The 230,686-nt window shown below is 68.7% G+C and carries 154 protein-coding genes, 1 tRNA gene, 2 pseudogenes and 1 riboswitch (2 of these 158 cut by a window edge); of the genes and pseudogenes, 63 read left to right on the top strand and 94 right to left on the bottom strand.

Annotation, left to right across the window (positions count from 1 at the left end; all coding sequences use genetic code 11):
- The 15 genes and pseudogenes from QGN30_RS13370 to QGN30_RS13300 form a co-directional block, all read right to left on the bottom strand.
- On the bottom strand, positions 1 to 2,297 hold the beginning of the coding sequence (locus QGN30_RS13370) for a type I polyketide synthase (protein ID WP_248923685.1). It extends 4,099 nt beyond the left edge of the window; the window shows 2,297 of its 6,396 coding nt (coding positions 1-2,297); the start codon lies at positions 2,295 to 2,297; its stop codon lies off the left edge, out of view.
- Positions 2,278 to 8,667, bottom strand: a complete 6,390-nt coding sequence (locus tag QGN30_RS13365) for a type I polyketide synthase (protein ID WP_248923122.1) — start codon at positions 8,665 to 8,667, stop codon at positions 2,278 to 2,280. Before QGN30_RS13365 ends, QGN30_RS13370 begins: the two co-directional genes overlap by 20 nt.
- 129 nt (positions 8,668 to 8,796) lie before the next feature.
- Positions 8,797 to 9,858, bottom strand: a complete 1,062-nt coding sequence (locus QGN30_RS13360) for a type III polyketide synthase (protein ID WP_036459114.1) — start codon at positions 9,856 to 9,858, stop codon at positions 8,797 to 8,799.
- A gap of 111 nt (positions 9,859 to 9,969) precedes the next feature.
- Positions 9,970 to 11,400 (bottom strand): argininosuccinate lyase, encoded by a 1,431-nt coding sequence (gene argH, locus QGN30_RS13355; protein ID WP_014385092.1) that lies wholly within the window; start codon positions 11,398 to 11,400, stop codon positions 9,970 to 9,972.
- Positions 11,397 to 12,614 (bottom strand): argininosuccinate synthase, encoded by a 1,218-nt coding sequence (locus tag QGN30_RS13350; RefSeq protein ID WP_008257621.1) that lies wholly within the window; start codon positions 12,612 to 12,614, stop codon positions 11,397 to 11,399. Before QGN30_RS13350 ends, argH begins: the two co-directional genes overlap by 4 nt.
- Before the next feature lie 27 nt (positions 12,615 to 12,641).
- A complete protein-coding gene (locus QGN30_RS13345) occupies positions 12,642 to 13,136 on the bottom strand; it encodes an arginine repressor (protein ID WP_008257622.1) in 495 nt (164 codons plus the stop codon).
- Positions 13,133 to 14,059 carry an ornithine carbamoyltransferase gene (gene argF / locus QGN30_RS13340; protein WP_014382748.1) on the bottom strand — a complete coding sequence of 309 codons (927 nt, stop codon included), beginning with the start codon at positions 14,057 to 14,059 and terminating at the stop codon, positions 13,133 to 13,135. Before argF ends, QGN30_RS13345 begins: the two co-directional genes overlap by 4 nt.
- On the bottom strand, positions 14,052 to 15,254 hold the full coding sequence (locus QGN30_RS13335; RefSeq protein ID WP_136245053.1) for an acetylornithine transaminase: 1,203 nt from the start codon (positions 15,252 to 15,254) through the stop codon (positions 14,052 to 14,054). The genes argF and QGN30_RS13335 overlap by 8 nt, the downstream gene beginning before the upstream one ends.
- Positions 15,242 to 16,177, bottom strand: a complete 936-nt coding sequence (argB, locus tag QGN30_RS13330; RefSeq protein ID WP_038536554.1) for an acetylglutamate kinase — start codon at positions 16,175 to 16,177, stop codon at positions 15,242 to 15,244. The genes QGN30_RS13335 and argB overlap by 13 nt, the downstream gene beginning before the upstream one ends.
- Positions 16,174 to 17,385 (bottom strand): bifunctional glutamate N-acetyltransferase/amino-acid acetyltransferase ArgJ, encoded by a 1,212-nt coding sequence (argJ, locus tag QGN30_RS13325; protein ID WP_014382751.1) that lies wholly within the window; start codon positions 17,383 to 17,385, stop codon positions 16,174 to 16,176. Before argJ ends, argB begins: the two co-directional genes overlap by 4 nt.
- Positions 17,382 to 18,441: pseudogene (gene argC / locus QGN30_RS13320) on the bottom strand (N-acetyl-gamma-glutamyl-phosphate reductase). The gene argJ and the pseudogene argC overlap by 4 nt, the downstream one beginning before the upstream one ends.
- 30 nt (positions 18,442 to 18,471) lie before the next feature.
- Positions 18,472 to 20,958, bottom strand: coding sequence for a phenylalanine--tRNA ligase subunit beta (gene pheT / locus QGN30_RS13315; RefSeq protein WP_248923123.1), 2,487 nt, complete (start codon positions 20,956 to 20,958; stop codon positions 18,472 to 18,474).
- Complete coding sequence (gene pheS, locus QGN30_RS13310) at positions 20,958 to 22,001, bottom strand: phenylalanine--tRNA ligase subunit alpha (protein WP_225341870.1); 1,044 nt, start codon at positions 21,999 to 22,001, stop codon at positions 20,958 to 20,960. The genes pheT and pheS overlap by 1 nt, the downstream gene beginning before the upstream one ends.
- A 139-nt stretch (positions 22,002 to 22,140) precedes the next feature.
- A complete protein-coding gene (locus tag QGN30_RS13305; RefSeq protein WP_020188598.1) occupies positions 22,141 to 22,959 on the bottom strand; it encodes a rhomboid-like protein in 819 nt (272 codons plus the stop codon).
- A gap of 9 nt (positions 22,960 to 22,968) precedes the next feature.
- Positions 22,969 to 23,889 (bottom strand): adenylate/guanylate cyclase domain-containing protein, encoded by a 921-nt coding sequence (locus QGN30_RS13300; protein ID WP_009955220.1) that lies wholly within the window; start codon positions 23,887 to 23,889, stop codon positions 22,969 to 22,971.
- Positions 23,890 to 24,090: 201 nt separating this feature from the next.
- Here QGN30_RS13300 and QGN30_RS13295 point away from each other — a divergent pair, with 201 nt between their 5' ends.
- Complete coding sequence (locus tag QGN30_RS13295) at positions 24,091 to 25,158, top strand: oxygenase MpaB family protein (RefSeq protein ID WP_008257632.1); 1,068 nt, start codon at positions 24,091 to 24,093, stop codon at positions 25,156 to 25,158.
- Here QGN30_RS13295 and QGN30_RS13290 read toward each other — a convergent pair.
- The 4 genes from QGN30_RS13290 to infC all read right to left on the bottom strand — a co-directional run bounded on the left by QGN30_RS13290 (position 25,145) and on the right by infC (position 27,301).
- Positions 25,145 to 25,936 (bottom strand): TrmH family RNA methyltransferase, encoded by a 792-nt coding sequence (locus QGN30_RS13290; protein WP_248923686.1) that lies wholly within the window; start codon positions 25,934 to 25,936, stop codon positions 25,145 to 25,147. The two genes, QGN30_RS13295 and QGN30_RS13290, sit on opposite strands and share 14 nt — an antisense overlap.
- A gap of 30 nt (positions 25,937 to 25,966) precedes the next feature.
- Positions 25,967 to 26,362, bottom strand: coding sequence for a 50S ribosomal protein L20 (gene rplT, locus QGN30_RS13285; RefSeq protein WP_008257634.1), 396 nt, complete (start codon positions 26,360 to 26,362; stop codon positions 25,967 to 25,969).
- Between the two features lie 88 nt (positions 26,363 to 26,450).
- A complete protein-coding gene (gene rpmI / locus QGN30_RS13280; RefSeq protein ID WP_008257635.1) occupies positions 26,451 to 26,645 on the bottom strand; it encodes a 50S ribosomal protein L35 in 195 nt (64 codons plus the stop codon).
- A gap of 50 nt (positions 26,646 to 26,695) precedes the next feature.
- Complete coding sequence (gene infC, locus QGN30_RS13275) at positions 26,696 to 27,301, bottom strand: translation initiation factor IF-3 (RefSeq protein ID WP_026071357.1); 606 nt, start codon at positions 27,299 to 27,301, stop codon at positions 26,696 to 26,698.
- A gap of 460 nt (positions 27,302 to 27,761) precedes the next feature.
- Here infC and lysX point away from each other — a divergent pair, with 460 nt between their 5' ends.
- The 5 genes from lysX (at position 27,762) to QGN30_RS13250 (ending at position 36,089) form a co-directional block, all read left to right on the top strand.
- Positions 27,762 to 31,115 carry a bifunctional lysylphosphatidylglycerol synthetase/lysine--tRNA ligase LysX gene (lysX, locus tag QGN30_RS13270; RefSeq protein WP_416366855.1) on the top strand — a complete coding sequence of 1,118 codons (3,354 nt, stop codon included), beginning with the start codon at positions 27,762 to 27,764 and terminating at the stop codon, positions 31,113 to 31,115.
- A gap of 77 nt (positions 31,116 to 31,192) precedes the next feature.
- Positions 31,193 to 32,671, top strand: a complete 1,479-nt coding sequence (locus QGN30_RS13265) for an alpha/beta hydrolase (RefSeq protein WP_026071356.1) — start codon at positions 31,193 to 31,195, stop codon at positions 32,669 to 32,671.
- Positions 32,672 to 32,675: 4 nt separating this feature from the next.
- The gene (locus QGN30_RS13260; protein WP_026071355.1) at positions 32,676 to 33,095 is read left to right on the top strand and encodes a DUF6653 family protein; all 420 of its coding nucleotides are present in this window, start codon (positions 32,676 to 32,678) and stop codon (positions 33,093 to 33,095) included.
- Between the two features lie 135 nt (positions 33,096 to 33,230).
- Entirely contained in the window at positions 33,231 to 33,896 is a 666-nt protein-coding gene (locus tag QGN30_RS13255) for a TetR/AcrR family transcriptional regulator (RefSeq protein WP_014380336.1), read from the top strand.
- A 60-nt stretch (positions 33,897 to 33,956) separates the two neighbouring features.
- Entirely contained in the window at positions 33,957 to 36,089 is a 2,133-nt protein-coding gene (locus QGN30_RS13250; protein WP_014380337.1) for an Rv1355c family protein, read from the top strand.
- 40 nt (positions 36,090 to 36,129) lie between these two features.
- Here the strand turns inward: QGN30_RS13250 and QGN30_RS13245 are convergent, their stop codons facing one another.
- Positions 36,130 to 36,972, bottom strand: a complete 843-nt coding sequence (locus tag QGN30_RS13245) for a class I SAM-dependent methyltransferase (protein ID WP_225324252.1) — start codon at positions 36,970 to 36,972, stop codon at positions 36,130 to 36,132.
- Positions 36,973 to 37,245: 273 nt separating this feature from the next.
- Between QGN30_RS13245 and QGN30_RS13240 the strand changes: the two genes are divergently transcribed.
- Complete coding sequence (locus QGN30_RS13240; protein ID WP_009954195.1) at positions 37,246 to 38,616, top strand: cytochrome P450; 1,371 nt, start codon at positions 37,246 to 37,248, stop codon at positions 38,614 to 38,616.
- Positions 38,617 to 38,755: 139 nt separating this feature from the next.
- Positions 38,756 to 40,621: a putative bifunctional diguanylate cyclase/phosphodiesterase gene (locus QGN30_RS13235; protein ID WP_009954196.1), complete on the top strand. Its 1,866-nt coding sequence runs from the start codon at positions 38,756 to 38,758 to the stop codon at positions 40,619 to 40,621.
- A gap of 37 nt (positions 40,622 to 40,658) precedes the next feature.
- Here QGN30_RS13235 and QGN30_RS13230 read toward each other — a convergent pair whose 3' ends face one another.
- Positions 40,659 to 41,261, bottom strand: coding sequence for a class I SAM-dependent methyltransferase (locus tag QGN30_RS13230; protein WP_248923687.1), 603 nt, complete (start codon positions 41,259 to 41,261; stop codon positions 40,659 to 40,661).
- Between the two features lie 83 nt (positions 41,262 to 41,344).
- A complete protein-coding gene (locus QGN30_RS13225) occupies positions 41,345 to 42,079 on the bottom strand; it encodes a hypothetical protein (RefSeq protein ID WP_014382758.1) in 735 nt (244 codons plus the stop codon).
- 337 nt (positions 42,080 to 42,416) lie between these two features.
- Here QGN30_RS13225 and QGN30_RS13220 point away from each other — a divergent pair, with 337 nt between their 5' ends.
- Entirely contained in the window at positions 42,417 to 42,662 is a 246-nt protein-coding gene (locus tag QGN30_RS13220; protein ID WP_009954202.1) for a hypothetical protein, read from the top strand.
- Positions 42,663 to 42,744: 82 nt separating this feature from the next.
- On the opposite strand, the gene uvrA is transcribed toward QGN30_RS13220, so the two are convergent.
- A complete protein-coding gene (gene uvrA, locus QGN30_RS13215) occupies positions 42,745 to 45,663 on the bottom strand; it encodes an excinuclease ABC subunit UvrA (RefSeq protein ID WP_014382759.1) in 2,919 nt (972 codons plus the stop codon).
- Between the two features lie 133 nt (positions 45,664 to 45,796).
- Between uvrA and QGN30_RS13210 the strand changes: the two genes are divergently transcribed.
- Positions 45,797 to 46,495, top strand: a complete 699-nt coding sequence (locus QGN30_RS13210; RefSeq protein WP_020188595.1) for an MBL fold metallo-hydrolase — start codon at positions 45,797 to 45,799, stop codon at positions 46,493 to 46,495.
- 22 nt (positions 46,496 to 46,517) lie between these two features.
- Here the strand turns inward: QGN30_RS13210 and QGN30_RS13205 are convergent, their stop codons facing one another.
- Positions 46,518 to 46,961: a universal stress protein gene (locus tag QGN30_RS13205; protein WP_008257654.1), complete on the bottom strand. Its 444-nt coding sequence runs from the start codon at positions 46,959 to 46,961 to the stop codon at positions 46,518 to 46,520.
- Between the two features lie 284 nt (positions 46,962 to 47,245).
- On the opposite strand from QGN30_RS13205, the gene QGN30_RS13200 reads away from it, so the two are divergent.
- Positions 47,246 to 48,829, top strand: a complete 1,584-nt coding sequence (locus QGN30_RS13200) for a glycosyltransferase family 39 protein (RefSeq protein WP_014380345.1) — start codon at positions 47,246 to 47,248, stop codon at positions 48,827 to 48,829.
- A 10-nt stretch (positions 48,830 to 48,839) separates the two neighbouring features.
- Here the strand turns inward: QGN30_RS13200 and QGN30_RS13195 are convergent, their stop codons facing one another.
- From QGN30_RS13195 to QGN30_RS13185, 3 genes are all read right to left on the bottom strand, one after another.
- Positions 48,840 to 50,258 carry an MFS transporter gene (locus QGN30_RS13195; RefSeq protein ID WP_009954230.1) on the bottom strand — a complete coding sequence of 473 codons (1,419 nt, stop codon included), beginning with the start codon at positions 50,256 to 50,258 and terminating at the stop codon, positions 48,840 to 48,842.
- A gap of 57 nt (positions 50,259 to 50,315) precedes the next feature.
- A complete protein-coding gene (uvrB, locus tag QGN30_RS13190; protein WP_009954231.1) occupies positions 50,316 to 52,493 on the bottom strand; it encodes an excinuclease ABC subunit UvrB in 2,178 nt (725 codons plus the stop codon).
- A 343-nt stretch (positions 52,494 to 52,836) separates the two neighbouring features.
- Positions 52,837 to 54,876: a serine/threonine-protein kinase gene (locus QGN30_RS13185; protein WP_014380346.1), complete on the bottom strand. Its 2,040-nt coding sequence runs from the start codon at positions 54,874 to 54,876 to the stop codon at positions 52,837 to 52,839.
- Between the two features lie 157 nt (positions 54,877 to 55,033).
- Here QGN30_RS13185 and QGN30_RS13180 point away from each other — a divergent pair, with 157 nt between their 5' ends.
- The 7 genes from QGN30_RS13180 (at position 55,034) to QGN30_RS13150 (ending at position 62,216) form a co-directional block, all read left to right on the top strand.
- Positions 55,034 to 57,628, top strand: coding sequence for an FHA domain-containing protein (locus QGN30_RS13180; RefSeq protein ID WP_225346160.1), 2,595 nt, complete (start codon positions 55,034 to 55,036; stop codon positions 57,626 to 57,628).
- 94 nt (positions 57,629 to 57,722) lie between these two features.
- Positions 57,723 to 58,163 (top strand): DUF402 domain-containing protein, encoded by a 441-nt coding sequence (locus tag QGN30_RS13175; RefSeq protein WP_014711906.1) that lies wholly within the window; start codon positions 57,723 to 57,725, stop codon positions 58,161 to 58,163.
- A gap of 278 nt (positions 58,164 to 58,441) precedes the next feature.
- On the top strand, positions 58,442 to 59,083 hold the full coding sequence (locus QGN30_RS13170; RefSeq protein ID WP_008257666.1) for a chemotaxis protein CheB: 642 nt from the start codon (positions 58,442 to 58,444) through the stop codon (positions 59,081 to 59,083).
- A gap of 5 nt (positions 59,084 to 59,088) precedes the next feature.
- Complete coding sequence (gene ligD, locus QGN30_RS13165) at positions 59,089 to 60,087, top strand: non-homologous end-joining DNA ligase (RefSeq protein ID WP_008257667.1); 999 nt, start codon at positions 59,089 to 59,091, stop codon at positions 60,085 to 60,087.
- Positions 60,087 to 60,977, top strand: a complete 891-nt coding sequence (ligD, locus tag QGN30_RS13160) for a non-homologous end-joining DNA ligase (protein WP_014382763.1) — start codon at positions 60,087 to 60,089, stop codon at positions 60,975 to 60,977. Before ligD (QGN30_RS13165) ends, ligD (QGN30_RS13160) begins: the two co-directional genes overlap by 1 nt.
- Positions 60,970 to 61,755 carry an Fpg/Nei family DNA glycosylase gene (locus QGN30_RS13155; protein ID WP_014380349.1) on the top strand — a complete coding sequence of 262 codons (786 nt, stop codon included), beginning with the start codon at positions 60,970 to 60,972 and terminating at the stop codon, positions 61,753 to 61,755. Before ligD (QGN30_RS13160) ends, QGN30_RS13155 begins: the two co-directional genes overlap by 8 nt.
- Before the next feature lie 47 nt (positions 61,756 to 61,802).
- Positions 61,803 to 62,216, top strand: coding sequence for a hypothetical protein (locus QGN30_RS13150; protein WP_008257671.1), 414 nt, complete (start codon positions 61,803 to 61,805; stop codon positions 62,214 to 62,216).
- A 12-nt stretch (positions 62,217 to 62,228) separates the two neighbouring features.
- Here the strand turns inward: QGN30_RS13150 and coaE are convergent, their stop codons facing one another.
- The 5 genes from coaE to polA form a co-directional block, all read right to left on the bottom strand.
- Positions 62,229 to 63,443, bottom strand: a complete 1,215-nt coding sequence (gene coaE, locus QGN30_RS13145; protein ID WP_008257672.1) for a dephospho-CoA kinase — start codon at positions 63,441 to 63,443, stop codon at positions 62,229 to 62,231.
- Positions 63,444 to 63,461: 18 nt separating this feature from the next.
- Positions 63,462 to 64,904: a 30S ribosomal protein S1 gene (gene rpsA / locus QGN30_RS13140; protein WP_008257673.1), complete on the bottom strand. Its 1,443-nt coding sequence runs from the start codon at positions 64,902 to 64,904 to the stop codon at positions 63,462 to 63,464.
- Positions 64,905 to 65,007: 103 nt separating this feature from the next.
- The gene (locus QGN30_RS13135; protein ID WP_014382765.1) at positions 65,008 to 66,543 is read right to left on the bottom strand and encodes a carotenoid oxygenase family protein; all 1,536 of its coding nucleotides are present in this window, start codon (positions 66,541 to 66,543) and stop codon (positions 65,008 to 65,010) included.
- A 17-nt stretch (positions 66,544 to 66,560) separates the two neighbouring features.
- Entirely contained in the window at positions 66,561 to 67,190 is a 630-nt protein-coding gene (locus QGN30_RS13130; RefSeq protein WP_029384787.1) for a TetR family transcriptional regulator, read from the bottom strand.
- A 13-nt stretch (positions 67,191 to 67,203) separates the two neighbouring features.
- Positions 67,204 to 69,864 (bottom strand): DNA polymerase I, encoded by a 2,661-nt coding sequence (polA, locus tag QGN30_RS13125; protein ID WP_248923688.1) that lies wholly within the window; start codon positions 69,862 to 69,864, stop codon positions 67,204 to 67,206.
- A gap of 164 nt (positions 69,865 to 70,028) precedes the next feature.
- Here polA and QGN30_RS13120 point away from each other — a divergent pair, with 164 nt between their 5' ends.
- Complete coding sequence (locus tag QGN30_RS13120; RefSeq protein ID WP_009954952.1) at positions 70,029 to 70,511, top strand: Zn-ribbon domain-containing OB-fold protein; 483 nt, start codon at positions 70,029 to 70,031, stop codon at positions 70,509 to 70,511.
- 5 nt (positions 70,512 to 70,516) lie between these two features.
- Positions 70,517 to 71,719 carry a lipid-transfer protein gene (locus QGN30_RS13115; RefSeq protein WP_008257683.1) on the top strand — a complete coding sequence of 401 codons (1,203 nt, stop codon included), beginning with the start codon at positions 70,517 to 70,519 and terminating at the stop codon, positions 71,717 to 71,719.
- A 171-nt stretch (positions 71,720 to 71,890) separates the two neighbouring features.
- Here QGN30_RS13115 and QGN30_RS13110 read toward each other — a convergent pair whose 3' ends face one another.
- The gene (locus tag QGN30_RS13110; protein ID WP_008257686.1) at positions 71,891 to 72,505 is read right to left on the bottom strand and encodes an ANTAR domain-containing response regulator; all 615 of its coding nucleotides are present in this window, start codon (positions 72,503 to 72,505) and stop codon (positions 71,891 to 71,893) included.
- A 113-nt stretch (positions 72,506 to 72,618) separates the two neighbouring features.
- Here QGN30_RS13110 and QGN30_RS13105 point away from each other — a divergent pair.
- Positions 72,619 to 72,695: transfer RNA gene (locus QGN30_RS13105), tRNA-Leu, on the top strand.
- A 341-nt stretch (positions 72,696 to 73,036) separates the two neighbouring features.
- Here QGN30_RS13105 and QGN30_RS13100 read toward each other — a convergent pair.
- A complete protein-coding gene (locus tag QGN30_RS13100) occupies positions 73,037 to 73,231 on the bottom strand; it encodes a hypothetical protein (protein WP_131810781.1) in 195 nt (64 codons plus the stop codon).
- Between the two features lie 197 nt (positions 73,232 to 73,428).
- Between QGN30_RS13100 and QGN30_RS13095 the strand changes: the two genes are divergently transcribed.
- The 6 genes from QGN30_RS13095 (at position 73,429) to cydC (ending at position 81,382) form a co-directional block, all read left to right on the top strand.
- Complete coding sequence (locus QGN30_RS13095; RefSeq protein ID WP_008257712.1) at positions 73,429 to 74,760, top strand: adenylate/guanylate cyclase domain-containing protein; 1,332 nt, start codon at positions 73,429 to 73,431, stop codon at positions 74,758 to 74,760.
- Positions 74,761 to 74,798: 38 nt separating this feature from the next.
- Complete coding sequence (locus QGN30_RS13090) at positions 74,799 to 75,404, top strand: HdeD family acid-resistance protein (RefSeq protein ID WP_026071350.1); 606 nt, start codon at positions 74,799 to 74,801, stop codon at positions 75,402 to 75,404.
- A gap of 86 nt (positions 75,405 to 75,490) precedes the next feature.
- Entirely contained in the window at positions 75,491 to 76,963 is a 1,473-nt protein-coding gene (locus tag QGN30_RS13085) for a cytochrome ubiquinol oxidase subunit I (protein ID WP_014382770.1), read from the top strand.
- A 78-nt stretch (positions 76,964 to 77,041) separates the two neighbouring features.
- Complete coding sequence (cydB, locus tag QGN30_RS13080; protein WP_407665065.1) at positions 77,042 to 78,046, top strand: cytochrome d ubiquinol oxidase subunit II; 1,005 nt, start codon at positions 77,042 to 77,044, stop codon at positions 78,044 to 78,046.
- An 86-nt stretch (positions 78,047 to 78,132) separates the two neighbouring features.
- Positions 78,133 to 79,722: a thiol reductant ABC exporter subunit CydD gene (gene cydD, locus QGN30_RS13075; RefSeq protein ID WP_014382771.1), complete on the top strand. Its 1,590-nt coding sequence runs from the start codon at positions 78,133 to 78,135 to the stop codon at positions 79,720 to 79,722.
- Positions 79,709 to 81,382 (top strand): thiol reductant ABC exporter subunit CydC, encoded by a 1,674-nt coding sequence (cydC, locus tag QGN30_RS13070; protein WP_248923125.1) that lies wholly within the window; start codon positions 79,709 to 79,711, stop codon positions 81,380 to 81,382. Before cydD ends, cydC begins: the two co-directional genes overlap by 14 nt.
- Before the next feature lie 23 nt (positions 81,383 to 81,405).
- Here cydC and usfY read toward each other — a convergent pair whose 3' ends face one another.
- From usfY to QGN30_RS13015, 11 genes are all read right to left on the bottom strand, one after another.
- Positions 81,406 to 81,717, bottom strand: a complete 312-nt coding sequence (gene usfY / locus QGN30_RS13065) for a protein UsfY (RefSeq protein ID WP_014385114.1) — start codon at positions 81,715 to 81,717, stop codon at positions 81,406 to 81,408.
- A gap of 143 nt (positions 81,718 to 81,860) precedes the next feature.
- A complete protein-coding gene (locus QGN30_RS13060; protein ID WP_036390205.1) occupies positions 81,861 to 83,258 on the bottom strand; it encodes a bifunctional lysylphosphatidylglycerol flippase/synthetase MprF in 1,398 nt (465 codons plus the stop codon).
- 143 nt (positions 83,259 to 83,401) lie between these two features.
- Positions 83,402 to 84,277: an acyl-CoA thioesterase II gene (locus QGN30_RS13055; protein WP_026071347.1), complete on the bottom strand. Its 876-nt coding sequence runs from the start codon at positions 84,275 to 84,277 to the stop codon at positions 83,402 to 83,404.
- 26 nt (positions 84,278 to 84,303) lie between these two features.
- Positions 84,304 to 85,722 carry a pyruvate kinase gene (gene pyk / locus QGN30_RS13050; protein WP_008257742.1) on the bottom strand — a complete coding sequence of 473 codons (1,419 nt, stop codon included), beginning with the start codon at positions 85,720 to 85,722 and terminating at the stop codon, positions 84,304 to 84,306.
- A gap of 66 nt (positions 85,723 to 85,788) precedes the next feature.
- Positions 85,789 to 86,232 (bottom strand): DUF2752 domain-containing protein, encoded by a 444-nt coding sequence (locus QGN30_RS13045; protein ID WP_009954940.1) that lies wholly within the window; start codon positions 86,230 to 86,232, stop codon positions 85,789 to 85,791.
- A 51-nt stretch (positions 86,233 to 86,283) separates the two neighbouring features.
- On the bottom strand, positions 86,284 to 87,924 hold the full coding sequence (locus QGN30_RS13040; protein WP_248923126.1) for a prolipoprotein diacylglyceryl transferase: 1,641 nt from the start codon (positions 87,922 to 87,924) through the stop codon (positions 86,284 to 86,286).
- The gene (gene trpA / locus QGN30_RS13035) at positions 87,921 to 88,736 is read right to left on the bottom strand and encodes a tryptophan synthase subunit alpha (RefSeq protein WP_008257755.1); all 816 of its coding nucleotides are present in this window, start codon (positions 88,734 to 88,736) and stop codon (positions 87,921 to 87,923) included. Before trpA ends, QGN30_RS13040 begins: the two co-directional genes overlap by 4 nt.
- Positions 88,733 to 89,995, bottom strand: a complete 1,263-nt coding sequence (gene trpB, locus QGN30_RS13030) for a tryptophan synthase subunit beta (protein ID WP_014380359.1) — start codon at positions 89,993 to 89,995, stop codon at positions 88,733 to 88,735. Before trpB ends, trpA begins: the two co-directional genes overlap by 4 nt.
- A gap of 70 nt (positions 89,996 to 90,065) precedes the next feature.
- The gene (trpC, locus tag QGN30_RS13025; RefSeq protein WP_008257758.1) at positions 90,066 to 90,884 is read right to left on the bottom strand and encodes an indole-3-glycerol phosphate synthase TrpC; all 819 of its coding nucleotides are present in this window, start codon (positions 90,882 to 90,884) and stop codon (positions 90,066 to 90,068) included.
- A gap of 113 nt (positions 90,885 to 90,997) precedes the next feature.
- Positions 90,998 to 91,678 (bottom strand): TIGR02234 family membrane protein, encoded by a 681-nt coding sequence (locus QGN30_RS13020; RefSeq protein WP_248923127.1) that lies wholly within the window; start codon positions 91,676 to 91,678, stop codon positions 90,998 to 91,000.
- Entirely contained in the window at positions 91,671 to 93,209 is a 1,539-nt protein-coding gene (locus QGN30_RS13015) for an anthranilate synthase component I (protein ID WP_008257760.1), read from the bottom strand. The genes QGN30_RS13020 and QGN30_RS13015 overlap by 8 nt, the downstream gene beginning before the upstream one ends.
- Before the next feature lie 53 nt (positions 93,210 to 93,262).
- On the opposite strand from QGN30_RS13015, the gene QGN30_RS13010 reads away from it, so the two are divergent.
- A complete protein-coding gene (locus QGN30_RS13010) occupies positions 93,263 to 93,721 on the top strand; it encodes a peroxiredoxin (protein WP_008257761.1) in 459 nt (152 codons plus the stop codon).
- Positions 93,722 to 93,730: 9 nt separating this feature from the next.
- Here QGN30_RS13010 and QGN30_RS13005 read toward each other — a convergent pair whose 3' ends face one another.
- The 9 genes from QGN30_RS13005 to hisD form a co-directional block, all read right to left on the bottom strand.
- Complete coding sequence (locus tag QGN30_RS13005) at positions 93,731 to 94,837, bottom strand: calcium:proton antiporter (RefSeq protein WP_014385122.1); 1,107 nt, start codon at positions 94,835 to 94,837, stop codon at positions 93,731 to 93,733.
- A 61-nt stretch (positions 94,838 to 94,898) separates the two neighbouring features.
- A complete protein-coding gene (gene hisI, locus QGN30_RS13000) occupies positions 94,899 to 95,246 on the bottom strand; it encodes a phosphoribosyl-AMP cyclohydrolase (RefSeq protein ID WP_008257763.1) in 348 nt (115 codons plus the stop codon).
- Positions 95,243 to 96,031: an imidazole glycerol phosphate synthase subunit HisF gene (gene hisF, locus QGN30_RS12995; RefSeq protein ID WP_008257764.1), complete on the bottom strand. Its 789-nt coding sequence runs from the start codon at positions 96,029 to 96,031 to the stop codon at positions 95,243 to 95,245. The genes hisI and hisF overlap by 4 nt, the downstream gene beginning before the upstream one ends.
- A 1-nt stretch (position 96,032) precedes the next feature.
- Positions 96,033 to 96,833: an inositol monophosphatase family protein gene (locus QGN30_RS12990; RefSeq protein WP_008257765.1), complete on the bottom strand. Its 801-nt coding sequence runs from the start codon at positions 96,831 to 96,833 to the stop codon at positions 96,033 to 96,035.
- Positions 96,834 to 96,840: 7 nt separating this feature from the next.
- Positions 96,841 to 97,584, bottom strand: coding sequence for a bifunctional 1-(5-phosphoribosyl)-5-((5-phosphoribosylamino)methylideneamino)imidazole-4-carboxamide isomerase/phosphoribosylanthranilate isomerase PriA (gene priA / locus QGN30_RS12985; protein ID WP_248923128.1), 744 nt, complete (start codon positions 97,582 to 97,584; stop codon positions 96,841 to 96,843).
- Positions 97,585 to 97,666: 82 nt separating this feature from the next.
- Positions 97,667 to 98,287 (bottom strand): imidazole glycerol phosphate synthase subunit HisH, encoded by a 621-nt coding sequence (hisH, locus tag QGN30_RS12980; protein WP_008257767.1) that lies wholly within the window; start codon positions 98,285 to 98,287, stop codon positions 97,667 to 97,669.
- Entirely contained in the window at positions 98,284 to 98,916 is a 633-nt protein-coding gene (gene hisB / locus QGN30_RS12975; RefSeq protein WP_009954934.1) for an imidazoleglycerol-phosphate dehydratase HisB, read from the bottom strand. The genes hisH and hisB overlap by 4 nt, the downstream gene beginning before the upstream one ends.
- Positions 98,913 to 100,046, bottom strand: a complete 1,134-nt coding sequence (locus tag QGN30_RS12970; protein WP_008257769.1) for a histidinol-phosphate transaminase — start codon at positions 100,044 to 100,046, stop codon at positions 98,913 to 98,915. The genes hisB and QGN30_RS12970 overlap by 4 nt, the downstream gene beginning before the upstream one ends.
- Complete coding sequence (hisD, locus tag QGN30_RS12965) at positions 100,043 to 101,446, bottom strand: histidinol dehydrogenase (protein WP_009954932.1); 1,404 nt, start codon at positions 101,444 to 101,446, stop codon at positions 100,043 to 100,045. Before hisD ends, QGN30_RS12970 begins: the two co-directional genes overlap by 4 nt.
- A 108-nt stretch (positions 101,447 to 101,554) precedes the next feature.
- On the opposite strand from hisD, the gene QGN30_RS12960 reads away from it, so the two are divergent.
- Entirely contained in the window at positions 101,555 to 101,968 is a 414-nt protein-coding gene (locus QGN30_RS12960) for a nitroreductase family deazaflavin-dependent oxidoreductase (protein WP_009954931.1), read from the top strand.
- A gap of 126 nt (positions 101,969 to 102,094) precedes the next feature.
- Here the strand turns inward: QGN30_RS12960 and nadC are convergent, their stop codons facing one another.
- From nadC to nadA, 3 genes are read right to left on the bottom strand one after another with little or no spacing between them, the layout of a single operon-like run.
- Positions 102,095 to 102,955: a carboxylating nicotinate-nucleotide diphosphorylase gene (gene nadC, locus QGN30_RS12955; RefSeq protein WP_009954930.1), complete on the bottom strand. Its 861-nt coding sequence runs from the start codon at positions 102,953 to 102,955 to the stop codon at positions 102,095 to 102,097.
- A complete protein-coding gene (locus QGN30_RS12950; RefSeq protein WP_038536583.1) occupies positions 102,952 to 104,532 on the bottom strand; it encodes an L-aspartate oxidase in 1,581 nt (526 codons plus the stop codon). Before QGN30_RS12950 ends, nadC begins: the two co-directional genes overlap by 4 nt.
- A complete protein-coding gene (nadA, locus tag QGN30_RS12945; protein WP_008257783.1) occupies positions 104,529 to 105,578 on the bottom strand; it encodes a quinolinate synthase NadA in 1,050 nt (349 codons plus the stop codon). Before nadA ends, QGN30_RS12950 begins: the two co-directional genes overlap by 4 nt.
- A 45-nt stretch (positions 105,579 to 105,623) precedes the next feature.
- Between nadA and QGN30_RS12940 the strand changes: the two genes are divergently transcribed.
- Positions 105,624 to 106,349, top strand: coding sequence for an NUDIX hydrolase (locus QGN30_RS12940; RefSeq protein WP_009954673.1), 726 nt, complete (start codon positions 105,624 to 105,626; stop codon positions 106,347 to 106,349).
- A 163-nt stretch (positions 106,350 to 106,512) separates the two neighbouring features.
- Complete coding sequence (locus QGN30_RS12935) at positions 106,513 to 107,853, top strand: lipase family protein (RefSeq protein ID WP_009954672.1); 1,341 nt, start codon at positions 106,513 to 106,515, stop codon at positions 107,851 to 107,853.
- Here the strand turns inward: QGN30_RS12935 and QGN30_RS12930 are convergent.
- From QGN30_RS12930 to bioB, 3 genes are read right to left on the bottom strand one after another with little or no spacing between them, the layout of a single operon-like run.
- On the bottom strand, positions 107,848 to 108,513 hold the full coding sequence (locus QGN30_RS12930; protein WP_009954671.1) for a DUF2567 domain-containing protein: 666 nt from the start codon (positions 108,511 to 108,513) through the stop codon (positions 107,848 to 107,850). The two genes, QGN30_RS12935 and QGN30_RS12930, sit on opposite strands and share 6 nt — an antisense overlap.
- Entirely contained in the window at positions 108,510 to 108,737 is a 228-nt protein-coding gene (gene bsaP / locus QGN30_RS12925; protein ID WP_008257787.1) for a biotin synthase auxiliary protein BsaP, read from the bottom strand. Before bsaP ends, QGN30_RS12930 begins: the two co-directional genes overlap by 4 nt.
- A 30-nt stretch (positions 108,738 to 108,767) precedes the next feature.
- Positions 108,768 to 109,805, bottom strand: coding sequence for a biotin synthase BioB (gene bioB, locus QGN30_RS12920; RefSeq protein ID WP_009954669.1), 1,038 nt, complete (start codon positions 109,803 to 109,805; stop codon positions 108,768 to 108,770).
- A 134-nt stretch (positions 109,806 to 109,939) separates the two neighbouring features.
- Between bioB and QGN30_RS12915 the strand changes: the two genes are divergently transcribed.
- The 6 genes from QGN30_RS12915 to QGN30_RS12890 all read left to right on the top strand — a co-directional run bounded on the left by QGN30_RS12915 (position 109,940) and on the right by QGN30_RS12890 (position 117,476).
- The gene (locus QGN30_RS12915) at positions 109,940 to 110,140 is read left to right on the top strand and encodes a hypothetical protein (protein ID WP_009954668.1); all 201 of its coding nucleotides are present in this window, start codon (positions 109,940 to 109,942) and stop codon (positions 110,138 to 110,140) included.
- Between the two features lie 113 nt (positions 110,141 to 110,253).
- On the top strand, positions 110,254 to 112,086 hold the full coding sequence (locus QGN30_RS12910; protein ID WP_326567205.1) for a hypothetical protein: 1,833 nt from the start codon (positions 110,254 to 110,256) through the stop codon (positions 112,084 to 112,086).
- Positions 112,087 to 112,090: 4 nt separating this feature from the next.
- A complete protein-coding gene (locus QGN30_RS12905) occupies positions 112,091 to 112,453 on the top strand; it encodes a hypothetical protein (RefSeq protein ID WP_009954667.1) in 363 nt (120 codons plus the stop codon).
- Complete coding sequence (locus QGN30_RS12900) at positions 112,450 to 113,814, top strand: hypothetical protein (RefSeq protein WP_248923129.1); 1,365 nt, start codon at positions 112,450 to 112,452, stop codon at positions 113,812 to 113,814. Before QGN30_RS12905 ends, QGN30_RS12900 begins: the two co-directional genes overlap by 4 nt.
- 51 nt (positions 113,815 to 113,865) lie before the next feature.
- Positions 113,866 to 116,049, top strand: coding sequence for an adenylate/guanylate cyclase domain-containing protein (locus QGN30_RS12895; protein WP_014385131.1), 2,184 nt, complete (start codon positions 113,866 to 113,868; stop codon positions 116,047 to 116,049).
- An 11-nt stretch (positions 116,050 to 116,060) separates the two neighbouring features.
- Positions 116,061 to 117,476: a mechanosensitive ion channel domain-containing protein gene (locus QGN30_RS12890; protein ID WP_038536589.1), complete on the top strand. Its 1,416-nt coding sequence runs from the start codon at positions 116,061 to 116,063 to the stop codon at positions 117,474 to 117,476.
- Positions 117,477 to 117,542: 66 nt separating this feature from the next.
- Here the strand turns inward: QGN30_RS12890 and QGN30_RS12885 are convergent, their stop codons facing one another.
- The 5 genes from QGN30_RS12885 to QGN30_RS12865 form a co-directional block, all read right to left on the bottom strand.
- Positions 117,543 to 118,052, bottom strand: coding sequence for a methyltransferase family protein (locus QGN30_RS12885; RefSeq protein ID WP_009954662.1), 510 nt, complete (start codon positions 118,050 to 118,052; stop codon positions 117,543 to 117,545).
- A 271-nt stretch (positions 118,053 to 118,323) separates the two neighbouring features.
- Positions 118,324 to 118,833 (bottom strand): 2'-5' RNA ligase family protein, encoded by a 510-nt coding sequence (locus tag QGN30_RS12880; RefSeq protein WP_009954660.1) that lies wholly within the window; start codon positions 118,831 to 118,833, stop codon positions 118,324 to 118,326.
- On the bottom strand, positions 118,833 to 119,513 hold the full coding sequence (gene bioD / locus QGN30_RS12875) for a dethiobiotin synthase (protein WP_014385133.1): 681 nt from the start codon (positions 119,511 to 119,513) through the stop codon (positions 118,833 to 118,835). Before bioD ends, QGN30_RS12880 begins: the two co-directional genes overlap by 1 nt.
- A 9-nt stretch (positions 119,514 to 119,522) precedes the next feature.
- Positions 119,523 to 120,680, bottom strand: coding sequence for an 8-amino-7-oxononanoate synthase (locus QGN30_RS12870; protein WP_014385134.1), 1,158 nt, complete (start codon positions 120,678 to 120,680; stop codon positions 119,523 to 119,525).
- 144 nt (positions 120,681 to 120,824) lie between these two features.
- Positions 120,825 to 122,129: an adenosylmethionine--8-amino-7-oxononanoate transaminase gene (locus tag QGN30_RS12865; RefSeq protein WP_038536591.1), complete on the bottom strand. Its 1,305-nt coding sequence runs from the start codon at positions 122,127 to 122,129 to the stop codon at positions 120,825 to 120,827.
- Positions 122,130 to 122,191: 62 nt separating this feature from the next.
- Here QGN30_RS12865 and QGN30_RS12860 point away from each other — a divergent pair, with 62 nt between their 5' ends.
- The 7 genes and pseudogenes from QGN30_RS12860 (at position 122,192) to QGN30_RS12830 (ending at position 132,621) form a co-directional block, all read left to right on the top strand.
- Complete coding sequence (locus QGN30_RS12860) at positions 122,192 to 122,629, top strand: hypothetical protein (RefSeq protein WP_008257820.1); 438 nt, start codon at positions 122,192 to 122,194, stop codon at positions 122,627 to 122,629.
- A gap of 332 nt (positions 122,630 to 122,961) precedes the next feature.
- Positions 122,962 to 123,615 (top strand): annotated as a pseudogene (ripD, locus tag QGN30_RS12855) (NlpC/P60 family peptidoglycan-binding protein RipD); the annotation flags it as partial.
- A 299-nt stretch (positions 123,616 to 123,914) separates the two neighbouring features.
- Positions 123,915 to 126,101, top strand: a complete 2,187-nt coding sequence (locus QGN30_RS12850; protein ID WP_009954061.1) for an acyltransferase family protein — start codon at positions 123,915 to 123,917, stop codon at positions 126,099 to 126,101.
- A 59-nt stretch (positions 126,102 to 126,160) separates the two neighbouring features.
- Positions 126,161 to 128,371, top strand: a complete 2,211-nt coding sequence (glgX, locus tag QGN30_RS12845) for a glycogen debranching protein GlgX (protein WP_014380376.1) — start codon at positions 126,161 to 126,163, stop codon at positions 128,369 to 128,371.
- A gap of 3 nt (positions 128,372 to 128,374) precedes the next feature.
- Positions 128,375 to 130,684, top strand: a complete 2,310-nt coding sequence (treY, locus tag QGN30_RS12840; protein ID WP_014380377.1) for a malto-oligosyltrehalose synthase — start codon at positions 128,375 to 128,377, stop codon at positions 130,682 to 130,684.
- A complete protein-coding gene (treZ, locus tag QGN30_RS12835; RefSeq protein WP_009954058.1) occupies positions 130,677 to 132,419 on the top strand; it encodes a malto-oligosyltrehalose trehalohydrolase in 1,743 nt (580 codons plus the stop codon). The genes treY and treZ overlap by 8 nt, the downstream gene beginning before the upstream one ends.
- 37 nt (positions 132,420 to 132,456) lie before the next feature.
- Positions 132,457 to 132,621, top strand: a complete 165-nt coding sequence (locus tag QGN30_RS12830; RefSeq protein ID WP_009954057.1) for a hypothetical protein — start codon at positions 132,457 to 132,459, stop codon at positions 132,619 to 132,621.
- Between the two features lie 7 nt (positions 132,622 to 132,628).
- Here the strand turns inward: QGN30_RS12830 and QGN30_RS12825 are convergent, their stop codons facing one another.
- The gene (locus tag QGN30_RS12825; protein ID WP_248923130.1) at positions 132,629 to 133,957 is read right to left on the bottom strand and encodes an aminotransferase class I/II-fold pyridoxal phosphate-dependent enzyme; all 1,329 of its coding nucleotides are present in this window, start codon (positions 133,955 to 133,957) and stop codon (positions 132,629 to 132,631) included.
- A 28-nt stretch (positions 133,958 to 133,985) separates the two neighbouring features.
- Here QGN30_RS12825 and QGN30_RS12820 point away from each other — a divergent pair, with 28 nt between their 5' ends.
- The gene (locus QGN30_RS12820) at positions 133,986 to 134,669 is read left to right on the top strand and encodes a pyridoxamine 5'-phosphate oxidase family protein (protein WP_095580225.1); all 684 of its coding nucleotides are present in this window, start codon (positions 133,986 to 133,988) and stop codon (positions 134,667 to 134,669) included.
- A 2-nt stretch (positions 134,670 to 134,671) separates the two neighbouring features.
- Here QGN30_RS12820 and QGN30_RS12815 read toward each other — a convergent pair whose 3' ends face one another.
- From QGN30_RS12815 to fadD11, 6 genes are all read right to left on the bottom strand, one after another.
- Positions 134,672 to 135,577 (bottom strand): phosphatase PAP2 family protein, encoded by a 906-nt coding sequence (locus QGN30_RS12815; protein WP_043955017.1) that lies wholly within the window; start codon positions 135,575 to 135,577, stop codon positions 134,672 to 134,674.
- A 17-nt stretch (positions 135,578 to 135,594) separates the two neighbouring features.
- On the bottom strand, positions 135,595 to 136,878 hold the full coding sequence (ilvA, locus tag QGN30_RS12810) for a threonine ammonia-lyase (protein ID WP_008257839.1): 1,284 nt from the start codon (positions 136,876 to 136,878) through the stop codon (positions 135,595 to 135,597).
- Positions 136,879 to 136,916: 38 nt separating this feature from the next.
- A complete protein-coding gene (locus QGN30_RS12805) occupies positions 136,917 to 137,354 on the bottom strand; it encodes a nitroreductase family deazaflavin-dependent oxidoreductase (RefSeq protein ID WP_009955520.1) in 438 nt (145 codons plus the stop codon).
- Positions 137,355 to 137,968: 614 nt separating this feature from the next.
- Positions 137,969 to 138,754 (bottom strand): DUF6065 family protein, encoded by a 786-nt coding sequence (locus tag QGN30_RS12800; RefSeq protein WP_008257843.1) that lies wholly within the window; start codon positions 138,752 to 138,754, stop codon positions 137,969 to 137,971.
- Positions 138,755 to 138,841: 87 nt separating this feature from the next.
- Positions 138,842 to 140,746, bottom strand: coding sequence for a lysophospholipid acyltransferase (locus tag QGN30_RS12795; RefSeq protein ID WP_326567195.1), 1,905 nt, complete (start codon positions 140,744 to 140,746; stop codon positions 138,842 to 138,844).
- Positions 140,743 to 142,569, bottom strand: a complete 1,827-nt coding sequence (gene fadD11, locus QGN30_RS12790; RefSeq protein WP_038536597.1) for a fatty acid--CoA ligase FadD11 — start codon at positions 142,567 to 142,569, stop codon at positions 140,743 to 140,745. The genes QGN30_RS12795 and fadD11 overlap by 4 nt, the downstream gene beginning before the upstream one ends.
- Positions 142,570 to 142,669: 100 nt before the next feature.
- Here fadD11 and QGN30_RS12785 point away from each other — a divergent pair, with 100 nt between their 5' ends.
- Entirely contained in the window at positions 142,670 to 143,542 is an 873-nt protein-coding gene (locus tag QGN30_RS12785; protein ID WP_038536599.1) for a class I SAM-dependent methyltransferase, read from the top strand.
- On the opposite strand, the gene QGN30_RS12780 is transcribed toward QGN30_RS12785, so the two are convergent.
- Positions 143,521 to 143,910, bottom strand: coding sequence for a helix-turn-helix domain-containing protein (locus QGN30_RS12780; RefSeq protein WP_038536601.1), 390 nt, complete (start codon positions 143,908 to 143,910; stop codon positions 143,521 to 143,523). The two genes, QGN30_RS12785 and QGN30_RS12780, sit on opposite strands and share 22 nt — an antisense overlap.
- 61 nt (positions 143,911 to 143,971) lie before the next feature.
- Here QGN30_RS12780 and QGN30_RS12775 point away from each other — a divergent pair, with 61 nt between their 5' ends.
- A complete protein-coding gene (locus tag QGN30_RS12775; RefSeq protein ID WP_038538672.1) occupies positions 143,972 to 144,433 on the top strand; it encodes a PPOX class F420-dependent oxidoreductase in 462 nt (153 codons plus the stop codon).
- 69 nt (positions 144,434 to 144,502) lie between these two features.
- On the opposite strand, the gene dnaE is transcribed toward QGN30_RS12775, so the two are convergent.
- The 4 genes from dnaE to QGN30_RS12755 all read right to left on the bottom strand — a co-directional run bounded on the left by dnaE (position 144,503) and on the right by QGN30_RS12755 (position 150,773).
- A complete protein-coding gene (dnaE, locus tag QGN30_RS12770) occupies positions 144,503 to 148,036 on the bottom strand; it encodes a DNA polymerase III subunit alpha (protein ID WP_008257857.1) in 3,534 nt (1,177 codons plus the stop codon).
- Positions 148,037 to 148,157: 121 nt separating this feature from the next.
- On the bottom strand, positions 148,158 to 148,589 hold the full coding sequence (locus tag QGN30_RS12765; protein WP_038536603.1) for a type II toxin-antitoxin system Rv0910 family toxin: 432 nt from the start codon (positions 148,587 to 148,589) through the stop codon (positions 148,158 to 148,160).
- A 336-nt stretch (positions 148,590 to 148,925) separates the two neighbouring features.
- Positions 148,926 to 149,729 (bottom strand): SDR family NAD(P)-dependent oxidoreductase, encoded by an 804-nt coding sequence (locus QGN30_RS12760; RefSeq protein WP_008257860.1) that lies wholly within the window; start codon positions 149,727 to 149,729, stop codon positions 148,926 to 148,928.
- A 3-nt stretch (positions 149,730 to 149,732) separates the two neighbouring features.
- Complete coding sequence (locus tag QGN30_RS12755; protein ID WP_008257863.1) at positions 149,733 to 150,773, bottom strand: SDR family NAD(P)-dependent oxidoreductase; 1,041 nt, start codon at positions 150,771 to 150,773, stop codon at positions 149,733 to 149,735.
- A 221-nt stretch (positions 150,774 to 150,994) separates the two neighbouring features.
- Between QGN30_RS12755 and QGN30_RS12750 the strand changes: the two genes are divergently transcribed.
- Positions 150,995 to 151,402, top strand: coding sequence for a group I truncated hemoglobin (locus tag QGN30_RS12750; protein WP_009955507.1), 408 nt, complete (start codon positions 150,995 to 150,997; stop codon positions 151,400 to 151,402).
- A 42-nt stretch (positions 151,403 to 151,444) separates the two neighbouring features.
- Positions 151,445 to 152,203, top strand: coding sequence for a class I SAM-dependent methyltransferase (locus QGN30_RS12745; protein WP_038536605.1), 759 nt, complete (start codon positions 151,445 to 151,447; stop codon positions 152,201 to 152,203).
- Between the two features lie 44 nt (positions 152,204 to 152,247).
- Here the strand turns inward: QGN30_RS12745 and QGN30_RS12740 are convergent, their stop codons facing one another.
- On the bottom strand, positions 152,248 to 153,174 hold the full coding sequence (locus QGN30_RS12740; protein WP_008257866.1) for an RluA family pseudouridine synthase: 927 nt from the start codon (positions 153,172 to 153,174) through the stop codon (positions 152,248 to 152,250).
- The gene (lspA, locus tag QGN30_RS12735) at positions 153,167 to 153,769 is read right to left on the bottom strand and encodes a signal peptidase II (protein ID WP_080749728.1); all 603 of its coding nucleotides are present in this window, start codon (positions 153,767 to 153,769) and stop codon (positions 153,167 to 153,169) included. Before lspA ends, QGN30_RS12740 begins: the two co-directional genes overlap by 8 nt.
- A 70-nt stretch (positions 153,770 to 153,839) precedes the next feature.
- Between lspA and QGN30_RS12730 the strand changes: the two genes are divergently transcribed.
- Positions 153,840 to 154,766 carry an asparaginase gene (locus tag QGN30_RS12730; RefSeq protein WP_038538675.1) on the top strand — a complete coding sequence of 309 codons (927 nt, stop codon included), beginning with the start codon at positions 153,840 to 153,842 and terminating at the stop codon, positions 154,764 to 154,766.
- On the opposite strand, the gene QGN30_RS12725 is transcribed toward QGN30_RS12730, so the two are convergent.
- From QGN30_RS12725 to QGN30_RS12685, 9 genes are all read right to left on the bottom strand, one after another.
- Positions 154,731 to 156,131 (bottom strand): DNA polymerase IV, encoded by a 1,401-nt coding sequence (locus QGN30_RS12725; RefSeq protein ID WP_038536610.1) that lies wholly within the window; start codon positions 156,129 to 156,131, stop codon positions 154,731 to 154,733. The two genes, QGN30_RS12730 and QGN30_RS12725, sit on opposite strands and share 36 nt — an antisense overlap.
- 193 nt (positions 156,132 to 156,324) lie before the next feature.
- Entirely contained in the window at positions 156,325 to 159,438 is a 3,114-nt protein-coding gene (gene ileS / locus QGN30_RS12720; RefSeq protein WP_038536613.1) for an isoleucine--tRNA ligase, read from the bottom strand.
- Positions 159,439 to 159,644: 206 nt separating this feature from the next.
- The gene (locus QGN30_RS12715; protein ID WP_008257871.1) at positions 159,645 to 159,890 is read right to left on the bottom strand and encodes an Rv1535 family protein; all 246 of its coding nucleotides are present in this window, start codon (positions 159,888 to 159,890) and stop codon (positions 159,645 to 159,647) included.
- Positions 159,891 to 160,176: 286 nt separating this feature from the next.
- A riboswitch (M-box (ykoK) riboswitch) is annotated at positions 160,177 to 160,360 on the bottom strand.
- 82 nt (positions 160,361 to 160,442) lie between these two features.
- Positions 160,443 to 161,567, bottom strand: a complete 1,125-nt coding sequence (locus QGN30_RS12710; RefSeq protein ID WP_008257872.1) for an NAD(P)H-dependent flavin oxidoreductase — start codon at positions 161,565 to 161,567, stop codon at positions 160,443 to 160,445.
- Positions 161,568 to 161,636: 69 nt separating this feature from the next.
- Positions 161,637 to 162,212 (bottom strand): carboxymuconolactone decarboxylase family protein, encoded by a 576-nt coding sequence (locus QGN30_RS12705; RefSeq protein ID WP_009957085.1) that lies wholly within the window; start codon positions 162,210 to 162,212, stop codon positions 161,637 to 161,639.
- A 120-nt stretch (positions 162,213 to 162,332) separates the two neighbouring features.
- Positions 162,333 to 187,106 carry a non-ribosomal peptide synthetase gene (locus QGN30_RS12700; RefSeq protein WP_095562786.1) on the bottom strand — a complete coding sequence of 8,258 codons (24,774 nt, stop codon included), beginning with the start codon at positions 187,104 to 187,106 and terminating at the stop codon, positions 162,333 to 162,335.
- 529 nt (positions 187,107 to 187,635) lie between these two features.
- The gene (locus tag QGN30_RS12695) at positions 187,636 to 195,267 is read right to left on the bottom strand and encodes an amino acid adenylation domain-containing protein (RefSeq protein ID WP_442791868.1); all 7,632 of its coding nucleotides are present in this window, start codon (positions 195,265 to 195,267) and stop codon (positions 187,636 to 187,638) included.
- A 23-nt stretch (positions 195,268 to 195,290) separates the two neighbouring features.
- A complete protein-coding gene (locus tag QGN30_RS12690; RefSeq protein WP_095563044.1) occupies positions 195,291 to 205,562 on the bottom strand; it encodes a non-ribosomal peptide synthetase in 10,272 nt (3,423 codons plus the stop codon).
- Between the two features lie 44 nt (positions 205,563 to 205,606).
- Positions 205,607 to 205,837, bottom strand: coding sequence for an MbtH family protein (locus QGN30_RS12685; RefSeq protein ID WP_003877688.1), 231 nt, complete (start codon positions 205,835 to 205,837; stop codon positions 205,607 to 205,609).
- Between the two features lie 867 nt (positions 205,838 to 206,704).
- Between QGN30_RS12685 and QGN30_RS12680 the strand changes: the two genes are divergently transcribed.
- The 6 genes from QGN30_RS12680 (at position 206,705) to QGN30_RS12655 (ending at position 215,712) form a co-directional block, all read left to right on the top strand.
- A complete protein-coding gene (locus tag QGN30_RS12680; RefSeq protein WP_038538681.1) occupies positions 206,705 to 207,124 on the top strand; it encodes an MmpS family protein in 420 nt (139 codons plus the stop codon).
- The gene (locus QGN30_RS12675) at positions 207,121 to 210,012 is read left to right on the top strand and encodes an MMPL/RND family transporter (RefSeq protein ID WP_038536618.1); all 2,892 of its coding nucleotides are present in this window, start codon (positions 207,121 to 207,123) and stop codon (positions 210,010 to 210,012) included. Before QGN30_RS12680 ends, QGN30_RS12675 begins: the two co-directional genes overlap by 4 nt.
- 86 nt (positions 210,013 to 210,098) lie before the next feature.
- The gene (locus tag QGN30_RS12670) at positions 210,099 to 213,014 is read left to right on the top strand and encodes an MMPL/RND family transporter (protein WP_038536621.1); all 2,916 of its coding nucleotides are present in this window, start codon (positions 210,099 to 210,101) and stop codon (positions 213,012 to 213,014) included.
- A gap of 222 nt (positions 213,015 to 213,236) precedes the next feature.
- Positions 213,237 to 214,184 (top strand): daunorubicin resistance protein DrrA family ABC transporter ATP-binding protein, encoded by a 948-nt coding sequence (locus QGN30_RS12665; RefSeq protein ID WP_042792053.1) that lies wholly within the window; start codon positions 213,237 to 213,239, stop codon positions 214,182 to 214,184.
- A complete protein-coding gene (locus QGN30_RS12660) occupies positions 214,181 to 214,921 on the top strand; it encodes an ABC transporter permease (RefSeq protein ID WP_038536623.1) in 741 nt (246 codons plus the stop codon). The genes QGN30_RS12665 and QGN30_RS12660 overlap by 4 nt, the downstream gene beginning before the upstream one ends.
- Positions 214,921 to 215,712 carry an ABC transporter permease gene (locus QGN30_RS12655; RefSeq protein ID WP_080749730.1) on the top strand — a complete coding sequence of 264 codons (792 nt, stop codon included), beginning with the start codon at positions 214,921 to 214,923 and terminating at the stop codon, positions 215,710 to 215,712. The genes QGN30_RS12660 and QGN30_RS12655 overlap by 1 nt, the downstream gene beginning before the upstream one ends.
- Positions 215,713 to 215,771: 59 nt before the next feature.
- Here the strand turns inward: QGN30_RS12655 and QGN30_RS12650 are convergent, their stop codons facing one another.
- The 4 genes from QGN30_RS12650 to gmd form a co-directional block, all read right to left on the bottom strand.
- Positions 215,772 to 216,569 carry a glycosyltransferase family 2 protein gene (locus QGN30_RS12650; RefSeq protein ID WP_038536627.1) on the bottom strand — a complete coding sequence of 266 codons (798 nt, stop codon included), beginning with the start codon at positions 216,567 to 216,569 and terminating at the stop codon, positions 215,772 to 215,774.
- A 95-nt stretch (positions 216,570 to 216,664) separates the two neighbouring features.
- A complete protein-coding gene (locus QGN30_RS12645; protein ID WP_038538687.1) occupies positions 216,665 to 217,396 on the bottom strand; it encodes an FkbM family methyltransferase in 732 nt (243 codons plus the stop codon).
- 87 nt (positions 217,397 to 217,483) lie between these two features.
- Positions 217,484 to 218,500 carry a GDP-L-fucose synthase family protein gene (locus QGN30_RS12640; protein WP_376713502.1) on the bottom strand — a complete coding sequence of 339 codons (1,017 nt, stop codon included), beginning with the start codon at positions 218,498 to 218,500 and terminating at the stop codon, positions 217,484 to 217,486.
- On the bottom strand, positions 218,454 to 219,476 hold the full coding sequence (gene gmd / locus QGN30_RS12635) for a GDP-mannose 4,6-dehydratase (RefSeq protein ID WP_038536629.1): 1,023 nt from the start codon (positions 219,474 to 219,476) through the stop codon (positions 218,454 to 218,456). Before gmd ends, QGN30_RS12640 begins: the two co-directional genes overlap by 47 nt.
- Before the next feature lie 354 nt (positions 219,477 to 219,830).
- Between gmd and QGN30_RS12630 the strand changes: the two genes are divergently transcribed.
- Positions 219,831 to 221,309 (top strand): glycosyltransferase family 87 protein, encoded by a 1,479-nt coding sequence (locus QGN30_RS12630; RefSeq protein WP_248923131.1) that lies wholly within the window; start codon positions 219,831 to 219,833, stop codon positions 221,307 to 221,309.
- Between the two features lie 319 nt (positions 221,310 to 221,628).
- On the opposite strand, the gene QGN30_RS12625 is transcribed toward QGN30_RS12630, so the two are convergent.
- Positions 221,629 to 222,387: a GNAT family N-acetyltransferase gene (locus QGN30_RS12625; protein WP_165576421.1), complete on the bottom strand. Its 759-nt coding sequence runs from the start codon at positions 222,385 to 222,387 to the stop codon at positions 221,629 to 221,631.
- 246 nt (positions 222,388 to 222,633) lie between these two features.
- Between QGN30_RS12625 and QGN30_RS12620 the strand changes: the two genes are divergently transcribed.
- The 6 genes from QGN30_RS12620 (at position 222,634) to QGN30_RS12595 (ending at position 230,003) form a co-directional block, all read left to right on the top strand.
- Positions 222,634 to 223,578 (top strand): glycosyltransferase family 2 protein, encoded by a 945-nt coding sequence (locus QGN30_RS12620; RefSeq protein ID WP_042909749.1) that lies wholly within the window; start codon positions 222,634 to 222,636, stop codon positions 223,576 to 223,578.
- Positions 223,579 to 223,617: 39 nt separating this feature from the next.
- Complete coding sequence (gene rffA / locus QGN30_RS12615; protein ID WP_248923132.1) at positions 223,618 to 224,784, top strand: dTDP-4-amino-4,6-dideoxygalactose transaminase; 1,167 nt, start codon at positions 223,618 to 223,620, stop codon at positions 224,782 to 224,784.
- Positions 224,785 to 225,199: 415 nt separating this feature from the next.
- A complete protein-coding gene (locus QGN30_RS12610) occupies positions 225,200 to 225,763 on the top strand; it encodes a class I SAM-dependent methyltransferase (RefSeq protein WP_134770495.1) in 564 nt (187 codons plus the stop codon).
- Positions 225,764 to 225,907: 144 nt separating this feature from the next.
- Positions 225,908 to 227,302 carry a UDP-glucose dehydrogenase family protein gene (locus QGN30_RS12605; RefSeq protein ID WP_236591260.1) on the top strand — a complete coding sequence of 465 codons (1,395 nt, stop codon included), beginning with the start codon at positions 225,908 to 225,910 and terminating at the stop codon, positions 227,300 to 227,302.
- Positions 227,303 to 227,604: 302 nt separating this feature from the next.
- Entirely contained in the window at positions 227,605 to 228,633 is a 1,029-nt protein-coding gene (locus tag QGN30_RS12600; RefSeq protein WP_248923133.1) for a methyltransferase type 11, read from the top strand.
- 113 nt (positions 228,634 to 228,746) lie between these two features.
- A complete protein-coding gene (locus QGN30_RS12595; RefSeq protein WP_038536631.1) occupies positions 228,747 to 230,003 on the top strand; it encodes a glycosyltransferase in 1,257 nt (418 codons plus the stop codon).
- A gap of 7 nt (positions 230,004 to 230,010) precedes the next feature.
- Here the strand turns inward: QGN30_RS12595 and QGN30_RS12590 are convergent, their stop codons facing one another.
- Positions 230,011 to 230,686 carry the 3' portion of an SDR family NAD(P)-dependent oxidoreductase gene (locus tag QGN30_RS12590; protein ID WP_038536633.1) on the bottom strand. Its footprint extends 104 nt past the window's final position, so 676 of the gene's 780 nt are visible here — the last part of the coding sequence; its start codon lies off the right edge, out of view — the gene reads right to left on this strand; its stop codon occupies positions 230,011 to 230,013.

Raw genomic sequence — 230,686 nt, 5'->3', positions numbered from 1 at the left:
GAGTGGAACGCGTGCGAGACCGCCAGCTGCCGCACCCGGGCGTCCCCGGCCGCCAGCCGGTCCGCGACCACCTTCACCGCCGACTCCGAGCCCGAAAGCACCAGCGATTGCGGGCCGTTGACCGCCGCGATGCCGACGTCGCCGTTCAGCAGCGGCGCCACGTCGGCCTCGGTCGCGGTCACGGCCATCATCACCCCACCGCGCGGCAACTGCGCCATCAACCGGCCCCGGGCCGCGACCAATCGCGCCGCGTCGGACAGCGAGAGCGCGCCCGCGACGCAGGCCGCGGCGATCTCCCCCACCGAGTGGCCGATCACCACATCCGGTGTGACGCCCAGGGATTCCCACAGCGCGGCCATCGCGATCTCCAGCGCGAACAGCGCCGGCTGGGCGAATTCGGTGCTCTGCAACAACTCCGCGTCGGAGCCCCACATCACCTCGCGCAACGGCAGCCGGCAGCGGGCGTCCACCGCGGTCACCGTCTCGTCAAAAGCCTGGGCGAACGCGGGAAAGCGTTCGTACAAGGCCGCGCCCATGCCCAGCCACTGCGAACCCTGACCGGGAAACACGAACACGCGCTTGCCCGCCGCGCGGGTGCGCCCGGTGATCGCGCCCGGGACCGGCGCCCCCGCGGCCAACCCCGCCAGGCCGGCTGACAGGCCCGCACGGTCGGCGCCGATCAGCACCGCGCGGTGCTCGAACGCCGCCCGGGTGGTCGCCAACGACCAGCCCACGTCCACCGCGGGCACATCCGGTGTGGCGCCCAGGTGGTCCAGCAGGCGTTGGGCCTGACCGGCCAGCGCGTCGGTCGAGCGTGCCGAAACCACCCACGGGACAACGGGATTCGAGCCGTCGCGCGCCGCGGGCACGTCGTTGGGTTCGGCGGGTGCCTGCTCGACGATCACGTGGGCGTTGGTGCCGCTGATCCCGAAGGAGGAGACGCCCGCCCGCCGCGGCCCGCCGTGATCCGGCCAGGGCCGCGGGTCGGTCAGCAGCGACACCGCCCCGGCCGACCAATCCACATGGGGCGACGGGACATCCACGTGCAGCGTCCTGGGCAACACCCCGTGCCGCATCGCCTGCACCATCTTGATCACCCCGGCCACGCCCGCCGCGGCCGAGGTGTGGCCGATGTTGGATTTGATCGATCCCAGCCACAGCGGGCGGTCCGCCGGGCGGTCCTGCCCGTACGTCGCGAGCAGCGCCTGCGCCTCGATGGGGTCCCCGAGCACGGTCCCGGTCCCGTGGCCCTCCACGGCATCCACGTCCGCCGCCGTCAATCCGGCGTTGGCCAACGCGGCCCGGATGACCCGCTGCTGCGACGGGCCGTTGGGTGCGGTCAAGCCGTTGGACGCGCCGTCCTGGTTCACCGCGGTGCCCCGCAGCAGCGCCAGGACCGGGTGTCCCAGGCGCCGCGCGTCGGCCAGCCGCTCCAGCACCAGCACACCGGCGCCCTCCGACCACGAAGTCCCGTCCGCCGCACCGGCGTACACCTTGCAGCGACCGTCGGGCGCCAGCGCCCGCTGCCGGCTGAATTCGACGAACGCCGCCGGGGTGGCCATGACGGTCACTCCCCCGGCCAGCGCCAGGTCGCATTCCCCGGACCGCAACGACTGCGCGGCCAGGTGCATGGAGACCAACGAGGACGAGCACGCGGTGTCCACCGAGACCGCCGGGCCTTCCAGCCCCAACACGTACGACACCCGGCCCGAGGTGACGCTCAGGGTCGAGCCCGTGAGCCCGTAGCCCTCCAGCTCGCCTTTCACCTCGCCGCCATACCCGGCGTGAATGACCCCCGCGAAGACTCCGGTCGCCGTGCCGCGCAGCGCGAAGGGGTCAATTCCCGCGCGCTCCAACGCCTCCCAGCAGATCTCTAGCATCATCCGCTGTTGGGGGTCCATGGCCAGCGCCTCGCTGGGCCCGATGCCGAAGAACCCGGCGTCGAAGTCCCCCGCGTGCTGCAGGAAGCTGCCGTGGCGGGTGTACATCTTGCCTTTCGCGTCCGGGTCCGGGTCGTAGAGGCCCTCGACGTCCCAGCCGCGATCGAGCGGGAAGTCCGACACCGTGTCCCGCCCCTCGGCGACCAGCTCCCAGAGGGCTTCCGGGGTGTCCACGCCGCCGGCGTAGCGGCAGGCCATGCCCACCACCGCGACCGGTTCGGACAGTTGGCCTTCCAGCTCGGCGACGCGCCGCCGGGTCCGCCTGAGATCCGCCGTGAGGCGCTTCAGGTAGTCGACGTGCTGCGCGGTGCCGGGCGTCGCCGCTCCTGGCGGGGTGTCAGCGGCCGAGTTCTTCATCGAGGATCGCAAAGAGTTGGCTTTCGGTGGCGGCATCGAGGTCATCGTCGAGGTGTTCGGAGTCGGCCGGATCGGCGGGCGCAATGGCGCCGAGCAGGGTGTGGATGCGCGCCCGCAGCACCGAGCGGTCGTCGGCATTCCAGTCGGGCGCGCCCAGCAGCGCCTGCAGTTCGCGGGTGATGTCGTTGACCCGGGCCATCAGGTTCGGCTGCACGTCGGTGCCGGCCCCCGCCAGTTGTGTGTCCAGGTGCCCGGCCAGCACGGTCGGCGTGGGGTAGTCGAAGATGAGTGTTGGCGAAAGGGTAAGGCCCGTCGCGTTTTTGAGCCGGTTACGCAGCTCGACCGCGGTGAGCGAGTCGAAGCCGAGCTCCTGGAACGCGCGGCCGACGTTGATGTCCGCCGGGTTCGGCACGCCCAGCACCATCGCGGCGTTGCCGCGAACCAGGTCGATCAATTCGCGCTGCCGGGCCTCGGGGCTCAGGCCGTTCAGGCGTGCGCTCAGACCCGTGCTGGACGCGGCGGCGCCGGTGTCGTCGACCACGCGCCGGGCCGGGCCGGCGGCGAGTTCGCGCAGCAGCGGCGGCAGCGCGGCGACGTTGTCCGACAGGGCGGCCCGGTCCACGGCGGCGGCCACCAGCACCGGACGGTCGACCAGCATGGCGGCGTCGAAGGCCGCCAAGGCCTGCCCGGTGGGCAGCGGCGCCAGGCCGATCCTGCTCATCCGGGCCTTGTCCCGGTCTCCGAGGTGCGCCGTCATCGCCGAGGCCTGTTCCCACAGGCCCCAGGCCAGCGACAGGCCCGCGAGGCCGTGGGCGCGCCGGTAGGCGGCCAGTCCGTCGAGGAAGCTGTTGGCCGCCGCGTAGTTGGCCTGTCCCGGGGTCCCCACGATCCCGGCCATCGACGAAAACACCACGAACGCCGACAAATCCAGATCGCGGGTGAGCTGGTGCAGGTTCCAGGCACCGTCGACCTTGGCCCGCAGCACCGCGTCCACCCGGTCCGGGGTCAGCGACGAGATCAACCCGTCGTCGAGGATCCCGGCGGCGTGAACGACGCCGCGCAGCGGATAGTGCGCCGGTATCCGGGAAAGCATCGCCCCCACCGCGTCGGGATCGGCGACGTCGCAGGCCTCCACCGACACGTCGGCGCCGGCCCGCTTCAGCCCGTCCACCAGTTCCGCGACACCGGGGGCCTCCGCGCCGGCCCGGCTGACCAGCACCACGTGGGCCACCCCGTAGCGGTCGACGAGGTGGCGGGCCAGCGCCGAACCGGCCATCCCAGTGCCGCCGGTGATCACCACACTGCCCCCGGCCAGCCCGCCGCCGCAGCCGCTGAGCACCTCGCCGGGCCCCGACGGCACGGTGAGCGCGACCTTGCCGACGTGGCGGGCCTGGCTGACGTACCGGTAGGCCGCCGCGGCGCAGCGGACGTCGAATGTCTTCTGCGGCAACGGTGTCAAGACCCCGCGGGTCAACAATCCGACGATCTCGGCCAGCATGGCCGCCGTCCGGTCCGGGCCGGCCTCCAACAGGTCGAAGGCCCGGTACTGGGCGCCCCCATATTGTTCGGCGACGACGCGCGGGTCGCGGACGTCGGTCTTGCCCATCTCGATGAATCGCCCACCGGGCGCCAACAGCCGCAGCGAGGCGTCGGTGAAATCGCCGGCCAGGGAATTGAGCACGACATCGAAGCCGCGGTCACCCGCCACCGCGCGGAACTTCTCCTCGAACTCGAGCGTGCGGGAATCCCCGATGTGGTCGTCGTCGAATCCCATCGCGCGCAAGGTATCCCACTTGCCGCGGCTTGCGGTGACGAACACCTCCGCACCCCAGTGCCGCGCCAGTTGCACCGCGGCCATGCCCACTCCCCCGGTGGCGGTGTGCACCAACACGCGCTCCCCGCAGCGCAGCCCCGCCAGCACCGACAACCCGTACAGCGCGGTGAGGAATACCACCGGCACGCCGGCGGCCGCGACCAGCGACAGCCCGTCGGGCACCGGTGTCACCAATCGCTGGTCGACCACCGCCTCGGAGCCGACGACCCCCAACAACCCCATGACCGGATCACCGACGGCCAACCCGGTCACGTCGGGGGCGACCTCGACGACCACACCGGCGCCCTCGGCCCCCAGCTGTCCGCCGCCGGGATACATCCCCAGCGCCACCAGCACATCGCGGAAGTTGACCCCGACCGCGGCCACCGCCACCCGCACCTGCCCCGCGGTCAATTCGGTTCGCGGGCAAGGGCTTACGACGAGGTCCTCCAGGGTGCCCTCGCCGCCGGCGTCCAACCGCCAGCCACCGGCCGGCAGGCCGATCGCGGAGTCCGCCCGCACCGGCCGCAGCCGGGCCGCATAGGCGACGCCCCGGCGGACCACCACTTGCGGCTCACCGCAACCGATTACCGCGTGGGCATCCAGCGACCCGTCGGAGTCGATCAGCACCATGCGGCCGGGGTGCTCGGCCTGCGCCGAGCGCACCAGGCCCCACACCGCGGCGCCGGAAAGGTCCGAAACGTCTTCGCCGGCAAGCGCGACCGCGCCGCGGGTCCGCACGGCCAGCACCCCGTCGCCGTCGGCGCGCAACCACGATTGCAGCACCTCCAAGGCCTCGGCGGCCGCCGCGTGCACCGACTTCACCACGTCGCCGCCGTGATCGGCCAACTCCCACACCGTGGCGTTTGCGCCGTCGTCCTCGCCGCCCAGCGTGATCGGTGACCAGGTCACGTCGAGCACTCCCTGGGCGAGCGGGCGCCGCGCGGGAACCGCCGCGGTGGCCAATTGCTCGGCGGAGACCGGGCGCATGGCCAACGCGCCCACCGACAGCACCGGCAGCCCCGCTCCGTCCGCCAATTCCACCGAGACCGCCCCGGCGCCGGCGGGCGCGATCCGTACCCGCGCCCGCGCCGCGCCCGACGCGTGCAACGACACGCCCTGCCAGGAGAACGGCAACACGGTCATGTCCTGCTCGCCGGCGGCCCCGATCGCGTGCAGCGCGGCGTCCAACAGCACGGGATGGATTCCGAAGCCGCCGTCGGCCGCGGCGGCGTCGGGCACGGCGACCTCGGCGAAGAGCTCGTCCCCGCGCCGCCACATCGCCCGCAATCCCTGGAATGCGCGGCCGTATTCGTAGCCGCGCCGGGCGAGCGCGGCGTAGGCGCCCGAGACCTCGACCGCGGTCGCCCCGATGGGCGGCCACACCGAGAGGTCCGCGGCCGGCGTCACCGCCCCCGGCCGCAACAGTCCCTCGGCGTGCAACACCCACTCCGAACCCGGCTGCGCGGCATCCGAATACACCGACAGCCGACGCCGACCCGACTCGTCGGCCGCCCCGACCACGAGTTGCACCTGCACTCCGTCGCCGGCGGGCAGCACCAAGGGCGCCGACAGCGTCAGCTCGTCGAGCACGCCGCAGCCGACCTCGTCACCCGCGCGGATGGCCAGCTCGACGAATCCCGCGCCGGGGAACAAGACGGTCTGGCCCACCGCGTGATCGGCCAACCAGGGGTGGGCGGCCGTCGACACCCGGCCCGTGAGCGCCACACCGCCGGAGTCGGGCCGGGGCACCACCGCGCCGAGCAGCCCGTGCTCGGCACCGCTAACCCCCAGGGTGGCGGCGTCAGACGAGCCCGTCGATCCGCCCGGAAGCCAAAAGTGTTGCCGCACAAACCCGTACGTGGGCAGGTCGACACGCCGGCCGCCCAGGCCGTCGAACGCGGCGCGCCAGTCCACACCCACGCCCGCTACGAACGCCTGCCCGGCCGAGAGCCAGAAGCGGTCCGGGCCGCCGTCGTCACGGCCCAACGACGGGATGACGCAGCCCTGTTCGTCGTCGGGCATGGTCTCTTCGATGGCGGCCATCAGCACGGGGTGCGGGCTGGATTCGATGAACGCCCGATAGCCCGCGTCGCAGGCGCCGCGGACCGCCCGCTCGAACTGCACCGTCTGCCGGATGCTGCGGAACCAGTAGTCGGCGTCCAGTCCCGCGGTGTCCATGAGCTCACCGGTCACGGTGGAGAAGAACGCGACCGAGGACGACCGCGGTGCAATGCCGTCCAGCGCCGCGGCGAGGGGCTCGCGGATCGCGTCCACCGCGGCGGAATGCGAGGCGTAGTCGACATCGATGCGGCGGGCGCGGATGTTGTCGGCTTCGCACCGCCGCATCAATTCGGTCAGCGCGTCCACCTCGCCGGAGACCACCACCGCCGAAACACCGTTGACCGTGGCGATATTCAATCGCTCACCCCACGGCGGGATGAGCTGCTCGGCGCGCGGCAGGGCGCAGGCCAGCGAGACCATGCCGCCCCGGCCCGACAGCCCCACCAGCAGCCTGCTGCGCAGCGCCACCACCCGGGCGGCGTCTTCCAGCGACAGCGCCCCCGCCACGCAGGCCGCAGCGATTTCGCCCTGGGAATGACCGATCACCGCATCGGGCACCACGCCCACCGAACGCCACAACTCCGCGAGCGACACCATGACCGCCCACAGCGCCGGCTGCACCACGTCCACCCGGTCCAGTCCGGGCGCGCCCGGCGCGCCGCGGATGACGTCGATCAGCGACCAGTCGACGTGATCGGCGAGCGCCCCCGCGCACCGGTGCAGCTGCTCGGCGAACACCGTTGAGCCGTCCAGCAATTGGGCGCCCATGCCGGCCCATTGCGAGCCCTGGCCGGGGAACACGAACACCGTCTTGCCGGGCGACTGCGCCCGGCCCACCGCGACGCCTGCCCCCTGCTCGCCGGCCGCCAACTCGGCCAGCCCCCGCAGCAGCTGCGCGCCGGTGGCGCCCACGACCACCGCGCGGTGCTCGAAGCGCGACCGCGTCGCGACCAGGGACCAGCCCACGTCGACCACCCGCAGCGCGGGGTGGGCCTTCACGTGCGCCAGCAGCCGCGCCGCCTGGTTCGCAAGCGCCTCGGCCGACCGGGCCGAGAGGACCCACGGCACCACCACGTCATCGCCTGGGGGCGAGTCGCTTTCGGGCTCCGGCGCATACTGCTCGACGATGACGTGCGCGTTGGTGCCGCTGATGCCGAACGACGAGACGCCCGCGCGGCGCGGCCGGTCGGGCGTGGACCAGGGGCGCGATTCGGTCAGCAGCGACACCGCGCCGGCCGACCAATCCACGTGCGGCGTCGGCTCATCCACGTGCAGCGTCTTGGGCATCACGCCGTGGCGGATCGCCTGCACCATCTTGATCACTCCGCCGGCGCCGGCCGCGGCCGACGTGTGACCCATGTTGGATTTGATCGACCCCAGCCACAGCGGCCGGTCCGCGGGCCGGTCCTGCCCGTAGGTGGCCAGAAGCGCTTGCGCCTCAATCGGATCCCCGAGCGTGGTGCCGGTCCCATGGCCCTCCACCAGGTCCACATCCGCGGTGCCCAGCCGCGCGTTGGCCAGCGCCGCCCGGATCACCCGTTGCTGCGAGGGCCCGTTGGGCGTCGCCAGCCCGTTGGACGCGCCGTCCTGGTTCACCGCGGACCCGCGTATCACGGCCAGCACCGGATGCCCGAGCCGGCGCGCGTCGGCCAGCCGCTCCAGCACGAGCACGCCGACGCCCTCGGAAAACCCGGTGCCGTCGGCCGCGCCCGCGTAGGCCTTGCAGCGGCCGTCGGCGGCCAGCGCCCGCTGGCGACTGAATTCGATGAACATCGCCGGCGTGGCCATCACCGTCACGCCGCCGGCCAGCGCCAGATCGCATTCACCGGAACGCAACGACTGCGCCGCCAAATGGAGGGCCACCAGCGACGACGAACACGCCGTGTCGACGGAGACCGCCGGGCCCTCGAGCCCCAACGAGTACGCCACCCGCCCCGATGCCACACTCAGCGTCGAGCCGCGCAGGCCGTATCGCTCCAAGTGTCCCGGCACCCGGCCCTGTCCCCCGTAGGAGCCGTGAAAGATCCCGGCGAACACGCCGGTCGACGAACCGCGCAGGGTGACGGGATCGATTCCGGCCCGCTCCAACGCCTCCCACGACACCTCGAGCAACAGGCGTTGCTGCGGGTCCATCGCCAGCGCCTCGCTCGGCGCGATCCCGAAGAAGGCGGCGTCGAAATCCCCGACGTCCGAGAGGAACCCGCCGCAGCGCGCGTAGGACTTTCCGACCGCGTCCGGATCCGCATCGAAGAGCCCGGCCAGGCTCCAGCCGCGGTCCGACGGGAACTCCGAGACGACGTCGCGGCCCTCAACCACCATCTCCCACAACGCCTCGGGCGAGTCCACCCCACCGGGATAGCGGCATCCCATGCCCACCACCGCCACCGGTTCGGTGGTGGCGGCGAGGTATTGGCGGTTCTCGCGCTTGAGCCGCTCGTTTTCCTTCAGCGATTGGCGAAGGGCCCGGACGAGCTCTTCGGTGTTGCCGTTCATCGAACGCGGCCTTTCGTGTCACTCACAGCGCCGGCTCCTCCAAAGGGCCGTCGGTCGACCCACCGTCACAACCTCCCCGCCGCCCCAAGAGGGCGCCTCAGGGCAGGAACGGAGGTACACGAGCGACCATCAGTGCCAACGCAACAACACCAATTCGGAACAGAATCCCGGCCCCATCGCGAGCATCAGGCCGGGACTTCCGCTCGGCGGCGGCTTGGCGAGGGTGTCGCGCAGCACGTGCAACACCGACGCCGACGAAAGATTGCCGATCTCGCCGAGCGAACGCCAGGTGAGTTCGAGGGCCTCCGGCGGCAGGCTGAGCGCCGCGTTGATCGCCTCGATGACCTTGGGTCCGCCGGGGTGGCTGACGAACGCGCCGATGTCGGTCGGCGTCAGGCCATGGGCGCCGAGAAACTGGGTGACGTCGTCCTCGATGTATTGCTCCACGACCGCCGCGACGTCCTTCGACAGCACGAGCTCGAATCCGCCCGAACGCACGTCGAAGCCCATGGTGCGCAGCGAATCGGGATACAAGTGGCTGCGCGAATCCAGCACGCTGGGCCCGGCGGCAGCGAGCTGTTCGGCGCGCCGGTCGCCCACGGCCACCACCGCCGCGGCGCCGTCGGCGAACAGGGCGCTGCCGACCATCCCCGCCAGCGACGGCTTGTATCCGGGGTAGGTCAGCGAGCACAGCTCGACCGAGACCAGGGCGGCGACGGCGTCGGGCGCACCACGCAGGTAGTCGTTCGCTCGGGCGACACCGGCCGCGCCGGCCACGCAGCCGAGGCCGAACAGCGGCACGCGGCGCACGTCGTCGCGCAGGCCGAGCCGCGCGGCGATCCGGGCGTCCACCGACGGCACCGTCAGGCCGGTGACGGTCGTCGTGATCAGCACGTCGACGTCCTGCGCCCGCAGTCCCGCCTCGTCGAGCGCGCCGGACAGCGCCTCGCAGCCGAGGTTCACGGCGTGCTCGGTGAAGATCCGGTTGGCCATGCCGAAGTCGGTCAGCGTGGGGTATTGCTCGAGCGGCAGCACCAGGTGGCGGCTGTCGACTTTGGCGCTGGCGTGCAGCTGCCGGACGATGTCTTCGTAGTCCGCGAACTCGGGGATGCTGACGAAGAAGTCGGTGAGGTCGCGCTGCGAATAACGGTGCGGCGGTAGCGCACCGAAGACGCCGGCAACGACGCTCATTGGTTTCCCACCCCTTGGTCACGGGGATCCGGCCCGAAACGTTCATCCGGATCGCTTTGAGCCCGCAGTCTAGTCGGCGCGACAGCGCGGGGCACGGAAACCGACGTCATCTCAACGGCTCCCGCGCGCCCGGTCCTCGAGCCGCTCTTTGAGCGTTCCGGCGCTGGCCAGGACGTTTTCGATCTGCTCGGCGACCCGGACCGGCGCGGTGCCGCCCCACGCGTCGCGCGACGCCACCGAGCCCTCGATCGTCAAGACCTCGCGAACCTGCGGTGTCAGGTCGCCGCTGATGGCGGCCAGCTCGTCGTCGGTCAGCTCGTCGAGCCCGACGCCGCGCTGCTCGGCGGCGCGCACGGCCGCGCCGGCGGCCTCGTGCGCGGAGCGGAACGGCACCCCCTGGCGCACCAGCCATTCGGCGATGTCGGTCGCCAGCGTGTAGCCGGCCGGCGCGAGGGCGGCCATCCGGTCGACGTCGAACGTCAGGCTTCCCACCAGCCCCGCCATCGCGGGCAGCACCAGCTCCAGCTGGGCCACCGAATCGAACACCGGTTCCTTGTCTTCCTGCAGGTCACGGTTGTAGGCGAGCGGCTGGGCCTTCAGCGTGGCCAGCAGGCCGGCCAGGTTTCCGATCAGCCGACCCGACTTGCCGCGGGCCAGCTCGGCGATGTCCGGGTTCTTCTTCTGCGGCATGATCGAGCTGCCGGTGGACCACGAGTCGTGCAGGGTGACGTAGCCGAATTCGGTCGAGCTCCACAGGATGACGTCCTCGGCCAGCCGGGACAGGTCGACGCCGATCATGGCGAGAACGAACGCCGCCTCCGCGGCGAAATCTCGGGACGCGGTGGCGTCGATGGAGTTGTCGGCGGGGGCCGCGAAGCCGAGCTCAGCGGCGATCGCGCCGGGGTCCAGGCCCAGCGACGACCCGGCCAGCGCCCCGGAGCCGTACGGGGAGATCGCGGCCCGCTTGTCGAAGTCGACGAGGCGGTCGACGTCGCGCAGCAGCGGGTGGGCGTGCGCGAGCAGGTGGTGGGCCAGCAGCACCGGCTGGGCGGACTGCAGGTGGGTTTTGCCGGGCATGATGGCGTCGGGGTGCGCGGCGGCCTGGGCGGCCAGCGCGCCGACGACGTCCAGCGCCCCGGCGGCGACCCGGCGCACCGCGTCGCGCAGCCACATCCGGAACAGGGTGGCCACCTGGTCGTTGCGCGACCGGCCGGCCCGCAGCCGCCCGCCCAGCTCGGGCCCGACGCGGTCGATCAGCCCGCGTTCCAGCGCCGCGTGCACGTCCTCGTCGGTGACCAGCGGCGAAAAGCTGCCGTCGGCGACGTCGGAGGCGAGCTGGTCCAGGCCGGCCAGCAGCCCGTCGCGCTGCTCTTCGGTCAGCAGCCCGGCCCGGAACAGGATCACGGCGTGGGCCCGCGAGGCGACGATGTCGTAAGGGGCCAGCACCCAGTCGAAATGGGTGGACTTGCTCAGCGCGGCCAGCGCGTCCGACGGGCCGTCGGCGAACCGCCCGCCCCACAGCGATCCCTCGCGCGTGCTCACGCTTCGGCCGGGCCCGTCACCGTCTGGTCCCGGCGGGACGCGATCTTCGACGACAGGCCGTGCACGTAGACGAAACCCTTTGCGGCCGACTGGTCGAAGCTGTCGCCCTCGTCGTAGGTGGCCAGGTTGAAGTCGTACAGCGATTCGGCGCTGCGCCGCCCGTTGACCGCGATGTGGCCGCCGTGCAACACCATTCGCACCTCGCCCGTCACGTGCTCCTGGGTCTTGGCGACGAAGCTCTCCAGTGCCTCCTTGAGCGGGGAGTACCACAGCCCGTCGTACACCAGCTCGGCCCAACGCTGATCGGTGTGCCGCTTGAACCGGCCCAGCTCGCGCTCGAGCGTGACGTGTTCGAGTTCGGTGTGCGCGGTGATGAGCACCATGGCGCCGGGCGCCTCGTAGATCTCGCGGCTCTTGATGCCCACCAGCCGGTCCTCGACGACGTCGAGGCGGCCGACGCCCTGCGCGCCGGCGCGGGTGTTGAGCTCCTCGATGGCGCCCAGCACCGACACCCGCTTGCCGTCGATCGTCACCGGCACGCCGCGCTCGAACCCGACGATCACCTCGTCTGGGGTGCTCCAGTTCAGCGTGGGGTCTTCGGTGTAGGCGTAGACGTCCTTGGTGGGCGCGTTCCAAAGGTGTTCCAGGAAGCCGGTTTCCACCGCGCGGCCCCACACGTTCTGGTCGATCGAGAACGGCGAGCGCTTGGTGACGTTGATCGGGATGGCGTTCTCCTCGGCGAACGCGATCGCCTTCTCGCGCGTCCAGGCGTAGTCGCGGACCGGCGCCAGCACCTCGAGATCGGGTGCCAGCGAACCGAATCCGACCTCGAACCGGACCTGGTCGTTGCCCTTGCCGGTGCAGCCGTGCGCGACGATGCTGCCGCCGTGCTCGCGGGCCGCCGCCACCAGGTGCTTGACGATCAACGGCCGGCTGATCGCCGACACCAGCGGGTAGCGATCCATATAGAGGGCGTTGGACAGGATGGTGGGAAGGCAGTAACCCTCGGCGAATTCGTCGCGGGCGTCGACGACGACGGCCTCCACCGCCCCGCAGTCCAGGGCCCGCTGGCGGATGACCTCCATGTCTTCGCCGCCCTGGCCGAGGTCGATCGCCACCGCTACGACCTCACGGCCGGTCTCCTTGCCGATCCAGCTGATGGCCACCGAGGTGTCCAGACCGCCGGAATACGCCAGGATGACGCGTTCTGACATGAACCAATCTCCTTAGGTTGAAATCGCTTACGTGAGTTTTTCCAATGTGGTGGCCAGTTCGGCGCCGGTCATCGGCTCTCGGGCGGCCACGAAGACGGTGTCATCGCCGGCGATGGTGCCGACGACGTACGGTAGCGCCGCGCGATCGATCGCGCTGGCCAAATAGTTGGCACCGCCGGGCGGGGTGCGCAGCACCGCGAGGTTCGCGCTGGAGTCGGCCGACACCAACAGCTCGCCGAGCAACCGGGACAGCCGGGCGGTGCCGCCCGACACGCCGCGCACCGGGCTGCCGTCCTCGGGAACGATGTAGACGCCGACCCCGCCGTCGGCGCCGCGCAGCTTCACCGCGCCCAGCTCCTCCAGGTCGCGCGACAGGGTGGCCTGGGTGACCTCGATGCCCTCGCCGGCCAGCCGGGCCGCCAGTTCGCTTTGGCTGCTGATCGACGCCGACGACAGGATCGCCACGATCCGGTCCTGGCGCCCGGCCCGGGTAGTTTCGGGCGTGGCTTTCGAGCGGGTCATGACCGCCGCTCCAAAAGCCATGTCAGCAGCGCCTTTTGGGCATGCAACCGGTTCTCGGCCTCGTCGAAGACCACGCTGGCCGGGCCGTCCATCACCTCGTCGGTGATCTCGTCGCCGCGATGAGCCGGAAGGCAGTGCAGCACAATGGCTTCCGGGTCGGCCAGCGACAGCAGATCGGCGTTGATCTGATACGGCCGGAACGGTTTGACCCGGTCCAGGCCGTCGCCCTCCTGTCCCATCGACGTCCACGTGTCGGTGACCAGGACGTCGGCGCCGCGCGCGGCCGCCCCGGCGTCGGCGGTGACGGTGACCGAGGCGCCGGTGTCCTCGGCGCGCCGGCGGGCCGCGGCCACGAACGCCGGATCGGGGGCGAAGCCGTCCGGGGCGGCGATCGTGACGTGGATGCCGGCGGTGACCCCGCCGAGCATCAACGAGTGCGCCATGTTGTTGGCGCCGTCGCCGAAGTAGGTCATCCGCAGGCCACGCAGCGCTCCCTTGCGTTCGGCGATGGTCTGCAGGTCGGCGAGCACCTGGCAGGGGTGGAACTCGTCGGACAGCGCGTTGACCACCGGCACCGTCGCGGCCCCGGCCATCGCCTCGAGTCGCTCGTGGGCGAACGTGCGCCAGACGATGGCCTCGACGTAGCGGGACAGCACCCGCGCGGTGTCCTCCAGGGTCTCGTCGCGGCCCAGCTGGGTGCTGCGGGCGTCGACGACGACGGCGTGCCCGCCGAGCTGGGCGATGCCCACCTCGAACGAGAACCGGGTGCGGGTGGAGTTCTTGTCGAACAGGACCGCGACCCCGCGCGGCCCCTCCAGCGGGCGGGCGCTGAACGGGTCCTTCTTCAGCTCGGCGGCCAGCTGCAGCACTTCGGACTGCTCGGCGGGCGACAGGTCGTCGTCGCGCAGGAAATGCCTAACCACGTGCGGCCCCCTCGAGAATGCCCGGCAGCGCGGAAATGAACCCGTCGAGCTGGTCTTCGGTGATGATCAGCGGCGGCGCCAGCCGGATGACGTCGGGCGCGGCGGCGTTCACCAGGAACCCGGCCTCGCGCGCGGCCGCCTCGGCGTCCTTGGCCCGCGCCGCGGTGAGCACCACCCCGCACAGCAGTCCGCGCCCGCGCACGTGGTCGACGAGCGGGTGGCCGAGCCCCTCGATGCCGTGCCGCAACGACTTGCCCAGCACCTCGGCGTGGCGGACCAGGTTGTCGGACGCCAGCACCCGCAGCACCGCCAGCGCCGCCGCGGTGCAGACCGGATTGCCGCCGAAGGTGCTGCCGTGCAGGCCAGGTGTCATCAGCTCGGCGGAGCGCCCGACGGCCAGGCACGCCCCGATGGGCAGGCCGCCGCCGAGCCCCTTGGCCAGCGTGACCACGTCGGGGGTGATGCCGTCATGCTGGTGGGCGAAAAACGTTCCGGTGCGGCCCATCCCGGTCTGCACCTCGTCGAGCACCAGCAGGGCGCCGTGCCGCGCGGTGACATCGCGTGCGGCGGCCAGGTATCCCTCGGGCGGGACGACGACGCCGCTCTCCCCCATGATCGGCTCCAGAAACACCGCCGCGGTGTCGTCGTCGACCGCCGCGGCCAGCGCCGCGGCGTCGCCGTACGGCACGTAGGTGACGTCGCCGGGCAACGGGGCGAACGGCGCCCGCTTGCTCGGCTGGCCGGTCAGCGCCAGCGATCCCATCGTCCGGCCGTGGAAAGCCTCGTGCGCGGCAACCAGTTTCGTGCGGCCCGTGAGCCGGGACATTTTGAACGCGACCTCGTTGGCCTCGGTGCCGGAGTTGCAGAAGAACACCCGCGCCGGCGTTTCCTCGGGCACGCCCAGCAGGGCCACCAGTTCCTCGGCCAGCGCGATGCCGGGTTCGGTGGCGTACAGGTTGGACGTGTGGCCCAGCGTCGCCATCTGCCGGGTGACGGCCTCGATGATCGCGGGGTGGCGGTGGCCCAGGATGTTGACCGCGATGCCGCCCAGCAGGTCGAGGTAGCTCTTGCCGTCGACGTCGGTGACCACGGCCCCGTCGCCACTGGCCAGGGCCATCGCGGGGGTGCCGTAGTTGTTCATCATCACGGCTTCCCAGCGCCGCTTCAGGGCGTCGGTATTACTCATGCCTTCCACCTGCGCCGCTCCTCCTCATCGCTGCGCTCTGCATCGTCGCCGGCGGATACCACCTTGGTGCCCGTGCCCGCGTCGGTGAAAAGCTCCACCAGCACACAATGTTCGACCCGGCCGTCGATGACGTGCGCACTCGGCACGCCCGCGGTCACGGCCCGCAGACACGCCTCGACCTTGGGAATCATGCCCGCCTCCAGCGTGGGTAGCAGTTGCGACAGTGTGGCCGTGTCGATTTCGCTGACCAGCGAATCGCGGTCGGGCCAACTCGTGTACAGGCCTTCGACGTCGGTGAGCATCAACAGCTTCTCGGCGTGCAGCGCGTCGGCCAGCGCCGCCGCGGCGGTGTCGGCGTTGATGTTGTGCACCACACCTTCGGCGTCCGGCGCCAGCGTCGACACCACCGGAATGCGCCGTGCGGCAATAAGATCCAGCACCGCGGCGGTATTGACCCGCTCGACGTCTCCCACCAGGCCGATGTCGGTGGCCACGCCGTCGACGGTGACGCTGCGCCGCACGGCGGTGAACAGCTGGGCGTCCTCGCCGGTGATGCCGACCGCGTACGGTCCGTGCGCGTTGATCAAGTTGACCAGCTCGCGGCCGACCTGGCCGAACAACACCATCCGCGCCACGTCGAGCACTTCCGGTGTGGTGACCCGGAATCCGCCCTTGAAGTCACCCTGGATGCCGAGCCGGCGCAGCATCGCGCTGATCTGCGGGCCGCCGCCGTGCACGACGACGGGGTGCACGCCGCAGTTGCGCAGGAACGCCATGTCGGCGGCGAACGCGTGCCGCAGCGTGTCGTCGGTCATGGCGTTGCCGCCGTACTTGATGACGACGACCTTGCCGTGCAACTGCTTGAGCCAGGGCAGCGCCTCGGCGAGCACCTGCGCCTTGACCGCGGTGGATAAGTCGCTGGCGCGGGTCATGAGCTGTAGGCCGAATTCTCTTCGACGTAACCGTGGGACAGGTCGGTGGTCCGGATGGTGGCCCGTCCGTCGCCGAGCCGCAGATCGACGGCGATGTCGATGTCGGCTTCCGAGAGATCCACCTCGCGCGCCCCCGGCGCCCCCACCCCGTCGGCGAAGACCGTGGAGCCGTTGAACGACACCGTGATCCGATCGGGATCCAGGGCGATGGGCGCGATGCCGACGGCGGCGAGCACCCGTCCCCAGTTGGGGTCCGAACCGAACACCGCCGTCTTGACCAGGCTGTCGCGGGCGATGGTCCGCGCGGCGACCAGGGCGTCGTCCTCCGAGGCGGCGCCGGTGACGGTGACGTTGACGCGCTTGGTGACGCCCTCGGCGTCGGCCTGCAGCTGCGCGCACAGGTCGTCGCAGACACGCAGCACGGCGTCGTCCAGATCGCGCTGGTCCGGCGCGATCCCGCTGGCCCCGGAGGCCAGCAGCAGCACCGTGTCGTTGGTCGAGCACGCGCCGTCGATGTCGAGCCGGTCGAAGGTGCGCGCGGTGGCGTGGCGCAGCGCGGAGTCCAGCGCCGCGGCGTCGACGGCCGCGTCGGTGGTCAGCACGCAGAGCATGGTCGCCAGCGACGGCGCGAGCATGCCCGCGCCCTTGGCCATCCCGCCGATCGTCCAGCTGTCCGGGTGGTGCAGCGCAACCTGTTTGGGCACGGTGTCGGTGGTCATGATGGCCTGGGCCGCATCGTCGCCTCCGGACAGGCCGCCGGCCATGTCCTGCACGATCGCGCGCACGCCGGACAGCACCTTGTCCATCGGCAGCCGGTCGCCGATCAGCCCGGTGGAGCACACCGCGACCTCGATGGCCCCGGTCTCGGTGCCCCAGTCCGACAGCGCGGCCGCGACCGCCTCGGCCGTGGCGTGGGTGTCCTGGAACCCGCCCGGCCCGGTGCAGGCGTTGGCGCCGCCGGAGTTGAGGATCACCGCGCGCAGCGCGCCCGTGCTCAGCACCTGCTGGCTCCACAGCACCGGCGCGGCCTTGACCCTGTTGCGGGTGAACACCCCGGCGGCCGCGTAATCGGGGCCCTCGTTGAAGACCAGGGCCAGGTCGCGCTTGCCCGAGACCTTGATGCCGGCGGCGATGCCCGCCGCCCGGAATCCGGCCGGCGCGGTGACGCCCTGCTCGCGCAGCAACCGCGGCGTCTCGGTGCGCGTCACGGCGCCACCCCGATCACCGAAAGGCCTTCCGCCTCCGGCCAACCCAGCGCCAGGTTCATCGACTGCACGGCGGCCCCGGCCGTGCCCTTGACCAGGTTGTCGATCGCGGCGATCGCCACGAATGTCTGGGCCGCCTCGTCCACCGCGACGGCGATGTGCGCCGCGTTGCTGCCGATCACCGCACCCGTGCGGGGCAGCTGACCGTCGGGCATCAGGTAGATGAAAGGCTCTGCGTCGTAAGCCTTTTCGTAGGCCTCCCGCAGCTGCGGCAACGACGCACGGGTGCGGGCGGTGCACGTGGCCAGGATCCCGCGCGACGTCGGGATCAGCACCGGGGTGAATGACACCGTCACGTCGCGGCCGGTGACGGCCCCCAGCCCCTGGGCGATCTCCGGGGTGTGCCGGTGCGCCCCGGCGATGTTGTAGGCGCGCGCCGACCCGATGACCTCGGCGCCCAGCAGGTCGGTCTTGGCCGCCCGCCCGGCCCCGGAGGTGCCGCTGACGGCGACGACCGTGACGGCGGGCTCGACGAGGTCCTCGGCCAGCGCGGGCAGCAACGCCAGCAGCGCCGCGGTCGGGTAGCAGCCGGGAACCGCGATGCGGCGCGCGCCGCGCAGCCGCTCGCGCGCGCCCGGGAGCTCCGGCAGCCCGTAGGGCCAGCTGCCGGCGTGCGGGGTGCCGTAGAACCGCTCCCACGCGGCGGCGTCGGTGAGCCGGAAGTCCGCGCCGCAGTCGATGATCACGGTGTCGGGGCCGAGCTGAGAGGCCAGCGCGGCCGAATGGCCGTGCGGCAAGCCCAGGAACACCACGTCGTGGCCCGCGAGCACGGCGGGCTCGGTCGGCTCGACGACGCGCTGGGCCAGCGGCGTCAGGTGCGGATGGTGCTCGGCGAGCGTGCTGCCGGCGCTGGCAGCGGCGGTCAGCGCGCCGATCGACAGGCGCCCCTGGGCGTAGGCCGGGTGCCCGAGCAGCAGGCGGAGGATTTCACCGCCCGCATAGCCGCTGGCACCGGCAACTGCCACCTTGATCACGTCGGCCATTTCGACGATTTTGCATGGTTATGCAGTAGTTTGCAAATCCATTCCATCAGGCGCGGAGCTCGGCGCCGACCGACTCGGCGGCCCGGCGCACGGCGGCCTCGCGGGCCGCGGTGGCGTCGTCCTCGGTCAGCGTGCGGTCCGGCGCCCGGAACCGCAGCGCGAAGGTCAGCGACTTGCGGTCCTCCCCGATCTGCGGGCCGGTGAAAACGTCGAACAGCTGCAGGTCTTCCAGCAGCTCGCCCGCGCCTTCGCGCACGGCGTCGGCCACCGCCTGAGCCGGTACGTCCGCCGGCACCACCAGGCTGACGTCCTGGAAGACGGCCGGGAACGGAGACACCCGGGGCGCGGGCAGCGCCGCGACGAGGGGCACGGCGTCGAGATCGAGTTCGAGGGCGCAGGTGCCCTTGGGCAGCCCGGAGCGCTCGGTCACGGCCGGGTGCAGCTGGCCCGCGTACCCGACCGTCGTGTCGCCCACGAGCACCTCGGCGCAGCGGCCCGGGTGCCACGGCAGCTGCTGCGCCGCCCGCAACCGCACGTCGATGCCGGCGGCGCGGGCGATGATGCGCACCGCCTCGAACGCGTCGGCGGCCTCGGCGCGCCGGCCCGGCCCCCAGGGGCCGCGCGCTTCCCGCAGGCCGGTCAGCACCGCGGCGACGTGCTGGGGTTGGCGCGGCAACGACGCGTCGAGCGCGGCGATCTCGGCGTCGGTGGGCCGGCGGTCGACGGGGATCGGCGTCACGCCGCGGGTCTCTGCTGTCGGCTGCACCACCTGCGCAAGGGCATAGAGCGAAACGTCGACCAGACCGCGGCATACGTTGCGCACCAAGGCTTCCAGCAGCGCCGGTAGCAGGGTGGTGGCCAGGTGCGGGCGGTCGGCCTCCAGCGGGTTGAGCACGTCGGTCGTGACGCGCCGCGGGTCGTCGGGCGGCAGCCCCCACAGGTCGAACACCCCGGCGGGCAGAAAAGGCGTCGGCAGGATCTCGACGTACCCGGACTGGGCCAGCGACCTGCCGATGGCGCGGCGGCGCTGTTGCACGGCGGACAGCCCGCGGCCGGCCGGCGCGGACGGCAGCACCGACGGGATGACCTCCAGGCCCTCGAGCCGCAGCACCTCCTCGACGAGGTCGGCGGGCTGCAGCAGGTCGGGTCGCCAGCTGGGTGGGGTGACGGTCAGTGTGTCGCCGCGTTCGGCGACGGCGGCACCGATTTGGGACAGCCGCTTGGCGGCCGTGCCCGGGGCGTAGGCCACGCCGGCGATGCGGCCGGGCAGGTCGGCGGCGATGTCGATCGGCGACCCGGCCCACTCGTCGCGGGGCGGGTTACCCCGCCAATCGGTCAGCGTGTCGGACACCGCGCCGCCGGCGATCTCGGCGAGCAGCGTGGCGCAGCGGTCCAGCGCGGCAACGGAAATGGCCGGATCCACGCCCCGCTCGTAGCGGCGGGCGGCCTCACTGGGCAGGTGCAATCTGCGCTGGGTGCGCGACACCGCGGCGGGATCCCAGACCGCGGCCTCGAGCAGCACGTCGGTGGAATCGGCGCGCACCTCGGTGCTCTCCGCGCCCATCACGCCGCCGATCGCCGTGGTCGCCGTGTCGTCGACGATCAGGACGTCGGCCGGTTCCAGTTTGCGTTCGATGTCGTCGAGGGTGACGACGGTCTCGCCGGGACGGGCGAAGCGCACGCCGAAGCCGCCGGTGATGCGGTTACGGTCGTGGGCGTGCAGGGGGTGGCCCAGCTCGAGCATCACGTAGTTCGTGACGTCGACGGCCGGCGAGGTGGGGCGGATGCCCGAGAGCAGCAGGCGGCGCTGCAGCCACCACGGTGACACGGCCGCCGGCTCGATGCCGGTGACCGGGCGCAGCGCGAACCGCCGCACGCCGGTGTCGGGCTGCACCGTCAGCGGCCAGGCCTCCCCGTTGGCCGGCAACGGCTTGACGTCCGCGGGGTCGACGAAGTCCAGGTCGTAGGCGCAGGCGATCTCGCGCGCCAGGCCCCGCAGCGACATGCCGTAACCGCGGTCGGGGGTGATGGCCAGGTGGAAGATCACGTCGTCGAGGCCCAGCACGGCGTGGCCGTCGGCGCCGGGTTCGGCGGTGCCCGGCGGCAGCACCAGAATCCCGGAATGGTCGGCGCCCAAACCGAGTTCGGCCGCCGAGCAGATCATTCCCTCCGAGGTGCGGCCGTAGGTCTTACGCGCGGCGATGGCGAATCCGCCGGGCAGCGTGGTGCCCGGCAGCGCCGCCACCACGAGGTCACCGGCCACGAAGTTGGTTGCGCCGCAGACGATCTCGCGGTCTTTATCCTCGCCGACGTCGACGTGGCAGAACCGGATCGGCTTCTTGAAACCGGTGAGTTCCTCAATGTCGGTGACGCGGCCCACCGTCAGCGGGCCCTCGACCGGGCCGAGGGTGAGAACCTCTTCGACCTCGTGGCCGATGTCCACCAGCGCCTGCTCCAGCTCGGCGGGGGCCACGTCCCAGTCCGGCGCGCCGGCGTTCACGACCTCGCGCAGCCAGCTGTACGGAACGCGCATCAGGCACCCACCCCGAACGGCAGCGAGAACCGGACGTCGCCCTCGACCATGTCGCGCATGTCCGGAATCCCGTTGCGGAACTGCAGCGTTCGTTCCAGGCCCATGCCGAACGCGAAGCCGGAGTATTCCTCGGGGTCGATTCCGGCCGCCCGCAACACGTTTGGATGCACCATCCCGCAGCCGCCCCACTCCACCCAGCCCGGGCCGCCCTTCTTGCCGACGAACCACACGTCGACCTCGGCGGAGGGCTCGGTGAACGGAAAGAAGTGCGGGCGGATGCGGGTCCGCGCCTCGGGGCCGAACTCGGCGCGCGCGAACGCGTCGAGCGTGCCCCGCAGGTGCGCCATGGACAGGCCGCGATCCACCGCCAGGCCCTCGACCTGGTGGAAGACCGGGGTGTGGGTGGCGTCGAGCTCGTCGGTGCGGAACGTGCGGCCGATCGAGACGATGTAGACGGGCAACTCGCGGGCCAGCAGCGTGCGCACCTGCACCGGCGAGGTGTGGGTGCGCAGCAGCTGCCGAGAATCCTCGGGCGCGATGTAGAAGGTGTCCTGCTCGCTGCGCGCGGGGTGGTCGGCGGGAAAGTTGAGCGCGTCGAAGTTGAACTGTTCGCTTTCGACCTCGGGGCCGTCGGCCACTTCCCAACCCATGGCGATGAAGGTGTCGGCGACGTGTTCGGCGAGGATCGTGATCGGGTGCCGCGCCCCGGTCGGCTGCCGCGTCGAAGGCAACGTGACGTCGATGCGCTCGGCGACGAGCACGGCGGCGTCGCGTTCGGCGCGCAGGGCCGCGAGGCGTTCGTCGTACCCCTGCTGGGCCTCGCCCCGCGCGGCGTTGACCCGCTTACCGGCATCGGCGCGTTGGTCTTTGGCAACGCCCCCCAGCGCCTGGCGCGCGAGCGCCAGCGGTGAGCGGTCGCCGAGGTGCTCGGTCTTGGCGCGCGCCAGCGCGTCGAGGTCGTCGGCCCGGGTGAAGGCCTGCCGCGCGGCGTTGACCGCCGCGGTCAACGCTTCGGGCGACAGGTCGACGGGTTGCTCACCCACGCGGCGACACTCTCCTTGCTGACGAGGCTGTTAGGGCTGCCCGCATCGATGGTGCATTCCGCGCGGCACGGGACGACTGCTGATCATAGTGATCGGATCCGCGGCGCCCGGCGGGCGCTGGGCAACTGCGCGGCGGGACTCAGCCGGCGACGGCCGGCGCCGGACCGGGCAGCGTGTCGTCGCCGTCCAGCGGCGCGACCGGCAGGCCCCGGCCGGTGACGTACTTCGCCCCCGCGTAGGCGACCACGGCGCCGAGGAGACCGAACACCGGGGTCGCCGCCATGGTCCCCCAGTGGTGGGCCAGCATCAGGAAACCGAAGCCCGAGGAAGCCGCCAGCATCAGGTACCGCGCCGGTGTCCAGTGGATCGGCTGCCGGAACCGCGCCGACACGAGCACGCCCAGGATCACCGCGACGGTGTGACCGGCGTCGGTGAAGTCGCCGCCGACGATCGCCGAAGCGATGCCCGCCGCCACCCACCAGCCGACCCAGGCGGCCCGCCAGCGCGACGGGATCACCGCCGTCATCGCGCCGAGCACCGCCAGCGCGCCGTAGCTCATCCCGACGTCGCTCGCCCGGGTGATCGACACGGGCAGCCAGCCGAATTCGACCGCCCCGGCCAGGGCGGCGGCCACCAGCAGCGTCGCGCCGATGTGGCCGACGAGAAACGCCACCACCAGCCGGATGGTGCGCAAATGCAGCTCCGCCAGCGCCAGCAGGCAGGTCAGGAAGGGCAGCCAGAAGTAGAGCGGCCCGGCGTCGACGACCAGCGCGCTGCCCAGCAGCGTGCCGAGGTGCCCGTGGGCCAGGTTGTGCAGGTTGGTGCTGGCGCGGGCGACGATGACGTCATGTGCGTCCGGGCCGAGCACCAGGATGGCGCAGCTGATGGCAAGCAGCAGCGCCGCATACCCCACGGTGAATTGGACCCGGGCGAGCCGGGACACGATGCCCCCTAGCATTGGCACCCATTATGGCTGCGGTTTTGTTTCGGCTGTGTCATCAGAGCCTGACAACTCCCTAAAAGTCTTGAGGCGATATATCGCCAAATCGGCGGGCATGCCGGCGGGCTTCGGCCCGAAAACCGGTTTGCGGGTCCGCTTGGCCTCGACGCCCAACGCGTCCAACTCGCTTTGCGGTATGAGATCCAACGTTGAACTCGACACCATGATTCCACCTTTGGTGGCCCGTTCCATAACTCGTGCGGCGATATTCACATCCACGCCGAGCCAATCCGAGGCCAGCCGCTGCGGTCGTCCGGTGTGGATCCCCACGCGCATCCGCGGTGTGTAGCCCTCCACCTCGACCGATCCGACCGCCTCCTTGGCGGCCAACACGGCCCGCACGGCGACCGTCGGATCGCCGAACACGGCCATGAGTCCGTCACCCATGCGTTTGACGATGTGCCCGCCGGCGTCGAGCAGCGGCGGCTCGAGGGCCCGCGCCACCTGACGCAACAGCGCCAGCGCCGCGTCGTCGCCGGCCCGCAGGGACCACGTCGAAAACCCGACCAGGTCGGTGAAGACCAACGTCACCTCCGGATTGGCCGGCCGGCGGGAAACGCCTTCGGTCAGCGCCTGCCACACCTGCAGCACCCCGAGGCTGACCTCACGCGACACCGCGTCGCGGTCCCCCAGCAGCCGGTCGGCCGCGCGCGCCGCGGCGCGCGGACCGCCGTCGCCGGCCGTGGACAACGGATCGCCGAACTCGGGGTCCCCCGGCAACAGCCGGCGGGCCCGCCGGACCAGGGCGACCGCCCCGGGGCTGTGATTGCGGCCGTGCAGCCATTGGGTCGCGTTGTGCACCGACAGCGGCGTGCGCCGCGAAGCGGAGTGCGCCGCGCGGGATTCGTCGGGCTCGCCCGGCTTCAGATCGCGACGCGCGAGTTCCACCTGGCCAGGTTATTTGGTTTCGTCAGAGGCAGGCAACGACGGCCCCGGCGGGTGTGTCACAAGTCGCACCTCACCGCCTGATCACGGTGGCGGCACACCGGTGTGGAACCTCGATAACAGCTGCGGGGACACATCACCGAAATCGTAGACAACACTCGTTGTCAAAAGTTATCGTGAGGCCAATCGGTGCAGGAGGCCGCGATGACTGCCAGATCGACTACCCCCGCTGATCCGCTCGGACCAGATTCTTTGACCTGGAAGTATTTTGGCGATCTGCGCACCGGAATGATGGGCGTGTGGATCGGTGCGATCCAGAACATGTACCCCGAACTGGGCGCCGCCGTCGAGGAGCATTCGATCCTGCTGCGCGAGCCGCTGCAGCGGGTGGCCCGGTCGGTCTACCCGATCATGGGCGTGGTGTACGACGGCGACCGCGCGGCCCAGACCGGGCAGCAGATCAAGGGCTACCACCGCACGATCAAGGGCGTCGACGCCGAGGGCCGCCGCTATCACGCGCTCGACCCCGACACCTTCTACTGGGCGCACGCCACGTTCTTCATGCTGATCGTCAAGGTGGCCGAGTACTTCTGCGGCGGCCTGACCGAGGCCGAGAAGCGGCAGCTGTTCGACGAGCACGTGCAGTGGTACCGGATGTACGGGATGAGCATGCGGCCGGTGCCCGGGTCGTGGGACGAATTCCAGGAGTACTGGGAGCGGGTCGGTCGCGAGGAGCTGGAGATCAACCAGGCGGTCCTCGACATCTTCGACATCCGCATTCCCAAACCCAGGTTCGTGCTGATGCCGACACCGATCTGGGACCAGATCTTCAAACCGCTGGTGGCCGGGCAGCGCTGGATCGCGGCCGGGCTGTTCGAGCCCGCGGTCCGCGAAAAAGCCGGTATGCGTTGGACTCCGGGTGACGAGGTGTTGCTGCGATTGTTCGGCAAGATCGTCGAACTCGCGTTCCTGGCGGTGCCCGACGAGATCCGGCTGCACCCGCGCGCGCTGGCCGCCTACCGCCGCGCCGAGGGACGGCTGCCCAGCGACGCGCCGCTGGTCGAGGCCCCGCCGTTCATGGCGCCGCCGCGCGACCGCCGCGGGCTGCCGATGCACTACTTCCCGCCGCCGCCCAAGTTGCCGTTCGACCCCGCCCTGCAACCCGCCCGGGCGCTGCTGGAGCGGGCCGGATCGCTGGTGCACACGACGTTGTCGCTGGCCGGCCTGCGCGCCGGGCGGGGCCGCCCGAAGCGCGCGGTCAAGGCCGCGTAGGCAGCTTCAGGGCCCGCGCGCTCTGGTACAGACAGATGGCCGCGGCCGACGCCACATTCAGGCTCTCGGCGCCGCCGGACATCGGGATGCGCAGCCGGTGGTCGGCCGCCGACGCGATTTCGCTTGGCAGGCCGTGGGATTCGGGCCCGAACAGCCACGCCGTCGGCCTGCCCAGCAGTTCGCCGGCCTCGTCCAGCCGTCGCTCACCGTCCACGGTGGTGGCGAGCGCCTGCAGACCCGCGGCGCGCACCGCGTCCACGGCGGCGAGGGCGTCCGGCGCGACGACGACAGGGACGCAGAAGATGCTGCCGGCCGAGGCGCGCAGGCACTTGCCGTTGTACGGATCGACGCTGCGGCCGCCGAGGATCACGCCCGCCGCGCCCATCGCGTCCGCGAGGCGGATCAGGGTGCCGGCATTGCCGGGCTCGCCGATCTCGACGGCCACCGCGACCAGCTGCGGCGCGCCCGCCAGCACGTCATCGAGGCGGGTCGCCGGCATGTCGCACACCGCGACCAGCCCCGCCGGGGTGACCGTGTCGGAGAGCGCCTTCGCGGCGCGCTCGGTGACCGGGTGGACCGGGCAGTCCAGGCCCGCCAGCAACGCCGCATGGCGCTGCTCGGCGACCTCGGTGACAAAGACGTCGCGGACCAGGCCGCGACGCGAGGCCGCCTCGACCAGGTTCGGGCCTTCGGCGAGGAAACGCCCCGCCCGACGGCGCCCGACGTGGCGATGCAGTTTGACCGCCGCGGCGACCCTGGCCGAACGTTCGGTCAGCACCTGCCGGTCGGGCATCTTCGGTCGGGCCGGTTAGGCGGCTTCTCCCGAATCCGAGGGGGCGTTGACGTCCTCGGGCAGCGCCGCGCGGGCGATGTCGACCAGCGCGGTGAAGGCGGCCGGGTCCGCGACCGCGATGTCGGCCAGGTTCTTGCGGTCCACCTCCACGCCGGCGGCCTTGAGGCCCTGGATCAGCCGGTTGTAGGTGATGTCGTTGGCGCGAGCCGCCGCGTTGATCCGCGAGATCCACAGCTTGCGGAACTCGCCCTTGCGCGCGCGGCGGTCGCGATAGGCGTACTGCAGCGAATGCAGCTGCTGCTCTTTGGCTTTGCGGTAGAGCCGGGATCGCTGGCCGCGATAGCCCTTCGAGGCCTTGAGAATGCTGCGCCTCTTCTTGTGGGCGTTGACCGCCCGCTTCACGCGTGCCATTGGATGTTCCTACTCTCGTTCATGCGTAGTGGGTCGATAAATGGGTTCGCCGTGCCAGCTCGCGATGCGGGTCTGGCCGGCGCGGTGATCAGCCGTTCAGCAGCCGATTGATCCGCTGGGCGTCGTTGGCGGCCACCACGGTGCGGCCGTCGAGCCGCCGGGTCCGTTTCGTCGGCTTGTGCTCGAGCAGGTGCCGGCGGTTGGCCTTCTGCCGGACGATCTTGCCGGTTCCGGTGCGCCGGAAGCGCTTTGACGCCCCGCTATGGGTCTTGGCTTTGGGCATGTTTCCTCTGGTTCTCGCTCGGTTCTCGTTATTAGGTCAGTTCGACTAGGTCAGTTCGACGACGGTTCGGCGTCGGCGGCGTCGGAATCCGGTGCCGCTGCGCCCCCCACCTCTTCGGGGTGCCGCGCCCTGGCGCGGGTCTTCGCGCCGCGGTGCGGCGCCAGCACCATCGTCATGTTGCGGCCGTCCTGCTTGGCCGACGTCTCCACGAAACCGTATTCGGCGACGTCCGCGCCCAGGCGCTGCAGCAACCGATAGCCCAGCTCGGGCCGCGACTGCTCACGTCCGCGGAACATGATCGTGACCTTCACCTTCGATCCCGCCTCCAGGAAGCGGATGACGTGGCCCTTTTTGGTCTCGTAGTCGTGATCGTCGATCTTGGGTCGCAGCTTTTGTTCCTTGACGACGGTCTGCTGCTGGTTGCGGCGGGATTCGCGCGCCTTTTGCGCCGCTTCGTATTTGAACTTGCCGTAGTCCATGATCTTGCAGACCGGCGGCCTGGCGTTCGGGGCAACTTCGACAAGGTCCAGATCGGCGTCCGCAGCGACGCGCAGTGCGTCTTCGATGCGCACTATGCCTACCTGCTCTCCCCCTGGGCCAATCAATCGGACTTCAGGTACGCGGATGCGCTCGTTGACGCGGGTCTCAGTGCTGATGGGGCCTCCCTTGTTGGGCTTCTCTATGTCCTGCGGTGACGACCGTTGCCTGGGTTCGTCGGGAAGCAGCGGCGGAAACACCACACCACGAGCAAAAAAGCCCTGCACAAGCAGGGCCCAATGCCGACCGATCGCGGCCGAGGGCTACTCGGGCCGCCCGCGCTGGACGCGGAACAGGCATACGCGCTGCCTGTGACCGGACCGTCGAACCTTCCGCAGATCCGCACAGGGATCTCGTCGGTTCGCGGTGGGAGTGGGACTCCACTTAACTGTTCCTGGCGTTCGCCGGGATGGTCGCAGGCGTCAGTTTAGCAGCCTTGAGGTGCCTTTTAGCACTTCGGCCGGTCGGCGGCGCCGCGCCGGCCACCGACCGGCCCCGAAAAACGCGTGCAAACTCGCGCCCGCCACTCTTAGCGCTTCGGCAAGCTTTTCACGGATTGAGGGCATATCCTCGCGGTCTGTGACACTCGCTTCTCCTCGTTCAGGCCCCCGTTCGGGGCCGCACTTGGGGCCCCGTAGCCGATCGAACTCGCGGTATCGCTGGGTGCCCGCGGCGGCCGGATGGACCGTGGGTGTCATCGCCACCGTGTCGCTGCTGGGCAGTGTGTCCCCCCTGATCCGTTACCTGATCAAGGTTCCGCGCGAGTTCATCAACGACTATCTGTTCAACTTCCCCGACACCAGCATCGCGTGGTCGTTCGTGTTGGCCTTGTTGGCCGCGGCCCTGACCGCGCGCAAGCGGATCGCCTGGCTGCTGTTGCTGGGCAACATGATTCTCGCCGCCGGCCTGAACGCCGCCGATATCGCCGCCGGGGACAACACCGCCGCCGAGATCTTGGGCGAGAATCTCGGGTTCGCCCTGCACATCGTCGCGATCGTCCTGCTGGTGTTGGCCTATCGGGAGTTCTGGGCCAAGGTCCGCCGGGGCGCGCTGGTCAAGGCGGCCGGCGTGCTGGTGGCCGGCGATGTGGTGGGGATCTTGGTGTCCTGGGGCCTGGTCGAGTTGTTCCCCGGAACGCTGGCCCGCCCGGATCGCCTGCCCTACGTGGCCAACCGGGTGGTCGGATTCGCGCTCGCCGATCCGGACCTGTTCACCGGCCGGCCGCACGTGTTCCTCAACGCGATCTTCGGTCTGTTCGGCGCGCTCGCGCTGATCATGGCGACGATCGTGCTCTTTCAATCTCAGCGCGCGGAGAACGCGCTCACCGGCGAGGACGAATCGGCCATCCGCGGGCTGCTCGAGCTGTACGGCAAGAACGACTCCCTGGGCTACTTCGCCACCCGCCGCGACAAGTCGGTGGTTTTCGCCCAGAGCGGGCGCGCCGCCATCACCTACCGGGTCGAGGTCGGCGTCTGCCTGGCCAGCGGCGACCCGATCGGCGATCCCCGGGCGTGGTCCCAGGCCGCCGACGCCTGGCTGGGTCTGTGCCAAACCTACGGCTGGGCGCCCGGCGTCATGGGCGCCAGCACCCAGGGGGCGCGGACATATCGCGAAGCCGGCCTGAACGCGCTGGAGCTCGGCGACGAGGCCATCCTGCGGACCGCCGACTTCAAGCTGTCCGGCCCCGACATGCGCGGAGTCCGACAGGCCGTGACCCGCGCCCGCCGGGCCGGCCTGACCGTGCGGATCCGGCGGCACCGCGACATCGGCGCCGACGAGATGGCCGACACCATCACCCGCGCCGACGCCTGGCGCGACACCCAAACCGAGCGCGGGTTTTCCATGGCGCTGGGCCGCCTCGGCGACCCCGCCGACGGGGACTGCCTGCTGGTCGAGGCCCTGGACCGGGACGGCGCCGTCGTCGCGATGCTGTCGCTGGTCCCGTGGGGAACCACCGGCGTCTCCCTGGACCTGATGCGCCGATCGCCCCAGTCCCCCAACGGCACCATCGAGCTGATGGTCAGCGACCTCGCACTCAACGCGGAAAACCTTGGCATCACCCGCATTTCACTGAACTTCGCGATGTTCCGCTCGGCTTTCGAACAGGGTGCCCAACTGGGCGCCGGCCCCGTCGCGCGGCTGTGGCGCGGGTTTTTGCTGTTCTTCTCGCGGTGGTGGCAGCTGGAGACGCTGTATCGCTCCAACATGAAGTACCAGCCCGAATGGGTGCCGCGGTATGCCTGCTACGAGGACGCCCGCCTGATCCCGCGGGTCGGGGTCGCCTCGGCGCTGGCCGAGGGCTTCCTCGTCCTGCCGTTCGGCCGGCGCAAGCCGCACACGGGTCACCACCCGGCCGTCCCCGCCCGGCTGGCCGCGTCCGGGCTGCTGCACCACGACGGGAGCGCGCCGGACGTCAGCGGGCTGCAGAGGCGCCAGGAGTCGGCCGACGAGGAAGAGGCGAGATCCCGGCTGCCCGAGCAGGTTCGGGTGCGCCTGGCCAAGTTGAAGGTGTTGCGGCGCAAGGGCATCGACGCGTATCCGGTGGGCCATCCGCCCAGTCACACCGTCGCCGCGGCGCTCGACACGGACGACCGGGAGACGATCACCGTCTCCGGCCGGATACTGCGAATACGCGACTACGGCGGGGTGCTGTTCGCCCACCTGCGTGACTGGTCGGGGGAAATGCAAGTGCTGCTGGACAATTCGCAGTTGCAGCGCGGGCGAACGGCCGACTTCACGGCGGCCATCGATCTCGGCGACTTGGTCGAGGTCTCCGGCCACATGGGCTTTTCCAAGAAGGGAACCCGCTCGCTGATCGTCGGCGACTGGCGGATGATCGGTAAGTGCTTGCGGCCGTTGCCCAACAAGTGGAAGGGGCTGACCGATCCGGAGGCCCGGGTGCGGACCCGCTACGTCGACCTGGCGGTCAATCCCGAGTCTCGCGAACTGATCACGGCACGCAGCGAGGTGTTGCGCTCGGTCCGGCAGACGCTTTTCGACAACGGGTTCATCGAAGTCGAGACCCCGATCCTGCAGCAGATCCACGGCGGAGCCACCGCCCGGCCGTTCGTCACGCACATCAACACCTACGACATGGACCTGTTCCTGCGGATCGCGCCGGAGCTCTACCTCAAGCGGTTATGCGTCGGCGGCGTCGAGCGGGTCTTCGAGCTGGGCCGGGCCTTCCGCAACGAGGGCGTGGACTTCAGCCACAACCCGGAGTTCACCCTGCTGGAGGCGTATCAGGCGCACGCCGACTACAAGGTCTGGATCGACGGGTGCCGCGAGCTGATCCAGAACGCCGCCGAGGCCGCCCACGGCGAGCAGGCCGTCATGCGCCCCCGCGGCCAAGGCACCGGTGGCGGCCTCGAGCCGGTCGACATCTCCGGCGTGTGGGCGGTCAAGACCGTGTACGACGCCGTCTCCGAAGCGCTCGGCGAGCACATCGACCCCGCCACGCCGCTGCCCGCGCTGCGCAAGCTGTCGGATGCCGCGCACATTCCGTATCGGGCGCACTGGGACGCCGGGGCGGTGGTGCTGGAGCTGTACGAGCATCTGGTCGAGGACCGGACCGAGGAGCCGACTTTCTATATCGACTTCCCGACGTCGGTGTCGCCACTGACCCGGCCGCATCGCAGCGAGCCCGGCGTCGCCGAGCGGTGGGACCTGGTGGCGTGGGGTGTCGAGCTGGCCACCGCCTACAGCGAGCTCACCGATCCGGTGGAACAGCGTCGCCGCCTGCAGGAGCAGTCGCTGTTGGCCGCGGGTGGGGATCCCGAGGCGATGGAGCTCGACGAAGACTTCCTGCAGGCGATGGAATACGCGATGCCGCCCACCGGCGGACTCGGGATGGGCGTCGATCGCCTCGTCATGCTCATAACGGGCCGCAGCATCCGGGAGACGCTGCCGTTCCCGCTGGCCAAACCCCATTGATCGAGGTCAGCAACACTGCGTTCGTAGTGGGCGAACATTAGGCAAACAGGTTCCAGGCCGGTAAACAATAGATCACAATGACTCACGTGACAGCCTCGACGAACGGTGCGCCCGCGCAGTTCCTGGCTCTTAGTCACACCTCGCTGATGCATGGCTGGGTGCCGACGACGATCCAGGTGCTGGCCGCCGTCGTGCTGACGTTGGCGGTCGGGTGGCGGTCGCGTCGCTGGCGCGCGGTGCGGATGCCGGTGGCGGCGCTGAGCGGCGGCGCCGCCGCCTACCTGACCCACTGGTACGTCGTCGACCATGGACTCTCCGAGGAGCCGGCGCCGACGGCGCTGTGGGTGTGGATCGCGCTGACGGGCGTGGCGGCGGCGGTGCTGGTGCTGGGCTGGGGCAGCGCGCGCCGCTGGCGGCGCGGCGCGGGGATGCTGGCCGTGCCGTTGTGCTTGCTGAGCGCGGCGCTGGTGCTCAACCTGTGGGTGGGCTACTTCCCCACCGTCCAGTCCGCGTGGAGCCAGCTGACGTCGGGCCCGCTGCCCGATCAGACCGACCAGGCGACCGTTACCGCCATGGCCGCCAAGGGAACCCGGCCACCGCACGGCACCGTGGTGCCCGTCGCGATCCCCTCGGACGGGTCGCACTTCAAACACCGTGGCGAGCTCGTGTACCTGCCGCCCGAATGGTTCGCCACGTCCCCGCCGCCGCCGTTGCCGACCGTGATGATGATCGGCGGGCAGTTCAACACGCCGGCGGACTGGACCCGTGCGGGCAACGCGGTCAAGACGATCGATGACTTCGCGGCCGCGCACGACGGCAAGGCGCCGGTGTTCGTGTTCGTGGACTCCGGCGGCGCCTTCAACAACGACACCGAATGCGTCAACGGGGTTCGGGGCAACGCCGCCGACCACCTCACCAAAGACGTCGTGCCCTATATGGTTTCGGCGTTCGGTGTCAGCCCGCTGCGGTCCAACTGGGGTGTGGCGGGCTGGTCCATGGGCGGGACCTGCGCCGTGGACTTGACCGTCATGCATCCCGATATGTTCAGCGCGTTCGTCGACGTCGCCGGCGACTTCTTCCCCAATGCCGGCAACAAGGCCCAGACCATCACCCGGCTGTTCGGCGGAAACGCCGATGCCTGGGCGGCTTTCGATCCGTCCACGGTGATCACCCGGCATGGGCCGTACCGCGACGTCGCCGGCTGGTTCGCGATTTCGTCGGACGGTCCGCCGACGGCGCGCCGGGACATCACATTGACCGACAGCGGCGCCATCCGTCTGGCCGGACGCGAGGCGGCCGCCAACCCCGCCAATCAGACCGCGGCCGCCTATTCGCTGTGCGCGCTCGGCCGCGCCAACGGAATCGACTGCGCCGTCGTTCCGCAGCCCGGCCGGCACGATTGGCCGTTCGCGGACCGCGTGTTCGCCGCCGCGCTGCCCTGGCTGGCCGGAGCGCTGGGCACCCCGGGCATTTCGCGGACGCCGTTGCCCTCCGCCCCGGCCGCCGGCGCCCCGGTCGTCGTTCCGGCCGAACGTTCCAAGACCGCGATGCGGTAGCTCGGTGGTATCCGTTGCGCGCGTTCGGCGTGCGGTCTTCGCGCGGCACTGCCATCCGTGGAGCGCGTGGAGCCGGTGGGCGAGCACGCCGTTGATCCTGGTGCCGCCGTGGACGCGGCGGTGGAGCCACGCGGCGTGGATCGCGCTGTGGCTGGCCGCGAACCCGTTCGTTTTCGGCAAGCCCGCCCATCACCGCGCATGGTCGACGCGGGCGATGCTGGGCGAGGAGCTGTGGATCAGTCGTCGCCCCCGCGATGCGGCGGCGTTGGTCAGCGCGGCGACGTCGGCCGCCGCGTTGGGCGCGGTGCTCGCCGCCCGCCGCCACCGGCTGCGGCCGGCGCTGATCGCGGTCGCCGTGCAGATGGCGCTGACCCTGGTGTACTGGCAGCAGATGGTCCGGTATCTCGAGCGGCGGGCGCGGTAGCCTCACGGGACCTTGTGGGCGAGAACACCGTTCGTCGCCGAGGACGGCAGCCGCCACGTAAGCGCGGTGACGATACGCAGGTATGGTTATCCGATACCTCCGTATCGTGAGGCGATGCGGGTGTATTGTCCGGCCGTGGGACCCACCCGGCTGTTTCCGTACGACCCGCCCCCTCCAGCAGACCCTTCGCCCAAGGAGCGGATTCGCGACGCCGCGCTGAGCTGCTTTGCCGTTCGCGGCATCGCCGCCACGACGTTGCGCGCGGTCGCCGAGACCGCGGACGTTTCGATTGGGCTGGTACAGCACCACTTTCGCACCAAGGCCGCGCTGAGCGCCGCCGTCGATCAATACGTCCTGCAAACGGTGAGTGAGGCATTGGAACCCGCTACGCTGCCCGAACCGCCGTCCGACAATCTCAACGAGGCAGGGCGGCGGCTGACCGCGCTGATGGTCGAACGTCCCGATGTGATGTCCTACCTCGGGCGTGCGCTCGCCGAGGGTGGCGCATTGGGTTCGGTCATCTTCACCGGTCTGGTGGGTATCAGCGCGGGGCAGGGTGATCAGTTCGGGCAACAGGGCAAGCTTCGGCCCGACCTCGATCCCGATTGGGGGGTGCTCAACCCGCTCATCCTGCGCATTGGCGCCATCATTCTGCATCCCTACATCGAGCTTTACCTGGGTGAGTCGTTCTTCAGCGCGCCACAGCTGCGACGGTGGGACGCCGCGGTCACGAGCCTGATACGGCGCGGGCAATTCGCCGAGGAAACCGAGCTGCAGGACAAGGACGTCATCGCCCGGTGAGCGGCCAAACGCAGCGTTAAGACGGCCGGCACGCCGGTCAGGTGCTATACACGAAACACCATGGACGAGCGCACGGTAACCGCGCATAGCGCACAAATTCTCGACCCCGAAGAGCCCGGCGATCGTCTGGTACTGGACCGACTTCGAACCGATCCCACCGTCGAGGTCGTCGACCGGCTCGACGCGCAGCTGGCCAATCTGCGCGGCCTCCACCCGCCACCGGATTCGACCCTCCTCGGCGAGGGAACCCGGTGGGCGTACTACCCGTGGCGGCGCGCCGTCGTTGCGGTGTTGGGGCCGCGGGGGTTTCGGGCGTTACGACTTGATCGCAACAGGAACAACATCACCATTGCGGAACAGGCCAGGCTCAGCTCGCTGACCATTGGCGTCGCCGGCCTGAGCGTCGGGCATGTCATCGCGCACACCCTGGCGGTCCAGGGATTGTGTGGCCGGCTTCGCCTGGCGGATTTCGATCATTTGGAACTATCGAATCTGAATCGGGTGCCGGCCACTGTGTTCGACCTCGGGTTGAACAAAGCTCAGGTGGCGGCGCGCAGGATCGCCGAGCTCGATCCCTACCTGGCGGTGGATGTGCTCGACACCGGAATCACCGCAGACACCATCGATGCGTTCTTGGATGGACTGGACATCGCCGTCGAAGAATGCGATTCGCTCGACATGAAGGTCGCCTTGCGGCTGGCGGCCCGTGACAGGCGTATCCCCGTGTTGATGGCGACCAGCGACCGGGGGCGGGTCGATGTTGAACGCTTCGATCAACATCCCGAACGCCCGATCATGCACGGATTGCTGGACGGGCTCGACGTCGAGCTGGTGGCAGGCATGAGTACCCGGGACAAGCTCCCTCACATGCTGCGTTACGACGAAGCCGAGCACATCTCGCCGCGCACCGCCGCATCGCTCATCGAGATCGACCGGTCGCTGTCGACGTGGCCGCAGCTGGCATCCGATGTCATTGTGGGCGCCTCGGCCCTGGCCGAGGCCGTCCGCAGAATCGGACTGGGCGAACAGCTTCGATCCGGCCGGTGCCGCATCGACACAGGCTGGGCGCTCGACCAGCTGCGCGAGGTCGACGCGGCCCAGCATCGCCCTGCGCGTGACAACGACCAGGGAGACGACCCGGCGGCCCCCGCGGTCGACGACACGATTGTCGCCGCCGCCATGCGCGCCCCCTCGGGCGGAAACAGTCAGCCGTGGCGCATCGACGCGCAACCGACCGAGCTCACCATAAGCATTGCCACAGAACATACTTCGACGATGGACGTGGGCTTCCGCGGCAGCGCCGTCGCGGTGGGCGCGGCGCTGTACAACGTCAGAATCGCCGCCGCCGCCCGCGGGGTGCTCGGCCCGGTGACCGTATCCGAAGACGGCGCCGGGTCTCCGCTGCGGGCCACCATGCACTTTGGAACCGGCAGCGACCCGGCCCTGGCCGATCTCTATGAACCGATGATCGTGCGGGAGACCAACCGGCATCGCGGCACACCTCAACCGCTCGACGATCAGACGACCAAGTTACTCACCGTCACGGCCGAGCGGGAGGGCGCACGCCTGCACCTGCTCACCGGGCGAGACGAGCTTTCGCGGGCCGCAACGATTTTCGGCGCGGCCGACCGCATCCGGTACTTGACGCCGCATCTGCACGCGGAGATGGTCTCGGAACTGCGCTGGCCCGGAGACCCCGACCCCGACACCGGTATCGACGTGCGCTCGCTCGAACTCGACGCCAGCGACTTGGCGCTGATGGATATCGTGCGCCGGGCCGACGTCATGGCTTATCTTGCGGAATGGGACGCCGGCAGCGCGCTGGGCGACGGGATGCGCGACGAAGTCCTCGCCGGCTCCGCCCTGGCCGTGCTCACCGTGACCGGGGGGCGCCTCCGTGACTACGCCCGCGGCGGGTCGGCGGTCGAGGCGGTATGGATCGTTGCCCAGCGCGAAGGCCTCGCCGTCAGGCCGCTGTCGCCGGTCTTTCTGCATGCGCGGAATGCTGCTGATCTCAATGAGTTATCGGCCGCTTTCGGCGACGAATTAGCCCGATTACAAGACGGATTTGCGCGCCTGATCGCGACCGATCCCGAGGAATCGATCGTGCTGGTCTTGCGCTTGGCCTCCGCGCCGCCACCGTCGGTGTCCAGTCGCCGCAGCCCGAGCCGGGTCCGTTCGGGGCGCCCGTGATGCGCCCGTCGTGCGACGAGCGCGCCGGGGCCATCGGACCTCAGAACGGTTTCGCCGTGAATCCCCATCGCAACAAAGCCGACTCGCGGCGGGCTTGACGACTCAGCCGAGGGTCCCGCGCGCCGGTCAGCGCGCTCGGTCCGCCGCGCGCCCCGTACATCCAGTACGCCTGCAGGTAGGGCACCGGTGTCGAATGACCGCGGTGCATTGCTTGCAGACCCGCTGCGGCAAGCTCATTCGACAGTTCCGCGATGGTGAACGCCGCCGCCTCGCTCGCAATGGCGTCTTGGCGCAGGACGGCCGGCGAGTCGGGGTCGGCGATCGCCAGCATGCTGGGGGCGGCCGCCGGGTCCCGGAGTCGCTGAAAATCGGAAATCCACACTGCGGCCCCACTGCGGCGTTGGATCGCTTCGATCTGTCGAAGGGCGCCGCGCAAGGTGTCGAAATCGGGTAGCTGATGCAAGGTCCACATGCACGAGACGGCGTCCCACGGGGCCGTTGAAACCCGCTCCGGCAACGCGGTGATGTCCTCCCGACGCAGTTCGACACGTTCTCCGATCCCTTCGGCGTCGAACAGCGCCCGCGCCGTGGACAGCATGTTGGGGGCGAGATCGACGGCTGTGGCCCGAACGTCGGGTCGTCGGCGCAGGACGGCGCTCAACGCACGACCGGAGCCAACGCCGAGATCCAGCAGGCGGCCGCCTGGAGGCAGCAGCGCATCAAGCGCGCGAGCGCACAAGTCGTACACCGCGCACATGCCGGGGTTGGATGCGCCACCGGTGTGGAACTGTGCGACGGACTCCGGATCGTCCACCACCATCGGCTCAGGAATGCGCTCCCGCCCCGGCGGATGCGACCGCTCACGCAAAACGATCCCAGGCATTCGCCACAGCGGCCGAATTCTCTTCACCCTCAACCTTTCATGGGGTCCGCATGATCGATTTCTCGTCAGGCTCTGGCGGCAGTCAGCTACCCGGCCGAAGTGTCGCAAATGATTATTAACCTGTCCGCGCAGTCTGCACCGGCGTCCCGTTGAATTTCGCTGCGTCGAAACGGACGTCCTGGAATACTTGTCCGGTCAGCGGGGGCCGGCAAGCTTTCGGCCTGCGCGGTCGTTCGACCGGCGTAGGCAACAGCATTTCCGCAGGAGGTAGGCGTGGTTCAGGCCCTTGCAAGTGACGGCATCGAATGCCTGCCCCTGCCGCCGGTGAATCCGATGCCTTACCGTCAGCGCCTCGCGGCGGTACGGGAATTCAGCACGGGAACCGAACGGCTGCGTGACGCCGGCGGGCGGGTGACGTCGTTCAAGTTAGGGCCGCGATGGCTGATGCCCCCGATGGTGTTGGCGACGTCTCCGGAGGCCATCCGCGACATCCTCAGCACCAAAGACGATTCCGTGGACAAGACCACCCCGGTCTTCGACCAAGTGCGCCGCGTCATCGGCGCCAGCCTCACCGATCTTCCCTTCGAGCAATGGAAGCCACGCCGGCGCACCCTACAGCCGGTGTTCACCAAGCAGCGGGTGAGCGAGTTCGGCGGCCACATGGAGCAGGCGGCGCAATCGGTGAGCGAAAGCTGGCACGAGGACGCCCTGATCGATTTGGACGCCGAATGCCGCACGATCACCTTGCGCGCGCTGGGCCGATCGGTGCTCGGGCTCGACCTGGAACAACGGGCCGACGAGGTCGTCGAGCCACTGCGAATCGCGTTGGCCTACGCGGTCAGGCGCGCGACGCGCCCACTCCGTGCGCCGCGCTGGTTGCCCACACCCGCGCGTCATCGCGCGCGAGCGGCGAGCGCCAAACTTCACGCGCTGACACGGGAGATCCTGCGGGACTGTCGCGCCGATCCGACACGAGTCGCGCCCCTGGTCCATGCCCTGCTCGCCGCCGAGGATCCAGAAACCGGAAAACGGTTGTCCGATGACGAGATTTGCGACGAGCTCGTCATGTTCCTCTTCGCCGGCCACGACACCACGACGACCGCGTTGACGTATGCGCTGTGGTCTCTGGGACACCACACCGATTGCCAGAACCGCGTGGCCGCGGAAGTCGCGGCCCTGCCGGATCGGCCGCTGACGTCCGACGACATTCCACAGCTCGGCTACACGGTGCAGGTCATACGGGAATCGTTGCGCCTGTGCCCCCCGGCGCCTACGGGGACACGCATGGCATCCCGCGACGTCCAAGTCGGCGGCTACCGGGTGCCCAAGGGCACGATGCTCATCGTGGGGCGAATGGCCGTACAACGCGACCCGCAGCTTTGGGACGACCCGCTTCGATTCGACCCGGAACGATTCAGCCCGGAGAACTTCAAGGCTCTCGATCGGTGGCAATACGTGCCCTTCGGCGGCGGCCCCCGCTCGTGCATCGGCGACCATTTCGCCATGCTCGAAGTCACACTCGCCTTGGCGACACTCATCCGGGGAGTCGAAATTCGCTCACTCGACGACGAATTTCCGCTCGCGTTGCACTTCACCATGATCGCCGGCGGTCCGATCCGCGCGCGCGTCCGACCGCGCCGCTAACCCAGCCCGCCGCGCCTTCCCCGTCGCTACCGAGTCCACGCGACCCCGATCACACTCGGGCGTCAACGTGAGCGAATCATTGCTAGACGCACTAGGCAATGCCAAACGCGGCGCACCGGTTACCGCTACCGTTAGGGCAATGTCGGGCACACTGGACCACCTGGTCACCGCTGCCGCCGCCGAGTTGATGGCGGCCACCGCGGCGGACTCCGCCTCAATCAGCGAACGCGTGCTCGGCAACCTGGTTCGCGACCTGGGGGTGGACTTCAGCTTCCTGCGCCACAACGATCACACCATCCGCGCGACCATCCTCATCGCCGAATTCCCGCCGCGTAACGCCGACCCCGACCCGATCGGGTTGGTGTATTTCGCCGACGCCGACTCCATCTTCGCGCGCACCGAACACCTCAAGGTGCCCGAGGTGGTCCGCCCCGAGCCGGAGAACGCCGACTATCAGAACCGCATCGAAGCGGGCACCGGAGTTCCCGCCGTCTCGCTGGCCGCCGTTCCGCTGCTGTCCGGCGACGTCACCACCGGCACACTCGCCTTCGGCAAACTCGGAGACCGCGAATGGCTACCCGAAGAACTCAATGCGCTACAGGCGATCGCCGCGCTTTTTGCGCAGCTGCAAGCCCGCGTCGTCGCCGAACAGCAAATTCACTACCTCGCCGAGCACGATGAACTCACCGGGCTGCTGAACCGAAGGGCGCTCATCGCACACCTCGACGACCGGCTGGCGAAGGGACAGCCCGGCCCGGTGTCGGTCGTGTTCCTCGCCATCGACCGCTTCAAGGTCATCAACAGTCGCCTCGGCCAAGACGCCGGCGACCGATTCATCGAGTCCTTCGCCGCGCTACTACGTGAGGCCACCCGCGTTCCCTCCGTCATCGCCCGCTTCGGCGGCGACGAGTTCGGCGTCGTGCCGTCCGCGGCCATGGACGTCGAGGCCGCCGAAGCGTTCGCACACTCATTGCACGGTCGGGTTCACCAACAGATCCCCATCGACGGCGAAATGCTCAGTCGCACCGTAAGTATCGGCGTCGCGGCAGGCCTACCCGGGGACGAGACCACGTCAGACCTGCTACGGCGGGTCGACCAGGCCACCCGGTCGGCCAAGGCCTCCGGCGGCAACAACGTCGCAACCTTCCGCCCGGAGATGTCTACAACGGACATGATCCGCAACGACATCGAGCTGCATCTGGAAGGGATGATCGAGGGCGGTGGCGGTGCGCTGGTCCTCCACTACCTTCCGGAATTCGACATGCGTACCGGCGAGATTCTCGGCACCGAGGCGCTAATCCGTTGGCAACACCCAACTCTGGGCCTGTTGATGCCTGATTCGTTCATCCAGGTCGTGGAATCGATCAACCTCGGCGCCAAGCTCGGCCGCCTCGTCATGCGCTCCGCGTGTGCGCAATTCGGACTATGGCGCTCGCACGGTGTCGGCAAGGGCACGGTGCTGCGAATCAACGTATCTCCCGTGCAGCTCGTCACGGCCGGTATCGTTGACACGGTCGCCGCCACCCTCGACGAGTTCGGTCTTGATCCCAGCACCGTATGTCTGGAGATCACCGAAAGCGTTGTGGTCCAAGACATCGACGCGACACGTCAGACGTTGTTCGGGTTGAAGGATGTTGGCGTACAGATCGCGATCGATGACTTCGGCACCGGCTACAGCGTGTTGACATATCTGAAATCTCTTCCCGTCGATTCACTCAAGATCGACAAGGGTTTCGTCCAGAATCTCGACACCAACGCCGGAGATCTGGCGATCGTGCGCTCGACGATGGCCCTGGCCGACGCCTTCGGGCTCGATGTCGTGGCCGAAGGGGTGGAAACCGTGGCCGCGGCCGAAAGGCTGCTCAGCCTGGGCTGCCATCGCGCGCAAGGCTTTTTGCTGTCCCGCCCCATCGACAGCGCGGCGATGGAATCACTCCTGGCCAAACGCGTCATCCCGATGAACTTCTCCAGCACGCGGTTTCCTGGAACGGGAAACGCGGTTTAGATCCGCCAGAAAGTGCACACGGGAGACGGTCGGGCACTCAGGCGCGACGTTGGAACAGGTAGTAATACGCCGGGGTCTTCCTGTCGTCGAGTTCCTGCTCGTCGCCGCTGAATAACAGCGTCCAGCCGGGAGTGAAACGTCGTTCGATCTCGGGGTGATCGATCCCCGGCACGCCGAACCGGCCGCCGGGAGGGAACGCGGCGATGAACAGCCGCGCGTCGGGCGCCGCCACGGCGCTGACTTCCCGGACGTACGCCTCACGGTCGCCGCCACTCATGTTGTGGATGCAACCGTTGTCGACGATCAACTGGAAGCCAGTCCCGATCCCGGACTGACTCAGCTGCGTCACATCGGCACGAACAAAATTGACGGAGACATCGGCTTTGCCCGCTTTCGCCCGCGCCTTTTCAAGCGGTTTCGCGACGTAATCGACCCCGGTGACCTGCCAGCCCTGCTGGGCGAGATAGATGGCGCAGTCCCCGGTGCCGCATCCCACGTCGAGAGCCCGCCCCTTGGGCAGCGCCGGCGTGTCACCAGTTCCCTCGACCAGATCCCGCAGCCCCTGCCCGATCGGGTGTCCTTCCCACGGCGTGAAGCCGACGCGGTAGAAGAACCGAAATCGCGTGTGTCGAGATGCCATAGCCGCAATGATGGCATCCGCGGCAACCGGCCCGACACCACCTTCCCGGTTTACCACTTTCGCGGCCAACCGGGACCGTGCCATCAACACGTGATTTCTTCCAATGCCGAAAAGCGGCTGAGGATTTCGGCGTTCTCGGCGCACATCAGCTTGAATTGCGCCGGCTCGGCATGAGCGGAAAGGGTGCGACGGTCCCACCACATCACTTTGGTTCGATAGTTTTCATTCGGATAGGCGGCCGCCGGAACGCGTGCGGCCACGACGCCCCCGGAGGATTGCCACTGCTCCAGCACATGGGCCGCCGCGGTAGCCATCACAAATTGAGCACCCAGCAACGTCATCGTCGGCAGGGCCGTGCGGGCCAATACTCGGGAAAGCGACTGATTGCCATATTCGCGGGAATTGGCCCAGGCGCTTTTCACCTCCACGACGCCGAACGGCAGCCGGTTGGCGATCATATGACGCAGCAGGGAAAGGCCGGGATTGCCTTTCCACTCCACCAGAGCGTGGGAGTCCTCGGGCGAGCGCAACGGCCCCACGACGCGCGTGCCCCCGACCACGCGCCCCTCCGGGTCAAGGGCCGCGAAGAACAGCGCCGTGTCCGCGCCGTCCGAAATCGCGTCCACGTCGAGCACCCAATCCAAGCCGTGCCTGCGATAGCTGTGCGCTGCGCCTTCCAGGTATTGATTCCACAGATCGGGCTCCCCCCTCGGCGTGGACGCGACGACCCAGCATCCCGTCGCGTGATCGCGCCAGCCGGACCGAACGTCCGGCCGCGGGGCATCAAACACTCTTGCTTCGAGCTGAGCCGCTTCCATGGGTTTGCCTCCACCTATTAACCGTGCGAACCGAACTATTTCGTGAACGCGTCTTGAATCGTTTCTCAATTCGACTCGCGACAAATAACCAAGGAGATTGTGACATAACAAGCTAATGGCGGCTGTGCAGCGCGGGCGGAAAATATCAACGCGGGCTTGTTAGGCGCCGCACGGGATTTGGCGAAAACGTCAGCTACTGTTCAGTAACACGCGACCGCGGCCGAATTATGGTTAACGCCGGTCGGGGCTAGAGCACGGGAAATGCGAACCGCAGCGACTCCAAGAACTGACAACGGATGTTGCCGATTTCGACCGCGGCGCGCAGTACCGTGGCGGCATGCCCGACGAATCCAGCACTGAAGGTGCCGCCGACGCCGGATACGACGACGCCGGTACGCCGACGTTCGAGTCCGTGCGCGACAAGATCGAGGCCCGGTACGCGACGGCACAGGGCTCGGCCGAACTCGACGCGGAGTCACCCGAGGGACGATCGGTCGAGGCCGAGTACGACGAGCGCCGTCGCGCGGCGGCCGAGCGGCTGGCCCAGATCCGCGAGTCGATGCGGCGCGACGACCAGCCGTGAGCGACGCCGGGCGTGTGTCCCCTCAGTGCTCGCCAGATGCCTTGCCCGACAACGTCATTCGGGCCTTGTCGCGAAAGCGGGCTCAGGCGGTGGCTTTACGGCGGCGGGCCGGCCGGCGCGTCGGAGCGCTGGCCGGCGGCGCGCTGCGCCCGATGACCTCGGCGAGGAACTTCCCGGTGTAACTCTCCGGCACCGCCGCGACGTCCTCCGGAGTGCCTTCCGCGACAACGGTTCCGCCCTCAGCGCCGCCTTCCGGCCCCATGTCGACGATCCAGTCCGAGGTCTTGATGACGTCCAGGTTGTGTTCGATGACGATGACCGTATTGCCTTTGTCGACAAGGCCGTTGATGACCTTGAGCAACTTGCGGATGTCGTCGAAATGCAGACCCGTGGTCGGCTCGTCGAGGATGTACACGGTGCGCCCGGTGGATCGCTTTTGCAGTTCGGCGGCCAGTTTCACGCGCTGCGCCTCGCCGCCGGACAGCGTCGGCGCCGGCTGGCCGAGCCGCACATAACCGAGACCGACGTCGACCAGGGTGCGCAGATAGCGGTGGATGCCGGTGATCGGCTCGAAGAACTCCGCCGCCTCCTCGATGGACATGTCCAGCACCTCGGAGATGGTCTTGCCCTTGTAGTGCACCTCGAGGGTTTCCCGGTTGTAGCGGGCCCCCTGACACACCTCGCACGGCACATACACGTCGGGCAGGAAGTTCATCTCGATCTTGATGGTGCCGTCACCGGTGCACGCTTCGCAGCGGCCGCCCTTGACGTTGAACGAGAACCGGCCCGGTTGGTAGCCACGGACTTTGGCCTCGGTGGTGGCCGCGAACAGGGTGCGGATCTTGTCGAACACGCCGGTGTAGGTGGCCGGGTTCGACCGCGGCGTGCGGCCGATCGGCGACTGATCCACCCGCACCAGCTTGTCCAGGTGGTCCAGCCCGGTGACCCGAGTGTGGCGGCCGGGGACCAGCCTTGCGCCGTTGAGCCGGTTGGCCAGCACCGCCGCGAGGATGTCGTTGACCAGAGTCGACTTGCCGGAACCGGACACGCCGGTCACCGACGTGAGCACGCCGAGCGGGAACGAGACGTCGATGCCGCGCAGGTTGTGCTCGCGGGCGCCGACGACGGTGAGCTGACGGCGCCGGTCGACGGGACGCCGGATCGCCGGCATCTCGATGCTTTCCTTGCCCGACAGGTAGGCGCCCGTGATCGACTCCTTGTTGGCCAGCAGCTCGCTGTAGGTGCCGCTGTGCACGATCTGGCCGCCGTGCTCACCGGCCCGCGGGCCGATGTCGACGATCCAGTCGGCGTGCGCGATGGTGTCCTCGTCATGCTCGACGACGATCAGCGTGTTGCCCAAACCCCTTAGCCGAGTGAGGGTTTCGATGAGGCGACGGTTGTCGCGCTGATGCAGCCCGATGGACGGCTCGTCGAGCACGTACAGCACGCCCACCAGCCCGGACCCGATCTGGGTGGCCAGCCGAATGCGTTGCGCCTCACCACCGGACAGCGTGGCGGCCGCGCGGGACAGCGACAGGTATTCGAGACCGACGTCGAGCAAAAATCCCAGCCGCGACTGGATTTCCTTGAGCACCTGCCCGGCGATCGCCTGCTCGCGCGGCCCCAGGGTGAGGGTGTTGAGGAAGTCGGCGCAATCGGAGATCGACAGCTCGCAGACCTCGGCGATGGACTTCTTGCCGCGATTGCCCGCGCTCAGCGACACCGCCAGGATCTCCGGCTTGAGCCGGGTCCCCTCGCAGACCGGGCAGGGCACGTCACGCATGAAGCCCTCGTAGCGCTCCTTCATCTGCTCGGATTCGGTCTGCGCCATCTTGCGCTGCAAAAACGCCAGCACGCCCTCGAAATCGGCGTAATAGGAGCGGGTCCGGCCGTACCGGTTGCGGTAGCGCACGTGCACCTGGTGGTCGGAGCCCTCGAGGATCGCCTTGCGGGCCTTGGCGGGCAGTTTGCGCCACGGGGTGTCGACGTCGAAGCCCAGCTCGTCCCCCAGCCCGGCCATCATCCGGGTGAAGTACTCCGCGGTGTGGCCCGTCGACCACGGCGCCACCGCACCCTCGGCCAGGGTGCGCTCGGGGTCGGGCACCACCAGGTCGGGGTCGACCTCCTTGCGGATGCCCAGGCCGCTGCATTCCGGGCAGGCGCCGTACGGCGAGTTGAACGAAAACGACCGCGGCTCCAGGTCGTCGACGGCCAGCGCGTGCCCGTTCGGGCAGGCCAGCTTCTCGGAGAACCGCTGCTCGCGGTTGTGGGCGTCGTGCTCGTGATCGACGAACTCCAGCACCACGATGCCGTCGGCCAGGTTCAGCGCGGTCTCCACCGAGTCGGTGAGCCGCTGCTTGGCGCTGGCCTTCACGGTGAGCCGGTCCACCACGACCTCGATGTCGTGCTTCTCCTGCTTCTTCAGCTTCGGCGGATCGGTCAGCGGATGCACGACGCCGTCGACCCGGACCCGGCTGTAGCCCTGGGCGTTGAGCTTTTCGAAGAGGTCGGCGAACTCGCCCTTCCGGGTGCGCACCACCGGCGCGAGCACCTGAAACCGGGTGCCCTCCGGCATCGCCAGCACCTGGTCGACGATTTGCTGGGGCGTCTGGCGGGCGATGCGCTCGCCACACACCGGGCAGTGCGGGGTGCCGGCGCGGGCGTACAGCAGCCGCAGGTAGTCGTAGACCTCGGTGATGGTGCCGACCGTCGATCGCGGGTTGCGGTTGGTGGACTTCTGGTCGATCGACACCGCAGGCGATAGGCCCTCGATGAAGTCGACGTCCGGCTTGTCCATCTGCCCGAGGAACTGGCGGGCGTAGGCCGACAGCGACTCCACGTAACGCCGCTGCCCCTCGGCGAAGATCGTGTCGAAGGCCAGCGACGATTTGCCCGAACCCGACAGCCCGGTGAAGACGATCAGCGCGTCGCGGGGCAGGTCGAGGTCGACGCCGCGCAGGTTGTGCTCGCGGGCGCCCTTGATGATCAGACGGTCAGCCAACGCCGCCCCTCTCAGGAACTATCTGCTACTTTTCCGCAGCCACAATGCCGATCCCGGATCGGAGTTGCGCACGGCGCATTCCATGCTATGTGCCCATACCGACAAGCAGTCTGTGACCAGTAACGTGGCCGCTATGACTGCCCAGGACGGCCCCACTGACAAGCTTGTCGACACCTACACGGGACACGTCGACCCTGGTACCGCGGCCCGCCGGACCCTACCCGGCGCCACGATCATAAAGGCGTCGGTGGGCCCCATGGACAACAACGCGTATCTGGTGACGTGTTCCGCCACGGGCGAAACCCTGCTCATCGACGCCGCCAACGACGCCGACGACCTGATCGGCCTGATCCGGCAGCACGCACCGAAGGTGTCGCTGATCGTGACCAGCCATCAGCACTTCGATCACTGGCAGGCGCTCGACGCCGTGGCGAAGGCGACCGGCGCGCCGACCGCCGCCAACGAGATCGACGCCGAGGCGCTGCCGGTCAAACCGGACCGTTTGCTGGCGGGCGGCGACACCGTGCAGATCGGCGAGCTGAACTTCGACGTCATCCACCTGCGGGGGCACACCCCCGGATCGATCGCGCTGGCCCTGGACGGACCCGCGACCGGCGGGGTCACGCAGCTGTTCACCGGCGACTGCCTGTTCCCGGGCGGCGTCGGCAAGACGTGGCAGCCCGGCGATTTCGACCAGCTGCTCGACGACGTCACCACCCGGGTGTTCGACGTGTATGACGACGCGACGGTCATCTACCCCGGCCACGGCGACGACACGGTGTTGGGCGCCGAACGCCCCCATCTGAGCGAATGGCGCGCGCGGGGCTGGTAGCGCCGGGCCCGGCGGGCGGCGGTTACGTCGTGGTGTGCACGATCAGGACGTCGGTCTTGGCCCGCCGCGAGACGTTGGCCGGCACCGATCCCAGCAGCCGGCCGGCGATGGTGCTCAGACCGACGTTGCCGACCACGAGCAGGTCCGCCTGCTCTTCCTCGGCGAGGTGCACCAGCGCATCGACCGGCGCCCCCACGATCGGGCGCTCGTCGATGTTCTGCGCGCCCGCCGCGTGCGCGCGGTCCTTGGCGTCGCGCAGAATCGCGTAAATCGGCGCGGTGCCCGAAACCTTGTAGCTTTCGTCCCGGAGGGCGTCGGCGGCCCGGGCGTCCTCATGTTGGGGCAAGTACGCCGAGGCGACGATCAGCTTGGCGTCCGGCCCGGCGATCTGCGCCGCCTTCTCCACCGCACGCATCGACGAGTCCGAGCCATCGGTTCCTACCACCACAGTCCGATAGGCGCCCATTTACCCTCCCAGTTTCGGTTGGTCAGCCAACCCAAGACAGTATCGCGTTTGCTCGATGCAGAGGAGATAGATGAACGACACGGTGTGGCGTGGCACACCCGTGATTTGCGGCGCCTGGCTGGGCCAACGGACAATATCGGAAATGGCAAAACAATCGAATGCGCGATTCGGCGACGGAAAGCATTGCATGACGCCGCTTTTCGTGAATACGGGCGCGAACTGCAAATGCGGCGGGTGCTGTTGGTGACCGGTTCGACCGACCGCGCCCTACAGTAACAAGCATCATGTCCATGCCCACCCTCGAGCCGATTTTCGAGCCGCGCGCCGGGGATGTTGTCGATAAAACCGTCGCAGCGGGCCCCCGCGGCAGGTTGCTCGATCCGTGGGCGATCGCCCTGTTCGCCACGGCCGTCAGCGCCGCCTGGGCCTGCCGGCCTTCGCTGTGGTTCGACGAGGGGGCCACGATTTCGGCCGCGGCGAGCCGGACGCTGCCCGAGCTGTGGCGGCTGCTGGGCCACATCGACGCCGTCCACGGTGCGTACTACCTGGTGATGCACGGTTGGTTCGCCCTGTTTCCGCCCACCGAGTTCTTCTCGCGCCTGCCCAGCGCCCTTGCCGTGGGCGCCGCGGCCGCAGGGGTCACGGTGTTCACCAAGAAGTTTGCGACGCGCCCGACGGCGGTGTGCGCGGGCGTCGTCTTCGCCATCCTGCCCCGCACGACGTGGGCCGGCATGGAGGCGCGTTCCTATGGCTTCGTCGCGGCCGCGTCCGTATGGCTGACGGTGTTGTTCGTGGCCGCCGTCCGGCGCAATCGGCCCCGCTGGTGGATTTGCTACGCGCTGGCATTGGCGCTGTCGATCCTGCTCAACGTCAACCTGGTGCTGCTGGTGCCGGTGTACGGCGCGATCCTGCCGCTGTTGCTTCCCGGAGGGTCCCGCAGGTCCCCGGTCGTGTGGTGGGTCGCCAGCTCCGCCGCCGCGGTCGGGGCGATGATCCCGTTCGCGCTGTTCGCCCATGGCCAGGTGTGGCAGGTCGGCTGGATCTACCCGGTGAGCTGGCATTACGCGTTCGACATCATCCTGCGGCAGTATTTCGACCACAGCGTCGCCTTCGCGGTGCTGAGCGCGGTCGTGATCGTCGCGGCGGCGCTGGCCCGGTTGGCCGGCGCGCCGGCCCCGGCCGGTGACCTGCGCCGGTTGTTGACCTTCTGTGTGGTGTGGATGGTCATTCCGACCGCGCTGGTCGTCATCTATTCCGCCGTCAGCGAGCCGATCTACTACCCGCGCTACCTGATCTTCACCGCGCCCGCGATGGCCATCGTCCTGGCCGTCTGCATCGTCACGCTGGCCCGCCGGCCCTGGCCGATGGTCGGCGCGGTGCTGCTGTTCGTCATCGCCGCGGTGCCCAATTACCTGTTCGTCCAGCGTTGGCCGTACGCCAAGGAGGGCTGGGACTACAGCCAGGTCGCCGACCTGATCGCCGCACACGCCGCCCCCGGCGACTGCCTGATGGTGGACAACACCGTGCCGTGGCGGCCCGGCCCGATCCGGGCGCTGCTGGCCACCCGGCCGGCGGCCTTCCGGTCGCTGATCGACGTCGAGCGCGGCGTGTACGGCCCGAAGGTCGGCTCGCTGTGGGACGGCCATGTGGCCGTCTGGCTGACCACGGCCAAAATCGACAAATGCCCCACCATCTGGACCATTACCAATAAAGACGCCTCGCTGCCGGATCACCAAGCGGGACAATCGCTCCCGCCCGGAAGCGCATTCGGGCGCGCCCCGGCATACCGATTCCCGGGCTACCTGGGCTTCCACATCGTCGAGCGTTGGCAATTCCATTACTCGCAGGTGGTGAAATCCACCCGGTAATCCCGACGGGTCAGCCCACGCTGGCGACCGGCCGCGCCTGGCGCGTGGCCCGGGTCGCGGCGTACGACACCGCCACACCCGCGGCGCTCACCGCGGTGAAGACCGTGAACAACAAATGGGCCGCGACCGCCTCGCCACCGGTGGCGGTGTTGACGACCACTCCGGCCAGTCCGGCGCCGATCGCCGCGGAGGTCAGCTGGACGGTGTTGATCGCCGCGGAGGCGGCGCCGCCCTCGGCCGGATCGTTGACGCAGGCCATCGCGCGGGCCGAGAGGTGCGGCCAGGCCATCCCGATGCCGATGCCGGCGACCAGCAGGGCCACCGCCCACAGGGCGGCGGTCCAGTTTGACCCGTCGCCGTGCCGGGCGACCGCGCCCAGCGCCAGGCCGGACGCGGCCACCAGCGGCGCCACCATGACCACCCGCCCGATCGTGCGCGGATTTTCCAGCGAGGCGCTGACGATTTCGCTGACGGTCCAGCCGAGGGCGAGGGCCGCGCCCAGGAAGCCGGCCGCGATCGGCGTGAGGTGGGCCAACCGCTGCCCGAACAGCGGCACATAGGTGTTCACCATCGCCGCGCCCATCAGGACACCCATGGTGAGGTAGATCCACTTCAACGGGCCGGGAGAGAACACGCTGGGCGGCAGGATGGCCGCGTGCATGCGCCAGTCGACGATCACGAACAGGCCGACCAGCATGATGCCGGCCGCAAGCAGGCCGTAGGTCGCGACGGTGTTGCGGGGAATCTGCGCGCCGCTCACGGCCAGCGCGGCCACACCGATGATCAGCAGCGACCACACCGGCACCTTCATCCGCGGGATGCCGTTCGTCGGGTCGACGCTGGCCAGCGCGACCGGCACCAGCAGGGCCATCAAGACGGTGAGGACGGCCATCGTGACGAACGCCCACCGCCAGATCCCGAGCTGCGCGAACAGGCCGCCCGTCGTGGGCCCGACCACCGTCGCGACGCCCCACATCGCTGACACCAGCGCCGAGCCCCGCGTCCACAGCCAGCGGGGCAGCGCGGAGTTGATCACCGCGTAGCCCAGGCCGGCCAGCAAGCCCCCGGCCACCCCCTGCATCGCGCGGCCAGCAATCAGAACATGCATGGTCGGCGCGGCCGCGCAAACCATGCTGGCGATGCCGAACACGGCGAGTCCGAACAGATACGACGACCGCGCCCCGACGCGCAGCAGCATCGGATTGACCATCGTCGCCGCGACCACCGACCCGACCAGGTACAGCGTCGTCACCCACGCGTAGAGCCGGCTTCCGCCGATCTCGGCGATCGTGTTGGGCAACAAGCTGGTGGTCAGGAACTCGTTGGTGGCGTACAGCGCTACCCCACCGGCTAGCAGGATTGACGTCCTCAGATACCGGGCGCCCAGCAGCTCTCGCCAGCCGCCGGTGATAGTCGCCGCGTCGGTCACCCCTCTACCGTATGGGGTGCCGCGGGGTTACCCGGCGCAGATCGGTTGCCAGCAAACTCATTTCAGGCCGGCGGCGTCCATCCCGCGCAGTTCCTTCTTCAGGTCGGCGATCTCGTCCCGGAACCGCGCGGCCAGCTCGAATTGCAAGTCCCGGGCGGCGGCCATCATCTGCGCGGTCAGGTCCTTGATCAGGTCGGCCAGTTCGGCGCGGGGCATGCTGGTCGTGTCGCGGCCCTCGAACACCCCGGCGCTGACCGCGCGGCCCGGCTCGCCCTGTGCGCGCCGACCGCGGGACGCATTGCGCCCTGACCCGCCGATCTCCACCACGCTGGCTTCTGTATCAGACGCCTCGCGATAGACCTGGTCGAGGATGTCGGCGATCTTCTTGCGCAGCGGTTGCGGGTCGATCCCGTTGGCCTCGTTGTAGGCGATCTGCTTCGCCCGGCGCCGTTCGGTCTCGTCGATGGCTTCCTTCATCGAGTCGGTGATCGTGTCGGCGTACATGTGCACTTCGCCGGAGACGTTGCGGGCGGCGCGGCCGATGGTTTGGATCAGGCTGCGCGATGACCGCAGGAAGCCCTCTTTGTCGGCATCCAGGATGGCGACGAGCGACACCTCCGGCAGGTCCAGGCCCTCGCGCAGCAGGTTGATGCCGACCAGCACGTCGTACTCGCCGAGCCGCAGCTGGCGCAGCAATTCCACCCGGCGCAGCGTGTCGACCTCCGAGTGCAGATAGCGCACCCGGATGCCCATCTCGAGCAGGTAGTCGGTGAGGTCCTCGGCCATCTTCTTGGTGAGCGTGGTGACCAGCACCCGCTGGTCGGCGTCGGTGCGCTTGCGGATCTCGCCGATCAGGTCGTCGATCTGCCCCTTGGTCGGTTTGACCACCACCTTCGGGTCCACCAGGCCGGTGGGCCGGATGACCTGCTCGACGAACTCGCCGCCGGACTGACTGAGCTCATAGGGGCCCGGGGTGGCCGACAGATACACCGTCTGCCCGACCCGGTCGGCGAACTCCTCCCACGTCAGCGGGCGGTTATCGCACGCCGACGGCAACCGGAACCCGTATTCGACCAGGTTGCGCTTGCGCGACATGTCGCCCTCGTACATGCCGCCGATCTGCGGCACGGTGACGTGCGACTCGTCGATGACCATCAAAAAGTCTTCCGGAAAGTAGTCGAGCAGGGTCGCCGGCGGCGAGCCCGGCCCCCGGGCGTCGATGTGGCGGGAGTAGTTCTCGATGCCCGAACAGAATCCGACCTGGCGCATCATCTCGATGTCGTAGTTGGTGCGCATCCTCAGGCGCTGCGCCTCGAGCAGCTTGCCCTGGCCCTCGAGTTCGGCCAGCCGGGCGGCCAGTTCCTCTTCGATCGTCGAGATGGCGTGGGCCATCCGCTCGGGGCCGGCCACGTAGTGGGTGGCCGGGAAGATGCGCAGCGAGTCGACCTGGCGGATCACGTCGCCCGTCAGCGGGTGCAGGTAATACAGCGCCTCGATCTCGTCGCCGAAGAACTCGATGCGCACCGCCAGTTCTTCGTAGGACGGGATGATCTCCACGGTGTCGCCGCGCACCCGGAACGAGCCGCGGGTGAAGGACAGGTCGTTGCGGGTGTACTGGACGTCGACCAGTAGCCGCAGCAACCCGTCCCGGGGCACCTCGTTGCCGACCCGCAGTTCCACCGAGCGATCCAGGTACGACTGCGGGGTGCCCAGGCCGTAGATGCACGACACCGACGCCACCACGACCACATCGCGCCGCGACAGCAGCGACGACGTCGCGGAGTGCCGCAAGCGCTCGACGTCGTCGTTGATCGAGCTGTCCTTTTCGATGTAGGTGTCGGTCTGCGCGATGTAGGCCTCGGGCTGGTAGTAGTCGTAGTACGACACGAAGTACTCAACGGCGTTGTGCGGCAACATCTCCCGCAGCTCGTTGGCCAGCTGGGCGGCCAGCGTCTTGTTGGGTGCCATCACCAGGGTGGGCCGCTGCAGGCGCTCGATGAGCCAAGCGGTGGTGGCCGACTTCCCGGTGCCGGTGGCGCCGAGCAGCACCACATCGCGCTCCCCCGCCCTGATCCTGCGCTCCAGCTCGTCGATGGCCGCCGGCTGGTCCCCGGCGGGGTCGTGCGGGCTGACGACCTCGAAGCGGCCGCCGGCGCGCACCAGCCCCGCCACGGCCTCTTCGGCCGGGCGATATTCCGAATGAGCGACTACCGGATGTTCCGTGGCGAATGCCATGCCACCAGGGTAGAGGCGATCACCGACAAGTGCCTTGGAGCTGGTCTTTGCAGGTCGTCGTCCTGACGGTTGAGGGATTCGCTCATGGAGGATCTTGGTAAAGACGAGGCTGCGTCTTTGGTCGAGCTTGGTTTTGGCTGGCGCTAGACGGGGGCGCTCCGGTCGACGGCGTATACCGATACGCCTCAGAGATGCTCGACGTCCGGTCAGGGAGGTTCTCGCGCGGATAGCCGAACCACCAAATAGTGTCTGGCTCTCCCGGTTGGCGGGAGGACGAGGACGGCTGGTTTTCCTCGAAGTCGACCAGAAAGTAGTACAGGACGGCCCCCGCGGCCGTCCTCGGCTAACCCGCGGGACGCGTCCACGTCCGGGTGACCGGGTCGCATTGCAGCAGGTAGCCGTCGCTGGAGGTGCTCATGGCGAACACCGAGGTGCCCGGCCGGTCGCACGAGCTACCGGCCGCGTGCACGCCCATCGTGATCGGGGCCTTGGCCCAGCTGCTGCCCTCGCACACGATCTGCTCGTTGTTGGTCGGGTCGTAGGCGACCTTGCCGACATCGGCGCACAACCCGCCCAGCACGGGCGGCGCCGGGGCGGACGCGGTGGTCGAGGCGTTGATGACCTGGGTGGGGTCGCCCAACGCCACGCCGGCCGGCGCGGCGCCGGCCCGGGTGGCCACCACGGGCACCCGGACCACCGCCCCCTGAGCGCCGCACTCGTTGCTGAGCACGGTCTCGGTCTGCGTGCCCCGCAGCGTGCCGTCGGCCTGCGGCGCCAGCGACCACGCGACGGTTTCCTGCTGGGTGGCAGGCGCGTGTCCGTTCGGCTGGGCGCAGCCCACTCGCAGCTGCTCGGGCGCGCCTTGCCAGTAGCCACCCACGTAGCGCAACGTGTCGGCCTGGCCGCCGCCGGTGGTGCTGGCCAGTTGGTGGGTGGCATCGTCCAGCTGGGTCCCGGTGGCCGCGCATCCGTTGGTCGTGCAGGCCGACCGGAACGCCCACCAGTCGGTGGTGGCTCCGCCGTGCCGGATGCCGATGCCGTTGGTGGTCCGCTTGGTCTGGTCATAGTCCAGCCGATAGGTCCCATTCAGCGCCGGTCCCCCGGCGGCGGGTGCGGCGCTGGGAGCGGGCAGGGACGGTTTGGAGGCGAGCGCGGGGCTGGGCGGCGGCGTGGTGGGCTCAAACGAGTACAGGATCGACCAGGTCGCCGCGACGGCGACGAGCACCGCGCACACCAGCGCCGCGGCCCACCGGGTTTTCGACGAGAACCGGTGGTTCAAGGCGGCGAGCCCGCGCCGGCGGTGCGGCGCCAACGGGGCGGTGCGCGGCGGCGGGCGGCGGGCTTCGGAAACCCGCGCGCTGACGGCGGTGGCGAACTCCCGGCACCGCGCGAACCTGTCCTCGGGCCGTTTGGCGAGCGCCGTCGAGAACACGTCGTCGAGCTCCGCCAGCTCCGGCCGAAAGTCGCTGAGGCGGGGAGGCGTCTCGTGCAGGTGCCGGCTGATCACCGCGATCGGGTTGGAATGCTGAAACGGTGGCGCACCGGTCAGCAGATGGAAAGCCGTTGCGGCCAACGCGTATTGGTCGGCCCTCCCGTCGATCGGAGCGCCGGCAAGCTGCTCGGGCGCGGCGTAGGCCACGGTTCCCACCGCGACGTTGGTTTCGGTGATCCCGCTCACGTCGCCCAGGTGGCGCGCGACACCGAAGTCCGCCAACAGGATTCGGCGTTCCCCGTCTTCCGGGTGGGTGAGCAGGATGTTGGCGGGCTTGACGTCGCGGTGCAGCAGGCCACGGTCGTGCGCGTAGTCCAGCGCACCCGCGACCGCTTGCACGATGGCACACACCTCGTGGATCGGCATGCCCTCGGGGTGGCTCTGCTTGACCAACCGCGACGCATCGGTGCCCTCGACATAGTCCATCGAGATCCACAGATGCCCGTTGAAAGCGCCGCGGTCGTGGACGCCGACGATGTGGGGATGCCACAGCGTCGCCGCGAGATCGGCCTCCCGATTGAACCTTTCGCGAAACTCGGGATCGGCCGTCACCGCCTCGGCGAGGACTTTGATCACGTCGCGGCGCGGCAGCCGGGGATGCAATGCCAGGTAGACCTCGGCCATGCCACCGGCGCCCAGTTGCCGCAAGATCGTGTAGCCGGCAAACGACGCACCATTCCCCACCGCACCGGAATCGCTGTGTGGTTGCGCCGCTTGGGGTTCCGCGTTCGGCAGGGAACTCACCGGTGGTATCCGGCGAAACAGCTGCCCGATCGGCATCGCGGGTAACGAGTGAAAACCCGCGCGCAGGGCGTCGCGGGCCTGGCGCGGGTTGGTCAGCAGTCGTCGCCCGGTGCCGATGCGCCGGGTCGTTCGCTTGTGCTCATCCATCAATGCGTTGGTCCCCCTCCGATCGAATAATGCCGCACGGCCGTAGGCGATTCGACTCCGCCGACTATGAAACAGCTATGAATAGCCGTGCCGAAACAAAGGGAAGTCACAGCCGGATCCCATAGAAGCACGGCCGGCGCGACCCGATACTTGAGTGGTGACTCGACCCGCCCCGCCTCTGCTGACCATTCGGCACGACGGGTCCCAACGATCCTTCGCGGCCGGACACGAAGTGGTCGTCGGACGCGACGCGCAGGCCGACGTGCAGATCGCCGATCCGCGCATCTCGCGCGCGCATCTGATCCTGCGTTTCGATCAAGGCCGCTGGCTGGCAATCGATAACGGTTCGCTGAACGGGACCTATCTCAACGGTTACCGGATGCCGGTCATCGATATCCACGACGGCCAGAGCATTCACGTCGGAAACCCGCGCGGCCCGCACCTGACCTTCGCGATCGGGCCCCGGCAGGGCCAGGCGACCCGCCCGGCCCGCACCCGGCCCAGCCACGATTCCGGGCCACCGACCCTGACGTGGTCCGCGGTTGGCGAGCAAACGAATCCGACGCATCATCGGCCCCCGCCGCGCCGCGGCGTTCCCCGAGGTCCGCTGCCTCGCCCCGCGCCCCCGCTGCCGCTCGCGGCGCCTTCGCCAGTGCGCGGCGCACCACCGGAGGAGCTGACCGTCATCGATCCCGGCTCGCCCGCCAGGTTGCGGGCCGCGCCGGCAACGGAATTCACGGTGATCGACGCAAAGACGGCCGACGTGTCGAACCTGGCGACGCGCTTTGTGAGATTGCTCTCGCCGCGCGCGTCGTCCGCCGCGGGCACGACCGGCGCCCTGACCATCGGGCGCGCCCCCGAAAACGACATCGTCGTCCCCGACGTATTGGCGTCGCGCCGGCACGCGACCTTGGTGCCCACACCGCTGGGCACCGAGATCCGGGACAACAGCGTCAACGGCACGTTCGTCAACGGCACCCGGGTCGGGTCGGCGATCCTGTCCGAGGACGACGTCGTCACCATCGGCAACGTCGACCTGGTGTTCCGTGGCGGCACGCTCACCAAGCGCAGCGAAGCCGCGTCGCGCAGCGGCGGGCTCGAGGTGCGCAACGTCAAGTACGTCGTCGACAACGGCAAACAACTGCTCGACGACATCTCGCTGGTCGCACGTCCCGGAACGCTCACCGCGGTGATCGGCGGGTCGGGCGCCGGAAAGAGCACCCTGGCCAGGCTCATCGCCGGCTACACCACACCCAGCTCGGGCTCAGTTACGTTCGAGGGACACAACATTCACGCCGAGTACGCCTCCCTGCGCAGCAGGATCGGCATGGTCCCCCAAGACGACGTCGTGCATCGCCAGCTGACCGTCAACCAGGCGCTGGGCTACGCCGCCGAGCTGCGGCTGCCGCCCGACACCGGAAAGGCCGACCGCGCCGGGGTCGTCGCCCAGGTGCTCGAGGAGCTCGACCTGACCAAACACGCCGACACCCGCGTCGACAAGCTGTCCGGCGGGCAGCGCAAACGCGCGTCGGTGGCGCTGGAACTGCTGACCGGCCCGTCATTGCTGATCCTCGACGAGCCCACGTCCGGCCTGGACCCCGCGCTCGACCTGCAGGTCATGACGATGCTGCGCCAGTTGGCCGACGCCGGTCGTGTGGTGCTGGTGGTGACGCACTCGCTGTCCTACCTGGACGTCTGCGACCAGGTGTTGCTGATGGCCCCCGGCGGCAAGACGGCCTACCGCGGCTCGCCCGAGCAGATCGGCGACGCGATGGGCACCACCAACTGGGCCAAGATCTTCACCCAGGTCGGCGCCGACCCGGACGAAGCCAATCGCCGCTTCGTGGAACGCAGCGAGGCCCAAAAGCGCATGCCGGACAAGGCCGATGAGCCGAGCGGCCTGGGTGAGCCGGTGCACACCAGCGTGCGACGCCAGATCTCGACCATCGCCCGGCGGCAGTTCCGCCTCGTCGTCGCCGACCGCGCCTACTTCGTCTTCCTGGCGCTACTGCCCTTCGTATTGGGTTCGCTGTCCCTGACCGTCCCGGGCAGCAACGGATTTCATGCGCCGGGGCCCAATGCGGGAACGCCCGACGAGGCCGCACAGATACTGGCCCTGCTGATGCCGGCCGCGGCATTCATGGGCACCGCCTTGACAATTCGCGATCTGGTCGGCGAACGGGCCATCTTCCAGCGGGAGCAGGCGGTCGGCCTGTCGACCACCGCATACCTGCTCGCCAAGTCCGCGGTGTTCTGCGCGTTCGCCATTTTGCAGTCGGCGATCGTCACGGCGATCGTGGTGGCCGGCAAGGGCGCACCGACGCGCGGCGCAAATCTGTTCGGCCACTCCACGATTGGGGCCACGGTCGAGCTGTTCGCGACGGTGGCCGCGACGTGCGTCGCCTCGGCCATCCTGGGCCTGGCCATCTCGTCGCTGGTGCGCTCGAGCGAGCAAATCATGCCGCTGTTCGTGGTGACGGTGATGGCGCAGCTGGTGCTGTGCGGCGGCATGGTGCCCGTGACCGGCCGGCTCGGCCTGAACCAGTTGTCGTGGGCGATGCCGGCGCGCTGGGGCTACGCCGCCGCCTCGTCGACGGTGGACCTGCGGCACCTGGTGCCCGATTCGCTGCTGTCCCAGGACCGGTTCTGGCAGCACGCGCCGAAGACCTGGCTGCTGGACATGGCCATGCTGGCCGCGCTGTCACTGTTGTATGGCGGGTTTGTGCGGTGGAAGATCCGGTTGCGCCGGTAGGGTGTGATCATTCAGGAGGAACAGCGAGATTCACCCACCGAAACACGAGACGTTCGACTTAGTGGGCCGCACCAACACCGATCCCAAGGGAATCGTGCGGGCCGTGGACGAGTATGCGGTGCACCCGTGGGGTCTCTACGTCGCCCGCCCCACCCCCGGCCGCGCCCAGTTTCACTACCTCGAATCGTGGCTGCTGCCGTCGTTGGGCCTGCGCGCCACGGTCTTTCACTTCAACCCCGGCCACGAACGCGACCACGACTACTACCTGGATGTGGGCGAATACACGCCTGGGCCCGAGGTGTGGCGCGCCGAGGATCATTACCTCGACATCGAGGTCCGCAGCGGCGCCCGCGCGGAACTGTGCGATATCGACGAGTTGCTCGATGCGGTCCGCCACGGCCTGCTGACCCCCGAGGTCGCGGAGCTGGCGGTGCGACGCGCCGTGGCCGCCGTGGATGGGTTGGCCCGCAACGGCTATGACCTGTCGCGGTGGCTGGCCGCCGGCGGCATGGAGCTCACCTGGCGCGGCCGCTGAGCGCGACCGCACTACCCTGGCCGGTGGTTGGTGATGCTGTCGAACTCGTCTTTGACGATGCGGTAGCAGCCGCAGGCTAGTCGTTCCAGCCCCTGACGGTCGGTGATGGTCACGACGGTCGGTGATGGTCACGATGCCGCGGCTGTAGCGGGTCAGGTGCTGGGCCTGGATGCGTTGTGCCGTCTCGGACACGGTGGCTCGGGATGCGGCACGTTCGACGGCGACCCACGGTTCCAGGAACTATGTCGGCGCCCCGACACAAGGATTACCCTGGCGCTATGTCCGCGACCCAACACAAGCCCGTCCAGGCGGCGTTTGGGCGAGTGGTGCTGGTGGCGTCGCTGGGCGGCATGAAAGCCCTGGGCACCGTGCTCGCGGGTCTGCCGGGTGATTTTGCGGTACCCGTCGTCGTCGCCCAGCATCGCCGCCCCACGCTCAGCGGCGACGATCCGCTGGCCCAGATTTTGTCCCGCGCGAGCTCTCTGCCGATTCGAGTCGCCGAGCCGGGGGCGCCGGCGGACAAACCGGGCATCACCATCGTGCCCGCCGGAAAGACGGCAACCATCGATGCGGACGGCGCCTGGATGCTCGCCGAGGAAGCGGCCAAGGCCAGCGTCGGGGACGCCGTCCTGACCAGCTCCGCCGCGCTGGTGCCGACGGTCGCCGTGATCCTGACCGGGCGGCTGGCCGACGGCGCCAACGGATGTCGCGCGGTCAAGCGCAACGGCGGGCGCGTGCTCGTCCAAGACCCGGCGACCGCCGAGGCGTCGAGCATGCCGGCGCACGCGATCGCCACCGGCTGCGTGGATTTCGTGCTGCCGCCCGATCGCCTCGCGGCGGCGGTGCTCGCCCTGACCACCGCACCCGGGGGCGCCGAACTGCTGACGGTTCCCGTGCCGCCGTGGGCATGTCTTAACTAGTCGGCATGACGGACTTCGCGAGCCTGCCCGGTGCGGTGCGCGAAGCGCTGTACGACGAACCCGTGCCCGACTGGCGCTCGCCCACCCTGGCAACCCTCACCGACGACCGGTTCTCCGATCCGGGCTGGATCTTCGAGCGCAAGTTCGACGGCATGCGCTGCCTGGCGTTCCGCGACGGCGATCGGGTCCGGCTGTTGTCGCGTAATCGTCAGCCGCTCAATGGAACCTATCCCGAATTGGTGGATGCGCTTGCCGCGCAACCGGTCACGCGGTTCGTCGTGGACGGAGAGGTGGTGGCCTTCGACGGCCGGCGGACCAGCTTCGCCCGGCTGCAGGGTCGGCTGGGCCTCACCGACCCCGACGTGGCCCGGGCGTCGCCGGTGCGTGTCTTCTACTACGTATTCGATCTGCTGCATCTCGACGGCATGTCCACCGTCGAGGTGCCGCTCCTCTGGCGAAAGAGGTTGCTGCGCAAAGCGATCGACTTTGCCGACCCGCTGCGCTGTGCACCGCACCGCGTCGGGGACGGGATCGCCGCCTACCGGCGCGCATGTGAGCGCGGGGACGAGGGAGTGATCGCCAAGCGGGCCGACTCCACCTACCAGGGCGGTCGCTCGAAAAACTGGCTGAAGTTCAAATGCGTGCGCGATCAGGAGTTCGTGGTGGGGGGCTACACCAGTCCCAAGGGCAGTCGAGTCGAGTTGGGCGCCCTGATGCTCGGCTACTACGACGGCGGGGACCTGGTCTACGCGGGCAAGGTCGGCACCGGTTTCGACGACGCCACGCTGCGCCGGCTGCACGCGCGCCTGTCGCCGATCACCCGGGACAGGCCGCCGTTCGCCCGCGGTTTGGTGCGCGAGGCCGGCGCGAACTGGGTATCCCCCGAGATGGTGGTTCAGATCGGATTCAGCGAGTGGACGCGTGATGGCAAGTTGCGCCATCCGCGCTACCTCGGCATGCGCACCGACAAGGAGCCCGGCGAAGTGGTGCGGGAGACGCACTGATGGCCCGCGTCGACGTCGAGATCACCCACCCGGACCGCGTCCTGTTTCCCGCCGACGGGATCACCAAACGCGATCTCGCCGCCTACTACGACCAGGTGGCCGACACCATGCTGGCGCACCTGCGGGGCCGGGCCCTCAACGTGCAGCGCTATCCCCGAGGCATCGCCGAAACAGGGTTCATCCAGCAGGATTTCGCCGATTCGCTACCAGACTGGATGAGCAGTGTCCGGGTGCCCAAGGAGGGCGGCACCGTAGAGCATCCGGTCGTCGAACGGCCGGAGGCGCTGCGCTGGCTGGCCAATCAAAGCTGCATCACCCTGCACATGTGGCAGTCGCGCCGGGCCCGGCTGGACCACCCGGACCGGCTCGTCTTCGATCTCGACCCGGCCGACGGCGACTTCGCCGTGGTGCGAGCGACCGCACGCGCCACCGCCGGGGTGCTCGGGGACCTGGGCTTGGCGTGCTACGTCCAGACCACCGGCTCGCGCGGGCTGCACGTCGTGACTCCCTTGCGCGCCGACGCCGATTTCGACACCGCCCGGCAGTTCGCCCGCGACGTCAGCGAAGTGGTCGCCGCGGACGATCCCGCGCATCGCACCGTCGAGGCTCGCAAGGACAAGCGCGACGGGCGGGTATACCTCGACATCATGCGAAACGCCTACGCGCAGACGGCGGTTGCGCCGTATTCGGTTCGGGCCCGCAACGGCGCACCGGTAGCCACACCACTGGAATGGGACGAGCTGGACGCCGGGCGGTTGCGGGCCGATCGGTTCACCATCCGAGACGTGCCCAAACGGCTTGCCGGACAACCGGATCCGTGGGCGCACATGTCGCGGCACGCCCGCTCGCTGGCCGGCCCGCTGCGGCGATTGGCGAGGCTACGTGCCTGAGCTGCCCGACGTGGAAGGGTTTCGGCGGCAACTGGCCGCGACCCTGCCGCGGCGGCGAATCCGGCACGTGCAGGTGCACGATCCCGGGATCCTGCGCAACACCACCGGACAAGCGCTGGCGCGCCGGTTGACCGGTCACCGCTTCGCCGGCCCACGCCGGCACGGCAAGTGGTTGGTGCTCCCCACCGACGGCCCGGCGCTGCTGATCCACAGCGGCATGACCGGCCGGCCCTACTATGCCCCCGACGGGGCCGCCCACGACCCCTACGAGCGGCTGGTGGTGTCGCTGGACGGGGGCGAGCTGCGCTACGCCGACCTCCGCAAATTGCGCGGGGTGTGGCTGGCCGACGATGCCGACGACATCGGGCACATCACCGGCCCGCAGGGACCCGACGCGCTGGGTCTCGGCCTGCGCGAGTTCCGCGCGGTGCTGGCCTCGCGGTCGGCCCGCTCGCGGCAGCTCAAACCCACGCTGATGGACCAGTCGGTGCTCGCCGGCCTCGGCAACCTGCTGGTCGACGAGATCTGTTGGCGGGCCAAAACCCGACCGACCGTGGCGGTCGCGGACTTGGGCGACGACGACGTAAAGGCCTTGCACGCCGCGATGACCCGGGTGCTGCGCACCGCGGTGCGCCACGGCCGGGTGCCCGGCCTGCCGCGCTGGCTCACCAGGGTGCGTGACGAGCCCGACCCGCGCTGCCCCCGCTGTGGGACGCGGCTCGAGCGCGCCCGGGTGGGCGGAAGGGCGACGCTGTGGTGTCCGCGCTGCCAGCCGTAGCCAAACGATCTGGCTCGGAAATCACGCGGGTTGTAATGTCACCGGCTATGAGCTGCAAAGGCCACAGGTTCCTGCCGGTCGCCGCGGTGACGGTGATCGCCGCCGGGGCCCAGTTGTATCCGGCGACGGCGAGCGCGGACCTGCACAACATCACCTATCGGGCCAGGATCGACGGCGTCACGACCGGCAGTCAGGCCACGTTCGTCATCAACGGCGGCCAGACGAACACGGCCGGGCTGAGCTCGATGCCCGGCAACGCATTCGAGGCCGACACCGTATTGTCCGATCCGCAGCAGGCCGGCATGCGCATCGTGCTGCACTTCCCGTACTCGGCGAACGTGCACTGCGAGATCGACGTGGACGACAACGTTTTCGTCCAGGCCGACCAAATGGTCCGGCCGGTGGCGGGGAACGCCGATCCCAACAACGGCGCGCTGCAGTGCGGGGCGCCCCTGCCGTGAGTGGCGTAGTGGCTAGGGACGCCAGCCCGTCGCGTCGGCCCACTCCCAGGCCCGCCGGTAGGCGTCGAGAAACCACGGCTCCTTGACGGCAACATAGGCCGCAATGTCTCCCCCGCCGTCGGTTTCGGCGGTGCGCTTGACGCTCAGGTACTCCGCCCGCGCATCGGGATCGGCGGTCAGCCAGTCGGGGAACAGCAGGGCGAACTGCTGATTGGGCCACCCCTCCACCCGGATGTGCACATTGGTGGGCCGGCCGGGATCCGCCGAGGCGTGAATCCGCTTGGACCACAACGCCGGATCGTCATCGCGGTCGTAGCGGCCGACGGTGCTGCGCGCGTCGCTCTTGGCGACATCGCCGACGATGCGCTCGATGCGCGGGTACCCGGCGGACAACAAGGGTTCGGCGAGTTCGTCGGCGACGGCCAGGGATTCGACGGTGATCTGGATGTCGATGAGGTCCTTGGCGGGGAAATCCGGCACGGCCGTCGACCCGATGTGGTCGACGCGCAACGCCCGCTGCCCGCAGGTCGTCCTCAGGCGGTTGAGGATTCGCTGCGCCTGGTCCGGCCAGGTCGGGTCGGGCGGCGCCAATTGGACCGGCGCCGGGGCGATCTGACGCGTGCTCAGGTTGTGAGCAAACGGCACGATGCGGTTGTCCCACACCTGTTGGGCGCGTTGCACCAGGTCTTCCGGGCTGCCCGAGTTGTCCACCCAGATGTCGGCGACCGCGCGGCGCTGCTCGTCGCTGGCCTGCGCGGCGATCCTGGCGCGGGCGTCGTCTTCGGCCATGCCGCGCTGGTCGACCAGTCGCCGCAGCCGCACCTCGACGTCGGCGTACACGATGACCACGAGCGGGAACAGCGGCGCCATCCCGGACTCCACCAGCAGCGGAATGTCCTCGACCACAACCGAATCCTCGGGCACCGAGGCGATGATCTCCGCGCGGCGCCGGCCCACCAGCGGGTGGACGATTCCGTTCAGCGTCTGGCGGGCCTGGTCGTCGCGAAAGGCCTTGGCGGCCAACGCCGGTCGATCCAGCGATCCATCCGGCAGCAGGATGTCGGCACCGAACGCCTCGACCAGCGCCGCCAGCCCTTCGGTGCCCGGCTGGACCACCTCACGCGCGATGACGTCCCCGTCGACGATGACGGCGCCGCATCGCTCGAACGTGGACGACAGCGCCGACTTGCCGGCGCCGATGCCACCGGTCAACCCGATACGCAGCATGGCGTCCTCAGGTCAGGATCACGCGTTGCCGGCGAGTTTCTCCCGCAGCGCGGCCAATTGGGCATCGCTGGCCAGCGATCCGCCCGCCTTCTCGGCGGGCGCACCGTTGCCCGGCGACTGCTCGCCGGCCGTGTGGCCGGCCGCCTCGGCCGCCGCGAACTTCTCCATCTGCGCGGTGTGCATCTTGTGCCGGCGCTCGGCCTCGGCGTAGCGGGCCTCCCACTCGGTGCGCTGCTTGTCGAATCCCTCGAGCCATTCGTTGGTCTCGGAGTCGAAGCCCTCGGGGAAGATGTAGTTGCCCTGCTCGTCGTAGCTGTCAGCCATGCCGTACTTCGCCGGGTCGAACTCGTCGGTGTAGTCCTCGTTGGCCTGCTTGAGCGACAACGAGATCCGGCGGCGCTCCAGGTCGATGTCGATGACCTTGACCATCGCGTCGTCGCCGACGGCAACCACCTGGTCGGGGACCTCGACGTGGCGCTCGGCCAGCTCCGAAATGTGCACCAGGCCCTCGATGCCCTCCTCGACGCGGACGAACGCGCCGAACGGAACCAGCTTGGTGACCTTGCCGGGCACGATCTGGCCGATGGCGTGGGTGCGGGCGAAGTGGCGCCACGGGTCTTCCTGAGTCGCCTTGAGCGACAACGAAACCCGCTCGCGGTCCATGTCGACATCGAGCACCTCGACGGTGACCTCGTCGCCGACCTGGACCACCTCGGACGGGTGGTCGATGTGCTTCCAGCTCAGCTCGGAGACGTGCACCAGACCGTCGACGCCGCCGAGGTCGACGAACGCACCGAAGTTGACGATGGAGGAGACGACACCCTTGCGGATGGCGCCCTTCTGCAGCTGGTTGAGGAACTCGCTGCGCACCTCGGACTGCGTCTGCTCCAGCCACGCCCGGCGCGAGAGCACCACGTTGTTGCGGTTCTTGTCCAGCTCGATGATCTTGGCCTCGATCTCCTTGCCGATGTACGGCTGCAGATCGCGCACCCGGCGCATCTCGACCAGCGAGGCGGGCAGGAAGCCGCGCAACCCGATGTCGAGGATCAGGCCACCCTTGACCACCTCGATGACGGTGCCCTTGACGGCCTCGTCCTTCTCCTTGAGCGCCTCGATGGTGCCCCAGGCGCGCTCGTACTGCGCGCGCTTCTTGGACAGGATCAGGCGGCCCTCTTTGTCCTCCTTGGTGAGAACCAGGGCCTCGACCTCGTCGCCCACGGAAACGACCTCGTTGGGGTCGACGTCGTGCTTGATCGAGAGCTCGCGGGCGGGGATGACCCCCTCGGTCTTGTAGCCGATGTCGAGGAGCACCTCGTCCCGGTCCACTTTGACGATCGTGCCCTCGACGATGTCGCCATCGTTGAAGTACTTGATCGTTTTGTCTATTGCGGCGAGAAAGTCCTCGCTGGAGCCAATGTCGTTGACGGCTACTTGGGGCGAGGTGACGGCGGGACTCGGCATATTGTTGGGGTGCTCCGGACAGGTTTGGTCGTAGGGACAATTGGGATTTACCCATCGAGGCTACTCGACTGTGCACACGCTGGCCAAACCCAGTCCCGGCGGCTCACCCGGTTCGATGGGCCACCCGGTTGGTGAAGGCGCCGTGGTAGCTCATCGGCACGTGGAACGGCAGCCACGCCTCGGCGATCGGGCCGTCGGCCACGTGGGCCGCGTCGACCACCATTAACCTGCTGCGATGCTGCGATTCGTGGTATCCGACGGTGAGTAGCCAGCCGTCGTCCTCGGCCGTTCCGCCGGGTCGCGGCACAAACGTCGGCTCCACCAGCACGTCCCCGGGCGGACAATAGGTCTGGACCGCGCCGGTGCTGTGATCGATGCGGGCGATTCCCTGGCCTGCAAACCTGGCCGGGTCCTGGACGGTCACGTAGGAGACGTCGTGCCGGGTCGCGGAACGCCGCTGGTCGATCTGGGGGAACTCGCACCCGAAATCGGCCAACGGCTCGCGGGACACGCGCCCCGACGGGGCGATCCGGAACCGCGTCAGCACCACGGCGTCGTCGATGGCCCCGTAGTCGTCGAGCTGGGCGATGTCGGAGCGGATGTGGGCGGTGTATTTCTTCATGCCCGCGTAGGTCTGCGGCACGAACCGTGGCAGCTCGACGACGACATCGTCGCCGTCGTCATATGCGTTGGTGAAATGCCAGTGATAGAACGGATCGGTCTCGGCCACCCGCACCCGGCCCCCGTCGCGCGGCGCGAGAACGAAGTACGACGGCGCATCCCGCTTGAAAAATATGGAGTCCCAATAGGATTGGTGGCCGACGAGCGCCCACGGGTTGATCCGCAGCGGCGACACCACGAAGATCGCGTAGCGCCGGGTCAACGCCATGTCGTGCACCACGCCCATCCCCGGCAGCGGCACCGCCCGCAGGTAGCGGGTCACACCGTTGGCGCCGGTCTCGTAGAGCCGCAGGCGCATCCGCGGCACCGCCTCGCCCGCCAGCTCCCGCAGCCGGCGCCACCGCTCGCGACCGCGGGCCCCGCGCAGCGCGTGGCGCAGGTCGATCCGCGGGAAGTACGGGTCGAACCCGAAGTTGATTTTGGTGTTGGTGGCCGGGTCGTAGGTGTAGTGCGCCGAATAGGCCCGGACCGCACCCTTGAGCGCCCCGCCGAGGTTTGACGGCCCGATGGTGTCCAGGGTGTCGAGATCGAGTTCGTGCGGCGGTCCGCCCTCCCAGAGCGCCAGCAGCTGGTTGCGGTTGACCATGACGCTGGTGTTGGCGGTGTTGGCCGGAAGCCGCAGCGCGTTCGCCAACGTGCCGCCGTCGCGCTGGTAGGCGAAGCCGCGGTCCACCAGCTGTCCGGCCGCCGTCGACTTCAGGTAGTGCTTGGTGCGGACGAAGCGGTTGCGGAAACGCACCCCCGACCCGTCGAGCACGAACGCGCTGACCATCCCGTCGGCATCAAAAATGCTCTCGACCTGCGTCGATCCGAGCGTCCAGCGGCCCGACCCGTTCCGGTACAGGGTGCCGAGGAGCCCGTCGGGGATCGTTCCGGTGATTTCGGTGACGTCGACGTCGGTTTCGCCGACGATGTTTTCCCAGTAGCGCGACGGAGCTTGAACGTCTGCCAGAACCATAAAAGACAGTGTGTCTATTATCGCTGGGCGTTGTCAATGGTCTTGATGTCGTCGGCGTTGAACGGCAGGGCCGCCCCGCCGTCCCAGCACAGCGCGGTGAGGTGTTCGACGAGCGCCTCCCGCGGCATGGTTCCCGTCCGGCACCACCACTCCGCGGCCGCCACCGCCGACCCGACGATGGCCCGCGACCAGGGCGCCGCCGCCATGCGCGCGGCCTCGGAGCCCGACGACGACGCCAGCATCCATTCGACCGCGCCGGCCAGCTGCTCGAAGACACTGGTCGACGGGTCACCGGTGAGGGCCCGGTAGAGATTCGGCTCGGCTTCCATCCACGCGCTGATCACGTCGAAGAACAACGCCATCCGCTCCCTGAGGTCGGTGGAACCGGCTGCCCGAGTGGTGATTTCGGCGAGCAGCCGCTGCGAGGTGCGTTTGCTCAGCTCGGCCAGCAGCGCGTCACGGCCGGGGTACATGGCATAGACCGCCGAGCGGACGAAGCCGGCCTCGCCCGCGATGTCGACCAGTCCGGCGGACGGCCCCTTGGCGCGGATCACCCGCTCGGCGGCGTCGAGAAGCTCCGAGCGCCGCGCGCCGGGATCCACCCGCGAGCCCGCCGGGCGACCACGACTGCGCTTTGCCGGGGGCATCGACGGTGGCCTGTCAGTGCGCCGCAGCGTCCCAGCTGCGGCCGTAGCCCACCGAAACCTCGAGCGGGACGTCCAACGGGTAGGCGCCGCCCATCTTGTCGCGGGCCAACGCTTCGAGCTGCTCGCGCTCCCCCGCCGCGACCTCGAACAGCAGCTCGTCGTGCACCTGCAGCAGGATCCGGGAGGACAGCCCGGCGTCCTTGATCGCCTTGTCGGTTTCGATCATCGCCACCTTGATGATGTCGGCGGCGCTGCCCTGAATGGGCGCGTTGAGCGCCGCCCGCTCGGCGGCCTCGCGCACCTGGCGGTTACTGCTGTCGAGTTCGGGCAGATAGCGGCGGCGGCCGAACACCGTCGACGTGTAGCCGTCCTTGCGGGCCTGTTCCACCACGGCCATCAGGTAGTCGCGGACTCCGCCGAACCGGGCGAAGTACTGCTCCATCTGGTCTTTGGCCTCTTCGGTGGAGATCTTGAGCTGGGCGGACAGCCCGTAGGCGCTCAATCCATAGGCCAGCCCGTAGGACATGGCCTTGACCCGGCGGCGCAGTTCGGCGGTGACCTCCTCGATCGGCACGCCGAAGGCGCGGGAGGCGACGAACGAGTGCAGGTCCTCCCCGGTGTTGAACGCCTCGATGAGTCCCTCGTCCTTGGACAGGTGGGCCATGATCCGCATCTCGATCTGGCTGTAGTCGGCGGTCATCAGCTCGCTGTAGCCGTCGCCGACCACGAACGCGTCGCGGATCCGCCGGCCGGCCTCGGTGCGGATCGGAATGTTCTGCAGGTTCGGCTCGGTCGAGGACAACCTGCCGGTGGCCGCGATGGTCTGGTTGAACGTGGTGTGGATGCGCCCGTCGGAGGCCACCGAATTCAGCAGCCCGTCGACGGTGACCTTGAGCCTGGTGGCGTCGCGGTGGGCCAGCAGATGTTGCAGGAACGGGTGACCGGTCTTGTCGAACAGCGACTGCAGCGCGTCCGCGTCGGTGGTGTATCCGGTCTTGGTGCGCTTGGTCTTCGGCATCTCCAGCTCGTCGAAGAGCACCGCCTGCAACTGTTTCGGCGAGCCCAGGTTGATCTGCTTGCCGATCACCGCGTACGCCGCTTCGGCCGCGTCGCGGATCAGGTGGGCGAAGTCGCTCTGCAGTTCGGTCAGCAACTCCAAATCGACGGCGATGCCGGCGTTTTCCATCCCCGCCAGCACCCGCTGCACCGGCAGCTCCATGCCGCTGAGCAACGAGGTGGAGTTGATGCGGGCCAGCTCCTCGTCGAGCGCGTCGGCCAGATCCAGCACCGCCACGGCACGCAAAAGCAGCGTCTGCACCGCCTGGTCGTCGGTGCCGTCGGTGTCGTCGAGCAGCGAAAGCTGTTGCTGCTCAGGGTTTTCGGCCCGCAACTCGCGACGCAGGTAGCGCAGCGACAGGTCGTCGAGGGAGAAGCTGCGCTGCCCGGGGCGCACCAGGTAGGCCGCCAGCGCGGTGTCGGAGGTGACGCCGGCCAGCGTCCAGCCCCGCCCGGCCAGGTCGTGCATGGCCAGCTTGGCTTCGTGCAGCGCCTTGGGCGGCCCGGGGTCGGCCAGCCAGGACGCCAGCGCCGCCTCGTCTTCGGGATCCAGCGTCGCGGTGTCGATGTAGCGGCCCTCGCCGTCGGCGGAGACGATGGCCAGCGCGGTGGCGTCGGCGTCGTAGGCCAGGTGGGTGCCGACGACGGCCAGCCCGAAGCGCTTCCCCGAGCTGTGCTCGGCCAGCCACACCGCCAGCTCGCCGGCTTCCAGCGCGCCGCCGCGCACGTCGAAGCCCTCGTCGACCTCGGGCTCCACCGCGGCCAGGGTTTCGAACAGCCGGTCGCGCAGCACCCGGAACTCCAGGTCGTCGAAGAGCCAGTGGATCTGGTCGCGGTCCCACGGTTGCAGCCGCAGCGTGTCGGGAGTCTGGGCCAGCGGCACGTCTTTGACCAGATCGGTGAGCTCGCGGTTGCGGATCACGCTGGCCAGATGTTCGCGCAGCGCGTCGCCCACCTTGCCGCGCACCGAATCGACGTTGTCGACCAGCGCCTGCAGCGACCCGTACTCGCCGATCCACTTGGAGGCGGTCTTCTCCCCCACACCGGGGATGCCGGGCAGGTTGTCGCTGGGGTCGCCGCGCAGCGCGGCGAAGTCGGGGTACTGCGTGGGCGTCAGTCCGTACTTCTCGACGACCGCGTCCGGGGTGAAGCGGGTCAATTCGCTCACCCCCTTGCGGGGGTAGAGGACCGTCACGTTCTCGCTGACCAACTGCAACGAATCGCGGTCGCCGGTGACCACCAGCACGCGGTAGCCCTCGTTTTCGGCCTGGGTGGCCAGGGTGGCGATCAGGTCGTCGGCCTCGAAGCCCGGCTCGGCGAGCACCGTGATGCCCAGGGCGGCCAGGACCTCCTTGGTGATGTCGATCTGGCCGTGGAACTCGTCGGGCGTCGCCGACCGATTGGCCTTGTACTCCGGATAGCGCTCGGAGCGGAAGGTCTGCCGCGACACGTCGAAGGCCGCGGCGATGTGGGTGGGGGCTTCGTCGCGCAGGAGGTTGATCAGCATGGCGGTGAAGCCGTAGACCGCGTTGGTGGTCAGCCCCCCGCGGGTCTTGAAGTTCTCGGCGGGCAGCGCATAGAACGCCCGGAACGCCAGGGAGTTGCCGTCCAGCAGCATGAGCGTCGGCCTGGTCTGTTCCTCGCTGGCCTTCGTAGCGGTTTTCGTGGCGGGCACGGCTTTCACTTTAGGCACCCGGTGTGACGAGTTGCGCGCCCCGACCGCGCCGTCCGCAGAACTGCAACACGTTTCAGTTTTGTGCGCGGGCTGGGTACGCTGGCCCGGTGCCAGAAGTCATCCGACAAGAACCGGCGGTCGATGGATGGTTCGCCACCGACGACGCCGGTGTCCCGCATCTGATCGGCAGCAAGTGCCCCGAGTGCGGCACCTACGTCTTCCCGCCGCGGGCGAACAACTGCCCCAATCCGGGTTGCGCCAGCGACACGCTGGAATCGGTCGCGCTGTCGACGCGGGGAAAGTTGTGGAGCTACACCGAGAACCGGTACGCGCCACCGCCGCCCTACCCGTCGCCGGACCCCTTTGAGCCGTTCGCCGTCGCCGCCGTGGAGCTGGCCGAGGAGGGCCTGATCGTGCTGGGCAAGGTGGTCGAGGGCACGCTGGCCGCCGACCTGAAGGTCGGCATGGAGATGGAACTGACCACCATGCCGCTCTACACCGACGACGACGGCGTGCAGCGCATCGTGCACGCGTGGAAGCGCGCCGGCGACGATGCAGAGCGAAGCGATGAGAAGGAGCGGCGCAAATGACGACCATGAGCGCTCCCGAACCGCTGTACATCCTGGGCGCCGGGATGCACCCCTGGGGCAAGTGGGGCAACGACTTCACCGAATACGGGGTGGCCGCGGCCCGGGCCGCGCTGAACGAAGCGGGCCTGGACTGGCGACAGATCCAGTTGGTGGCCGGCGCGGACACCATCCGCAACGGCTACCCCGGGTTCGTCGCGGGCGCGACGTTCGCCCAGAAGCTCGGGTGGAACGGCGTGCCGGTCAGCTCGAGCTACGCCGCGTGCGCCAGCGGTTCGCAGGCGCTGCAGAGCGCCCGCGCCCAGATCCTGGCCGGCTTTTGCGACGTCGCCCTCGTCATCGGCGCCGACACCACGCCGAAGGGCTTTTTCGCCCCGGTCGGCGGTGAGCGCAAGAACGATCCCGACTGGCAGCGGTTCCACCTGATCGGCGCCACCAACCCGGTGTACTTCGCGCTGTTGGCGCGGCGGCGGATGGACCTCTACGGCGCCACGCTCGAGGATTTCGCCCAGGTCAAGGTCAAGAACTCGCGGCATGGCCTGCAGAACCCGAACGCCCGGTACCGCAAGGAGGTGTCGGTCGAGGACGTGCTGGCCAGCGCGGTGGTGGCCGACCCGTTGCGGCTGCTGGACATCTGCGCCACCTCCGACGGCGCGGCCGCGCTGATCGTGGCCAGCGCGAAGTTCGCCCGCGAACACCTCGGCTCGCTGGCCGGTGTGCCGTCGGTGCGGGCGGTCAGCACGGTCACCCCGAACTATCCGCAGCATCTGCCCGAATTGCCGGACATCGCAACGGATTCCACCGCCGCGGTGCCCGCACCCGATCGGGCGTTCAAGGACCATATCCTCGACGCGGCCTATGCCGAGGCGGGCATCGGGCCCGAGGACGTGAGCCTGGCCGAGGTCTACGACCTGTCCACCGCGCTCGAGCTCGACTGGTACGAACACCTGGGCCTGTGCCCCAAGGGCGAGGCCGAGGCGCTGCTGCGCAGCGGCGCCACCACGATCGGCGGCCGGGTGCCCGTCAACGCGTCCGGCGGGCTGGCCTGCTTCGGCGAGGCCATCCCCGCGCAGGCGATCGCTCAGGTCTGCGAGCTGACGTGGCAGCTGCGCGGTCGGGCCACGGGCCGGCAGGTGGAAAACGCCACGGTCGGCATCACCGCCAACCAGGGGCTGTTCGGGCACGGTTCGTCGGTGATCGTCGCCCGCTAGGGATTGCCGCCGCGTTGGCTTGCGTTGTGCGGCCACGGTTTTGAGTGTGAAGCCACGGCTTTCAGTGTGAAGCGTGGGCGCGGATTGTCGGCGTGTCGCCGCCGGGGGTTCACATCCAAAGCCAACGATTCACACTCGACGGATCGGGTGCTCCTCGGGGTACTCCGAGAGCTATTCCTTGGGCGGGTCCAGGGTCTCCAAGACGACCTCGGCCACCCTCTTCATCGTGGTTCGCCGGTCCATGGCTGCCCGCTGAATCCACTTGAACGCCTCGGGCTCGGTCATCCCCTGTTCGGTCTGCAGCAGCCCCTTGGCGCGCTCCACGAGCTTGCGGGTCTCCAGCCGATCGGACAGTGACGCCACCTCGCGTTCCAGCTCGGCGATCTCACCGAATCGGCTGACGGCCAATTCGATGGCCGGGATCAGGTCGCTGATGGTGAACGGCTTCACCAGGTAGGCCATCGCCCCCGCATCCCGGGCCCGCTCGACCAGGTCGCGCTGACTGAACGCGGTCAACACGACGATCGGTGCGATGCGCTTGCTGGCGATCTCCGAGGCCGCGTCGATGCCATCACGGCGCGGCATCTTCACATCCATGATCACCAGGTCCGGCCGATGGCGCTCGGCCAGCTCGACGGCTTCCTGCCCGTCGCCGGCCTCGCCGACGATCTCGTAACCCTCCTCTCGGAGCATCTCGGCGAGATCCAGTCGGATGAGCGCTTCGTCTTCAGCGATCAGGACCCGGCGCGGCACAGCGGCGTCGGTGTCGGTCGTGGGGCCTGTCATGACGAATATTGTGTCGCGAACGCCTCAGACCAGCGTGCGCGGGGGCGGTGTGGCAGGTGAGGACACCAAATCCTCTATGGTGGGAGGCTGCCTCTAAGGTAAGACGCCGGCACGCCCTCGTATCCCAACTGGCAGAGGAAACGGATTCAAAACCCGTCCAGTGTGAGTTCGAATCTCACCGAGGGCACCAGCGACCGCGGTCGGTGGCGCCATCGGCTCGGCCGGCTTTCTTCGGTACCGAAGTAGCGGTTCCGGCCGACGCAACCGGTTCACAAGTTTCCATATCGACTCCAATACCTTCCAATGGTATGAATTCGGCCGCATTTATAAACTCTGCGCATTTATAGCTCTTCGTATTGCAGGCAAGAATATGGCGCGCAAAAGATCACTTGAATTCATAATTCGGCGCGGGCAGGACGCGGCCGATCGCGATTTCGGTGGCGACGATCCCGAATCGAATCGGTGACGTCCACCGTCGGCCCCGCTAGCGGTCCCGGCGATCCGCGGGAACCCCGGGCGGGTTCGGAACCGTCAGTCGCCGAATGATCGCGTGACACACACCTGGCCGGATGCCGAAACCTCCGGCCCCGCGGTGTAATTGCCGATGGAATCGCCGGCCACCCGTAGCAGCCAACTCGGATCACTACAGGCGACGCTGCAGCCGTCCATCAGCATGGCGGTAAGGGCAATGAGCGACGCAAGAACGATTCTTCTGAGAACCGCCATCAGGCACCCCTTAGTCGAGGCGAACACGCGTCACGCAGAGCGTCCAACACGTGTTGAATAACCGAACCAAATGACTCGTAAACCCGACAAAAACCCGATAACTAGATGGTTATCAGATCCGGAAACTTACGGGGGCGAAAACGGTGATATTCATTAGACAGCCGACAAATACCCTGCTCAGCGGTTAGGCTTGCTGCGTGGCGGCCAAGGATTGTGGTGGCCCACCGCGATGGCCAGACGGCTCGTCGAAGCGCCCGGACTGTGTAGCCGCGGCGCGGGCCCAGTCGCGCGCACGCAACCAGCACTACGCCGACAGCGCCGCGCGCCAATACCGGGTGCTCGCGATCGCCGCGTGGCTGGCCGTGCTGGTCTGCGTCGACTTCGTCGCTTTGCAGTTGATCACCGGAGTCTGGACGTGGCAGATCATCTCGCTCAACGCCCTCGCCGCGATGATCTTCGCCGCGGTGCCGTGGCTGCACCGTTTCGGTGACCTCATCGCGCCGCTCACCTTCATCGGCGCCGCCTACGTCACGGTCTTCGTCAGCACCTGGGACGCCGGCACGGGTACGGGCGCGCAGTTCTTCTTTTTGGTCGGGGCGTGCCTGGTGGTGCTGTTGCTGGGCATCGAACACACCGTGCTGGCGGCCGGCCTGACGGCGGTCGGGGCCGGGCTGGTGATCGCCCTGGAGTTCCTGGTCCCCCGCGATACCGGATTACAGCCGGCGTGGGCGCAATCCATGACCTTCGTGGTCACCATCGTCTCGGCCTGCGTGATGGTGTTCGTGGCGGTGTGGTTCGCGCTGCGCGACACGCAGCGCGCCGAGGCGGTGATGGAGGCCGAGTACGAGCGCTCGGAAGCGCTGCTGGCCAACATGTTGCCGGGCAGCATCGCCGAGCGTCTCAAGAGCTCGTCGCGCAGCGTCATCGCCGACAAGTACGACGAGGTCTCCGTCCTGTTCGCCGACATCGTCGGGTTCACCGAACGCGCCAGCACCACCACCCCGGCCGACCTGGTGCGGTTCTTGAACCGGCTGTACGGCGCCTTCGACGAACTGGTCGACAAACACGGCCTCGAGAAGATCAAGGTCAGCGGCGACTCCTACATGGTGGTCAGCGGGGTCCCGCGGGCTCGGCCGGATCACGCCTTCGCTCTTGCCGATTTCGCGCTCGACATGGCCAATGTCGCTGCCGCACTGAAGGATCCGCACGGCGATCCGGTCGCGCTGCGGATGGGCATGGCCTGCGGGCCCGTGGTCGCGGGCGTCGTTGGCTCGCGCCGCTTCTTCTATGACGTCTGGGGCGACGCGGTCAATGTCGCGTCGCGGATGGAATCCACCGATTCGGTGGGCCGAATCCAGGTGCCCGAGGCGATGTACGAGCGACTCAAGAACGAGTTCGTCCTGCAGGAGCGCGGCCGCATCGAAGTCAAGGGCAAGGGCGTTATGCGCACCTGGTACCTCATCGGCCGTAAGGCGGACGAAGAGCCCGCCGACCTGCTCACCGGGCGACCACACACCGTCCACGTCTGATCAAAGCCCCTGTACGGTCCCTGTACCAGGGCCCGCGTTTGTGTCAGACTGCGGCCATGACTATCTCCCCTGGCTCTCCTGGAACCCACCCCGTTCCAAGCTTGCTGCCGCATCTGTGGAAATCCGCTCTGCTGTCGGGAATTCTGTCGATCGTCCTCGGTGTCCTGGTATTGGCGTGGCCGGGAATTTCCATCCTGGTGGCCGCCGTCGCCTTCGGCGTGTACCTGCTCATCACCGGTATCGCGCAGGTCGTGTTCGCGTTCTCACTGCACGTCTCGGCGGGGAGCCGAGTTCTGTTGTTCATCAGCGGGGCCGCGTCGCTGATTCTGGCGTTGCTCGCGTTCCGCCACTTCGGTCAGGGCTACGCAATTCTGCTGCTGGCCATCTGGATTGGCATCGGCTTCATCTTCCGTGGTGTCGCCACGACGATTTCGGCCGTCAGCGACCCGCACCTGCCGGGCCGGGGCTGGAACATCTTCCTCGGCGTGCTCAGCCTCCTCGCCGGCATCGTGGTCGTGGCGTCGCCGTTCGAATCGATTGTCACCCTGGCGATCGTGGTCGGCGCGTGGTTCGTGGTCATCGGGATCTTCGAGGTCATTTCGGCCTTCGGCATCCGCAAGGCGTCCAACTCCCTCGGCAGCTGACGCGGGCGCCGGTGGCGCAGGCGCCGACCCATCTACTACACTCTGTCGTAGCCGTTGATCGGGCCTCCGCAGTCGGGAGATGACAGATGAATGTCGTCGATATTTCGCGGTGGCAGTTCGGTATTGTTACCGTCTACCACTTCATCTTTGTGCCGCTCACGATCGGTTTGGCCCCACTGATCGCCATCATGCAGACGGTGTGGGTGGCTACCGGGAACACCGCGTGGTACCGGCTGACCAAGTTCTTCGGCAAGCTGTTTTTGATCAACTTCGCCATCGGTGTGGCGACCGGCATCGTCCAGGAATTTCAGTTCGGGATGAACTGGAGCGAGTACTCGCGGTTCGTCGGCGACATCTTCGGTGCACCGCTGGCGATGGAAGGGCTGTTCGCCTTCTTCTTCGAATCCACGTTCATCGGCTTGTGGATCTTCGGCTGGAGCCGGCTGCCGAAGCTGCTCCACCTGGCCTGCATCTGGATCGTCGCGATCGGTGTCAACGCCTCGGCGTTCTTCATCATCGCGGCGAACTCGTTCATGCAGCACCCGGTCGGCGCGCACTACAACCCGGCGACACGGCGCGCCGAGCTGGACAGCATTTTCGCCCTGCTGTCCAATAACACTGCGCAAGCGGCGTTTTCACACACCGTGGCGGGAGCGCTGCTGACCGCCGGCACCTTCGTCGCCGCCGTCAGCACGTGGTGGATGGTGCGCTCACGCAGGACCGAATCCACCGCCCCCACCGCGGAAACCCAGGCCCGCACCATGTTTCGCCCCGCAGCAATCCTGGGCTGCGGCGTGGTGCTGCTCGCCGCGGTCGGCCTGTTCTTCACCGGCGATCGCCAGGGCAAGCTGATGTTCGTCCAGCAGCCGATGAAGATGGCGTCGGCAGAAGCGTTGTGCCGCACACAAACCGACCCCGACTTCTCGGTGCTGACCATCGGCACCCACAACAACTGCGGCAGCGTCACGGAAGTGATCAAGGTGCACTACGTGCTGCCGTTCCTGGCCGAGGGCAAGCTCAGCGGCGTGACGCTGCAGGGGGTGAACGAGCTGCAGCAGCAGTACCAGCACCGCTTCGGACCCGACGACTACCGGCCGAACCTGTTCGTCACCTACTGGTCGTTCCGATTGATGATCGGGTTCCTGGTGTTCCCCGTGGCGTTCGCCCTGGCCGTGCTGTGGTTGACCCGCGCCGGGCGAACCCCCAAGGGCCGCTGGGTTTCCTGGTTCGCGCTGCTCACCATCCCCACGCCGTTTCTGGCCAACATCTCGGGTTGGGTGTTCACCGAGATGGGTCGGCAGCCATGGGTGGTGGCGCCGAACCCGACCGGTGACCCGCTGGTCCGGATGACCGTCCGCGAAGGCGTGTCGAACCACGTGCCGGGCATGGTCATCACGTCGCTGGTGACCTTCACCGTCGTCTACGCGGTGCTGGCGGTCGTGTGGTTCTTTCTGCTCAAGCGCTACACCGTCGAAGGGCCGCTGGAACACGACGCGGAACCCGCTCCCCCGCAGGCGCCCGACGCTGACGACGTGGCGCCCCTGTCGTTCGCCTACTAAGGGCGTGATGGGGCTAATCGACGCCGAAAGGAGCTGATCGCAGTGGGACTGCAAGAAGTGTGGTTCGGCATCATCGGGATGCTGTTCCTGGGGTTCTTCATCCTCGAGGGCTTCGACTTCGGCGTGGGCATGTTGATGGAGCCGTTCGCGCGCGTGGGCATCGGTGAAGCCGAACCGTTGCGGCGCACGGCGCTCAACACCATCGGCCCGGTCTGGGATGGCAACGAGGTGTGGCTGATCGTCGGCGGCGCGGCGATGTTCGCCGCCTTTCCCGGGTGGTACGCCACCGTGTTCTCGACGCTGTACCTGCCGTTGCTGGCGATCCTGTTCGGCATGATCGTGCGTGCCGTGGCGATCGAGTGGCGCGGCAAGATCGACGACACAAAGTGGCGCGGCTGGGCGGATTTCGGCATCGCCGCCGGTTCGTGGCTGCCGGCGGTCTTGTGGGGTGTCGCGTTCGCCGTCCTGGTCCGCGGGCTTCCGGTGGACGCCGCGGGCCACATTCACCTGTCGGTCGCCGACGTGCTGAACCCCTATACGGTGTTGGGCGGCTTGGCGACCGCCGGTCTGTTCTTGCTGTACGGAGCGGTGTTCGTCGCGTTGAAGACGTCCGGCGCCATCCGTGAGGACGCCCACCGGTTCGCCGTGTGGCTCTCGCTTCCGGTGACCGGACTGGTTGCGGGCTTTGGACTTTGGACGCAACTGGCGTACGGCAAAGACTGGACCTGGGCGGTGCTGGCCGCCGCGGTGGTCGCACAACTGGCCGCGGTGCTGCTGGTGTGGCGGCGGGCCTCCGACGGCTGGGCGTTCACGTGCGTCGCGCTGGTCGTCGCGGCCGTGGTGATCCTGTTGTTCGGCTCGCTGTATCCGAACCTGGTGCCCTCGACCTTGAACAGGCAGTGGAGTCTCACCATCTACAACGCGTCGTCGACGCACTACACGCTCAAGGTCATGACGTGGGTGACCGCCTTCATGGCGCCGCTGACGGTGGTGTACCAGGCATGGACGTACTGGGTGTTCCGGCAACGGATCTCGGCCGAGCGGATACCCGCACCCATCGGTCTGGCAAGGCGCCCGTCCTGAGCGGTAACGACCGCGCGAGCCGGGCGCCACTGGACCCGAGACTGTGGCGGGCATCGGCGGCGCTGCGCCGCTATCTGGTCGCCGCGGTGGGTTGCGGGGTTTTGATCTCCGGCTGCGCGATCGGCTCGGCGATCGTGTTGGCGCGCATCGTCGCACGCGTCGTCGCCGATCCCCCCGCGCGCGGCCTGCACGCCTGGTGGGGTCCGCTGTCACTCCTGTTGGCGCTGTGGGTGATTCGCGCGATAGCGCATTGGTTTCAGGCCCGATTGGGGCAGCGGGGGGCCAGCGCCGTCATCGCGGACCTGTCCGGCCGGGTGCTCGATGCGGTGACCGCCAGGCAGCCCGGCGAGCTCGCGGCGCAACGCGACGCCGCCGCGGTAGTGGTCACCCGCGGACTCGACGGCCTGCGGCCCTACCTCACCGGATACCTGCCGACGTTGCTGCTCGCCGCGATCCTGACGCCGGCCACCGTCGCCGTGATCGCCGCCTACGACCTGAAATCGACGGCGATCGTGGCGATCACGCTGCCGCTGATACCGGTCTTCATGGTGCTGATCGGGCTGGCGACCCGGGACCGCTCGGCGGCCGCCCTGGCCGCGATGACCACCCTGCAGGCGCGGCTGCTGGACCTGATCGCCGGGATCCCCACCCTGCGGGCGTTAGGACGCGGCGCGGGCCCCGAACAGCGCATCGCCGAACTCGCTGCCGCGCACCGGCGCTCGGCCATGGCGACGCTGCGGATCGCCTTCCTGTCGGCTCTGGTGCTGGAATTGCTGGCCACCCTGGGGGTGGCGCTGATCGCCGTCGGAATCGGGCTCCGCCTGGTGTTCGGCGAGATGACCCTCACCACGGGTTTGACGGTGCTGCTGCTGGCGCCGGACGTGTACTGGCCGCTGCGCCGCATCGGCGTGGAGTTCCATGCCGCTCAAGACGGAAGGGCCGCGGCCGATGCGGCGTTCGCCCTCATCGGCGAGCACGCCCCGGCCAAGGGCCGCACCCGGGCGGTGACCGCGCGCGGCGCGCCGATCCGCCTCGAACGTCTCACCGTCGCCGGCCGCGACGGTCGGGCACCGTGGGATCTGGACGCGGTGATCGAGCCCGGCGCCGTGACCGTGCTGACCGGGCGCAACGGCGCCGGGAAAAGCACCACGCTGCAGGCGATCGCCGGCATCACCGAGGCCTCGTCGGGCCGGGTCACCGTCGCCGGGGTCGATGTCGCGGATCTCGAGCCGGCCCGGTGGTGGGCTCAGCTGTCCTGGCTGCCCCAACGCCCGGTGCTCGTTCCCGGCACCGTCGATGACAACCTGGCGCTGCTCGGAGAGCTCGAGGACCGCGAAACCGCCTGTGCGGTATCCGGATTCGACGCCGTGTTGGCCGAACTTCCCGAAGGGGGCGACACCGTGCTGGGGCGCGGCGGCGTCGGGCTTTCTTTGGGACAGCGGCAACGGCTGGGTCTCGCGCGGGCCCTCGGATCGACGGCCGACGTGCTGTTGCTCGACGAGCCGACCGCGCACCTGGACGCGCGCACCGAGGAACGGGTCTTGCGGGCCATCGCGGCGCGGGCGCGCGCCGGTGCGACCGTGATCGTGGTCGGGCACCGCGAGCCGGTGCTGGCCATCGGCGATCGGGTCGTCGAGGTGATCGCCGACCGTGGGGTGCACTATGCCCCGGTCTGATTCGGCGGCGACTCGCCCTGAACCCCTACTTGCCGCCGCGGCGCTGCTGCGGCCCCGGTTGCCGCGCGTGCTGGCCGCGATCACGCTCGGGGTGCTCTCGCTGGGCAGCGCGCTGGCGCTGGCCGGTGTTGCGGCGTGGCTGATCACCCGCGCCTGGCAGATGCCGCCCGTGCTCGACCTCTCGGTCGCCGCGGTCGCGGTGCGCCTGTTCGCGATCTCGCGGGCCGTGCTGCATTACTGCGAGCGCCTGGTCACCCACGACACGGCCCTGCGCGCCGCCGGCACCGCCCGGGTGCAGGTCTATCAGCGGCTGGCGCGTGGGCCCGCGGCGGCCGCCGTCCGGCTGCACAGCGGTGAGCTGGTGTCCCGGGTGGGGGCCGACGTCGACGAGCTGGCCAACGTCTTGGTGCGCGCCCTGGTGCCGATCGGCGTCGCGGCGGTGCTGGCGCTCGCGGCCACCGCGGTCGTCGCCGCCATTTCGCCGGCGGCGGCCGTCGTGCTCGCCATCTGCCTGCTCATCGCCGGTTTCGTCGCCCCTCGCCTCGCCGGGCGGGCCGCCGCGACCCAGGAGGAGATCGCGCGGCAGCAGCATTCCGAGCGCGACACCTCGGCGCTCGTCGCGCTCGAACACGCGCCCGAGCTTCGCGTCGCCGGCCTGCTCCCCGGCGTCATCGCCGAATCGCAACGCCGGCACCGCGCCTGGGGTGACGCCCTGGACACCGCGGCCAAACCGGCCGCCATTGCCGAGGCGATGCCCACGGCGGCCGTCGGGGCCAGCGTGCTGGGTGCGGTGGTGGCCGGGATCGGGTTGGCATCCGCGGTCGCGCCCACCACGCTCGCCGTGCTGATGTTGCTGCCGCTGTCCGCGTTCGAGGCGATGACGCCGCTGCCGGTGGCGGCCGTGCAGCTGACCCGGTCGCGGATCGCCGCGCGGCGGTTGCTCGAGTTGGCGGCCGAGGGCCCGCGCGAGACCGTCGACGCCACGCAGACGACACCGAGGCCGGTCGGCACCTGCCGGTTGTCCGCGGACGTGCGTTCGGGTCACAGCGCGGCAGGCTCGATCCGCGTCGCGCTGGACCTGCCCCCGGGCGCGCGGTTGGCGGTGACCGGCGCCAGCGGCTCGGGGAAGACGACGCTGCTGATGACGCTCGCCGGGTTGCTGCCGCCGCGCGAAGGGCAGGTGCTGCTCGACGGCGTCGCCGTGACTCGGTTCGACGAAGCCGATTTGCGCTGCGCCATCGGCTTTTTCGCGGAGGACGCGCACATTTTCGCCACCACGATCCGGGACAACCTGCTGGTCGCCCGCGGCGACTGCCGCGACGACGAACTCACCGCGGCCCTGGGCGCCGTCGGGCTGGGCGGGTGGCTCGCCGGCTTGCCCGAGGGCTTGGCCACGGTGTTGATCGGTGGCGCGCAATCCCTTTCGGCGGGCCAGCGCCGGCGGCTGTTGCTGGCCAGGGCGGTCCTATCGCCCGCGCGGATCGTGCTGCTCGACGAACCCACCGAACACCTCGACGTCACCGACGCCGACCAGGTCCTGCGCGACCTGTTGGCCCAGGATTCCCGGCTGCTGTCCCGCGAGCGCACCGTGGTGGTGGCCACTCACCACCTGCCCAAGGGAATTGGCTGCGACGAGCTGCGCGTCGATCACAAAGCCTGAACTACCGCGTGTCCGGGCAGCGGTCAGCTGGCCGGGCGCTGCCGATGGGCGTCCGGGTGCTCGTCATACCAGCGGTTCTCGAGCTTGCGGACCCGCCCGCGTTCGACCTTGAGCCACACCAACCCGACCGTGATCGCCGCGATCGCGATCGCGCCGCCGATCAGGCTGCGGCCTTCGTGGCCGGTGCCGAGGGCGACGAGGCACCGAAAGACGGCGATCACGCCCACCAGCATGAACAGGTAGCCAGGCCAGCTCATCACGTCGATCAGCGACTCACCCGCATGCGGCCTGGTCGTCCTCGCATGGTCGATGGGGTCGCGAAACGTGTCACCCATGACAAAGTGCCTTCCCCGAGTGTCCACCGCGGTATCCGGGGGGTGCCTACCTCTTCAACGGTAGCGACGAAGGGTGAGAATGTGCTGTCGGGTAACTGGACGGCCGCTGCCAATCAGGCTGTCCCCCACGGCCGGCGGCACGCTCAGAGGTGTCGGCGGCGCGGCATGAACTCCAGCGACAGCAGCACGAACAGTAGCGGGACGATCTGTGTCATGGAGATCAGCGCGTAGCGCCGCGCGTCGAGCGCGTGCCACTTGCGCACGTACCGGTATAACGACTCGAGCGCGATCAGCGGGTCGAGGATGTGGATCAGCCGGTAGAACACGCGCTGGGTCCAGCCGCGGTTCTTGTCGTCGAATATCTCGGGGAAAGCGGCGAAGGCGAGCGAAACACGCTGTGCCCCACTGTCTTTGCCGGCCATGATCATGTCGACGCTGAGTCGCTCGTCGAGCCCGTTGGGGGCGCCGCGGCGTCGCCACGGGACGTCGAGGGTGATGTCGCTGCCGCCGCCGGCCGTGGCGTATCGGTGAAAGGCCTGCACCTTGCCGGTGGCGTCCCTGGCGATGATCAGCTGTATCCCCGGGAAACGGCCTTCCAGGACGCCGTCGAGATTCATGTGGAATCCGCGGTCGGCGCGCGCCCCCTTGGACGATTCCCGCACCACCTCGGTCAGCTCGGCCAGCAACGTGTGGTCGAGCTCCTGCTCGGCGACGATTTCGGTTGTGACACCGCAGTTATGGGTGCGCTTGACCGCCTGACGCAGGTTGCGGAACCTGCGGCCCACCATGTCGAAGCCCGACACGTCGACAACGACGTCGCGCCCAATCGGTATGGCCCGCAACGTTTGTCCCAGGATGGCCGGGTCGGTCCAGAGTTCACGCCGCCGCTCGCCGCACCCCACGACCGCGATGCGCCATCCGTGGGCATGACAGGTGGCGGCGAAATCGGCCACCAGTTCGCCGAAACGCTTCTCGTCGCCGATGGGATCGCCGCTCACCACGGCGATTCCCATCCGCGTCCGGTAGGCCAGCGCCGCGGAGCCGTCGGCGGTGAAGTGGTAGCTCTTGCCGGTCTGCATGGTGAACGGCGCCAACGCGTCATCGCGGGTCACCTTGATCAACTCCCACACGCGCGGCAGGTCGGCGGGCCGCGGGTGTGAGGTCATCGGCCACATCAACACCAGGCCCGAGCTGGCGATCACGACGTCACCGAGCAGATCGAAGGACAGCACGTGCATGCCCAGCCCCGCCAGCACGAAAAACGCGGCCGCAATGGCGTGCATCGTCGTCACCGGGCGGCCCAGGAAGACGCCGCGCGCGATCCACGCCACCGCGACCAGGACCGTCAACGACCACGCCAACCGGTCGGCGAAATGCCAGTTGGGTTGGCTGTGGTGGCGGGCGAGTATCTCGATGAGCCAGCACGCCGCGCACAGCAGCGCCAGGGCGCCGATCAGCCGGGCCGCCCGCGAATCGGCCGAAACGACAACACGTTCGCGCACGCGAGGTCGTGCTGTGACGTCCACCACCGGCCCGTTCACACTCACCTCCCGATGCGCTGACAACAGCTGGGCGGCATGTCTGCCGCCTCTGCACCGAATACCCGGCTACGTCAAAGCTACGCCCGATCACGGCCCATTCGGGAGAGATTCGGGCGGATATCCTGCAGCTATTGGGTAACGGTTTATCGGGGAGAAGACGGAAAGTACTTCAGCACGCCCTCCTGCACCACCGTGGCGAGCGGCTGCCCGGACCGGTCGAAGAAGTGCCCGGTGCCCAGGCCACGCGAATCCGCGGCCACGGGCGACGACGTCGAGTACAACACCCAGTCGTTGAAGTTGACCTGCCGGTGAAACCAGATGGAATGGTTGGCAGACGCGGCGAAGATGCGGTCGAAGCCCCAGGAGAGGCCGTGCGTGGTGATGACCGAGTCCAGCACCGTGGTGTCCGAGGAGTACACCATTGTCGCCGTGTGCAATACCGGGTCCTCGGGAACCTCGCCCAGTGCCTTGACCCAGACCCGGTTGTGGGGCAGCCGATCCCCCTTCGTCCGCATCACCCACGCCGGGTCATTGGTGTAGCGCCACTCGATGGGCTGCAGGGCGTTGACGAAGTGCGGGACCGTCTCCTCGTACCCGCGCAACAGCTCGCCGATCGTGGGTTGCGTGTGCGGTTCGGCGACCTGCGGCGGCTCGATGCCGTGCTCGAGGCCCCGGCCGCCGGCCATGTAGGAGACCATGGCCGAGCACAGCAACGTGCCGTCTTGCGTCGCGTCGACGCGCCGGTTGGCGAACCGCCGCTCGTCGCGCAGCCGGGTCACGCGGTATTCGATGTCCTTGCCGGTGTCGCCACCGTTGATGAAGTGCACCGAGAGCGCGCTCGGCGGCAGGTCGCCGCGAACCAGGCTCCGGCTGGCCGCGACGAACGCTTGCGACATGAGCTGACCACCGAACGTCCGCATCGGGTTCTTGCTGGGATGCGAGCCGATGAACAGGTCATCATCAAGACGATCGAGGTCGAGTGTCGCCAGCAGTTCCTGGAAATCAGAATCGGTGCTGATGGCGGCCTCTCCTTCGGGTCCGGGCGTTAGACGTCGTCCTCCCCGATCCGGTGCACGTGGATCAGGTTGGTCGACCCTACTGTGCCAGGTGGCGCGCCGGCGACGATGACCACCAGGTCGCCGCGCTTGTAGCGACCGAGTTCGAGCAGCGACTTGTCGACCTGGCGGATCATGCCGTCCGTGGAGGTCATCATCGGGACGATGAACGTTTCGGTGCCCCAGGTCATGGCGAGCTGGCTGCGCACCTCGGGCCAGGCGGTGAAGGCCAGCAGCGGCAGCGGGGTGTGCAGGCGCGCGAGCCGCTTGACCGTGTCACCGGATTGCGTGAAGGCGACCAGGGCTTTGGCGTCGAGCCGCTCGCCGATGTCGCGGGCCGCATAGGAGATCACGCCGCGCTTGGTGCGCGGCACGTGGGTCAGCGGCGGGGCGGCCGTGGAATTGTCCTCGACCGCGCAGATGATGCGCGACATGGTCCGCACGGCAGCCATCGGATACTTGCCCACCGACGTCTCCCCGGACAGCATCACCGCGTCGGCGCCGTCGAGGACGGCGTTGGCGACGTCGGAGGCCTCGGCGCGGGTCGGGCGTGAGTTCTCGATCATGGAATCGAGCATCTGGGTGGCCACGATGACCGGTTTCGCGTTCTCCCGGGCCATCTGGATGGCCCGCTTCTGCACCAGCGGAACCTCTTCCAGTGGCAGCTCGACGCCGAGGTCGCCGCGGGCCACCATGATGGCGTCGAAGGCCAGCACGATGGCTTCCAGATTGTCGACGGCTTCGGGCTTTTCCAGCTTGGCGATCACCGGAACCCGTCGCCCGACCCGGTCCATCACCTCGTGCACCAGCTCGACGTCGGCCGGCGAGCGCACGAAGGACAGGGCGACCAGGTCGACGCCGAGGTCCAGGGCGAAGGTGAGGTCCTCGATGTCCTTCTCCGACAAGGCCGGTGCCGACACGTTCATGCCCGGCAACGAGATTCCCTTGTTGTTGCTGACCGGGCCGCCCTCGACGACCGTGCAGATGACGTCGTCGCCCTCGATGCCGTCGACCACCAGGCAGACCTTGCCGTCGTCGACCAGAACCCGGTCACCGACGGCGGCGTCCTCGGCCAGTTTCTTGTAGGTGGTCGACACCCGGTCGTGGCTGCCCTCGCAGTCGGCGACGGTGATCCGGACGGTCTCACCGTCGGCCCAGTAGGTTGGGCCGGTCGCGAAGCGTCCCAGCCTGATCTTGGGGCCCTGCAAATCGGCGAGCACGCCGACGGCACGGCCGGTGGCGTCGGAGGCCACCCGGACCCGTTCGTAGGCCGCTTTGTGATCGGCGTAATCACCGTGGCTGAAGTTCAACCGGGCGACGTCCATTCCCGCCTCAACCAGCGCCAAGATCAACTCGTCCGAATTGGTCGCAGGCCCAAGGGTGCAGACGATCTTCCCGCGTCTACTCACGCCGACCCAGCATAGTCGCGTGTGACCCCCGGGGCGTGCACATAACGCCGCCGGGGCAGTGTGCTTTTACCCACCAAGAACGGTCGGAATCAACGGGAAGGCGGGCAAGTTACGCGCAACCGTCCAAACGACCGTCGCGACCACGACGGTCAGCAGCGCCGGCCGTGACAGCGGCGATGCGCCGCGCGCGCGGCGAACCACCAGCCACGCGGCCAGCATCGGGATTGCGACCAGCACGAAAACGTTGTCGTGGAGGGCGGCCGCCAGGTCACCGTGCACCACGTCATACGTCATCCGCAGCCCGCCGCAAAACGGGCAGTTCCAGCCGGTGAGCCACCTGAAGGGACACGGCGGATAGATCGACGCGGGATTGTGCGGGTCGGCCAGCGCGACGTAGCCGAGCGCGCCGCCCAGCGCGAGGCCGGTCGCGGCCCCGACGTAGCCGAGATGATGACGCAGACCGTGCGCATCGGCATGCGTGGGTGGCAGGGCGGGCCTCGCGTTGGTCACAGTGCTTCCAGCATGCCAGATGCACCGCGCCCCGACGTCATGAGCGGGTGGTCAGCGGCCCGACAGTCGGTTCCGCAGACGCGAGCCCCATCGCCGCCGGGTTTCCGGTTGATCCGAAATCTTTTCGGCGACGGGCTCTTCCGTAGTGGCTTCTGCGCTTTCGGCTTCCGGTTCCTCGTCTTCCGCCTCGTCGGCGGGTTCCGGTTGCGGCGCTTCGGCTTCCGCCTCGGATTCCGGCTCGTCGAGCTCGAGCTCTTCGGCCTCGGATTCCTCCGCCTCGGCCTCATCGGCCTTCGGCTCGGCCTCCGGCTCGTCCGCGTCGCCCTCGGATCCTTCGGCTACCGCCTCGTCGGCTTCCGCTTGCGGCGCTTCGACTTCCGTCGCGACCTCCGGCTCGTCAAGCTCGAGCTCGTCGGCCTCGGATTCCCCCGCCTCGGCCTCCTCGGCCACCGCCTCGGCCTCCGGCTCTTCGGCGTCGCCCTCGGATTCTTCGGCGTCCGCCGTGTCGGCTACCGCCGCGTCGGCCTCTTCCCCTTGCGGCGCTTCGGCTTCCGCGGCGGCCTCCGGCTCGTCGAGCTCGAGCTCGTCGGCCTCGGATTCCTCCGCCTCGGCCTCGGATTGCTCCGCCTCGGCCTCCTCGGCCACCGCCTCGGACTGCGGCTCTTCGGCTTGTGCCTCGTCGGCGTCGGCGACGGCCGCGGTCCCCACCGCGGATTCGGTCGGCACGTCGTCGTCACCGCCACCCGCCGCGGCCGTCGTACCCGCCGCACCCGCCGTCGCCGCAACGGTCGCCGGCTCCAGTTCGGCGGATTCCTCGTCAACGTATTGGTTTCCGCGCAGGCTCTCGGGATCTTCGCGGCCCCTGGGCGCCGCCATGATGTACACCACGGCCCCGATGAACACGAAAGTCGATGTGAACGAATTGATCCGGATGCCGGCGATGTGGGTGGCGGTGTCGTCGCGCAGCAGCTCGACACAGAACCGGCCCACGCAATAGCCGGCCACATAGAGCGCGAACAGCCGGCCATGTCCCAGCGTGAATCGCCGGTCCGCATAGATCAGCACGGCGAAAATCAGCAGGTTCCACAGCAATTCGTAGAGGAACGTCGGTTGCACGACGAGTGCCACCTGCCCGGTGGAGATCCCGTCCAGCGAATGCGGGTCGATGTATCCCGAGGGGTCCCGGCGGTAGAAGATCTCCAGCCCCCACGGCAGCGTGGTCTCGCGGCCATAGAGTTCCTGGTTGAAGTAGTTCCCGAGCCGACCGATGGCCTGCGCCAGAATGATTCCCGGGGCGATCGCGTCGGCGAAGGCCGGCAGCGGAATGCCGTGCCGGCGGCAGCCGATCCAGGCGCCCACACCCCCGAGCGCCACCGCACCCCAGATGCCCAGTCCGCCGTCCCAGATCCGGATCGCCGCCCCGAGCCCGGCTCCGCCCGGGCCCCAATAGGTTCGCCAGTCGGTGGCCAGGTGGTAGAGCCGACCACCGATCAACCCGAACGGCACGGTCCACAGCGCGATGTCGTAGATCACCCCACGTTCACCGCCGCGCGCCTCCCAGCGCCGGTCGCCGATCAGCAGGGCGGCCACGATGCCGGCGATGATGAACAGGGCATAGGCCCGGATGGGCAGCGGCCCGACGTGCCAGACGCCCTGCGCCGGACTCGGAAAATAGGCGAGCAACTTCGTCACGACGCGGCCGCCCTTTGACGTACACCGGCGGCGAGTTCCTCAGTGAGTGCGCGCAATGCGGTCAAACCCCCGTCCCCCAGCGCCGACACCAGCGCGGAACCGACAATGACACCGTCGGCGTAGCCGCCGATCTGGGCGGCTTGCTCACCCGACCGCACCCCCAGCCCGACACCGACGGGGATGTCCGATATCTCCTTGACCCTGCCCACCAATTCGGGCGCGGCATTGGACACCACGTCGCGTGCTCCCGTGACGCCCATCGTCGACGCCGCGTAGACAAATCCGCGGGACGCCTCGACCGTCATCGCCAAGCGCTGCGGCGTCGAGGAGGGCGCCACCAGAAATATCCGGTCCAACCGATGCTCCTCGGACGCCGCCAACCACTGCCCGGCTTCGTCGGGGATGAGGTCCGGAGTGATCAGGCCGTACCCGCCGGCCGATGCCAGGTCGCGGGCGAAGGCGTCAATTCCGTAGCGCAACACGGGGTTCCAGTAGGTCATCACCACGGCGTGGCCCCCGGCGGCGCTGATCGCCTCGACCGCGGCCAGGGTGTCGCGGACGCGCACTCCCCCGTGCAGCGCGGCCTCGGTGGCCTTGGCGATGGTCGGGCCGTCCATGCCGGGATCCGAATAGGGCACCCCGACCTCGACGATGTCGCAACCGGATTCGACCAGGGCGACCATCGCGTGCACGGACGTCGTCACATCCGGGTACCCGGTGGGCAGATAGCCGATCAGCGCGGCGCGACCGTCGTCGCGGCACACGTCGAAGATCGGCCCGAGCCTGCTGGCCTCGCTCTGCTTCACGGTCATCGGTCGCTGGATCCCAACAGCCCGAACCACTGCGCGGCCGTCTCGACGTCCTTGTCTCCACGCCCGGACAGGTTCACCACGATGATCGCGGCCTTCCCCAATTCGGGGGCCACCTTCAGGGCCCCGGCCACCGCGTGCGCGGATTCGATGGCGGGGATGATCCCCTCGGTGCGGCACAGGGTGCGGAATGCCTCCATCGCTTCGGAGTCGGTGATGGGCCGGTACTCGGCGCGTCCGCTCTCGCGCAGCCACGCGTGTTCCGGACCCACCCCCGGGTAGTCGAGACCCGCTGAGATGGAATGGGATTCGATGGTCTGCCCGTCCTCGTCCTGCAGCAGGTAGGAGAACGATCCCTGGAACGCCCCGGGGGAACCGCCGCTGAAGGTCGCGGCGTGCCTTCCGGTTTCGACGCCGTCGCCGGCCGCCTCGAAGCCGATCAGCCGCACGCCGGGATCGTCGATGAACGGGTGGAAGATGCCGATGGCGTTCGATCCGCCACCGATGCAGGCCAGCACCGCGTCGGGCAGCCGGCCCGCCTGCGCCTGGATCTGGGCGCGCGCCTCGAGGCCGATGATGCGCTGAAAGTCGCGCACCATGGCGGGAAAGGGATGGGGCCCCGCCGCCGTGCCGAAGCAGTAGAAGGTGTTGTCGGCATTGGTAACCCAATCCCGGAACGCTTCATTGATGGCGTCCTTGAGCGTCCTCGAACCGCTCTGGACCGAGACGACCGTGGCTCCCAGCAAGCGCATCCGGGCCACGTTGAGCGCCTGGCGTTCGGTGTCGACGGCGCCCATGTAGATCACACACTCCAGGCCGAGCAGGGCGCACGCGGTGGCGGTCGCCACGCCGTGCTGACCGGCCCCGGTCTCGGCGATCACCCGCTTCTTGCCCATCCGCTGAGCGAGCAGCGCCTGGCCGAGCACGTTGTTGATCTTGTGAGAACCGGTGTGGTTCAGGTCTTCTCGCTTGAGGAAGATGCGGGCGCCGGCCTGCTCGGACAGCCGCGGCGCCTCATACAGCGGTGACGGCCGCCCCGCGTAATGCGCCTGCAGATAGTCCAGCGTGTCCAGGAAATCCTGGTTGACGCGCTCCTTCTCGTAGGCCGCGGTGACCTCTTCGATCACGGCCATCAACGCCTCGGCGACGTAGCGGCCGCCGTACACACCGAAATGGCCACCCGCATCGGGTTCGTGGCGGGTGGGTTCGGCGATGGCTGCGCTCGGAAGCGGAAGGTCCGGGCGGGACAGATCCACCATCACCAAGGCTCTACGCGGGGATGGCTCATGGGGTTCAACGTTACAGCGAAGGGGCTCTTCAGTGACGCAGCGACTAGCGAGAGGGTTTCGGACAGGACGGATGGGTGCCCGCGGTGACCAGATCGGCGACCGCGGCGCGCGGGTCACCACTTTTGACCAGACCTTCGCCCACCAACACGGCGTCGGCACCCGCACCGGCGTACGCCAGCAGGTCTGCGGTACCGCGCACACCGGATTCGGCGATCCTGATCACGTTGCTGGGCAGCCCGGGAGCGATGCGCGCGAAGCAATCCCGGTCCACCGCCAGCGTGGCCAGATCGCGGGCGTTGACGCCGATTACGTTGGCCCCGGCCTTGAGCGCGCGGTCGGCCTCCTCTTCGGTGTGCACCTCGACGAGTGCCGTCATGCCCAGCGATTCGGTGCGGTCCAGCATCGACACCAACGCCGACTGCTCCAGCGCGGCGACGATGAGCAACAACATGTCGGCGCCGTGCGCACGCGCTTCGTGGATCTGATAGGGCTGCACCACAAAGTCTTTGCGCAAAATCGGTATCGAGACCGCCGCCCGAACCGCGTCGAGATCGTCGAGCGAACCGTGAAAGCGGCGCTCCTCGGTCAAGACGCTGATGATGCGCGCGCCGCCGTCCTCGTACGCCCTGGCCAGTTTGGCCGGATCGGCAATGGTCGCCAGGGAACCCGCCGACGGGCTGGCGCGCTTGACTTCGGCGATGACGCCGATTCCGGGCTCGCGCAGGGCGGCCATCACGTCGCGGGGCGGCGGCGCGGCCGCCGCGGCGGCCTTGATCTCGGACAGGCTGATGAGGGCTTCGCGCGCGGCAACGTCGGCCCGGACTCCCTCGAGGATGGAGTCAAGCACGGTTGCCGGACTCATGCCTGTCGTTTCCCTTCGCCCTGTCGCCCCGCTGTCATCCCACGGCCACTCGGTTGTCCCCGGCCGATTGCGACGACGTCAATGAAGGGTAGCGGCCCGCGGCTTGCGGCCCGTCACCGACCCTCGGTGTCAGACTCGCTCGGCGCATCGGTTGGGTCACGCCCCTCGTCAAGCGCGTCCCAGATCATCCGCTCCGACATTTCCGGCGTCTGTCGCCCCTCCAGCATCGCCCCGGAGGCGTCGTCGCGTCGGGCAATCGAGCGGCGCGTCGCCGGCGTCGTGTACTTGATGGCGCTGGATCGGGCCGACCCGGAGTCCGACGCGGACCGCATCAGCAGGACGGCCGCGATCAGGGCGCACGCGGCGGCGGCCACCGTGACCCCGGCGCCCCAGTACCGTCGCTCGCTCCCTACCAGCGACATCACCGAGACGTGCGCCAGCTCGGCGCCGCGGACCGCCACGTCGGGCAGCACCCACAGGCTGACGCCCAGGTAACCGACCGCCAGGCTGGCCAGCGCCAGCAACCCCGCCAGCGCGCGCAGCGGCCAGCCCCGCACGGCGATGGCGGCGACGGCCGCGGCCAGCAGCAGCATCGCCAACGGCAGCAGCGCCGTCGACCACGCCCCGCCGGACAACGTCACCTCCTTGGGTGGCCCCAGCCCGTCGAACGACCGGATCACCACCCAGGGCAGGCGCGAGGCCGCCCACAGCGCGCCCGCGGCCACCACCAGCGTCGCCTGGGCGATGCGGATCCACCAGGGACTGTTCAGGGGGCGCCCCGAGGCGTCAGCCATCGCGGCCGGCCCCCGGCTCGGTCAGCGTCTCGGCCGCTGCGATCGCGCTGAGCACCGCGCGCGCCTTGTTGGTCGCCTCGGTGTATTCGTAGGGGCCGTTGGAGTCGGCGACCACCCCGCCCCCGGACTGCACGTAGGCGGTGCCGGCGCGCATCAGGGCGGTGCGGATGGCGATCGCGAAGTCGGCGTTGCCGGCGAAGTCCAGGTAGCCGACCACGCCGCCGTACAGGCCGCGGCGCGTCTTCTCCACCTCCTCGATCAGCTCCATGGCCCGCACCTTCGGCGCGCCCGACAGCGTGCCGGCCGGGAAGCAGGCCGTGACCGCGTCCAGGGCGGTCCGGCCCTCGCCGAGCAGCCCGGTCACCGTCGACACCAAATGCATGACGTGGCTATAGCGTTCGATGTGGCTGTAGTCCTCGACGCGGACGGTGCCCGGCGCGCACACCCGGCCGAGATCGTTGCGGCCCAGATCGACCAGCATCAAATGCTCGGCGCGTTCCTTCTCGTCGGCCAGCAGCTCCTTTTCCAGCAGCTGATCCTCTTCGTCGGTGTCCCCGCGCCAGCGGGTTCCGGCGATCGGATGGGTGGTCGCGACGCCGTCGGCGACGGTGACCAGCGCCTCCGGGCTCGACCCGACGATCGAAAAGTCCGTTCCCCCAGCGTCATTCGGCACGTGCAGCAGGTACATGTAGGGGCTCGGGTTGGTCACCCGCAGCATCCGGTACACGTCGATCGGGTCGACGGCGGTGTCCATTTCGAACCGCTGCGAGGGCACCACCTGAAAGGCCTCACCCGCGGCGATCTGCTCGACGAGGTAGTCGACGATCTTCCCGTACTCCTCGACGCTGCGCTGCGCGCGGTAGCGCGGCTCGGGCCGGTCGAACGTGGCGACGGTCGACGACAGCGGCTGGCCCAGCGCCGCGGTCATCACGTCCAGCCGGGCGACCGCGTCGTCGTAGGCCTCGTCGACCCGCTCGTCGGTCCCGTTCCAGTTCACGGCGTTGGCGATCAGCGTGATGGTGCCCTCGTGGTGATCCACCGCCGCCACATCGGTGGCCAGCAGCAACAACATGTCCGGCAGGCCCAGGTCGTCGACGGCCAGCTCGGGCAGCCGCTCCAGGCGCCGCACCAGGTCGTAGGCGAAGAACCCGACCATGCCGCCCGACAGCGGCGGCAGACCCGCCAGCGGCCCGGTGGCCAGCAGCTCGAGGGTGGCCCGCAGGGCCCGCAGCGGGTCGCCTCCGGTGGGCGCGTCCTGCGGCACCACGCCGAGCCAGATCGCCTCGCCGTCGCGCACGGTCAGGGCCGAGGGCGCTCCGGCGCCGATGAACGACCACCGCGACCAGGAGCGGCCGTGCTCGGCCGACTCCAGCAGAAAGGTGCCCGGGCGGTTGGCGGCGAGTTTGCGGTAGGCCGACAGCGGCGTCTCGCTGTCGGCCAACACCTTGCGGGTCACCGGGACCACGCGGTGCTCGGCGGCCAGCTGGCGGAAATCCTCTCGTGAGGTCGTCGCGGCGAGGTGGGCGTGCACCGACCCATCCTCCCAGACGCGGGCGGACGGCTCGCGCGCGTAGCGTGTCCGCCATGAAACCTGGTGAGACCGTCGCCGACTTCGAACTGCCCGACCAGACGGGCACGCCGCGCAAGCTCAGCGAATTGCTGTCCAGCGGGCCCGTCGTGCTGTTCTTCTACCCCGCGGCGATGACGCCCGGCTGCACCAAGGAAGCGTGCCATTTCCGCGACCTGGCCGCCGAATTCGCCGCGGTCGGGGCCAACCGGGTGGGGATCAGCGCCGACCCGGTGGACAAGCAGGCCAAGTTCGCCGACCTGCGGAAGTTCGACTACCCGCTGCTGTCGGACACCGACGGCACCGTCGCCGCCCAATTCGGCGTCAAGCGCGGCCTGCTGGGCAAGCTGATGCCGGTCAAGCGCACCACGTTCGTCATCGACACCGACCGCACGGTGCTCGACGTGATCTCCAGCGAGTTCAACATGGACACCCACGCCGACAAGGCGCTGGCGACGCTGCGCGCCCGGTCCTAGCGGCGGCCCTCAGGGGCTGATCGCCAGGAAGACGTAGGCGGCCAGCAGCACCAGATGCACCTCGCCCTGCAGCCGGGTGGCCCGCCCGGGTACCACGGTCAGCATGCTGATCACCACGGTCAGCGCGAGCAGCACCAGCTGGATGGGGCCGAGGCCGAGCACCAGCGGCCCTTTGAGCCAGATCGACGCCAGCGCGATCGTCGGGATGGTGAGCCCGATGCTGGCCATCGCCGAGCCGTACGCCAGGTTCAGGCTGATCTGGATGCGGCCCTTTCGCGCCGACCGGGCGGCCGCGAGCGTCTCGGGCAGCAGCACCAGCGCCGCGATGATCACACCCACGAACGACTGCGGCAGACCCGCCACCATGACAGCGTGTTCCACGGCCGGCGACTCCTCCTCGGCCAGGCCGACCACCGCCACCAGGGCGCAGAGCAGCAGCACCAGGCTGCTCAGCGCCTGCCGCCTGCTGGGCGGATCCGCGTGGCTCTCGTCCTCGAACACGCGCTTTTGGCCCCGCTGCGCGATCGGCAGGAAGAAGTCGCGGTGCCGCACGGTCTGGGTGAACACGAACAGCAGGTACACCAAGAGCGTGGCGATCGCGGCGAAGGCGAGCTGGCTGGAGGTGAACTCCCTGCCCGGATGCCCGGTGGTGAAGGCCGGCAGGACCAGGCTCAGCGTGGCCACCGTGGTGACCGTGGCCAGTGCGGCCCCGGCGCCCTCCGCGTTGAACAGCGTCACGCCGTAGCGCCGCGAGCCGAGCAGCAGCGACAACCCGGCGATCCCGTTGGTGGTGATCATCAGCGCGGCGAACGCGGTGTCCCTGGCCAGCGTCGCGGCCTCGTTGCCGCCGGAGGTCATCAGGGCGACGATGAGGGCCACTTCGATGATGGTGACCGCGGCCGCGAGGATCAGCGACCCGAACGGCTCGCCGACCCGGTGCGCGACCACCTCCGCGTGATGCACCGCGGCGACCACGGCACCGACGAGAAACAGCGCGGCCACCGCGACCAGCACCGGTCCCAGCTTCTCGCCCCAGATCACTGCCAGCACGACGACGGCAAGCACCGGAACCACCACGTTCCAGGACAAGACGTCCCGGGACACCCATTTCGACATTGCCCGCCATTCTTGTCGAAGTCATGCGCCCGCGCCCGCCGAAAGTGACGCGGGCCACGCGCTAGCGCTCCGGTTGCAGCAGCGCGTCGGCGTCGAAGCAGCTGTGATCGCCGGTGTGGCAGGCGCCGCCGACCTGGTCGACGGTCAGCAGCACGGTGTCCCCGTCGCAGTCCAATCGCACCGAGTGGACGTATTGGGTGTGGCCGGAGGTCGCGCCCTTCACCCACTGTTCGCGCCGCGACCGCGAATAGTACGTCGCCTCACGGGTTTCCAGGGTGCGGGCCAGGGCCGCGTCGTCCATCCACGCGACCATCAGCACGTCGCCGCTCCCGCGCTCCTGCACGACGGCGGCGATCAGGCCGTCGGCGTTGCGCTTCAGGCGCGCGGCGATCCGCGGGTCGAGCGTCATCGAACGGTGATCCCCTCTTTGGCCATGGCGGCCTTCACCTGCCCGATGGTCAGCTCCCGGAAGTGGAACACGCTGGCCGCCAACACCGCATCGGCGCCGGCCGCGATCGCGGGTGCGAAGTGCTCGGCCGCCCCGGCTCCGCCGCTGGCGATGACGGGCACGGTGACCGCCGAGCGCACCGCCTGCAGCATCTCGAGGTCGAACCCCGCCTTGGTGCCGTCGGCGTCCATCGAGTTCAGCAGGATCTCCCCCACCCCCAAATCGGCTCCGCGGGAAGCCCATTCGACGGCGTCGAGCCCGGTACCGCGGCGCCCGCCGTGGGTGGTGACCTCCCAGCCCGACGGGGTGGGCACCGAGCCCGGCGGCACCGTGCGCGCATCGACGGAGAGCACGATGCATTGGGATCCGAACTGCCGTGCCATCTCGGCCAGCAGCTCGGGCCGGGCGATCGCGGCGGTGTTGATCGAGACCTTGTCCGCCCCGGCGCGCAACAACACGTCGACGTCGGCCACGGTGCGCACCCCGCCGCCGACGGTCAGCGGGATGAAGACCTGCTCGGCCGTGCGCCGCACCACGTCCAGCATCGTGGTCCGTCCCGACGACGACGCGGTCACGTCGAGAAAGGTGAGCTCGTCGGCGCCCTCGGCGTCATAGGCGGCCGCGAGTTCCACGGGATCGCCTGCGTCCCGGAGGTTTTCGAAGTTGACCCCCTTGACCACGCGCCCGCCGTCGACGTCCAGGCACGGGATCACCCGGACCGCGAGGCCGCTGTGGTTGGCGTGCATGTCAGTAGTCCTCCGGTCGGCCGGTGCTGCGCAAAAGGTCGAGGATCTCGGCGTGCGCGGCGGGGCCCGCCGCCAGCGCGGAATCCGACGCGGGGCTCCAGGGCTCGCCGGCCAGGTCGGTGACGACACCGCCGGCGGCCCGCACCAACGCGACCCCGGCGGCGTGGTCCCACACGTGGCCGCCGAAACTGATTGCCGCGCCCAGGATTCCGTCGGCAACGTAGGCGAGGTCGAGGCCGGTGGAACCGTGCATGCGCAACCGCGACGAGACCCGGCTGAGATTCTCCAGCACCGCGATCCGGTAGCGGCCCGGGAACCGGCCCCGGGCGTCCGCGCTGAACGATCCCGCGCCGACGAGGGCGTCGGACAGGTCGATGGCCGCCAGTGGCGGCTGCGGGATCCCGTTCTTGCGCAACGGTCCACCCGACACCGCGGTGTAGCGCTGGTCCATGAACGGCAACCAGGTCAGCCCGGCCACCGGGTCGCCGTGGTGCAGCAGCCCGAGCAGGATCCCGGCCATCGGTGACCCGGCCGCATAGTTGAAGGTGCCGTCGACGGGGTCGAGCACCCACACCCAGGGTGAATCGACGGCCGACCCGCCGAATTCCTCGCCGTGGACGCCGATTCCGGTCGCTTCGGTCAGCGCGGCGACCACCTGACGCTCGATCGCGAGGTCCACGTCGGTGGCGAAGTCGTTGCCCTTCTTGCGCACCGCGGAGTCGGCTCGGTGACCGGCGAGGAAGGGTTCGGTGGCGTCGTCGAGGATTGCCGATGCCGTCTCGACCAACGCGTCCAAGTCCATGCCGCTGTTACTCTCCGGCCGCGGCCAGCGCCTGCGGCAGCGTGAATCGCCCGGCGTAGAGGGCCTTGCCGACGATGGCGCCCTCGACGCCGCGGCCGGTCAGGGTGGCGATGGCGCGCAGGTCGTCCAGGCTGGACACCCCGCCCGACGCGATCACCGGGACGTCGGTGCGGTCGGCGACGGCCGCCAGCAGCTCCAGGTTGGGGCCGCCCAGCGTGCCGTCCTTGGTGACGTCGGTGACCACGAACCGCGAACACCCTTCGCGGTCAAGGCGTTCCAGCACCTCCCACAGGTCACCGCCATCGGTCTCCCAGCCGCGTCCCCGCAGCCGGTGGGTGCCGCCCGGATGGGTTTTGTCGATCTGGACGTCGAGCCCCACGGCGACCTTGTCCCCGTGCTCGCCGATCGCCCGCGCGCACCACTGCGGGTTCTCCAGCGCCGCCGTGCCCAGGTTGACCCGGGCGCAGCCGGTGGCCAACGCCGCCGCCAGCGAGTCGTCGTCGCGGATCCCCCCGGAGAGCTCCACCTGCACGTCGAGCTTGCCGACCACCTCGGCGAGCAGTTCACGGTTGGAGCCGCGCCCGAACGCCGCGTCCAGATCGACCAGATGGATCCATTCGGCGCCGTCGCGTTGCCAAGTCAGCGCGGCGTCGAGCGCCGAGCCGTATTCGGTTTCACTGCCCGCCTTGCCCTGCACCAGACGCACGGCGCGGCCGTCGACCACGTCGACCGCGGGCAACAAGATCAACACGCTTTCTCCTTCACGCCGAGACTGCAACTGGCTACGGGTCCCCTCGGCGTTTGTGTCGTGGAATACAGTTTCGCGGAAGCCATCACAGTGCCTGAACCCAGTTGCTCAAGACGGCCGCGCCGGCATCTCCGCTTTTCTCCGGGTGAAACTGGGTGGCCGACAACGGCCCTTCCTCGACCGCGGCCAGGAAAGGCCCCTCGTGGGTGGCCCAGGTCAGCACCGCATCGGGCGATCCCTCCCACTGCTGGGCGGCGTAGGAGTGCACGAAGTAGAACCGGGTGTCCGCGTCGAGCCCCTTGAACAGGACGCTGCCGGGCCCGGAATCGACGACGTTCCAACCCATGTGCGGGATCACCGGCGCCTGCAGCCGCGTCACGTATCCCGGCCACTGCCCGCACCCTTCGGTCTCCACGCTGAACTCGACGCCGCGGGCGAACAGGATCTGCATCCCGACGCACACGCCCAGCACCGGACGCCCGGCCGCGACCCGATCGGCGATGATGCGGTCGCCGTTGATCGTGCGCAGCCCCGTCATGCAGGCCTCGTACGCGCCGACGCCGGGCACCACCAGCCCGTCGGCCGCGGCCGCGGCTCCGGCGTCGGCGGTCACCTCGACCGACGCACCGACCCGCTCGAGGGCGCGCTGAGCCGACCGCAGGTTGCCCGAGCCGTAATCGAGGACAACAACCGATTTCTTTGTCACAGAACACCTTTGGTGGACGGCACGCCCGACACCCGGGGGTCGGGCTCGACCGCCTGGCGCAGCGCGCGGGCCACGGCCTTGTACTCGGCCTCGGTGATGTGGTGCGGGTCGCGCCCATACAGAACGCGGACGTGCAGCGCGATCCGCGCGTTCATGGCGAGCGACTCGAACACGTGCCGGTTGATGACGGTGTGATAGGGCACCGAATTGCCGGCGATCGTGGTGTGCTGCAGGTGATCCGGCTCCCCGCTGTGCACACAGTAGGGCCGGCCGGACACGTCGACCGCCGCGTGGGCCAGCGTCTCGTCCATCGGGATGAAGGCGTCCCCGAACCGGCGGATGCCCCTCTTGTCGCCCAGGGCCTGGCCGAGCGCCTGCCCCAGCGCGATGGCGGTGTCCTCGATGGTGTGATGGCCCTCGATCTCGACGTCACCCTTGGTGCGCACCGTCAGGTCGAAGCTGGCGTGACTGCCCAGCGCGGTGAGCATGTGGTCGTAGAACGGCACCCCGGTGTCGACGTCGACCTGGCCGGTGCCGTCGAGGTCGAGCTCGATGACGATGTCGGATTCCTTGGTGCGGCGCTCGACGCGCGCACGGCGGGCGGCTTTTTCGGTGTTGACGGCGGTCATGGCGCTCCTACGTTGACGGGGGCCGGCTCGGTGGCGGCGATCTGGGCGCTGGCCCGCAGGAAGGCGTCGTTCTCCTCGACCAGGCCGGTGGTGACCCGTAGATAGCCGGGGATTCCGACGTCGCGGATCAGGACGCCGGCATCCAGATAGCGCTGCCAGGTGGCCGGCGCGTCGGCGAACTCCCCGAACAGCACGAAGTTGGCGTCGCTGGGGATCACCCGAAAACCCAGGCGGGTCAACGCCGCCCCCACGCGTTCGCGCTCGGCGATGAGCGCCGCGACGCTGCCCAGCGTGTCGTCGGCGTGCCGCAGCGCGGCGCGCGCGGCGGCTTGGGTGACCGACGACAGGTGATACGGCAGCCGCACCAGCAGCATCGCGTCGATCACCGCCGGCGTGGCGATCAGATAGCCGAGCCGTCCCCCGGCGAAGGCGAACGCCTTGCTCATGGTGCGCGAGACGATGAGCTTGGTCGGATACTCCCCCACCAGCGCCACCGCGCTGGGCTCCGACGAGAATTCGCCGTAGGCCTCGTCGACGATCAGGATGCCGGGCACCACGTCGAGCAGCCGCCGCAGATCCGGCAGCGAAACACTCTGCCCGGACGGGTTGTTCGGGCTGGCGACGAACACCACGTCGGGTTGGCGGTCGGTGATGGCGGCGACGGCGGCCTCGACGTCCAGGCTGAAGTCGTCGGCCCGGGCGGCCTGCAACCATTCGGTGCGGGTGCCGTCGGAGATGATCGGGTGCATCGAGTAGGAGGGAACGAACCCGATCGCCGTGCGCCCCGGGCCGCCGAACGCCTGCAGCAGTTGCTGCAGGATCTCGTTGGAACCGTTTGCCGCCCAGAGGTTTTCGACCCCGAGTGCAACGCCGGTCTGGGCGCTGAGGTATTCGGCCAGATCGGTCCGCAGGGCGACCGCGTCGCGGTCGGGGTAGCGGTGCAGGTCGGCGGCGGCATCGGCGACCGAGCGCACCACGTCGTCCACCAGCGCCTTGCTGGGTGGGTGCGGGTTCTCGTTGGTGTTCAGCCGCACCGGGACCGCCAATTGCGGTGCGCCGTAGGGCGACTTGCCGCGCAGGTCGTCGCGCAGCGGCAGGTCGTCCAGTGTCGGTTGCCGCGGCCCGGTCATCGCTCGAACCTCCGCCGTACCGCCTCGCCGTGCGCCGGCAGGTCCTCGGCCTCGGCGAGCGTGATCACGTGCCCGGACACGTCTTTGAGCGCCGCCTCGGTGTAGTCGACGACGTGGATGCCGCGCAGGAAGGTCTGCACGGACAGGCCGCTGGAATGCCGCGCGCAGCCGGCGGTCGGCAGGACGTGATTGGATCCGGCGCAGTAGTCGCCGAGGCTCACCGGCGCATACGGGCCGACGAAAATGGCTCCCGCCGCGCGTATTCGCCCGGCCACGCTCGCCGCGTCGGCGGTCTGGATCTCCAGGTGTTCGGCGGCGTAGGCGTTGACGACCTTGACGCCGGCGTCCACGTCGTCGACGAGGATGATCGCCGACTGGCGCCCGCCCAGGGCGGCGGTCACCCGCTCGCGGTGCACGGTCGTCCGCAACTGGGCGGCCAGTTCCTTGTCGGTGGCCGCGGCCAGGTCTTCGCTGGGGGTCACCAGCACGCTGCCGGCCATCTCGTCGTGTTCGGCCTGGCTGATCATGTCGGCGGCCACGTGCGCGGGGTCGGCGGTGTTATCGGCCAGGATCGCGATCTCCGTCGGCCCGGCCTCGGCGTCGATGCCGACCCGCGAACGGCACAGCCGCTTGGCGGCGGTGACGTAGATGTTGCCCGGCCCGGTGATCATGTCGACGGGCGCCAACTCGGCGTCTGCCCCCGGCGACGATGCGGATCGTGCGCGATCCGAGGAGAAGCCGGGCCATTCGGCCCCGGTATCGGTGCCGCCGTAGGCCAGCAGCGCCACCGCCTGCGCCCCGCCGATGGCCCACACCTCGTCGACGCCCAGCAGCCGGGCCGCTGCCAGGATGGTCGGGTGCGGCAGGCCGCCGAACTGGGCCTGCGGCGGGCTGGCCACCACCAGCGAGGCGACGCCGGCGGCCTGCGCCGGCACCACGTTCATCACGACGCTGGACGGGTAGACGGCGTTGCCGCCGGGCACGTAGAGGCCCACCCGCTCGACCGGTACCCACCGCTCGGTGACCGTCGCGCCCGGGCCGAGCGTCGTCGTCACGTCGGTGCGGCGCTGGTCGGCGTGCACCGCGCGGGTGCGCTCGATCATCACGCGCAGGGCCTCGGCGACCGCCGCGTCCAGTTCGGCCAGGGCTTTCTCGAGCGCCTCCGCGGGCACCCGGACGGCCGGGGGTCGCACCCCGTCGAAGGACTCCCCGAATTCGAGGGCGGCCTCGGCGCCGCGCTCCGCGACGGCCTGCACGATCGGGCGCACCTTGGGCAGCACCGCCTCCACGTCGGCACCGCCACGCGGCAGCGCCGCCCGCAAACGGGCAGCCGTCAATTCCGCGCCCCGCAGGTCGATACGGGCCATCGGCGACGGTCGGATGGTGCTCACGGTGTCCATTGTCCCAGAGGAACTCAAATCGATATCCGACCGGTAGTGTGCCGGTGAAGAGGCCATGCCCCGCGCTGAAATGACGCTGAGACGATAGAGCCGACCCAGGGAGCCGCCATGTCCGCCAAGGATCACCCCAACAACGCCCCCGGCGTCCCGATGGTCTTCCCGCCCTGGTTCGAGCGCTTCCAGATCAAGTACTTCAACCCGGCGGTCAAGCCGATCGTGCGCTACCTGCCCGGCACCGCGACGATCAAGCACCGTGGCCGTACCTCCGGCAAGCCCTACGAGACCATCGTGACCACGTACCGCAAGGGCAACACCCTGGCCATCGCGCTGGGCCACGGCAAGACGAACTGGGTGAAGAACGTGCTGGCCGCGGGCGAGGCGGACGTGGAGTTGAGCCGCAACCGCGTGCTGCACCTCATCAACCCGCGGATCCTGCCCGCCGGCTCCGACGGCGACGGGCTGCCCGCGTTGGCGCGCATGCAGCTGCGCCGGATCGGGGTTTTCGTCGCCGACATCGCCTGAGACCGGGCGCGCCGACTTTGAGTGTGCGCCAGTGGCTTTCAGTGTGCGGCCACGGCGCCGACACGCCGAAGAATCGCGCCGACGATTCACACTCAACGCCCAGGTTTCACACCCGATGCGGCCGCGCTACATATCCAGGCCGATGTCGAGCACCCGCACCGAATGCGTCAGCGCGCCGACGGCCAGATAGTCCACGCCGGTCGCGGCGTAGGCGGCGGCGTTTTCCAGGCTGAGGCCGCCGGAGGACTCGAGCAGGACGGCCGGCGCGCGCGCATCCCGGCGTTGCACCGCCATCTGCGTCTGCCACACCGGGAAGTTGTCCAGCAAGATCAGCTCGGGCTTTTCGGGCAGCACCTCGTCGAGCTGCTCGAGTGAATCCACTTCCACCTCACACGGCACGTCCGGCGCCGCGTCGCGGACCGCGCGCAGCGCCTCGACCACCGAGCCCGCCGCCACCACGTGGTTGTCCTTGATCAGCGCGGCATCGCCGAGCCCGAGGCGGTGGTTGACGCCCCCGCCGACGCGCACCGCATATTTCTGCAACACCCGCAGGCCCGGCAGGGTTTTGCGGGTGTCACGGACCTTGGCCTTGGTGCCGTCCACGGCGGCCACCCAGTGCGCGGTGGTGGTGGCGATCCCCGACAGGTGGCAGATGAGGTTCAGCATGGTCCGCTCGGCGGTCAGCAGGCCGCGGGTTTCGGCCCGCACCGTCAGCACGGGCTGGCCCGCCTGCAGCTGGGCGCCGTCCTCGACGCGGTCGACGACCTGGTAGCCGCGCGCGCCGAGCACCTCGTCGAGCACCAGCAGCGCGATGTCGATGCCGGCGATCACGCCGGGCTGCCGGGGCACCATGGACGCGGTGGCCACCGCGTCGGCGGGCACCGTCGCCAGCGTGGTGACGTCGGGCCCGTAGCGCAGGTCCTCGACCAGGCCGCGCCGGATGGTTTCGCGCGCGGCGGTGAGTTCGCAGTCGGACATCGAGGTCATACGACCGCCGCCAAGGCCTCCACCAGCACCGAGTTCTGGTCGTCGGCCAGTCGCAGCACGTTGCTGCGCGCCTGCTCGGCCACGGTCTGCGGGTGTTCCTCGCGGTGGTGGCAGCCCCGGGTTTCGGTGCGGGCCAGGGCCGCGGCCGTCACCGCGCGGGCGGTGACGGCCAGCGCGACGTCCTCGAAGTCGCGACGACCCGCGACGGCGCGCGCCTTGGCCCGCGACAGCGTGGTGGACAGCCGGGTCAGCCCGGCGGCGTCGCGCACCACCGACGCGTCGCGGCTCATCGCGCGCTGCAGCTCGGCGCGCTCGGGCGCGGTGTGCACGACGGGCTCGGGTGCGACCGCCCGGGTGGGCCCGGCCGCCGCGGCGTGCGCGGCCGCCGCCCTGCCGGCGCGGCCGCCCACCACCAAACCTTCCAACAGGCTGTTGGACGCCAACCGGTTGGCGCCGTGCAGGCCGGTACGGGCGACCTCACCGGCGGCGAACAACCCGGGCAGCTCGGTTTGGCCGCACACGTCGGTGACGATGCCCCCGCAGCTGTAATGCGCCCCGGGCACAACGGGAATGGGTTGACGGACGGGGTCGACGCCGGCGGCCCGGCAGGCGGCCGTCACCGTCGGGAACCGGTTGGCGAAGTCCCCGATGTGGCGGGCGTCGAGGAAGACGCACGGGTCACCGGTGGCCTTCATCCGCGCGTCGATGGCCGCGGCGACGACATCGCGGGGGGCCAGGTCGCCCATCGGATGAACACCGGCGGTTACCGAATCCCCTTGCCGGTCAATCAGTCTGGCGCCCTCGCCGCGGATGGCCTCGGTGACCAGCGGGCGCCGCCCGCCGGCGGCCCCGGGCGCGAAGAGCATCGTGGGGTGGAACTGGATGAACTCGAGATCGCTGACCGCGACGCCGGCCCACAGCCCCAAGGCGATTCCATCGCCGGTGGATCCCTCCGGGTTGGTGGTCGCGCCGTACAGGTGCCCGAGCCCGCCGCTGGCAATGATCACCGAGGGCGCGCCGATGATTCCGTATCCCTGCGGGTTGCCCACCAGGACGCCGGTCACGGCCGCGCCGTCGTGCAGCACGCGCAGGGCCACGTGCCCGGTGCGGATGTCCAGCGTGCGCGCGGCATGGTCGAGTGCGCGCTGCACCTCGGCGCCGGTGGCGTCACCCCCGGCGTGCACGATGCGCCGCCGCGAGTGACCGCCTTCGCGCGTCAGCGCCCACTGGCCGGGCGCGGATTCGTCGAATCGCGCTCCGTCGCCGACCAATTCGGTCACGGCCGCGTATCCGTCGGCGACGATTGAGTAGACCGCCTGGGGATCGCACAAACCCGCCCCGGCGACCACGGTGTCGGCGACGTGCGCCTCGACCGAGTCGTCGTTGTCGGGCAGGACGACCGCGATGCCGCCCTGCGCGTAGTGGGTCGCCGTCGCGCCGCGCGCATGATCGGCCTTGCTCAGCACGACGACGCGGCGCCCGGCGCGGTGAGCGGCCAGCGCGGCGGCCAATCCCGCGACACCGGTGCCGATCACGACGACGTCGGCGCTGTCAGTCCACTGGGGACGGGCGGTCATTCGCCACCGCCCGGCTGCCCGATCTCGATCATTCGCTGCACGCTGCGGCGGCCGGCGGCCGCGATGTCGGGGTCGACGTCGACTTCGTCGGCCCCCTCGACGAGGCAGCGCAGCAGGGCCGCCGGGGTGATCATCTTCATGAACTTGCAGGAGGCGCGGTCGTTGACGGCGCGGAAGTCGACCTGCGGCGCGGCCCGCCGCAGCTGATAGAGCATGCCGACCTCGGTGGCCACCAACACTTTTCGCGCGTTGGTCTGGGTCGCGGCGTCGAGCATGCCGCCGGTGGACAAGATCTTCACCCGGTCCGGGGGGAACGCGCCTTCGCCGGCGAGGTAGAGGGCCGATGTGGCGCAACCACATTCGGGGTGCACGAACAGCTCGGCGTCGGGATTCGCGCGGGCCTGGTCGCCCAGTTCGTCGCCGTTGATCCCCGCGTGCACGTGGCATTCGCCGGCCCACACGTGCAAATTCTTGCGGCCGGTGACCCGGCGCACGTGGGCGCCGAGGAACTGATCCGGGCAGAACAGCACCTCGCGGTCCGGGTCGATGGACTCGACCACGTCGACCGCGTTGGACGACGTGCAGCAGATGTCGGTGAGCGCCTTGACCGCCGCCGTCGTGTTGACGTAGGAGACGACGACCGCGCCGGGGTGCTCGTCCTTCCACGCGCGTAACTCGTCGGCGGTGATCGAATCGGCCAGCGAGCAGCCGGCGCGCTGATCCGGGATGAGCACCGTCTTGTCGGGGCTGAGCATCTTGGCCGTCTCGGCCATGAAGTGCACGCCGCAGAACACGATGGTGTCCTCGGCCGCCTCGGCGGCGATCCGCGACAGCGCCAGCGAGTCGCCCACGTGGTCGGCGACGTCCTGGATCTCGGGCAGCTGGTAGTTGTGCGCGAGCACGGTGGCGCCGCGCAACTTCGCCAGTCGGCGAATCTCGGCGGCCCACTGCGCATCGGCGACCACGCCGGCGTAGCCGGTGGGCGAATTCGTGATGTCGGCAACCATGTCTTCGGCGAGCGTGTCCATGCGATTGATCACCGTCATGGGGGCTCCTTTCAGCCAGGAGGTTTTCGACTTATAATCGAAAACATGGCCCATCGTAGCACCGCCCACGAAGTGCTCGCGGTCGTGTTCCAGGTTCGCGAAATCACCGACGGGGTTGCCAAGGGGCGACCGACGGCGAAACCGCAGCTGAACGTGCTGTTATGGCAGCGCGCCAAGGATCCGCAACGCGGCGCGTGGTCGCTGCCGGGCGGGCAGGTCCGAAACGACGAGGACATGATCACCTCGGTGCGCCGCCAGCTCGCCGAGAAGGTCGACCTCAAGGAGCTGGCCCATCTGGAACAGCTCGCGGTGTTCTCCGACCCGCACCGGGTGCCGGGCGCCCGGGTGATCGCGTCCACCTTCCTGGGCCTGGTGCCCTCCCCCGCCAGCCCCGAGCTCCCGCCGGACACCCGCTGGCACCCGGTGAACCGCCTGCCACCGATGGCCTTCGACCACGCCCCGATGGTGGATCACGCCCGCACCCGGCTGAACGCCAAACTGTCCTACACCAACATCGGGTTCGCTTTGGCGCCAAGGGAATTCGCGCTCTCCACGCTGCGCGACATCTACGGAGCGGCGCTGGGGTATCAGGTCGACGCGACGAACCTGCAGCGGGTGCTGGCGCGGCGCGGCGTCATCACCGCGACCGGCACCATCGCGCAATCCGGCCGCAGCGGCGGGCGCCCGGCCGCGCTGTACCGGTTCACCGACGCCGCGTTGCGGGTCACCGACGAATTCGCCGCGCTCAGGCCGCCCGGGGTCCCCGGCTAGGCTTACCCGAACGCGTCGTTGCAGCGACGCGCCATCCGGTCGGCACCCGTGACGTGTCTGGCCCGCCCGCAGGTGACGAGAAGTCGCTCACAGCGCGGCGATGACGTTTTGGTTACCTGCCGTTCGTACGCGAGAATGCCGGGTGGCCACGAAGGGAGCCTCAATGGCTGAGCTCGGCAACCTGGCAGGCACGCATGGCGCGGAATGGATCGCCCGGCCGCCCCACGAGGAACTGCAGCCCAAGGTGCGTCCGCTGCTGCCCTCGGACGACCCGTTCTACCAGCCGCCGCTGGGATTCCAGCACGCCGAGCCCGGGACGGTGCTGCGCTCGCGCGACGTCGAGTTGGCCTTCCTCGGCCTGATCCCGCAGCCCATCAAGGCCGTCCAGCTGCTCTACCGGACCATGGACATGCACGGCCAGCCGGAGGCGACCGCGACGACGGTGATCGTCCCGACCGACCTCGCCCCGGGGCGTCCCTGCCCGGTGCTGTCGTACCAGTGCGCGATCGACGCCGTGTCGTCGCGCTGCTTCCCGTCCTATGCGCTGCGCCGCCGGGCGAAGGCCCTCGGGGCCATCGGCCAGTTCGAACTCTTCCTGATCGCCGCCGCCGTCGCCGAGGGCTGGGCCGTCTCCGTGCCCGACCACGAAGGCCTGCGCGGCTTGTGGGGGGCGCCGTATGAGCCCGGCTACCGGGTCCTGGACGGCATCCGGGCCGCGCTGGGCTCGGAGCGGCTCGGGCTGTCCAAGTCGGCCCCGATCGGGCTGTGGGGGTACTCCGGGGGCGGCCTGGCCAGCGCATGGGCCGCCGAAGTGTGCGCCGAATACGCGCCGGAACTCGACATCGTGGGCGCGGTGCTCGGCTCGCCCGTCGGGGACCTGGGCAACACCTTCCGGCGGCTCAACGGCAGCTTCCTGTCGGGCTTGCCCGCGCTGGTGGTGGCCGCGCTCGCGCACATCTATCCCGATCTGGACCGGGTGATCAAGGAGCACGCCAACGAGGAGGGGCGCGCCCTGCTCGACTCGCTGGAGAAGATGACGACCGTCGGAGCCGTCGTCCGCATGGCCGGCAAGAACATGGGCGACTATCTCGACGAGCCGCTCGAGAAGATCCTGTCCACCCCGGAAGTCTCGTACGTCTTCGACCACATCAAGCTGGGCGCCGCGGTCCCGACGCCACCGGTGCTGATCGTGCAGGCCGTGCACGACTACCTGATCGACGTCCACGACATCGACGTGCTGGCCGACGCCTATTCGGCGGGCGGTGCGCGGGTCACCTACCACCGCGACGCGTTCAACGAACACATGATGCTGCACCCGCTGTCGGCGCCGATGACCTTGCGCTGGCTGACGGACCGCTTCGAGGGTCGCCCGCTGACCGAGCACCTGGTGCGAACCACCTGGCCGACGATGTTCAACCCGATGACCTACATCGGCATGGCCAGGCTGTTCAAGATCGCGGCCAAGGTGGTCACGGGCCGCAGGATTCGCCGCCGTCCGCTATGACACGGCCGCTTCCGCCGCGCCGCCCCCTCCCACGGGCAGCGCGGCGGAGGCCCGGCGCTCCGGGGGCAGCGCCCCCAGGTCGTCACGGGCGTCCGCGGCCACCCGCACGGCGTACACCAGCGCGGCGACGCCCACCGGCCACATCAGGCTGACCGCGATCTGCAGGGGACGGTCGGAGAAGAACACCGGCGGCGCCTGGGTGACGTAGGCGACGGACGGGCTCTTGCTCAGCGGCACCGCGTCGAAGTCCAAGGCGCCGTAGGCGAGCCGCACCAGCCCCGCCCCGACCGCGGCGGCCGCGGCGGCGGCGGTCAGCATGCCGACCGACAGGGCGACGACCATTCCCGGGCCGCGGTGCTGTTGCCATTGCCACGCCCACACGGACGCGACCACCGCCAGCACGGTCAACAGGCCCAGCATCAGGGCGGGGGCGACGAAGAAATGCTCGGACTCGTTGCCCAGATAGTCATGCACCCGCTCGCCGGAGCGGGTGAGCGCCACCACGGCGCGGATCGGCGGCGCGATCCACGCCCACAGCGCGCCGATCAGCAGACCGGTCACCGCCGAGCCAGCCGCGACGAGCACGAGCGCGCGCACCCGCGCCCGGCGGGTTACGGCGACGGGCGGGGCCGGGGCGTCCGGGTTGGCCTGCTCGCTCACCGTTGCGCCTCCAGGTCGGCGGAGTCGACCTCACCGTGGCGCGAGCAGCGCGCCCGCCACCCGTCGGGGCGGACCTGCACCACCATCCGGCGCCCGCACGCCGCGCAGAACCGGGGCGGCTCGAGGCCCAGCTGAGCCGCTGTCGGCACGGCGGTGCCCCCTAACTCGCCGGTGTAGACGTTGTAGACGCCGGCGCTGACCGCAGCACCCAGATCGCCAACCACAAGTGTCCAACCCTAGCCGCGGCGAGTCGCTTACAAACTGGCGTTGAGCCCCTTGAGGGGCATCTGCAGGTCGCCGAGCAATTCCAGGTCGGATTCGGCCGGACGGCCCAGCGTGGTCAGGTAGTTGCCGACGATCACGGCGTTGATGCCGCCCAGCATGCCCTTCTTGGCGCCGAGGTCGCCCAGGGTGATCTCGCGGCCGCCCGCGAAACGCAGCATGACGCGCGGCAGCGCCAGCCGGAACGCGCCGACGGACTTCAACGCCTCGCTGGCCGGCAGCACCTCCAGGTCGCCGAACGGCGTGCCCGGCCGGGGGTTGAAGAAGTTCAGCGGGACCTCGTCGGGTCCGAGTTCGGCGAGTTCGGCGGCGAATTCGGCGCGCTGCTCAAGGGATTCGCCCATGCCCAGGATCCCGCCGCAGCACACCTCCATGCCGGCGTCGCGCACCATCGACAGCGTCTCCCAGCGCTCCTCCCAGGAGTGGGTGGTCACGACGTTGGTGAAGTACGAGCGCGCGGTCTCGAGGTTGTGGTTGTAGCGGTGCACACCCATGGCCGCCAGCTGCTCCACCTGCTCGGCGGTCAGCATGCCCAGCGAGCAGGCGATGTTGATCTCGACCTCGTTGCGGATCGCCTCGATGCCCGCCGCGACCTGGGCCATCAACCGCTCGTCGGGACCGCGAACCGCGGCCACGATGCAGAACTCGGTGGCGCCGGACTTCGCGGTCTGCTTGGCCGCCTCGACCAGGCTGGGGATGTCGAGCCGGGCGCTGCGCACCGGCGATTCGAACAGGCCGGACTGCGCGCAGAAGTGACAGTCTTCGGGGCAGCCGCCGGTCTTGAGGCTGATGATGCCCTCGACCTCGACCTCGGGGCCACACCAGCGCATCCGCACCTCGTGGGCCAGCGCCAGCAGTTCGTCGAGCCGGTCGTCGGGCAGCCGCAGCACCTGCAGGACCTGGTCGCGGCTCAGGCCCTGGCCGTCCTCCAGCACCTGCTGCCGGGCCACCGCCAGGATGTCCTCGCCGTTGCCGGTTTCGGCCGTCGGTCGGGTTGCCGCTTGGGTCACCAGGTACTCCCTTGCCTCTTTCTCGTGTCCGCGCGTGGGGACACATCTGCCCCGTGGTGGTGGCAGCCGGAATGAAAAGGTGTTCAAAGTAGGGTAACGGCCGAAGAACTCCGCCTATCCCTGGGTATACGACCATGGTGACCCCGCACGTCGAATACCTGGCGCACCACTACCTGCTGTTGGCGGCGCCGGCATTCCTGCCTGCGGTGATCGTCGTCGCCGTCATCCTGTACATCGCGCTGCGCGACCGCCGCGAAGGCCGCAACGTCACGGGCGCCACCAAGGCCACCTCCGACGCGTCGAAACCCGACACGCCCGATCAAGAGCGTGATTGACGGGCGCCGGATCTGGGCATTAAACAAACAATCACGAACCTACTTGACAGTAATAAGCGGTTGACTTCAATCGGATCTTCCGGGGCAGCCCGGCGCGAGTGGGAGGCACGACGATGCGGCCGAATGAACTGACGATTGTTGCTGAGGCACCGGCGCGCGGTGCGGGGTTGGACCAGGTGATCGGGCTCTCGATCGCCGCGGTGTTGATCACGTTGCTGATGCTGTGGGTGGGCCACGCCCACCGCACGCACCGCATCACCTGGTTGGCCCGCCTCGCGGACAAGGTGGGCGAAAAATTCCACCGACCGAGCTGGGTCGCCCTGCCGGTGCTGGTGTTCACCACATCGATCATCTGCGCGCTGTTCGGCTTCATCTGGGACGTCAGCTGGCATATCGGCAACGGCCGCGACCCCGGCCCGCTGGCCAACCCGGCGCACTACTTCATCATCATCGGGCTGTTCGGCATCTTCCTCGGCGGGATGACGGCGGTCGTGCTGCCTTTCGAGCAGCCCGGCCCGGCGGCGGTGCGCATCACCCGGAACTGGCAGGCCCCCGTCGGCGGTGTGCTGATGGCCGGCTGCGGCCTGTACGCACTGATCGGGTTCCCGCTCGACGACATCTGGCACCGCATCTTCGGCCAGGACGTAACACTTTGGGGCCCAACGCATTTGATGATGATCGGCGGCGCCTGCTTCTCGCTGTTCGCGGTGCTGATGCTCGAGCGCGAGGGTGAGGCCCAACTGGGCGCCGACGTCCTGCACGGCGCGTTCATCACGTTCCTGCGCTACCTGCCGTTCGGCGGCATGTTCATCGGCTTGTCGGTCTATCAGATCGAATACGACTTCGGCGTCGAGCAATTCCGCCTCGTCCTGCAGCCCATGATGATCGCCGCTGCGGCGGCGCTGGCGGCGGTGGCCGCCCGCATCACCATGGGACGGGGCGCGGCCCTGATCGCGGCCGTCTTCGCCATCGCGCTGCGCGGTGGTGTGGCATTGCTGGTCGGGCCGATCCTGGGGGCCCCGATCAACTGGTTCCCCCTGTATCTCGGCCCCGCGCTCGCGGTCGAGTTGATCGCGCTGACTCCGCTGATCAAGCGCCCCATCGCATTTGGCGCCGTCGCGGGCCTCGGTGTGGGGACCGTCGGGCTGTGGCTGGAGTCGCTGTGGATCGCGGCGGTCTACCACTACCCGTGGCCGGTCGGCATGTGGGGCGAGGCGCTGGCCATGGCGGTGCCGGTCGCGGTGCTGATGGGCATGTGCGGCGCGCTGTTCGGCATGGTGCTCACCGGCCAGCGGCTCCCCGGCCGCGCCGCCGGCATCTCGGTGGTGGTGGTCACGGTGCTGGTGATCGGCGGCGCGGTGGCCAACGGCCTGCACATCGTCGTGCCGCGCCAGAACAACGCCGCCATCACGCTGACCGATCTGCCCGCGGCGCCCGGGCAGCGCATGGTCTCGGCCGACGTCCAACTGCAACCGTCCGACATGGTCGGCCGGCATCCGGAGTGGGTGACGATCCTGTCCTGGCAGGGCCGGATGGAGAACAATCGCGGTCTACAGATCGACGAGCTCGAGCAGGTGGGTCCCGGGCATTACCGGTCGACGCGCCCGCTTCCGGTGTGGGGCACGTGGAAGACGCTGTTGCGGGTTCAGGACGGCTACACGATGACCGCGGTGCCGATCTACGAACCGGCCGACGAGGCGATTCCGGCGCCCGAGGTTCCGGCGTTGCCGGCGATGAACCGCCCGTTCGTGCAGGAGATCACGATCCTGCAGCGCGAACGCGACCAGAACGCGCCGGTGTGGCTGTTCACCGCCGGCTCGATCGTGGTGCTGTTCATGACGCTGATGGTCATCGCCGGCCTGACGTGGGGTGCGGGGCGGCTCGGTAACGCCGTCACCGAGCCGGAGCCCGTCGAGGACAAGCAGCCCGCTCCCCGGGCGGCGTAGGGCGATGACGATTCGCGGCACTCTCCTCGCGGCGTGGGTGACGGCGCTGGTCTGCGGGCTGGTCGCCTGCGGCGGTTCCACCGACAAGTCACCGGCGGCTCCCCTGGTGATCGACGTGACCATCGCCCACGGTCAGGTGACCCCGACCAACGCCACACTGCAGGCCAAGGTGCGCCAGCAGATCACCCTGCACGTGACCAGCGACGTCACCGACGAGCTGCACGTGCACTCGACGCCCGATCACAAGTTCCAGGTCGCGGCGGCGCCCCACCAGACGTTTGACTTCGCCGTCGAGGTGCCCGGCAACGTCGCGGTGGAACTGCACCACCTCGACCGGACCATCGCCACCATCCAAGTGCAGCCGTGACCTCCGCCCACGCGGCGGTGGTGCTCGCGCATGGGCTCGGCGGGTCGGGCGACCTTCCGGTGCCGTACGCCTACGCGATGGTCGGGGCGGCATGGGCGCTGACGTTCACCTTCGCCCTGGTCGCTTTCGCCTGGCGACAACCGCGGTTCGATCCGCTGAAGCCGGGCAGGCCCTTGCCGGCGGCGCTGACGGCGTTCGTCGACGCCCGGGCGAGCCGCTGGGCGGCCGCGGCGCTGGCGCTGGTGTTCGCGCTGTGGGCGGTGTCGGCCGGGATCTGGGGCCCCCAATCGGAGACCAACGCGCTGCTCGGCGCGTTCTACGTGCTGCTGTGGGTCGGGCTGGTGGCCCTGTCGCTGGCCGTCGGGCCGGTGTGGCGGGTGATTTCGCCCATGCGCACGGTGTACCTGCTGCTGCGCCGCGTCACGCCGCGGCGGATCGGCCGGCCGCGGCGGTCCTACCCGGAAGGCTGGGGCTACCGTCCCGCCGCGGTCGGCCTGTTCGCGTTCGTCTGGATGGAACTGGCCAGCCCGAACTCGGCGTCGCTGCCCTGGATCAGGACGTGGATCGCCGCCTACGCCGTGCTGATGCTCGCCGGGGCCTGGCTGTGCGGGCAGCGCTGGCTGGCGCGCGCCGACCCGTTCGGCGTGTACAGCATGGCCGTCTCCCGGCTCTCACCGTTTCGCCGCAATCGGGAGACCGGGCGGATCGTCGTCGGCAACCCGCTCGACCATCTGCCGTCGCTGCCGGTGCGTCCGGGCGTCGTCGTGCTGCTGGCGGTGCTGCTCGGGTCCACCGCCTTCGACAGCTTCTCGTCGTCGCCGACCTGGCGCGGCTTCGCCGATCGGCTCACGCGAGACGTCGGCGTGTCCCCCACTTTAGCGTCGTCGGCGCTACGCACCGCCGGGCTGATCGTCTTCATTTCCGTTGTGGCGGTGACGTTTTCGTTGGCCGCGCGGGCCACCGGCGGCGTGGACCGCGAGCGGCGCCGCGCGCTGCCCGGCCAGATGGCGCATTCGCTGATCCCGATCGTGGTGGGCTACATCTTCGCGCACTACCTGTCGTATCTGGTGGAGCGCGGACAGCAGGCGGTGTTCGCGCTGGCCGACCCGTTCGGCCGCGGCTGGAACCTGTTCGGCCTGGCGCACTTACACGTGGCCTACGTGTTGTCCATGCATCCGCCGCTGCTGGCGGCGATCAAGGTGATTTGCGTGGTCACCGGGCACATCGTCGCGGTGATCGCCGCCCACGACAAAGCCCTGCGACTGCTGCCCGCCGGGCATCAGCTCACCGGACAGCTGACCATGATGCTGGTGATGGTCGGCTACACCTTCACCGGTTTGTATCTGCTCTTCGGTGGGTAGGCGTTGCGGCGTGCGCTCCTCCGTAACGCGAACCCTGACCGAACTCGATTGATGGCGGGGCGCTCGACCGAGCCGGTCCCCCCGGACGAGCAGAACCCGGCCCGGACGACGTGGCGTCGCCTACGAGCGCTGTCCCGATTCAGCATTCAGTCCAAGGTGATGCTGATGCTGCTGGTGGCCAGCCTGGCGTCGCTGGGAGTGATCGGAACAGTCGAATACGTCGCGGCGCGCAACGCGCTGTTGCCCGCGGCCTCCGAGCGGATGACCCAGATGCGCGCGGCGCAGAAACGGGCCATCGAGACCCTGTTCTCGGATCTGTCGGATTCGCTGGTCGTCTACAGCCACGGAACCACCGCGTTGGACGCGGTGCGCGAGTTCACCGCCGGCTTCGACCAACTGGCCAACGCTCCCGTCGACCCCGGGCAGCAACGCGCGCTGGTGGACTTCTACACCAAAAAGCTGATCGAACCGATCGAGCGCGACACCGGCAAGAAGCTGGCCCTCGACGCCGTGCTGCCGAGCAACAACGCACAGAAGTACCTGCAGGCGCACTACACCGTGGCGGCGAATCGGTCCTCCAATCAGACGGGCTCGGCGCCCGACGACGCCGGCGACGGCAGCGCATGGTCGGCCGCCAATGCGCGGTTCAACGACTACTTTCGCGAGATCGCAACCCGATTCGAGTACCGGGACGCGCTGCTGCTCGACACCCGCGGCAACGTCGTCTACAGCGTGAAGAAATCCGCGTCCCTCGGTACCAACGTCCGCACCGGCCCGTATCGCCAATCCAACCTGCGCGACGCCTACGAGAAGGCGATGGCCGCCAACTCGGTGGACTTCGTGTGGATCACCGACTTCGCGCCCTATCAGGCTCAACTCGGTCAGCCCATCGCGTGGTTGACGGCACCGATCGGTCCACCCGGCAACGCGGCCGGGGTGCTGGCGCTGCCCCTGCCGATCGCCAAGGTGAATCGGATCATGACCGCCGACAAGCAGTGGAAGGCCGCGGGCATGGGCGACACCGCCGAAACGTATCTCGCCGGTCCGGACCACCTGATGCGCTCGGATTCGCGGCTGTTCCTCGAGGACCCCCAGCGATACAAACGGGATGCGGTCGCGGCCGGAACCCGGCCGGCCGCCGTCGACACGGCGATCAGGTGGGGCGGCACCACGCTGGTTCAGCCCGTGGCCACCGCGGCGGTGCGCGCCGCCGACCGCGGAGAGTCGGGAACCCTCACCGACACCAGCTATCTGGGCCGGCGCGAACTCGCCGCCTACGCCCCGCTGTCCGTGCCCAATTCCGACCTGCACTGGTCGATCGTCGCGACCAGGGAAACCGCCGAGGCCAACGCCCGCGTCATGTCGCTCACCCAGACCCTCGTGATCACCACCACCGCAATGGTTTTCGTTATCTGTGTGGCGGCGCTGCTGGTCGCGCAGATCTTCGTGCGACCCATCCGCAGGTTGCAGGCCGGCGCCCAGGAGATCGGCGCCGGAAACTACGACGTCGCGATCCCGGTCACCTCCCACGATGAAATCGGGGAACTCACGGCCGCTTTCAACGAGATGAGCCGAAACCTGCAGATCAAGGAAGAGCTGCTGGGCGAACAACGCAAGGAAAACGACCGGCTGCTCGGGTCGTTGATGCCCGAGCCGGTGGCGCGGCGATACCGCGAGGGCGAACACACGATCGCCCAGGAGCACCAGGACGTCACCGTCATCTTCGCCGACCTCGTCGGCCTCGACGAGATCTCGGGCAGGCTTTCCGGGCGCGAATTGGTGGGCATCGTCGACGAGCTGATCCGCGAACTCGACTCGGCGGCCGAATCCCTTGGTATCGAGCCGATTCGCACGCTCCACAACGGCTACCTCGCCAGCTGCGGCCTGAACTTTCCCCGCCTGGACAGCGTCCACCGCACCGTCGAATTCGCTGTCGAGATGAAAGACATCATCGCGCGCTTCAACGCCAGGACGGGCTACCACCTGGCGCTGCGGGCCGGCATCAACACCGGAAACGTCATCAGCGGACTGGTCGGGCGATCCAGCATCGTCTACGACATGTGGGGCGCTGCCGTCAACCTCGCGCATCAAACACGCAGCAGCACAACGCAAACGGGGATTTACGTCACCTCGAAGGTGTACGAGGTGATGCACGACATCCGTCAGTTCACGCCCGCGGGCACCATCACGGTCGGCGGCGTCGAGCAGCAGATCTGGAAGTTGTCGGAAGGGTAAGGGGCAGGGCCGTGACATCCTTGGACTCGTCGTCGCTGTACTGGGCCGCCGGTGTGGTCATCGGGCTGCCGCTGCTGCTGATCGCCCTCACCGAATGGCATCAGAGCCTGGTCCGCAGGGACAGCCCGCTGGCCCGGCCGGCGTTCCTGTTGCGCAGCTACCTGATCCCACTGGGCGCCCTGCTGGTGTTGCTGGTCAACGTCGCGCGGATGCCGGCGCAGTTCACCTCGGTTCGGGTCCTCGCGACGGTGTTCGGCTTCGTGGTGTTGGTGCTGCTGTTGTCCGGGCTCAACGCGACCGTGTTCGAGGGCGCGCCGCAAGGGACGTGGCGCCAGCGCATTCCGGGCATCTTCCTCGACGTGACCCGGTTCGTGCTGATCGGAGTCGGGCTGGCGGTCATTTTCTCCTACGTGTGGGGTGTCCGCGTCGGCGGCCTTTTCACCGCGCTGGGCGTGACCTCGGTGGTGATCGGGCTGATGCTGCAGAACTCCGTCGGCCAGATCGTGTCGGGGCTGTTCATGTTGTTCGAACAGCCATTCCGGATCGGCGACTGGCTGGACACCCCCGCGGCCCGGGGCCGCATCGTGGAGGCGAACTGGCGCTCCGTCCACATCCAGACCGGCCGTGGGCTACAGATCACCCCGAACTCGGTGCTGGCCACCACCTCGTTCACCAACCTCAGCCGCCCGCCCGGGGGCCACCAATTGGCAATCACCACAACGTTTTCCGAGGTCGACCCGCCCGACCGAGTGTGCGCATTGCTGGAACGGGTGGCCAACGCGCTGCCGCAGCGCAGGCCCAACGCCGTGGCAGCCGCGACGCCCGCCGGGGCCGCCGAGTACCTCCTCACCGTCGGGTTGAGGTCGCCCGCAGACGATTCCGCCGCGCAGGCGACGTTTCTGCGTTGGCTCTGGTACGCCGCGCGGCGCGAAGGCCTGCGCCTCGACGGCGCCGAGGACGACATCTCGACGCCCGAGCGCATCGAGAAGGCCTTGCGGACCGTGGTGGCCCCGGCGTTGCGGCTGAGCCAACCGGATCAGCAGGCGCTGACGTCGCACGCCAGGATCGTTCGCTACGGTGCGAACGAGATCGTCGAGCACGCCGGCCGGGTTCCCGACAAGATGACGTTTCTGCTCGCGGGCGGTGTGCGATTGACCGCCACCGCCAGGGACGGAACGGCGGTCGCGGTCGGGGGGCTGGACGAGGGCTCGTTCCTGGGGGTGACCGCGCTGACCCGGCAGCCCAACCTGTCCGACGCGCAGGCGATCGACGAAATCACCGCGCTGGAAATCGATCGCGACCACCTCGTCGAATTGGTGACCAGTAAGCCGCTGCTGCTGCAAGACCTGGGCCGCGCCATCGACGAGCGGCGCGCCAGGGTGCACGAGGCCATGGGGCAGGAGTTCGCACTGTCGGCCACCCCATGAGCCGGGCGGCGCCGCAGCGCGACGAACGCTGATGTGCGGCCGGAGCGCCGGGCCCAGCGGGCGATGTCATCTTGGGCCGGGCGTCCACGGGCGCAGTCGCGGAAACCACGCGGGCACCGCCTGCCGATAGGCCTCGTAGTCGGTCCCGAATTGGCGCTGCAGGGTGGGTTCTTCGTACCAGCGCACGAACGAGGCCGTCACCGCCCACATCACCGCGGCGTAGATGGCCGTGCCGAGGCTGCCGAACAGCAGGGCCTGGCCGACGATGACCACCAGGAGGCCGACGTACATCGGATTGCGGACATACCGGTTGAATGCACTGACGACGAGTCGTCGGGGCGCCGCGACGGGTGCTGGGGTGCCGCCCGCCTTGGCGAACTCCGCAAACGCCGACACCACCGGTACCAGGCCCACACAGATCAGCAGCACCCCGACGATCTGGGCAATCACCCAGTGTGGCAGCGGTTGATGGCAATGCCAGCCGGTGATCAGCCAGGGGATCAGTCCGGCGACGGTCCCCGGGGCGACGAGAAAAAACGCCGCGCTGCCTAGCGCCGCAGTCGTTGTACGCATCATGCTCCCCTTCGCTCAGAGCCTGTAACTCGCGCGTTCCCAATGGTTTTCACGCCAGGTACGGCGACGGCGTCCCGCCGCGGGAAGTCGGGCACCTTGATGACCCGGCGCACGACCCGTCGTGAAACCTGGCACCGCATAACTCCCCGACTGCGGAGTTTCTCCGCGTCCAAGCTAACGACATCGGCGGAGATAAGTCAACGACCGTAGAATTTCTGTGCGATGCGCCGATGGGTGGCCCCCGCGCCCCGCCATACCGCGTTTGCGGTCGCCACTAACCGATCAGGTGCTCGACCTTCTTGTTGCCGTCCCAGCGGCGCAAACCCGCGAAGCTGCCGTCGATCTGGGCGGGCCGGCCCGCGATGCGCAACGCGCGGCCGAGTTGGGCGCCGCCGACCCGGCGGGCGATCGTGACGTGCGCGGTCCATTGACCGGGCAGGCTGTTGGGCATCGGGCCGGGCACCAGATGCGGGGCGCACAACTCGTGCACCCGGGCGTGCAGGGCCAGCAGCTCGCCCGTCGGCACCACGAGCCGCGCGAAAACGGCGCTGCCGCGGCCGAACAACACCGGCGCGCCGACGAGGCAGCCCAGCGGCAGCCGGTTGCTCAGCGGGGCCAGCAACGGGTCGACGTCGGCGGCGATGCCCTCGGCCACCGCCAGCGTCACGTGCGGGCGGCTGGCCGGCGCCTGGCTGGGAATTCCCGCCGCCGCCAACGCTTCCCAGATGTTTCGGATCGCGGCCTCGGTGTCGCGGTCGAAGGTCAGCTCGATGGAGTGGACCATCAGCCGGCCAGCGTGGCGACCCAGTCGCGGTCGAATGCGCCTGCGCACAGCGCCGCGAAGTCGGCCGCGTCCAGCGACGCCGCCCCCGCGGGCAGCGCGGCGCGCAGCGCGGCCAACCGGGCCAGCGCGGACCGGTTGGACGCCTCCACCACCCCGGGGCACCGGGGCCACGCCCCGATCACCAGCCCGGCGCACGAAACATTGTGTGCGGCAAGTGATTCCAGCGTGAGCGCGGTGTGGTTGAGGGTGCCCAGCGACGGGCTGACCACCACCAGCGCCGGGGCGCCGAGCGCGACGGCGAGATCGCGTGCGGTGACACCGTTTTCGCCGAGTTCGACCAGTAGGCCCCCGGCGCCCTCGACCAGCGTCAGCCGCCCCGGCCGGTCCAACTCCCCGATGAGCCCCAGTAGCTGCTCGCGGGTGGGCAGCGGCATCCCGGCCTGCTCGGCCGCGGCCACCGGCGCCAGCGGCTGCGGGTACCGGGCGAACCCGGCCAGCTCGGTCACCCCGGACAGCCGGCCCACCTCCGCGAGGTCGTCGTCGCCGTCATCGGTGCCGGTCTGGACCGGTTTGCACACCGCCACGTCGAGGCCGGCCCGGCGGGCGTGGCAGGCCAGCGCCGCGGTGACGACCGTCTTGCCGACCCCCGTGTCGGTGCCGGTGACGACCAGGACCGTCACCGGGGTGCCCTAGCCAAGCCCGGCGAGCACGTCGGTGAGCACCCGGCGCGCGAGGTCCAGCTCGGCGTCGTCCAGCGACGCGCGCGCGGTCAGCCGCAGCCGCGAGGTGCCGGCGGGCACGGTCGGGGGCCGGAAGCATCCGACCCGCACGCCGGCGTCCAGGCAGGCGGTCGCGGCGGCCACCGCCACGTCGGGGTCGCCGAGGATCACCGACACCACCGCCGACTGCGGTAGCTCGCGTACCCCGCAGGCCTCGGCGAGGATGCCGGCATGGCGCAGCACGGCGTCCGCGCGCCACGGTTCGGCCCGCAGCACCCGCAGCGCGGCGCGCGCGGCACCCACCGCCGCCGGGGCCAGTCCGGTGTCGAAGATGAACGTGCGCGCCGAATCGATCAGATGGGCGCGCACCGACGCCGGCCCGAGCACCGCGCCGCCCTGGCTGCCCAGCGCCTTGGACAGCGTGGTGGTCATGACCACGTCCGGCGCACCGGCCAGCCCGACCTCGTGCAGCAGCCCGCGCCCGCCGCCGCGCACCCCGAGGCCGTGCGCCTCGTCGACGATGAGCAGGGCGCGATGCCGACGGCACACGTCGTGCAGTTCGCGAAGCGGCGCCAGGGCGCCGTCGGTGGAAAACACCGCTTCGGTGAGGACGACCGCGCGTTCCTCGTCGCGCGATCGCAGCGCCGCCTCCACGGCACCGACGTCGCGATGCGGCGTCACCGCCACCCGGGCCCGCGACAGCCGGCAGGCGTCGACGAGCGAGGCGTGCGAAAGCTCGTCGGACACCACCAGCGAACCCCGGCCGGACAGCCCGACGACGGCGCCCAGGTTGGCCGCGTAGCCCGAGGAGAACAGCAAGCCCGCGGCCGCCCCGGCGTAGTCGGCGAGCTCGGTCTCGAATTCCTCGTGCAGTTCGGTGTCGCCGGTGACCAGGCGGGACCCGGTCGCCCCGGCGCCCCACAGGCGCAGCGCAGCGACCCCACCGTCGATCACGTCGGGGTGTTGGGACAACCCCAGGTAGTCGTTGGATGCCAGGTCCAGCTCGGTGGCGACGGCGGGGCGCGGCCGCAGCGAGCGGCGCAGCCCGGCCTCGCGGCGCTGCCGTTCCACCGCCTCCAGCCAGGCCAGCGGGGAGACGTCGATCGGTGCCTGCGGGGAGGCGTTCATAGGGGCTCAGCCTAGTGGCGATCGCCAGCGCGGCCGCGGCGACCGCCAGCGCGGCGACGCCGGGCGCAGCGGGTCGCCGCATAGTCCACGCCGGGCGCAGCGGGTCGCCGCATAGTCCACGCCGGGCGCAGCGGGTCGCCACCGCTAGCCGACGAGGCGGGCGACCTGCACCATCGCCGAGGCGATCCGGGAGATCTCGTCGGGCGTGCAGATGTAGGGCGGCATCGCGTAGACCAGGTTGCGAAACGGCCGCAGCCAGACGCCGTGGTCCAGCGCCGCCGGCGTGGCGACGGCGAGGTCAACGGGGCGCGCGCATTCGATGACGCCGATGGCCCCGCGCACCCGGACGTCGGTCACGCCGGGCAATGCGCGGGCGGGTTCGAGCCCGGCCGCCAGCCCGGTGCCGATCTCGGCGACCCGCGACCGCCAGTCCTGCCCGAGCAGCAGCTCGACGCTGGCCACCGAGACCGCGCAGGCCAGCGCGTTGGCCATGAACGTGGGCCCGTGCATCAGCGCGCCGGCCTCGCCGGCGCTGATGGTGTGGGCGATCTCGGTGGTGCACAGAGTGGCGGCCAGGCTCAGGTAGCCGCCGGTCAGCGCCTTGCCGACGCACATGATGTCGGGGCTGACGCCGGCGTGGTCGGCGGCGAAGAGCTCGCCGGTGCGGCCGAAGCCGGTGGCGATCTCGTCGAAGATCAGCAGCACGTCGTGCCGTCGGCAGATCTCGCGCAGGTCGCGCAGGTACCGCGGGTCGGAAAAGCGCATGCCGCCGGCGCCCTGCACGACGGGTTCGACGATGACCGCGGCCAGTTCGTCGGCGTGGCGGGCCAGTTGCGCCTCGAACGCCGCGCTGTAGGCGGCGTCGTAGTCCCGGGGCACCTGCGGGGCGAACACCTGCCGGGCCAGGATGTCGGTCCACAGCGAATGCATGCCGCCGTCGGGGTCGCAGACGCTCATCGGGGTGAAGGTGTCGCCGTGGTAGCCGCCGCGCCAGGTCATCAGCCGGTGCTTGCCGGGCCGGTCGAGGCTGCGCCAGTACTGCAGCGCCATCTTCACCGCCACCTCCACCGACACGGATCCGGAGTCGCTGAAGAACACCGTCTCCAGGCCGGCCGGGGTGATCTCGACCAGCAGCTGGGCCAGCCGGGCCGCGGGCTCGTGGGTCAGTCCGCCGAACATGACGTGGTTCATGGCGCCGAGCTGGGCGGACAGGGCCGCGTCCAGGACCGGGTGGCCGTGCCCGTGGATCGCGGTCCACCAGGAGCTCATGGCGTCGAGCGCCTCGACGGGTTCGCCGTCGCGGATCAGGGTCAGCCGGGCGCCGTGCGCCGCGACCGCGACGACGGGTGCGATGGATTCGGCGCCGATCGTGCTGTACGGATGCCACAGGTGCGCGGCGTCGATCGCGCTGATCTGCTCGGGCGTCAGCCCGGCCTTGGCCGCGGGCATAGTGATCGAGGGTAAAGCAGCCGATTCGCGCAAACCCGGGCCGTCGGGAAGCATGGGACATCATGGCCACGCCGCAGCAGCCCGACAGCGCAGGGCCCGCACCCGACCTGGTGGATTACGACGCCGAGGCCCCCGGGGCGCCGCGGGTGATCCGGGTGCGGCTGGCGGTGTGGGACGTCGTCTGCACCGTCACCCTGCTGGTCCTGCTCGCCGTGCTGGCCACGGCGACGACCTGGCCGTCGCGGCTTTTCGGCTTCCTGGCGCATGTCTGCGCGGACGAGACCTGCGGGCCGGTTCCCTTCGGGCTGGATCTGTACATCCACCCGGTGGTGTGGGGCGGGATCGGGGCGGCCCTCACCGCCGCCGTCATCGGCCCGGTGGTGTCCATCCTGAAGGGCTGGTACATGTCTTTCTGGCCGGTTCTGGCTCTGGCGCTGGTCATGGTGAGCTCGGCGGCGGGAACGATGCTGACCTTGTTCAGCGAACGCTATTGGCTCTGATCGGGCCGGCGTCTCCGCCCCGTGACGGGATGGCTACGTCGTAGCCGGCTGAGACCGAAATCACAACTGCGCATACGGGATTGGGCCGCGCCAGTCACCGTCCGGTCACGGTACGACAAATAATCCCCCGGGGCCCTGGCGGCTAACACCATCTGTTGTCAAAGTTACGGTTGTGACTGATGTGAATACGGCCCTCTGACGGGCCGCTTCACTACGCAAGTGCCATGGACGGCGCGGCCCCAGCGTGGGGGCCGTCGCCCGATCCATGAACCGGGGGCGGACGCGCGAGGTCACCGCGTCGAGGCCCCACGAGCGCCTGAGAGGCCAGAAACATGAAACGCATCTACGCCCTCGCGATCGGTTTGGCCCTGCTCGGGGCGCCGATGGTGGTTCCCACCGTCGCGACCGCCGACCCGGGCGCCAGGTCGATGGACTATCAGCAGGCCACCGACGTGGTGATCGCCCGCGGTCTGTCGCAGCGCGGCGTGCCGTTCTCCTGGGCCGGGGGCGGCATCAACGGCCCCACCCGCGGCACCGGTACCGGCGCCAACACCGTCGGTTTCGACGCCTCGGGGCTGATGCAGTACGCGTACGCCGGTGCCGGCGTGAAGCTGCCGCGTTCCTCCGGGGCGATCTACCGCGTCGGCCAGAAGATCCTGCCGCAGCAGGCCCGCAAGGGTGACCTGATCTTCTACGGACCCGACGGCACGCAAAGCGTCGCGATGTACCTGGGCAACAACCAGATGCTCGAGGTCGGCGACGTCGTGCAGGTCTCGCCGGTACGCGCCAACGGCATGACGCCCTACATGGTCCGCATCCTCGGCGCTTCCGCGCCGACGCCACAGGCCCCGGCTCAGCAGCTGCCCACCCAGCAGGGCCCGGCTCAGCAGGCGCCGACACATCAGGCGCCGTTGCAGCAGGCGCCGTTGCAGCAGGCACCGTTGCAGCAGGCGCCGACACAACAGGCGCCGTTGCAGCAGGCGCCGTTGCAGCAGGTCCCGACGCAACAGGCGCCGCTGCAGCAGGTCCCGACGCAACAGGCGCCGGCGCAGCAGGTGCCGACCCAGCGTGGGCCGTTGCAGCTGGCACCGACACAACAGGCGCCGTTACAGCAGGCGCCCGTGCAGCAGCTGCCCACCCAGCAGGCCCCGTTGCAGCCGGCGGGCGCCGGTCTCACCCGGTAATTCCCACGGGTCGTCCGCTGCCTTCCGACGCCCGCCACTCGCTCCCCCGCCGCGCGCGGTCGGGAACGGGTGGCGGGTTTTGGGTAAATTAGCGGTCGATCATGCAGACCCCGACACGTCCTTCCGCACCGATCGCCGCCGCCGATCCGGGGGACTCGGGGGCGGCCACCACGGAATCCTGGGGATCGCAGGGGTTCTATCGCGACGACCTCGACGGCTTGCGCGGCATCGCGATCGCGCTCGTCGCCGTGTTCCACATCTGGTTCGGCCGCGTCTCCGGCGGCGTCGACGTCTTCCTGGCGCTGTCCGGATTCTTCTTCGGCGGCAAGGTCATCCGCGCCGCGTTGAACCCGGCGGTCACCCTGTCGCCGGTGGCCGAGGTGATCCGGCTCGTCCGTCGCCTCGTTCCGGCCCTCGTCGTCGTGCTGGCCGGATGCGCGGTGCTCACCATCCTGGTTCAGCCGGAAACCCGCTGGGAGGCCTTCGCCGACCAGAGCCTCGCCAGCCTTGGCTACTACCAGAACTGGGAGTTGGCCAACACCGCCTCCGACTACCTGCGCGCCGGCGAGGCCGTCAGCCCCCTGCAGCACATCTGGTCGATGTCGGTGCAGGGCCAGTTCTACGTCAGCTTCCTCGTCTTGATCGCCGGCCTGGCGTACCTGTGCGGGCGTCGGCCGGGTGCCCGGCTGAAGACGGTGTTCCTGGTGGTGCTGAGCGCGCTGACGCTGGCCTCGTTCGTCTACGCGATCATCGCGCACCAGGACAACCAGACGGCCGCCTATTACGACAGCTTCGCGCGCGGCTGGGAGTTGCTGCTGGGGGCGCTGGTCGGGGCGCTGGTGACCCGCATCCGCTGGCCCATGTGGTTGCGCACGGCGCTGGCGACGGTCGCGCTGGGCGCGGTGCTGTCGTGCGGGGCGCTCATCGACGGCGTGCGCGAGTTCCCCGGCCCGTGGGCCCTGGTCCCCGTCGGCGCCGCCATGCTGCTGATCCTCGTCGGAGCCGGCTCGACGGGCGAGCGCGGCGCCCAGGGCCGGCTGCCGCTGCCCAATCGGCTGCTGGCGACGCGTCCGCTGGTCGAGCTGGGCGCCATGGCGTATTCGCTCTACCTCTGGCATTGGCCGCTGCTCATCTTCTGGCTGTCCTATACCGGTCACAAGCACGCCACGTTCCTCGAAGGCGCGGTGCTGCTGGTGGTGTCGGGCGTGCTGGCGTACCTGACCAACCGGCTCGTCGAGGACCCCCTGCGCTACCGGGCCGCCTCGAAGCCGGCACCCCGTCCGGCCGCGCCGACCACCCGGTGGCTGGCCCGCCTCCGGCGGCCGACGCTGGTGCTGGGATCGGCGGTCGTGCTGCTGGGCGTGACGCTGACGGCGACGTCGTTCACGTGGCGTCAACACGTCACGGTGCTGCGGTCGGCGGGCAAGGAGCTCAGCGTCCTCAACCCGCAGGACTATCCCGGCGCACGGGCCCTGACCGAACGCGTGCGCGTGCCGAAACTGCCGATGCGGCCCACGGTCTTGGAGGTGAAGCAGGACCTGCCCGCCTCGACCAAGGACGGGTGCATCAGCGACTTCGTCAACCCCGCGGTGGTCAACTGCACCTACGGCGATGCCGCCGCCGAGCGCACGATCGCGCTGGCGGGCGGGTCGCACGCCGAGCACTGGCTGCCCGCGCTGGACATCCTGGGCAAGCTGCACCACTTCAAGGTCGTGACGTATCTCAAGATGGGCTGCCCGCTGTCGACCGAGCAGGTCCCGCTGATCATGGGCAACAACGCCCCCTACCCGCAGTGCCGCGAGTGGGTGCAACAGACGATGACCAAACTGGTCACCGACCGCCCCGACTACGTCTTCACCACGACCACCCGGCCGTGGAACATCAAGTCCGGCGACGTGATGCCCGCCACCTACATCGGGATTTGGCAAACGTTGTCCGACAACAACATTCCCATCCTCGGAATGCGAGACACCCCGTGGCTGGTGAAGAACGGCCAGCCGTTCGACCCGGCGGACTGCCTGGCCAAACGGGGCGCGACCGCGCAGTCATGCGCGATCAAGCGGTCCGACCTGCTCTCCGACCGCAACCAGACCCTCGACTTCGTCAGCCAATTCCCGCAGCTCAAGGTGCTCGACATGTCCGACGCGATCTGCCGCGCCGACGTGTGCCGCCCGGTCGAGGGCAACATCCTGGTCTACCACGGCGCCCACCACCTGTCCCCCACCTACATGCGGACCATGGCGCCAGAACTGGGCCGCCAGATCGCCGAGAACACCGGCTGGTGGTGAACCGCCTCGCGGACCGCCGTACGTTCGTGAGGGTCCCGCGCCGCGGATAAGGTCGATAGGTGTCCACCAACAATTCCGCTTCAGAACCAGGCGGTCACCAAGAACCCAAACTCGCCACCGTCTGGCCGGGAAACCCATATCCGCTCGGGGCGTCCTACGACGGCGCCGGGACCAACTTCTCCCTGTTCTCCGAAATCGCCGAAAAGGTCGAGCTGTGCCTGATCGACCACCGGGGCGGCGAGTCGCGGATTCCCCTGGAGGAGGTGGACGGATACGTCTGGCACGCCTATCTGCCCAACATCAACCCGGGCCAGCGCTACGGGTTTCGCGTCTACGGCCCCTTCGACCCGGCGGCGGGTCACCGGTGCGACCCCAGCAAGTTGTTGCTCGACCCGTACGGCAAGGCTTTTCACGGCGATTTCGCGTTCGGCCAGGCGCTGTTCTCCTACGACCTGAAGGCCTACCGGGAAAGGGACCCCGAGGGACCCAACGCCGACGGGGCCGACCCGGGAACTCCCCCCATGGTCGACTCGCTGGGCCACACCATGACCAGCGTGGTGAGCAACCCGTTCTTCGACTGGGGATCCGACCGAGCCCCGCTGACCCCCTACCACGAAACCGTCATCTACGAGGCGCATGTCAAGGGCATGACGCAGAACCACCCCAGCGTCCCGGAGGAACTGCGGGGCACCTACGCCGGCCTGGCCCACCCGGCGATCATCGACCATCTCAAGTCGCTCAACGTCACCGCCATCGAACTGATGCCGGTGCACCAGTTCATGCACGACTCGCGACTGCTCGACCTGGGATTGCGAAACTACTGGGGCTACAACACGTTCGGGTTCTTCGCCCCGCACAACCAATACGCCGCCAACCGCAACTCCAGCGTCGCCGAGTTCAAGTCCATGGTGCGCAGCTTCCACGAGGCGGGCATCGAGGTGATCCTCGACGTCGTCTACAACCACACCGCCGAGGGCAATCACCTGGGGCCGACCATCAATTTCCGGGGCATCGACAACGCCGCGTACTACCGGCTCGTCGACGGCGACCTGCGGCTGTACAAGGACTACACCGGCACCGGTAACAGCCTCAACCCGCGCCACCCGCACGTGCTGCAGCTGATCATGGACTCGCTGCGCTACTGGGTGACCGAGATGCACGTCGACGGATTCCGCTTCGACCTGGCCGCCACGCTGGCCCGCGAACTGCACGACGTCGACCGGTTGAGCGCGTTTTTCGATCTGGTGCAGCAGGATCCGATCGTCAGCCAGGTCAAACTGATCGCCGAGCCGTGGGACGTCGGCGAGGGCGGCTATCAAGTCGGAAACTTCCCGGGTTTGTGGACCGAGTGGAACGGGAAGTATCGCGATACTGTGCGCGATTACTGGCGGGGTGAGCCCGCAACCCTGGGTGAGTTCGCCTCCCGGCTGACCGGGTCGTCGGACCTGTACGAGGCGACCGGCCGGCGCCCCAGCGCCAGCATCAACTTCGTCACGGCGCACGACGGCTTCACGCTCAATGACCTGGTGTCCTACAACGAAAAGCACAACATGGCCAACGGCGAGGACAACCGGGACGGCGAAAGCCACAACCGCTCGTGGAACTGTGGCGTCGAGGGCCCCACCGACGACCCCGACATCACCGAGCTGCGCTACCGACAGATGCGCAACTTCTGGGCGACGCTGATGGTCAGCCAGGGCACGCCGATGATCGCCCACGGCGACGAGCTCGGGCGTACCCAGAACGGCAACAACAACGTTTACTGCCAGGACTCCGAATTGTCTTGGATGGATTGGTCTTTGGTCGACAAGAACTCCGACCTGCTGGCGTTCGCGCGCAAGGTGACCGCCCTGCGCAAGCAGCACCCGGTGTTCCGCCGGCGCCGGTTCTTCGAGGGCGAGCCGATCCGCAGCGGCGACGAGGTGCGTGACATCGCCTGGCTGAATCCGAGCAGCCGCGAGATGACGCACGAGGATTGGGGCGAGAGCTTTCACAAGTGCGTGGCCGTCTTCCTCAACGGTGACGCCATCACCGCGCCGAACGCCCGCGGGGAGCGGGTGGTCGACGACTCATTCCTGTTGTGCTTCAACGCCGGCGACGATCCGGTGGAGTTCTCGATGCCGCCCGACGACTATGCGCAGGAGTGGACGGTGGAACTGGACACCAACGAACCGACGGGCAGCAAAGAGGGTCCCGACCAGGTGGTGACCGCCGAGGAGAAGGTGTCGTTGCCCTCACGCTCGTTGCTCATCTTGCGTAAGACTCTGTGACGCATGGATTTACCCATCCTGTCCACCTATCGGCTGCAGCTGCGTGGTGAGTCGAGCGGGTCCGCGTTCACCTTCTCCGACGCGGAAGACCTGCTGGACTACCTGGACGACCTCGGGGTGACGCACCTGTACCTGTCCCCGATCATGACCGCGACCACCGGGTCGAGCCACGGCTACGACGTCACCGACCCCACGACGGTGTCCCCCGAACTCGGCGGCCGTGACGGCCTGGCGCGGCTGTCGGCGGCGGCGCGGGCGCGTGGCCTGGGACTGGTCGTCGACATCGTGCCCAACCACGTCGGAATCGACCAGCCCCGGCAGAACCCCTGGTGGTGGGACGTCCTGCGGAACGGCCGTTCTTCGCCCTACGCAACGTTTTTCGACATCGACTGGGACCTCGACCAGGATGGCCGCATCGTGCTGCCGGTGCTGGGCTCCGACGAGGACGCCGCCGACCTGACCGTCGACGGGGACGTGCTGCGCCTGGGCGATCTGGCGCTGCCGATCGCGCCCGGCACCGCCGGCGGCACCGGTCCCGAGGTGCACGATCGCCAGCACTACCGCCTGGTGGGCTGGCGCAACGGCGTGTGCGGCTACCGCCGGTTCTTCTCGATCACCTCGCTGGCGGGGCTGCGCCAGGAAGACCGCGCGGTCTTCGACGCCACGCACGCCGAAGTCGGGCGGTGGTTCGCCGAGGGGCTCGTCGACGGTGTGCGCATCGATCACCCCGACGGCCTGTCCGATCCGTGCGGCTACCTGGCGTGGTTACGCGAATTGGTCGGCCCCTCGGCCTGGATCGTGATCGAGAAGATCCTGGCGGTCGACGAGGCGCTCGAGCCCACCCTGCCGGTCGGCGGCACCACCGGTTACGACGTGCTGCGTGAGGTCGGCGGCCTCTTCGTGGATCCGCAGGGCGCCCCGGCGCTGACCGCGCTGGTGGAGTCCTCCGGCGTGGACTACCGGGCGTTGCCGGACATGCTGGCCGACCTCAAGATCCGTTCGGCCACCGACACGTTGGGCAGCGAGCTGTCCCGGCTGCGCCGCAGCATCGCTGCCGCCGCCGGCGCCGACCACCCGCAGCTGCCCGCGGCGGTGGCGGCGTTGCTCACCCACCTCGGCGTCTACCGCAGCGACTACCCCGGCCTGGTCGCGCTGTTGCCCACCGCACTGGCCGAAACCGAGGCGGCCGCACCGGAATTGGGCCCGGCGCTGCAGGTGCTGGCCGCGGCGCTGGCCCGCGGCGGCGAGCCGGCCACCCGGCTACAGCAGCTGTGCGGGGCCGTCACCGCAAAGTCTGTCGAGGACTGCCTGTTCTATCGCGACGCCCGGTTGGTATCGCTGAACGAGGTGGGCGGCGAGCCGCACCGCTTCGGGGTCGGCGCGGCCGAGTTCCATCACAGCGCCGCCAGCCGCGCCCGGATGTGGCCGCAGGCCATGACGACGCTGACCACCCACGACACCAAACGCGGAGAGGACGTGCGCGCCCGGATCGGGGTGCTGTCGCAGGTGCCGTCGCTGTGGGCCGAGTTCGTCGCCCGCTGGGAGACCCGCGCCCCCTCCCCCGACCCGGCGACCGGACAGTTCCTGTGGCAGAACATCTTCGGCGTGTGGCCGGTCAGCGGGCAGGTCACCCGCGAGCTGCGCGAGCGGCTGCACGGCTACGCGGAGAAGGCCATCCGGGAAGCGGCCTGGCACACCTCGTGGAACGACCCCGACACCGACTTCGAGGACGCGATCCACCGCTGGCTGGACACGGTGCTCGACGGCCCGGTGGCCGGGCAACTGACCGAGCTTGTCGCGCAACTCAATCCGCACGCCGCCAGTGACGCGCTGGGTCAGAAGCTGCTGGCGCTGACCGTGCCGGGGATTCCGGACGTCTATCAGGGCACCGAGCTGTGGGACGACAGCCTGGTCGATCCGGACAATCGCCGGCCGGTCGACTACGCGGCCCGGCGCGCCGCCCTGCACGAGTTGCAGCACCCGAAGATCCGGGTCGTCACCACCGCGCTGCGCGTGCGCCGCGCCCACCCGGACAGCTTCTTGCGGGGCGACTACGTCCCGGTGCTGGCCGACGGCGACGCCGCCGACCACGTGGTGGCCTTCCGCCGGGGCTCAAATGGCGGAGACATCGTGGTCGCGGTGACCCGCTGGACGGTGCGGCTGGCCGAAAGCGGCTGGGGCAACACCGTTTTGCCGCTGCCCGACGGCACCTGGAAAGACGCGCTCACCGGGGCGGTCGCGGACGGACCGACCTCGGCGGCCCAGTTGTTCGCCGACCTGCCGGTCGTGCTGCTGGAGCGGCACCATGACTGACTTCCGGGTGTGGGCGCCCAAACCCGAACGGGTCCGGCTCGACGTCGAGGGCCAGGTGCACCCCATGACGCGCTCGCGGGACGGCTGGTGGCATGCGAGCGTGGACACCGCGCCGGACGCCCGCTACGGGTACCTGCTCGACGACGACCCCACCGTGCTGCCCGACCCGCGCTCCGCGCGCCAGCCCGAGGGCGTGCACGCCCGCTCCCAGCTGTGGGACCCGGCCGGCGCGACGTGGACCGACACCGGGTGGGCCGGCCGGTCGGTCGAAGGCGCGGTGATCTACGAGCTGCACCTGGGGACGTTCACCGGTGCCGGGACCCTCGACGCCGCCATCGACAAGCTGGACTATCTGGTGGATCTCGGCGTGGACTTCGTCGAGCTGATGCCGGTGAATTCCTTTGCCGGCAGCCACGGTTGGGGATACGACGGGGTGTTGTGGTACAGCGTGCACGAGCCCTATGGCGGCCCCGACGCGCTGGTGCGCTTCGTCGACGCCTGCCACGCGAAGGGGCTGGGCGTGCTGATCGACGCGGTGTTCAACCACCTGGGCCCGTCGGGCAACTACCTGCCGCGGTTCGGCCCCTACCTGTCCTCGGCGAGCAACCCGTGGGGCGAGGGCATCAACATCGCCGACGCCGACTCCGACGAGGTCCGCCGCTACATCATCGGCTGCGCGTTGCGCTGGATGCGCGATTTTCATGCCGACGGTCTGCGGCTGGACGCCGTCCACGCACTGGTGGACACCACCGCCATCCATATCCTCGAAGAACTTGCCACCGAAACCGACTGGCTGGCACAGCAGTTGGGGCGCCCGTTGTCGCTGATCGCCGAGAGCGACCTGAACGACCCGCGGCTGATCACCCCGCGCGATCGCGGCGGCTACGGTCTGACCGCGCAATGGGCCGACGACGTTCATCACGCCATCCACACCGCGGTGTCCGGCGAGCGCCAGGGCTACTACGGCGACTTCGGCAGCCTGGCCACCCTGGCGCACACGTTGCGCCAGGGCTTCTTTCACGCCGCGACCTATTCGTCGTTCCGGCGTCGCCGCCACGGCCGCCCGCTGGACACCGGAGCCATTCCGGCGACCCGCCTGGTCGCCTACACCTGCACCCACGATCAGGTCGGCAACCGCGCCCTGGGGGATCGCCCCTCACAGAACCTGACCGGCGGCCAGCTGGCCATCAAGGCGGCTCTGGCGCTCGGATCCCCCTACACCGCAATGCTTTTCATGGGTGAGGAATACGCGGCGGCCACGCCGTTCCAGTTCTTCAGCTCCCATCCCGAACCGGAGCTGGCCAGGGCAACCGCCGAGGGACGCAAGGCCGAGTTCGCCGAGCACGGCTGGGACGCCGACGAGATCCCCGACCCGCAGGACCCCGAGACGTTCGCGCGCTCCAAGCTGAACTGGGACGAGGTCGACACCGGCGAACACGCCCGCCTGCGCCGGCTGTATCGCGACCTGATCGCGTTGCGGCGCACCGACCCCGACCTCGCCGATCCCTGGCTCGAGCACCTCGCGGTCGACTACGACGAGGACCAGGGCTGGATCGCCGTGTCGCGCGGGCAGCTGCGCATCGTGTGCAACCTGGGCGCCGAGCCCGTGCGGGTGCCGGTCGGCGGCGAGGTCGTGCTGGCCTGGGAGGAGCCGGCCGTCGACGCCGACGGCGCTGTGCTGCAAGGCCATTCGTTCGCCATCCTCGCCGCACCCGCGCGGGCTGTGGATAACTGAGTGGCGGCCGCGGGGCGTCGACCCCGATGATGCGGCCATGAATCATTCTGAATTCGGTCACAAACTGCGGCGGATCTGCTCGCACAATCCGACCCGCCGCGGCCTGAACACCCGGCGCACCGTGCGCCGCGACGCGCCACCCAACCCCACCATCGAGCTGTTATGGACCGGCCCCGGCCCGGGTGACGACGAGACCGCCTGACCTGCGGCTACACGATGGGCCGGCCGTCGGGGCGCACCGCCTGGGCGACCGCGTCGGCGAGTGGATCGATCTCGTCGGGCGCCAGGTCCGAGATCGTCAGCCGGATCCCCGCCGGAGTCCGCATGCGGAATCGGGCGCCCGGCGCCGCCGCCCAGCCCGCGCCGAGCAGCCGTGAGATCGCGACCGCCTCGTCGGGAACCGGCACCCACACGTTGAGCCCGGACCGTCCGTGCGCGTCGAGACCGCGGCCGGCCAGGGCGTCGCACAGCCGCGACCGGCGGTCGGCGTAGTGCCGCTCGGCGTCGGCGACCAGCTCGGCTGCCGCGCTGTCGGACCACAGGCCGACGGCCAGCCGTTGCAACAGGTGGCTGACCCAGCCCGGCCCGAGCCGCAGGCGGCCATGCACGCGCTCGACGGTCCGGTGGTCACCGGCCAGCACGGCCACGCGCAGGTCCGGGCCGTAGGCCTTGGACGCCGAGCGGACGAACGCCCAGTGGGCGGTGCAGCCGGCCAGGGTGCGCAGCGGTACGCCGGCGATGCCCGCGCAGTGATCGTCCTCGACCACCAGCAGGTCCTCGGCGCGGTGGGCCAACACCTCACGCAGGCCCTCGGCGCGTTGCGCCGATAGCGCGGCGCCCGTCGGGTTCTGCGCGCGGTTGGTCAGGACCAGCGCGCGTACCCCGCGCCCGAGGGCCCGGGCCAGGTCGGCGGTCAACGGCCCGTCGTCGTCCACGCGCACCGGCTCGGCCGAAAGCCCCAGGGCGGCAAGAAGATCGAGCAGGTTCGCCCACCCCGGATCCTCGATGGCGACCCGATCGCCGGGGCGCAGATGCGCGGTGAGCGCGCGCTCGATGCCGTCCAGCGCGCCGCTGGTCACCGCCAGGTGTTCGGCGGGCACCCCGTCTGCGATCAGCGCGTGGCGGGCGAACTCCTCCAGCGCCGGCGAGATCGCCGGCCCACCGTAGAGCACGGGCGCGGCGGGCGCCGGTGCGGGCGGGGCGGTGCCCGCGATGGGCAGCAGGTGCGGGTTCGGGTTGCCGGTCGACAGGTCGCGCACGCCCGCGGGCACGTCGAGCCCGAGCAGCGAACGCGGGCTGGTCGCCGGCCGGTGCCGCACCCGGGTGCCCCGGCGGCCGGCGGTTTCGACGGCGCCGCGATCGCGCAGCAGGCGGTAGGCCGCGGCGGCGGTGTTGGCGTTCACGCCGAGCTGCGTGGCCAGCTCGCGGACGGGCGGCAGCGCGTCGCCGGGGGTCAGGGAGCCGGCCGAGATCGCCGCTTCGATGCTCGCGGCTATGGAATCCGCGCCGGTTCCGGTTATGCTGTTTTGTACTGGCACGCATTACATTATGTACTAGGACAAATCAATGGGCAATTCCGCGGACACCGCATACCCGCCGACCTCACGCACCACCCCGACCCGCTACCGGGAACGCGCCCGCTACGACCGTCGCACCGTCCACGACATCCTCGACGAGGCGCTGGTCTGCCATCTGGGATACCTGAGCGCCGGCCGCCCGGTGGTCCTGCCGACCACGCACGCCCGGCTGGACGAGACGCTCTATTTGCACGGTTCGACCGGCAGCGGCCCGCTCCTGGCGGCGCGGGCGGCCCAGGCAGCGGGTTCGGGCCTGCCGGTGTGCGTCACCGTCACCCTGGTCGACGGGCTGGTGCTGGCGCGCTCGGCGATGCACCACTCGGTGAACTTCCGCTCGGTGGTCGCGGTGGGTGAGGCGCGCGTGGTCGACGACCCGGCGGAGAAGTCGCGGGCGCTGGGCTGCCTGCTCGACCACATCGCGCCCGGGCGCGCCGCCGACTGCCGGGCCCCCGACGCCCGCGAGCTCGCCGCGACCGGGGTGCTCGCGCTCGACCTCGCCGAGGTGTCGGCCAAGGTGCGCGGCGGTCCCCCGGCCGACGACCCGCAGGACCTCCCGCTGCCCCACTGGGCCGGCGTGGTGCCGCTGACCCTGACGGCCGGGACGCCGGTGCCGGCCGCCGACCTCGATCCCGCCATTCCCGCGCCGCCATACCTCGGCCGGCGCCGAGGCTGAGCTCACGCCCCCGGTTGCCGGTCGCGGGCCCGTCGGGTGTTGTCCCACCAGGTGCCGACGACCATGACCGCGCCCGCCCAGGCCATGCCCAGCAGCCAGCCCGCGAGCACGTCGCTGAGGTAATGGACGCCCAGGTAGACGCGCGAGAATCCGATCAGGAACCCCGCGCCGATCGTGACGGCCCACACCGTCACGCGCCCGGTCCACCCCCGGATCAGCCAGCGGGTCAATATCCACGCGGAGATGACCATGATCGCCGCCGTGCCGGTGGCGTGTCCGGAGGGAAACGAGTACCCGTCCGCGTCGACGAGGGCGAACGGCAGGGCCGGGCGATTCCGCCCCACCAAGGCCTTGGCGGTGAAGAGCATCAACGGGACCCCGGCGCCGCACGCCAGGGCGAGCACCACCGGGCGCCACGACCCGCACCGCCAACCGGCCACCATGGCAATCGGCAGGGCGAACGCGGCCAGGAACAGGGGGCCGCCCGCGACGGTGATCGTCCGCAGGACGGTGGTCAGCCACAGGTCACGATGGGTCGCAAGCCACCGGGTCACCGGGTGGTCGATCACGGCGATGCCGTCGCCCTCCAGCACGTCGTCGAGCACTTCGGTGAAGCCGACCGCCAGCGTCACGACCACGGCCAGCCCGAGCAGCAGCGCCACGGCGGCGACCTCGCTGATCGGCAGCCGGCCGGCCAGCGCCCGCCAGCGGTCGCTGATCCGCTCGCGCGCCCACGCCAGGGTCTCGCCGATCACGGCGACGCCCGACACCCTCTCCCGCAGGCCCCGCAGCAGGCGCCCGCGCCGGGCGACCCAGATGGCCGCCCACGCGAGCAGCACGAGCAAGGCGATGGTGGCGGCGCTGACCACCCCGAATCCGGGGGTCCCGGGTCCATACGGCTCGTGCATGTAACGCGGCCCGACGGCTAGAGCAGCAGGTAGCGGTAGGCGGGCGACCCGGGTTTCAGGGTTTCGACGTGCAGCTCCGTCGCGCGCATCCTCGACAGCAGGCCGTCCAGGTCGGCCGAGGATCCCAACTGGATGCCCACGAGCGCCTCGCCGGTCTCCCGGTTGTTGCGCTTGACGTACTCGAAGAGCGTGATGTCGTCGTTGGGTCCGAGCACCTCGTCGAGGAACCGGCGCAGGGCGCCGGGCTCCTGCGGGAAGTCGACCAGGAAGTAGTGCTTGAGGCCGAGGTGGACCAGCGAACGCTCCAGCACTTCGCCGTAGCGCGAGACGTCGTTGTTGCCTCCGGAAATCAGGCACACCACCGTCGAGCCGGGCTCGATATCGGCATCCAGCAATCCCGTCACCGACAGGGCGCCCGCGGGTTCGGCGATGATGCCCTCGTTCTGGTAGAGGTCGAGCATCGTGGTGCACACCGCTCCCTCGTCGACCGCGGTGATCGACACCATGTCGCCGGCGGCCGCCAGCGCGGCGTAGGTCAGGTCGCCGGCGCGGCGCACCGCGGCGCCGTCGACGAACTGGTCGACGTGATCCAGGGTCACCGGCTCGCCGGCGGACAGGGCGGCCATCATCGCCGCGGCGCCGGCCGGTTCGACGCCGAGGACCGACGTGTTCTCGGTCCGCTCGGCGAGGTAGCTGGTGATGCCGGCGATGCAGCCGCCGCCGCCCACCGGGACCACCACCAGGTCCGGCTCGGTCTCCAGTTGGTCGAGCAGTTCGACGGCGATGGTGCCCTGGCCCGCCATGGTGCGCGGGTCGTCGTAGGGCGGGACCAGGGTGGCGCCGGTGCTTTCCACGTCGGCCAGCGCGGCCTCGGCGGCAAGGTCGTAGGTCGTTCCACCGACGATCAGCTCGATGAAGTCCCCGCCGTGGTAGCGGATGCGGTCACGCTTTTGCATGGGCGTCTTGGCGGGCACGTAGACGCGGCCGTGCACCTGCAACATCCGGCACGCGTAGGCGAAGCCCTGGGCGTGGTTGCCCGCCGACGAACACACCACGCCCGCGGCCAGCTCCGTCTCGGAGAGCTGAACCAGCAGGTTGTAGGCGCCCCGCAGTTTGTAGGAGCGCACGATCTGCAGGTCCTCGCGCTTGAGGTAGACCCGCGCGCCGGTGATGGCCGACAACCGGTCGCTGAACTGCAACGGGGTCGGCGTCACGACGGCCGCGATCCGCTTGGCCGCGGTGTCGATGTCCGCCGCGGTCAGCGGCGCGACGCTCGGAGGGCGGCTCAATTCAGCGGACACTGATTAATGGTGCCATGCCAGCTGGCCAACTCCGGAATTCAGCCGACCGGGGTCAGCACGAACACCGGGATCTGGCGGTCGGTCTTGGTCTGATACTCGGCGTACTCCGGCCACGCCGCGACGGCCCGCTCCCACCAGACGGCCTTCTCGTCGCCGAACACCTCGCGGGCGTCGTAGTCGCGGGTGACGGAGCCGTCCTGCAACTCCACCCGGGGGTTCTTCTTGATGTTGTGGTACCAGACCGGGTTTTTCGGCGCCCCGCCGAGCGAGGCGACGACGGCGTACTGGCCGTCGTGCTCGACCCGCATCAGCGGCGTCTTGCGGAGTTTGCCGGTCTTGGCGCCGACCGTGGTCAGCAGGATGATCGGCTTGCCCTTCATGTCGGCGGCCTCGGCGCCCCCCGACGCGGCGTACTTGTCGGCTTGCTCGCGAGACCAGTCCCAGGGCGACGGCTCGTACTCTCCAGAAAGCGGCATGCCACCAACTTTAAGCGCGGCGCCCGGTCTGCGGTGACTGAGTTCGCCACAGGGGCCGCACCGGCCCCACGGGTCACGGCTCGAGGGGATAGCGCCAATGCCCACCTCCGAGCGACAACGGCCGGTTCTCATTGTTCGTGGCACATGGCGATCTCTACCTTGCTCCCCCTCGTGGCGCTGCGGCCGTCACGCGACGCGGTCAAGCACACCAAGACGCAAACCATCGAGGCTGTGAACCGCGGCGCGCCCAGCCACACTCAAAACATGGGCTTCGCGCTCGAGGTCCCAGATCTATGACCGCCCAGCCTGATTCGCCAAATACGATTCCAACGGCTGCGCTGCCGAAGGCCAGCCACGCGGTTGGCTTATCCGTGCGGCGAGCGGTTTCACCCCTCAGTGGCCGCGGGTGACTAGCAGATGACGGCCGGGCCGCCGGTGAGGGGGCAGTAGGGAGGTACGCAGCTCACCGAGGTAGTTGAGACCGCGAACGCGAGCAACAGCGCAAACAAGACCCTCGTAACCTTGTTCATAACTAGAAAGTGTAGGTCCGGCCAGGACCCCCAGGTTGGTTACGGCTCGTCCACACCGCTGTCGCTGGGAGGCGGGCAATCGCGCTAGTCCCGGTGCTCGGGTTCGTGCGCGGCGAAGGGACGCAGGCGGCGCTTCGTCTGGTGGTCGTCGGCCCCGGACTCGCCGTCGGCGTGGCGGCCCCGGGTGTAGTCGCCCTGCCACGGCACCCGCTCGCCGGGGGCGCCGTCGGCCGTCTCCTGCTCGCGTCCCAGCGCGCCGCGTGAGCCCAGGAAGAACTCGTGCTTGCGATGCAGTTCCTCGTCGGACTCGATGGGCCGAAGTTCGGGGGCGAACTCCTCCAGTTCGGCGCGGCGCTGCGGGACGATCATGCAGATCGGCTCGTCGACCTCGAAGCGCACCGGCATGAACTCGCGGGTGAATTTCCAGTTCATGCTGAAACTCGAACTGGACCAATCGGTTTCGACGACGCCTTCCAACGCGGAGATGGCGTCCTTGGGATGGTTCGCCGGACCCCGCACCAACAGGTTGTAGCCCGGCGGGGTGCGAAACAGCATCGGCAGATGCCAGGTCAAGATGCCGTAGCCGAAGTGGCTGGAGGGCAGGAACTGGCCGCTCTCGCGGGTGTCGGGCGCGATCATCAGGCTGGTGCGGTCGTCCCCGCCCATCCACGTCGCCGTGAACGCGTTGCGGTTGCGCACCTCCCAGCCGCTCTGATTGGCGATCAGCATCGGCAGGCACCGGTGGGGCCAGCCCTGACGCATCTCCGACATCCACGTCCGCCCGATCGGCGCGGGGGTGATCTGCGGCGCGATCTCATGGGTGATGTACCCGATCAGCGGGCGGGCCTGCCCGGTCGACTCGTCACTCATCAGATCCTCGCTTCACCGATAGGGCCAACGCACTATCGCGACCAAACGTTAATGGTCCGTGAACCCGCGCGCCCGGTGGACGAGTGATCAGCAGGTCCTGGCCAGCTCCGCGATGGCGTTGACGCGCCGGACCGCGGTGGCGATCTCGTCGGCGAACTCACGCCGGCGTCGTGCGATGTCCGGCCCGTCGACGCCGTCGACCAACTCGCGATGCCGGGCCAGTCGCAGCGCCGTCTTGAACAACTCCATCGACCGCGACTCGGCGCTGGCGATCCTGCGCTGCAACTCCCATTGCTTGCCCACCTCGAGGCACTCGGCGAGAAACGCGTCCTCGTCGAACGATTCGTCGTCGTAGGCGGCGAGCCGGTCGGCCACGATGTGGTAGGCGTCGAGGAACGGGCGCAGCACGAGGTGCGCCAGCAGCACGTCGGCCTTCTCCAGCAGGCCGCGTACGTCGGCCGCGTGGGCGGCCTTGCGGGTGTCGTCCACCCGTCCGATCAGGCGCACCTCGTCGGTGAGCTCCTTCTCGAACTGCGCGCGCGCCGAGAACAGGAACTCGAACTTCAGCAACTCGCGCAGGCGCAGCGCCTCATCGCGCACGGCCGTCGGCTGGACCAGGCCCTCGACCGAGGCCTCGGCGTCTTCGACGGCGGCCAGCAGCGCCGTCTCGGCGATCGCGCGGTCGACCACGATGTGAATGGCGGCGTTGCGGTAGAACGCGGCGACCAGGTGCTGCTCCGCCCCGATGCCCCAGACCGGTTCGGTGCCGGCGTCATACACGCTCACGACGCCGGAGGCGACCAGCTGGTGCAGGGTCCAGCGGATGGTGGAGCGATTCGTCAGGTCGGCGGCGCCGGCCACCGTCCAGTTGCGCGCCGCGATGTAGCTCGCCAGCGGCCGCACGGTGGCCAGCACCTCGCTGATCGACAGCGAGCGGTCGGCGCCCAGCAGCGCGAGGCTCACCACCGCGGTCGGGGTGACGGGGGTGGCGCGGTTGATCCGGTGCTCGACGTCCAGCGCGATGCGTTCGATCTCGGTGCTGGCGCCGGACTCTGATGTTTTTTGCAAGGCGCGCAGCTCCTCGAGGCGCTTGCGCAGCGGCAGCGGTTCACCGAAGTCGAGGTAGGCGCGGCCCAGCCGCTCACCCTGCTGGCGCGCCAGCCGGATCAGGAAGCGGAAGTCTTCCGGCCGCTTCGTCGCGCCGTAGGCCTCGGTGGTCATGGCCTCCACCTCGTGCAGCTGGTCGTACACGATCGAGGTCGGCACCAAATACACTTCGGGGCCGTCGATTTCGTCGACCGCGTCGGCGATGTACCGCAAGATCCCGAACACCGGGGGCCGCAGTTTGCCCGTCCTGGTTCGGCCGCCTTCGATGGACCACGTCATGTTGGCGTAGTCTTGCACCAGCTGCGCGGCGTACGCCCGCAAGACGAAGCGGTAGACGGGAATGTCTTTCGTCTGACGCCGGATGAAGATCGTCCCGGTTCGCTTGGCCCAGGCTCCCATCGGGAAGAAGTTCAGGTTGGCGCCGCCGAACGTGAGCGCCGGCGAGAGCCGGTTGGCCTGGATCACCTCGGGCAGCAGCAGCCCGTCCAGATACGAGCGATGCGAAAAGGCAAACGCCAGAGTGGCTTTGCGATCCAGCCTGCGCAGCTGGGCGATCTGGTCCTCGTCGACCAGCACGTCGTATGCCCGCATCAGCCAGCAACTGAAGCTGCGCCAGGCCCGCACCGCCCGCTCGTCCAGCGAGGGCGCCATCTCCCGCAGGTAGGACGCGGCCTCGGCGCGCACGGCGGAAGGGTCGCGGCCGAGGTCGTCGGCCAGCTTGCTCAGCCGCTCGTCATACCATGGCGCGCGCAGCAATCGGGCGACCTCGGCCGGGTCGGTCGCCAGGGGCGTCGTCGACTCCTCGATGAGGCCGGTGCGCTGCAACAGCTTTCGCGCTCCGACGCGACCGATCTCACGGGCGGTGCCCGCCGGCCCGCCGATCATGCCGGCTGCACCGTTGCGGCGCCGGAGGGCTCGTACACCTCGGGCGGCGGGTCGAGCGCGTAGAGCTCTTCGATTTCCTCGGCGTACTTGGCCATGATCGGCTTGCGCTTGAGTTTCATCGTCAGCGTGATCTCGTCGCCGCCGGGCTCCCACAGCGTCGGCAGGATGCGGAAGCGTTTGATCTGTTCCACCCGCGAGAGTTTCGCGTTGCCGGCGGCCACCCCGGCGGCGATCTGGGCGACGACCTCCGGGTCGGCCGCCAGCGCGGCGGGCGACGCGTCGGACAGCCCGCGTTGGGCGGCATAGGGGCCGACCGAGTCGGCGTCGAAAACCATGAGCGCGGTGTTGTAGGGCCGTCCGTCGCCGATGGTGATCATCACCCCGACCATCGGGCACGCGGCCAGGATGGAGTTCTCAATGTTGGCCGGCGACATGTTCTTTCCGGCCGCATTGATGATCAGCTCCTTCTTCCGGTCAACCACCCGCAGGTAGCCCTGCGCGTCGGCCTCGAGGATGTCGCCGGTGTGCAGCCACCCGTCGGCGTCGATCGCCTCGGCCGTCTTCTCCGGCTCCTTGCGGTAGCCCCTCATCACCAGCGGGCCGCGCACCAGAAACTCGCCGTCGTCGGCGATCTTGCCCTCGAGCCCGGGGAGCAGCTTGCCGACGGAGCCCAGGCGCGCCTCGCGGGGGTGGCTGACGGTGGCGACGCAGCTCAGCTCCGACATCCCCCAGACCTCGGCGATCGGAATGCCGATGCCGGCGAAGAAGGCCAGCGTCTCCTTGGGGATGGGCGCTGCCCCGGAGACCGCCCAGCGCAGGTCGCCGAAGCCGAGGCGCTCGCGCAGCTTCGACAGCACCAGCTCGTCGGCCGTGGCCCATTCGGCGGCCAGGTCATCCGGCATCGGCTCTGAGGCCACCAGTGCGGCGGCGCGCTTGGCGGCCACCGACATCGCCCACTGCAACGCCTGCCGGGTGGCCTCGTCTGCCTCGTTGGCGATCGCGAATTCGATTCCCGCCTTGAGCTTTTCCCAGACCCGGGGCACCGCTCCCCACACGGTGGGCCGCGCGTCGGGCAGCGCGGCGGCGATGGCGCGTGGGTCGGAGACCACCGTCACCTGGGCGCCGAACACCTCCAGGCTGTACAGGCCCATCACCCGGTCCGCGATGTGCGCCGTGGGCAGAAACGACGTGACGCGGTCGGCGTACCGGCTGGGCAGCACGGCGTCGAAGGCATACATCTCGAAAAGCAGGTTGGCGTGGGTCATCTCCACGCCCTTGGGGTTTCCGGTGGTCCCGGAGGTGTAGATGAGCGTGGCGACGTCGCCGGATTGCACTGCCCGCCAGGTGGATTCGAAGTCGAAATCCTCCTGCGCGGCGGCATACAGGTCATCCACGGAGAGGGTGCCGGGCGGCGAGCCGTCGATGCAGACGATGTGCTCGATGGGTGCGCCGCTGGCGCGGATGCGGTCCACGTACTGCGCCTCGCAGATGGCGACCTTGGTGCCGGCGTTGTCGAACAGATACGTCAGCTGCTCGGCCGGCAGCGTGCTGTACACGGAAAACGATGTGGCGCCGAGGTGTTGGGCGCCGATTTCGAAGGGGTAGAACTCGATCCGGTTGGCCATCATCAGCGACACCGTGTCGCCCCGCCGTACCCCCAGGCCCGCCAGCCCGGCGGCGACCTTGCGCACCTGGGTCGCGAGCTCTCGCCACGTCAACGTCTGAGTGTCGCCGGGCGTGCGGAGCGCGACGGCATTCGGGTCGATCGCGGCGGTGCGCTGGAACGCCTCGCACAGGGTGGCCGGATGCTCGGCAGTCGTCATTTCCGTAGCGTACGTCGGTGGTCAGCGAGCACGGAATACATTGATCGAATTCTTCGGTGCGGCAACGACGCCGCTCGGGTCACCTAGTACGTTGGCGATTATGCGGTCCGAACCGGGATTTGACGTACACGATCTTTCCCCACTTGAGCAGACCGCGTTGCTGACCCAGTACGCGCGAGCGCTCGACAGCCGTTGGCCACGGCCCATCCTGGGCGACACGCTCGCCGACGAGACCGTCCGAAAAATCGACTACGACTTCGGCGCGCTCGGCATCCCCAGGAGCGTGGTGTGCCAGTCGGCCCTGCGGGCGAAGATGCTCGATGACCGGGTCCGGGGTTTCACCGCCGTCCACCCCGATGCGGTCGTGGTGGACCTCGGCGCGGGTTTGGACACGGGCCTGTTTCGAGTCGCCCCGCCCGCCACGGTGGACTGGTACAGCGTCGACCTGCCGGGTGTCATCGCGTTGCGCGACCGGCTGATGCCGACGAGCCGGCAAGCCCACTCGGTCGTCGCATCGGTGGCCGACGAGAGCTGGCCCCAGACCATCCCCAGCGATCGGCCGACCATGGTCATCGCGGACGGGCTGTTCGCGTTTTTGTCCGAGGCGGTGATCGTCGGCGTCTTCCGTCGCATCACCGAGCACTTCAAATCCGGGGAGCTGGCCTTCAACGACTACGGGCACATCGGTTGGTTCAGCCGGCTTGCGGTCAGGCTGGCCCCGCAGCAGATGTTCAGCCAGGTTGGTGCGCAGTGGGGCTATTCGGGCTTCAAAGACGCGCGGGTGCCGCAGACGTGGAATCCGCGGTTGAGGCTGGTCGAAGAATCCAGCCTGGCGCACGCTCCTGAGGTCGAGTTGTTTCCGGGCTGGATTCGGTTGGCTACCAAGATGTCCGGAAAGTTCAAGGCGTCTGCCCGTAAAGCGCGGATACTCCGTTACCGGTTCGAGCCGGCTCAGGCCGGCGGTGCGGTGTGAATGCCGCACGTACAGGCGTCAATTGACGGACACGTGCAGCGCATCCCCCACTCGATGACCGCGCGGGCACGGGCCAACGATTCCAGCTGGGCGTCGATCTCGGCGAGTTTCGCCTCGGCGAGGGCGCGGCTGGCCGGCCGTCCGGGCGCGTCGTCGGCGAACAGCAGCTGGATCTCGTCGAGCGAGAACCCCGCGGACTTGCACAGCGCGATCACCTCGAGCCGGGACAGAATCGAGTCGTCGTAGCGACGCTGGCCGCCCCGCCGCGTCGGCTCGGGCACCAGGCCGATCTGCTCGTAGTAGCGCAGCGTCGTCGCGGCGACCCCGGTTTGGCGGGATATCTCCCCGATGGTGCGGCCACCGGCCATGGCGCCTCCCGAACGATTCGATGCTTGACTTAGAGCCAACTCTAAGTCCTTGACTGTGGTGATGGCTATCCCCTCACGCCCCTCACGAGCGGAACTGGACGGATCCCGCTACGCCCTGCTCCGCTCCTTTCGCCGCGACGGCACCGCCGTCGACACCCCGGTCTGGTTCGCGTTCGACGCCGACGGGTTGGTGTTCCGAACGAAGGTGGGCCCGAAGACCCGGCGGCTGGCCGCGCGCGGCGACGTCGAACTGGCGGCCTGCGATTACCGCGGCCGGGTGCGTCCGGGCGCGAAGACGCCGTGGGTGCCCGGCCGCGCCACCGTCCTTTCTGGCGCCGACGCCGAGCGGGCGAACCGCGTGCTGCACCGCCGTTATGGCTGGCAGTGGAACATCGTGCCGCTGATCAAGGTGCCGGGCGTGACCAACGTGCACCGGGATCTGTGTCTGCGCGAGAAGGTGCGGCGCGCGCGGGACCGCGGGGTGTGGCCGGACAGCGTCATCGTGCGGGTGCAGCTCGCCTGAGCGTTTGCGAGCGTGCGCCCAGCTTCACACTCGTCGGCGAGTGCGCGGCCGGCTGCACACTCGGCGCCGCTAGCCGCCCAGGCAGCCCGGGCCGAGCAGCTCCTTGAGGTCACCCATCAACGCCGGCGACGGCGTCACCCGAAGCGAGGCATCGAGTTCCAGCGTGGTGATCCGGTCCCCGCTGATCAGCCGCAGATGCACCTGCGAGGTCCCCGGGTGCCGGGCCAGCACCTGCTTGAGCGCGCTGACCTTGTCGATGGTGCACTGCCGCGTCGGCAGGCTGACGGCGATCGGCCGGTTCACCTGGGCGCTGGAAAAATCCGGCACCACAAGCTCGTTGGCGATCAGGCTGATCCGATCGTCGCGGATGGCCACCTTGGCGTTGATCAGCACGACGGTGTCATCGGCGATGTCGGCGCCATAGGTGGAATACGCGTGCGGGAAGAACATCACCTCGATGCCACCGGTGAGGTCCTCCAATTGCGCTGACGCCCAAGGCATCCCGTTCTTGTTGACCCGCCGGTTGACCGACGCGAGGATGCCGCCGACGCGCACCTGGGTCTCGTTGGGCACGTCGCCGTCGAGGATGGCCGGGATCTGGGTGTCCACCTGCGCGGCGAGCAGGTGCGCCACCCCGTTGAGCGGATGCCCGGACACGTAGAGGCCCAGCATCTCCCGCTCCAGCGCGAGCTTGTGCTTGTCCTCCCACTCGTCGTCGGGCACCTTGATGGTGAACACCGCTTCGGTGCACCCGTCGTCGCCGCCGAACAGGTCGAACTGGCCGATCGCCTCGGCCTTCTTGGTGCCCAGCACCGAATCGACCGCGTCGGTGTGCACCAGGAACAGGCCCTTGCGGGCGTGACCGAGCGAGTCGAACGCGCCGGCCTTGATCAGCGACTCGGTGACCTTCTTGTTGCAGGCGGCGATGTCGATCTTGTTCAGGTAGTCCGAGAAGTCGGTGAACTTGCCCTTGCCGTTGCGGGTGCTGATCAGCGAACCCACCACGTTGGCGCCGACGTTGCGCACCGCACCCAGCCCGAAACGGATGTCCGTTCCGACCGAGGCGAAGTTCACCAGCGATTCGTTGACGTCGGGCGGCAACACAGTGATGCCCAGCTTGCGGCAGTCGGCCAGGTAGACGGCGGCCTTGTCCTTGTCGTCACCCACCGAGGTCAGCAGCCCGGCCATGTACTCGGCCGGATAGTTGGCCTTCAGGTAGGCGGTCCAGTACGAGACCAGGCCATAGCCGGCCGCGTGTGATTTGTTGAACGCGTACCCGGCGAACGGAAGGATGGTGTCCCACAACGCCTTCACCGCTTTTTCGGAGAAGCCGTTGGCGGTCATGCCCTCGTAGAAGCCCTTGTACTCGGCCTCGAGCACCTCGAGCTTTTTCTTGCCCATGGCCTTGCGCAGGGCGTCGGCCTTGCCCATGGTGTAGGAGGCGACCTTCTGGGCGATGAACATGATCTGCTCTTGGTAGACGATCAAACCGTAAGTCTCGGAGAGGATTTCGCGCAGCGGCTCCTCGAGCTCCGGGTGAATCGGCTTGATCGGCTGGCGGCCGTTCTTGCGGTCGGCGTAGTCGTTGTGGGCGTTCATGCCCATCGGGCCGGGGCGGTACAGCGCCAGCACCGCGACGATGTCGTTGAACTCGGTGGGCTGCATGCGGCGCAGCAGGTCGCGCATCGGCCCGCCGTCGAGCTGGAACACGCCCAGGGTGTCGCCGCGGCCCAGCAGCTCGTAGGTGGGTCCGTCGTCCAGCGGGACGGATTCCAGGTCGAGGTCAATTCCCCTGTTGGCCTTGATGTTATCCAGGGCGTCACCGATGATCGTCAGGTTGCGCAGGCCCAGGAAGTCCATCTTCAGCAGGCCGATGGCCTCACACGACGGGTAGTCCCAGCCGGTGATGATGGCGCCGTCCTGCGGCCGCTTCCACAGCGGAATGGCCTCGGTCAGCGGCTCGCTGCTCATGATCACCGCGCACGCGTGCACCCCGGCGTTGCGGATCAGGCCTTCCAGGCCGCGCGCGGTCTGGTAGATGGTGCGGACGTCGGGGTCGGTTTCGATCAGGCCGCGGACCTCGGCGGCCTCCTTGTACCGCTCGTGGGCCGGATCGGTGATCCCCGACAGCGGGATGTCCTTGGCCATGATCGGCGGCGGCAGCGCCTTGGTGATCCGGTCGGCGATGGCGAAGCCGGGCTGGCCGTAGTGGATGCGTGCCGAGTCCTTCAGGGCCGCTTTGGTTTTGATGGTGCCGAAGGTGATGACCTGGGCGACGCGGTCGGAGCCCCACTTGTCGGCGGCGTAGCGCACCATTTCGCCGCGACGGCGGTCGTCGAAGTCGATGTCGATGTCGGGCGCGGACGGGCGTTCCGGGTTGAGGAACCGCTCGAACAGCAGGCCGTGCGGGATGGGATCGATGTTGGTGATGCCCAGCGCGTAGGCCACCAGCGAGCCCGCCGCCGAACCGCGCCCCGGCCCCACCCGGATGTCGACCGACCGGGCGTAGTTGATCAGGTCGGCGACGATCAAAAAGTACGACGGGAAACCCTTGTCGCAGATGACCTTGATCTCGTACTCGGCCCGGTCGATGTAGTCCTGGCCGACGCCGGACGGGAAGCGGCGCGCCAGCCCCGCCATCACCTCGTGGTGCAGCCAGCTCGCCTGGTCGTGCCCCTCGGGCACCGGGAAGATCGGCATCCGGTCGCGCGGCGCCCAGACCTCGTCGTAGGGCTGCACCCGCTCGGCGATCAACAGGGTGGAGTCGCAGGCGCCGGGGACCTCGTCGTCCCAGATGCGGCGCATCTCGGCGGCCGACTTCAGGTAGTAGCCGTCGCCGTCGAACTTGAACCGGTTGGGGTCCGAGAGCGTCTTGCCGGTCTGCACGCACAACAGCGCCTCGTGGTTGTGGGCGGCGTCGCGGGTGACGTAGTGGCAGTCGTTGGTGGCCAGCGGCGGAATGCCCAGCTTGCGGCCGATCTCGAGCAGCCCGTCGCGGACCCGCTGCTCGATGGACAGCCCGTGGTCCATCAGCTCGAGGAAGTAGTTGTCGGCGCCGAAGATCTCGCGCCACTTGGCCGCCGACTCCAGCGCCTCGCGGTCGTGACCCAGGCGCAGCCGGGTCTGCACCTCCCCCGAGGGGCAGCCCGTGGTGGCGATGATGCCCTCGGCGTGTTCGGCGATGATCTCGGCGTCCATCCGCGACCACTTGCCGAGCTGGCCCTCGAACGACGCCAGCGAGGACAGCTTGAACAGGTTGCGCAGGCCGGTGGGCGTCTCGGCCACCATCGTCATGTGCGTGTAGGAGCCGCTGCCCGAGACGTCGTCGGACTTCTGGCCGGGGTCACCCCACAGGATCCGCCGGGTGTCGAACCGCGACGCGGGCGCGATGTAGGCCTCGACGCCGATGATCGGCTTGATCCCGGCCTTGGTCGCCGCGTTGTAGAACTCGCTGGCGCCGAACATGTTTCCGTGGTCGGTCATCCCGACCGCGGGCATTTGCAGCCGGTCCACCTCGGCGAGCATCGGCGCGATCTTCGCGGCACCGTCCAACATCGAGTACTCGGTGTGGTTATGCAGGTGCACGAAGGACGAGTGGTTCATAGGGACGCCAGTCTATGACCGCGGACCGACACGAGTTGGGCGTGTCGCCGCGTGTGTCACGGATGATTTCGGAGGCGACCCGCCGCGCCCGGCTTCGCCGCGCTTGCGATCGCCACAGGGTTTATCCGTACAACTCGACGAAGTTTTTCAACGACTTCTGCACGTCACCTTTGACGGCGCGGGACGCCGCCGCGCCCACCGGACCGAACAGCGGGCGCCCGCCCAGTTCCAGGCGCAGGCCGAGCGTCGAGCCCTCGCCGGTGGGCCGCACGGTGAGTGAAACGGCGTATTTGGTGCCGCCCTTGCCCGAGCCCGCCATCGCGACCTCGTGCGGCGGGTCCCACTTGGTCACCGTCCAGGTCACCCGGTTGCGGAAGCCCTTGGCGCGGGCCACGCCGACGACCTGGCTGCCTTCGCCGAGCTCGTCGGGCAGCTCGCTGCGCCAGCCCTCGTGCATCACCAGCCAGTCGCCCAGGTCCGACAGATCGGAGACCCGGTCCCACATCTGCTGGGGGCTCATCGGTACGTCGGCGGTCATCTCCACGGCGGCCACCGACTGAGCTTAGCCCGGCGTCACATCCGTCACTTGGGTCGCGCCTCACATCCGTCACTCGGGTCGCGCCTCACATCCGTCACTCGGGTCGCGCCGGGGAGGGATATGGTCTTGCGCCCACCTCCGCGCGACAACGGGAGGCGACGCGCGGCCGGCAACAGGAGGCGGCACGGGGCGACAACAGGAGGCGACGCGCGGGCGACAACGGGCTGCGACGCGCGGGCGACAACGGGCTGCGACGCGCGCCATCACATTTGTCGCTCGGAGGTGGGCAATTCGTCATTCACCCGACGGAGGGACGGGTGTGGCGCGTGAGACGAACACGCGCCATACACCTCAGTGTTTGGGCCCGCCGCGAAATCGGTTGCCGATCCGGATGCCCGGCAGCAGCAGGCTGCGCGGCGCGAACCGCCCGCCCGTGCTCACCACCTTGGGCACCACGCCGGGCACCACCGTGCGGCGGCCGGACAGCATGCCGCCGATCGCCGCCTCGGCCACGTCGCGCGGCGAAACCTGAGCGAGCGGAATGCTGAACCGCTCGGCGTTGGCGATCTCCGCCCACTCGGTCGGCACCGGCCCCGGGCACAGGCAGGTCACCGACACCCCGGTGTCGTGCAGCTCCTCGTGCACGGCTTCGGAGAACGTCTGCACGAAGGCCTTGGTGGCCGAATAGACGGCCATGTAGGGAACCGGCTGAAAGCCGGCGATCGAGGCGATGTTCATCACCGCGCCGGCCCCGCGCTCGACCATCCCGGGCAAGGCCGCGTGGGTGAGTTCCATCAGCGCCAGCGCGTTGAGGGTGACCTCCTCGCTCTCGCGTTCCACCGGCAATTCGTGGAAGACGCCGCTGGTGCCGAAGCCGGCGCTGTTGCACAGCCCGGCGATCGGCTCCGCGCGCAGCCGGCTCGCCAGCTTGGCGCGCTCCTGCTCGTCGCTGAGGTCCAGCGGCAGCACCTCGACGGCCACCGAGTACTCCTGGCCGACCTCGTTGGCCAGCTCGTCGAGGCGCTCGCGGCGCCGCGCCACCAGCAGCAGCGGGAAGCCGCGGCGGGCCAGGCCGCGAGCCAGTTCGGCGCCGATGCCCGAGGAGGCCCCGGTGATGACGACGGTGGTCTGGATGTCAGGTTTCGGAAGGCTCATGTCTCACCAATGTATCCCGCGGGTCGCCCGCACAAACGTTTCGCTTCGTCTGTCGAATTCCGTTGTGTCGCTTGTCGATTGATCACCCTTCGCGGCGCTGGAGTCACCGAACATGGTGAACGCCCGGTTGCGCACCCGGTCCATCACCGCCGGGTTGACCGCATCGGCGACGGCGGCGAACTGCCCGAACGGCGAGCTGGCCCGGCGCGGCCGGTGCACGATCGCGTCCGCGATCACCCCGGCCGCCTGCTCGGGCGTCAGCGCCGGGAACTTGTCGTACAGCGTGGTCGGGCTGATCATCGGCGTGCGCACCAAAGCCATGTGCACGGTGGTGAACTTGACGCCGTCGTTGACGGTCTCGGCCTGCAGCGAGTCGCACAGGCTGTCCAGCGCGGCCTTGCTGGCGATGTAGGCCCCGAAGCGGGGCGCCCGCGTCTGCACACCCACCGAGGAGACGTTGACGATGTGCCCATACCCCCGCTCGCGCATCCCGGGGATGAACTTGAGAATCAGCTGGACCGCGCCCAGGTAGTTCAGCTGCATGGTCCGCTGATAGTCGTGGATGCGGTCGTAGGACAGCTCCAGCGATCGGCGAATCGACCGCCCGGCATTGTTGATCAGGACATCGACGCCGCCGAGCTCGTCGAGCACCTGATCGGCCATGGCCGCGATGGCGTCCATGTCGGACAGGTCGCAGGGGTAGACGTGGGCGGCCCCGCCGGCACCGCTGATTTCGTCCGCGACCTTCTCGAGGTTTTCCCGGGTGCGGGCGACCAGCGCCACGGTCCCCCCGGCCTCGGCGATCTTCTTCGCGGCGGCCTCGCCGATGCCCGACGATCCCCCGGTGATCAGGATGGTCTTGTCGCGGACGGCTTCCTCGAGCGTGCGGCCCTGCACCGCGTCGAGCAGATTCCTCAGATAGAACGGCCGATACCGGCCCGCCGAGTTCGGGGTGTTGACGAGGTGAGACACCGTCGCCAGCGGCTTTTCCACCAAGCTCCCCAGCGAGCTCTCCACCAAGTTCGTCAAGTCGCCAAGGTTCATCGGCGTTCGCTCCTGGACAGTGATGTGACGCGGGTCATACCGCCAACCTAGGTCATCAGGCCCCCGCCCCGATGCGGATTGCACTCATGTGGCCCGCCACGCCCTCTCACGGTCCACCCATCACGATCGCCACCGATAGGCAATCCGCTTGTTACACACAGCAATCCGGACGTGATCGCGCACTAACCGACGGGCAACGCCCGGATGTTCCAATCGGCCTTATGAAAATTCTGGCGCGCTTCCGCAAGCCTGAACCGGGCACCATCTACGACCGGATCGGCGGGCACGAGGCGATCGAGGTCGCCGTCGACGACTTCTACGTCCGAGTGCTTGCGGACGACGAACTCGCCGGCTTCTTCGCCGGCACGAACATGAACCGCCTCAAGGGCAAACAGGTCGAGTTCTTCGCCGCGGCGCTGGGCGGCCCGGAGCCTTACACCGGCGCACCGATGAAGCAGGTGCATCAGGGCCGCGGAATCACCATGCACCACTTCGGTTTGGTGGCCGCGCATCTTGCCGATGCGCTGGCAGCCGCCGGGGTGCCGCCCGAGACGGTGACCGAGATCCTCGGTGCGATCGCGCCGTTGGCGCCCGAGATCGCGACGGGCGACGCCAAGGCGACGGTCTGAGCGCGCGTGCTATCCGTCTCGAACGGTGCCTAGCATGCTGACATGCGGCGCACATTTTACGACCTGATCGCGGAGGCGGAGGCCGCCCCGGTCGACGGCTGGGATTTCTCGTGGCTGGACGGCCGGGCGACCGAGGAACGCCCGTCGTGGGGCTACCAGCGCCTGCTGCGGCAACGGTTGGCGAGCGTGTCGGCCGCGCTGGACATTCACACCGGAGGCGGCGAGGTGCTCGCCGGCGCCGCCCCCTTCCCGCCCACCATGGCGGCCATCGAGACGTGGCCTCCCAACGCCGCCCTGGCCACGCAACGCCTGCATCCGCTGGGCGCGGTGGTCGTCGCGACGCGGGACGAGCCGCCACTGCCGTTCGCCGATGACGCGTTCGACCTGGTGACCACGCGCCATCCGATCTCCGTCTGGTGGACCGAGATCTTTCGGGTGCTCCGCCCCGGCGGCAGCTACTTCGCGCAGCACATCGGCCCCGCCACGATGGCCGAGTTGGTCGAGTACTTCATCGGGCCCCAACCGGAGAAAGGGACCGAGTTTCACCCCGACGCCGTGCGCGCGCAGGCCGAGGCGGCCGGGCTGCAGATCGTCGATCTGCGCATGGAGCGGATGCGCGCGGAGTTCTTCGACATCGGCGCCATCGTCTACTTCCTACGCAAGGTGATCTGGTCGGTGCCCGACTTCACCGTCCAGCGCTACCGCGACCGGCTGGCCGAACTGCACGAGCGCATCGAGTCCGAGGGGCCGTTCGTCACCGACTCCGTGCGGCTGCTCGTCGAGGCCCGTAAGCCCAGCTGAGCGATCGCAAGCGCGGCGAAGCCGGGCGCGACCATCAGACTGAGTCAGCCCTCGTCGCGCAGCACGTCCAGCGCGTGCTGCAGGTCGGGCGGATAGGGGCTGACGATCTCCATCCGCCGGCCGTCGGCCGGGTGGGCGAACGACAGCGAGCGGGCGTGCAGCCATTGACGTTCCAGCCCAAGCCTTTTCGCGAGCTTTGGGTCGGCGCCGTAGACCAGGTCTCCGCAGCACGGGTGGTGCAACGCGGAGAAATGCACCCGGATCTGGTGGGTGCGCCCGGTTTCCAGGTGCACGTCGAGCAGGCTGGCGGCGACGAAGGCCTCCACGGTGTCGTAGTGGGTGAGGCTGTGCCGGCCGTCCTTGGTGATCGCGAACTTCCACTCGCCGCCGCGGTGGCGCCCGATCGGCGCGTCGATGGTGCCGCTGGACGGATCCGGGTGTCCCTGCACCAGCGCGTGATAGCGCTTGTCGACGGTGCGTTGCTTGAACGCCCGCTTGAGCAACGTGTAGGCGCGCTCGGAGAGCGCCACCACCATCACCCCGGAGGTGCCGACGTCGAGGCGATGCACGATGCCCTGCCGCTCGGGCACGCCGGAGGTGGTGATCCGGTAACCGGCGGCCGCCAGGCCGCCGAGCACCGTCGGCCCGCTCCAGCCCACCGACGCGTGCGCGGCCACCGCGGCCGGTTTGTCGACCGCGACGATGTCGTCGTCGGAATACAGGATCGTCATGCCCTCGATGTCGACCGGCGTGTTCTGCAACGGCGCCGGCGGCTCGGGCAGGCGCACCTGCAGCCACGCCCCGCCGGTCAGACGATCGGACTTGCCGGCCTGCACCCCGTCCAGCTCGACGCCGCCGTCTTCGGCCAGCGCCGCCGCCGCGCTGCGCGACAGCCCCAGCAGGCGGGCCAGCCCGGCGTCGACGCGCATGCCCGCCAGTCCCTCGGGGACCGGCATCGAGCGGTCACTCACCCGCGCTGTCCCCGGTGTCGTCGTCCTTGCGACGCCGACCGGCCGAGTCGAAGTCGAAGCCGAAGATCGACAGCACCACCAGCAGGATGGCTCCACCGACCACCGAGGGGTCGGCGACGTTGAACACCGGCCACCAACCGACGGAGAGGAAGTCGACGACGTGGCCGCGCAGCGGTCCGGGGGCCCGGAAGAAGCGGTCGACCAGGTTGCCCATGGCGCCGCCGAGGATCAACCCCAGACCGACCGCCCACCAGGGGGATACCAGCCGCCGGCCCATCCAGAAGATGCCGACCACCACGCCGGTCGCGATCAAGGTCAGCATCCACGTGTATCCGGTGGCCATCGAGAACGCGGCACCCGAATTGCGCACCAGGGTCCAGGTGATCGTGTCGCCGATGATCGGCACCGGCTGGCCGGGCGGTAACAGCTTGACGGCGAGCACCTTGGTGACGATGTCGAGGGCCAGGACGATGGCCGCGACCGACAGCAGCAGGCGCAGTCGGCGCGGGGGCCGCTGCGGGTCGGTCGCCGCGGCGTCCTCGGGCTTGTCGGCCGAGGTCACCGGCTCAGTCGATCCGCTTGGTTCTTCAGGCACTCTCCCATCATCCCCTACCGCCCCGCGCGGGCGAGCGACGTCCGCGACGGCGATGCGCAATGATTCGAACATGGCCCGCCTCACCGTGATCGCCACCGGGGGCACGATATCGACCGCCACCGGCGCCGACGGGGTGCATCGGCCGGCCTACGGCGCGGCGGAGCTGACGTCCGGTCTCGACGTCGACGTCGTGGACCTGCTGGCGGTCGACAGCTCGGAGCTGACGCTGGCCGATTGGGACCGGATCCGCGACGCGGTGACGGCCGCGCTCGACGCCGGCGCCGACGGGGTGGTCGTCCTGCATGGCACCGACACCATGGAGGAAAGCGCCCTGTGGCTCGACCTGACCTACGGCGGTGACGCGCCGATCGTGTTGACCGGCGCCATGCGCAGCGCCGACGCGCCCGACGCGGACGGTCCGGCGAACGTGCGCGACGCCCTGGCCGTGGCGGCCAGCCCCGCCGCCCGCGGCCTGGGCGTGGTGATGTGTTTCGCGGGCCGGGTGCTGCAGCCGCTGGGCATGTACAAGGTGGCCACCGAGGACCTGAGCGGCTTCACCGGCCGGCTGCTGGGCACCGTCGCCGGCGAGGTGGCGTTGACCGGGTCGAAGACGAGGCCGTACGTGGGCGAGGTGCGGGCGCGCTCGGCGCCGCGGGTGGACATCGTCGCGGCCTACCTGGGCAGTGACGCGGTCGCGCTCGACGCCTGCGTGGCTGCCGGGGCGCGCGGCGTGGTGCTCGAGGCGCTGGGCTCGGGGAACGCCGGTCCCGCGGTGGTCGACGCGGTGCGCCGGCACTGCGGCGACGGGGTCGTCGTCGCGGTGTCCACCCGGGTCCCCGGCGGGCGGGTCGGCGCGAGCTACGGCCCCGGCCATGACATGGCGGCGGCCGGGGCGATCATGGTGCCCGGGCTGCGCCCGGCCCAGGCGCGCGTTTTGCTGATCGCCGCGCTGGCCGCCGGGTTACCGGTCGCCGACGTCATCGGCCGGTGGGGCTGACGCGGCGTCGGTCTGCAGATCGCCCACATAGTCCGGCCAGTCCAGCGAATCGACCGGGTTGGCGCGGGCGAGCTCTCCGCCGTCGGCGGGAAACGTGCGGGCCGGGCCCGGCCCGGAGGTGCGGGTTTCGAACCGCGCGGTCACCACGCCGTGGCCCGCGCCCTGCACCCAGCCGTGCCCGAGCTCGCGGTGCACGACGTCATCGCCCACCCGCCACCCAGCCTCTTCCGGCCCCTTGGTGAACATCACCTCGGTCGCGGTTTCGACCGACGGCGAATCCGGTTGCGGCTGCGGCAATTCCAAATCGGGGAACAGCGACTCCTGGCGCACGTCGCTCAACCCCGAAAACCCCACGCCGAGAAGGCGAATGGGCCCGATCTCGCGCGGATCGAGCAACAGGCGGCGGGCCACGCCGACCAGCGCGGCGACCTCGGTGGTGGCATAGGGCAGCGTCGCGGACCGGGTCAGCGTGCTCATGTCGGACTTCTTCAGCTTGACCGTGACCGTGCGCGCGCCGCGGCCATCGCGCAGCAGCCGGTGATGGGCGTGCTCGGCGATCGGTTCGATCGCCTCCCGCAGCTGCTCGAGGCTGGTCAGGTCGACGGCGAAGGTCGACTCGGAGCTGATCTGTTTGGCCTCGGCGCGCTCGGCGACGGGGCGGTCGTCGACGCCGCGGGCCAGCCGGTGCAGCGCCGGCCCGATCGTCGCGCCCAGGATGTTGGCCGCCTCGGCGTCGCTCAGCGCGGCCAGCTCGCCGACGGTCTCGATGCCGAGGCGATGCAGCTTCTCCTCGGCGACCGGACCGATCCCCCACAGGCGGCGCACCGGCAACCCGCCGAGCAGCGACCGTTCTTCGTCGCGGCGGACGACGCGGATCCCGTCGGGCTTGGCCAGACCGGAGGCGATCTTGGCGATCTGTTTGCCCGAGCCCGCGCCGACCGAGGCGATCAGCCCGGTCTGGTCGCGGACCCGTCGGCGCAGGTCCTCGCAGAAGGTTTCGACGTCGGCGGCGGACGCGCCGGCCAGCTGCGCGGGTTCGCCGAATCCCTCGTCGAAGGAGAGCTGCTCGACGACGGGGACGACGGCGCGGATGGTGTCGAACACCCGTCGGCTGGCCACCCCGTACACCACGCCGCGCGGCGGCAACACCACCGCGCTCACGCCGACCAGCCGGCGGGCCTGATGCATGGGCATGGCCGACCGGGCGCCGAACACCCGGGCCTCGTAGCTGGCGCCGGCCACCACTCCGCGCCCACCCAAACCGCCGACCAGCACCGGCCGACCGCGCAGGGTCGGCCGGGTGAGCTGCTCGACGGAAGCGAAGAACGCGTCCATGTCCAGGTGCAGCACCCAACGCGACTCCACAGATTGATGCTAGGGGCCTCCGGACGCGCGCCCGGCTCGCTTGGCCGCCGAAAGCCGCGTCCGACCATATGGTGTTGTGCCCGCCTCACAGCGACAGTTGGTCACGCCGACACGCTGCGGTGGCGATTGTCGCTCGGAGGTGGGCACAAAACGTGTCGTCTCGCGGAGAGACGAAAGTGGCGGATGTGACGGCTCAGGCCTTGGCGATGCTCACCCGCACGCCGTCGCCGATGTCCGCGCCGTCGGCCGGGTCGCCGAATTCGAAGCTGGTGGCCAGGATTTCGCCGGCGATGAGGTCGCGGTGCGCCCGCGCCCAGTCGGCGCGCTCGGTGGGCACCGACATCACCACGCTGATGCGATCGGACACGTCCAGCCCGCTCGACTTGCGCAGCTCCTGCAGTTCGCGGATGCGGTCCTTGGCCCAGCCCTCGGCTTCGAGTTCTGGTGTGACGGTGCCGTCCAGCACCACCAGGCCCGCGCCGCCGGGCAGGGCCGCGGTGAATTCCGGGTCGGCGGCCACCAGCCGCGAGCTGTACTCACCGGGCTGCAGCACCGCGGGCCCGGCGGTCAGGGTGCCGTCGTCGTTGACGACGCCCTCCCCCGCCTTGACCGCCTTGATCGCCGCCTGGACGTCCTTGCCCAGCCGCGGGCCGGCCACCCGCGCGTTGACGGTGAGCTCGAAGGAGCCGTAGGTGTCGATCGCGTCGGTCAGCTCGACGGTCTTGACGTTGAGCTCGTCGGCGATCAGGTCGACGAACGGCTCCAGGAGGTGCGGGTTCTCCACGGCCACAGTGAGTTTCGGCAACGGCAACCGCACCCGCAGCTTTTTGGCCTTGCGCAGCGACGAGGCGGCCGAGCACACCTCGCGAACCTGATCCATCGCGGCGACCAGCTCGGGGTCGGCGGGCACGTCACCGGGTGCCGGCCAATCGGTCAGGTGCACCGAGCGCTGAGAAGTCAGGCCGCGCCAGACGACCTCGGTCACCGACGGAAGCAGCGGCGCGGCCAGCCGCGCGGTCACCTCGAGCACGGTGTGCAGGGTGTCGATGGCGTCGACGTCCTCGGCCCAGAACCGCGAACGCGACCGTCGCACATACCAGTTCGTCAACGCCTCGGTGAACAGGCGCAGCTGCTCGCAGGCCCGCGAGATGTCACAGCTGTCCATCTCGCGGGTCAGGTCGTCGCGCAGTTGGGCGAGCTTGGCCAGGATGTAGCGATCCAGCACCTGAGCCGAATCGGTGCGCCAGCTACCGACTTTCGGCGCGTAGAGGGCCAGGAAGCTGTAGGCGTTCCAGAACGGCAGCAGCACCTGGCGCACGCCCTCGCGGATGCCCTGCTCGGTGACGATGAGGTTGCCGCCGCGCAGGATCGGCGAGGCCATCAGGAACCACCGCATGGCGTCGGAGCCGTCGCGGTCGAACACCTCGGACACGTCGGGATAGTTGCGCAGCGACTTGCTCATCTTCTGGCCGTCGGAGCCCAGCACGATGCCATGGGCCACACAGGTTTTGAAGGAGGGCCGGTCGAACAGCGCGGTGGCCAGCACGTGCAGCGTGTAGAACCAGCCGCGGGTCTGGCCGATGTACTCGACGATGAAGTCGCCCGGGTAGTGCGTGTCGAACCAGTCGGAGTTCTCGAACGGGTAGTGCACCTGGGCATAGGGCATCGACCCGGAGTCGAACCACACGTCGAGCACGTCCGGGATGCGCCGCATCACCGAACGCCCGGTCGGATCGTCGGGATTGGGCCGGGTCAGCTCGTCGATGAAGGGACGGTGCAGGTTGGTCGGCCGCACCCCGAAATCGCGCTCCAGCTCGTCGAGGCTGCCGTACACGTCGATGCGCGGGTAGTCCGGATCGTCGGACTTCCACACCGGAATCGGGGTGCCCCAGTAGCGGTTTCGCGAGATCGACCAATCGCGGGCCCCCTGCAACCACTTGCCGAACTGGCCGTCCTTGACGTGTTCGGGGTACCAGGTGATCTGCTGGTTGAGCTCCACCATGCGGTCCCGGAATTCGGTGACCGCGACGAACCACGACGAGACCGCCCGGTAGATCAGCGGATTGCGGCACCGCCAGCAGTGCGGGTAGGGGTGCTCGTAGGTTTCGTGGCGCACCAGCACCGCCCCGTTGGCCGCGGCGGGGCCGGTGCCGTTCTTCAGGTCGCGGATGATGTGCGGGTTGGCGTCAAAGACGTGCTGCCCCTGGTAATCCGGGACGCTGGCGTCGAATCGGCCCTTGGAGTCGACCGGCGTGACCGGCGCGATGCCGGCCGCCTCGCCGACCGCCATGTCGTCCTCGCCGTAGGCCGGCGCCATGTGCACGATGCCGGTGCCGTCCTCGGTGGTGACGAACTCGCCCGGCAGGACCCGAAACGCGTTGGGGGTGTCCACGAAATACGGGAACGGCGGCAGGTATCGGGTGCCGAGCAGGTCCGCGCCCCGGTAGGTGCCCAGCACCTCGGGCTCTTCGCCCAGCTCGCGGGCGTAGGCGGCCAGCCGCGCCTCCGCCAGCACGAAACGACGCTCGCCCACCCGCACCTGCACGTAGGTCACGTCGGGGTTGACGGCGACGGCGAGGTTGGACGGCAGCGTCCAGGGCGTCGTCGTCCACACCAGCAGATGCGCGCCATCAAGCGAACCGCCCACCACCCGGAATCCGACGGTGAGCGCGGGGTCCTGTCGGCTCTGGTAGACGTCGTCGTCCATCCGCAATTCGTGGTTGGACAGCGGGGTTTCGTCGCGCCAGCAATAGGGCAACACCCGGTGGCCCTCATACGCCAGGCCCTTGTCCCACAGCTGTTTGAACGCCCAGATCACCGACTCCATGTACGGCAGGTCCAGCGTCTTGTAGTCGTTGTCGAAATCGACCCAGCGCGCCTGGCGGGTGACGTAGGCCTGCCACTCGTCGGTGTAGCGCAGCACCGAGGCGCGGCAGGCGTCGTTGAAGGCGGCGATGCCCATGTCGTCGATCTGGGACTTGTCGGTGATGCCCAACTGGCGCTCGACCTCGAGTTCGGCCGGCAGCCCGTGGGTGTCCCAGCCGAATCTGCGCTCCACCTTGTAGCCGCGCATGGTGCGGTAGCGCGGGACGATGTCCTTGACGTAGCCGGTGAGCAGGTGCCCGTAGTGCGGCAGGCCGTTGGCGAACGGCGGCCCGTCGTAGAACACGTACTCCGGCGAGCCGTCGCGGCGGGCGATGCTGGCGCGGAAGGTGTCGTCTCGGGCCCAGTAGTCCAGCACCTCGACCTCGAGGGCCGGGAAGTCGGGCGCCCCGCCCGCCGGCTTCGGGTATGTGTGCTCGGTCAAACGTCGTCTCCTGTGCCAGTCTCCAGGCCTGGGGACGACGACGCGCCGGCTGCGCGAGCGCCGCGGTACCACCCCGCTTGCCGCGCTCACGCGCGACCGCTCATCGAAGGCTGTGACGGGCCTACCCGTTCGGTTCTACTGAGCCGGAACGGCTGTTCTTCCGAAAGCTCCCCGGTGATGGCCGGATCGACGCCAATGGAACGATTCTACTGGCCCCGAACCTCGAGCACACCCACCCGCCACAGCGCCGCGTACACGTGGCGCAGCGGAATGCTGAGCAACCGGCAGGCCCCGTGGATCAGCGGGTCGCCGCCCGGGCCGAAGAGCGGGAAGTCGCTGCGGCGCGGCTCTTCCACGGGCTCGGGGACGTGGATTTCGGGGACGTCGCGTACCACCCTCAGGGTGCGGGCGGGCGCGACGGTGACGACGTCGTCGTAGAGAGCTGCGGTCATGATCGACTCCTAGAGGAGAATTCCAACGGGGACCAAAAAGGACTGACGTGTCCCGTCCCGGGTGGGTCCGATCTCAGAACGCTTGGCGGATAAGCACTTAGCGTGTGCGACGCCTCAGCCGAGGAGGTCGCGCCGGAGAACGGATCGGGACGAAACAGGGTTCGGACTTCGATCCGGACTATCGCAAGAACTCATGTGTCCCTCACCTCCTCGCGGTCGCGACGCATGCGGGGTCGCATGCGATCTAGGCGCAGCAAAAGGAGCAGAATCCGACGACCGCCGGAGATCCGCACCCCTCTCGTCAGAGCTTCGGCACCACACGACGTGTCCTGGCCTGGAAAAAATCCAAACCGGAAGCCACCTGGGCTCAACCCTTAAGCCGGGAGGAGCTGTCCTGACCCGGGGCGTCTTTCGACGTTCGGGGTCAGTGGCCTGTATTCGTGTAGACGCCTCACCTAACGAGGTGCTTACCCGACCGATAATGCACGAGCGGTCTGACGCGGTCAAATCCCTGGACAGCGTGTCCGCGATTCGTTACCGACCGGACCGCGATCACTTCTCGACCAGGCCGTCGAGCCGGCCGATCGTGTCGATGAATTCCTCGACCATGTCCAGCACCACCGAGCGCGTCGGCCGGACCCGATCGAGCGAGCCCACCACCTGCCCGACGAAGTAAGTCGCCAGCTCACGCGCCCTGGCACCGTCGTGGGCGGCGGCGGAATTGATGCGCAGCTGCGGCTCGGTGATCAGCGCGGTCTGCAACGGCATGCCCAGCGGGTCGGGGTTCTCCGGCCGGTCCCACTCCTCGGTCCACGCGGTGCGCAGCATGCGCGCCGGCTTGCCGGTCATCGAGCGCGACCGCACCGTGTCCGACGACGTGGCGGCCAGGAACTTCTCCTTGACCACGGGCACCGTCTCGGCTTCCTCGGTGGTCAGCCACACCGACCCGCACCACACGCCCTCGGCGCCCAGCGCCAGCGCCGCCGCGATCTGGCGGCCGCGGGCGATCCCCCCGGCGGCGAGCACCGGCACCGGGGCCACGGCGTCGACGACCTCGGGCACCAGCACCATCGTCGCCACCTCGCCGGTGTGGCCGCCCGCCTCGGTGCCCTGCGCGACGATCAGGTCGACGCCGGCGGCGGCGTGCCGCTGGGCGTGGCGGGTGGTGCCGGCCAGCGCGGCCACCAGCACGCCGGCGTCGTGGGCGCGTTCGACGAGGTCCGCCGGGGGTGGGCCGAGCGCGCTGGCGATCAGCCGGATGTCGTGGTCGAAGGCCACGTCGAGCAGCGGCTGGTAGCTCTTGGGCGAGATGTTCAAACCGCCCACGGACGGGCGGGCGTCCCCGGCGGGCGCCGTCACGCCGTAGCGGGCCAGCAGGTCGTCGACGAACGCGCGATGCTCCTCGGGCAGCAGGGTCCGGGCCTGGTTGGTGTCGATCCCGCCCTGCTCGGCGCCGACGTATTTGGGCGGCAGCAGCAGGTCGACCCCGTAGGGCTTGCCGCCGGTCTGCTGCTCGATCCAGGTCAGCTCGCTGCGCAGTCGCGCCGGGCTGTGCGCGGTGGCGCCCAGGATGCCGAATCCGCCCGCGTTGGTCACCGCGGCCACCACGTCGCGGCAATGGCTGAAGGCGCAGATCGGGAATTCGACACCGAGCATCTCGGCGACCCTGGTTCTCATTGCCCGACGCTAAGAGTTCCCGCTTGAGAAGTCAATCGCTTACGGCCCTGTGCAATTCGCGCCGCCGGCTCAACCCTTGGGCCCGGGCGGCCGGCCGTCCGGAGGCCAGCTCGATACGCCGTCCTCAAGCGGCACCTCAAGGCTCTGCAGGATGGAGGAGACCATGCGCCACGCGCCGATGACCGTGACCAGCTCGACGAGAACCGTTGTGTCGCCGTCGAATTCGCGCTCGCAGGCCGCCCAGCTCGCGGCGCTGACCGCACCGTCGCGCACCACGTCGTCGGTCGCCGCCAGCACCGCCCGCTCGGCGGGCCCAAACCCGGCGTAGTTCCGCCAATCTCGCACGCCGAGCAGGTCGTCACCCGGGACGCCGAGCCGGGACGCGACGCGCCAATGCTGCGTCCACTCGTAGTCGCACGCGGTCAGCCAGCCGATCCGCATGATCGCCAACTCGCGCAACCGCGCGTCGAGGGCGCCGTGCCAGAGCATGGTGGCGAGCAGGTCGTTGATGGCGCGCGCCAGCGGCGGATGGTTGAGCAGCACTTGGAAGATGCTCAGTTCGGCCATGTAGTTGGGGACGGCCGCTTCGTCGGCGGCGGCTTTGGCTTCGTCCAGTGGCAGTTTGGGCAGGCGCGCTGTTGTCATCGGATGAGCACTCCTCTCCGGCGGCGGGACCGTCGCGTTCTACGGTCATGGTAGTCAGCGGGAGGCGTGGCGACGACGACTTCGGACACGGCGGCGAAATACGCTGCAGGCCAAAATATTTCAGAGCAGACCGAGCAACCGCAGGTCGGTCACGTATTTGACGATCACCGCCGCGGTGATGTGCGGGATGTCGTTATCGGGGCCGATTTTGGCTTCCTGCACCGCGGCGCGGAACCGTTCGGTCGGTCCCAGGCAGCCGCGCGCCGGGTCCGCCGGCGGCACGTGTTGGGCGTTGCGCAACTGCAGTAGCTGCAGCACCGACTGGTGGCGCTGGCGTTCCGGCAGGGCGTGCAGCGCGGTCTCCATCCGGTGCAGCCACTCCCCGAAGTCGTCGACCCGCTCGATCGGATAGCCGGCCTCGATGACCCAGTCGACGTACTCGTCGAGCCCGATGCCGTCGTCGTGCGGGTTCATCACGTGATAGGTCTCGAACCCTGCGGCCGAATCGCGGCCCACCTGGGCGCCCAGCGTGGTGATCGACTCGGCGACGAACTCGACCGGCAGGGCGTCGAAGTGCGCGCGTTGCCGGTTGCCGCGGGCGTCGAGCTGGTAGAACGAGCGCGGCGCGACGCCGCTGGCGACGACGCTGAACAGCAACCGGGTGAACATGTCGGACAGGTTGAGCTGGCCGGCGTAGGTGGTGTCGGCCAGGATCATGTCGCAGCGGAACACGCCGACGGGCAGCGCGCACAGGTCGTGGGCCTCGCGCAGCAGCACCTCGCCGGCCCACTTGCTGTTGCCGTAGCCGTTGCCGTAGCTGCCGTCGATCGTGCGGATCGGGCCGGCGACGCGGACGTCGGCGTCCTCGGTGAACGCGGCCGGCTCGATCTGGTCGCCGACGTTGGCGGTCGAGACATACGTGTACGGCTTGAGTTTGGTGGTCAGCGCGAGCCGGATCAGCTCGGCGGTGCCGGCGACGTTGGGGGCGAACAGCTCGCTGTAGGGCAGCACGCCGTTGACCACCGCCGCGGAGTCGACGATGAGGTCGACGGTGTCGGCCAGCCGCTGCCAGGTCTGTTCGTCCAGGCCGAGATTGGTGCGGCCCTTGTCGCCGGCGATGACCTCGAGGTGGTCGGCGGCGAGCTCGTCGAAATACCGCCGCAAAGCGGGGTCCCCTGCAAACCCGGGGGGGTCGAAGGTCCTCTGCAGCCGGCGCCGCGCATCCTCGTCGGAGGTGGCCCGCACCAGGCAGATCAGCTTGCCGTCGGCCAGTTCCAACCGTTCCAGCCATTGCAGCACCAGGTAGCGACCCAAAAAGCCGGTGGCCCCGGTCAGTAGCACCGTGCGCACCTCGGCGCTCGGCCCCGGCAGCGACGGCGCGGCGGCCAGCGTCGGGGCGTCGATGAACTTGTCCAGCGTGAGGTCGCAGGCGTACACCTCGGTGGCGTCGCGGCCGTGCACCGACGCGAAGTCGCCCTGGTGGCCTTCCCCGGCATCGTGATCGCGGTTGAGCTGCTGGCTCAGGCTGCGCACCGACGGCGCCTCGAAGACGGCGCGCACGGGCAGGTGGATGTCGAGGGCGTTGTAGATCGCGGCGACCAGGCGCATGGCCGACAGGGAATCCCCGCCCAGGTCGAAGAACGACTCCTGCACCCCGACCCGCTCGAGGCCCAGCACCTGGGCGTAGAGCCAGGCCAGGATCTCCTCGACCGCGGTGGCCGGGGCGAGGTAGTCGTCGCCGCCCTGGTAATCGGGGGCGGGCAGGGCGCGGACGTCGAGTTTGCCGGCGGGTGTCAGCGGCAGCCTGTCGAGCACCACCACCGCGGCCGGCACCATGTAGGCGGGCAGCCGGTCGGCCAGCAGGGTGCGGAGTTCGGCCGGGTTGGCCGTCCCGGTGATGTAGCCGACCAGACGCTTGTCGCCCGGGCGGTCCTCGCGGGCGATCACCAGCGCCTGCTCCACACCGTCCAGCGCGGCCAGCGCCAATTGGATTTCGCCGAGTTCGATGCGATACCCGCGGATCTTGACCTGTTCGTCGGCGCGCCCGACGTAGCGCAGCTGCCCGTCGGAACCCCACGACGCCAGGTCGCCGGTGCGATACATGCGCGCGCCCTCCCCGCCGAAGGGGCACGCCACGAACCGGGACGCGGTCAGACCGGGCCGGCCCAGGTAACCGGTCGACACGCCGCCCCCGGCCACGTACAGCTCGCCGACCACGCCCGCGGGCACCGGCTGCAGGCATCCGTCGAGCACGAACAGCGCGGCCCCGGATACCGGCGAACCGATCGGCGGCGCTTCGGGTCCCGGTGTCAGCGGCGCGCTGACGGCCGCGACGATCGTGATCTCGGTGGGGCCGTAGACGTTGACCATCACCCGCCCGGACGCCCACCGCTGCACGATTTCGGCCGGGCACGCTTCGCCCGCGACCGCCAGCACCGCGGACTCCAGGCCCTCGGTCGAGAGCATCGTCACCTCGGACGGTGTCTGGGTCAGCATGTCGACGCGTTCGGCGACGAGCAAGGCGTGCAGGTCTTTCGGGGAACGCACGACCTCGTCCGGTACGACGAGCACCCGCCCGCCGTGCAGCAGCGCGCCGAAGATCTCCCACACCGAGAAGTCGAACGCCAGGGAATGGCAGTGGCTCCACACCCGTGCCGGTGCCGCGGGCAGACCGGCGGCCCCCAGGGAGGCGAACAATTGCGTGGCGTTGTGGTGGGTGACCGCCACGCCCTTGGGAACTCCGGTGGTGCCCGAGGTGTAGATCGTGTACGCGATGTGGTGCGGCGCGGGCGCCGGCAACGCCGTGGTGGGCCGGTGCTGGATCGCCGGGTCATCGATATCGATGACGAGCACGTCGAAATCGTCGAGGCGCGAGCGGTGTTCGGCGGTGGTGAGCACCGCCGCCGGTGCGGCGTCGGCGAGCATGAAGTCGATTCGGGCGGCGGGCAGGCCTGGGTCGATCGGGACGTACGCGGCCCCGGTTTTGAGCACCGCCAGGATGGCGACGACGGCCCGCGCCGAGCGCTCGGTGAGCAGCGCCACGCACTGCCCCGGCCCGCAGCCGTGGTCAACGAGCAAGTGCGCCAATCGGTTTGCTGACTGGTCGAGTTCGCGGTAGGTCCAGGAATCCGCACCGTGGGTGACGGCCACCGCTTGCGGGGTGCGCGCGACGTGGTCGGCGAACACCTCGGGTATCGACATCGGCGGGCGCGACGGGCCGTCCAGCACCGCGCGGTTGCCGATCGCGTCGAGGCGGGCGTGCTCGTCGGGGCCGAGCACGTCGATCGACGACAGCCGCCGGGCGGGGTCGGCGGTCATGGCTTCCAGTACGCGATGCAGCCGGGTGATCAGCGCCTCGATGGTGGCGGTGTCGAACACGTCGGTGCGGAACTCCACGGCCCCGCCGATGCCCTCGGGCCGGCCGTCGGCGCTCCAGCGTTCGGCCAGCGACCACGCGAGATCCATACGCGCGGTGCGGGTGTCGACCGGCAGCGGGGTGACGCGCACGTCGCCCAGGCTCAGCTCCGCTGAGTCGGTGTTCTGCCAGGCCAGCATGACCTGCACCAGCGGATGGTGCGCGAGGCTGCGGGCCGGGTTGAGCCGTTCGACGAGGACCTCGAACGGCACGTCCTGATGCTCGTAGGCGGCCAGGCTGCGTTGGCGCACCCGCGCCAGTAGTTCGGCCATCGTGGGGTCGCCGCCGAGATCGACGCGCAGCACCAAGGTGTTGACGAAGAAGCCCACCACATCGTCGAGGGCCGGGTCGCGCCGCCCGGCGATCGGGAAGCCCACCGCCACATCAGAACTCGCGCTGACCTTGGCCAACAGCACCGCCAGCGCGGCCTGCACCACCATGAAGCTCGTCGCGTTATGCGCGCCCGCCACCGCGCGCACCCGCTGCTGCAACTCCGCCGGCCAGTCGACGGCCACGCTCGCGCCGCGGAAATCGGCCACCAACGGATACGGACGGTCCGTGGGCAATTCGAGCTGCTCGGGCATTCCGGCCAGGGCGTGTTCCCAATACCGCAGCTGTCCGGCGATCAGGCTGTGCGGATCCTGCAGTTCGCCGAATTGGGCGCGCTGCCAGAGCGTGTAGTCGACGTACTGCACCGGCAGCGGCGCCCAGTCCGGGGCGCAGCCGGCCGAGCGGCTGGCGTAGGCCTCCCCCAGGTCGCGCACCAGCGGGGTGAGCGACCACCCGTCGGCGGCGATGTGGTGCACCACGGCCACCAGCAGGTGTTCGTCGTCGCTCACCCGGAAAAGCATTGCCCGCAGCGGGATTTCGGTGGCCAGGTCGAACCGGTGACCCACCAGGGTCTCGACCGCGTTGCCCAGCCGGGTGGTCGACCACCCGCGCGCGTCGCTGATCTGCCAGCCGCAGTCGGCGTCGTCCACATCGACGACCAGCTGCCGCGGTATCCCCTCCCGCGCCGGGAACATCGTCCGCAGGCTCTCGTGGCGGGCCATCACGTCGGCCAGCGCCGCGCCGAAGGCCTCGGCGTCCAGGCGCCCGTGCAGCTGCAACGCGATCGCCATGTTGTGCACCGGTGAGGGCCCGTGCAATTGGCCCATGAACCACAGCCGCGACTGGGCGAACGACAACGGCACCATCTCCGGCCGCTCGCCGGCCACCAGCGGCGCGCGCGCTCCGCCGTCGGTGCCCAGGCGCGCCGCCAGCCGGCGAATGGTGGGCGCCTCGAACAGGGCCCGCACGCCGAGGTGGACGTCGAGGCCGGTGTTGACCTCCGCGACCAGGCGCATGGCCGACAGCGAGTCCCCGCCGAGGTCGAAGAAGGAGTCGTCGATCCCGACGTTCTCGACGCCCAGGACGTGGGTGTAGATATCGGCCAGGGCCCGCTCGACGGCGGTGGTCGGGGCGCGGTAGTGATCGGAGCCCTGCGACCGGTGCGAGTGGTCGGGTGCGGGCAGCGCGCGGGTGTCGAGTTTTCCGTTGGCGGTCAGCGGCATTGCGTCGACGGCGAGCACCGTGGCCGGGACCATGTAGGCCGGCAGATGCTCGGCCAGCCGGGCGCGGACCTCGACCGGATCGGCGGTCCCGGTGATGTAGCCGACGAGCCGTTTGTCGCCGGGCCGGTCCTCGCGGGCGACGACCGCGGCCTGTTCGATGCCGTCCAATTCGGTGAGCGCGGACTGGATCTCGCCGAGCTCGATGCGGTAGCCGCGGATCTTGACCTGCTCGTCGGCGCGGCCGAGATAGTGCAGCTGTCCGCCCGGGCCCCACCGCACCAGATCCCCGGTGCGGTACATGCGCGCGCCGTCCTCGCCGAACGGGCAGGCGACGAACCGGGACGCCGTCAGGCCGGCCCGGCCGACGTAACCGGCCGCGACGCCGGAACCGGCGATGTACAGCTCGCCCGTCACACCCTCGGGCACCGGCCGCAGCCACGCGTCGAGCACGAAAAATCCCAGATGCGCCAATGGCATTCCGATGGGGCTGGCGTTGGTGTCGATGTCGTTGTCGACGATCTCCCGGTAGGAGGCGTGCACCGTCGTCTCGGTGATGCCGTACATGTTGATCACGCGCGGCCGGTGGGGATGGCTGTCGAGCCACTTCGCCAGCCGTTGCGGGCTCAGCGCTTCGCCCCCGAACACGAGGGCCCGGACGTTGAGCCGCGGGCCCGACCGCGCGCCGTCCAGGCTCTGCAGCGCCGAGAACGCCGACGGGGTTTGGCTCAGCACGCTGACGTTCTCGGCGATCAGCAAGGCGTGCAGGTCTTCCGGCGAGCGCACCACCTCGTCGGGCACGACCAGCAGGCGTCCGCCGCCCAGCAGGGCGCCGAAGATCTCCCACACCGAGAAGTCGAAGGCCAGCGAATGGCACTGGCTCCACACCCCCGCCGGCGCCGGCCGGTCGAGCAGCGAGGCGAGCAGGTGGGTGACGTTGTGGTGGGTGACCGCCACGCCCTTGGGGGTGCCGGTGGTGCCGGAGGTGTAGATGACGTAGGCGATGTTGTCGTCGGCCGGCGGCGGCAGGGCGGTGGCGGGCCGGGTGTGCACGGCGGGGTCGTCGGCGTCGATGACAGCTCCGTCGAAACCGTCGAGCCGGTCTCGCAGTTCCGCGGTGGTGAGGGCGACGATCGGTGCGGCGTCGGTCAGCATGAATGCGACCCGCGTGTCCGGCATCGCCGGGTCGATCGGCAGGTAGGCGGCCCCCGTCTTCAGCACCGCCACGATCGCGACGATCGCGGGCGCCGAGCGCTCCATCAGGACGGCGACGCACCGCCCCGGCCGCGCTCCCCGCTCAACGAGCAAGTGCGCCAACCGGTTTGTGGACTCATCGAATTCGCGGTAGGTCATCGAACGGTCCCGGTCGCTCAGCGCCACCGCTTCGGGGGTGCGCGCGACGTGGGCGGCGAACAGCGCCGGGATCGAGGCCCGGGTCAAGGCCGGTGCGTGCGGTGGCAGGGTCAGCGCCGCCCGGTTCCCGATCGCGTCGAGCCGGGCGTGCTCGTCGGGGCCGAGCACGTCGATCGACGACAGCCGCCGGGCGGGGTCGGTGGTCATGGCCGCCAGCACCCGCTGCAATCGTTCGATCAGACTTTGGATGGTGGCGGTGTCGAACACGTCGGTGCGGAACTCCACGGCACCGCCGATGCCGGCGGGCCGGCCGTCGGCGCTCCAGCGTTCGGCCAGCGACCACGCGAGATCCGTGCGGGCGGTGCGGGTGTCGACCGGCAGCGCGGTGATGCGCACGTCGCCCAGGCTCACGTCGGTGGGTTCGTCGTTCTGCCAGGCCAGCATGACCTGCACCAGCGGATGGTGCGCGAGGCTGCGGGCCGGGTTGAGCCGTTCGACGAGGACCTCGAACGGCACGTCCTGATGCTCGTAGGCGGCCAGGCTGCGTTGGCGCACCCGCGCCAGTAGTTCGGCAATCGTGGGGTCGCCGCCGAGATCGACGCGCAGCACCAAGGTGTTGACGAAGAAGCCCACCACATCGTCGAGGGCCGGGTCGCGCCGCCCGGCGATCGGGAAGCCCACCGCCACATCAGAACTCGCGCTGATCTTGGCCAACAGCACCGCCAGCGCGGCCTGCACCACCATGAAGCTCGTCGCGTTGTGCGCGCCCGCCACCGCGCGCACCCGCTGCTGCAACTCCGCCGGCCAGTCGACGGCCACGCTGGCCCCGCGGAAATCGGCCACCAACGGATACGGACGATCGGTGGGCAGTTCCAGCCGTTCCGGCAGGCCGGCCAGCGCCTCCTCCCAGTACGCGAGCTGCGCGGCGATCGGGCTGCCCGGGTCTTCCAGGTCACCGAACTGGGCGCGCTGCCAGAGCGTGTAGTCGACGTACTGCACCGGCAGCGGCGCCCAGCCCGGCGCATCCCCGACCGACCGGCTGGCATAGGCGAGCGCCAGGTCGCGCACCAGCGGAGTCAGCGACCACCCGTCGGCAGCGATGTGGTGCACCACGGCCACCAGCACGTGTTCCTCGTCGCTCACCCGGAAAAGCATTGCCCGCAGCGGGATTTCGGTCGCCAGGTCGAAGGTGTGCCGGGCCGCGTCGCGGATGGCGCCCTCCAGCCGGGCCGGTGACCAGCCGGTGGCGTCGATGGTCTGCCATGTGACGTCGGCCCGATCGGGCGGCAGCACCACCTGCTGCGGTATGCCCTCGGTGGCGGCGAACACCGTCCGCAAACTCTCGTGCCGTGCCACCACATCGGCGAACGCGGCACCCAGCGCACCGGCGTCCAGGCGCCCGGCGAGGCGCAGTGCCGCCGCCATGTTGTACACCGGCGACGGGCCGTGCAGCTGATCGATGAACCACAGCCGCGATTGGGCGAACGACAACGGCACCGCCGCCGGCCGCTCGCGACGCTCCACGCCGGCCAGGCGCCCGCCGTTCGCGCTGACGCGCGCCGCCAGCTCGCCGATTGTGGGCGCTTCGAACAGCGTTCGCACGCCGAGGTGCGCGTCGAGACCGGAGTTGATCGCGGCGATCACCCGCATGGCCGACAGCGAATCCCCGCCCAGGTCGAAGAAGGAGTCGTCCGCGCCGACCCGCTCGAGCCCGAGCACCTGGGCGTAGATGCCCGCCAAGATCTCCTCGGTGGGCGTGGCCGGCGCCCGATACCGGCCGCCGGTGTATTCGGGCGCCGGCAGGGCCCCGGTGTCGAGTTTGCCGTTCGGTGTCAGGGGCAATGCCTCGATCGGCACCACCGCGGCCGGCACCAGGTAGGCCGGCAGCCGGTCGGCCAGCCGGGCGCGGAGCTCGACCGGGTCGGCGGTGCCGGTGATGTAGCCGACGAGCCGCTTGTCGCCGGGCGTGTCCTCGCGGGCGATCACCGCGACCCGCCCGACGCCGTCCAATTCGGCGAGCGCGGACTGGATTTCGCCCAGCTCGATGCGGTGGCCGCGGATCTTGACCTGGTGGTCGGCGCGGCCGACGTAGTACAGCCGGCCGTCCGGCGCCCACCGCACCAGGTCCCCGGTGCGGTACATGCGCGCACCGGCCGCGCCGAACGGGCAGGCGACGAACCGCGACGCCGTCAAACCGGGACGGCGCGCATACCCGACGGCGACCCCGTGCCCCGCCACGTACAGCTCACCGACCGCACCGGCGGGCACCGGCCGCAGCCAGTCGTCCAGCACGAACAGCGCCGCCCCGGGCACCGGCGACCCCAGGGGCGGCGCTCCGGCGCCCGCGGTCAGCGGCGCACTGAGCGTCGCGTCCACGGTGGTTTCCGTCGGGCCGTAGGCGTTGATCATCACGCGGCCCGGCGCCCATTGGTCCGCGAGCGCGGCCGGGCAGGGCTCACCGCCGATGATCAACGCCGAGCGCAGCTTTCGCGGTGACAGAGCGGTCAGCGCCGACGGGGTGTGGCTCAGCACGCTCACCCGCTCGGCGGCCAGCAGGGCGTGCAGCTCGTCCGGTGAGCGTGTCACCGACTCGGGCACCACCACCAGCCGACCGCCGCAGGCCAGCGCACCCCAGATCTCCTGCACCGAGACGTCGAAGCCGTACGAGTGGCATTGTGACCACACCCCCGCCTCGGGCAGCGGCGCGTGCAGCGATTCCAGCAGCTGGGTGACGTTGCGGTGGGTCACGGCAACACCTTTGGGGACGCCGGTCGTCCCCGAGGTGTAGATGACGTAGGCGATGTTCTCGGGCGCGGGCGCCGGCAACGGCCCGGCGGGCCCGACGTCGGCTTCACCGGCGTCGAGGACCGGCAGGTCGAATCCGTCCAGCCGGGCCCGCAGGCCGGCGGCGGCGACCGCGGCGACCGGGGTGGCGTCGCCGAGCATGAACTCGAGGCGCGCCGCGGGCAGCGCGGGGTCGATCGGCAGGTAGGCGGCCCCCGCCTTGAGCGTCGCGAGGATCGCCACGATCGCCTCGGCCGAACGCGGGAACAGCAGCGCCACGCACTCCCCGGGCCCCGCGCCGCGCTCGATCAGCCTGTGCGCCAATCGGTTCGATGCCTCGTCGAGTTCGCGGTAGGTCATCGAACGGCCCTCGAAAGTGACCGCTCCCGCGTCGGGGACGCGGGAGACCTGCGCGGCGAACAGCGCCGGGAGCGATAGGGCGGCGCTCGACTCGGCGGCCAGCACTGCTTGGTTTCCCCACAGTTGCAGCTGGGCGCGCTCCGGCGCGTCGAGCGCATCCAGTGATCGCAACGGCCGATCCGGATCGGCGGGCATGGCCGTCAGGAGCCGGCGCAGGCGGTCGGCCAGGGCGTCGACGGCGGCGGGTTCGAAGACGTCGGTGTCGAATTCGATGCGCAGGCGCAGTTCGTCGCCCGGCACGGCTTGCAGCGACAGCGGGTAGTGGTTGTAGTCGTGGCTGGTGAATTCGGTGGCGGTCAGGTCGTCGGCCGCCGATAGCGCGGCGGCGTCGATCGGATAGTTCTCGTACACCAGCAACGTGTCGAACAGTTGGTCGTGTCCGGTGACGCGGTGGATTTCGTTCAGCGCCAGGTGCTGGTGCTCGACGGTGTCGTTGTGGGCGCGTTGCAGCCGGTCCAGAAATTCGGCGACGGTCGTCGTCGCGGTGGCCTGGGCGCGCACCGGCACGGTGTTGATCAGCAGGCCCACCATGGATTCGGCGCCGGGCAATTCCGCCGGCCGGCCGGACACCGCGGTGCCGAAGGCGACGTCGTGCCGGCCGGTCAGCGACATCAGCAGTTGCGCCCAGGCGGCCTGCAGCACGGTGTTGAGGGTGGTGCGGCAGGAGCGGGCGAGTTCGCCGAGCGCACCGGTGGTTTCGGCGGAGAGCCGGACAGCGGCGGCTCCCCGCGGCCCGAGCTCCGCCCGACCCGCCGGGCCCACCAGGGCGGGGGTGTCGAAACCGTCGAGCGCGTCGCGCCACGCGGCGCGGGCGGCCGGAGCGTCGCGGGCCGCCAGCCAGGTGACGAAGCGGCGGTAGGGCGGCGCAGCCGGTAGCCGCGACCCGTAGTAGCAGGCGAAGATCTCCTGCAGCAGGATCGGTAGTGACCAGCCGTCCATCACGATGTGGTGGACGGTGAGCACGAACCGGAATTCCTGGTCCGCGGTGCGAATCAGCGTGGCCCGCAGGGGTGGCTGGTCGTCGAGGTCTCGCACCGCGGCGCGTTCTGCGGCGGACATCCGCCGGACCTGGTCGTCGATGTCGTCGGCGTCGCCGTCGAGTTCGACGTGGCGGTAGGCGATTTCGGGGGTGACCGGGATGATCTGCACCGGGTCGCCGAAGCCGGAGCAGAATCGGGCGGCGAGGTTGGGGTGGCGGGCGACGGCGTTCTGCACGGCGTGGTGGAGCCGCTGGGGGTCGAGGCCGCCGCGCAGCGTGATGGTCAGCTGCACCGCGTACACGTCGCCGTCGGGTTGCGTCGTCGAATGAAAGAGCAGCCCCTGCTGCAGCGGGGTCAACGGCAGGATATCGGCGACGTCGTATCGCCGCTCGAGTTCGTCGATCTGCTGCTGGTCCAGGCGGGCCGGTGCGATGTCCGACGGCGTCAGCCCGCCGCCGTCGCGGCGCACGTGTGCGCAGATGCCGGCCAGGGCGTCAAACCACAACCGGCTCAACCGGTTTACCTGATCGTGGGTGAGCGCCGAGGACGCCCACGTCCAGCTGGCGTGCAGGTGCGGGCCGTCCTCGGTGTCCATGGTGCCGGCGTTGAGTTCCACCGTGTGCGGCAACGGCAGGGCCGCCGCCGCCGCCGCGGCGCCCAGCGCGTGGCTGTTCGGGCTGAGTTGCCATAGCCCGTCGGACGATTCGGCGGGCGCTCCCCCGAGGCGGCCCAGGTAGTTGAAGCCGATGGCCGGGTCCGGACCGCCCAGGTCCGCTTCGGGATTCAGGTAGCGCAACAGCCCGTAGGTCAGGCCGTCGGGCAGCCCGCGCAACTGCTCCTTGGCGTCCTTGATCACCGCCCCCAGCGCGGCCTCACCCGCGACCACGCGAGCCCAGTCCAGCCCGCCGACGTCGAGGGCCACCGGGTACTTGGCGGTGAACCACCCGACGGTGCGGGACAGGTGCACGTGGGGGGCCAGTTCCTCGTTGCGCCCGTGGCCCTCGACGTCGATGCCGATCGGCCTCGCCGTTCCCAGGAATTCGGTGAATGCCAGCCCGAAGGCGATCAGCAGGATGTCTTGCACCCCGGCGTGAAACGCGGCGGGCACCTCGCCCAGCAGCTGGCGGGTCGTCTCGGCGTCCAGCGCCGCCGACAACTGCCCGGCCGTCTCATAGGTGTCCGACGGCTGGGCGGGCGGCAACGCCGGCGGCGTCTCGGTGATTCGCCGCCACACCTCCGCCAGCTCGGTCACCGCCGGATCCTTCGCGTGCTGGGCCAGCAGCGACGACCAGCGGGCGAACGAGGTGCCGGGGGCGGGCAGCTCGATCGGTTGGCCGCGGTGATGTTGGGCCCAGGCGATGTTGAGGTCCTCGATCAAGGTCCGCCAGGACACACCGTCGACGGCCAGGTGGTGGACGATCAATGCCAATTGGTTTGTCGCGCTTGCCCATACCGCGCACACCAGCACGCCGGCGCCGGGGTTCAGCCGCGCGCGGGCCCGCATCAGCGCCTCCTCCGAGAGCGCGTCGACGGTGCGCAGGCAGGCCCGGGCGTCCACCGAGCCCGCTTCGGGAACGTGTATGTCCCAGCCGCCGGCCCCGTCGTCGTCGACGCAGAGCCGCAGCGTGGGATGGCGGTCCAGCAGCGCCTGCAGCGCGACCGCCACGTCGGCCTGGCCCACCCCGGCGGGCGCCGCCAGCACCATGGTCTGGTTGAACTGCTCGATGGGGCCGTCCATGTCGCGCAGCCAACGCATGATCGGGGTGGCCACCACCGGCCCGATCCCCTCGTCGACCACGTCGTCCTCGCCGGTGGCCAGCGTGACGACCCGCGCCAGCCGGGCCACCGACTGCTCGACGAAAACATCGCGGGGCCGGCACATTACGCCGGCCGCGCGGGCCCGGGCCACCACCTGCATCGACAGGATGCTGTCGCCGCCCAAGTCGAAGAACGAGTCATCCACCCCGACCCGTTCGACGCCCAGCACCTGGGCGTAGATGCCGGCCAAGATCTGCTCGATGGCGTTTTCCGGAGCGCGATATCCGTTGCCGCCCTGGTAGTCCGGTGCCGGCAGGGCGCGGGTGTCGAGCTTGCCGTTGGCCGTCAACGGCAAGGCGTCCAGCACCACCACCGCCGACGGCACCATGTAGGACGGCAGCCGCTCGGCGAGCCGCGCCCGGGTCTCGGACGGGTCGGCGGTCCCGGTCACGTAGCCCACCAGCCGCGCGGCGGGAGGGTCGTTCCGGGCGATCACCGCGGCCTGCTCGACGCCGTCCAATTCGGCGAGGGCGGAGCGGATTTCGCCCAGTTCGATGCGGTGGCCGCGGATCTTGACCTGCTCGTCGGCGCGACCGAGGTACTCCAGCTGACCGTCGCGGCCCCAGCGCACCACGTCCCCGGTGCGATACATCCGCGTTCCGTTACCGCCGAACGGGCACGCCACGAACCGCGAGGCCGTCAGCGCCGCCCGGCCCAGGTAGCCCGCGGCGACGCCGCGTCCGGCGATGTACAGCTCGCCGACCACGCCGGGCGGCACCGCGCGCAACCATCGGTCCAGCACGAACAGGGCGGCCCCGGGCACCGGCGACCCGATCGGCACCGGAGCGGAGCCCGCCGTCAGCGGCGCCGTCATAGCCGCGTACATCGTGGTCTCGGTGGGGCCGTATTGATTGACCATCACCCGCCCGGGGGCCCACCGGTCCATGACCTCGACCGGGCACGGCTCGCCGCCGACGACCAGCGCCACCGAGTCCAGCCCGTGCGGCGAGAGCGCCGCCACCGCCGACGGGGTCTGGCTCAGCACGGTGACGCGTTCGGCAATCAGCAAGGCGTGCAGGTCTTCCGGCGAGCCGACGATGTCGTCGGGGACGACGACGAGGCGTCCCCCGCGCAGCAGCGCGCCGAAGATCTCCCAGACCGAGAAGTCGAAGGCCGGCGAGTGGCAGTGGGTCCACACCCGCCCCAGGTCCAGTTGGGCGTCCACCGACCGCAACAGCTGGGTGACGTTGTGGTGCGTGACCGCCACACCCTTGGGCACGCCGGTGGTCCCGGAGGTGTAGATGACGTACGCAATGTCGTCGGGCGACGGGTCCGGCAGCCCGGTGGCGGGCTGGGTGGCCAGGGCGGGGTCGTCGACGTCGATGATGTGCCCGGCGAATGCGCCCAACCGTGGCAGCACCGTGCCGGTGGTCACCGCCGCGATCGGTTCGGCGTCGGTGAGCATGAACTCGATGCGGGCGGTCGGCAGCGCCGGGTCGATCGGCACGTACGCGGCCCCGGTCTTGAGGACCGCCAGGATCGCCACGATCGCTTCGGCCGACCGTGGCATCGCCACCGCGACCCGCTGGCCCGGCGCGGCGCCGCAACCAATCAGCCCGTGCGCCAACCGGTTTGTGATCTCGTACACTTCACGGTAGGTCCACGCCCGCTCGCCGCAGGTGATCGCGACTGCCTCGGGGTCCCGTGCCACCTGCGCGGCGAACAAGGCCGGGATGGACGCGCGTGCGGTCGCGGGCCGGGTCAGCACGGCGCGGTTGCCGATGGCGTCGAGGTGGGCGCGCTCGGATTCGTCGAGGACGTCGATCGCGGACAGCGGCCGGGCGGGGTCGGCGGTCATGGCGGCCAGCACGTGTTGCAAGCGCGTGACGAGTGACTCGATGCTGGCCGCATCGAAGACGTCGGTGCGGAACTCCACCGTCCCGGCGATGCCGGCGGGCTCCCCGTCCTCGTCCCACCGTTCGGCCAGCGACCACACCAGATCCATGCGGGCGACCTGGGTTTCGAGCGGCAGCGGCGTCACCCGCAGGTCGCCGAGGCTCATGTCGACGGGGTCGTTGTTCTGCCAGGCCAGCATGACCTGGACCAGCGGATGATGCGCCATGTCGCGGGTCGGGTTGAGCCGTTCCACCAGCACCTCGAACGGCACATCCTGGTGTTCGTAGGCCGCCAGGCTGCGCCGGCGCACCCGGCCCAGCAGTTCGGCGACGGTGGGGTCGCCACTGAGGTCGACCCGCAGAACCAGGGTGTTGACGAAGAACCCGACCACCTCATCCAGGGCGGGGTCGCTCCGCCCGGCGATCGGGAACCCCACGGCCACATCGGGACTCGCGCTCAACGCGGACAGCAGCACCGCCAGGGCCGCCTGGACGACCATGAAGCTCGTTGCGTTGTGTGCCCGCGCCAGCTCGGCGACTTGGTGCTGCAGGGCGGCCGGCCAGTGCACGTCCACGCTGGACCCGCGATGGTCGGCCACCAGCGGGTAGGGCCGATCCGTGGGCAGCTCAACGTGTTCCGGCAGCCCGGCCAGGGCGCGCTCCCAATAGTCCAGTTGCGCCGCGATGGGGCTGTCGGGGTCGTCGAGGTCGCCGAATCGGCCCCGTTGCCACAGGGTGTAGTCGACGTATTGCACCGGCAGCGGCGCCCAATCCGGCGCCCGCCCGCCGCGGCGGGCCGCGTAGGCCTCCCCCAGATCGCGCACCAGCGGGGTCACCGACCATCCGTCGGCGGCGATGTGGTGGACGACCGCCACCAACACGTGTTCGTCCTCGCCGGTGTGGAAAAGCCAGGCCCGCAACGGGATTTCGGTGGCGAGGTCGAAGGTGTAGCGCGCCGCGTCCTGGGTGGCCTCCGCCAGCCAGGACGAGGGCCACCGCGTCGCGTCGACGACCTGCCAGTTGACGTCGGCCCGTTCGGCGGGCAGCACGACCTGTTGGGGGGCGCCCTCGGGGGCGAGGAAGATCGTCCGCAGGCTTTCGTGTCGGGCGACCACGTCGTCCAGGGCGGCCCCCATCGCGTCGGCATCCAGGCGGCCGGACAGGCGCAGGGCGACCGCCATGTTGTACATCGGCGAGGGCCCCTGCAGCTGATCGATGAACCACAGGCGGGTCTGGGCGAACGACAACGGCAGCAGCGCCGGGCGCTCGCCGGCCACCAATCGTCCGGCGCGGCCGGTGCCGGCCTCGACCCGGGGCGCCAGCTGCGCGACCGTGGGGGCCTCGAACACGGATCGGACGGTCAGCCCGGCGTCCAGGTCGGCGTTGATCGCGGTGATCAAGCGCATCGCCGAGAGGGAGTCGCCGCCGAGGTCGAAGAAGGAATCGTCGACCCCGACCCGTTCGACGCCGAGCACCCGGGCGTAGACGCCCACCAGCGTCTCCTCGACCGCGTTGTCCGGGGCCCGATACCGGCCGGCGTCCCGGTAGTCCGGGGCCGGCAGGGCGGCGGTGTCGAGCTTGCCGTTGACCGTCAACGGCATCGCGTCGAGCACCACCACCGCCGCCGGCACCATGTAGGTGGGGAGCCGCTGACCCAACCGGGCCCGAATGTCGGCGGAGTCAGCGGCTCCGGTCACATAGCCGACGAGACGCCTCTCGCCGGCACGATCTTCGCGGGCGAGCACCGCGGCTTGCTCGATACCCTCCAATTCAGCCAGGGCGGAGCGGATTTCGCCCAACTCGATGCGATAGCCGCGAATCTTGACCTGCTCGTCGGCGCGGCCGACATAGTGCAACTGTCCGTCGCGGTCCCATCGGGCGAGGTCGCCGGTGCGATACATCCGTGCGCCGGCCCCACCGAACGGGCACGCCACAAATCGCGACGCCGTCAGCCCCGCCCGCCCCAGATAGCCCACGCCCACCCCGGCACCGGCGACGTACAACTCCCCCACCACCCCGGCGGGCACCGGGCGCAGGCACCCGTCCAGCACGAAGAGCGCGGCTCCGGCCACCGGCGACCCGATTGCCGGTGGCCCGGACCGCGCCCGCCCCGCTGTCAGAGGTGGGCTGTGCGACACCCACATGGTGGTCTCCGTCGGGCCGTACACGTTGACCATCACCCGGCCGGGCGCCCACCGATCCACCAGCTCACCCGGACACGGTTCGGCGCCCACCACCACCGTGACCGTCTCCAAGCCCCGCGGCGACAGCATCCCCAGCGCCGACGGCGTCTGGGTCAACACGGTGACACGCTCGCCAATGAGTTTGGCGCGCAACTCTTCCGGCGACCGGGCCTCCGTATCGGGCACCACCACCAGTCGCCCGCCGTGCAGCAGCGCACCCCAGATCTCCCACACCGAGAAATCGAATGCCAGCGAATGGCACTGGCTCCACACCTGATCGGGCCCCAGTTTCACCCCGGCGTCCAGCGCACCGAACAGCTGCGTCACGTTCGCGTGGGTGACCGCCACCCCCTTGGGCGTACCCGTGGTGCCCGATGTGTAGATGACGTGTGCGACGTCGTCGGCCGCCGACCCCGCCGCCACCGGCGTCGCCGGATGTGCCGCCAGGGCCGGGTCGTCGACCTCGACGATCGCCCCGCCGAATTCTCCTAGCCGCGAACGCAACTCGGCGCTGGTCACCACGGCCCGCATGCCGGCGTCGGCGACCATGAAGCCGATCCGCGCCGCCGGCACCGCCGGGTCCATCGGCACATAGGCCGCCCCCGTTTTCAGCACCCCCAGAATCGCGATCACGGCCTCGGCCGAGCGCTCGAGCAGCAGGCCCACGCGCTGGCCGCGGCCGACACCGCGGTCAACCAGCAGGTGCGCCAGCCGATTCGCGTCCGACTCCACTTGCTCGTAGGTCCACGATCGCCCAGCGCATCTGATCGCCACCGCGTGCGGCGCGCGCTGCACCCACGCGCCGAACAGCGCCGGGACCGACGCCCCCGCGCTCGGCCGGCGCAATGCCGAACGATTGGCGCACTGGTCAAGGCGGGCGTGCTCGTCGTCGTCGAGCACGTCGATCGACGAGAGTCTGCGACCGGGGTCGGCGGCCATGGCGACCAGCACCCGCCGCAACCGTTCGGTGAGCACACGGATGGTGTCCGCGTCGAACAGGTCGGTGCGGAACTCGACGGTGCCGCCGATTCCCGCGGGCCGGCCGTCGCCGCTGCGGCGTTCGAACAAGGAGAACGTCAAATCGGTACGCGCGGTGCGGGTCTGCACCGGAAACGCGGTGATCTGCAGTTCACCCAGGCTCAGCTCGGCGGGATCGTTGCCCTGCCAGGCCAACATCACCTGCGTCAGCGGATGATGCGCCAGGGAACGGGTGGGGTTGAGTCGCTCCACCAGGAACTCGAACGGCACGTCCTGATTTTCGTAGGCCGCCAGGCTGCTCCGGCGGACCCGGGCCAACACGTCGGCAACGCTGGGATCGCCGGCCAGGTCGACCCGCAGCACCAACGTGTTGACGAAGAAGCCCACCAGTTCGTCCAGGGCGGGATCGCGCCGCCCGGCGACCGGAAAGCCCACGGCCACATCGGAAGTCGCGGCGATCTTGCTGAGCAGCACCGCCAGGGCGGCCTGCACCACCATGAAACTGGTGGCGTTGTGCGCCCGCGCCACGGCGCGGATGTGTTGCTGCAACTCGGCCGGCCAGTCGATGTCCACGTTGGCGCCGCGGTAGTCGGCCACCGCCGGGTACGGTCGATCCGTCGGCAGCTCGACCCTTTCGGGCAGGCCCGCCAGCGTGCGCTCCCAATACGCGAGTTGCTCGACGATCGGGCTCTCCGGGTCGTCGAGGTCTCCGAATCGGGCGCGCTGCCAGAGGGTGTAATCCACGTACTGCACCGCGAGCGGAGACCATTGTGGGGCCCGTCCGGCGCAGCGGCCGGCATAGGCGACCCCCAGGTCGTGCACCAGAGGATTCAGCGACCAACCATCCGCAGCAATATGATGGACCACCGCCACCAGCACATGCTCGTCGTCGGAGGCACGGAAAAGCTTGGCCTGCAAGGGTATTTCGGCTGACAGATCAAATGCATAATCGGCTGCGGCATCAACGCCCTCCTTCATCCGTGCCGGCGACCAGCCGGCGGCATCTATTACTTCCCACCCGATATCGACCCCCTCGGCGGGCAGCACCACCTGTTGTGGCGTCCCGTCGGACACGGCGAACACCGTGCGCAAACTCTCGTGGCGGCCCACCACGTCGACGAGCGCGGCCCGCAGCGCCTCCACCTGCAGCGGCCCGCGCAGCCGCAACGCTGCTGCCATGTTGTACATCGGCGAGGGCCCCTGCAGCTGATCGATGAACCACAGCCGGGACTGCGCGAACGACAACGGCACCACCGCCGGCCGGTCGGCCGCCGCCACCCGCGAGAGCCGCTCCGCACCCTCGTCGAGGCGCGGAGCCAATTGGGCCACCGTGGGCGCCTCGAACAACGCGCGCACCGAAACCCCGGCATCCAGAGCGGCATTCACGGCCGCGATCAGGCGCATCGCCGACAGCGAGTCCCCGCCGAGGTCGAAGAAGGAGTCGTCCACACCGACGCGCTCCACACCCAGCACCTGGGCGTAGATGCCGGCCAGGATCTCCTCGATGGCACTCGCCGGCGCCCGGTAGCGGTCGACGTCGGAGTATTCCGGGGCGGGCAGGGCGCGGGTGTCGAGCTTGCCGTTGACCGTCAGCGGCAGCGCGTCGAGCACCACCACCGCCGCCGGCACCATGTAGGTGGGGAGCCGCCGACCCAACCGGGCCCGAATCTCGGAAGGGTCGGCGGCTCCGGTCACATAGCCGACCAGACGCTTGTCGCCGGCACGATCCTCACGAACGAGCACCGCCGCGTGCTCGACGCCCTCGACGTCGGCCAGCGCGGCACGGATCTCGCCCAACTCGATGCGGTAGCCGCGGATCTTGACCTGCTCGTCGGCACGGCCGATGTACTGCAGCTGCCCGTCGGCGCTCCACCGGACGAGGTCACCGGTGCGATACATCCGCGCGCCGGGCGCACCGAAGGGGCAGGCCACGAATCGGGTGGCCGACAGCCCCGGGCGGCCCACGTAGCCGGTGGCCAATCCCCCACCGGCGACGTACAACTCGCCGACCACCCCGACCGGCACCGGGCGCAGCCACCCATCGAGCACGAAGAAGGCGAGGTTGCCCAGCGGCACCCCGATCGGGCTCACGTTGTTGTCGACGTCGCCGCGAAGGATCTCGCGGAACGACGCGTGCACCGTGGTCTCGGTGATGCCGTACATGTTGATCATCCGCGGCAGGCCGGGATGGTGATGCAGCCACGTCGACAGCCGGCGCGGCTCCAACGCCTCCCCACCGAACACCACCGTCTGCAACTTCAGCTGCTCACCCAGCTCCGGGGCCAACGCGTCGGCACTCTGCAGCGCATAGAACGCCGACGGCGTCTGGCTGAGCACGCTGACCTGCTCGCGAACCAGCAAGGCGCGCAAGTCATCTGGTGATCGCACGACGTCGTCGGGCACGACGACCAGGCGACCTCCGTGCAGGAGAGCGCCGAAGACCTCCCACACCGAGAAGTCGAAAGCCAGGGAATGGCACTGGGTCCAGACCTGCCCGACGTCGAGTTGAGCGTCGATGGACTCCAGCAGCTGGGTGACGTTGCTGTGGGTCACCGCCACGCCCTTGGGCGTTCCCGTCGTGCCCGAGGTGTAGATGATGTAGGCGATGCTGTCCGCCGACGGCACCGGCAGGCCCGTGGCGGGCTGGCGGGCGACGGCGGGGTCGTCGATGTCGATGATCTGCCCGGCGAAGCCACCCAACTGCGGCCGCACCTCGGCGGTGGTCACCGCCGCGATCGGCGCGGCGTCACCGAGCACGAACTGCACCCGCGCCGCCGGCACGCTCGGGTCGATCGGCACATACGCGGCGCCCGTCTTGAGCACCGCCAGGATCGCCACGATCGCCTCGGCCGACCGCGGCACCGCGACCGCGACCCGCTGGCCCGGGCCCGCGCCCCGCTCAACGAGCAAGTGCGCCAACCGATTTGTGGCCTCGTACAGGTGGCGGTAGGTGAACGACCGGTCGCCGCAGGTGATCGCCACCGCCCCCGGGGCGCGGGCCACCTGCGCGGCGAACAACGCCGGGATCGACACCAGGGCGGCCATGGACGGCATGGTCAACACCGCGCGGTTGCCGATGTCGTCGAGCCGTTCACGCTCGGCGGCGTCGAGCAGATCGATCGCCGACAGCCGGCGGTCGGGGTCGGCGGTCATGGCCGCGAGCACCCGGCGCAGCCGCTCGATCAGCGTCTCGATGCTGTCCGCGTCGAACACGTCGGTGCGGAACTCCACCATGCCGCCGATGCCGGCGGGCCCGCCCTCCTCGTCCCACCGTTCGGCCAGGGAGAACACCAGGTCCATGCGGGCGACCTGGGTGTCGACCGGCAGCGGGGTGACCCGAACGTCGCCCAGCTCCAGCCCGGCGGCGGGGCCGTCGTGCTGCCAGGGCAGGTTCTGCCAGGCCAACACCACCTGGACGAGCGGATGATGCGCCAGGTCGCGGGTGGGATGGAACCGGTCCACCAGGACTTCGAAGGGTACGTCCTGGTGTTCGTAGGCCGCCAGGCTGCGCTGGCGCACCCGGGCCACCAGCTCGGCGACGCTGGGGTCGCCGCTCAGGTCGACCCGCAAAACCAGGGTGTTGACGAAAAAGCCGACGACATCGTCGAGCGCCGGATCGCCGCGGCCGGCGATCGGGAAGCCCACCGCCACATCGGAACTCGCGCTGACCTTTGACAGCAGCACGGCCAGGGCCGCCTGCACGACCATGAAGGTGGTCGCGTTGTGGGCCCGCGCCACCTGCGCGACTCGCTGCTGCAGTTCGGCCGGCCACTCGACGTCGATGCGCGCGCCGCGGTGGTCGGCGACCGGCGGGTAGGGGCGATCGGTCGGCAGTTCGAGGCGTTCGGGCATCCCGGCCAGCGCTTCCTGCCAGTACCTCAGCTGCGCGGCGATGGGGCTGCCCGGATCGTCGAGGTCACCGAACTGGGCGCGTTGCCATAGCGTGTAGTCGACGTATTGCACCGGCAGCGGCGCCCAATCCGGGGCCTGCCCGCGGGACCTGCGCACGTAGGCCGCGCCGAGGTCGCGCACCAGCGGGGTCAGCGACCATCCGTCCGCGGCGATGTGGTGGGCCACCGCCACCAACACGTGGTCGTCCTCGGCGAGCCGGAAAAACTTTGCCCGCAAAGGGATTTCGTTGGAAAGGTCGAATCGGTGGCACGCCTCGGTCTCGATGGCCTGGCTCAGCCGGCTGACCGGCCATCCGCCGGCGTCGATGACCTGCCAGCCGACCCGGGCGCGCTCGACCGGGACCACCACCTGCCGGGGCGTCCCCTCGGACGCGACGAACACCGTGCGCAAGCTTTCATGGCGGGCCACCACGTCGCCCAGCGCGGTGCCCATGGCGTCGGGGTCCAGCGGCCCGCGCAGCCGCAGGGCGACGGCCATGTTGTGCACCGGCGACGGACCGTGCAGCTGGTCGAGGAACCACAGGCGGGATTGCGCGAACGACAGCGGCACCACGGCCGGCCGCTCGGCCGCGACGACCCGCGCGAGCGTGCTTCCCCCGCCGCACACCCGCGGCGCCAGCTCGGCGACCGTGGGCGACTCGAACAAGGTCCGCACCCCGAGGTGGGCGTCGAGGCCGGTGTTGACCGCGGAGACCAGCCGCATCGCGGACAGCGAGTCGCCGCCGAGGTGGAAGAAGGAGTCGTCGATCCCGACGCGTTCGACGCCGAGGACCCGGGCGAAGATGCCGGCCAGGATTTCCTCGATGGCGCTTTCCGGGGCGCGATATCCGTTGCCGCCCTGGTAGTCCGGGGCGGGCAGGGCGCGGGTGTCGAGCTTGCCGTTGACCGTCATCGGCAGCGCGTCGAGCGCCACGACCGCCGACGGGACCATGTACGTGGGGAGCCGCCGACCCAACCGGGCCCGAATATCGGTCGGGTCAGCGGCTCCTGTCACATAGCCGACGAGACGCTTCTCGCCGGCACGATCTTCACGGACGAGCACCGCCGCGTGTTCAACGCCCTCCACCTCGAGCAGCGCGGCGCGGATCTCGCCCAATTCGATGCGATACCCACGCACCTTAACCTGTTCATCGGCGCGGCCCAGATACTGCAGCTGCCCCTCCCCGGATCCGGAGCGGCCCCAGCGCACCAGGTCGCCGGTGCGGTACATGCGGGTGCCGGGTTCGCCGAACGGGCAGGCCAGGAATCGCGACGCGGTCAGCCCGGGGCGCCGCCAATAGCCGACGCCGACACCTTCGCCGGCCAGGTACAGCTCCCCGACCACCCCGGCGGGCACCGGGCGCAACCACTCGTCGAGCACGAAGAACGCCGCACGCGTCACCGGGGAGCCGATCGGCGGGAATCCCGAACCCGCCTGCAACGGGGCGCTCTTGCACGCCCACATCGTGGTCTCGGTCGGGCCGTACACGTTGACCACCACCCGACCCGGCGCCCAGCGGTCCACCAGCTCCGGCGGGCAGGGCTCGGCGCCGATCACCAACGCCGTGGAGTCCAGCCCGTCGGTGGGCAGCAGCCCCACCGCCGAGGGGGTCTGGGTCAGCACCGTGACGCCCTCGCGCACCAGCAGGGCGTGGAACTCCTCGGGTGAGCGGGCCACGGCGCCCGGCACGACGACCAGGCGCCCGCCATGCAGCAGCGCGCCCCAGATCTCCCACACCGAGAAGTCGAACGCATAGGAGTGGAATTGGGTCCACACCTGCTCGGCCGACAACGCGATGCCGAGCCGCAGGTCGTCGAACAACTGCGCGACGTTGTGCTGAGTCACCGCAACGCCTTTGGGCACACCGGTGGTGCCCGAGGTGTAGATCAAATGGGCCACATTCGTCGGATCCGGCGCCCGCAAAGCGGTGCACGGCGCGCCCGCCACGGCCGGGTCGGCCACGTCGACGACGGTCAGGTCGAAGCCGTCGAACCTGCCGGCCAGCTCCGCGGTGGTGACCGCGGCCACCGGCGCGGCATCGGTAACCATGAACTCCACCCGGGCCGCCGGCAGGGCGGGATCGATCGGCAGATACGCCGCCCCGGACTTGAGCACCGCCAGGATCGCCACGATCGCCTCGGCCGACCGCGAAAACAGCAGCGCCACAAACGCACCCGGGCCGGCGCCGCGATCGACCAGCACGTGCGCCAACCGGTTGGCGGCCTCATCGAGCTCGCGGTAGGTCATCGACCGGTCTTCGAACGTCAGCGCCACCGCATCCGGCGTGCGCGCCGCCTGCGCGGCGAACAGCTCGACCACGGTCACGGGCGCCGCCGGCCGGCGCAACGCGGACGCGTTGCCCCATTCGTCGAGCCGGGCGCGCTCGTCGGCGTCGACGGCGTCGAGGGACAGCAGCCGCCGGGTCGGATCGGCCGTCATCGCGACCAAGAGCTGTTCGAGTCGGTCCGCCAGGCCGGCGGCGTCGAGGTGGGCCCACGGTTCCCACGCGCCCGCCGTGCTGAGGAAGAGGTCGTCGCCGTCGCCGGAGAAGATCAACCCGAAGCCGTCCGCCTGACCGGAGTTCGTGTACGACGCCGAGGCCATGACGCCGCCGAAGGGCAGCGTGAACGCCGACGGGATGAAGTTGACGCTGACCCGTTCGGGCGGTTGCGTCAGGCCGCGGACCTTGCGCTCCAGCGCGTGCACCGGAAAGCGCTGGTGCTGGATCGCTTCGTCGATTCGCGTCTCGACGTGTTTGCAGAAGGCGGCGACGGTGGACTGCGGCGAGGCGCTCAACACCAGCGGCACCACGCCGGCGACCATCCCGGGCAGCGTCTTCTGTTCCGGGCGCACGCGCCGGCTGACCGGGAAATCGAGCACCACGTCCGAGCCGTCGGCGGACCACCCGCGCACCAGCAGCGCGCAGGCCGCAGTGATGACCGACGTCTGGGACACCGCCCACACCTCGCAGAACCGATTGACGCGGCGCAGCACCGCGGGGTCCAGGGCCGTCGGGGCGGACGGCCACGGGTCGCGCTCCGTGGCGCCGTCGGGCGGCCGATGGTGGCCCTGGCCGGCGGGGGGCAGGTTCGCCGTCCAATACGCCTCGTCGTCGCGGTAATCACCGGAGCGCTCGTACTGCGATTCGCAGTCGATCAGCTCCTGCAAGGAGCCGAAGACGGCCGTGGGAATGGGTCCGGCGGACACGATCGCGGAGTAGATCGAGGCGATGCGGTGACCGACCAGCGCGACGCCGGTCCCATCGATGACGATGTGGTGGCAGCAGGCGAACAAGAAGAACTCGTCGCGCCGGGTCGCAAATAGGACGAACCGGAACAGCGGCCCGGTGAGCGGCATGGGCGTGCGCTGGATCGCCAGCGCCCGCCGGCGCGCTTCCCGCACGGGATCGGGCGCGTCGGTCAGGTCGTCAAAGGCCAGCTCGACGTCGGGGTAATCGATCGCCCGCTGGAAGACCTGGCCGTCCACCTCGAAGAAGGCCGCCCTGGCCGGCTCGGCCTCCCGCACCGCCTGCCGGATCGCCCACTGCAGGGCATCGCGCTGGACCACGCCGTCGATCCGTACGAACAGACCGAGCTGCCACTCGGTGTTGGAGTGACCTGTCTCGCGCGCCAGCCAGATGTCCAGCTGTCCGCGCGTCAGCGGAAGTGCTTGACGATCAAGCTGCATCCCACGCCCCAACCACAGGGTCTTCCTTTCAACCCCCCGGTTGTCTGATACCGCTCGCGCAGAAGCCCGGTCCGCTTCCGTTCGATGTAGCCCCGGCGTCGCAGTTCGTCGTTGACCGAGACGACCAGGCTGGCGGGTGTCGCTATCGAACGGCCGACGCTCACCGACTCCGGAAATCTCGTCTTCAACACGAGTGCAACAGTTGGGAAGGCTAGTAGACGCGAACCCCGGTAGTCCAGGGTTATCCAAACTTAATGTCCTGTGAATTACCCAAAACCGTAGACTGCACCTGCTAATCCCGTACTTCAGATACCTGAGGTACTGATCGTGGATAGTGTAGCTACATACAGTATTGATTGGATCAGGGGGTTTGACGGTTTCGCCGACGCCTTTCGCGGAGGTGACCGTTATTGCCGCGTGATTGGCGGCGGGCGCTGGTCGGGCGTCACTCAATCACAAACGGGAATTGCCCATGCAGCAGCGCGGCGCGGTCCGTAGGGGCCACGCCGCGCTGAAGTTCCGCGATCGGTTAGAGCAGGCCGAGCAGTTGCAGGTCGGTGACGTACTTGACGATCACCGGCGCGCTGACGTGCGGGATGTCGTTGTCCGGACCGACTTTCGCTTCCTGCACGGCGGCGCGGAACCGGTCGGTCGGCGCGAACGCGCCGCGGGCCGGCTCGGCGGGCTGCAGGTTCTTCGGATCGCGCAGCAGCAACAGGAGCATCTGCAGGACCGAGTTCTGGCGCTGCCGTTCCGGCAGGCCGCGCAGGCCGGTCTCGAAGCGCTGCAGCCACTCCCCGAAGTCGCCGACGCGCTCGATCGGGTAGCCGGCCTCGATCAGCCAGTCGACGTATTCGTCGAGCCCGATGCCGTCGTCGTGCGGGTTCATCACGTGATAGGTCTCGAACCCCTCCATCACCTGGGCGCCCAGCTTGGCGATCGCCTCGGCGACGAACTCGACGGGCAGGCCGTCGAAGTGCGCGCTCTGCCGGTTGCCCTCGGCGTCGAGCTGATAGAACGACTTGGGCGCGCAGCCGGTGGCCACGACGCTCAGGATCATCCGGGTGAAGATGTCCGCCACGTTGAGCTGGCCCGCGTAGCTGGTGTCGGCCAGGATCATGTCGGAGCGGAACACCGAGACCGGCAGGCCGCACAGGTCGTGGGCCTCGCGCAGCAGGACCTCGCCCGCCCACTTGCTGTTGCCGTAGCCGTTGGCGTAGCTGCCGTCGACGACGCGGGTGGCGCTGATGACCCGGATGTCGGCGTCCTCGGTGAACGCCGACGGCTCGATCTGGCGCCCCACGTCCGACGTCGACACGTAGGCGTACGGCTTCATCTTCGTGGTGAGCGCCAAGCGGATCAGCTCGGCGGTGCCGCCGACGTTGGGTGTGAACAGCTCGTTGTAGGGCAGCACCCCGTTGACGACGGCCGCGGAGTCCACGATGAGGTCGACGGTGTCGGCCAGCTGCCGCCAGGTCTGGTCGTCCAGGCCCAGGTTGGCCTGGCCCTTGTCGCCGGCGACCACCTGCAGGTGGTCTTCGGCCAGTTCCCGGAAGTGCCGCAGCAGCTCGGGGTCGCCGCTGTCGAAGGTCTTCTCCAGCCGGCGCCAGGCGTCCTCGTCGGAGCGGGCCCGCACCAGGCAGATCAGCTTGCCCTCGACCTGTTCCAGCTGCTCGAGCCATTCCAGCACCAGGTAGCGACCCAGGAATCCGGTCGCGCCGGTCAGCAGGACCGTCCGGACCTCGGAGCTGGGAGCGCGCAGCGACGGCACGGTCGCCAGCGTCGTCGCGTCGATGAACTTGTCCAGCGTGAGGTCGCGGGCGTACACCTCGGTGGCGTCGGCGCCGTGCACCGCCGCGAAGCCGGGCCCCGCGGCGTTCTCGGTGTCGGCGCCGCTGGCGATCCGCTGACTCAGAGCCCGGATGGACTGCGAGTCGAACAGGGTGCGCACCGACAGGGCGCCGTCCAGGGCGGTGTTGATCTCGGCGATCACCCGCATCGCCGACAGCGAGTCGCCGCCGAGCTCGAAGAAGGAGTCGTCGACCGAGACCCGCTCCATCCCGAGGACCCGGGCGAAGATGCCGGCGATGGTCTCCTCGGTCGGGTTGGACGGGGCGACGTATTCGCCGCCGCGCTTCTGGTACTCCGGCGCGGGCAGGGCGCGCTTGTCGAGCTTGCCGTTGACCGTCAGCGGCAGCGCGTCGAGCACCACCACCGCGGCCGGCACCATGTAGGCCGGCAGCCGGTCGGCCAGCTGGATGCGGATGCCGACCGGGTCGGCGGTGCCGGTGATGTAACCGACCAGCCGCTTGTCGCCGGGACGGTCCTCGCGGGCGATCACCGCCGCCTGCTCGACCCCGTCCAGCCCGGCCAGCGCCGCCTGCACTTCGCCGAGTTCGATGCGGTAGCCGCGGATCTTGACCTGCTCGTCGGCGCGGCCGAGGTACTCGAGCTGACCGTCGTGGCTCCACCGGACCAGGTCGCCGGTGCGGTACATCCGCGCGCCCGGGCCGCCGAACGGGCAGGCGACGAACCGCGACGCCGTCAGACCGGACCGTCGCGAATATCCCGTCGCCACACCGTGGCCGGCGATGTACAGCTCGCCCACGACACCCTCGGGCGCCGGGCGCAGCCACCGGTCGAGCACGAACAACGCGGCCCGCGGCACCGGTGAACCGATCGGCGCCGACGCTGCCCCGGCCTGCAGCGGCGCGCTCATCGCCGCGTAGACGGTGGCCTCGGTCGGGCCGTACGCGTTGATCATCACGCGCCCCGGCGCCCACCGGTCGACGACCTCGACCGGGCAGGCCTCGCCGGCCACCACCAGCGCCGTCGAGTCCAGTCCCTCCGGCGAGAGCATGCCCACCGCCGACGGGGTCTGGCTCAGCACGGTGACGCCTTCGGAGACCAGCAGCGCGTGCAGCTCATCCGGGGAGGCCGCGACCGATTCGGGCACCACGACCAGGCGGCCACCGTGCAGCAGCGCGCCCCAGATCTCGTGCACCGACACGTCGAAGACCAGGGAGTGCCACTGCGCCCACACCCCCGCCTCCGGCAGGTCGGCGTGCAGGGACTCCACCAGCTGGGTCACGTTGTCGTGGGTGACGGCCACGCCCTTGGGGACGCCGGTGGTGCCCGACGTGTAGATGAGGTAGGCGATGTTGTCCGACGACGGGATCGGCAGCGGGTCGCTGGGCTGGGCGTCCAGCGCCGGGTCGTCGACGTCGATGACCGTCGGGCGGCAGCCCTCCAGCCGCGACCGCAGGCCCGTCGTGGTGACCACGGCGACCGGCTCGGCGTCGCCGAGCAGGAACTCGATCCGGGCGGTCGGCAGCGCCGGGTCGATCGGCAGATACGCCGCGCCCGTCTTGAGGACGGCGAGGATCGAGACGATCGCGTCGGCCGAGCGGGAGAACAGCAGCGCGACCCGCTCGCCCGGGCCCGCGCCCTCCTCGATCAGCAAGTGCGCCAACCGGTTTGCGGCCTCGTCGAGTTCCCGATAGGTCATCGAGCGTCCGTCGAAACTGAGCGCCGCCGCGTCGGGGGTGCGGGCCACCTGCGCGGCGAACAACCCCGGGATCGACGTGCCGGTCGCCGGCTGGCTCAGCACCGACCGGTTGCCCCAGGAGTCGAGCAGCTCGTGCTCGGCCTCGTCGACGACGTCGAGCGCCATCAGCCGTCGGGTAGGGTCGACGGTCATCTCGGAGAGCACGCGCTGGAACCGCTCGGTCATCTTCTCGATGCCGGCGGCGTCGAACACGTCGGTGTCGTATTCGACGCGCAGGCCCAGTTCGCGGCCCGGCAGCGCCATCACCGACAGCGGGTAGTGGTTGTACTCGCGGTTGGTGACATCGGTGATGGCCAACTCGTGGAAGCCCAACGGGACGCTGGTGTCGATCGGGTAGTTCTCGTACAGGAACAGGGTGTCGAACAGAGCGTCGTGGCCGGTCACGCGGTGGATCTCGCTCAGCGCCAGATGCTCGTGTTCGAGGGTGTCGTTGTGGTGCTGCTGCAGCTGGTCCAGCACGTCGGCGACGGTGGTCTCCGCGTCGATGTTGGCGCGCACCGGGACGGTGTTGATCAGCAGGCCCACCATCGATTCGGCGCCGGCCAGGTCGGCGGGCCGACCGGAGACGGCGGTGCCGAACGCCACGTCGTGGTGGCCGGTGAGCCGCATCAGCAGCTGCGCCCACCCGGCCTGCAGCACGGTGTTGACGGTCGTGTGGCACGAGCGGGCCAGCTCGCCCAGGGCGCGCGTGGTTTCCGCGGAGAGCCGGTAGGACTCCACGGCCCGCCGGCCGAGCCGCATCCGGCCCGCCGGGCCCACCAGGGTGGGGGCCTCGAACCCGTCGAGCACCTCGCGCCACGCCGCCTGCGCGGCGGCGCGGTCCTGGCCGGCCAGCCAGGTCAGGTAGCTGCGGTAGGTCGCGGGCGCGGGCAGCTGGTCGCCGTAGTAGTTGGCCAGGATCTCGCGCAGCAGGATGGGCAGCGACCAGCCGTCCATCACGATGTGGTGGTTGGTGAGCACGAACCGGTACCGGTTATCCGCGGTGCGGATCAGCGCGGCCCGGAACGCCGGCCGGTTGGCCAGGTCGCTCACCGCGGCGCGCTCGGCGGCACACAGCTCCTCGACCCGCTGTTCGGGGTCGGGGTCTTCGGGGCCGAGCTGGATGTAGCGCCACGCCATGACCGGGTCGGCCGGGATCACCTGGACGGGTTCGCCGAATTGCGGGCAGAACCGGGCCGCCAGGTTGGGGTGGCGGTTCACCACGGTGTGCACCGCCTCGTGCAGCCGGTGCGAGTCCAGGGCGCCGGTCACGGTGATGCCCAGCTGCACCGCGTAGACGTCGTCGCCCGGGTCTTGGGCGAAGCTGGCGTGGAAGAGCAGGCCCTGCTGCAGCGGGGTCAGCGGCAGGATGTCGGCGACCTGGTGCTGCTTGCTCAGCTCGTCGATCTGCCGCTGGTTCAGGCGCGCCGGCGCGATGTCGGACGGGGTCAGCCCGCCGCCGCCGGCTTGCACGTGGGCGCAGATGCCGGCCAGGGCCTCGAACCACAGCCGGCTGAGCCGGCTGATCTGCTCGCGGTCCATCGCCGAGGCCGCCCACGTCCAGTTGGCGTGCAGGTGCGGACCCTCTTCGGTGTCCATGGTGCCGGCGTTGAGGTCGACGGTGTGCATGAGCGGCATCGCCACCGCGGCGGCCGCGCCGCTCAGCGACAGGCTGTCGGGGCTCAACCGCCACAACTCGCCGGGCAGGTCGGCGGCCGCGCCGAGCCGACCCAGGTAGTTGAAGCCGATCACCGGGTCGGACCCACCCAGATCGACGTCGGGGTTCAGGTAGCGCAGCAGGCCGTAGGTCAGCCCGTCGGGCAGGGCGCGCAGCTGCTCCTTGGTGGCCTTGACGGCGGCGCCCAGCGCGTCGTCACCGCCCACCACGCTGGCCCAGTCCAGCCCGTCGATGGTCAGGGCCACCGGGTACTTGGTGGTGAACCACCCCACGGTGCGCGACAGGTCGACGTGGGGTCCCAGCTCTTCCTGGCGCCCGTGACCCTCGACGTCGATGCCGATCGGCGCGCCAGCGGCCTTGGAACCCAGGAATTCCGTCCAGGCCATCCCGAACGCGATCAGCAAAATGTCTTGCACCCCGGCGTGGAACGCCGCGGGCACCTCACCCAGCAGCAGCCGGGTGGTCTCGACGTCCAGCGACACCGACAGCTGCTCGGCCGTCTGGTAGGTGTCCTCCTCGGGTCGCACCGCCGGCAGCAGGGCCGGGGTGGACACCACCTCGCGCCAGGCGTCGGCCTGCTCGACGACCGCCGGGCTCTGCGCGTGCTCGGCCAGCAGCGACGACCACCGGGCGAACGAGGTCCCGCCGACCGGCAGGGCCACCGGCTGACCGCTGTGGTGCTGCGCCCAGGCGATGTTGAGGTCCTCGATCAGGGTCCGCCACGACACACCGTCGACGGCCACGTGGTGGATGATCAACGCCAATTGGCTTGTCTCGCTTGCCCATACGGCACTCACCATCGCGCCGGCACCCGGGTTCAGCCGCGACCGCGCCTCGACGAGCGTGGCGTCGGTCAGGGTGTCGACGGTCTGCAGGCAGTCGCCGGCCTGCACCGTGCCCGGGTCGGGCGCGTGCAACTTCCAGCCGCCCTCGCCGTCGTCTTCGACGCGCAGCCGCAGCATCGGGTGGCGGTCCAGCAGGGCCTGCAGCACGACGACGACCTCGTCGGCGGTGACGCCCGCGGGGGCCGCCAGCACCATGGTCTGGTTGAAGTCGTCGATCGGGCCGTCAACGGTCTGCAGCCAGCGCATGATCGGGGTGGCCACCACCGGGCCGATCCCCTCGTCGACCACGTCCTCCTCGTCGTCGCGGTCGGTGGCCACGCGGGCCAGCCGGGCCACGGTCTGCTCGACGAACACGTCGCGGGGGCGGCACACCACGCCGGCGGCGCGGGCGCGGGCCACGACCTGCATGGACAGGATGCTGTCGCCGCCCAGGTCGAAGAACGAGTCGTCGACGCCGACGCGCTCCACACCCAGCACCTGGGCGTAGATGCCGGCCAGGATCTCCTCGGTGTGGTTGGACGGGGCGCGGTACTCACCGGCGCGCTTGTGGTACTCCGGCGCGGGCAGGGCGCGCTTGTCGAGCTTGCCGTTGACCGTCAGCGGCAGCGCGTCGAGCACCACCACGGCGGCGGGGACCATGTAGGCGGGCAACCGCTTGCCGAGCTGGGTGCGCAGCTCCGCCGGGTCGGCGGTGCCGGTGATGTAGCCGACGAGGCGCTTGTCGCCGGGGCGGTCCTCGCGGGCGATGACCGCGGCCTGGTCCACGCCGTCGAGCCCGGCGAGGGCCGCCTGGATTTCGCCGAGTTCGATGCGGTAGCCGCGGATCTTGACCTGCTCGTCGGCGCGGCCCAGGTACTGCAGCTGACCGTCGGTGCCCCAGCGCACCAGGTCCCCGGTGCGGTACATCCGCGCGCCCGGGCCGCCGAAGGGGCAGGCCACGAACCGCGACGCCGTCAGGCCGGACCGTCGCGCGTACCCGGTGGCCACGCCGCGGCCGGCCACGTACAGCTCACCGACCACGCCCTCGGGCGCGGGCCGCAACCACTTGTCCAAGACGAACAGCGCCGCGCCGGGCACCGGCGAGCCGATCGGCGGTGCGCCCGAGTCGCCCGTCAGCGGCGCGCTCATCGCGGCGTAGACGGTGGCCTCGGTCGGGCCGTAGGCGTTGATCATCACGCGTCCGGGCGCCCACCGGTCGACGACCTCGGCGGGGCAGGCCTCGCCGGCCACCACCAGCGCCGTGGACTCGAGGCCCTCGGGCGAGAGCATCCCGACCGCGGACGGGGTCTGGCTCAGCACGTTGACCTTCTCGGCGACAAGTAGGTCGTGCAGGTCGTCGGGCGAGCCCGCGACCGATTCGGGGACCACGACCAGGCGCCCGCCGTGCAGCAGCGCGCCCCAGATCTCCCACACGGAGACGTCGAACACCAGGGAGTGCCACTGCGACCACACCTGGCCCGCGCCGGACGGCAGCTTGGCGTGCAGGGTCTTCAGGAATTCGGTCACGTTGCGGTGCGTGACCGCGACACCCTTGGGGACGCCGGTGGTCCCCGAGGTGTAGATCATGTAGGCGATGTCGTCGGGCGCCGGTCCGGGCAGCGCGCTGCTGGGCTGGCCGTCGGCGGCGGCCTCGTCGACGTCGATGACGGGCAGGTCGAAGCCGTCCAGCCGGGTGCGCAGGCTGGCGGTGGTGACCGCGGCGATCGGGGTGGCGTCGCCGAGCATGAACTCCATGCGGGCGGCGGGCAGGGCGGGGTCGATCGGCAGGTAGGCCGCCCCGGTCTTCAAGACCGCGAGGATCGAGATGATGGCTTCGGCCGAGCGGGAGAACAGCAGCGCCACGCACTCGCCCGGGGCGGCGCCCTGCTCGGCCAGTAGGTGCGCCAGCCGGTTGGCGGCCTCGTCGAGCTCCAGGTACGTCATCGAGCGACCCTCGAAACTCAGCGCCGTCGCCTGGGGGGCGCGCGCCACCTGGGCCGCGAACATTTCGGGAATGGACGTGGGCGCCTTGACCGGCTTGGTCAATATCGCCCGGTTGCCCCACTCGTCGAGTCGGTCGTGCTCGCCGCCATCCAGTAGATCAATCGACAACAATCGCCGTCCCGCACCGACGGTCATGACTGCTCCTCCAAGTCCACGGTCATGGCTTCCAGCACCCGCTTGAAACGCTCGACCAGCTTCTCGATCCTCGCCTCGCCGAACACGTCGGTATCGAACTCGACGCGGAGGCCAATTTCGTGGCCCGGCACGGCTTGAACCGAAAGCGGGTAATGGTTGTATTCCCGATTCGTGAATCCCCTAATAGTTAACTCGTCCACGGCCGATAGCGCGGCGGTATCGATGGGATAGTTCTCGTACACGAACATTGTGTCGAAAATTTGATCGTGTCCCGTTACACGATGAATTTCGTTCAGCGCCAGGTGCTGGTGGTCCAGGGTCCTGGTGTAGGCCTGTTGTAGCTGGTCAAGTAGGTCGGCGATGGTGGTTTCGGCGCCGATCGTCGCCCGCACCGGCACGGTGTTGATCAGCAGGCCCACCATGGACTCCGAACCGGCCAAATCGGTGGGCCGGCCCGAAACCGCTGTGCCGAAGACCACATCGTGCTGGCCGGTCAGCCACATCAGCAGCTGCGCCCAGGCCGCCTGCAGCACGGTGCTGACGGTGGTGCGGCACGAGCGGGCCAATTCGCCGAGCAGGCGGCTGGTCTCCGCGGACACGTGGAATTCGGCGACGCCGCGCGGACCCAGCCCCATCCGGCCCGACGGGCCCACCAGCGTGGGGGTGTCGAATCCGGCGAGCACCTCGCGCCACGCCGCCTGGGCGGCGGCGCGGTCCTGCTCGGACAGCCAGGTGATGAAGCTGCGGTAGGGCACCGGCGCGGGCAGCCGCACCCCGAAGTAGCTGGCGAAGATCTCCTGCAGCAGGACGGGCTTGGACCAGCCGTCGAGCACGATGTGGTGGTTGGTGAGCACGAACCGGTAGGTGCCGTCCCCGGTGCGGATCAGCGTGCCCCGGAACGGCGGCTTGCCCGCCAGGTCGCAGACGGCGACGCGTTCGGCGGCTGACAGCTCCTCGATCCGGTGGTCTTGGTCGCCGCCGGCGTCCAGCTCGACGTACTGCCAGGCCAGTTCCGGATCGGCGGACAAGACCTGCACCGGCTCGCCGAAGTCCTCGCTGAAGTGGGCCACCACGTTGGGGTGGCGGGTGACGACGGTCTGCACGGCGTCGCGCAGCCGCTCCGGGTCGATGGCGCCGCTGACCGAGATGTCGAGCTGCACGGCGTAGAGGTCCTCGGAGCCTTGGGCGCCCTGCGCCGTGCCGGTGTGGAACAGCAGTCCCTGCTGCAGCGGGGTCAGCGGCAGCACGTCGGCGACGCGGTGCTGCTGCTGCAGTTCGTCGATGTCCCGCTGGGTCAGCCGGGCGGGCGCGATGTCGGACGGGGTCAACCCGCCGCCGCCGTCGCGGACGTGCGCGCAGATGCCGGCCAGCGCGTCGAACCACAACTCGCTGAGCTTGCCGATCTGCTTTTCGTCCAGCGCCGAGCGCGCCCACGTCCAGTTGGCCTGCAGGTGGGGGCCGTCCGCGGTGTCCATGGTGCCGGCGTTGAGCTCCACCGTGTGCGGCAGCGGCAAGGCCACCGCCCCGGCCGCACCGGCCAACGCGAAGCTGTCCTCGCTGAGCTGCCACAGGTCGGGCGACAGGTCGGCGGCCCCGCCACCGAGCCGGCCCAGGTAGTTGAAGCTGATGGCGGGATCCGAATCACCAAGGTCCACATCGGGATTCAGGTAACGCAACAACCCATAGCTGAGGCCGTCGGGCAGGCCGCGCAGCTGTTCCTTGGCGTCCTTGATCACCGGGCCCAGCGCCGCGTCTCCGCCGATCACCTGGCCCCACGACAGGCCGCCGACGCGCAGCGACACCGGGTACTTGGCGGTGAACCACCCGACCGTGCGCGACAGGTCCACCTGCGGGCCGAGCTCCTCGCTGCGCCCGTGGCCCTCCACGTCGATGGCGATCGGCGCGCCGGTGCCCATGAACTGCGTCCACGCCAACCCGAACGCGATCAACAAAATGTCTTGCACCCCAGCGTGAAACGCCGCGGGCACCTCCCCCAGCAACAGGCGGGTCGTCTCGACGTCCAGCGACGCCGACAGCTGCCCGGCCGTCGCGTAGGTGTCCTCGGGCTGCGCGGCCGGCAACACCGCCGGGATCGCGGCCACCTGCCGCCACTCCTCGGCCCGCTCGACCACCTCGGGGCGGCGCGCGTGCTCGTCCAGCAGCGACGACCACCGGGCGAACGAGGTCCCGCCGGCCGGCAGGGCCACCGGCTGGCCGCTGTGGTGCTGCGCCCAGGCGATGTTGAGGTCCTCGATCAGGGTCCGCCACGACACACCGTCGACGGCCAGGTGGTGGATGATCAACGCCAATTGGCTTGTCGCGCTTGCCCATACGGCGCTCACCAGGAGGCCATCGGCCAGGTTCAGCCGCGACCGGGCCTCGACCAGGGCCTCCTCGGACAACTCGTCGACGGTCTCGAGAACGTCGCCGGCCTGCACCGAGCCGGGCTCGGGCACCTCGAACGACCAGCCGCCCACGCCGTCGTCCTCGACGCGCACCCGCAGCATCGCGTGCCGGTCCAGCAACGCCTGCAGCACCACCGGCACGTCGTCGGCGGTTACGTCGGCGGGGACCGCCAGCACCATCGTCTGGTTGAACTGTTCGACGGGGCCGTCCATGTTCTGCAGCCAGCGCATGATCGGGGTGGCCACCACCGGCCCGATGCCCTCGTCGACCACGTCGTCCTCGGGGCCGGCGATCGTGGCGACGCGCGCCAGGCGCGCGACCGTCTGCTCGGTGAAGACGTCCCGGGGGCGGCACACCACGCCAGCGGCGCGGGCGCGGGCCACCACCTGCATGGACAGGATGCTGTCGCCGCCCAGGTCGAAGAACGAGTCGTCCACGCCGACACGCTCCACGCCCAGCACCTGGGCGTAGATGCCGGCCAGGATCTCCTCGATGGCGCTCGCCGGCGCCCGGTAGCGGTCGACGTCGGAGTATTCCGGGGCGGGCAGGGCGCGGGTGTCGAGCTTGCCGTTGACGGTCAACGGCAGCACGTCGAGCACCACCACCGCGGACGGGACCATGTAGCCGGGCAGCCGTTCGCTGAGTTGGGCCCGGGCCTCCGCCGGGTCGGCGGTGCCGGTCACGTAGCCGACCAGACGCTTGTCGCCGGGACGGTCCTCGCGGGCGATCACGGCGGCGTGCTCGACGCCGTCGAGCGAGGCGAGGGCGGCCTGGATTTCGCCGAGTTCGATGCGGTAGCCGCGGATCTTGACCTGCTCGTCGGCGCGGCCGATGTACTGCAGTTGCCCGTCGGCGCTCCACCGGACGAGGTCACCGGTGCGATACATCCGCGCGCCGGGCCCTTCCGCGCCGACGTACGGGCAGGCCACGAATCGGGTGGCCGACAGCCCCGGGCGGCCCACGTAGCCGGTGGCCAATCCCCCACCGGCGACGTACAACTCGCCGACCACCCCGACGGGCACGGGGCGCAGCCACCCGTCGAGCACGAAGAAGGCGAGGTTGCCCAGCGGCACCCCGATGGGGCTGACGTTGTTGTCGACGTCGCCGCGAAGGATCTCGCGGAACGAGGCGTGCACCGTGGTCTCGGTGATGCCGTACATGTTGATCATCCGCGGCAGGCCGGGGTGGTGATGCAGCCACGTCGACAGCCGGTGCGGCTCCAACGCCTCCCCGCCGAACACCACCGTCTGCAACTTCAGCTGCTCACCCAGCTCCGGGGCCAACGCGTCGGCACTCTGCAACGCGTAGAACGCCGACGGGGTCTGGCTGAGCACGCTGACCTGCTCGCGAACCAGCAAGGCGTGCAGGTCTTCCGCGGAGCGCACCACCGCGTCGGGCACCATCACGAGGCGCCCGCCGTACAGCAGCGACCCGAAGACCTCCCACACCGAGAAGTCAAACGCCAGCGAGTGACATTGCGTCCACACCTGGCCCAACCCCAGCTGAGCATCCAGTGTCTCCAGCAGCAACGTGACGTTGCGGTGCGGGATCGCCACGCCCTTGGGCGTTCCCGTCGTGCCCGAGGTGTAGATGATGTAGGCGATGTTGTCCGGCGCCGGTACGGGCAGGCCGGTCGTGGGCTGGTCGGCCACGGCGGGGTCGTCGATGTCGATGATCTGCCCGGCGAACCCGCCCAACTGCGGCCGCACCTCGGCGGTGGTCACCGCCGCGATCGGCGCGGCGTCACCGAGCACGAATTCGAGGCGCGCCGCGGGCACGCTCGGGTCGATCGGCACGTAGGCGGCCCCGGTCTTGAGGACGGCGAAGATCGCGATCACCGCTTCGGCCGACCGCGGGATCACCACCGCCACCCGCTGGCCAGGGCCGGCGCCCTGCCCAACGAGCAAGTGCGCCAACCGGTTTGCCGACTCTTCGACCTCGCGGTAGGTGAACGACCGGTCGCCGCAGGTGATCGCGACGGCGTCGGCGGCGCGGGCGACCTGGCCGGCGAACAACGCCGGAATCGACTCCCGCCCGGTGGGCCGCTGGGCCAGGACGGCCCGGTTGCCCCACTGGTCCAGCCGTCCGTGTTCGGCGGGGTCGAGCAGATCGATCGCTGAAAGCCGTTGCGCGGGATCGGCGGTCATGGCCGCCATCACGTGGCGCAGCCGTTCGATCAGCATTTCGATGGCGGACGCGTCGAAGACCTCGGTGTCGTACTCGACGCGCAGGCTCAGTTCGTGGCCCGGCGTGGCCACGACCGACAGCGGGTAGTGGTTGAATTCGCGGCTGCTGAATTCGGTGACGGCCAGCTCTTGGGCGCCCATCATCGCGCCGGCGTCGATCGGGTAGTTCTCGTAGAGGAACAGGGTGTCGAACAGCTGGTCGTGCCCGGTGACGCGGTGAATCTCGTTGAGCGCCAAGTGTTCATGCTCAAGGGTCTCGGCGTGGGCGCGTTGCAGCTGCTCGAGCAGGTCGACGACGGTGGTCGCGGCGGCGATGTTGGCCCGGACGGGCACGGTGTTGATCAGCAGCCCGACCATGGCGTCGGCGCCGGCCAGCTCGGTGGGCCGGCCTGAGACGGCGGTGCCGAAGGCGACGTCGTGCTGGCCGGTCAGCCACGTCAGCAGCTGCGCCCACGCGCCCTGCAGCACGGTGCTGATGGTGGTGCGGCTGGAGCGGGCCAGCTCGCCGAGCGCGCGCGTCGTGTCGGCCGAAACCGCATAGGTGGCAACGGCGCGGCGCCCGATCTTGCCGGGCGGGGCCACCAGGGTGGGGGCCTCGAACCCGTCGAGCGCCTCGCGCCAGGCCGCTTGGGCGGCGGCGTGGTCCTGGGCGGCCAGCCACATCAGGTAGCTGCGGTACGACGGCGGCGCGGGCAGCCGCTGCCCGTAGTAGCCGGCGAAGACCTCCCGCAGCAGGACCGGCAGCGACCAGCCGTCGATCACGATGTGGTGGATGGTGAACAGCAGCCGATGCCGGTCGTCGGCGATGCGGATCAATGCGGCCCGGAAGGTGGGTTGGCCCGCCAAATCGCACACGGCGGTGCGTTCGTCGGCGGCCAACTGCTCGAGCTGGTGGTCCTGGTCCGCGCCGCCGTCCAATTCGACGTAGCGCCAAGCCATTACCGGCTCGGCGGGGATGATCTGCACCGGCTCGCCGAATTCGTCGAAGAAGCGCGCCACCAGGTTGGGGTGGCGGTTGACGGCGGTCTGCACGGCCTCGCGCAGCCGGTGCTGATCGAGGCTGCCGCTCACGGTGATGCCCAGCTGCACCGCGTAGAGGTCTTCGAGCTCGGCGGCGAAGCTGGTGTGGAACAACAAACCCTGCTGCACGGGGCTCAGTGGCAGCACGTCGGCGATCTGGTGCTGCCGGCACAGCTCGTCGATCTGCTGCTGGTCCAGGCGGGCCGGCGCGATGTCGGACGGGGTCAGGCCGCCGCCGCCGGCGCGCACGTGCGCGCAGATGCCGGCCAGGGCCTCAAACCACAACTGGCTCAACCGGTTTACTTGTTCGTCGGTCAGCGCCGAGGTCGCCCACCGCCAGTTGGCGTGCAGCAGCGGGCCGTCCTCGGTGTCCATGGTGCCGGCGTTGAGTTCCACGGTGTGCGCCAAGGGCATCGCCACCGCCGTCGCGACCGCGGCCGACGACAGGCTGTCCTCGCTGACGCGCCACAAGTCCTCGGAGAGGTCAGCCCCCGCGGCCAGCCGGCCCAGGTAGTTGAACCCGATCACGGGGTCCGGCCCCTGCAGGCCGACCTCGGTGTTCAGGTAGCGCAACAGCCCATAGGTCAGGCCGTCGGGCAGGGCGCGCAGCTGCTCCTTGGCGTCCTTGATCACCGCACCCAGCGCGGCGTCCCCGGCGGCCACCTTCGACCAGCTCAGCCCGCCGGTAATCGACAGCGCCGCAGGGTATTTGGTGGTGAACCAGCCCACCGTGCGGGACAGATCCACGCGGGAAGCGATCTCTTCGTTGCGCCCGTGCCCTTCGATGTCGATGCCGATCGGCGTCGCGGTCCCCACGGACCCCAGGAACTCCGTGAACGCCAACCCGAACGCGATCAACAGGATGTCCTGCACGCCGGCGTGAAACGCCGCCGGCACCTCCCCCAGCAACTGCCGGGTCGTCTCGACGTCCAGCGACGCCGAGAACTGTCCGGCGTTCGCGTAGGTGTCCTCCGGCCCGGCGGCCGGCAGCGCCGGCGGGGTGGCGACCACCTCCTGCCACGCGCCGGCCTGTTCGAGGACGGCCGGGTCCTTCGCGTGCTCGGCCAGCAGCGACGACCACCGGGCGAACGAGGTCCCGGGCGCCTGCAACGCCACCGGTTGGGCGTTGTGATGCTGGACCCAGGCGATGTTGAGGTCCTCGATCAGGGTCCGCCACGACACACCGTCGACCGCCAGGTGATGAATGATCAACGCCAATTGGTTTGTCGCACTTGCCCATACCGCGCTCACCATGACCCCGTCGGCCACGTTGAGCCGGGAACGGGCGTCGACCAGGTCCGCGTCGGAGAGCGTGTCGACCGTGCGCAGGCAGTCGCCGGCCTGCACGGACCCGGCCTCGGGCGCCTCGAGCGACCAGCCGCCGGCGCCGTCGTCCTGCACGCGCAGCCGCAACATCGGATGGCGATCGAGCAGGGCCTGCAGCACCACCGCCACGTCGTCGGTGCTCACACCCGCGGGCGCCGCCAGCACCATGGCCTGGTTGAACTCGTCGATCGGGCCGTCGATGGTCTGCAGCCACCGCATGATGGGGGTGGCCACCACGGGGCCGATCCCCTCGTCGGCCGCACCGAGGTCGCCGTCGACCGCCACCTCGGACACCCGCGCCAGCCGGGCCACGGTCTGCTCGACGAAGACGTCCCGGGGGCGGCAGATAACGCCGGCCGCCCGCGCGCGGGACACCACCTGCATCGACAGGATGCTGTCGCCGCCCAGGTCGAAGAACGAGTCGTCCACGCCGACGCGCTCGACGCCCAGCACCTGGGCGTAGATGTCGGCCAGGATCTCCTCGATCGCGTCGGCCGGGGCCCGGTATTCGCTCGCGGTGTATTCCGGCGAGGGCAGGGCGCGCTTGTCAAGCTTGCCGTTGCCGGTCAGCGGCAGGGCGTCGAGCACCATCACCGCGGTCGGCACCATGTACGGCGGGAGCTTTTCGGCCAGTTGGGCGCGCAGCGCCGCGGGGTCGGCGGTGCCGGTGACGTAGCCGACGAGGCGCTTGTCGCCGGGGCGGTCCTCGCGGGCGATCACCGCCGCCTGGTCCACGCCGTCGAGCCCGGCCAAGACCGCCTGGATTTCGCCGAGTTCGATGCGGTAGCCGCGAATCTTGACCTGCTCGTCGGCGCGGCCCAGGTACTGCAGCTGCCCGTCGGGACCCCAGCACACCAGGTCCCCGGTCCGGTACATGCGTGCCCCGGGACCGCCGAACGGGTTGGCCACGAACCGCGACGCCGTCAGGCCGGGCCGGCGTACGTAGCCGTGCCCGACGCCGCGACCCGCCAGGTACAACTCACCGACAACACCGGCGGGCACCGGCTGCAGCCACTTGTCGAGGACGAACATCGCCGCCCCGGGTATCGGGGAGCCGATCGGCACCACTGGTGAGCCGGGCTCCAGGGGTGTGCTGATCGACGCGCAGACCGTGGTCTCGGTCGGGCCGTAGGCATCGATCATCACCCGCCCGGGCGCCGCCCACCGGTCGACGACGTCGGTCGGGCAGGCCTCGCCGGCCACCACCAGCGCCGTGGATTCGAGGCCCTCGGCCGGCAGCATCGCCACCGCCGATGGTGTCTGGGTCAGGACGCTGACTTTCTCCGCGACCAGCAGGTCGTGGAAGTCCTGCGGGGAGGACGCCACCGATTCGGGCACCACCAGCAGCCGCCTGCCGCGCAGCAGCGCGCCGTAGATCTCCCACACCGAGAAGTCGAAGGACGCGGAATGGCTTTGCGTCCAGACATTTCCGGGCGGCAGGGCGGCGTCGAGCGACTCGGTCAGCCACGTGACGTTCAGATGAGGGATGGCGACGCCTTTGGGGGTCCCGGTCGTTCCGGACGTATAGATGATGTAGGCGACGTTCTCGGGGGCCGGGTTCGGCAGCGCGGTGCTGGGCTGGTTGTCGACGGCGGGGTCGTGCACGTCGACGACGAAAACGTCGTGGCCTTCCAGCCGCGGGCGCAGTTCCGCCGTGGTGATCACCGCGCTGGGCGCGGCATCGGAGAGCACGAAGTCCATCCGCGACGACGCGTGCGCGGGGTCGATCGGCACGTAGGCCGCCCCGGTCTTGAGCACCGCGAGCATCGAAACGATGGCGTCGGCGCAGCGGGGGAACAGCACCGCCACGCAGTCACCCGGGCCCACGTGGTGGCTGGCGAGCAGGTGCCCCAAGCGGTTCGACGCCTCGTCGAGCTCGGCGTAGGTCAGCGTCTGGTCGCCGAATGTCACGGCCGGCGCCTCGGGCGTGCGGCGCACGTGCTCGGCGAACGCGGCCGGAATCGACACCGGGGCCGGCGCGGGCTCGGCCAATGCCGGCCGGTTGCTCCACCGGTCGATGAGCGCGGGCTCGTCGGGCGTCAGCAGCTCGATCGACGACAGCGGCCGCTCGGGGTCGGCGGTCATGGCCGCCAGGATCTGCTGCAGCCGTCCCGCCAGGTCGGCGACGCCGAAGCCGGCGAACGGTTGCCCCGGACCCGCGGTGCTGAGGAAGAGCTGGTCACCGGCGCCGAGGAAGAACAACCCGAAGTGCCCGACCGGCCCGTGGTTGGTGTACGACGCCGTCGCCGGCGAGCCGGCCAGGTCCAGGGTCAGTCTCATCGGTAGGAAATTGATGCCCACCCGGTTCGGCGCCTGCCGCAGGCCGTCGCCCTCGAGGGTGTGCGCGGGAAAACGTTGATGCTTCAGCAGTTCGCGGATCCGCTTGTCGACGTGCTTGCAGAAGTCGGCAACCGTCGTCTGCGGTTCCGTCGACAGGACCAGCGGCACGACACCGGCCAGCATTGCCGGGAGCGTCTTCGACTCCGGAGTCACCCGCCTGCTGACCGGGAAGTCCAGCGCCACCTCGGAGCCGCTGCCCGACCATCCGCGCACCAACAGCGCGCACGCGGCGGTGGTGACCGAAAACCGGCGGATGGCCAGCTTCTTGGACAGCTCCTTGATCCGGTTGACGACCGAGGGGTCCAACTGGACCGACGCGGACGGCGAGTAATGGTCTTGCTCGGTGCCCGCATCGGGCAGCCGGTCGACCGGTCCGCTCTCCGGCGGAAGGTGCTCGCTCCAATAGGCCTTGTCTTCGAGGTAATCCTCGGAAGCCTCGTACTCGGACTCGAGGTCGACCAGGTCCTGCGCCGAACCGAAATAGGCGTCGGGAATTGGCTTTCCCGCCACCATCGCGGAATAAATGGTTGCGACCCGGCGGCAGACCAAGGCCATGCCCAAACCGTCGATCGCAATGTGGTGGCAGCAACCAAACAAATAGAATTCCTCGTGCCCCGTTTGAAAGAGCACGAATTTGAACATCTGGCCGTTCAACGGCATCGGCGTGCGCTGAATGGCGGACGACATCTCGCGGGCTTCCTGCACCGGATCCGCCGCGCCCCTCAGGTCATGGAACTCGAGCTCGACATGGGGGTAGTCGATCGGCTTCTGGACCACCTGGCCGTCGACCTCGAAGAACGAGACCCGGCCCGATTCGGCCTCGCCGACCGTCTGGGTGAGTGCCTGCTGAAACTTATCGCGATGGACCGGGCCGTCGATTTTGACCAGGAGGCCGAGCTGCCACTGGGTACCGGCGAAGCCGGCTTCTTGGGATAGCCAGATGTCGAGCTGACCCCGTGTCAGTGGCAGCGTTCGATCATCCCTCGCCATCGACTCCCCCAAGTCTCCACCCACCCGCCCCGTACCCCGGCTGGTTACTGGTCAAAACCCCGACCCGTTGCGAGCTTGTCCCGCAGGCTCTTCGGCCTGATGTCGGGCCAATGTTGCTCGATGTACTCCAAACACGCAGCTCGGTCGGCTTCCCCGTGTACCACTCGCCAACCCGCTGGAACATCGGCGAAGGCCGGCCACAAGCTGTGTTGCTCCTCGTCGTTCACCAGGACGAAAAAGCTGCCGTTGTCGTCGTCGAATGGATTGATGCTCACAATTCTCCAGATAGATAGTGGACATGAGTGGAACAGGTCCAAACCATAGTGGAGGGCAACACTGCCCGTCGGCGGTTTGGGGAAAGTTCCTGGTGTGGCCGAGAAGGTCTTGGCGCCACCGAATGATTGGTGTGCGGAGGGGCCCCGATGCCCCTGAATTCGCTCAGTGACCTGCATCAATGGCGGTGGGTGCGAAATATCGCTATTGGGGCAGGCACGTCCTTCAGGCCGATGAAGTTTTTGTGCTTGTCGACACACATCCTAGCCGAACGCGTGACGGCCGCGAAAATCACCCGGAGGCGAACCTGCCGCCTCCCGGCGAGGCGTGTTGAACCCTCCCGGCCGGTGACACGTGACCACTGCTGTGCTTAGGTGGTTGCGCGGCGTTGGCGACCGCTGCCCGGGGCGGAGGGGTCAGCAAAACGCCGTTTACGCAGGTGGAATCGGTCACGATCCCGTATCGCGTTGCCAAAGCACTGATACGGAAGCGACGGGCGTGGTTTACTCATCAAGACCTGGTCGCGTTCCCCGGGGGGCGGGGCTCGCATGAGGTAACGGAGACACGACTGGTCGGCGACGTACACCGCATCAAGGCGCCGCAGTCTGGCGTGTTGCTACCGGTCTGTAGTTGCATGTTCGGGTGGCGGAGCCCGCGCGGACATGAAGACGGCTGAAGGGGGTGCAGTGGTCGAATCCGACGTGCGGGCCCGGCCCGACAACACCATCGCGGAAGGACGAGAAATTAGCCAACCGTCTGGCCGGCGACGCGGTTTCTTGGGCTTTGGTCGCCGATCTTCGCCTGAACCCACACTGCAAACTGGCCGTCAAACGAATCGACCCAAAAAGAGTGCCGCAGTTTTCGGCCTTCTGAAGCGGCTGTGGATCCCGTTGGTGATCGTGGCGGTGGTCATTGCCGGGGGCATGACCGTTTCGCGGTTGCACGGCGTTTTCGGTTCCGAGCACCGCCCGTCGTACGCCGAATCACGGCAACAGGACACCAAACCGTTCAACCCCAAGCACGTGAAATACGAGGTCTTCGGCCCAGCGGGGACGATGGCCGACATCAGCTACTTTGACGCCAATGGCGAGCCGAACCACATCACCGGCATCGTGCTGCCATGGTCGTTCGACATCTCGACGACGTTGCCGTCAATCGTGGGAAACGTAGTGGCGCAGGGCAATAGCGACACTCTTGGCTGCCGCATCGTGGTGGACGGCGTCGTCAAATCCGAGAGGATCTCGCACCAATTGAACGCATTCACCTACTGCGTGTTGACGGCCACATGAGTACCCAGCAATTGGAGACCCAACCGGCCGCGCGACCACGCATAGCGCGGATCATCCACCGCTTGTCGGTGCCCATCATCTTGGGTTGGCTCGGCATCGCCGTCCTCATCAGCGTCGCCGTCCCCTCGCTGGAAAAGGTTTCGGCCGAGCACGCGGTGTCGCTCAGCCCCCTGGGGGCGCCGTCGTTCAAGGCGATGGAGCGCCTGGGCCAGGATTTCAAGGAAACCAACACCGGCGCCCTGGCCATGGTCCTGCTGGAGGGTCAGCAGCAACTGGGCGAGGACGCGCACACGTATTACACGCGTTTGGTTCACCTCTTGGAGGCCGACCACGCGCATGTGCAGCACGTCCAGGATTTCTGGGGTGATCCGCTGACCCGCGGTGCCGCGCAGAGCCAGGACGGCAAGGCCGCATACGTTCAGGTGAACCTGAACGGCAATGCGGGCGCGGCCGCGGGCGACGAATCTGTGGCCGCAATTAGAAAGATCGTGCAACAGGCTTCTCCGCCGCCCGGGCTGAAGGTCTACGTGACCGGCCCCGCGGCCATCGTCGCGGACATGAACATCGCCGGCGCGAAGACGGTCGCGCTAGTTACTTTGGCCAGCCTTTGCGTGATCTTCCTGACGCTGCTGCTCGTTTATCGGTCGGTTGTCACCGTCATCCTTCTGCTGCTCATCGTCGGCCTGGAATTGCAGATTGCGCGCGGAATGGTCGCGCTACTCGGCCACCTCGGGCTGGTCGGCCTTACGACGTTTGCTGTCAACTTGCTGGTCGCGGCGGTCATCGCGACGGGGACCGACTACGGCATCTTCTTCGTCGGCCGATATCAAGAGGCTCGGCAGGCCGGTGAAAGTCGTGAAGACGCCTTTTACACCACCTTCAGTGGGGTCGCGAAGGTTGTGTTGGCCTCTGGCTTGACCATCGCGGGCGCGGTGCTTTGCCTCAGCTTTACCCGCCTGCCGTTTTTCCAGCCCCTCGGTATCCCGTGTGCGGTCGGCATAGCGGTTGCGGTCCTTATTGCACTGACACTCGGGCCGGCGCTGCTCGCCGCCGGCGCCCGGTTCGGAATGTTCGAACCGCGGCGGGCGGTCTCCGCGCGCAGGTGGCGCCGCATCGGCACGGCGATCGTCCGCTGGCCGGCGCCCATTCTCGTTGCCTCGTTGGCTGTCGCGCTGATCGGGCTGCTGGCACTGCCGAATTACCGGCCCAGCTATGACGACCAGAAATTCATTCCGGACAGCATTCCTGCGAACGTCGGATATGCGGCGGCGGCACGCCATTTTCCTGGCCAGCGTATGCAGATGCCCGAGATTCTGCTGGTCGAGACCGACCATGATTTGCGCAATCCGACGGATATGTTGGTGATCAACAAACTCGCTAAGGGCGTATTGGGCGTTCCGGGAATTGCGACGGTGCAAACCGTGACGAGGCCCGAGGGTGTCCCGCTGCAGCACACCACGATCCCCTGGATCATCAGCATGAGTCAGGCGAGCCAGCTCCAGAACATGGCCTTCCAAAAGGACCGCATGAACGACATGCTCGTCCAGGCCGAAGAGCTGGGCAAAATGATCGGCATCATGCAGCACATGCTGGACCTGATGAAGCAGCTCGTGGCCACGACTCACCACATGGTCGGGACGACGCATGAGATGCAGGACATCACGTCGGAATTGCGCGACCATATTTCGGATTTCGAGGACTTTTGGCGTCCATTGCGCAGCTACTTCTATTGGGAAAAGCACTGCTACGACATTCCGATCTGCTTCTCCCTGAGGTCCATTTTCGACACGCTCGACGGCGTGGACTTGATCAGCGACAAGCTGGGCGACCTGGTGAAGGATCTCGATCAGTTGGATGCCATCATGCCGCAACTGGTGATGCAGATCCCGCCGATGATCGAAACCATGAAGGGCATGCGCAGCATGATGCTGACCATGCACAGCACCATGTCCGGCGTGATGGGCCAGATGGATTCGAGCGCCAAGGATCCGAGTGTCATGGGGCAGGCTTTCGATGCGTCCAGAAACGACGACTCCTTCTACCTGCCGCCCGGGATCATCAACGGCTCCGACGCCTTCAAGCGGGTCGAGAAGGTGTTCATGTCGCCGGACGGAAAGGACTTCCGTCTGCTGATCACCCAGCGGGGTGACCCGGCGACGCCCGAGGGCCTCTCACGGGTGGAACAGATCAAGACGGCGGCCGAGGAATCGCTCAAGGGGACGCCCCTCGAAAACGCCAAGATCTACCTGACGGGTACGGCGGCGATCACCAAGGACCTGGTGGACGGATCCAAGTTCGACCTCCTGATCGCCGGCGTCTCCGCGCTCTGCCTGATCTTCATCATCATGCTGATCATGACGCGAAGCTTCATTGCCGCCATGGTGATCGTCGGCACGGTGTTGCTGTCCCTCGGCGCATCCTTCGGGCTGTCCGTGCTGGTCTGGCAGGACCTCCTCGGCATGCAGCTGCACTGGACTGTGTTGTCCACCTCGGTGATCGTGTTGTTGGCGGTGGGCTCCGACTACAACCTGCTGCTGGTCTCCCGCATGAAGGAGGAATTGGCCGCCGGGATCCACACGGGCATCATTCGCGCCATGGGCGGCACCGGGAAGGTTGTCACGAATGCCGGCCTGGTGTTCGCGTTCACCATGGCCTCGATGGTGGTCAGCGACCTGCGCAGCATCGCTCAGCTGGGGACCACGATCGGTTTGGGACTGTTGTTCGACACGTTGGTGGTGCGCGCGTTCATGACGCCCTCCGTCGCCGCGCTGCTCGGGCGTTGGTTCTGGTGGCCGCAACTGGTGCGCCCCCGCCCCGCCAGCACCATGCTCCGGCACACGGGGCCCCGTCCATTGGTCCGTTCATTGCTTCTGAAGCAGTCCCAGTAGGTGGTGCTTTCCACAGTGATGGAAACAGCAACCGTGGGGAAGTTCGTGACACGGGGTAGTAACGCCGCCCGCCTGCTGGGGGCCGCATGACGACCCAACCCGTGCGGCCTTCCCGCGTCGCCCGGTTTATCCGCCGCTTTGCGGCCTTCATCATCATCGGGTGGGTGGCGCTGACCCTGCTGGTGACGTTCGGCGTGCCGCGGCTCGAGATCGTGGGTCAACAGCACTCGGTGCCACTGGCCCCCCAGGACGCCCCTGCGGTCCAGGCCATGCAGCGCATGGGCCGGGACTTCAAAGAGTCCGATTCGGACAGCTTCGGGATGCTGGTCCTCGAGGGGCAGCAACAGCTGGGCGATTCGGCACACGCCTACTACGACAAGTTGGTTCGTGAACTCAAAGCCGACACCAAGCACATAGAGCACGTGCAGGATTTGTGGGGAGATCGCCTCACCGCGGCGGGCGCGCAAAGTCCCGACGGCAAGGCCGTTTACGTGCAGTTAAACCTGGCGGGTAACCAGGGCACGACGCAGGGTCAGGAATCTGTGGCGGCGGTGCGCGACATTATCGCCAAGACGCCACCGCCCCCCGGCATTCAGGCCTATGTCACCGGCCCGGCGGCACTTTTTTCCGATATGCAGCTCGCCGGTGACCGATCCATCCTGAAAATGACCATGATCGGCGCGCTGATCATTTTCATCGTGCTGCTTTTGGTCTACCGCTCCGTCGTCACGGTGATCCTTTTGCTGCTCACGGTGGGCATCGAAGTCTTCGCCGCCCGAGGCGTCATCGCCTTTATTGCTGATCACAACTTCATCGCCCTGTCTACGTTTGCCGTCAACCTGCTGGTGGCTCTGGCAATGGCGGCCGGAACCGACTATGCGATTTTCTTTTTCGGCCGTTATCAAGAGGCGCGTCAGGCCGGCGAGGATCGGGAAACAGCGTTCTTCACCACCTATCGCAGCGTCTCCCCCGTGGTCTTGGGTTCCGGTCTGACGATCGCGGGGGCGATGTTGTGCCTGAGCTTTACCCGCATGCCGATCTTCCAGACCATGGGCCTGCCTTGCTCCCTGGGCATGCTGATTTCGGTGGTGATCGCTCTGACCCTCGTTCCGGCGGTTCTGACCGTCGGCGGTGGTGTCGGGTTATTCGACCCGAAGCGCACGATCGGGTTCGGCCGCTGGCGCCGGATCGGCACGGCAATCGTCCGCTGGCCCGCACCCATCCTGTGCGCGACGATAGCGATCGCCATCGTCGGCCTGGCCACTTTGCCCGGCTACAAGACGAGCTACAACAATCGGCTCTACATGCCCGACAGCGTTCCCGCCAACGTCGGGTACGCGGCCGCCGATCGTCATTTCAATCAATCACGAATGATGCCCGAAATCGTGATGATCGAGGCCGACCACGACATGCGGAACCCGGCAGATTTCCTGGTGTTGCACAGGCTTGCGAAGCGAATCTTCGGAGTTCACGGGATCTCTCGTGTGCAGGGCATCACGCGGCCCGAGGGAACGCCTATCCAGCACACGTCGATTCCGTTCCTGATCAGCATGCAACAAGCGATGATCCATCAAGACATCAAATACATGCAGGCGCGGATGGACGACATGCTCGTGCAGGCGGACATGCTGGCCAAGCAGATCGAAATCATGAAGCGCATCTACCAATTGCAGAGCCAGCTCACCGACATTACTCACGATTCCATCATGAAGACCAAGGAAATGGTCGTTATTATTCATGAATTGCGTGACCACATCTCAGATTTCGAAGACTTTTTCAGGCCGCTTCGTAGCTATTTCTATTGGGAAAAACACTGCTACGACATCCCCATATGTTTTTCGCTCAGGAGCATATTCGAAACTCTGGACGGGGTCGATACCTTAAGCGACAAAATGGTGGACCTTGTCAAGGATCTCGACAACATGGACAAGCTGATGCCTCAGCTGCTCGAGCAATACCCGCCGATGATCGCGATGTCGGAGGACATGCGAAACATGATGCTGACAAATCACAGCACCATGTCCGGGATCATCGGCCAGATGGACAGCAGCGACCAGGACGCCGTCGCCATGGGAGAAGCGTTCGACGCCTCCAAGAACGACGACTCGTTCTATCTGCCGCCGGACATCTTCGACAATGCGGACTTCAAGAAAGCGATGAGTCAATTCTTGTCGCCGGACGGGAAGGCAGCGCGTTTCATCATTTCGCACCGAGGCGATCCCGCTACGTCGGAGAGCGTGGCCCGTATCGACAAAATCAGGCAAGCGGCGGAAGAAGCGCTCAAGAACACGCCGCTGGAAAGCGCGAAGATCAACATCGCCGGTACCGCGTCGACTTTTAAGGACTTCCGGGATGGTTCGACGTACGACCTCTTGATTGCCGGCGTGGGTGCGCTGTGTCTGATTTTCATCATCATGCTCATCATCACCCGAAGTTTTGTGGCCGCCCTCGTCATCGTGGGCACGGTGACGCTCTCATTGGGCGCCTCGTTCGGGCTGTCGGTGCTGATCTGGCAGTACATCTTCGGCATCGAGCTGTACTGGATGGTGCTGCCCATGTCGGTCATCGTCCTGCTGGCGGTGGGGTCCGACTACAACCTGCTGCTGGTGTCCCGCATGAAAGAGGAGATCGCCGGTGGAATCAATACGGGCATCATTCGCGCGATGGGCGGCACCGGGAAGGTCGTGACGAACGCGGGCCTCGTGTTCGCATTTACCATGGCGTCGATGGTGGTCAGTGACTTGCGCATCATTGGCCAGGTCGGAACCACGATCGGCCTAGGTCTGATGTTCGACACCTTGATCGTGCGCTCGTTCATGACACCCACCATTGCGGCGCTGCTCGGGCGTTGGTTCTGGTGGCCGCTGTTGGTTCGGCCGCGGCCGGCCAGCCTGTTGCTTCGCTCAGTGGGCACGCGTCCGTCGGTGCGCACCCTGCTACACCACGACGATGACGCGGACGCCCCCACAGCCGAGATCCCAATCCCCCGCTCGACCGTCTGAGTTGCTTGCCGCGTTTCATTGCCCGGGCAACGGGGCGCTCAACGCCCGCCGCGAAGAATGTGGTGAGAAAGGTTGGATGCCAATGATTTCGGCAAGACCATCCCGAACTCCCCCACCGCAATCAGATTTGGACGACGACCGAGGAAAGGCCTGTGCCATACCCCATACCGCTGTCCACCTATACCGCCAACGTGTCGGTACGCACCGTGAAATACTCCTACCGTGAGCCCATTGGCGATCGAGGTTGTCGGCCTCACGAAGACATTTGGGCGCGACATGCTCGCGCTGAATGGCGTGGACTTCTCGGTTCCCGCCGGGACGGTATGCGGGCTCCTCGGCCACAACGGCGCCGGCAAGACCACCACAATCAACATCCTGTCCACACTGATACGTCCCAGCTCAGGCCGGGCCAGCGTGGCCGGGCACGACATCGTCCGTCAGCCAGCCGAGGTACGTGCCAGCATCGGGATGGCCGGGCAGTTCACTGGACTGGATCCCATGCTCACGGGCCGCGAAAACCTGGTGTTGTTCGGCAGGCTGCGCGGCCTGAATCGCCGTGGGGCGAAGGCGTGCGCCGACGAACTTCTCGAACGGTTTGACCTAGTCGCCGCCGCTGACCGCCGGGTCGCGACATATTCCGGTGGTATGCGCCGACGTGTAGACCTGGCCAGCGCCCTGGTGGTGCCACCGAAGGTGCTTTTCCTCGACGAGCCGACCACTGGGCTGGACCCACGCAGCCGCCGTGACGTATGGGCCCTGGTGAGTTCGTTGGCTGTGCAAGGCATGACTGTGCTGCTGACCACCCAGTATCTGGAAGAAGCCGACGTGCTGAGCGACTCGATCGTCGTCATCGATCACGGGCAGGTGATTGCCAGCGGCACCGCGGAGGAGCTCAAGCACGCCGTGGGCACCAGCTACTGTCAGGTGACCCCGGCCAATCCCGCCGAGCTGTCCCGGGTCGCAGCGGCGTTGACCGGGCTCGAAGGGATCGAGATCGACACCGACACGAGCTCTGTGTCGGTGTTCGCCCCCGACGGGGTGTCCACGCTGGTCGAAGTGTTTCGCCGGGTCGATGCGCTCGGCCTCGAACTCGCCGACATCTCGCTGCGCAAGCCGTCGCTCGACGAAGCCTTCCTGCACCTCACCGAACGGACCGTCACCCGTTCATGAGCGCTGTGACCGCACTCACCGAACGTTCGTTGAAATCCGCGGCACGTGACGGCGAGATGATCTTCGAGATCCTCTCGCCGGCAGCGTATTTGGTGGGGTTCGGGGTGGCTCTACACGGTTTGATCGACACGGGACAAATCAGCTATTCGCAATATCTGCTGCCCGCCGTGGTGGTCCAGTCGATGATCGTCGTTGGGCTGCTCACCGCGGACCGCGCTTCACGTGACCACCTGTGCGGGTTCGGCGAACGGATGCGTACCTTGCCAATCGCAGCCGCGGCGACGGTGACTGCGCGCGTGACTGCCACCCTGATGCGGGGAATGCTCGCCCTGGTGGTGGCGATGGTTGCCGGCTATGTATTCGGTTTCCGCATGACCGGCGGGCTGGGGTACGCGATAGCTTTCCTGTTCATCGCCCTGCTGCTGTGCTTGGCCGTGGCGCTCGGCGCCGACGCGCTCGGATCTAGTGCGAACAGCGTCCAGGGTGCCAGTCACCTGCTGTTTGTCCCCCAGCTTCTGCTGTTCATGCTTTCCACCGGGCTCGCCCCCGAGAAGACTTTCCCAGATTGGCTGCGCCCGTACGTCCGGAACCAGCCGGTGTCACAGTTCGCCGAAACCCTACGCGGGTTGGCAAGCGGAAGGGTGCTGGGCGGCACCTTGGCTGCCACGCTGGCGTGGTGCGCGGGCATGGTGGTGGTCTTTGGCGCGATAGCACTGCGGATGCAGAGGCGCGGGTAATGACGCATCGCCTCCTGCCACATGGATCCCTCCTCAAACAAAGTTGGGTGCAGGCCGGTCGGCTACTTCTTCGGTGGCGTCGTGACCAAGCCGTCTTGATGGGGTCACTGCTGCTCCCCGTCTTCCTTCTGTTCGCCTATCAAATTGTGCTGGGCGGGCGGGTGCGCGAGGTTACCGGCGTCGAGAGCGTCTACGGCATAGTGCCCATGTGTGCGGTGATATCCGCCCTCTTCGGCTCCCTGGGCAACTCAGTCGGTATCACCACGGATCGCGAGTCGCATCTGCTCAGCCGGATATGGGTGCTGCCGATCCACCGGGCAAGCGCTATCACTGGTTGGGTGCTGTCGGAGGTCGTGCGCGCATTCATCGGCACGACGCTGATTACCGCGATCGGACTGGCGATGGGGCTCCGCTTTTCAGGGGGCTGGCCTGCGGCACTGGTGTTCATTCTGATCCCGTCGATCGTGGTGACGGGGTTCACGGCTCTGGTGATGGCGATGGCGGTGCGCAAAAATGGCCGCACCGCAATGACGTGGTTGTTGGCTATCACGTTCTCGATGGCGTTCGTCAATCCCGGCGCCACTCCCATTGGCCTCTTCCCAGACTGGGTTCGGCCATTGATCCGCATGCAACCGATATCGCCGCCCATCGAGACGATGAGGGGACTAGCCCACGGCGGGCCAATCGCGTGGCCTCTGACGGTAACGCTCAGTTGGGCGGTCGTGCTGCTCGTGGTCTTCATTCCGTTAGCCGTACGCGGCTATCGGCTGGCCGCCGAAGCCAGTGCTTGAACCCGCCTCGGGCACACGCTTTCCGCCCCTGACAACGAGGGTGTCGCAACGAACCTGCGCTACTGCTGTGCCCGCGCCTTCGATGCGGCTCTGGACCTGATCATCAAGGCGCGCAACGCTAGTCGACGGTTCTCTTTTTTCCGGAAGAACGCCAGCATCCGGCTACACGTCTCCCAGGCGGCCACCCAAAAATACATCGGCAGCCGCTTTCTGAACTCCCTATCGGTGCTCTGCCTCATACTGAGCCCGGTCATGTCGTTGTATTCGGCGATGACGATGTCCATGTATCGTGTCACGAGCGCCGGGTTGGAGAAGCAGCGGATGTTGAAATCCCAATCAGCCCAGACCGGATAGCGCAAGTTGTAGGGACCAATGCCGTCAAATAGCTTGCGGCGGTAGAAGATTGACTGGTGGCACAGGTTCGTCTCAAACAGCAGACGATCGAGGTCGAACGCGCCGGCGTGGCGGGCCCCGGTTGATCGCATGACGACATCGCCATAGACCAGGTCGCTCGGCTCATGGCTGCGAATGAAGGCGGCCACAAGCTCCAGGGTGGCCGACTCCAGCAGCGTGTCATCGGATCCCAGGAAGAGCACCCATTCCCCGGTCGCCATGCCGACGCCGCGATTCATGGCGTCGTAGGGGCCCTGGTCCGGGCCACTGTGGATGACCAGGCGTTCACCGAGGCCGGCGCCAAAACTATTCGCTATGTCGATGGTTCCATCCGTCGAAGCGCCGTCTACGAGTACCAGTTCGTAGTCGGTGTACGTCTGGCGGGTAATGCTTTCGATGCAGGCCTGCAGAGTCGCGGCCGAGTTGAACGTGGGGACGATGATCGAAAACGTTGGTGCACTCATGACGCTACTCCACGGCTTTCGACTTGGCCGTCGGTCGGAACCATAGACACTTCATCTGGATTCGATTCAGGCGACAGAACAAATGCATTGTCAAGTCAATTCTTCTCACGCAAAAATACACCGTCGGCTTGCAGCATCCGGCCGTCCCTGGGATCGATAAAACACGGTAGCAATCCGGTTAGCGTAAAACCCTTGGAATAGGCCCACTCGAGCGCCTCCGGGATAAGCATGCTCCCTTCATACAAAGGCAGGAAGGAAAGTTCGAGTTGCATGCCCACACAGCTGTTGGCGAGCGTCGATTCACTACCGGCCAGCACTTGCTTCTCGAAACCTTGAACGTCGATCTTGAGGAAAGTCACATCGGTTGGCCGCAAAATTTCTGGCGCCACAGAGTCAAGCCGATATACGGCGACGTCTTCGGCGCCAACGTAATTCGCTGGTGGGAAGGCGTCCTGATGGCTTTTCAGCATCGGCAGTACGGAACTGCTCTGAGCAGCATTGCCTGCAATATTCACCGACACCGTGCCGTCGGCGTCCCCCAGCGCGTACTGCCGGCAATCCCAAAGTGGATCTTTTGACGCCCTTCTTTCTAGCGTCGCAAAAGGCTGCGAGAGGGGCTCGAATGATACCATGCGGCCCTGGTAGCCCGCTTTGCGGAGGCCGGCAGCGTATTGCCCCGTGTTTGACCCTATGTCGAAAACTACATTCACATTAAGTGATTCAAGTTGTTTGACGAACTTACGTTTCCAATTGCGCTCGGAGAAGTAGCGCAACAGTTCGGAAGGGGCGGCGCGCGCGATCAAACGAGCCTGATCCAGCAATTGCATCACATAACACTAACATGCGAATGGCCGAGGAGATTGCCGCTTCGGGGGGAACTGACGTCCAGATATGCGTCTCGTACGCGCTCTGCTCTATTGCCGCGCCGCGGCTGTGTTCGCGCGATACCACGCCACCGTTGCCTCAATACCGTCGCGCAGGGAGATTTTGGGCTGCCAACCCAGGCCTCGTAACACCGCGACGTCCAGCAGCTTGCGCGGCGTTCCGTCCGGTTTCGTTTGGTCCCAGTGCGTTTCGCCCGCATAGCCAACCGCGGTGACAACCATCTCGGCGATCTCACTGATGCTGTGATCGACACCGGTACCCACGTTGACGTGATCCGGGCCGTCAAAATGTTCGAGAAGGTACAGGCACGCGTTGGCTAAGTCATCGACATGCAACAACTCTCGCTGTGGGGTTCCGGTGCCCCAGTTCGTCACGCTCCGGGCTCCGCTCGCCTTCGCTTCCTCATATCTGCGGATGAGGGCAGGCAGCAGGTGTGAACCCGATGGGGAGAAGTTATCGCCGGGTCCGTACAGATTGGTGGGCATCGCCGAAATCCACGCCAAGCCGTATTGGCGCCGAACCGCCTGTACATGAAGGATTCCCGCGATCTTTGCAATCGCGTACGCGTCGTTTGTCGCCTCTAGTGGGCCGGTGAGCAACGCGCTCTCCGGGATGGGCTGCGGAGCGAACTTCGGGTAGATACACGAGGATCCGAGGAACAGCAACCGTGGCACCCTTGCGGCCAACGCCGCATCCAGTAGGTTGACCTGGATTTGCAGGTTTTCGGACAAGAAATCCGCGGGATAGGTGTTATTCGCCATGATGCCGCCCACCTTGGCGGCGGCATCAATCACGATCTGCGGCTTCGACTCGAGAACGAAGTCAAATGTTGCCTCCCGGTCCATCAAGTCGAGTTCACTGTGCGACCGCATAAGAAGATTCGTGAACCCTTCGGCCTCAAACTGGCGCACCAACGCAGATCCGACCAGGCCGCGGTGCCCTGCGATGTATATGGGTGATCCGCGGTCAAGGACGCCGACTGACACGGTCATATTCTGGTCATTCCCAACCGGCGAGGGCCGGCTTGTCGATCCATGGCCTGCCATCGCATTCCAACGCGGCGATGTCCGCATCCACCATGATCCGCGCCAAATCGCCGCTGTGTACGGAAGCCTTCCACCCAAGCGATTGCTCGGCCTTGGTGGCATCGCCGATAAGTGCATCCACTTCGGTGGGCCGCAGATAACGGTCGTCGAATTTCACATACTTCTGCCAGTCGAGGCCGGCGTGATCGAAAGCGGTCTGGGCGAACTCGCGCACGGTGTAACCGCGCCCCGTCGCCAGAACGAAATCCTGCGGGTCGGGGGCCTGCAGCATCCGCCACATCCCCTCGACGTATTCAGGCGCATACCCCCAGTCACGAACGGCATCGAGATTACCGAGATAGACGTCTAACTGGACACCGGCTTTGATACGTGCCACTGCTCGCGTGATCTTTCGCGTCACGAATGTCTCGCCCCGCCTAGGTGATTCGTGATTGAACAAAATGCCGTTCACCGCGAACAGGCCGTACGCCTCCCGGTAGTTACGTGTCGCCCAGTACGAAAAGACCTTGGCCGCACCGTATGGCGAACGCGGATAGAACGGCGTCTGCTCATTTTGCGGTGGCGGCGACGCACCGAACATCTCCGACGAGGATGCCTGGTAAAAGCGGCAGTCGATTCGAGACAGGCGAACGGCTTCGAGCAGTCGGATCGATCCCATGCCCGTGGTATCGCCGGTGTGCACCGGTTCGTCAAAGCTGACACGCACATGCGACTGCGCAGCAAGGTTGTACACCTCGTCGGGATCGATGGTGCTAAGCAAGGTAACCAATCGAGTGCCGTCGGTGAGGTCGCCGTAGTGCAGGAACAGTTGGGCGCCCGATTCATGTGGGTCGATGTAGAGATGATCGATCCGAGAGGTGTTGAAGGTTGACGCTCGACGGATGAGCCCGTGGACTTCGTACCCCTTGCTCAGCAGCAGCTCGGCGAGATACGAGCCGTCCTGTCCCGTGATTCCGGTTATGAGCGCGCGCTTCACTCGATTCCCATCATGCGGCCGTCTCACTCCTCGTTGTGTGGCTGCAACGGCGGGGCGTCACCATCGCTTCATAGTAGATGTCGTGGGCAAGCACGCACTGACCAAGGGCTTTGCTAATCCGTCCGTACTGAAATGTGGTTGCAGCGAGGTACACCGACGAACGACGTCAGCCCGGCTGAATTCCTTGTATTCCACAGACCTTTGCGCGAAACTCAATCCGCAGACCTGGCGCACACCCTCGCGCCAGGTCGTGTGCGCCTACTTTCGGGTTCCCGCGGCACGCGCGCGACTCCGATCCGGGCAATCATGCGCTCGCGCTCCACGACCCTTTCGAGCAGACCGAGGAGAACGCAGATGAATCGATCCCCTGCGGTGCCGCAACGTCGGGCGTTCGCGATCCGAACGCGACTCGAAGAGGTCACCGGCCAATCCGAGCGCACCATTCTTCTCGGCAGTGTCCTACTCTTGACGGCACTGTCAGCGGCGATGGGTTACGTGCTCGCCCAGTTCTTCGCGGTCGATGTGTCTACCTCTCTCTTGCACCCCCCCGAAGATTGCTTTGGCCGTTGGGGTACGAATATCGGTCGCCACTGCTTCAGCGACTATGCAATGGTTGTTGGCGCAGCGACACGCGACAACCCCTGGCAGCCATATCCGATGTTGGAACCGCATCCAACCCTCCGATTGGGCTACCCCGCGGCCGGAATATTGCCGCAACTGTTATTTGGGATTCCGGCGAAATGGCTCGGCGTTCCGTTGCTCGGGCTGTTCGGTTATGAGCTCGCTCTGTCGATTGCGGTTTTTTCTCCGGCCATCTGGGCGGCACGAGGGACGCAAGGCCTAGAGCGGGTAGTGGTATTCGTCGCTTTGGGCGCGGCGGCAATACCGGCTTGGGCCACGATTGATCGGGGTAACTCGGTCGGATTCGTCGTACCGATCGCATTGACGTTCCTGGTGGCGCTACGGCGGCAGCGCTGGGGATGCGTCACGGTCATGATTATCTTGGCTTCCCTGGTGAAACCACAATTCGCAGTGCTGGTTATCGCACTGTTCACGGCTCGGCAGTGGCGGATGGGCGGCTTCGGTGTTGCGGGAATTGCGATCGCCAACTTCGCTGCATATCTACTGTGGCCGCGGCACTTTCCGGCAACAATCACACAGTCGATTCACAACCTCTTCGGCACCAGTGGTTTGTATCTCACCGATCTCCGCAACGTGTCCTTCGGCAGAGCCATCCTGCTGGCTCCGGATTATTTCAAGCTTCTCCAAACGGGCCAACTCCCGGACAGTTTCCTCGCGGGGCCGCGTGCCCTGATCGGATATGGCATTTTGGCCGTCATCGTTGCCTGCATGTTGGGCTTGGGGCGGCGCATCGCCCCTGTGATGTCGGGCATCGTCTTACTCGCCACGGCAACGCTCTTTCCTCCCCTGGCTCTGTTTTACTACCTGGTATTTGTTTTGCCAGTCGCCGCACTCATAGTCCGAGACCCGAACGGGCCGCCCGGTGCTGGAATATTCGACAACCCGGAGGCCTTGGGCGGCAGGCGCCGCAAGGCTGGCATCTGGGTGAGCTTGGCGACGGCGCTCGCGATCGCGCAGATCGCACTGCCCGGGCCGATCATGAACATCGCTATTCCCGGTCAGACCGTGACCCGTGGAGTCGTGGGTACCACGGTGTTTATCACGCCATTTCTCTGGCTGGTCGCGTGCGCGATAATCATCGTCTCGTACGCGCGCCGGCCCGCTTCCGTACTTGGCCATGACCAAGAGCCTGCAATGCCGGATGTAGACAGCTGGGCCGGATCAGGTTCACCTGGAAGCTCTGGTAGATGAATCGGTTGCGGCCGTTCACGAGAAGGAAACCAGATGAAGTGCAACAGACACATCAATCGCGGCCTCGAGCTCAGCGGTCAAGCGCCATGAGCGTGGACCCCGGCGCACGTATCCACGACAACGCGCAGTTCACTTGCCGATTGCAAACCTCCACGCGCTCAGCGGTTTCGGCGCAATTAGGGTTTATCTGTTGAGAGAATCCCGATTGCACCTAATCGCAGATTACGTGCGGCGGTACCGTCCGCGACACACCGGCACATTCGGAGTTTGCGAAACGTTACCTGTTTGCGGGACTGTCACACAGTGAATGATCTGGCTATCAAAGCCCGTTGAACCACCGGTGGTACCACAATTGCACCGACTGGCTAAGAAAGCCGCATTGCTGATATACCGCTTGCGCTCGGACATTCCGCCCCTGAGTGACTACTTGTGCTCGGTCAAACGCTTGGCTCCGAAACCAGCTAATAGCCGCACCGACCAGGGCGCGTCCCAGACCTACGCCTTGGGCGGACGAGTCCACCCCGAGCAAACCGATTTGCCCGGTAGTCACATCAACTTTCTCGCATGTCACGTAGCCGGCGGGGCGTCCCTGCCATTCGGCTACGAGCACCACACCGGCGCTGTCTCTGCAGCTCTTATCGAGCCATGTTTCGTACAGGCGATCACACGTTTCCACCGGGAAGTGCCCGTCAAAATAGAACCGCGAATCCCGATAGCTGTCGCGGGCAATGGCTCTCAGGAGGTCAAGGTCGGTGGGTTGGACCGAGCGGATCGTCGAACCTTGCGGCACACCCGCCGCCTCCTCGAGTGAAGGAATGCGTCGGGTTAAGGTCAAGCGAATGTCAACCAACGCAAAGCCAGCCCCCTCGGCGCAACGAATGCTCGGCGCGTCGGAAGCCTCGGCTAAGAAATAGAGGCAATCAATTGCATTTGCCGCACACCACCGATCCGTGGCTTCTATGATCGCCGGGGACAGCTTAGTCGTCCGCAGCCGGCCGATTCCAATCCCGAAAAATTCTGAGTCCCATGCCAACCGCTCACAAACGTCCGTGTCGTGTCGGTTCTCCGGTCTCCTCATGCTGCCAGACCTACGATGTAGCCGGTCCATGGTTCGTGAGACAACGCCGATGGGCCACTCGTCGATGATACATAGCTACGGTATTGCAGCCCGCACAGAAGAGGGACAGTGTCCGCCAATTACCGTTCTCGCCCGGGACTTTGCCGGCGTCAACGCTGCCCTGCTCGCTCGGTCGGCTAGCGTCGTCCGATTCGGGCAAGTACCGCAGGATGCAATGTGAGACTGCAGATCCGATAAGGAGGCGCCGTGCTGACCGTAAGTATTGTCATACCCGTATATCGCGCAGCTCCGACACTGCGCGAGTTGCACGGTCAGTTGATCGCCGCGATGCCGCAGGTCTCCCCGACGTTCGAGATCATCTTCGTCGAGGATTGTGGCGGTGACGAGTCATGGTCTGTGATCTGCGAATTGGCGGCGGCGGACCAGCGGGTACGTGGCATCCGCATGAGCCGCAACTATGGTCAGCACAACGCACTGCTCTGCGGCATCCGTGCCGCCCGGTACGACGTAATAGTCACGATGGACGACGACCTGCAACATCCGGTGAGCGAAATTGCGCCACTTGTCGCCGCGCTTGGGCCAGACGTCGACGTTGTGTATGGCGCACCGCAAAGCGAACAACATGGGTTCCTGCGGCACGCCGCCTCACGCCTTACCAAGCTAGCCTTGGCAAGCGCCATGGGAGCCGATACGGCGCGCAACGTCAGTGCCTTCCGAGCTTTTCGAACTCGATTACGGGAGGGCTTTCGTGACTACCGCAGCCCCACCGTCTCCATCGATGTACTGCTCACGTGGGCAACATCTCGGTTCGCTGTGATCAAGGTGCGGCATGCGCCGCGTTCGGTTGGCGTAAGTGGCTACTCGGTTTCCCGCCTCATTCGCCACGCGATTGATTTGATGACAGGATTCAGTACGCTACCGCTGCAAATATCCAGCATCATGGGGTTCATCCTACTATTTTTCGGCTTATCCATCCTCGCGTATGTCGGTATCAACTTCATTATCAATGGCAGCGCGGTGCCAGGTTTCACATTTCTCGCGTCTATCATCGCAATTTTTTCCGGTGCGCAACTTTTCGCGCTGGGAATCATTGGCGAATATCTCGCCCGCATGCATTTCCGCATGATGGATCGACCGTCCTATCTGGTAAGTGAGACCGTGGCATGCGAAGGTACCGATGGCAGACGCTGACGAGATTTGGCGAGGATAGGTCGCGATGAGGATCTTTTAATGAACATCCGCATCCCGTTCAACAAACCGTCCGTGGTTGGACACGAACTACGCTATGTGGGCCAGGCGGTCGCAGGCGGGCACGCCAGCGGCGACGGGCCCTTCACCAAGCGCGCCCAGGATATGCTGGAAGAGAGCTTTAGCGCGAGGCGGGTGTTGTTGACGACATCCTGCACTGCCGCACTCGAGCTGGCCGCGCTCCTGTGCGACCTGCGCCCCGGCGACGAGGTAATCGTGCCGTCGTACACGTTTGTCTCCACGGCCAACTCGTTTGTTCTCCGCGGTGCCAAACCAGCCTTCGTGGATATCAGACCTGACACGCTGAACATTGATGAGCGGCTAATCGAGCAAGCGATAACTCCACGAACGCGCGCCATATTCCCGATCCACTATGCCGGCGTCGCCTGCGAGATGGATTCGATTATGGACATCGCCGAGCGTCATGGTTTGTTAGTGGTGGAGGATGCAGCGCAGGGTGTGTATGCCCAGTACAAGAATCGGTGGTTGGGCACAATCGGCCATTTAGGCTGCTACAGTTTTCACGAAACCAAGAATATTTCGTGCGGGGAGGGCGGTGCCCTCGTAATTAATGATCCAGCAATGGAGCATCGAGCCGAGATTTTGCGCGAGAAAGGCACGAATCGTAGCCAATTCATTCGCGGCCAAGCGGATAAATACACGTGGGTGGATGTGGGCTCGTCTTTCCTCCCGTCCGATATGCTCGCGGCATTCTTGGTAGGGCAGATCGAAAACATGGAAAAGATTACCCGGCGACGCGGCGAGATATTTGAGCGCTACGCCGCTACCCTGGCTCCGCTCGTGGAGCAGGGCCTCATTCGAGTACCCGCGGTGCCACCGCACTGTTCCACCAACTACCACATGTTCTATGTGCTGACCGCCGATATCGAAGAACGCACAGCACTGATCGCGCACTTACGTGCAGCTGGCATTCTCGCCGTATTCCACTATGTCCCACTGCATTCCGCGCCGTTTGCCCAATCACTCGGAGTGCACCAGTCGGAGTTGCCGAGGACGGATGAGTTCAGCGCGCGACTGCTCAGGCTGCCAATGTATTTTGATCTCACCGACCAAGAGGTCGACGAGGTGGCCGCGGCCGTGCTCGACTTCTATCGAACACGCAAGGTCCAATGCATGCATGGCGTATAACATTTGACGCCAGAGGTGGCGCTTACCCGTGAGGGCGGGCGCAGTAGCTTAAATCGCGTATCGACAAGACTTGTCTGCAGACCGCCATAAGAGGTTCGCCGGCGGATCCCAGGTCGCCGGTGGTAGTCGCTTCGCACTTGTGCTTGGCTCCTGCGGCAGTTGGTGGTCCCACTACCTAGGACGGAGCGCGCCCTTGGAGTCGCGGGTTATCCGCAGTGTCCAGCACCAACGCCCGACTGCCTCCGGGCGCCTTTGCGAACACGTACGATCGAGCCAATGCGATTTTGATACACAGCACAACGGGAGCGCATGGCACCATTTCAGTTGACACTAACTGGTTTTCGATCTCGCTAAGGATAGAGCTTTGGCATCAGAACGCAAAGGCGGCCTATATTCGGGCCTGCGGAATCCCAGGGTGTACGAATCGATCCAGCGCCTCATGGGCGCAGATGCGTTGCGGCGCGACTTTGCACAGCGCTTCGTGTGCGCCCAGCCAGGAGATCGCGTCCTTGATATTGGCTGCGGACCGGCGCAGTTGCGCGCGTACCTGCCAGACGTGCACTACATCGGTTGGGAGCCGAACGGCGCGTATGTGGAACAGGCGCGGAACACGTATGGCGACGGCGGGGACTTTCATGTCGGACTTTTCGGGCCGGTAGAAGCGAACACTCTCGCACCTGTGGACATCGCTATCGTGTCGGCTGTGCTGCACCACATGGATGACGCTCAGGCAAACGAGCTCTTCGGGCTGCTGCGACAGGTTCTCAAGCCGGGTGGGCGTGTCGTCACCCTCGACCCAGTCTTTACTGAGCGACAGAACCCGATCGCGCGATTGATCATTAGCCTTGATCGTGGTCGGCATGTGCGCTCGCCAGCGAGCTATGAGGCATTGGCGCGCGCTGCGTTCACGGACGTGCGCGGCCAAGTCGTCGTACAGGCGTTTCCGCCCTACACCCGTTTTTTCATGACGGCGCAATAACGACCTATTTCAACGTTGCAGACTGCATTTGAGGGTCGGCCGAGTATTCATAGCCCATGCCGCAACGTGCGATCGGCCGTCGAGCGAGCTGGGCTGAGGCGAACTGAGGCCAAACGCCATGCAAAGGAACCTGAGCTACGCGACATGCGGAATCGGGCGTGGACCTCGCGTGCTTGCGGCAATATGGGCGGCGATCGACTGATCGATGAAGGGATCATCTTGAAGATTTCGGTAATCGGATCCGGTTACGTGGGCCTGGTCACGGGCGCCTGCCTTGCGGATAGCGGCAACGAGGTCGTATGCGTTGATATCGACCGCGCGAAGATAGACGGACTCCTTGCAGGTGAGGTCCCCATCTATGAGCCCGGCCTGGCAGAGTTGATCGCGCGGAACCGGGAGGCCGGGCTCATCGACTTCACGACCGACAGCCGGCGCGGAGTTGAGCACGCGGACGTCATCTTCATCGCCGTCCCGACACCCATGGGGGAAAGCGGTGGGGCCGATCTCACTTACGTCTACTCGGCCGCTGAGGACATCGGCTCCCATATGGACCGCTACAAGATCGTCGTCAACAAGTCCACCGTGCCCGTCGGCACGGCCGACCGGGTCCGAGAGATCATCCGGTCTAAGACTCACCACGAATTCGACGTTGTGTCCAACCCCGAGTTCCTCAAGCAGGGCAAGGCATTGGCCGACTTCACACAGCCCGACCGGGTCGTGATCGGCAGCGACTCGAAGCACGCCCTCGCCGTCATGCGAGAACTCTACGAGCCGTTCCTTCGGAACTTCCATCCGGTCATCGCCATCGACATCAAGAGCGCCGAGATGGCGAAATATGCGGCCAACTGCTTCCTCGCAACCAAGATCTCTTTCATCAACGAGATCTCAAACTTGTGTGAGAAGGCCGGCGCCGATATCTCAGCAGTGCGGGAGGCCATCGGAGCGGACAAGCGCATCGGCTATGAATTTCTGTTCCCAGGGATCGGCTACGGAGGCTCTTGCTTACCCAAAGACGTTCAGGCACTGCTACATACCGCCGACAAGGTGGGCTCGAGCATGGACCTTCTGCGCGCGGTCCAAAGCGTCAATAGCGAGCAAAAGACGGCCCTTGTATCCAAGATCGTCACCCGTTTCGGAGCCGCGGACTCGCCCGAGAAGAACCTGCAAGGCGTGCGCATAGGGCTCTGGGGCCTCAGCTTCAAGCCACGGACCGACGATGTGCGCGCGGCCCCTTCCCTGGTCATCGCGAAAAAGCTCGTCGAGTCCGGTGCGACAGTGCGGGCGTTTGATCCCGAAGCAACCGAGCAGGCCAAAAAGGTGCTCGGGGATTCGATCGAGTACGCCGGCAACATGTACGAGGCGGTGCAGGACGCCGATGCGCTGCTGCTCCTGACGGAGTGGAAGCAGTTCCAGCGGCCGTCGTGGCCGCGCGTCAAGTCGGCGATGCGCGGTTCTGTCCTGTTCGACGGGCGAAACATCTACGACCCTCAACGCATGCGAGACGAGGGCTTCGAGTATTACGGCATGGGCCGGCTCTAGGATACGCAAATGGCGCCTCCCGTACCGCGTCTCGAGGCCACGCCCTCGTCGCGCAGGGAGGCTTCGACGGCACGATTCGGCGCGGGACCGGGCCGATTCAACCCCTCAAAGCTGGCCCGCCACTATCATTACGATGCCCTTGACCGCAGCCCACGAAAGAAAAAGCGAAATCCGACTGCATCAAGTGATCGAGAAACGCGTTCCGGCCTGAGCGCGAACACGATGTGTCCAAGCATTCGGGGGTGCACGTTGAGGCGCCACGGCGCAGCTGACCCTCCCGAGATCGCCGTAAGGATGGGACCGTGACAACGACACCCCCCGTGATCTTCATGATCTTCAACCGCCCAGATACCGCCAGGCGCGCCTTCGAGACGATCCGGGCCGCGAAACCCCCGCAGCTGCTCGTGATCGCCGACGGCCCGCGCGCGAGCAAGCCCGACGAAGCCGAGAAGTGCGAAGCAACACGCGCGATCATCGACGGAGTCGACTGGGACTGCGAAGTCCACAAAAATTTCGCCGATGCCAACATGGGGATCCGCGACCGCATTTCCACGGGCATAACGTGGGCATTCGAAATCGTCGATAGGGCGATAATCCTCGAGGACGACTGCGTGCCAGCCCCCTCCTTCTTCCCCTACTGCGCCGACCTCCTCGATCGCTACGAGCACGACGAGCGAGTCATGATGGTTTCTGGCAACAACCATCTGTTCGGACACGCCGAAATAGCGGACAGCTACTATTTTTCACGATATCCGCACTATTGGGGCTGGGCCACCTGGAGAAGAGCCTGGGCTCACTACGACATGAACATGACGCAATGGCCCGATATCAGAGATAGAAACCTTTTCGACCAATACTTTTCGAAGATGAGCGAGCGCTACTATTGGGAAGCCATCTTTGAAATGGTGTACCGCAACAAGGTCGATACCTGGGCCTGGCGGTGGGTGTACAGCATATGGGCCAACTCCGGCGTTTGCGCAGCTCCCGCCCGCAACCTAGTACACAATGTCGGCTTCGACGCGGACGCGACGCACACCCACACGAAGTGGGACCGGGTTTACTCGGAATTGGCTGCCCAGGAGCTCAGCCTGCCCCTCACCCACCCCGTGAGCGTCCTGGCGAATTTTGATCTGGACACCCTTGAAGCCAAACTGCGGGTTACCTACCATTCCACTGGCTTACTGTATGTGTGGAATCAGACCCAAGTGCTCAAGACGCTCTTCAGAAGGGTTAAGAGGCGCATTCAGAAGCGCGCGACGGCTCACCATGAAGTGTATTCGGCAAGGCGCCGGGCCAGTCGTGAACTTCCGGAGGCTCGTGAATTTGCCTAAAGCCGCGGACCAAACCGGTGTAGCTTCCACCATCGTGACCCCAGGGTGAGCCTTCGGGTCTTCGATAGCCTTGAGTCCGCCGGTGCACGACGACTGCAAGGCTGGGAGCAGTAATGAGATTTGCCCTGGCGAGTTACGGAACTCGCGGCGACATCGAGCCCTCCGCCGCGGTGGGCCGCGAGTTGGTGCGCCGAGGGCACGACGTCCGAGTGGCGGTGCCCCCGGAACTGGTTGGCTTCGTCGAGTCGACGGGTCTTGCGGCGGTCCCCTACGGCCCCAAGGTGCAGGAGTTTCTGGATGAGGAATTCCTGCGGAACATGTGGACGGACTTCTTCCGCAATCCCATCAGGCTCGTGCTCAAAGTCTGGGACCCGATCATCAAGTACTGGGAGGATGTGAGCGCGGCCTTGAAGTCGTTGGCGGACGGGGCCGACCTGCTTTCCACCGGCCTGAATTTCGAGCAGGCCGCCGCCAATGTCGCTGAGTACTACGATATTCCGTTGGCCTCCTTGCACCACTTCCCTATGCGAGCCAACGGCCAGCTGGTGCCGAGCGTCCCGGCCCCGTTGGTCCACTCGACGATGACGGCAATCGAGTGGCTGTTTTGGCGGGCGACGAAGAAGATTGACAACGCGCAACGCCGAGAACTCGGACTGCCCAAGGCAACACAGCGTTCGCAGCGACGTATCGCCGAACGCGGTTCGTTGGAAATCCAGGCCTACGACGCGGTATGCTTCCCCGGCCTGGCGGCGGAATGGGCGAAATGGGGCACCCGTCGTCCGTTCGTGGGCGCGCTGACCATGGAGTTGACGACCGACGCCGACGACGATGTCGCGTCGTGGATCGCCTCGGGGACACCGCCTGTTTGCTTCGGGTCCGGGAGCATACCGGTCGAATCCCCCACCGCCACCGTCGAAATGGTCAGCACGGCGTGCGCACAGCTCGGCGAGCGGGCGCTCATTTGCTTCGGGGGAACGGACTTCAGCGACGTGGCGCATGACGACCATGTCAAGGTCGTCGGGCCAGTCAACTACGCGACCATCTTTCCCGCCTGCCGCGCAGTCGTTCATCACGGCGGTTCGGGCACCACCGCCGCAAGCTTGCGTGCCGGAATCCCAACGCTGGCCCTGTGGAGTTCGGCCGACCAACCGTACTGGGCGGCGCAGATCAAGCGCCTGAAAGTCGGTGCCGCCCGGAGCTTTTCTACCACGACGCAAGAAACCCTGGTAACGGATTTGCGAACCATCCTCGCCCCGGACTACGCGACCAGAGCCCGCGAACTCTCCACCCGCATGACCAAGCCCGTCGAGAGCGTCGAGACCACCGCCGATCTCTTGGAAGACGCCGTACGCCGCAAAAGCCTTGGCTAGCTGAAGCTTAACGGCGGCCAGCGGGGGTGGAATTCACTCGGCTGGCGACCGCCTTGAGTGAATCCGGCAGAAGCCGCAAGGCCACACCGACGGTCTTGGTGGTCAGCGAGCCGCCGACGACCTTGCGGTCGCCGCGCATCATCGCCTCGAAGCCCTGCCTGGCAACCTCGGCCGGGTCATCCTTCGGTTTTTGCCCCGCACGTGTCTCGTCCATACCCGCGCGGTTGAAGAAATTGGTCTCGATGGTGCCGGGCAGCAGGGAGGTGATAGTGATTCCGGTATCACGCAATTCGTCCTGCAAGGCCCCGGCGAAGGACTGAACGAACGACTTGGATGCGTGATAAACGGCCTCGAAAGGTCCTGGCGCCATCGACGCCAGCGACGACGTGAGCAGCACCCTCCCCGCGCCGCTCCGGGTCATGTTGCGCAGCACGAGCTTGGCCAGGTGCACGGTCGAGCGCACATTGAGGTCGATGATGGACATATCGTGCGCCAGGTCGCCCTCGACGAAACTTCCCCCGCCGCCGATGCCGGCGTTCAGCGCGGCCGCGTCGATCGGACGATCACCCTCTGTGGCCTGCTGATAGAGCTTTTCGACGCCTTCCGGGGTACGTAGGTCAACCCGTACCGGCCGGACATCGACGCCCCACCGGGATAACGTGGTGGACGCTGGGTAGATGCCG

This window comes from Mycobacterium sp. 3-98, from assembly GCF_035918355.1.
GTDB lineage: Bacteria > Actinomycetota > Actinomycetes > Mycobacteriales > Mycobacteriaceae > Mycobacterium > Mycobacterium intracellulare.
This window is presented reverse-complemented; position numbering and strand designations above follow the sequence as displayed.

Excerpts from the sequence above, each read along its gene's own strand:
- QGN30_RS13365 (WP_248923122.1), bottom strand. The coding sequence starts at position 8,667 with ATGAACGGCAACACCGAAGAGCTCGTCCGGGCCCTTCGCCAATCGCTG.
- QGN30_RS13360 (WP_036459114.1), bottom strand. The coding sequence starts at position 9,858 with ATGAGCGTCGTTGCCGGCGTCTTCGGTGCGCTACCGCCGCACCGTTAT.
- QGN30_RS13350 (WP_008257621.1), bottom strand. The coding sequence starts at position 12,614 with ATGTCAGAACGCGTCATCCTGGCGTATTCCGGCGGTCTGGACACCTCG.
- QGN30_RS13345 (WP_008257622.1), bottom strand. The coding sequence starts at position 13,136 with ATGACCCGCTCGAAAGCCACGCCCGAAACTACCCGGGCCGGGCGCCAG.
- argB (WP_038536554.1), bottom strand. The coding sequence starts at position 16,177 with ATGACCCGCGCCAGCGACTTATCCACCGCGGTCAAGGCGCAGGTGCTC.
- pheT (WP_248923123.1), bottom strand. The coding sequence starts at position 20,958 with ATGCGCGTTCCGTACAGCTGGCTGCGCGAGGTCGTGAACGCCGGCGCG.
- QGN30_RS13305 (WP_020188598.1), bottom strand. The coding sequence starts at position 22,959 with ATGCTAGGGGGCATCGTGTCCCGGCTCGCCCGGGTCCAATTCACCGTG.
- QGN30_RS13295 (WP_008257632.1), top strand. The coding sequence starts at position 24,091 with ATGACTGCCAGATCGACTACCCCCGCTGATCCGCTCGGACCAGATTCT.
- rplT (WP_008257634.1), bottom strand. The coding sequence starts at position 26,362 with ATGGCACGCGTGAAGCGGGCGGTCAACGCCCACAAGAAGAGGCGCAGC.
- rpmI (WP_008257635.1), bottom strand. The coding sequence starts at position 26,645 with ATGCCCAAAGCCAAGACCCATAGCGGGGCGTCAAAGCGCTTCCGGCGC.
- QGN30_RS13265 (WP_026071356.1), top strand. The coding sequence starts at position 31,193 with ATGACTCACGTGACAGCCTCGACGAACGGTGCGCCCGCGCAGTTCCTG.
- QGN30_RS13250 (WP_014380337.1), top strand. The coding sequence starts at position 33,957 with ATGGACGAGCGCACGGTAACCGCGCATAGCGCACAAATTCTCGACCCC.
- QGN30_RS13245 (WP_225324252.1), bottom strand. The coding sequence starts at position 36,972 with ATGCCTGGGATCGTTTTGCGTGAGCGGTCGCATCCGCCGGGGCGGGAG.
- QGN30_RS13235 (WP_009954196.1), top strand. The coding sequence starts at position 38,756 with ATGTCGGGCACACTGGACCACCTGGTCACCGCTGCCGCCGCCGAGTTG.
- QGN30_RS13230 (WP_248923687.1), bottom strand. The coding sequence starts at position 41,261 with ATGGCATCTCGACACACGCGATTTCGGTTCTTCTACCGCGTCGGCTTC.
- QGN30_RS13225 (WP_014382758.1), bottom strand. The coding sequence starts at position 42,079 with ATGGAAGCGGCTCAGCTCGAAGCAAGAGTGTTTGATGCCCCGCGGCCG.
- QGN30_RS13220 (WP_009954202.1), top strand. The coding sequence starts at position 42,417 with ATGCCCGACGAATCCAGCACTGAAGGTGCCGCCGACGCCGGATACGAC.
- QGN30_RS13210 (WP_020188595.1), top strand. The coding sequence starts at position 45,797 with ATGACTGCCCAGGACGGCCCCACTGACAAGCTTGTCGACACCTACACG.
- QGN30_RS13205 (WP_008257654.1), bottom strand. The coding sequence starts at position 46,961 with ATGGGCGCCTATCGGACTGTGGTGGTAGGAACCGATGGCTCGGACTCG.
- QGN30_RS13200 (WP_014380345.1), top strand. The coding sequence starts at position 47,246 with ATGTCCATGCCCACCCTCGAGCCGATTTTCGAGCCGCGCGCCGGGGAT.
- uvrB (WP_009954231.1), bottom strand. The coding sequence starts at position 52,493 with ATGGCATTCGCCACGGAACATCCGGTAGTCGCTCATTCGGAATATCGC.
- QGN30_RS13185 (WP_014380346.1), bottom strand. The coding sequence starts at position 54,876 with ATGGATGAGCACAAGCGAACGACCCGGCGCATCGGCACCGGGCGACGA.
- QGN30_RS13170 (WP_008257666.1), top strand. The coding sequence starts at position 58,442 with ATGTCCGCGACCCAACACAAGCCCGTCCAGGCGGCGTTTGGGCGAGTG.
- ligD (WP_008257667.1), top strand. The coding sequence starts at position 59,089 with ATGACGGACTTCGCGAGCCTGCCCGGTGCGGTGCGCGAAGCGCTGTAC.
- ligD (WP_014382763.1), top strand. The coding sequence starts at position 60,087 with ATGGCCCGCGTCGACGTCGAGATCACCCACCCGGACCGCGTCCTGTTT.
- QGN30_RS13150 (WP_008257671.1), top strand. The coding sequence starts at position 61,803 with ATGAGCTGCAAAGGCCACAGGTTCCTGCCGGTCGCCGCGGTGACGGTG.
- coaE (WP_008257672.1), bottom strand. The coding sequence starts at position 63,443 with ATGCTGCGTATCGGGTTGACCGGTGGCATCGGCGCCGGCAAGTCGGCG.
- rpsA (WP_008257673.1), bottom strand. The coding sequence starts at position 64,904 with ATGCCGAGTCCCGCCGTCACCTCGCCCCAAGTAGCCGTCAACGACATT.
- QGN30_RS13135 (WP_014382765.1), bottom strand. The coding sequence starts at position 66,543 with ATGGTTCTGGCAGACGTTCAAGCTCCGTCGCGCTACTGGGAAAACATC.
- QGN30_RS13130 (WP_029384787.1), bottom strand. The coding sequence starts at position 67,190 with ATGCCCCCGGCAAAGCGCAGTCGTGGTCGCCCGGCGGGCTCGCGGGTG.
- polA (WP_248923688.1), bottom strand. The coding sequence starts at position 69,864 with ATGCTGCTGGACGGCAACTCCCTGGCGTTCCGGGCGTTCTATGCGCTG.
- QGN30_RS13115 (WP_008257683.1), top strand. The coding sequence starts at position 70,517 with ATGAGCGCTCCCGAACCGCTGTACATCCTGGGCGCCGGGATGCACCCC.
- QGN30_RS13110 (WP_008257686.1), bottom strand. The coding sequence starts at position 72,505 with ATGACAGGCCCCACGACCGACACCGACGCCGCTGTGCCGCGCCGGGTC.
- QGN30_RS13100 (WP_131810781.1), bottom strand. The coding sequence starts at position 73,231 with ATGGCGGTTCTCAGAAGAATCGTTCTTGCGTCGCTCATTGCCCTTACC.
- QGN30_RS13085 (WP_014382770.1), top strand. The coding sequence starts at position 75,491 with ATGAATGTCGTCGATATTTCGCGGTGGCAGTTCGGTATTGTTACCGTC.
- cydB (WP_407665065.1), top strand. The coding sequence starts at position 77,042 with ATGCTGTTCCTGGGGTTCTTCATCCTCGAGGGCTTCGACTTCGGCGTG.
- cydC (WP_248923125.1), top strand. The coding sequence starts at position 79,709 with ATGCCCCGGTCTGATTCGGCGGCGACTCGCCCTGAACCCCTACTTGCC.
- usfY (WP_014385114.1), bottom strand. The coding sequence starts at position 81,717 with ATGGGTGACACGTTTCGCGACCCCATCGACCATGCGAGGACGACCAGG.
- trpA (WP_008257755.1), bottom strand. The coding sequence starts at position 88,736 with ATGACCGTGAAGCAGAGCGAGGCCAGCAGGCTCGGGCCGATCTTCGAC.
- trpC (WP_008257758.1), bottom strand. The coding sequence starts at position 90,884 with ATGAGTCCGGCAACCGTGCTTGACTCCATCCTCGAGGGAGTCCGGGCC.
- QGN30_RS13020 (WP_248923127.1), bottom strand. The coding sequence starts at position 91,678 with ATGGCTGACGCCTCGGGGCGCCCCCTGAACAGTCCCTGGTGGATCCGC.
- QGN30_RS13010 (WP_008257761.1), top strand. The coding sequence starts at position 93,263 with ATGAAACCTGGTGAGACCGTCGCCGACTTCGAACTGCCCGACCAGACG.
- QGN30_RS13005 (WP_014385122.1), bottom strand. The coding sequence starts at position 94,837 with ATGTCGAAATGGGTGTCCCGGGACGTCTTGTCCTGGAACGTGGTGGTT.
- hisI (WP_008257763.1), bottom strand. The coding sequence starts at position 95,246 with ATGACGCTCGACCCGCGGATCGCCGCGCGCCTGAAGCGCAACGCCGAC.
- hisF (WP_008257764.1), bottom strand. The coding sequence starts at position 96,031 with ATGCACGCCAACCACAGCGGCCTCGCGGTCCGGGTGATCCCGTGCCTG.
- QGN30_RS12990 (WP_008257765.1), bottom strand. The coding sequence starts at position 96,833 with ATGGACTTGGACGCGTTGGTCGAGACGGCATCGGCAATCCTCGACGAC.
- hisB (WP_009954934.1), bottom strand. The coding sequence starts at position 98,916 with ATGACCGCCGTCAACACCGAAAAAGCCGCCCGCCGTGCGCGCGTCGAG.
- QGN30_RS12970 (WP_008257769.1), bottom strand. The coding sequence starts at position 100,046 with ATGACCGGGCCGCGGCAACCGACACTGGACGACCTGCCGCTGCGCGAC.
- hisD (WP_009954932.1), bottom strand. The coding sequence starts at position 101,446 with ATGGACACCGTGAGCACCATCCGACCGTCGCCGATGGCCCGTATCGAC.
- QGN30_RS12960 (WP_009954931.1), top strand. The coding sequence starts at position 101,555 with ATGTCCGCCAAGGATCACCCCAACAACGCCCCCGGCGTCCCGATGGTC.
- nadC (WP_009954930.1), bottom strand. The coding sequence starts at position 102,955 with ATGACCTCGATGTCCGACTGCGAACTCACCGCCGCGCGCGAAACCATC.
- QGN30_RS12950 (WP_038536583.1), bottom strand. The coding sequence starts at position 104,532 with ATGACCGCCCGTCCCCAGTGGACTGACAGCGCCGACGTCGTCGTGATC.
- nadA (WP_008257783.1), bottom strand. The coding sequence starts at position 105,578 with ATGACGGTGATCAATCGCATGGACACGCTCGCCGAAGACATGGTTGCC.
- QGN30_RS12940 (WP_009954673.1), top strand. The coding sequence starts at position 105,624 with ATGGCCCATCGTAGCACCGCCCACGAAGTGCTCGCGGTCGTGTTCCAG.
- QGN30_RS12935 (WP_009954672.1), top strand. The coding sequence starts at position 106,513 with ATGGCTGAGCTCGGCAACCTGGCAGGCACGCATGGCGCGGAATGGATC.
- QGN30_RS12915 (WP_009954668.1), top strand. The coding sequence starts at position 109,940 with ATGGTGACCCCGCACGTCGAATACCTGGCGCACCACTACCTGCTGTTG.
- QGN30_RS12910 (WP_326567205.1), top strand. The coding sequence starts at position 110,254 with ATGCGGCCGAATGAACTGACGATTGTTGCTGAGGCACCGGCGCGCGGT.
- QGN30_RS12905 (WP_009954667.1), top strand. The coding sequence starts at position 112,091 with ATGACGATTCGCGGCACTCTCCTCGCGGCGTGGGTGACGGCGCTGGTC.
- QGN30_RS12895 (WP_014385131.1), top strand. The coding sequence starts at position 113,866 with ATGGCGGGGCGCTCGACCGAGCCGGTCCCCCCGGACGAGCAGAACCCG.
- QGN30_RS12885 (WP_009954662.1), bottom strand. The coding sequence starts at position 118,052 with ATGATGCGTACAACGACTGCGGCGCTAGGCAGCGCGGCGTTTTTTCTC.
- QGN30_RS12880 (WP_009954660.1), bottom strand. The coding sequence starts at position 118,833 with ATGGTCCACTCCATCGAGCTGACCTTCGACCGCGACACCGAGGCCGCG.
- QGN30_RS12870 (WP_014385134.1), bottom strand. The coding sequence starts at position 120,680 with ATGAACGCCTCCCCGCAGGCACCGATCGACGTCTCCCCGCTGGCCTGG.
- QGN30_RS12865 (WP_038536591.1), bottom strand. The coding sequence starts at position 122,129 with ATGCCCGCGGCCAAGGCCGGGCTGACGCCCGAGCAGATCAGCGCGATC.
- QGN30_RS12860 (WP_008257820.1), top strand. The coding sequence starts at position 122,192 with ATGGCCACGCCGCAGCAGCCCGACAGCGCAGGGCCCGCACCCGACCTG.
- QGN30_RS12850 (WP_009954061.1), top strand. The coding sequence starts at position 123,915 with ATGCAGACCCCGACACGTCCTTCCGCACCGATCGCCGCCGCCGATCCG.
- treY (WP_014380377.1), top strand. The coding sequence starts at position 128,375 with ATGGATTTACCCATCCTGTCCACCTATCGGCTGCAGCTGCGTGGTGAG.
- treZ (WP_009954058.1), top strand. The coding sequence starts at position 130,677 with ATGACTGACTTCCGGGTGTGGGCGCCCAAACCCGAACGGGTCCGGCTC.
- QGN30_RS12830 (WP_009954057.1), top strand. The coding sequence starts at position 132,457 with ATGAATCATTCTGAATTCGGTCACAAACTGCGGCGGATCTGCTCGCAC.
- QGN30_RS12820 (WP_095580225.1), top strand. The coding sequence starts at position 133,986 with ATGGGCAATTCCGCGGACACCGCATACCCGCCGACCTCACGCACCACC.
- QGN30_RS12815 (WP_043955017.1), bottom strand. The coding sequence starts at position 135,577 with ATGCACGAGCCGTATGGACCCGGGACCCCCGGATTCGGGGTGGTCAGC.
- QGN30_RS12805 (WP_009955520.1), bottom strand. The coding sequence starts at position 137,354 with ATGCCGCTTTCTGGAGAGTACGAGCCGTCGCCCTGGGACTGGTCTCGC.
- QGN30_RS12800 (WP_008257843.1), bottom strand. The coding sequence starts at position 138,754 with ATGAGTGACGAGTCGACCGGGCAGGCCCGCCCGCTGATCGGGTACATC.
- QGN30_RS12795 (WP_326567195.1), bottom strand. The coding sequence starts at position 140,746 with ATGATCGGCGGGCCGGCGGGCACCGCCCGTGAGATCGGTCGCGTCGGA.
- fadD11 (WP_038536597.1), bottom strand. The coding sequence starts at position 142,569 with ATGACGACTGCCGAGCATCCGGCCACCCTGTGCGAGGCGTTCCAGCGC.
- QGN30_RS12785 (WP_038536599.1), top strand. The coding sequence starts at position 142,670 with ATGCGGTCCGAACCGGGATTTGACGTACACGATCTTTCCCCACTTGAG.
- QGN30_RS12780 (WP_038536601.1), bottom strand. The coding sequence starts at position 143,910 with ATGGCCGGTGGCCGCACCATCGGGGAGATATCCCGCCAAACCGGGGTC.
- QGN30_RS12775 (WP_038538672.1), top strand. The coding sequence starts at position 143,972 with ATGGCTATCCCCTCACGCCCCTCACGAGCGGAACTGGACGGATCCCGC.
- dnaE (WP_008257857.1), bottom strand. The coding sequence starts at position 148,036 with ATGAACCACTCGTCCTTCGTGCACCTGCATAACCACACCGAGTACTCG.
- QGN30_RS12760 (WP_008257860.1), bottom strand. The coding sequence starts at position 149,729 with ATGAGCCTTCCGAAACCTGACATCCAGACCACCGTCGTCATCACCGGG.
- QGN30_RS12755 (WP_008257863.1), bottom strand. The coding sequence starts at position 150,773 with ATGAACCTTGGCGACTTGACGAACTTGGTGGAGAGCTCGCTGGGGAGC.
- QGN30_RS12750 (WP_009955507.1), top strand. The coding sequence starts at position 150,995 with ATGAAAATTCTGGCGCGCTTCCGCAAGCCTGAACCGGGCACCATCTAC.
- QGN30_RS12745 (WP_038536605.1), top strand. The coding sequence starts at position 151,445 with ATGCGGCGCACATTTTACGACCTGATCGCGGAGGCGGAGGCCGCCCCG.
- QGN30_RS12730 (WP_038538675.1), top strand. The coding sequence starts at position 153,840 with ATGGCCCGCCTCACCGTGATCGCCACCGGGGGCACGATATCGACCGCC.
- QGN30_RS12715 (WP_008257871.1), bottom strand. The coding sequence starts at position 159,890 with ATGACCGCAGCTCTCTACGACGACGTCGTCACCGTCGCGCCCGCCCGC.
- QGN30_RS12710 (WP_008257872.1), bottom strand. The coding sequence starts at position 161,567 with ATGAGAACCAGGGTCGCCGAGATGCTCGGTGTCGAATTCCCGATCTGC.
- QGN30_RS12705 (WP_009957085.1), bottom strand. The coding sequence starts at position 162,212 with ATGACAACAGCGCGCCTGCCCAAACTGCCACTGGACGAAGCCAAAGCC.
- QGN30_RS12700 (WP_095562786.1), bottom strand. The coding sequence starts at position 187,106 with ATGCAGCTTGATCGTCAAGCACTTCCGCTGACGCGCGGACAGCTGGAC.
- QGN30_RS12690 (WP_095563044.1), bottom strand. The coding sequence starts at position 205,562 with ATGGCGAGGGATGATCGAACGCTGCCACTGACACGGGGTCAGCTCGAC.
- QGN30_RS12675 (WP_038536618.1), top strand. The coding sequence starts at position 207,121 with ATGAGTACCCAGCAATTGGAGACCCAACCGGCCGCGCGACCACGCATA.
- QGN30_RS12670 (WP_038536621.1), top strand. The coding sequence starts at position 210,099 with ATGACGACCCAACCCGTGCGGCCTTCCCGCGTCGCCCGGTTTATCCGC.
- QGN30_RS12660 (WP_038536623.1), top strand. The coding sequence starts at position 214,181 with ATGAGCGCTGTGACCGCACTCACCGAACGTTCGTTGAAATCCGCGGCA.
- QGN30_RS12655 (WP_080749730.1), top strand. The coding sequence starts at position 214,921 with ATGACGCATCGCCTCCTGCCACATGGATCCCTCCTCAAACAAAGTTGG.
- QGN30_RS12650 (WP_038536627.1), bottom strand. The coding sequence starts at position 216,569 with ATGAGTGCACCAACGTTTTCGATCATCGTCCCCACGTTCAACTCGGCC.
- QGN30_RS12645 (WP_038538687.1), bottom strand. The coding sequence starts at position 217,396 with ATGCAATTGCTGGATCAGGCTCGTTTGATCGCGCGCGCCGCCCCTTCC.
- QGN30_RS12640 (WP_376713502.1), bottom strand. The coding sequence starts at position 218,500 with ATGGCAGGCCATGGATCGACAAGCCGGCCCTCGCCGGTTGGGAATGAC.
- QGN30_RS12630 (WP_248923131.1), top strand. The coding sequence starts at position 219,831 with ATGAATCGATCCCCTGCGGTGCCGCAACGTCGGGCGTTCGCGATCCGA.
- QGN30_RS12625 (WP_165576421.1), bottom strand. The coding sequence starts at position 222,387 with ATGAGGAGACCGGAGAACCGACACGACACGGACGTTTGTGAGCGGTTG.
- rffA (WP_248923132.1), top strand. The coding sequence starts at position 223,618 with ATGAACATCCGCATCCCGTTCAACAAACCGTCCGTGGTTGGACACGAA.
- QGN30_RS12605 (WP_236591260.1), top strand. The coding sequence starts at position 225,908 with ATGCGGAATCGGGCGTGGACCTCGCGTGCTTGCGGCAATATGGGCGGC.
- QGN30_RS12595 (WP_038536631.1), top strand. The coding sequence starts at position 228,747 with ATGAGATTTGCCCTGGCGAGTTACGGAACTCGCGGCGACATCGAGCCC.